We start from the raw sequence: 230,686 nt of genomic DNA, 5'->3' as shown, positions 1-230,686 counted from the left end.
GGTCCGAGGAGGAAGGAAGCGAGTCCGGCGACGTCCTCGACCTCGCCGACGCGTTCGAGCGGCGTGTTGGCCAGGTAGTCGTCCAGGATGGGGCCACCGTCGGTGATGAGCGCGACCAGATCCGTTCGGGTCAGCCCCGGGCGGATCGCGTTGACACGAATGTTGCTGGCGCCCAGTTCGTCTGCTGCCAACTGCACCAGGTGGTCGACGCCGGATTTCGAGACTCCGTACGCGCCGAACCAGCGATGTGTGTTGCTGCTGGCGATCGACGAGATCGCGACGATGGATCCACCGCCTCCTGCCACCAGTGCCCGCGCGCCGTGCTTGATCGTCAGCATGGTCCCCGTGACGTTGAGGTCGACGGTGCGGCGCCAGGCGTCGACGTCGAGTTGCGTGACCGGTGCGATGGTTTCGTTCCCGCCGGCGCAGGCCACGACTCCGTCGAGCTTTCCGGTGACGGACACCGCCGCGGCGACAGCGGCGACGACGTCTGTCTCGATCGTGACGTCGGCGGGGGAGACGCTGACCGATCCTTCCGGACTCGACTGCCGGATCGATTCGGCGGCAGCATCGAGTTTCTCCTTGTTGCGTCCGCAGATCGTGACGTGAGCGCCGGACCCAACCAGCGAACGAGCGATGCCCAGGCCGATGCCACTACCGCCGCCGGTCACCAGTATCGATGTGCCGGCGAAAGTGGGTATGCCCGCTGAGGCGGTGTCGTCGTCCATGCGTGTCTCCTGGTCGTTGCTCCGGCGGGCTCGCGTGCTGCTTCTGGAGGATTTCCGGTCCGGCTTCGGTGAAAACGCCCCACGCTATATAGGAACAGGTTCTACTTATTGAGGCAAGGGTTGTGCGAGAGGTGGAGTGATGGCTACCAGACCGACCTTCGATTTGATCGACGGACGCTTCTACAGCGGAGACCTCGGGAATGTGCGCGACGCATACGCCTGGATGCGTGATCACGAGCCCGTGTACCGAGACGACGCCAACGGAATCACCGCGGCCGCGAGTTACGACGCCGTCGTCGCAGCCGAGCGGGATCCCGAACTGTTCTCCAACGCCGGTGGCATCCGCCCCGAAACCGGTCCATTGCCGCAGATGATCGACATGGACGACCCGCAGCACCTCACACGTCGACGCTTGGTCAATGCGGGTTTCACACGTAAGAAGGTCGAAGCCAAGGCCGGCCGTATCCGGGAGATCTGCGATCAACTGATCGACGCCGTCTGTGAGAAAGGAGAAGCCGACTTCGTCGCAGACCTGGCGGCACCGCTGCCGATGGCCGTCATCGGCGACATGTTGGGTGTCCGTCCGGAGGAACGCGCGTTGTTTCTGCGGTGGTCGGACGATCTGGTGAAGGCATTGGGAAGCAACGCTTCCCAGGATCAACTGCAGGCCATGATGGTTGCGTACGTCGATTTCACCGCGTACATGATGCGAACCATCGCCGAGCGGAGGAGCGACCCGGCCGACGATTTGGTGAGCACGTTGATTCACAGTGCGGTCGACGGCGAAGCCCTCTCCGATCAGGAAATCGTCAACGAATCCCTGCTGATCCTGATCGGCGGTGACGAGACCACACGGCACGTGCTCAGCGGCGGCATGGAACAGCTACTGCGCCATCCGGACCAGCGCCGGGAGCTAGTCGACGATCCCGATGCCATTCCCTTGGCAATGGAGGAGATGCTGCGGTGGTCCTCGCCGATCAAGAACATGGCTCGAACCCTGACCCGTGACACCGATTTCTTCGGCGCGCAGCTGAAGGCAGGTGAGAAGATGCTGCTGCTCTTCGAATCGGCAAATTTCGACGAGTCCGTGTTCCTGAACGCCGAACGGTTCGATGTCGGCCGCACACCGAATCCGCACGTGGCCTTCGGCTTCGGAACTCATTTCTGTCTGGGCAATCAGCTGGCCAGGTTGGAGGGACGGATCATGTTCGAGCAACTCTTCGCCAGGCTGCCGGACATGGAACTTGCCACCGACGCGCCGTTGCAGCGGCGTGCGGCCAACTTCGTGTCCGGGCTCGAATCGATGCCGGTGCGGTTTAACTCTTCTGCCCCGTCAGCCGGGTAGTTGGCAGTTAGGAGGCGCAGCATCTTCGGAGAGGGGGCTGCCCGCCGGATTGACGTAGACGACCTCGAGCACCAATGGTGTTGTCTGCGAGTTGTTTCCGATGTGCACATGATCTGAACCGCTCGGTTCGATCAAAGTATTTCCGGCGCTGTAGATCCCGTCGACGGAGCAATCGGATCGGTAGTGGCTCAACGTGCCCTGCGCGATCAGCGCGTAGAGCGTCCCGTCGTGGAAGTGCCAACCGGTGGAACCGCCGGGGTCGATGGTGATCTGGCGCAGGATGTAGTCCTTGCCGTCGAAAGTCACCTGCCCGAGGATTTCTCCGTGTACTCCCGTGCTCGGTGTTGCCGACGCATTGATCGGCGTCAGCGACAGTCCGATCGCTGCGGACACTGCAAGCAGAACCTGATGGCGTTTACGCATGAGCGGCCCTCCCAGACGGATGTGCTCCTGAGTGTCCTCCGACAGTGTCCGATTTATCCCGGTTTTCGTGGATCTTGCAGGGTGAAGGCAGAGGTATGCCCTTGAGAGGCGGTTACGCTCGTGTCATGCAGCAAGTCGCGACGAGGCGCCGGAGCCAGCCGCCGCCTGCGCGCTTCATGTTCGAGGCATTGATCGATCCGTACCGCCAGCCCGCCCGGCACTGGCTGGAACTTCTCGAGAGCGAGATCGCACCGGAGATCGTCAGGGCTGAAGAACCGGAGCTGGTGATCTGGTCGTCGATCTGGCCGGACCGACCCGACGCCGTCATCCGATTCGACATCGAGGCGGTCGGAAACAGCACGATGCTGCGTTGGACGCTTTTCTTGGACGATCCGATACCGCCCGAGGCAGAGGTTGTCAGAATGCGAAAGCGGCTCAACACCTTGATCAATGCGAATCTCAGGTTCAACTTCGGCCAATAAGTTGGATCACTGCCGCATTACTTGGTGTCGACTCGGCCGATCGGGTCGGCGTTGTCGCTGAATGCGGCCCGGGCCGCTGGCCAGCTGGTCTCATCGATGCGCAACGCGGTCCGAAGGTAGGCAGTACTCATCCGTTGGATGGCGGCGACCCGCTCTGGGTTCTCGTCGGTGGTCTCGGCGACTTCGTATCCGACGATTCCACCGAGTGCGTGCTCGGCACCGTAGAAGGAAAGGAGGTCGGTGGCTCCTGGGCTGTGCGTGTAGGCGTCGGTGAACCAGTCAGGTCCGCGGCTGGACATCTTGGACTGGTCGTGGTCGCCCGCGACGACGAGTGTCGGCGTCGTCAGTTCCTGGAACGAGGGGCGCATGAACGGGAAGTTCGCCTGCGCGAACGGATGTAGGTTCTCGCCGCCGAGACCGGTTGCTGCGAAAAGAATTCCCGCGGTGACGCGGCTGTCGGACACGTCCTGGCCGACCTGGCCGGACTCGTCGAAGATCCTTGCTCCGAGGAGTGACTGAGCGGTTTGCCCGCCCCAGGAGTGACCAGTGGCGGCAACTCGACTGCGGTCGATGCGGCCGGCAAGCCCGGGCACGGCAAATTCGATGGTGTCGAGCTGATCAAGGATGCGTGTGAGATCTGCGATCCTCTCAGTCCAGATCGTCGGGAAAACCGGGTGGTCGAACCCGAAACCGTTCCGGCGCGAGTCCAGATGTGTCGGCTGGATCACCACGAATCCGTGGGATGCCCAGAATGCCGTGAGTGGCGAGTATCCATCGAGGTTCCAGCCGTTGCCGTGGGAGAACACCACAACGGGGAGGTTCGTGCCTGCTGCCGGAGCAGACACACGTACTTCCAGCGGGACAGGTCGATCGGGGGCGAACAACTCGACGGGGGCAACGGAGACGACCGGGGTGCCGGCGCCGATGATGCCGTTCAGAGTGTCGATCATTGATGAGGTCATGGCAAGTTCCTTGCTGAGGCTGCACCCTGCGATACTGTTTATCGGAGCGTCGCTCCGCAACATTACGGAGCGTTGTTCCGTAATGCAAACATATGTTGTGAGTCAGCGAGGAGTGCACATGGCTGATGCCCAGGACGAGCAGTCGCGCGTCGCGTCTCCCAAGCAAGTCGGTCGCCCACGTCGAAGCGAGCAGGCGCTGCTCGACGCGGCGGCAGCCGTGTTCGTGGAGTCCGGAGTCGACGCTCCGGTGCGGGAGATTGCGGCGAAGGCCGGCGTCGGCATGGGGACGATCTACCGCCACTTCCCGACGCGTCCCGAGTTGGTGGTAGCCGTATACCGACACCAAGTCGAGGCGTGTGCGGACGCGGGCCCACAGATGCTCGCGGAGAGTGCAACGCCCGAGGCGGCTTTGCGGGCATGGGTGGCTTTGTTCGTGGAGTTCCTGGTAACCAAGCATGGGCTCGCCGGTGCACTGCAAGGAGACAGCGCCGGGTCCGACGCTCTGCATATCTACTTCGTCGACCGCCTCGTTCCGGTATGTGACTCCCTCCTCGCGGCAGCGCTCGAGTCCGTTGGCACTGCTTCGCGGGTCGATGCGTACAACGTGCTCAAAGGCATCGGGAACCTTTGTATCGGTGCTGGGTCCGATGACCGGTACAAGGCCGAGGTCCTTGTACAGCTATTCATCTCGGGCGTACTCGCGCGGGAGGTTCGCTGACGCTCGGCAGTCAGATCAGCTCCGGATTCTCGGCGCACACCTCTTCGAGGATCGACATGTCGAACAGTTGCTCCGCCGTAATCTCCAGCCCCGCTTTCGACAGTGCCGCGATGTTCTGTTCGATCAGTTGGGGTGTCATCGTGAACAACCCGTTTGCTTTGGTATCTGCCGACACCACAAGATCGTTCTGTGCGGTGGCTTCCTTGATCTGCTCTTCGAGTTCGAGGTTCTGGTCCTTGCCGTAGACCTCGACGGCAAGCCGCGCCGACTCTGCCGGATCAGCGACCGCGTCCTTCCATCCTTGGATCTCGGCCTTCAGGAATGCCTTGAGTTTGTCCCTCTCGTTGTCGATGGTGGACTGGAGAACCGTGAACGATTCGGCGACCAACGGCAGGTTGTAGTCCGCGAAGAGGAAGTGGGCGTTGGGGAAACCTTTGGCGGCCAGTGTGATCGGCTCGTTGGTCACGTAGGAGACCCAGCCGTCCACCTCGCCGTTCGCCAAGGGGCTCGGATCGAACTGCGCGGGCACGATCGTCATCTGGCTTTCGGTCAGGCCGTTTGCTGCCAGGAGAGCTCCGAAGACGAGCTGATTGGAATCCTGGACGCCGATCTTCTTGCCGATCATGTCCTGTGGTGAGTTGATCGGTGCCGCAGCGGAACTGACAATCGCAAACGGATTCTTCTGGAATGTCGCACCGACGATCTTTGCCTCCAGTCCGTCGAGTACGGCGGGGGCTGTGAGCTGCGGTGCGGACATTCCGATCCACACCTTGCCGGTGTCCAGGCCGGCTTCGACGCCGGTGCCGGCTGCGCCACCTGCCACCAGGTCTACATTCCCGAACCCTGCATCCTTGTAGTACCCCTTGTCGAGAGCGAAGTACTCACCGGCGAACTCGATGTTCTTGATCCAGGACAACTGCACTGCAACTGTTCCGAATTCGGAACCGTCGTCCGTGGTTCCGCCACTCGAACTGCTGGAGTCACTGCTACACGCGAGCAATGACGCACTACCGGCGACTGCGATGCCGGTCAGCGCGGAGTAGCGGAAGAAGGCCCTGCGGTCCAGTTGGCGGACGGGCTTGAATGGCGTCATGAATCGGAACACTAGGGCCAGTCGGTTTCGTTCAGTTTGCTTGGGAGAGAGAGTTTGTTGAGGTCGTGTTAACAGATGTCACGACTTGCCCGCCGAAGGACCGAAACGAGACAGAGCGATGCTTTCGAAGATCCCGACCACGGCGTAGAGGACGATCGACACCACGGTGATCACCACGATAGATGCCCACAATTCGTTGTACTGGTAGCGCGGAATGGCTTTGATCATGCTCGAACCCAAGCCTTGGCCGCTACCGAGCCATTCGCCGATCAGTGCTCCGATCAAGGCGCCGGGTACGGATACTCGTGCAGCGGCGAACACAGCCGGAAGTGCGGACGGCACGGACACCATTCGCAATGCGGTCCAACGACTCCCGCCGTAGGCAGCGATGAGGTCTTGTGCCTGAGCCGGAGCGGCACGTAGACCGACCATGATCATGACGAGGGCTGGGAAGAACACCACTATCGCAACCATGACTGTCACACCCACGATTCCGCGGCCGAATATCAGGACGATGATCGGGGTCATCGCAACGAGAGGAACAGATCGTAGAAGCATTGCAACGGGCATGAAAGTCTGTTCGACAGTGCGGGAAACGACGAAGATCGATGCCACCACGAGCGCGGCAGTCATTCCGACGGCAAAGCCGACACCGGCGTCGCGCAGAGTGATGAACAGGTTGTCGATGATGCCCGAACGAGCGTCGGCGGATTTTGGGCCGGAGAACAGGTACTCCCAGACGTCGGCCGGCGTCTTTCCCACACGCGGGCCGACCTGGGGGAAGGCGTTGAGGAAGACCACCCAGATGACAAGCAACAGCGCCGAGGCGATGGCAATCGGGGCGAGGAATCTCAATGTTCCTCGTACCGAGGTCATTTCTGTGCTCCCGGAGCGCTGGTCCACGGCGTGACGAGCCGGGCGATCGCTGCGACGACGGCGTACCCCAGACCGGCGAGCAAGGCGGCGGCGATAGCCATTCCCCACGTTCGCGGGACGTTGTACGACGTCTGAGCGGCCGTTAGTGCGACGCCGATCCCGCTGTCCACCCCGCCGAGATACTCACCGAGAATTGCACCCAGTACGGCCGAAGGTGCAGCAATCTTGAGGGCAGCAAAGGTGCTCGGAAGTGCGCTCACAAGTTGAACTTTGGTGAACTTCTGCCAACGCCCACCGCCGTAGGCGGCGACGAGATCGAGGCTCGTCTTGTCTGCCGATCTCAGGCCTGCGAGTGTGCCGACCATCGTGGTGAAGAAGCAGTACATTGCGGCGAGAAAGATTGTGGGGGTCCGGCCGCCGAAGACGACCAGGATGATTGGGCCAAGCGCCAACAGCGGTGTGCAGTAGCTCAGGATCGCCAGTTGTGTGGCCAATCCCTCGATGGGCGGAATGAGAACGACAAGCACGGCAAGCGTTATCGCCAGCAGGTTTCCCCAGAGAAAGCCCTGCAGCGCACCGGAAGCCGTGACGGTGAAATTGGGTCCGTACAGCGACCAACCGTCGTCGAACATCGTCGAGACAACTACCCACGGCGTCGGAATCGTGCCTCCCGCAACACCGGCCGCCGCCAGAATCCACCAGAGAGCGATCAGTCCGCAGATGCCGACTGCACCGCCGAACCACGTTGGACGCTTCAATCGGATCCGGCGCGGCACAGATGGCTGCGCCGCCGCGGTCGCGACGTTCTCGATATCGGTAATTGTCATGCGACGCCTGCTTTTCCGAAGAGCAGTCCGGAGAGGTAGTCGTGGATCTCGTGGAACTCGGGTGTACGCATCATCTCTGGCGTCCGTGGGCGCGGCAGGTCGATCGGCACGACTTCGAGGACCCGTCCGGGCCGCGGCGTCATGACGGCGACGACGTCGGAGAGGAACACGGCTTCGGCGATTCCGTGAGTCACCATCAACGTGGTCGCCGGTTTCTCGGTCCAGATCCTGAGCAATTCGATGTTGAGTCGTTGTCGGGTCATGTCGTCCAGCGCGCCGAAAGGCTCGTCGAGTAGCAGGACACTCGGCTTGACCACGAGCGATCGTGCGATCGACACACGCTGACGCATACCGCCGGACAATTGAGCGGGCTTGGCCTTCTCGAATCCTTCGAGGCCGACGAGAGCGATCAGGTCGGCTATCAGTCCGGGGTCGGGATCGATGCCGGCAACCTGCAGCGGCAGTTTGATGTTGGAGGCCACTGTTCGCCACGGCAGCAAAGCCGAATCCTGGAAGGCGATTCCGAGTTCGCGGCGCTTGCGTAACTCGGCGGGCGACTGTCCGTTGACAAGTGCTGTTCCCGACGTCGGAGTATCGAGGCCCGCAAGGATGCGGAGAACGGTGGACTTCCCGCATCCGGACGGCCCGAGCAGAGACAGGAAAGAGCCTTCGCTGGTTTGAAGGGACACGTCGGTCAGCGCGGTCACCGACCGACGACCCATCTCGAAGGTCTTGCCGAGGCCGGAGATGTCGAGACCGGTTCCAGCGGGGCGAGGTGTGGTGACGGGACTGGTCATTCCCGCACAGTACGAACGTCCGGTTGCGGTCATGTTGCCTGCGCGTCACCGCTGCGTGAGGCTGGTTCGGCGTCTCCTGTCACAGCGCCGTGGTGAGATGGACGTCTGGACGGAGTGAGGGGAGCGAAGATTGCTGAAGTTGTACCGGGCCGAGCGTTCGGACACCTTGGTCTCGGCGTTGGCCACGCTCCTCCGTACACCGCTGTCGGATCCATTCGCCCGGGAAACTGTTGCGGTGCCGGCCAAGGGCGTCGAGCGTTGGCTCAATCAGCGGCTGTCCTCCCAGCTAGGCACGTCCGGACCGTCAGCAGTGGACGGAATTTCTGCGAACATCGCGTTTCCTTCACCCGCGCGCCTGGTCGCGGAGTCCGTGGCCGCGGTCAGTGGAATCACGGCTGACGACGACCCATGGTCGCCGACGCGATTGGTGTGGACGGTTCTCGATGTGATCGACGAGTCCCTCGGCGAGCCCTGGTGCGGAGTCCTGGCGAAACATCTCGAAGGCCATCGTGAAGGTCGACGGTTTGCCTCCGCCACACATGTCACCGAACTCTTCCGCAGTTATGCCGCGCAACGCCCGCAGATGCTGATCGACTGGGCCGCCGGGCGGTTGACCGACGGACACGGATTGGCGCTGTCGGAGGATTTCGAATGGCAGGCACGTCTGTGGTGCATCGTCGCGGACAAGATCGACGTTCCGGGGCCCGCAGAGCGACTGGGGCAAGTGAGTCGCGCGCTGGTCGAGGACCCGGCCTTGGTCGACCTACCGGAACGCCTGTCGGTCTTCGGACCGACCCGGCTGCCGGTCGATCAGCGAATGATCTTGAGCGCTCTGAGTGCGAATCGGGACGTGCACATCTGGCTCCCGCATCCCAGCCCCGCGCTGTGGACCAAGATGAGCTCGCGCATGCAGCCTCGAAGTGAGAGCACGATCCGACGTTCGGAAGACGGGTCAGCGCTGATATCTGCCAATCCGTTGCTGTCGAGTCTTGCTCGCGACGTTCGTGAACTTCAGATCAGCCTCGGTGCCGCCGAGTTCGAGTCGGTGCATCTTCCCGAACCAGCCGGCCCGAAATCCCTCCTGGCGACGGTCAAGGCCGACGTCATCGCAGATCGTGCTCCCAGCGTTGCAGCGGAACCGGATGGGACAGTTCAGGTCCACGCTTGCCACGGGCCGGCACGGCAGGTCGAGGTGCTCCGCGAATGTCTGCTCCGATTGTTCGAGGACGACCCGACATTGCAGCCACGCGACGTACTCGTGATGTGCCCGGACGTCGAAACGTACGCACCTTTGGTTCGTGCTGCATTCGGGCAAGGCGTCCATGGCCACCCCGGGCATCTTCTTCGAGTAAGGCTGGCAGACCGCGGATTACGTCAGACCAATCCAGTCCTGGCCGTTCTCGGCTCTCTCCTCGAATTGGCCGACGGCCGGGCCACAGCCAGTGAGGTTCTCGACCTGGCCGCGACCGAGCCTGTCCGCACACGTTTTTCGTGGGGCGACGACGAGTTGGAAAGACTGCGGGAATGGACGACGGAAGCGGGTGCTCGCTGGGGAATCGGTAGTCGGCAGCGTGCCACGTTCGGCCTCGATGCATTTCCGCAGAACACCTTCAACACCGCCATGGACCGAATCTTGTTGGGGGTCAGCGCGGACGAATCGGAAAATGCCTGGTTGGATCTCGCGCTACCACTCGATGACGTGGACGGCACAGACATCGACCTGACTGGACGTTTCGCAGAGTTCGTCGATCGCCTGGCCGTCTCGCTTCGCGATCTTGCCGGCCCACATTCACCGGCCGAATGGCTTCGTGTGCTGATGCGGGCCCTGGATCTGCTGACCGACACAGCGCCCGCAGATTCCTGGCAGAGCGCGGGGGCCCACCGCGAACTGGTAGCTGCTGTGGAATTCGGCGGAGAGACGGTGTTACGTCTGGCCGATGTTCGCGCGATGCTCTCGCGCAGCCTCGCGGGCAGACCGACGCGTGCCAACTTCCGAACCGGCGAACTGACGGTGTGCACGATGGTTCCGATGCGTTCGGTACCGCATCGCGTGGTCGTGCTGATCGGACTCGACGACGAGGTGTTCCCTCGAACCGGTGGAGTCGACGGCGACGACATCTTGTCCCGTGATCCCGTTGTGGGGGAGCGTGATCTGCGCAGTGAAGACCGGCAACTGCTTCTCGATGCCGTGATGTCTGCGGGCGAACATCTGATTCTGTTGTATACCGGTGCCGATCCGGTCACCGGTGTCGTCAGACCACCGGCGATCCCCCTCAGTGGACTTCTCAACGTACTCAGTGCGACGGTGGGTCCGGAAGCGATCAACGGAGTGCTGACACGGCATCCGTTGCAATCGTTCGACAATCGAAACTTCGCGCCGAACAAGCCGTTCAGCTTCGACACGGCAGCGCTGGCCGGTGCGAGGGCTGCCTCCGGAACACCGGTCGAATTGCCGACAGTCTTGTCGGCCGAGCTACCCGAGGTGCATCCGAAGGAAGTGAACCTCGCCGACTTGGTGAACTTCCTGGTACATCCCGCGCGTGGTTTTCTGCGCCAACGCCTCGGCGTCCGGGTACCGGAACTCGACGACGACATCGCGGATTCGCTGGCAACCGAGCTCGATCCACTGTCCTCCTGGGCTCTGGGTGACCGAATGCTTCTCTCGCGCTTGGCTGGACGCAGCTCTGCGGATTTTCGTGCAGCCGAGTGGCGCCGCGGCACTCTGCCGCCCTACAACCTGGGCGCCACGGTTCTGGGCAACGTCGAATGGGTGGTAGATCAGATTGCCGGACTTGCCTTGCCGCACTTCGACGGAGACTCCGAAGCTGTCGACGTCGACATAGACCTCGGTGACGGGCGTCGTCTCACCGGAACGGTAACCGGTGTGCACGGCAATTCAGTGGTGCGAGCGTCGTATTCCTCACTGGCGCCTAAACATCGGATGACGGCCTGGATCAATCTCCTCGCCTTGAAATCACACGGACGACCCGGTCCGCTCGATGCAGTGTCGATCGGACGGGGTCGGGGAAAGATCGCAGCGGCACGGTCGGTGCTCGATGCGCCAGGCAATGCGGTCGAGATCCTGCAGCAACTGGTGGACCTACGCGAGCGGGGGCTGCAGCGTCCGTTGCCGATGTGGGCCGCTACTTCAGCCGAATATGCGCGCCGACGCTTTGGTGGCGAGTCGGTCGACGATGCGACAAACGGTGCGGACACCCAGTGGACCGGGCAGTACGGCGAGATGATCGATCCAAGCAACGTTTACGTTTTCGGAGAAGCTCGAACACTGGCGGAGTTGGCTGCGGATCCGCCGTCGGACGACGAATTCGTCTGGGCCGAGGAACCGACTCGGTTCGGAGTTCTCGCCCGACGGTTGTGGGATCCGTTGCTGACCAACGAAAGAGCGGAGTAACCCGTGGACTTCGACCTTTTGGGGCCACTACCGACCGGCACCACGGTGTTGGAAGCGAGCGCCGGAACTGGCAAGACCTACGCGATCGTCGGACTCGCGACCCGTTGTGTTGCCGAAGGTCTCGCCGACATATCGCAAGTTCTGCTGGTGACATTCAGTAGGGCCGCCACTCAGGAACTTCGTGAGCGTGCCAGGGAGAGGTTCGCGGGAGTGTCCGCCGCTCTGGTCGACCCGCAGGCGGCGAGGCGGTCGGATGATGATCTGGTGGCGTACCTCGCCACAGCTGACGACGAGGAGATCGGCGTGCGGCGTCGTCGACTCCTGCGCGCTCTCGCGGAGTTCGACGCCGGCACCATCACGACCACCCACAGTTTCTGTCAGAGGATGCTCGACGGACTCGGCATCGCCGGGGAACGCGAACCGGACACAACTTTTGTGGAGTCGGTCGACGACCTGATCAGTGAGGTCGTCTCGGATTTGTACCTCAGCCGCTACAGCCGGACGGACTCGTCTCCACCGTTCTCCACGAAGGACGCGCTGGCCATCGCCCGAAGCGCAGTCGGCGATGGTCAGGCAATTCTCGAACCCGACGGCGAGGAGGAGACCGCACCCGGTCAGCGCGTCCTCTTCGCGGCTGCTGCTCGTGTCGAGGTCGAACGACGTAAGCGGACCAAAGGAATTCGCGACTTCAACGATCTGCTGACGCTGTTGCACGGTGTATTGACGGATCCGGAATACGGTCCCGTCGCGTGTCGTCGGGTGCGCGAAAAGTTCAAGGTTGTGTTGATCGACGAGTTCCAGGACACCGATCCGTTGCAGTGGGACATTCTGCGGTTGGCCTTCCACGGTCACACCACCCTGGTCCTGGTCGGTGATCCCAAACAAGCCATCTATGCGTTCCGCGGGGCAGAAGTCCTGAGTTATCTCGATGCGGTCGATCAGGCGGATGCGCACCAGGAGTTGACCACCAATTGGCGTAGCGACCCAGGGTTGTTGGCGGCACTCGAACACCTCTACGGTGGTGCCGCACTCGGCAACGAAGGCATCGTCGCGCATCCAGTGGAGGCTTCGCACAAGAAGTCTCGGTTGTTCGGCCCGGTGCCGATGCGTGTACGCCATCTGCCCCGTACCGGAGCCGGACCGCTCAATCGTTCGGGATTTCCGGCCGTAGGCAGACTTCGCAGTCGCGTCGCGGACGACGTCGCAGCAGACGTGGTCGCGCTCCTGGGCGGCGATGCCCGCTTGGCAGTCGACGGTGATCCACGCCCGGTCGAACCGGGAGACGTCGCGGTGTTGGTGCGCACCCACAAGCACGTGGCGATGATCCGCGATGCTCTCGATGCCGTCGGTGTACCTTCCGTATTGACCGGAGGGTCCAGTGTTTTCGCGACACCCAGTGCGACCCAGTGGCTGTGGCTGTTGCAGGCGATCGAGCAGCCCCATCGCTCCGATCGTGTCCGGTTGACGGCCCTCTCGCCGATTTTCGGGCGCACCTCCGAAGAACTGGACAAGGACGGCGACAACGTCGTTGCAGAACTTGCAGGTCAACTGCGCTCCTATTCCGGGCTGTTCGCACGCGTCGGGTTTGCGGCTGTGTTCGAAAGAATCTCTGCCGAAACAAATCTGGAGAAGCGTGTACTCGCGGCCCCGTCCGGCGAACGAGATTTCACCGATTTGCGGCACGTCGCACAACTCCTCGGTCGCGTCGCCACCGAGGAAGCGTTCGGGTTGAGCGCACTGGTTCGCTGGCTTTCCGACCGAATCAAGGATCCGACGTCCGGGAGCGCGACCGACAGAAGCCGTCGCCTCGACAGTGACGCTGCCGCAGTGCAAATCGCTACGGTGCATGCCACCAAAGGGCTCGAGTTCCCGATCGTCTACGTCCCGTTCAGTTGGGAGAGCGTTGGCGGCTTCAACTCGCCGACGCAGCTGTTGCACGACCCGGAGGGACGCCGCATCCTCGACGTCGGCGGGCAGGAAGGCCCGGGGTACAACGCCAGAAAGACTGTTGCGGAGGCCGAAGAAGCGGGCGAAGAACTGCGGCTGCTGTACGTGGCGCTGACCCGGGCGCAGTGCCAACTCGTGCTCTGGTGGGCACCCAGCTACGGGACCTCCCGCTCGCCGCTGCACCGGTTGATGCTCGGACGTACTCCCGGCATCGCCGAACCTGCTCGGGTAGTGAAGGTGCTCGACGACGGTACAACCGCAGCACGGCTCGCAACCTGGCCGGCAGCAGCTTCCGACGTGATCTCGGTGGAACCTGTTGGTCCCCATCCGCCCTCGCCCGTGCACTGGTCCAGAGCGGCTGCGGACGTGACCGAACTGGCCGCGGCGCGTTTCGATCGAGACCTGGACACTCTGTGGCGTCGTACGTCGTACTCGGCACTCACCGCCGGAGCGCACCACGCGGTCACGACCACGGGCAGTGAGGTCGAGGATCCCGAAAAAGACGACGAGCCAGAGGATTCCGTAGATCTCGAGAGCATTACCCCCTCGCCCCTGGAGGCGTTCCCTTCACCCATGAACGGACTTCCCGCGGGCGCCGCATTCGGCACGCTGGTGCATGAGGTGCTCGAGGTGGTGGACACGGCTGCGGCAGATCTGAGAGCGGAACTCGGGATGCGTTGCGCCGAGGCGGTCTCGGTTCGGGCGGCCGAGGTCGACTCCGAAGCACTCGCGGATGCGCTGTATCTGGTGATGCAGACTCCCTTGGGATTCGGAACCTTGGCCACGATCGCGCCGAAGGATCGTCTTCCCGAACTCGATTTCGAACTCCCACTGGCCGGTGGCGACGATCCGGTGTCGATGAGTGTCACACTCCGCGGAGTGTCGGAACTGTTGAGGCGCCACCTTTCCTCCGACGACATTCTGGCGTCGTACGCCGACTATCTGGACCGTGTCGAGACGTCACCGATGCGCGGATTCCTGACGGGCAGTATCGACGCAGTCTTGCGGATCCCGGGCCCGTCGTTCGTGATCGTCGATTACAAGACCAACCGGATCGGTCGCGGCGATCTGACGGCTGCCAACTACATGCGTGAACTCATGGCGACGGAGATGATGCGCTCGCACTATCCGCTGCAGGCACTGCTGTATTCGGTTGCACTGCATCGGTATCTGCGGTGGCGCCTGCCCGACTACGATCCGCACCGTCATCTCGGGGGCGCGCAGTATCAATTCGTGCGTGGGATGCTCGGCCCGGACAGCCCGCCGGAATGCGGTGTCTTCGAATGGAAGCCGCCTGCTCAGCTGACGGTTGAACTATCGGATCTGCTGGCCGGTCTTGATGCGTCCCACACGGTAGGGGAGAAGATTCGATGACCGAGGCGCAATTGGCGCAGCGCGCCAAAGGGATCGTGCGAATCTTCAACGAAGCCGGGGTTCTGGTTGCCGCCGATGTTCATGTCGCGACGAGAGTGTGCAGCCTGGGCGGTGAAACTTCCGAAGAAGTGATGCTGGCCGCGGCGTTGGCAGTTCGGGCCGTGCGATCAGGTTCGGTATGCCTCGATCTACGACGGATGCGTGATGTGAGCGTCGACAATGCGACGGAGGAGGAACTTGCGTCGTTGCCGTGGCCCGAACCGTCGGAGATCGTTGCCGCCCTTCGGCTGAGCCCTCTGGTGATCGGCGGAAACGCCGGACCTCTCAGACCGCTCCGGCTGGTCGACACGGACGACGGTGAACTCCTCTACCTCGATCGATATTTTCTGCAGGAGCAGACGATTCGGCGAGTGCTCGACGAGCGGGCGTCCACGTGGCCGCCCGCCGACCTGAAAGCGGTCCGAACGCGGCTGGATTCGCTGTTCGTCGACGAGAACGGGCCGACCATCGCGCCGGATCGTCAACGGATAGCAGCTGCTCTCGCCGCGACACAGTGGACCACCGTCATCGCCGGTGGGCCCGGAACCGGCAAAACCCATACGGTCGCACGTATTCTCGCTCTCCTGTCGGAGGAATTGGGTTCGAATGCTCGCATCGGTCTGGCCGCACCGACGGGTAAAGCCGCAGCACGGCTGCAGGAGTCCGTACGTGAGCAGACCGCGAGCCTTGGCCTTCCCGAAGAACTCGCGGCCATGACCCTGCACCGCCTACTCGGTTGGCAGCGGGGGAGTTCGAGTCGTTTCAAATACAATGCGACCAACAGACTTCCCTACGATGTGGTCGTCGTCGACGAGACGTCGATGGTCTCCCTCACGTTGATGGCGCGCCTGCTCGAAGCCGTTCGCCCCGATGCCCGGCTACTGCTCGTCGGCGATCCCGATCAGTTGACCTCAGTCGACGCGGGCGCTGTTCTTGCTGATCTTGTCGCCCGCCCGGTAAAGGTCAGTGGAAATCCGACGCTGACACAGTTGGTGGGTGACGATCTCACGGCCACTGGTTCCGAAGAGGCATTGAGTGCGGATGAACAGGATCGTCTGCGGGGCGGGATCATTCAACTCTCACGCGGGCGCCGCTTCGACGGAACCATCGCGTCGTTGGCCAGGGCAGTTCGAGCGGGAGATTCCGCTGAGGTTCTGCGTATCCTGCGCAGCGGTGATCCAGCCGTCTCCTTCCATTCGCCCGAGGATGTTGACGCATTGCGCGCCGACATCGTTGCGAGTTCAGAGGTGGTGACGGCGTCGGCCGAGGTGGGTGATGCGATCGGCGCGCTGAAAGGCTTGGAATCGCACCGCCTTCTGTGCGCCCACCGTGACGGACCGTACGGTGTCGGGAGGTGGGCGCAGCAGGCGATGGAGTGGGTCGGCACGGCATCAGGGCAGTTTCTTGACCCGACGCGGTGGTATCCGGGCCAACCCCTGTTGGTGACGGCCAACGACTACGAGGCGAAGATCTACAACGGGGATGCCGGGGTGATCGTGCAGCGTGAGGATGGCGTGCCTATTGCCGCATTCCAGCGGGGCAGTGATGCGTTTCTGATTCACCCGAGCCAACTCTCGTCGGTGCAGACGGTTTACGCGATGACGATTCACCGGAGCCAGGGCAGCCAGTACGACACCGTATCGGTGATGTTGCCGGCCGAGGCGTCGTCACTGCTGACTCGGGAGTTGTTGTACACGGCGATCACTCGCGCCAGAAACCATGTGAGAGTAATCGGCACCGAGGATTCCGTGAGGGCGGGAGTGCAGCGACAGGTACTCAGGGCAAGTGGGCTGCGTCGTGAGATCCGTCCGTACGACGGGCCGTGAAAGTCGGATGTTGCGGATTCTCTCGGTCATACGTTGTATACGACGAACACCTTGCGTACGGTCTCGGTGACCGTCCACGTACCCTTCCATCCGATTGGGAAGATTGCACTCGTACCGGCAACGAGATGTACGGGATCGCCGTCGTCCTCCTCGACGGTCATGGCGCCGGAGACGATGGTGATGATCTCGCCGCGGGTGAGGAACTCCCACCGCGACTTTCCCGGTTCGCTCTCCCAGACTCCGGATTGAATGCGGCCGTCGTCACTGGTGAACTCGACATCTGCACGAGTGATGATGTCTCCGCCGAGTGGCTCTGCACTGGGTTGGCCGAGCAGTGCTTGCTGGAAGATCCCACTTGCGCTGTTCAACTCTGCGGCACGGAAGGTAATGGTCACAATTCAATCCTGACTTTCGAAACTCATGTGAATCATCGGACTTGTCGATGATGTCGTGTGTCTGCTGGGTCGGGATAGGTTCACTTGTCGCATCTTTCGGCACTTCGCTCGTACAGATGTCGAAAGTGCGATCGGCCACCATTCAACCGGGGTTCAGAGACCCGTCTCACGCCGAAACGTGACCGAGCCAATGGCAAACGGCCCCGCGTCGGTGATTTCGAACGAGGGTGATCGGTTGTGAGGCCTTACGTGGTGGACGCTGTCAACGAGGTGATGAAGCGCTCGGCTGCCGCGTCGACCTCGGCGTCGGGGGTGAGCAACCTCTGCAGCAACAGTCCTCGCAGACATGCGGTTGCGATGATGCTCTGCTGCTTTGCATCCACCACTGTGAATCCTTCGCGAAGGGCTGCCGCTTCAAGGAGATGAGCCAAGTCGTCGAGGTCGGCGGCGAAATCTTGAAATGCTTTGTGCTCGTACACCGCAAGTCCGGCCAGGTGAAAAAAGGTGCGGCTTCGATCTTCGTGCTCGGCGTTCGAGTAGAAACTCCAGATCGCCCTGCACAGGGCCGCGAACCCGAGATCTTTGCCCATCGCGGCGATGACGAGGTTGTCACGGCGGCGCGCTTCCGACAGTACGGCGCTGAGGAGACCTGGTCGTGATCCGAAGTGATAGGTCAGAAGCGTGTGGTGCACGCCGAGTCGCTCCGCTACTTGGCGCATCGACAGCTTCGGACTCGGGCCGGTTTCACCGAACTCGTCGAACAGCGCCTGTAACAGTCGCTCTCGACCCTCCCCAACCGGCGATCTCACGCTACCTCCATTGACGGGTTCACCACTGTTGAGTACGGTACCGCATATCGAATTCACCAGTGTTTAGGAGAGTGGTTTCCAATGCTCGGGAGGTCCCTTTGACTGACGTATGGTTTGCCGGCGGCATGGTCGCGGATGGATCGGGCACCGACCCGGTCGAAGTCGACGTGTGCGTGAGTGGCGGCATTGTCACCGCGATCGGACAGGCGCCGTCGGGTTCGACGACAGTTGACTTGGACGGCATGCTTCTGACTCCGGGGCTGATCGATGCTCATGTCCACCTGGGTATTTCGAGTCCGATCCGAAGGCAATTCGGGTTTGAGCTCTCGGCAGCCGAACTGGCTGCGGGCATCTTCGCCACCGCGGGCGATGCCCTCGACGCGGGCTTCACCACGGTGCGAGACGTCGGTGGCATCGACGGCGGAGTCGTCGACGTTATCGCGAGCGGCAAGGTGCGTGGTCCGCGTGTCCTCTCGTGTGGTCCTGTGCAGTGCCAGACCGGTGGACACGGCTACTACGGGGCCGCGTGGGAGCCGACCGAGCTGTGGAACATGCACCACATTCCCGGGCTCTGCGCCTTGTCCTTGATGTCGGGTAATGCCGACGAGCTACGACGCAACGTGCGCGAATCGTTCCGCCGAGGCGCAACATTTCTGAAACTGTGCGTCACCGGCGGTGTCGTCGGAGGCCATGACAGCCTCACCGACACACAGTTCACCGTCGAGGAAATCTCCGTGGCAGTGGAAGAAGCAGCGTCGCGCGGCACCTACGTCACGGTCCACGCGCACAACAATGCGGGCATTCGCAACGCGGTGCGGGCCGGCGTCCGGTGCGTGGAACACGGCACCGACATCGATGCGGAGACGGCCCAGCTGATGCGGGAACATGACGTGGCACTTGTCCCCACCTTCGCCGTGGTCGAGCAGTTGGCGGACACCGAAAGCATGGACCTGGACCCGGCAATACGAGAGCGTGCAGCCGGAGTGCGTCAACGCATGGCCAGAGCGCTCGAGGCCTCTCGCGCAGCAGGCCTGAGGATCGGCCTGGGCTCGGACCTCATCGGGCCGCACCAAAAGCGCCGAGGTGAGGAGTTGCACTTGCGCGCGGAGTTGGAGTCGCCGATGCATGCACTCGTTTCGGCCACCAGCGTCAATGCCGACATTCTCGGTATCGGGGAAAGCGTCGGGACGATCCGCGTCGGTATGCAGGCGGACATGGTTGCCTGGCAGCAAGACCCACTCCGAGACGCAAAGGTGTTCGCCGATCCGGACATGGCTGTTCTCGTCGTGAAGTCCGGAAATATCGTCAAGGGAGACGTTCGATGAGCGCAATGCTGCACGGATGCTTTGCAGACACGGAGTACTTCGAAATCACGGCGAAGTCGGGGTACAGCTACGGCATCTGGGTGACCACACCCCCCGGCTACGCGGACTCCACGGATCCCTTACCGCTGATATACGTGATGGACGGCAACTGGGCTGTAGGTCTTACCGCCCCGCTCATCGTCACGCAGGCAGACCCGTATCTGACGATCGCCCCGTACATCCAGGTCAGCGTCGGTTATGCCGGTGAAGAAGCTGCCAACTGGGCACGACTACGCAACCGCGATCTCGTGCCGCCCGGGGAACCGGTAGGCGAAGAAATGATGGCTACTCTTGCCGCTGCTCGCGACTCGGGTGCAATGACCCAGGAGTATGTGGACGCCTACCTCGAGGAGCTGGCAGACACCCACGGGGACGTCTTCCTCGACTTCCTGACCAACGAACTCCACCCTCGCCTGTACTCGTCGGAGCTACGTGTCAGCGAGTCCGGGCACGGACTCTTCGGGTACTCGTACGGAGGCCTTTTCGCCCTCTACGCATGGCTGCGCGACGCGCCCCCATTCGCGACCTTCGGTGCGGGTAGTCCCGGAGTTGTGAACGCCGACAGCCAGATCCACACACTGGTCGAGGCACTGCCCGAGCGTGGCGCGGGCTCAGTTGTTCCGCAGCTGCACGTCACGCTGAACGAAGCCGAACTGACTGGACCCATTCCGATCTATCGCGGACTGTCACGCAACGTTCTCGCCGTCGTGGAGCAGTTGCATGGCAAGGGACGGTCGCAGGATGTTTCGACCGCGTTGTTGCACGAGACGCACGTAACCGGGCTGCAGGCATCGTTCCTGAGCTACTTGAAAAAATGCCATGCACGGTAGCTGTTCGTCCCGGCGACGATGTGCACGCTGACACGTTCGACGGGCGATTTTCCGTAGACGCCGTTGAAGGAGAAGTCGGCTGTGGGCGTCCACCACGTGGTGGACACCCACAGCCGTGTCTATTCAGTTGTCGCGGCTATCGATTCTCCAAGCCGGACAACACTTCTAACCCATGACGGTCCCGGTCGACTCGGCATTGGGTGCCCGAAGGCGGGAGAATGCGCCGAGGTCGATTTCGAGCCCGGTGTGCATCCCGACATAGGTCAGGGGATCAGCGTCGTGATCGTGTCCAGCTTCCACCTGGTCGATGATCCTGGACATGAGGCGCCCAGCGATGGGCGCATTTTTGAATTGGTTCCCGCTGGTGCCCATGGCGACGTAGAAACCTTGCCTGTCTGTCTTGTCATAGATCGGGGTCCAGTCGGATGCTGCGTCGTACACGCCGGCAATACCTTTCGGTTGTGACGGGACCTCCAGGGTGGGGAAACGCCTGGCGGCGCGGAAAACCTGCGCTTCGAACCGGGCAACAGTGCGATTCGGGTTGGCGGTATCAGGATCGTCGATCCACTCGAGCGGATCGCAATCCGGTTCGGTTCCGCCGACAAGGAAACCGTTTCCAGGTTCGGCTCGCATGTAGGTTCCGAGATCCAAATCGGCGATCATCGGGCCGAGGATCTCGTCGTCGTTGTAGCCAGTGGGTGCGGTGACGTGATGAACTTCCTGGCGCAAGGGCCGAACCGAAACCTTGAAGTCGGCCCCGACGTTCGACAGCTTGTTGAACGCTCCTGACCAGGGGCCGGCGGCATTGACGACAATCTTGGATTTCACACTTTCCCCGTCGTCGAGCCCTAGCTGCCAGATGCCGTCAGGCAACTGCTCGACTGCCACTACACGCGTGTTGTATGCGAAAACCGCACCGTGCGAACGTGCTGCCGCAGCAAGATTCGCGGCAGCCAGTTGCGGGTCGTCGACGAACCCCGCCTGAGGTGTGTACAGCGCGCCGAGCGTGGTTTCGGCATCTGCGAAGAAGGACTCCGAGTCGACTGGCTTCGGAGGATAGTATTTGCCGGCGTCGATACCGGGAATCTTCTCGACGAGTGTCGTTGCGTCCCAGAGCTGGTAATCGATTCCTATCTTCTCGAATAATCCGATCGTGCGCGCGTGGGGCGCGACGTCGACATCGAGCAGTGCCATCCCGCATTGCCGAAACTTCGCAAGCGCGCCGTCGACTGTCGCGTTGAGATGCTCGTTCCAGTTTTGCCAGCAATGCAGCGACTCCCAAGCCGCAGCCATACCGTCGAATGTGGAGTAGTTGAACCGGATAACCGCACTGGATGCACTGGTCGAGCCGTAGCCCGGACCACCAGACTTGTCGATGACCAGGACTTCGTAACCTCGAGCGGCCAGTTCGTAGGCGATGGAGCTGCCGATCACTCCAGCTCCGACCACAACTGCATCGGTCTTGTCGGTAGGCACTTTCGGCCTCTCTTTCTACTGATGGCTTTGCCGGATCGAAAGCACAGCTGTTCGATCCGGCAAGCTTGGGTTCTGGTAATTCCGACGCCGTCGACTTCCTCTGGAGAGCTTCATCCCGACTTCTCGGATTCGGCTCTGTCTTAATGAATTTGGCACCTGAAAGTCCAGAGGTGTTCGTCGTCCTCAACTCTCTCGTGGCGGCCATCGGAACGCTATCGACAGCTGCGCAAAAAATCACAGCCGTGGCGCGTCCGTTGTCAGAAATGTTTCGTCGGGCTGCCCTGCGTGGCAGACCAGTTTTTTCGTTTCCGGAATCCCTCGCCACAGAATGGGAAGTGCGATCAAAGCGATGGCGGTCGCGTAGAAGGCAGGCGACAGATCGCTTCCAGTGGCGTTGACCAGTGCTGCGCACACCAGCGGCGCAGTTCCTGCAAAGAGCGCATATGCGATGTTGTAGGGGATTGCCGTGCCGGTGAATCGAGCATGCGTCGGCATCATTTCGAGGATTACGAGCAAAGCGGACGCGAGTAAGGAAAGCGCGAGGACCAGAGCAGCCAGTGCAATGGCAATCGCGAAAATGTTTCCGGTACCGATGAGCATGTAGCTGGGCACCGAGACGAAAACTGACATCACCATGCCGATTCTGACGAGTGGCCTCCGGCCGATTCGGTCGACTGTGGCGCCGAAGAAGATGAACAGCGGTACTGCGAGAACCAAAGCGCCGGTTGTCATCAGCAGTGCAACCGTGCTCGGAACATCGGCTGAGAGAACCAGAAATGTCGGCATGTAGCCGAGCAGCATATGAGTAACGACACCGAGCGAGGCGAAGTACACGAAGGACGTGAGCAGAGTCCGCCAGTGATTGCGGAACAGATCTGCGAGTGGGCGGGTTGGAAGGGAATCGTTTTCTTGCATTTCCTTGAACGCCGGAGTCTCCTCGACGGCAAGCCTCATGAACAGGCCCACCATGGCGACAACGCCTCCGATGATGAACGGCCAACGCCATCCTCCGTCGGCGAAGTGCTCAGCGCCGACCGAGCTGAATGACAAGACTGTGACCGTGGCCAAGATACTGCCGACGAACGACGAAGAGCTGATAATCCCCGCGTACAAGCCTCGGCGGTGAGACGGCGCATGCTCGACGACGAAGGTTGCCGCTCCGGTGTATTCGCCGCCGGCCGAGAATCCTTGAACCAATCGGCACAGCAGCAGCAACAGCGGTGCTGCAACACCGATCGAAGCGTACGTCGGTAGGAGACCGATTGCCGCTGTCGAGCAGCCCATGAGCGTAATTGCCAGGGACAATGATCTCCGTCGGCCGAGGCGGTCACCAAGCCGTCCGAAGAATATGCCGCCGGCAGGTCTGGCCAAGAAGGCGACTCCGTAAAGAGCGAAGGTGGCAAGCAGTGCGCCACTGCCGAACTCCGGAGGGAAGAACACTGTCGCGAGAACTGCGGCAGTGAAGCCGTAGATCGTGAAATCGAACCATTCGACGATGTTGCCTGTCGCCCCGGCGATCAGGGCCCTACGGCGCGCCGATCGACGTCCAGGTGACGTCTCGGTTTGATGCTCTACAGGAGCATTTGCTGTGCCGGTCATGATGATTCCTCTCGGGATATGCTGAATGGCAACGGCTTTGCGATATCACGGTCACCGATGTCATTCGAGGTATTCGACATTGAAAGAGGTCGGTGGGATTCGATGTTGAACTGGCGACCGAAGGTCGTTTGTCGATTTCGGGTCGGAGGCGACTTCGTCTGAGGGAGATCGTGCCGGCCGGCCTCGCTCCCCATTACGCAAATCCCACGGCTGCAACAGATCTCGTCACTGCCACGTCTGCCGGTTTGCGGACCGAGTGAAGACGTCACGGGTCTCGGGTGCTTGGCATGAAGCGAGCCTATGGTGCGAAAGTTAGTTGCATCACTGTCATGTGTTCAATTTTCTACGTAGAAATTTGGGCATATGTTGCAAACCGGAGAGGGGGCTCGTACAGTTCGACCATGGTCGGAGAACTGCAGCATTTGGTGGACACTACCGGGCGCCGACTGGACCGTTCCGTTGCGATCGATGATGTACAGATTCGTCTGCTCGCGTACAACTCGCATGACAGTGCCGTCGATTCAGTCAGAATGAATTCCGTTCTACAGCGGAATGTTTCACGCGAGATCGTAGACTTCATCTACGCGAGTGGAGGCCGTGAAGCCCTCGATCTCTTCACTGTTCCCGTCAACGAAGAACTAGGGCTGACCCTTGGCCGGGTCGGGATGCCGATCCGGTACCGCAATGCGCTGCTGGGCTTCGTCTGGCTGTTGACTTCGGAGGGCGAAGTTGACGAGGATCAAGCCGAGGTCTTGAGGCGCACGGCTGATGCGGCAGCGATGATCCTCCACCGCGAACAGTTGCTGGACGAGTTGTCCCGAAGTCGGGAGCGGGAACTTACTCGAGACGTCCTGTCGGGCGAGCGGTCGCTGCGCGAGGACGCGGCAAACAGGTTGGCCGAGGAGGGCTTGTTGGCTGCGGGTCCAGCAGTCGTGGTCACTGTGTTGCTCCGTCCTGGCGACCAGTCGACATTGACCGAAAGAGATCGTCTGAGTGTTGCCGTCGGCGTCGATCAGCTTCGACGGAGGTCCCGCGGAACAGTGCAATCCAACTCGACCGCCCCGACCACAGTCTGTTGATCGTATCGGTGGCCGAACGCTCGACTCAAACCCATCTGGACTCGCTGATCGTGGCAGCCCGGGAGCGAGTCTTGTCTGAAAGTGGGCGCCAGAACATCGAATGTTGGGTCGGTATCGGTGAACCGCGAACCTCGGTTGCGGATGTGCGCGAATCCTACGAAGAGTCCAGACGTTCCGCAGATGTGGCCCAGGTCGTCAAGGTGCTCGGAAATGTTGTGCGTTATCGGGATCTCGGCGTCTACGGACTACTGGCCGAACTGTCGGAGGATCGACTCGAGAACAGTATTCACTCAGGTTTGCAGTCCTTGCTCAGCCATGAGGACTCGAAAAGTGAGGCTCTTCTCGCGACGCTGGAGAGCTTTTTGGACAATGCCGGTGACGTAAAGCGAACGTCAGAGGCGCTCTGTGTGCATCGAGGGAGCTTGTACTATCGCTTGCGGCGAATTCAGGAGATAACACGAGCAGACTTGGCAAACGGCGACGACCGGTTGGCCTTGCATTTGAGCCTGAAAGTCGCGCGGCTGTTGGATCTCCGATGATCCCGATCCGAGAAGAGGGGACTGCGGAAGAATCCAGCGGCTCAACGTAGTTGGCGGCTTTCGATCGTCAAGCATGATGGTTCTGGGGTGGGAAAGGAAGCGCGTCGTACATCGGCCGGGGTGGGTTGGCTTGACCTGCTGAGACGTTCATACGTTTGATCGGGCACCTTCTATCCTCCTGTCGGCAGATGCGGCGGAGTGCAACTTTTTCGGGCATTGAAAGTGCAGAATCGTCCAGATGGGTGTCGAGCTGCGTGAAGAACGCGCGTTTTTGCAAACCGAAATGACGACGAATTTGGTCTGAGTTCGGTCCCCCGGTACGCAGATGTTCGCGCGCGAACTGGACTATTTGTTGCCGACTGCAAATTGGGGATTTCGCATCCATTCCCGTTGGCTCCCTTTATCGTTGGATTGGATCAGATACCTGAGTCGGTGCGATTCGTATGCACCCCTTCACCGCAGGTCTGGTCTGATCTTTCCGAAGTCGGAGTCGCGGAGATACATGCAGTTGTTCGAGATCGTTCCCCCGAAATTGAACAAACGCGCCAGACTGGATTGTGGCCATCGAGGCTGTACGTCTATCCATTTGCTGGTTGCTGAGCCGGCTGGTCAGTACGACACTGAACCGGTGATGTTGCCGGCCTATCGCCAAACGGTGAAGTGGTTTTGCCAGGAGAACGACACGTTTTTGCCGGCATTCGAGACGACGACTCCGCGCGGATCGACCTCTGGCGGAAGGGGGACCGACCACATCATCTTTCCGTCGCGAGCCCTGATCGAATGCATGCCGGTGTAGTCGCTGAAAACGAAGTGATCGCCATCAGTCGCACCGCTTCGAACCCAGTACGCGTCTTGCCAGGGTGTTTGCCACAGTTGTCGGCCACTCTCGACGTCGAGACCCGAGATTGTGCGGGTCTCCGGCGACGTGACGAGGATTGTTTTTCCTACCACTGCGGCGATGGTGCTTCCTGTCCCGGCCGTCGCGGTGTTGACGATTTGTGAACTGCGCCAGAGTTCGTCACCCGACTCCGGATCGTAGGCGCCGTCGCCGAGAAACATCGGCACCGCCGTCGAGGGCTTACTCGGGTAGGACGACGATGAGTACGAGGGAATCGGTATCGCACGAATCGTGGATCCGTCGGAAGCCAAGAGGTTTTGGGTTCCGGCATATCCCGACCGGCCGCCGACACTGGTGAGGAACAATCCGTTCCCGGTAGGGACAAGCGAATCGCCCTCGAATCGGAATCGCTCGGCGCCGGAATCCAGATCGTAGATTCGATAGCGGTACTGCGGGTCCCCGCCATCGCCCTGTTCCATCGCAATGACAGTGTCGGTGTGAGGGACCGTGTAGACGGCTCCGAACTTCTCACTTGGTTCGAAGGTACGCACGAAGTTGGCAGTCAAATTGGTTGTGGTGCCGCTGGCAAGAATTCGTGTTCGAACCGTTCCGTCCATCCTTTCGCCGGACGTGTACACGGTGTCTCCGGCGATGGTGGCGCCATTGAGATCGAAGTCGGTTCCGAGGTCGGACATCAGAGTTCCGGTCGCGGTATCGACAAAGATCATCCGTCGATCGCCCCAGCACGCGATGATCGTGGATTCGTTCTGCTGACTGCACTGGCCGATGACTCCGCCGATTCGCGTTTTCCACAGCGGACTTCCGTCGTCGGGATTCACCCCGACGAGTGTGACGGCACCGACTCCCTGACTCGACGAAGACTCGTCGGTCTTGGGAAGCGGATAAGCAGTCGCGGCCACCAGCACGTCACCGACTTGGTACGTGTTGCCGTAGCCGTAGTAGCTATCGAGCGTGGAAGGCATCGACAGCAGCACGTCCCCGGGGTTGTCCGTGAGCGCTCGGACATCGAGCTCCCAGGCTTGTTGCGGAGGATCGGAGAGGTCTACGTCGACAACGCCTTGCTCGACGATCGGACCGCCTGTCTTCTGCTTCGGCCATGCCGCATCACTGGAGTCGGAGATTACCGATACGACGATGAACGCGATCGCCACGAGCAATGCCAGTCCGAGTGCGACCAGTTTCCAATGTTCCTTCAACCGAAGCTGCATCGAAAGACCGTAACCGATCGATCAAACTGATCGGTTCGTTTCGCGGACGGCCGGCACGATGTCGATCGCGAGATCGAGCCCACGTGCTCGGTGTGACGAAGTGTGGTGGCCTCGTACGCACGAGACCACCACACCGACGGCGTCAGACGTAAGGCGAGTACGCCGGAAGATCCAACTGACCGTTGCCGGACAGCCCGATCACGATCACCTCGGGTTCGGTGACGGCACGGGCGTGAGCGATAGCGCCGGCAACCGCGTGGGTTGATTCCGGAGCCGGGATGATTCCTTCGGCGCGGGCGAAAATCAGACCTGCCTGGAGTGCGTCGTCCTGATCGACGGCAATTGCATCCATGAGTCCGAGGTTGACCGCGTGCGAGACCATCGGCGACATGCCGTGGTAGCGGAGGCCACCGGCATGGATGGCCGGCGGTACGAAATCCTTACCCAGAGTGTGCATCTTGAGCAGCGGCGTCAGGCCGGCGACATCACCGAAGTCGTAGCGGTACTCGCCCTGGGTGAGGGACGGGCATGCCGACGGCTCGCAGGCGACCAGACGAGTCTTGGTGCCTTCGCGAAGGTTTCGTCCCAGGAACGGGAAGGTGAGTCCGGCGAGGTTGGAACCGCCACCGGCGCAACCGAACACGGTGTCGGGGACGGCGTCGCCGGCTTCTTCGAGCTGGACCATTGCTTCCTGACCGATCACGGTCTGGTGCAGCATGACGTGGTTCAGCACGCTACCGAGTGAGTAGTGCGTGTTCGGATCCTGCGCAGCGACCTCGACGGCCTCACTGATGGCCATACCGAGCGAGCCGGTGGTGTCGGGATGCGACTTCAACAGTGCGCGTCCGGCTTCCGTCAGGTCCGAAGGCGACGGGTGACAGATTCCGCCGTACGCCTCCATCTGGATGCGTCGGTACGGCTTCGAATCGAAGGACGAGCGAACCTGCCATACCTCGACGTCGAGTCCGAGCAGCGCGCCCGCGAACGACAGCGACGCACCCCACTGTCCCGCACCGGTTTCGGTGGTGAGCTTGGTGGTTCCCTCGATTGCGTTGTAGTAAGCCTGCGCGACAGCAGTATTCGGCTTGTGTGAACCGACCGGGCTCACGCCTTCGTACTTGTAGTAGATGCGGGCAGGTGTGCCCAGAGCGCGCTCGAGTCGGTGCGCGCGGAACAAGGGAGAGGGCCTCCACATGCCGTAGATCTCGCGAACCGTCTCCGGGATCTCGATGTAGCGCTCGGTTGCGACTTCCTGCGCGATGAGGTTCATCGGGAACAGCGGCGCCAAGTCCTCGGGGCCGAGCGGCTCACGAGTGCCCGGATGCAGGTGCGGGGGAACAGGCTCGGGGAGGTCAGCCGCCAGGTTGTACCAGTGCGTCGGCACTTTCGACGGGATGGAGACGCCCAAAGGCTCGAGCGAACGGTTGAGTGGGGTGGTGGTCAACTAACTCTCCTTCGTGGATTCGGTACCTGATCTTGGCGGTCGTAGCGACGACGCGTACGGCATTTGCCGGATCGGGGATCCTGGAGAGGAGCCTGCTGGACCACCCGATGTCGGTCCGGGCAGCACGCAGTTGCGGCTGACCGTCAGCGGTCGGGCCACCAGAGGTGCGCAGTGAGCAGGGTCACGAGCCGATCGTACATCGGTACTCGCACCCTGCTCACGTCGGGCGCGGCTACATTCTCGCCATCCTTCGTCGGCGCGGCTACATTCTCGCCATCCTTCGTCGGCTCAGCGAAAAATCATGCACGTCGTGGTTCCATGCGCCACCAACTTGCCGTTCTTGTCGAGGACCTTGCCCTCTGCGGTCGCGGTGCGCCCGCCCACGTGAATGACACTGCCGTGGGCTGTCAGCTCGTCACCGTCGAGAGGCACAGTGCGGATGTAGTTGAGCTTGAGTTCGAGGGTCGTGTAGCCGACGCCCGCGGGAAGCATCGTGTGTACCGCGCAGCCCATGACCGAGTCGAGCAGCGTTGCGCAGATGCCGCCGTGCACAGTGCCGAGCGGGTTGCTGAAATCGGCGCGCGGGGTCAGGGCGAAGCTGACGGATCCCTCGTTGACCTCGCGCATCTCCATGCCGAGGAGGCGTCCGATGCTGGGTCGGTCGTTGACCTGGGTTCCCATCCAGCGGAGAAGTTCGAGGCCTGTCATCTGCGCCGGATCGACGGTCGCGGTTGTCTCGTCACTCATTGTTTCATCCCATCACTATGTAGGTCGTCATACATAACGTAGCGTATGAGTCGACAGGTGTACCGACGGCCGAAGGATCTGTGACATGGCAGAGCTGAGCTCACGTGATCGCATGATTCGCAGTGCGGTTGAACTGATCAGCCGCAACGGTGTCGACGCGACGTCCTTCAGCGACGTCATCAAGCACAGCGGCGCACCCCGTGGGTCGATCTACCACCACTTTCCTGGCGGTAAGACCGAGTTGATGGTCGAAGCCGTGCGCGCGGCCGGTGCGATCATCACCAGACGGATCAGCTCGGCTGCGGCTACCGGTTCCACGGCCGACGTGATCGAAGCGGTCGGAGACATCTGGCGACTCAATCTCACACGCTCGGACTTCGCGATCGGCTGCCCGGTGATTGCCGGCGGGTTGGCGCGTGCCAGTGAGCCAGAAGTCGCGGAAGTGTCGGCTGAGGTCATGCTGGGATGGCAGAAGTTGATCGAATCGCAACTCGAAACTGCGGGTTATCCTGCAGTGCAGGCAAAATCGATGGCAAACCTGACGATCACGTCGGTCGAAGGTGCGGTGGCGGTGTGCCAGACGACTCGAAGTATCGAGCCGCTCGAACAGGTCATCGCTTCACTGCAGGGGCTCTCTCGTTCTGAGGCTTGGTCCGGCTGAGCCTTCGGGGGTTGACTTCGGTCGTCAAGTATCCGTAACTTCATGTAACGGCTAATTGGGCAGGAGTAGGCGATGACACATTGGTTCGACCTCGAACCGGTCGGTGTCGATTTCTTCGACACGGCACCGCATATCTTCACGTACTCGATCGACCTCACCGCCGAACCGGATGACGTCTGGGCTGGTCTGACCGCGGACGAACCGCTGTCGTGGTGCCGGCTGCTCACCAAAGTGCACTACACCTCGCCGCGCCCCTACGGTGTCGGCACGCGCCGAATCGCGGAGGTGGGCGGTGGTGCGATGCAGATGCGCGAAAAGTTCATCACCTGGGACGACGAAACGCGTCGGCACTCGTTTTACGTCGAACAGTCCAATGTTCCGCTGTTCCAATCCTTCGCGGAGGACTACCGCGTCGACGAGCTCGCAGTGGGTTCGAGACTGCAGTGGAATTTTGCATTCTCGCCGCGTCCGAAGCTGTCGCTCGCGGTGCGTGGCGGGCTACCGGTCAACTCACTGATCTTCTCGAGCTTCGTGCGCGATACCAAGCGGCACTTCGGTTCTGCGCCACGCCATTGACTTTCTTCCCTTCATACGAGAGGCATCCATGACCACACTCGGAGAATCGTTGACTTTGCCCTGCGGGCAGATCCTGCGGAATCGGACCATGAAAGCTGCGCTCAGCGAGGCTCTGGGTGACCGCACTCATGGACCGTCCACTCGCTTGGAAACGCTGTACGGTCGTTGGGGCAGTGGCGGGTTCGGTTTGCTGATCACCGGCAATGTCATGGTCGATCGATCGCAGATCGCCGAACCGGGCAATGTCGTCGTCGACGACGATCGTGATGCCGAAGCACTGACTGCCTGGGCCAAGACCGCCAAGAACGGCGGCGCCGAGATCTGGATGCAGCTGAACCACCCAGGGCGGCAATCCAACCCGATTGCCAGCAGAGGTAGACCGGTCGCCCCGAGCGCGATCGCGCTGAAGATTCCGGGAATGGCGACGCCGCGAGAACTCTCGACCGCTGAGATCGACGAGATCATCGACAAGTTCGCGGAAACCGCTCGCGTCGCCGAGTCCTCCGGCTTCGGGGGCGTGCAGATACACGCAGCGCACGGTTATCTTGTTGCGCAGTTCCTTTCGCCCTTGTCCAATCAGCGGACGGACGAGTGGGGTGGAGATCCTGAGCGTCGACGACGCTTTCTGATCGAGATCGTTCGGCGCATACGCTCTGCCGTTGCTCCGGGATTCGCGGTCTCGGTCAAGCTCAACTCGGCTGATTTCCAACGAGGTGGATTCTCGGAAGACGAGTCGCGAGAAGTAGTGCGCGCGTTGACCGAAGAGTCGGTGGATCTCATCGAGATCAGCGGTGGCAGTTATGAATCGCCGGCCATGATGGGTAAAGCGCAGAAGCAGAGCACTCGCGATCGAGAGGCATATTTCCTCGAGTACGCCGAGACAGTCCGAGCGATTGCCGGCGACATTCCCTTGGCGGTCACCGGCGGCTTCCGCTCGCGATCGGCGATGGTCGAGGCACTGGCTTCCGGCGCGTGCGACGTGATCGGCCTCGGCCGGCCGACGATCACGATACCCGACGCGGCAACCGTTCTCCTGGAATCGGATCGGGAACGATTGACCGTGCCGACTGTTGAGTTCGGAGCGCGGAAGTTGTTGGGGAAGGTTGCCGACATCTCGATGCTCGACGGTGCACTCGACCTGCAGTGGCATACCGATCAGCTGCACCGGATGGGCGACGGAAGCGAGCCGGATCCGGCTCGGCCGTGGTGGAAGACCCTCGGAACGATGGTGAGGCGAAACGGATTCGATGCGCTTCGCCCCACCAAACGAGCGGCTTGATCAGTTCGGTGCACCGATGTTGAGTTCATCGGGATGCGCGCCGACGCGGGTGCCGTCGTCGAGAGTGTCGATTTCGCTCAGGTCGAGATCGGTGAGTTCGAAGTCGAATACGTCGATGTTCTGAGCGATTCGAGCATCGTGTACGGATTTCGGGATGACGATCAGGCCGTTCTGAAGGTGCCAACGGATCAGGACCTGCGCGGCAGTCTTGCTGTGGCGGTCACCGATTCGTGTGATGATCGGGTCGGTGAGCAGGGTGTTGGGCTTGGACGCCTTACCCCAACCTGCGTTACTGGTACCGCCGAGTGGGCTCCACGATTCGACCTTGATCCCGTGCTCGGCGGCCTTGTCGCGAATGGCGTGCTGCGTGAGGTGCGGGTGCAGTTCCACCTGATCGACTGCGGGCAACAATCCACCGCGTTCGACGAGAAGCTGCAGATGATGCGGCTCGAAGTTGCACACCCCGATTGCCTTGGCGCGGCCCGATTCCGCGATCTTTTCGAGTGCGTCCCACGTGCGGAGGAGTCGGTCGTTGTCCTGCAGAGGCCAGTGGATGAGGTAGAGATCGACGTAGTCGACGCCGAGCTTGTCGATGCTGGTGTCGAAAGCCTTCAACGCCGGCTCGTAGCCCTGATCTGCATTCCAGAGCTTCGTGGTGAGGAAGATGTCCTCTCGCGCGACGGACGAGTTGGCGATACCTCGTCCGACGCCCTCTTCGTTTCCGTAGGCGGCAGCGGTGTCGATGTGCCGGTAGCCGGCCTCGTCGAGTGCGAACCGTACTGCATGCTCGGTTTCGTCGTTGGTGGCCTGCCAGACTCCGAGGCCGAGTTGCGGGATCGTGGTTCCGGAATTCAGCGTGATGTCAGGAATGCTCATGGATCAAGGCTAGCGATCTCGAGCTGTCCTTGCCTGGGTCAGAGCTGCCTGGGTCAGAGCTGCCTGGGTCAGAGAGTGGTAGCCGAGTACCCATGCGCCGATGCAACACTGTCGGACAGGAGCAGGCCGTCGTGTGTGCTCAGACCTGACCCCAGGCCGGGAACTGTCGCGACCGCGTCCTTCCACCCCTTGTCGGCCAAGGCGACGACGTACGGAAGCGTCGCGTTGGTGAGTGCGTAGGTGGACGTACGGGGGACGGCTCCGGGCATGTTCGCAACGCAGTAGAAGACCGAACCGTGAACCTGGTACGTCGGATCAGCGTGCGTGGTCGCGTGTGAATCCTCGAAGCAGCCGCCCTGGTCGATGGCGATGTCGACCAGGACAGAACCCGGCTTCATACGCGCCACCAGGCTGTTGGAGACGAGAGTCGGCGCCTTCGCCCCGGGGACCAGCACTGCGCCGATGACCAGGTCGGCGTCGAGTACTGCCTGTTCGAGTTCGAGGCTGTTGGACGTGATGGTCTTGACCTGGCCGTGGTACAGCTCGTCGATTTCCCGCAGGCGCGCGATCGACAGGTCGAGAACGGTGACGTCGGCCTGCATGCCGTAGGCCACGGCGATGGCGTTCTTGCCGGAGACTCCCGCACCGATCACCACGACCTTGGCGGGGCGCACTCCGGGGACGCCGCCCATCAGAACTCCGCGTCCGCCGCCGTGACGCATCAAGTGATAGGCGCCCGCCTGCGGTGCCAGGCGTCCGGCTACTTCACTCATCGGGGCGAGGAGGGGCAGTGAACCGTCGGAACCGACAACGGTTTCGTAGGCGATGGAGGTGGTCTTCGACGTCAGGAGCGCGTCGGTGCATTCCTTCGACGCCGCCAGGTGCAGGTAGGTGAAGAGAACCTGATCCTTACGGAGTCGCGAATACTCTTCTGCAATAGGTTCTTTGACCTTCAGGAGTAGATCTGCGTCCGTCCAGACCTGATCGGCAGATCCGAGGATCTGCGCGCCCGCGGCCTTGAAATCCTCGTCACTGAACGAGGAGCCGACGCCTGCACCCGTTTCGATGACGACCTCGTGCCCTCGGCCGACCAGTTCGTGGACGCCTGCTGGGCTGATGGCCACGCGGTACTCGTGGTTTTTGATCTCGCGGGGGATTCCGACCTTCATGACACGGCTCCGAACTGAGTCTGTTGTTTCTTCGAATGGCAGGTGCCAAGCATGAAGTTTCGTCGCCAGATAGTGAAGAGAAGTGAAGATAATTCTCTACGCTGTATGCATGGTGCGTGAAAGTTCAAAAATCGGTATTCAGACGGCTGCCTCGCCGAAGCATGTTCGGGCAGCAATGAAGTTGGACGAGATCGACCGGGTTCTGCTCGAAGAGCTGGCGAAAGACGCGAGGATTCCGAACAATGCGCTGGCTGCGATCGCGGGAATTGCGCCGTCGACATGCCTCGGACGTGTGCGCGCCTTGGTGGACAACGGTGTGATCAGGGGATTCCATGCGGACATCGACCCCGCCGCTCTCGGAATGGATCTGCAGGCGATGATCGCAGTTCGACTGCAGGCCAACGCGCGGTCGCATCTCAACCGGCTCGGTGACGACTTCGCCAAGCTGGACTCCGTGCTCAACGTGTATTTCGTGGCCGGTGTCGACGACTACATGCTGCACGTCGCAACGACGGATTCGGCGCAGTTGCGTGACTTCGTCGTCAACAATCTCTCGGCGCATCCGGCGGTTGCTGCGACCGAGACGATTCTGATCTTCGAACATGTCAGGCCTCGAGGCGGTACTGCCTGATTCGTTCTCACCTGATGGCGGGTCGACGCCCGGACCAGGCGTTCTCGAGGAGTTCGCTCAGGCCTGCCGGGGTGATCTCACGCGGGTTCGGATAAGCGGCGGCGTTCGCGAGTTCGACTGCACGGCCGATCTGATCGTGACTCATTCCCACCTCTCTCAGGGAGGTCGGTCCGCCGCACGAGGTGACGAGGTCGAAAACGCCGGTGGCGGCGTCGGATACACCCAAGGCAGTCGCTATTCGAGACATGACTTCCGGGACGGCAGGCGCGTTGAACGCCATTGCCTGGGGAAGGACAACGGCGTGGGTGGGAGCGTGCGGCAAACCGAAGCTGCCACCGAGGGTGTGGCACAACTTGTGATGAAGCCCCATACCGACCGTGCCCAAGCAGGTTCCGGCCAACCAGGCTGCTTGCAGTAGTTCGGCCCTACCTTCCAGATTTTTCGGATCATCGACAATGCTCGGCAGCGCACGGGCGATCCCGGAGATCGCCTCGATCGCCATCAAGTCCGTGATCGGGTTGGACTCGGTGGAGTACAACGCTTCAACCGCATGCGCCATCGCGTTGACGGCGCTGGTGACGGTGGTATCCAGCGGCAGATCGAGAGTGAGGTCGACGTCGTAGATGACGGTTTCCGGTCGGATGTGGGGAGAGGAGCGAGTTGTCTTGCGTCCGTTCTCTGTTTCACCCAACACCGGAGTGACTTCTGATCCCGCGTACGTTGTCGGAACGACGATCTGATCGAACCCCGCTCGTAGTGCCAATGCCTTGGACAACCCGGTTGCCGAACCGCCGCCGATCGCGACGACCGTGTCGACGTGATGGTTCTCGGCAAGTCTCAGCGCGGCTGTCGTGACTTCGATCGGAGTATGCATCAAAGCGCCGTCGAAGCGGGCCACCGCCATGTCGCCGAGAGATTCGGTCACGGCGGCGGCAACCGCGTCGAGTCGACGACTTGCCAGCACCATCACTCGGCTACGGCCGAGCCGCCGCACTTCTTCGGCGATCGTATCGATCATCCCTTGGCCGAAGACAATTCGAGCCGGTGAAGCGTCGTACGAGAAGGGCTTCATGTCATCCCTGCGAAACGGTGGCGTGCATTTCCCAGACGATGACCTCTGCCCCGGTATCGGAGCTGATCTGCTGACCTCCGCCGCCGGACACGCGTACCGCGTCACCTTGTTCGAGCACTCCGACGCCTTCCATGGCGGCCTGACCGTCGGCGACAAAAACGTGCAGGAACGGTGCGTCGGGCAGGGTCACGGGCTGTCCGGGTTGCAGACGCGCAACGTGCATCGCGGCGTACTTGTTCTTGATCCGGATTGCCGAGTGATCGGCGTACGCGTCCATGCCGGAGGCGACGGGAACCAGTCCACCGGCAAGCAATTCGGCGTCGATCTCCAACTGCTCGTAGCCGGGGGTGATTCCGGCTTCGTCGGGGATGACCCACATCTGGATGAAGTGAACCGGGTCGCTGTGCTTGTCGGAATGCGCACCTGCCACGTCACCGAGTCGCCACGAATCGTTCTTCTCCGAATGCAGGATGCCCGTTCCGGCGCTCATCCGCTGGGCTAGACCGGGGTAGATGACACCCGAATGACCCATCGAATCCTGATGTACGAGAGAACCTCTCAGTACCCAGGTGACGATCTCCATGTCCTGGTGGGGATGGGTGTCGAATCCCATTCCCGGCGTGACGATGTCGTCGTTGTTCACCAGAAGAAGACCGTGGTGAGTGTTCTTCGGGTCGTAGTGATTGCTGAACGAGAACGAGTGCTTCGAGTCCAGCCAGCCGGCATTGGACTTGAAACGATCCCCGGATCGACGGATATCGAGGTTCGGCTGCGACAGAGTGGAGGTCATGGTGTGCCTTCCGAATGGTATGGGGGAGAGCAAGTTTTCAGAGGACGTGATTGCCGTACATCTCACCGAGTGGGTCTGCGATCAGTTCGAGTCGAGCGCCGTCGGGATCGCGGAAGTACAGCGAAACCTCACTGTGCTCGATCAGTTCGACGCCGGCCTCGGTCAGTCTGGTACGTAGCTTCGCCCACTTGGCGGGTTCGACGCTGATCGCGATGTGGTGGAGGCCGCCGAGTACTTCTTGGTACGGGCCCACGTCGAGACCCGGGAAGTCGAAGAACGCCAGAAGGTTGCCATTGCCGATGTCGAAGAAGAAGTGCGACGACCCGGGATAGTCACGGTTCTCGATCAACTCGGTGAGTGGGAATCCGAGGAGATCCTGGTAGAACTTCACGGTTCGTTCGACGTCACTGCTGATCAGGGCCGTATGGTGCAGGCCGCGTGCGGTCGATGCGGGTCGTTTGTCGGCGGGGAGCAGATGTCGATCCCTGATCTCGGCCCGGCGTTCCTCGAACTGCACTGCATTGTTGTCGCTCATAGCGCCCGCCTCTCGGTTGAACCTTCTCTTCGAACAGGTAGTTGACTGATCAACTACATTGAGAATAGATCATTTGATTTCGTTGTCAACTACTTCGGATATGCTGGTGTCATGGAATCGACGCGGTGGTTGAGCGACTCGGAGCAAACGGCCTGGCGGGCTTACCTGGACTCGACCCGACTGCTCCAGCGTGTTCTTGATCAGCAGTTGGTGCGAGACTCCGACATTTCCTTCACCGATTTCGAACTGCTGGTCGCTCTCGCCGAAGCGCCCGGCCGGCAACTGCGCATGAGTGAGCTCGCCGACGCTGTGATGGCTACCCGAAGTGGTGTGACCAGGGCCGTCAATCGGCTGGTCGGTGCCGGGTGGGTGCGCCGGGTCGAGTGTGTCGACGACAAGAGGGGCGCTAATGCGGAGCTGACCGACTCGGGTGCCGAGAAATTGGCGTCGGCAAGCCCGGCGCACGTGGCCGCTGTACGGGAGAGCATGTTCGACCTGCTGAGCCCGCGAGATGTCGAGCGGCTGGGTGTGGTCTTCGGTGAGATGCGTCGGCACCTTCTCGAGGCCCAAGCAAGTAATTGACAGAGCAACGGCCCATGTCACGTAGTTGGTGAGGGCTGCGAACGGACTGCCATCATTGTCTGGTGACCCGTATTCGTATGTTCGCAACCGACCTCGACGGCACCCTGCTGCGCTCCGACCGAACGATTTCGGCGCGCACCGCGCAGGCCATGGAGAACGCGCGGCTCGCGGGGATCGAAGTTGTGTGGGCGACGGCCCGGGCCAGGCATTCGGTACACACGTTGGCGAGCTCGTGCGGATTTCGCGGTAAAGCTGTGTGTGCCAACGGAGCTGTCATTCTCGACCTGGCGGACGGGACTCCGGAGATCGTCGACACCGTTTCGATCGAAACATCTTTGGCTGCAACAGCTATGGAGCAGGTTCGTGCTCTGATTCCTGGCGTCGTGTTCGCGAACGTCGGACCCACGCAGTTCTTTGCCGAGCCGGAGTATGCCGCTCTGTGCGAGTTCGCGGACCATCACCGGCACCTGCACGAGATGGTGCTCGCCGATACGCTGCCGCTGGACGTGGAGCCGATGGTCAAGATCGTGGCCCGGCATGCCGAGGTTCCCAGCGCCGACCTGTACCGAACTGCGGTCGCTGCGGGCATCGAGGGTGTGGAGTTGACCCACTCCGGCGCCCCGTACATGGAAATGGCTGCAGCGGGCGTCTCGAAGGCCAGCGCTCTCGCGCAGTTGTGCGCGATCGACGGCATCGACGCGTCGGAAGTTGCCGCGGCCGGTGACGCCTTCAACGACGTTGCGATGCTGACCTGGGCCGGAACGGCTCTGGCGCCCGCCAACGCCAGAGCCGAGGTCATCGAGCTCGCCGACCGAATTTTGCCCACGAACGACGAGGACGGGGTGGCGAGCTACCTCGAAGAGCTGGTTGCGGGGAGCTAGTTCAGCTGCTGACGGCCTTGGGTCCGGTGCCGATACCGACTCCGCAGTCCGTCATGAATTCGGAGAAGACACGGTCGAAGCGATCCGGATAGTCAAGGTGCGGGAAATGCCCGGCGCGCTTGAATATCTCCACCCGCCCCAGCGGTAGTTCGGCGCGAGCATTCTCGGTGTGGGCGTTGGGGATGATGGTGTCTTCCTCGCCCCACACCAGTAGTGCCTGCAGGTTCTTGAAGTTGGCGAAATGCGGAGTGGCATTGACGGTTTGGCCGTTGTAGTTGATGACCGATCGCGCGGTCGCCAGAAATGCCTGACGTGTCGACGCGTCCGATACCGAAGCAAAGCTCTTACGGGCCTCACTCGCGCTGGCACCGAGCTTGAACAGGCCGATCTTGTTGAAAAGTCCGAGCGCTTTGTCCGTCACGTCGGTCAGCGTCCTGGACGCGAGAACGGGAAGTACCAGTTCGCTGCCGGGCAGAGTCGCCGCGCGCAGGAGTGGGCTCACCTCGGGGCCGAGTCCGCCGCTGGCCACCAGGCACAGCCGCTCCACCCGGTCGGGGAACAGGTACAGCGTCTGCATCGCGATCCCACCACCGAGGGAGTGACCGACGAGGGTGGCCGACGGAATATCGAGGGCTTCGAGGAGGTCGCGAACGGTGGCGGCGTGAGCACTGAGTGAATAGTCGCCGGCAGGCTTGTCCGACGCACCATGTCCGAAGAGATCAGGGGCGATCACGCGGTAATGACGCGAGAGCGTCTCGATCTGCGGCTCCCAATTGGAGTGCGCGCCCAGTAGGCCGTGAATGAGCACCACAACGGGGCCACTGCCTTGGTCGACGTACTTGAGCTGGTCGCCGTGCAATACAACCGTCTGTAGTTGGTCGGTTGCCATGATTGAACCTTTCGGAGCCGCCAGTGTCTGTGGCTGCTCGCGTGTTGTCGGACCGCACCCGCCCCGACGCGGATCCACGGGTATTTGTGACCGGGAGTAACCCCAGTTCCCTCAGTATGCCCACCGAGGGGCCCGATGTCGTCGCCATCGGGCGTGTTGTGACGAACCGTGAGCCGTCGGCTGAGGGGAGACGTACAACTCACCGCCGCGTGTCGGCGCCGCTGATCAGGCGAAATCGACCAGTTTGCCGAAAGTGAGGTTGATGTCCCACGGTGTGACGCCCCACGTCTCGATCGCTGATACCGCGAAGATTCCGGCAGCCTCGATGGTGTCCTGTGAGGCTGGTGCCGAAACGGAAACGCCGGTTTGTCCGCTCGGAACCTCCGGCCAGACGCCGGTTCCGGCGGGCGCGGGGGTGGCCTCCATGACCGCGTTGGCCAGTCCCGATTCGTCGACGGTCGTGAAGAGGCAGTTCGGCTCGTGCGGAGCATCCCACCCGCCGAGTTCCGCGAGCCAGAATTCGCCACGTCCAGCAGCGGAGATCGCGACCGACGCGAGTACCGATTCGAGATCTTCCCAAGCGTCGGACGTCGGGGCCGACGCCTCGGTGAGCTTGAACGGTGCGGCAAGTGCAGTGCTGTCAGGGGAAGCGAAGCGCGGCTGCACAGTGAGGGCCTGGGTCTGGGTATCCAGAAACGCAACCTCTCGGAACTTGTTGTCCGGCAGGGTCGTACGGGCTACGAGACCGCGTCCCAACTGTGCGCCGAGCGCCGCGGGATCGTCGACGCTCCACAAGCGGGTCTCGTCCTCGGACCACGTGCGAATCATTCCGCCGACGACGGGACTGATCAGCACGGGCTCGAGGTTCGTAGTGCCTGTTGACTCGCTCACCGCTGGCTCCCCACCGCACGTCGTACCGCCGGACGGGTTCCCGGCGGCCAGTTAAGTATGCCGCCTCGCTGCTGTGCGCCTTTATTAACCGCCGGGGGTTAATAAAGGCGCACAGCAAGTGGTCACATATGCGTGCCGCCGTCGATGCGGATTTCCGTTCCGGTGACAAACGAGCCGTCCTCGGAAGCGAGCATCGCGATCACGCCGGCGACCGCGGACGGGGGAGCGAAACCCTCACCGATTGCCGGGGCCAGCTTGCCGAGCAGCGTGAAGTCGATGTCGGCCGGGAAGCCGGGATCGGAGGTCATGCCCGAAGCGATGCTGCCGGGTGCGACGGCCACGGCGCGAAGGCCCTGCTTGCTGTACTCGAGTGCAAGTGCGTGCGTGAAGGATTGGATTCCGCCCTTCGACGCTGCATATGCCGTCATATATGGGTGGGCGAAGGTGGCCGACGTGGAACTGAAGTTGACCACGACGCCTGCCCCGCTTTCGAGCAGTGCCGGCAGGGACTCCCTCGTCATGAGGAAAGTTCCGGTGAGGTTGACCCCGATGACGGTGTTCCAGAAATCGAGTGTCATCTCGTGGGTGTGCGCGGAGCGCAGAATGCCCGCCGCGTTGACCAGCACGTCGAGCCCGCCCAGAGCCTTGATCGCAGCGCCGACCTGTTCGCGAACAGACTCTTCGCTGGAGATGTCGACCTTCACCGTGGTCAGGCGATCGGAATGGCCTGCGTCCTTCGCTGCGTTCAGCGTCTGTTCGAGGCCGGTCTCGGAAATGTCGGCGGCGACGACGGTGCCACCTTCTGCCAGGATGCGGGCAACGGTGGCCTGGCCGATTCCGGATCCTGCGCCGCTGATGAGGACGCGCTTGTCGTCGAATCGATTCACGAGAAAACTCCGGTCTGTGGGATGGACAGCTGTCTGGTGACCGATTCTGCGCGATCCAGAGCTATTAATCTGCTGGGCATTCCACTGACTGGGCACCAGTGGTGCTTGTTCGCTCGCAATACCGAGCGAACAAGCACCGACGTCTCCTAGAGGCCCGCTGCCTGCGCGAGGCTCGGCAGGTAGGTGCTCGGCTGACCGAAGAGCTGAGCGCTGCCGTGTGCACGCTTGAAGTACAGCTGAGCGTCGTGCTCCCAGGTGATTGCGATTCCGCCGTGCAACTGAACTGCTTCGGAGGTGATCTGCTGCAAGGCTTCCGAGCAGTAGACCTTCGCCACTGCCGCGTCGTCCGCCGACTGCGTCGCCACGGCGGCGTACGTCATCGACCTCGCCGTCTCGACCAACGTGTACATATCGGCCATCCGATGTTTGAGGGCCTGGAAAGAACCGATCGCGCGCCCGAACTGCTTGCGCGACTTGGTGTATTCCACGGTCTGTTCGACGATCGCTGCTGCCACTCCGACCTGTTCAGCAGACAAGGCGATCAGAACGACGGTTCGGATCCGATCGACCAGATCTTCGGACCACTCCAGTGGCCGACCACGAACACCGGAGAACGTGACCTCCGCCAGCGTTCGCGTCGGATCCATGGTGGGGACGCGTCGGCGGGAGACGCCTTCGGCCGCTGGATCCACTTCGTAGAACCCGTCGGCCGTGAGAACGAGCAGGGTGTCTGCGACGTGTCCGTCGAGGACGTACGACGCCGTGCCGGTCAACGCGTCTTCGGTTGCCTCGACGCCGAAGGTGCTCCAACCCGCGGCACCTGCCCAGCACAGGGCCAGCGTGCTCTCGCCGGACGCGACACCGGGCAGCAGTCGTGAGCATGCGTCGTCGTCACCGGAAAGCAGCAGTGCCTGTGCGGCAAGAATCGCCGAACCCAGCATCGGTGACGGGGTCAGCGTGCGGCCCAATTCCTCCTGGACCACGTGTACTTCGCCCAAACCTGCTCCGACGCCGTCGAACTCCTCCGGAATCGCCAAGGCGGCGACGCCGATCTGCTCGCACAGCTTGCTCCACAAAGCGGCGTCGTAGCCGATCTCGGTGGTGATGGCGGCGCGGACGGCAGCGGAGTCGGAATGCTTGCTCAGGAGATCGCGTACCGATGCGCGCAGTGCTGCCTGGTCTTCGGTGTCGATGCTCATGATGCAACCAGCGCTTCGACGACGCGTGCGCGATGCTCGGACGGTGTGCCCCACGCGGTGAGCAGCGCCCGTACCTTGGTGAGCCACAAGGAGAGATCGTGTTCCATCGTGTAGCCGATGGCGCCGTGAACCTGGAGTCCGACGCGAGCGGCCTTGTACGCAGCATCCCCGCACGCGACCTTGGCCGCAGAGATGTCACGCGAGGCGTCGGCCGACTGATCGCGAACCGACAGTGCGGCGCCGTGCAGCAGGGGGCGAGCCATCTCGAGGGAGACGGCAACCTCGGCCAGGTGGTGCTTCATGGCCTGGAACTGTCCGATGACCTTGCCGAACTGCTTGCGCTGCTTCGCGTATTCGGTGGTGACCTCGAGCAGTGTCTGGCCCAGGCCCTGCAACTGCGCGGCAGTGGCAAGAGCGCCCATGTCGAAGGCGGCCGAGAAGTCGGCGGAGCCCAGCGATTCGCCGGCGGAAACCTCGTAGAGCTTGCGGGAGAGATCCACCGATGCCTTGGCTTCGCCAGGGACGCCGAGTGATACGGCACCGTCCTGCGCGAGCAGAACCAGATCCACCGCATCGGCGTCGAGCGCGAACGGTGTGCGCGGGGGAGCTGCGACGGTTGCCAGCGAACCCTCGGCGAGAGCAGAGAGACGTTCCGGTGCAACGGAAGCCAGGAGCGTCGGCGCCACGGCGATCGTTTCGACGACCGGTCCGGGTACTGCGTGCCGACCGAGCTGTTCGAGCGCAACGACCAGGTCGACGGCGTCGGCGCCGAGTCCGTCGTGCTCTTCGGAGATGACGAGACCGTTGACGCCGGTCTCGGCGAGGCGCTGCCAGAGCTTCTTGCCCGGCTCGGTGTCACCGTCGTTCCACGAACGGATGACGGCGGGCATGTCGGACTTGGTCAGCAGTGCATCGATGCTTGCAGCGAAGTCCTGGTGGGAGGAGTCGAGCGCGAATCTCATCGGTCCGCCTTCGGTAGGCCGAGCAGACGCTCAGCGATGACGTTTTTCTGAATCTCGTTGGTGCCTGCGTAGATCGGGCCGGACAGGGAGAACAGGTATCCGTCCATCCAGTTGTCGGCCAACTCGGCTTCAGGGCCCTGAAGTTCGAGAGCAGTCTCGTGGGTGGCGATATCCCACTCGGACCAGAAGACCTTGTTGATCGAGGACTCGGCGCCGAGCTGTCCACCGTCGGCCAGACGGGTGACGGTGCCGAATGTGTTGAGTTGGTAAGCGCGAGCGCCGATCCAGGCGTCGGCGACCTGGTTGCGCAGAGCGCTGTCGTCGGTGCGTCCGCTGGACTTGTACAGCTCGAGCAGGCGGTCGACGGTGGCGAGAAAGCGGCCGGGGCTGCGCAGCGAGAGACCACGCTCGTTGCTCGCGGTGCTCATCGCGACCCGCCAACCTTCGTTGACGTTTCCGATCACACCCGACTCACCTGGGTTGGCCGGGTCGTCCGGAACGAAGACGTCTTCGAGGAAGATCTCGGCGAAGCCGGGCTCACCGTCGAGCTGATCGATCGGGCGAACGGTGACACCCTTCGACCGGAGGTCGAACATGAAATACGTGATGCCCTTGTGGCGCTGCGCATCCGGATCGGAGCGGAACAAGCCGAAGCCCCAGTCGGCGTAACTCGCGCGTGAGCTCCACGTCTTCTGACCGTTGAGCAGCCAGCCGCCGTCGACCTTCTTCGCACTCGAACGCAGGCTTGCGAGGTCGGAACCGGACTCGGGCTCGGACCAGGCCTGGGCCCAGATGTCGTCGGCACGAGCCATGCGCGGCATGATGCGAGCCAACTGCTCGGCATTTGCATGCTCGAACAGTGTGGGAGCCAACAAGAAGATGCCGTTCTGGCTTACGCGGCCGGGCGCGCCCGAGCGGTAGTACTCCTCCTCGAAGATGACCCATTCGAGCAGGGACGCATCGCGTCCGCCGAGTTCCTTGGGCCAGGAGACGACGGCGTAGCCGGCATCGGCGAGTGTGTGCTCCCACTGACGGTGCTCTTCGAAGCCTTCGGCGGTATCCATCGACTTCAGGGGAGTCGCGGGCACATTCGCTTCCAGGAACGAGCGAACCTCGTCACGGAATGCGGTTGTGGCGTCGTCGAATACGAGATCCACTAGTTTGTTCCTTCCTGCGGTGCGCGAGCACTGGCAGCCATAGCTTTGGCGTCGAGACCACCAAGCGAGTCTTTGCCGACTTCGGCGTTGTGAGCGTGAGCGAAGTGATGCAGACCGAAGACGGAGTCGATGCCGTTGCGCATCCCCATCTGATCCTCGCACTGATTGACGGCCTTCTTGGTCAAAGCGAGTCCGAAGCGCGGCATCTCGGCGATACGTCCGGCGAGCTCGAACGTCTCCTTCTCGAGATGCTTGCGGGCGACGACGCGGTTCACCATGCCGATTTCGTATGCACGTTGCGCGGTGAACCGATCGCCGGTGAAGAGCATTTCCTTGGCGAATCGTGAACCGACCATCCACGGGTGCGCGAAGTATTCGACGCCGGGGATGCCCATGCGGACAACGGGATCGGAGAAGAAGGCGTCGTCGGCCGCGACGATCATGTCGCAGACCCAGGCGAGCATGAGCCCACCGGCAATGCAGGCGCCTTGGACCATCGCGATGGTGGGCTTGGGGATCTCCCGCCAACGGCGGCACATGCCCAGGTAGACCTCCATCTCGCGGGCGAAACGCTGGTCACCGCCTGGCTTGTCGACGTGATCCCACCACATGGTGGCCTTGTTCTCGTACTCGACGTGATGGTCGCGTCCCGGAGTTCCCAGGTCGTGTCCGGCGCTGAAGTGAGGTCCGTTGCCTGCCAGGACGATCACCTTCACGTCGTCGTCCTCGACGGCGCGCTGGAATGCCGCGTCGAGGGCGTACGTGACCACCGAGTTCTGGGCGTTGCGGTAGTCGGGTCGATTCAAGGTCACGACGGCGACCGAGTCACGAACCTCGTAGGTCACGACGTCGGCTTCGAAGGGAACGGTCATGATTGTTCCTCGCGCAGAACCGTTTTGAGGACCTTGCCCGAAGGGTTACGGGGCAGGTGATCTACGAAGCGCACCTCGCGGGGCACCTTGAAGCCTGCGATCTTCTCCTTGAGGAAGGCGATTACCGACTCTTCGGTGAGGCCGGCACCGTCGAGTTGGGCGATGTAGACGCGGCCCACCTCTCCCATCCGGTGATCGGGGATGCCGATGGCAGCAGACTCGTGGACGCCGGGCAGGCGAGCCAACATGCCCTCGATCTCGGCGGGGTAGACGTTGAATCCGCCGCTGACGTACATGTCTTTCAGACGGTCGGTGATGTCGAGATAGCCACGCTCGTCGAGGGTTCCGACGTCTCCGGTGTGCAGCCAGCCGTCGGCGTCGATTGCCTTGGCGGTGGATTCGGGGTCGTCGAGGTATCCGAGCATGACGTTCGGTCCACGAAGCAGGATCTCACCCTGGTCGCCGATCTTGACCTCGAAATCGGCTGTCGCGCGGCCGGAACTGGTGGAGACGGTGACCGGGTCGTCGTCGGTGCGGCACATGGTCGCAACCACTGCCTCGGTCAAACCGTATGCCGTGAGGACGGCGTCGAAAAGCTCTGCTTGCATGCGCTCGACGAGAGCAACCGGCACGGGTGCTGCGCCCGTGATCGCGATGCGGAGCGAGGACAGGTCGTATTCGCTGCGGCGGGGATGATCGAGGATGGTCTGGTAGATCGTCGGGGCGCCGGGCAGGATGCTGATCTTCTCGCTGCTGACCAATGCGAGGGTGTCGTCGATGTTGAAGACGGACACCGGCACGATCGTCGCACCGTTCAACAGGCAGACCAGGATTCCGGCCTTGTATCCGAAGGTGTGGAAGAACGGGCTGATGATGAGGAAGTTGTCGTCGGCGGTGACCTCGGCGCATTCACCCCACGACTTGGCGACAGCGATGGACTGACGATGCGCGGTGATCGCACCCTTGCTGCGTCCCGTGGTGCCGGAGGTGAAGAGGATGTCGCTGACGTCGTCTGGCTGCACCTTCGCAGCACGCGCGTCGGCTTCGGTGCGGGCGGCGTCGGTGGCGAGCGCGAGGAAGTCCTCGAACTCGATGACGCCGTCACGGTCGTCGTCCCCGTCGATCGGTACCTGGATGACGGTGGGGATCCTCAGGTCCGGATTGGCGTCGAGCAACTGCTGGTACCGGTCGGCCTTGAGGAACGTGCCGACGACCACCAGGGCAGCTGCGTCGACGCGCTCGATGATGTCGAGTGCTTCGGTGCCGGTGTAGCGCGTGTTGATCGGGATGATGGCTGCGCCGGCGTACTGAGCGCCGAGCAGGGCGATCACCCAGTGGTACGTGTTGGGCGCCCAGATGACGACGCGGTCGCCTGCCTTCACCCCACGGTTGATCAGTGCGCCGGCGAAATCGCGGACGCGCTGATGTAGCTGTGCGAAGGTCAGTCGGGTGTCGCCATCGGCGATAGCCGCGCGCTCACCGAACTCCTCGGCGGCCCGGATGAGGGCTGATGGGATGGTTCTCGGTTGTTCGGTCACTGGACTCCTACCTGACACGCTACCTAGCAAGTGCTTGGTAGGTTATCTTACATATGTGGACCAGAGCGAGAGCCCGGACGGGCAGATGACGGACGACGAGTTTGCGGCCACGGTCGCGCAGTGGTTGGCCGAGAACTTGACGGGCAAATTCGCCCAGCTCAAGGGTAAGGGCGGCCCCGGCAGTGAGCACGAGTTCTTCGAGCAACGACTCGAGTGGGACAAGCACCTCGCAGCGTCGGGGTGGACGTGCCTCGGGTGGCCGAAGGAGTTCGGCGGGCGGGGAGCAAGCATCTCCCAGCAGGTCATCTTCCATCAGGAGTACGCGAAGGCCGGTGCGCCCGCTCGCGTCAGCCACATCGGTGAAGAGCTGCTCGGCCCGACGCTGATCGCGTACGGCACCGACGAGCAGAAGCGCCGATTCCTTCCTGGCATCAACACGGTCAGTGAACTGTGGTCGCAGGGCTACTCCGAGCCCGGCGCCGGTTCCGACCTCGCGAACGTCTCCACGACCGCACGCCTCGAAGACGGCAAGTGGATCATCAACGGCCAGAAGGTGTGGACCTCACTGGCTCACGTCGCGCAGTGGTGCTTCGTGGTCTGCCGCACCGAGGTGGGCTCCAAGCGTCACCAGGGGTTGAGCTTCCTGCTGGTCCCGCTGGATCAGCCCGGTGTGACAGTTCGGCCCATTCAGCAGCTCACCGGCACATCGGAGTTCAACGAGGTCTTCTTCGACGACGCCGTCACCGATGCCGATCTGGTGGTCGGGGAACCCGGCGAGGGCTGGAAGATCGCGATGGGGCTGCTCACCTTCGAGCGCGGTGTATCGACGCTCGGACAGCAGATCGGATTTGCCCGCGAGCTCCAAGGCGTCGTCGACCTGGCGAAAGCCAATGGCAGTGACCAGGATCCGCACATTCGCGAAAAGATCGCCCGCGCGTGGGTCGGACTGCGCGTGATGCGCGCCCACGCGATGCGCACTCTCGACGCGGTCGACGCCGGAACCGGTGGCGGAGAAGCGTCCGTCGCAAAACTGCTGTGGGCCAACTGGCATCGTGATCTGGGACAGCTGGCGATGGACGTGCAGGGTGCGTCGTCGTTGGTTGCACCGTGGGCGGATTCCGAAGGCAATGCCTCGGACATCACCGATCCCGAGCACCTCGAGCTCGACGAATGGCAACGCCTCTTCCTCTTCACCCGCGCCGACACGATTTACGGCGGCTCCAACGAAATTCAGCGCAACATCATTTCCGAGCGCGTGCTCGGTCTTCCCCGAGAGGCCCGTTAATGTCTGACACCAAAGCCGCGTCCCCGCTTTCCGTTGCGCCGGAGGAAACCCCGGGCCACGGACTGCTCGCGGGCAAGAAGGCGATCATCACCGCCGCAGCCGGAACCGGCATCGGTTTCTCCACTGCGCGCAGGGTGCTTCTCGAGGGCGGCGACGTTCTCGTCTCCGACTTCCACGAGCGTCGACTCGGCGAGACGGTGGAGAAGCTGAAGGCCGAATTCCCCGGTCAGCAGGTCGAATCGATCATCTGCGATGTATCGAGCACCGAGCAGGTCGACGCGTTGTTCGTCGGCGCGGCCGAGAAGTTGGGACGTATCGACATCGTCGTCAACAACGCGGGCCTTGGCGGCGAAACTCCCGTCGTCGACATGACGGACGATCAGTGGGATCGCGTTCTCGACATCACCCTCAACAGCACCTTCCGTTCGACGCGCGCAGCCCTGCGGTACTTCAAGAGCGTTCCCCACGGCGGTGTTCTGGTGAACAACGCGTCCGTTCTCGGTTGGCGCGCGCAGCATTCCCAGGCGCACTACGCCGCAGCCAAGGCCGGCGTCATGGCGCTGACTCGGTGCAGCGCCATCGAAGCAGCGGAGTACGGAGTCCGTATCAACGCGGTCTCGCCTTCCATTGCGCGTCACGCGTTCCTGGCGAAGGTCACCAGTGAGGAACTGCTCGACCAGTTGGCTTCCGGTGAGGCCTACGGCCGCGCCGCGGAGGTCTGGGAGATCGCAACGGTCATCGCGATGCTCGCCAGCGATTACTCCACCTACATGACCGGCGAGATCGTCTCCGTTTCTTCGCAGAGGGCCTAGCGTCCCCGTGCGCGGTTAAGGAGTCCCTGGACTCGCTGACCGCGCACAGGGGAAGGCCCTGGATAGGATTGAATACATGACGCCACCTCGAAATTCCGACGAATCAAACGGCAAGTCCGGGCGCCGCGACGAGCTGCTCGAGATCGCGGCGGGGCTCTTCGCCGATCGCGGAGTGCGCGCGACGACCGTCCGCGACATCGCCGACGCCGCCGGGATCCTGTCCGGCAGCCTGTATCACCATTTCGATTCCAAGGAGTCGATGGTCGACGAGATCCTGCACCAGTTCCTCGACGAACTCTTCGGAAAATACCGCGAGATCGTCGCGGCGGGGTTGGACAGTCGCGCGACGCTCGAAGCACTGGTCGTGACGTCGTACGAGGCCATCGACGCCTCACATTCGGCTGTGGCGATCTACCAGGACGAGGTCAAGCACCTCGTCGGGAACGAGCGCTTCGCTTACCTGGCCGAGCGCAACACCGAATTCCGGGACCTGTGGGTCGGCGTCCTCGAAGCCGGCGTCGCGGACGGGACCTTCCGCTCCGACATCGACGTCGAATTGGTCTTCCGCTTCATGCGCGACACCGTGTGGGTCGCGGTTCGCTGGTACCGCCCGGGTGGATCCCTCTCGGCGCACGCCGTCGCGGCTCAATATCTCGCGATCGTGCTCGACGGGCTCTCCGATCCGGCCACAACTTCAGACGCTATTGCTGAATCAACTTCAAGAACTATTGCTGCACAACGAAACTAGGAGCTAACGCTATGTCCGAGGTTTACATCGTCGACGCCATTCGCACACCGATCGGCAAGAGGGGCGGCGCGCTGTCCGGCGTGCACCCCATCGATCTCGGTGCGCACGTCGTCAAGGCACTGGTCGAGCGCACCGGTATCGACCCCAGTGACGTCGACGACGTGATCTTCGGTTGCGTCGACGCCATCGGCGGCCAGGCCGGCAACATCGCCCGTATGTCCTGGCTCGCAGCGGGATTCCCGGAGCACGTTCCCGGGGTGACCGTTGACCGTCAGTGCGGTTCGAGCCAGCAGGCAGTGCACTTCGGCGCTCAGGCCATCCTGTCGGGCACTGCGGATCTGATCGTTGCCGGCGGCGTTCAGAACATGAGCCAGATTCCGATCTCGGCAGCGATGATCGTCGGTCAGCAGTACGGATTCGACACGCCGACTTCGGGTTCGGTCGGTTGGACCGAGCGCTACGGTGACCAGGAAGTCTCGCAGTTCAAGGGCGCCGAAATGATCGCCGAGAAGTGGGACATCAGCCGCGAAGAGCTCGAGAAGTGGGCCCTGCAGAGCCATGAGCGCGCCAAGGCTGCAATCGCCGCGGGTCGCTTCGACAACGAGATCGTCGCCATGGGCGACGCGACCGTCGACGAAGGACCCCGCGAGACCAGCCTCGAGAAGATGGCGACGCTCAAGGTTCTCGTCGAAGACGGACGCATGACCGCGGCAGTGGCCAGCCAGATCTCCGACGGTGCGAGTGCGCTGCTGCTGGCGTCGGCGGAAGCGGTGGAGAAGTACAACCTCAAGCCCCGCGCCCGGATTCATCACCTCAGCGCACGCGGCGACGACCCGATCTTCATGCTCAGTGCGCCGATCCCGGCCACGAAGCATGCTCTCGCGAAGGCCGGCCTGAGCATCGAGGACATCGACATCGTCGAGATCAACGAAGCTTTTGCCCCGGTCGTCCTGGCCTGGATCAAGGAGATCGGTGCAGATCCGGCCAAGGTCAACGTCAACGGCGGCGCGATCGCACTCGGTCACCCGCTCGGCGCGACCGGCACCAAGCTGATGGCAACCCTGCTCAACGAACTCGAGCGCACCGGTGGCCGCTACGGCTTGCTGACCATCTGTGAAGGTGGCGGCACCGCGAACGCGACGATTATCGAGCGGCTCTGACGCCTTGCTGTGCGCCTTTATTAACCCCCGGCGGTTAATAAAGGCGCACAGCAGTTAGTTGTTCGGCACATCCGCAACCTTGATGTCGAAGTTCGCACTCTCACCGTCAACGCTGGTCACGGTCGCTGTGACGTCGTATTCGGTGCCCTGCTCGGTCAGGATGCACGTGATCGATGCGCCGACTTCGGCGTCGAGGTTCTCCGGACACGTCACGTCGTCGGGTGGCTCGCCGATCTTCTCGGCTAGTTGAGTGGAGATCTGACTTGCGACTTCGGACTTGTCCACTTGCGGCGTCCCGACGCTTGCCGAGCAAGCTCCCGTGGCCAATGCCGCCGAGAGTAAGACGATTCCCACTGCAGGCCTCTTTGTCATGTGAACTCCCAGGGTGCGCCGGTGCTCGCTGCTGCCACCTCAGGGATTACCGCATTCGGGACTGTTTCAACCGAGTTGCGCGACGCAGTTTTGCGAGGTCAGCGTCGGCGGACCGTCAAGTTGAAGCCTTCGGGCATCAGGGTGAGCCGTTCGGCTACCTTCAACTCGTAGTCCGGATCGGCCTCGATCGTGTATTTCTGCAAGATGGTGCCCAACACGAGGACCGCTTCGTGAATAGCGAATTGTCTTCCGATGCAGGCGCGTTCACCGGTTCCGAACGGCTTGTACACGTGCGCCGGCCTGGCTTTGATGTTGGCGGGCAGGAAGCGATCCGGATCGAACGCCTCGGGATCGTTGCCCCACACCGGATCACGATGAAGTGAGGGGATGAGCACGAGCATCCAATCGCCCTTCTTCATCGGATACTTGCCGACGAGCGTCGTGTCTTCGAGCGCCGCGCGCCCGTAGGCGGGAGCGGTCGGCCACAGACGCAATGATTCGTCGAGGACGCGTCGTACGTATCGAAGTTTCGCGATCTTCTCGAAGGCGGGCTCCTCGCCCTCCCATACCTTGTCGACCTCGGCTTGCGCCTTGGCCAGCACGTCAGGGTTTCGTGACAGGTAGTACAGCGCGAACGACAATGCGCCGGAGGTCGTTTCGTGTCCGGCGACGAGGAAGGTCACGACCTGATGGCGGATGTTCAGTTCGTCGATACGGTTGGGATCGTTCTCGCGTGCCGCCCGCAGCATCAGTTCGAGAAGATCTTCGGGCCCCGGTTCGGTACTTGTCCGCCGGGCACGGATCACTTCGTCCACAACCTCGGCCATGTACGCCTTGCGGACCTCGTCACGTTGATCCGCGCGACGTGCGAGCACTCGCCCGAGGGCGGTCGACTTCAGGAACGTCGTGCGCTGCGAATGGGAGAGTGCGCCGACCATTGCCTTGACGAACGGATGCTGTTCTTCACGTTCGAAGGAGTCGAACGAGTAGCTGAATCCAGTGCGTCCGATGGTCTCCAGCGTCAGCTTGGTCATGTCTGCGGAGACGTCGATGGGGGAGTCACTTTCACGACTGTCCCAATGGTCGACCAACTCGCCGGCCACGTCGAGCATGGTGCGGTGGTACGAGCGCATCGCAGTCTGGCTGAACGCCGGTGCCAGGAGATTGTGCGCCTTGCCCCAGTTGGGTTCGTGGTTGTACGCCGTGAACAGGCCGTCGCCGCCGATTCCGCGGAGTGCTTTGACTCCAGGTGCAAGGTGCTTCGCGAACCGGGACTCGTCGGACAGTTCTGCCACCATGTCCGCGCCCGAGGCGAAGACGAAGCGATTTCCCAGGACATTTCTCTCGAAGATCGGGCCGAGTTCGCGGCCGATGCTCACGGAGTTCTGCAGCGGTGTCCGGATATTGATCCCGAGAACGTCCCCGAGGACCGGCAGGCGCCACGCCGGATGCGGTATCCGAGCATCGGTCGTCGCCTCTGGAGTGGTGTCGACGCTCATTTTGTGTCCCCCGGGGTGAGATCGCTTACTGAATTGATGTCTAGTACGCAAAGTACGCCTTACTGAATCGGTGTCAAGTAGTAATCTGACTTGCCTATGGTCGCACCACGAAAACGCCTGGACCGAGAGCAGCGGCGCACGCAGTTGCTCGACATCGGCGCGCAACTTTTTGCCGATCGCTCGTACGAGGATGTGTGGATCGAAGAGGTCGCCGAGATTGCGGGCGTCTCGCGCGGGTTGATGTACCACTATTTTCCGACCAAGCGAGACTTCTTCGCCGCAATCGTCGAGCGCGAATCGCAGCACCTGCTCGAGGTGACCGCACCCGATGCAACGCTACCGGTGCGCGAACAGGTGGCAGCCGGGTTGGACGCCTACTTCGGTTACGTGAAGTCGCACAGCAGGGGAGTGCGCGCCATCAACGTCGGGACGCTCTCGGCCGAGGCCGGTATCCGGGCGATTGTCGAGCGCGAACTCGAACAGCAGCAGATTCGAATCCTCGATGCACTGGGATTCGAGGGCGAAAGAAGACAGCTCGCTGCCGTTGCAGTTCGGGGATGGATCGCGTTCGTCCGAGCTGTCTGCCTCGACTGGCTCGATCAACCTTCCATACCGCAGGAAGAGTTGAGAGTGATCTGTCTGCGGACCCTCTCCGGAGCGTTGGGCATCGACCTCGAAACGTGAAAAGCCGACCGCGCGGGAGCGGCCGGCATTTCCACGGACAAGGCTGATCAGTCGAGCGTCGAATAGAGATCGTCCCAGCCCTTGGCGACGTACATGTTGGTGTAGATGGACCCGTAGTACGTACTTCCTTGCAGAACGGTGACGTTCCCGGCCTGCACAGCCGGAAGTCGTTGCCACAACTTGTTGTCCGAGAGTTGATCGAAGGTGGTGTCACTGCTGTCGGTGACAGAAACCATGAACGCGTCGCAGTCTTGCAGACGATCCATCTCTTCGATGCTCAGTCGTCCCTGATTGTCGAAACCGGTTGTGCTCAATGTTCTTCCGCCGATATCGGCGAGCGTCATGTCGGTGGGTTGACGATTCTTCTTACCCGTTTCCTCCGACACGGGCAGGCTGTCGATGTAGATCGTGGCCTTGTCCGGACTGTAGGACAAGCTTGCGACGGTTTTGCCCGCGATCGCCGAAGCGTGTCGAGTGCGAATGTCGGTGATCAGAGCGTCGTAATCGGTGATCAGGCGATCCATGGTGGGTGTTCGGCCCAGCCAATCGGAGAGCCGGGTCAGGTTCTCCCGCCACGTCTGCTTCGATTCGGTCGTCAGGACAGGAGCGATGGCTTGGAGCTTTGCAGCGGGCCAGTACTCGTTGTCGGCGTTGACGCAGATGATGAGATCGGGTGCGAGTCCGAGGATCTGCTCCAGATTGGGCTTGTCGCTGAGGTATTCGGCCGAGCCGTCGGCGGGAACCCACTTGGTGGCGGGCGAGATGTTGTATCCGAACACCGGTAGTTCCAGGGCAATGGCGAGCTCGAGGTCGGTTCGGGCGTCGACGGCCAAGACCCGCTTCGGGTTGGTAGGTATGTCGTAGGTCCCCAACGGCGTGGTGACGGTGCGCATTTGAGCGTCATCATCGGCACCTGAACCGTCGCTGGAACTGCAGGACGACAGAATAGTTGCGACTGCTGCCATCCCGGCTCCGATGCCGAATTGGCGACGGGTAAGTGCGTCGACTAGCTCTTGCCAGACGCGTTCGTCCGGCACGGTAGGTGTGTTGGTCAGCATTTTTTCGATACCCTTCGGTCTGAGTCCGTATCGATCGTAGGGTTGGCGATACCAGATCACCTATATCGAAAACCGCCTGATATTAGTCGATTTCGGCCATGGTCCGTGACTTTCGGGTGATGGCGGCGCCGAAGGCTGCAGCGAGCGGGAACATCAGAACGCCGTACACCGCGGCCGGTACTGCCAATTGCACGTTGTCGAGGAGACTGACGGCGATGGTGATCGCCAACGTGCTGTTGTGGATGCCGATTTCCATGGAACTGGCGATGGCCTGACGATCCTCGATGCCGAATATCCGGGGAACGACGTAACCGATCGAGAGGCTCAGTAGGCAGAACAAGGCAGCGACGACGCCGATGTCGACGAGATAGTCCGCGATGTTCTCGCGCTCGGAAACAACCGTTCCGACGATCACCAGTGCCAGAACCACCGCGGATCCGATGCGGACGGGCTTGTCCATGCGCTCGGCAAAGGCGCTCGAGCGCAATCGAACCCACATTCCGAGGGCGACAGGAATCAGTACGACGGCAAAGACCTGAAGTACCTTCGTGAACTGCAGTCCGAGGGTGCCGTCCGCGTCCTCGGGTTCGAAGTAGCCCAACGCGAAGTTGGTGATGAGCGGAAGGGTGACCACCGCTATCACCGAATTGACCGCAGTGAGTGTCACATTGAGAGCGACATCGCCGCGGAACAGATGGCTGAACAGGTTTGCCGTGGTGCCGCCCGGTGATGCGGCGAGGAGCATCATGCCGACGGCGAGCAGTGGGTCGAGGTCGAACAACGTGACCAGACCGAAGGCCGCGGCCGGGAGCAACAACAACTGACAGATCAGGGCAATCGAGACGGCTTTCGGCGCTTTTGCCACGCGGGCAAAATCTCCGACCGTCAAGGAAAGCCCGAGGCCGAACATGATGATGGCGAGTGCGGCGGGTAGGCCGACGGAGGTGAGTGCAGAGTCCATGAGTTAGTGGCTACTTCCAGTCACTGGGGGAATTTCACTGAAACTACCGTGATGCCCGGATCTGCGTGGCAGTTTGGATACATTGATGTATCGAACCGTGACGGCGTCGGTGAGCAGGGTTATCGTCGAATTATGTGCCGAAACATCACTGAACTTCGTGGACTCGAGCCCGCTGCTACGCCGGAGGAGATCGAGGCGGCCTCTCGCCAATACGTACGTAAGGTGAGCGGAATAGCCAAGGTGTCCGACGCGAACCGAGACGCCTTCGAACAGGCGGTGCGTGAGGTGACCGAAACGACGACGCGCCTGCTCAGTGCGTTGCCGCCTCGCAGACAGCCACCTCAGACCGTCCCTCCGTTGCGTCGCCCGGAAGTACAGGCCCGGATCGCTGCTCGTTCGTCCTGACCCGAGTGGATCTCACAGATATCGACGTATGGGACGTCGAAGCCTTGGATCAACTGTCTGCTGGGTTGGAAGGCGTTCTGGTCGCTCACCGCGTTCGCGATATCCGTCGACGGCTGGATACGCTGCGCAAAGAGGCCGTCGCCGACGACTTGCATATTCGTCAGGATGGGACCGTCTCTGCTGTTGCGCCCATCGCCGACGGTCACCCGCTCCACGTGCACGCCCAGTTGCTCGAGGTCGCAGTTCGAGAACTGATCGGTGAGGCACTGCTGGTCAGCGCGGATCTTCATCATGCGTTGTCTCTGCGGTCTCAGGTCGGCACCGACCTCCGTGACAAAGCTGTGCGTGTGGGGGAGGAGTGGCGAGCGTTCAGCCCTGATCGGCAGCGTCAGATGTTGCGTCATGCACCAGGCCTGATCGCCAACCTCGACGGCATTCCTGCTGCGATTCGCAGCCCGGCCAACCTCGATCGAATTCAATCGGAACGAGCACGGCTGCAAGATGATTCAGTCCGAATCTCGCAAGAACTTCACCGCGAGTTCTTCGGCGGCAGACTGAGTAACACCGGGGCGGGCCAGTGGTACGCCGAACGCAAACTCGAGGATCTGGACGCGCTCGACGAGTTGTTTCGCGCCGAACCTGATCGACGGTTACTGCTCATGGACATGCGCTCGGGCGAACGCGGCTTCGCTGCAATTGCGATCGGTGATCCGGACACAGCGGATCACATCTCCGTGACGATTCCCGGACTGAACACCAACGTCAAGGACTCGATGCGCGGAATGGTCGGCGAGGCAACGCGATTACGAGCCGAGGCGATGCGGCAGCTCGAACTGGCCGGCCGAAAGGAAAGCGTGGCCACCATCGCCTGGATCGGATACGACGCGCCACAGGTGATCGGGCCGGGAAAGTTCGACATCGGTCGGGCCAGCTTCGACGTCAGTCGATCGTCCAAGGCCGGCATAGCCGCCGACGCATTGGGCAGCTTTTTTCACGGTCTTCGTTCTGCATCGGTCAACGACGGAGTCCATATCACCGCGTTGGGCCACTCCTACGGATCCCTCGCGACTTCTCTTGCGCTGCAACGCGGGGCAAGCGCAGCGGTCGACGACGTGGTGTTCTACGGTTCACCCGGGGTGCGAGCCAAGGTGGAGTCGGACCTCGGTATCGCCGACCGCCACGTCTACGTCATGAAAGCGGAAGGCGACAGTATCGCGGGGTTCGGCCGTTTCGGTGGCGATCCGACGCGCACCGAGTTCCATCGGTTGTCCACGGCCGAGGGGATCACCCCGGATGGAGTGAAACACGAGCGGGCGTTCGGGCATGCGGAGTACGCGAGGACAGGGGACAACGGAGAACTGCGGATGTCGGGATACAACCTCGCGGTTGTGGTTGCCGGACTGCCGGAGTTGGCCGTTATGGCCTGACCTGCTGGCTTACAGTGGCACTCATGCGTCTGAGGCATTCGGCCAGGGGGTTGGTCGTTGACGACCGGTCCCGTCTTCTGCTTTACCGATTCATCGCGCCCGGGGGCGGGCTGACGGTCTGGTGTCCTCCGGGCGGAGGCTTGGAAGGAGACGAAACCCCGTCCGAGGCGCTCGCGCGCGAATTGGACGAGGAGATCGGCTTGCGCGACTACGGCGCAGCCACCCATGTGTGGCATGAGGAGATCCGTGACCCGGCGATATTGCCGGGTTGGGGTGGTGCGATCAACGACTACTTCCTCGTGCCGGTGGCGACCGCATTCGAGCCCTGTGGGTCGTTGGGGCGCGAAGCGCTGGCCGCCGAGCTGGTCGAGCACTTCGAGTGGTGGAGCGTTGACCGTCTCTTGTCACACAGTGGTCGAGAAGTGTTCGGGCCACGCGATTTACCCGACCGGTTTGCACGCCTGGTCAAGGATGGGCCATCGAGTGCGCCGGATCGATTTGTTCGGTCGCCGTGAGGGATGCGAGGTAGCGATTGAAAACGAACATTTCGGCATCGAAACACGGCTACGCTGGGGTTATGGAGCACTACGTGCGTAAGGACCCCATCCCGTACGCTTCTACGGCTGCGCTGGTCAGTTCTCACAACCGGTTGGCGAGGGCGGCCCAAAAATTGTGGATGGCTCTCCGAGGGCTGATGCGTGATCGGAAGGCGAGTCGATATACCTCGCTCGCTCCGCGTCATCCCGACGGATCACGTACCGCCGTAATGTCTTTCAACAGCAGCGGCGGAGGGGCCGGATCAGGCGGGGCATGAAGGTCGCTAGTGCGACGCTGCCCGGGGCCCGTCGAATTCTCGACGAACACCGGGCAGTGACGCACTACTCGAACTGGGGTCAGCGGAGGTACTGTCCGCACACCGGCCACGCGCCGGCGCCCTGACCGGCAAGGACGTTTTCAGCAACGCGGACCTGTTCTGCCTGGCTGGCGTTGGCGGCGCTGCCCGCTCCGCCGTAGGCCTCCCACGTGCTCTGGCTGAACTGGAGTCCGCCGTAGTAGCCGTTTCCGGTGTTCGCGGCCCAGTTGCCCGAAGATTCGCATTCTGCGACACCCGACCAGTCGTGGGTGGCTGCGGATGCGGTGCCTGCGCTCAGTCCGAGGGCTCCGGCCGCGAGGGCTCCGGCTGCGGCGACAGAGGCAAGTGCACGGGTAACGGTGGTCTTGGTCATTTTCGGTAAATCCTCTCGAGTCCCGCCGACGGAGGACGGTGACCGTCTCAGCTCCGCTCCCACCACTAGGAATGTTGTCGAGTCCGAACCGCGGGGTGGGACGGGCGGTGGCGATTCGGTAATGCCCGGTTGATCGGGCTGTCACCAACCATAAGAGATGATTACGGATTGGTCACGGGTCGGCGTGTCGACACATGTTTGTGCAACAGAAATGCATCAAAGAGTGTTTTCCCAGGTCGCATGGCGATATGCCACCTCTCCCGGCGTTACATAAACGAGATAAAATGTGATGTAAGTCACCTGAAACGTGCCTCGACGGCGTCGATATGCGGCGAATGTGACACTCGATCAGCCCGGTTTGTCGGCTTTTCGACCCGGTTTCCAGTCGTGCTGGAACCCATGTCCAGCCGTGATCTGTTGTCGACCGACCGGCCCGATTTACCTGTAGGGCAGCAGAATTGACAACGAATAACGCGCCGCTGGCTCAGACGAGATTCTTGCTCGCCTTGATCCGGCGGCGAATGTCGCGCATCTGAATGGTGTTGCCGGCCTGACGAACGGAGCGTGGGATGAACCTGTTGACGAACGACACGAAAATGAAGAGGTGTTCGAACCGGCGGCGGTCGTCTTCGGTCCACTCGAGATCGAGTTGGTCGCGGTAGATCGGTGGAAGGAATCCGACCGTCAGGAACCGCAACAAGTTTCGGAACACCAGGCGTATCGGCCACGCGATCATCTGTAGGTTGACCAAGTCGATCAGGTACTGCTTGGTGCGTTCGTCGATGACGACGCGTTCGCAACCGAGGTTCCAGTAGCGCTCGAAGTCGGCACGTGTGGCCGGCCACATCTCTTCGGTGACCTGCAGCGTCGTTCCCAAAGTTGACGCGGACTTGTAGAACGACTCCGCCTGTTCTTCGGACATCTTGCCGTGCAGCAACTGATGACTGTCTTCGAAACCGATGAACAGGCATGCAGCAACCCATAATTGGAGTTCGCGATTGAAGGCGTTGTACTTGACCGGGCTGTTTGAATCCGACTTCACATGTCGGTGCACCGAGTTCACGGCCTCGCGGTAAGCCTTTCGCTCTTCCTCGTCACCCAGGATCGCGACCGTCAGGTACTGCGTCGTGGTTCGTGCACGCTTCCACGGATGCGCTGTCAGAGCACCCGATTCGACCTTGCTCTCCATGACGCCGTACGCCACCTCGGGCCAACCGAGTTGCAGGATGACGTTGGCAGCGGCTCCGGCGAACGACCAGAAATCGAGTGCGTCGGTGATGTGTGCGGGCTTACGTGCCCACCGTCTACGCTCGGCCGTGATGGTGATGCGTGTCTGATCGGTGCGAAGCGACGACTCGGACTTTTCCGAATCCAGGTAGTGAGTGGGCATGGATCTTCCTCCGCGTGTGGTGAGTTACTTGGTCTCGACGTTGCTCACGAGCCACCGGTCGCCCGAGCGGACCAGGGACACGACCATGCGGTACTTCTGTGTGTTTCCCTCTGGCGCTGCGACATTCTTGGCTTGTTGGTCGACGAACACGAGCACCTTGGCCGACGAATCGTCCAGTGATCCGATGCCGACGTCTGTCGCCGTCGCGCTCGCCTGGCCTTGGCCCCCGGCAACGACTTCCCTCAGGGAATCCACCATCGTTCGGTAGGTGCCGGCAAACTCGTCGGTCGACATCGAGGCGATGGTGTCCTTGTTGACATCGAGGTTCTGATAATCGAAGGAGGACATGATGGTTGAGTAATCCCGTGCGGTGTCCAAAGCCTCCTGCCGCAGCGTGTCTTCCTGATTCGCCGAGTACATCTGGAATCCGAGCACCGCCAATGCTGCGACCAGCGCTACCGCCATTAGTGAGATCAATGCGTTGCGTGGCTCCTTCAGGCGGTGAAGTAGCGACGGAGAAGTCGGATGTTCGGCCACCTCGGCTTCTGTCTCGTCGAGTAGTGCGTTGTCACCGTGTGCCATTTCCCAGTCCTTCCAACATCAATCTCCAGTAGTTCAGGGCGTCGACTCCGGTCGGGACGAGAATCGGATCTGCGACGACGGGCGGTCCGATCGGAGTGCCCGGGACGGTCGAGTTCTGCAAACCGAGGTCGTTCGGACGCGGAGCATTCTGTGCTCCGCGTTGGACGAGGTCGTCGGCGGGGGGACAGTACATCGCCAGACTCGGACTGGTGGGAGACAGATCGCCGACCTCACGCCGAGGGGTGTCGTAGTTGCAGACCGGCCCCTGGGTCGCAACCAAGGCAAAGTCGGCGCGATCGCCTTTGACGATGGATGCCAGTTTGGCGAGACCTTCAGGAATTGTGACAAGTCCGGTTTCCAGGGCCTCTGTGCGGTCGGAGATGATCGGTGCGACAGTGACGAGATTGGCCAGGACCGCTCCGAAAGTGTTGTGGTACTTGTCGAACAACTGTTGAGCGCTGTTCAGGGCGGCGGGCGAATGATCGGTGAGGTAGATCAGCACCGGCGCATTGGATTCGAGTTGTTCGGTGAAGTTCTTGGCAGCTGCCATTCCCCGGACGAACGAATCCGATTGTGTCGCCATGGAGTCCACCAACGTGGAGGTTCGCGACAGCAGCGCAGCGAGTTCGGCCGACTGGTCGTTCAACTGCGCCGACATGGTCCCACCGTTGTCGATCATCGTCGCCAAGCTCGGGCCGAGCCCGTTGAACGAATTCCCCAGCTCGGTCCCGATGTCGCTGATCGCTTGTGGATCAATCCCTTCCAAGACACCGGACGCCTGAAGCATCAACTGGCTCATCTGGACCGGTTGCTGATCCGCGGGCATGGCGATCTCGTCGCCGTCCCTAAGATACGGGCCGTGGTCTGTGTTGGGGTAGATGTCGACATTCTGAATTCCGGCTGCGGTCCCCATCGTCACCTTGGCGACGCTGTCGGTAGGTATCTCGGTGTTGTCGTTGAGTGAGAGTTCCACCCGAGCCGTGCGGGTGCCTGCGTCGAGTTCGACTTCACTCACTTTCCCCACCTGTACGCCGCGATACGTGACGACCGTGCCCTTGGTCAGTCCGAAGGCGTCGGACATGTTGGCGTGCAGCCGGATTTGACCCCCGAAACCCTGAGGGCCGACCACGTAGACGATCCCGAAAGGGATGACCACAGCAGCGATCAGAGCGAACAGGACAAGTTGAACAAGCGCAAGGCGACTCAACGCGGACCTCCCTGAAGTAGATCGGTGAGAGTTCCCGCTGGTGCGATCGATTGACCGGCCATACCGCCGCTCCAGAGCTTGTCGATCGTTCCCGGAATATCCAGGGCGCCGTCGAAAACGAGGTAGTCACCCTGCACTGCACCGGTGAAGTTTTCGAGCAACCCGTTCATGTTCGTCAGCGTCTGGCCGATCTCCGAGTTGAACGAATCCAGAGTCCCGACAACGGTCGACGCATCGTGCAGCATCGCGTCGAGGCCGTTGGGAGACGAGTCGAGAATGGTGTTTGCGTTGGTGGCGAGCTGAACGGTCGAGTTCAACAGGCTCGCAATCTGATCCTTCTGTCCCACGAGAATCGACACCACCTGTGGAACGGAATCGAGGTAGTTGTCGACAACTACGCGTTGGCCGGCCAGTTGGGAGGAGACCCGGGCAGCGAGGTCGACGGCCTCGTCGAACTCGCTGCGGTGACTGCTTGCCTCTGCCATGAGCGAGGTGAGGGTCTCGGTCAGAGAACGAACTTCACCGGAGCGCCCGGAAAACGCGGTGTTCAGCTCGCGCACCACGGTATCGAGTTGGTCGATGCCGCTTCCGGTCAGAACCGTGCCGAGGGTGGCAAGCGCACTTTCGACCTGCGGACCGATCTCGGTGCGAGACTCCGGAATTGTGTCTCCGTCGCTGAGCGTGGAGCCGGACGGAACTTCCGGCACCAAGAGTCTGATGAACGGATTGCCAAGTGCGGACGGGAGTTCGACGGAAGCTTCGACGTTGTCGGGCAATGGCGTCGCGGCGTCCAGACTCAGAGTCACATCGGCTCCGACGACATCGGCTGACAGCGCGGATACTCGACCGATGACTTTCTGGCCGCTGCGGACGTCTGCTCCCAACACCAGGCCGTCGGCGCCGGCCAGCTGCAGCGCCACGTTGTACGCGTCACCGTCGGCCGAACGACCCAGGGGTAGGTCTTGAATGCCTGCGCTACAGCCGCCGAAGGCGAGCACGGCCGCAGAACCCACACCGATGATCACGATACCGGCGATTATTCGAACCGATTGCCGCGTCAATTGCCACCTCCGGGGACGGCTCCGCCGGAAATCGCGGAGGCGATGCCGAGCGGATCAGAAGTGCTGAGGGGGAAGGAAATCGGATTCGTGAACCCGGCTCCGGTGCAGATCGGCAACTTGTAGGTGTCGCACAGCGGTTTCGCCACCGCGAACTGAGTCAATGCAGTCGAGACGTTGAGCCGAATGCGCCCGCGCTGATCAGGACCGATTGTCTGGGAGAGGTTCTGCATCATCAACGGCACCAGGTCCATGAACTCGGCGAGGCCGGGTTCTTTGGCAGCCAGAGTGTCACCGAGAACTCGCACGTTGTCGGCTATGGCACCGACATCATCGCCGTGAGTTGTCATGAAACTGTTCAACTGGTCGAAGACCACCTGCAGATCCTGCAGAGGCTGTGAGATGTCCATGTTCTGGCTCGCCCATTGATCACCCAGGACGCCGAGGTCGCCGACAAGTTCGTCGAGGCTGACCTGCCGTGCGTCCAGAGCATTCATCAAAGTGTTGAGATTGTCGACAAGGGCACCGATGTCTTCCGACCGAGCGCCGACAACTCCGGTTGCTGTGCTGAGGTTGCGAATTGCGGTGTTGAATTGATCGCCCTGGCCCTGCCACCCGGCGGCGCCGCGGCTCACGAGATCGCCGAGATTGCCCCCATCCCCGGCAAATGCGTCGGCCAAAGTGCTGACGCTTCCCATCAAGCCGTCGAAATCTATGGGGGAGTGGGCACGTTCGATCGGAATCTGGTCGCCGTCTTTCAGTGTCTCTCCGCCGGTGTACGCCGGGCCGAGTTCGATGTGTCGATCGCTGATCACCGATGGATTGAGGACATAGGCCGAGGCGTCGGCGGGCAGGTCCACGGAGTCGGGCATCGACATCGCTACTCGAACAGAAGTTCCGCGAGGTTCCACCGACGTGACCGTCCCGACGCCGACTCCGAGGACGGTGACCTTGCTTCCCTCGTAGATTCCGCCGACGTAGCTGAAATCGGCGTAGACGGTCTTGGACTGATCTGTTCGTCCGAATATGTACCAACCGGGCAGGGCGATCGCCAAGGTCACTACCAGCATGGCCGTGACGGCTTTTCGTGTATTCACTTGCAGCCCTCCATGATGCCGAGCGCGCAGAGCAGATTGTCCGGGATCACGGCCGCCGGCGCGTTGACGTCGGTCCAATTGCCGGTGCCGGTTGAATCGGTGACCGAACGCAGCGCGGAAGGAAGACGAGTCAACAGCAGGTCGATCTGATCTGAGTTGTTCTTCAGCGTGGTGGTGACCGCGACGAGGTTGTCGGTCATGGCTCCGAACTCGTCCTGACGATCGACGAAAGTGGTGGAGAGCTTCGAGATGATGATTGTCAGGTTGTCGACCAGCTGAGTCAGTGCGTCCTTGCGCATCGCAAGAGTTCGAACGATCGTCTGAGCATTGGCCGCAGTACCGACGATCGAATCGGTTTGTGCCGCAGCCATGTCCGACAGCTCACGAGACATGATGAGAATCTGGTCGATCTGTTCACTGTTCTGCGCGAAAGCCGCCGAGGCGCCGCTGATTCCGGCCAGAGCCCGGCCCACCTGATCGGAATCAGTGGGAATCACCTGCGAAAGGGTGTTCATCATGGACTCCATCGCCTGTAGGTCGACGCCTGTTGCCGCAGTGGTGGCATCACTGCTGACGTCGTCGAGGCTGTACGGCACGGTTGTGCGGGAGAGCGGGATGACCCGCGCCTCGGAGTCGTCGACCACTCCGGCCGGCACGATCTCCAGGTAGCGCTTGCCGAGGACCGTCTTGAGCCTGACCGTCGCCGTGCTCTGGTTTCCCAAAGGCTGGTCCTTGTCCAAGCGGAAGTTGACGACGACGTGGTCGCCGGCAAGGTCGATCGAATCCACTCGGCCCGCGGGAACCCCGGCCACGTAAACCGGATCGGTGTCGGAAAGCCCGCTGGCATTGGCTAACTCGGCTGTGTATGCCGACGTGCGTACGTTGTACCAGAGCTTCGGAATGCCCAAGGCGGCGCCGAGTCCCACCACCAGAACGAAGATTCCGAGACTGCCCAGGGCGAGAGCGGTGCCGCTACCGCTGCGACGGCGATCCCCTTTGAACAGGAAGAGCATGATGCCGACGAACACGTCGATCAGCTTGACCAGGAACATCATGAGCACACCGGCGAGTGTGTCGGACCGAAGATGTTGGCTTCCATGTCGCCTGCCTTCAGAGTGAAATTGCACAGATACAGGCTGATGAAACTTCCGTAACTTCCGATCCGGTTGGCGGCGTCGGCGAACTGGGGAAGGTTGACGAGAAGTCTGTTGAACTCGTCGGTGCTCGCAATCCAACTCCCGGTGACACTTTCGAGTTGTTGCACGGTCTGACCGAATGCGCCGTTCGACCCGGCCATGATCTGAGCCAACGACGAGACAGTGCGGTTTCCCTGATCCAAGAGCGAGACCAGTTGATCGTTCTGCCCGACGACGGAAGTACTCAGATCGTTCAAACCGTCCAACAGACCGACCAATTCGGGTTGACGCTCGTCGACGGAGGTGAGAAGAGTGTTCATGTTCGTGAGTAGTTGCGCGAAGACGTCCTGACGGTCGACCAGGCCGGAACTCATGGTCGCGATCTGGTCGAGCAGGGTGGTCATTGCCTGGCCCTGGCCGTTGAAGGTTTCGACAAAACTTCGCGTGAGCGTGTTGACCTGCTCGGGCTGCAGCGCGGCGAACAACGGTTTGAACCCGTTCATCAGGGCCGTCAAGTTGATCGGCGGTGTTGTCTGCGCCAGCGGTATCGTGTCACCTGGTTCGAGCTGTCGTGCGGATACCGTTGTTGCGCTGTCGTCCTGCGTCAGTGCCAGATATCGAGCACCGAGCATGTCGCCGTAGCGCACGGCGGCACGGACATCCGACTCGAGGGAATATCGCGACTCGATTTCGACGTCGACGATCGCCTTGCTCGTCCCGCCTCCGTTGTCGGCGAACGCAACCGAGTCCACGCGGCCGATACGCACACCCGACATGGTGACCGGGTTGCCCGGGTTGAGTCCTTCGACGTCGGTGAACTCGAACGAGTACGAATCGGTGCTTCCGCGAACCGGGACCGACAACGTGTTCGCCACGAACGACGCGCAGGCGACGCCGGTGAGACAGAAGAGTGACAACCGAATTACCTGGCCAGGACGGACCTTCACGGGACGGTCACCTCGTTACCTCTGACCATCGGCCCCAACATCAGTGTTGTTGCCGGGTTGGGGGTATCCGAGGGTTCCGGCGATCCGCCCAGTAGTTGATCTTCGAGGTACCGCAGGGTGGCCGCTTCGGCTACGCCGCCCACGACCGGGGCACTGACGGGTTGTTCAGGCGTCAGGTTGGAGCCCGAACACTGTGCTCCGCGCGAGTCACCGTACTGCGGGCAATCATCACCCGTGTATGGGAGCGGTTCGGCGAACGTGGCAACTGCTGTGATGTCGAACTTTCCGGTGGCGAAGACCCGAGCGCCCGCGGCGCCGAACGTACTGGCATTCGCGAGGGTGGAACGCAGTCCTCCGGGATTGGCCGCGGTGGTTGCGAGTATCTTTCCGGCGGAATCGATCACAGTGATGATGTTTCGGTTGTTCGCCCCGACAAAATCGTCGACGGTAGCGGCGAAGACTGCGGCCGCGCCGATCGAGGACTCGAGATTCGCTCTGTCGGCGACCATGTCGTTCGAGACGGTTGTGGCGGCTGCCAAGGTATCGAGAATGTCGGGGGTCGCACGGTCCAACGCGTCGACGACCGACTTGAATTCGGTTGTCGATTCGAGGAATTGGTGTGCGGCGGGTGTCAGTGCGCCGGAAGCCGCGCTGAGATTGTCTATCGTGGCTCCGATCTCGGCTCCGTTTCCGTCCAGGGCTTGACCGAGTGCGGTCAGAGCCGTTTGAAGTTTCTCGGGTTGCATCGCGGTGAGGACTCCGACCAATTTGGTGTACACGTCGTAGAGGGCGACGGCCTCGGGTCCGTCGTCCATGTGGATCTCGTCTCCGTCCGACAGAGTCGTCTGGTCCTGCTCATTCGGACTGTCCACGAGCTGCATGTAGATGTCGCCGAAGAACGTGCGCGGAACGACGCGAGCCACCACGTCAGCGGGAATCTTCGACGCGTCATCGGTCTGAATCTGCAACTGCACAACGGATTCGGCGGTTCCTGATTCGATTTCGCCGATTCGGCCGACGTTGACGCCGTGGTACCGAACCGGAGCTTCACCGCTGATGAGACCGGCTGTGGCTGGAACAGCGACGAAGATGTCGGTGCTCTGCTCGAGATTTCCCGAACCGCGTAGAACCATTGTCACGGCGGCGGCGACGGCTACGACTATGGCGATCGCGCCGCGAAGGGCGTACACGATCTTCGTGCGTGTAGTGAGTCTGTCCACGGCTCAGACCCCCATTCCCGGGATCTGGGGCACGAGGCCCCACAGCGCGAAAGTCATCAGTACGTCGAGGATTCCGATCGCGAGGATCGCAGTCCGGAGCGCGCGCCCGGCCGCTTGCCCGACGCCGGCCGGACCACCGGAGGCATAGTAGCCGTACGCGCAGTGAACCAGCGCGACAACAGCGGCGAACACCACGGCCTTGAGACCCGAGTACAGGAGATCCTGCGGAGAGATCGCCAGATGGAAGAAGTAGTCGTAAGTACCTGCCGATGCGCCGTTGAAGAACACGACGACCAGTCGGGTCGAGAGGTAACTGGCCAGGAGTCCGATCATGTAGATCGGGATGACACAGATCATGGCAGCGATCACCCGGGTACCCGCGAGGAAGGGGATCGATCGGATCGCCATCGAGTCCAGCGCGTCGATTTCGTCGGAGATACGCATGGCCCCGATCTGGGCGGTGAAACCCGTTCCGACCTTGGCGGCCAACGCGATCGCGACGACAACAGGGGCCAGTTCACGGGTGTTGGCAACCGCGGACAGCATGCCGGAGAGCGAGGTCATCCCGACAAGCTCGAGGCCCCGGTGGGTCTCGACGCCCAACATCATCGCCGCGGCCAGCGACATCGCGAAGACGATCCCGATGGTGCCGCCGCCGGACAACAAGGAGTTCGTGCCGAAGCTGACCTCGCTGATCTGACCGAGTACATGCTTGCGGTACTTGGTGAGCGCAAAGGGGATCGATGCGATAGTGCGGACGTAGAAAGTGACGTGCTGACCGAGGGAGACGAGGCCGTCGCCCGCGGTTCGCAGGGGTCTGCTCGCTTGACGTGCTCGAACACGGAGATCGACGAGCGACATCAGAATTCACCGACTGCCGGGACGATTACGGTGTAGAGCGCGGACAACACTGTGTTCACGATGAAGACGAGCGCGAACGCGATGACCACGGCTTCGTTGACTGCGTCGGCAACGCCGCGTGGGCCACCTTTTGCATGTAGACCTTTGAAGGTGGCGACCAAAGTCGAAGCGATGCCGAAGACCGCAGCCTTCACCAAAGCCATGACGAAGTCGGAAGATCGCCCGTACTGACTGAACGTTGCCATGAACGTTCCGGCCGGAAGATGCTGGACGTAGATGTGGTACAGGTAGCACGCGATCACACCGCCGAAGGTGACCATCGAACACAGTGCAAGGGAGACGATCACTGCCGCAACCAATCTCGGTGCGACGAGGCGCTCGATCACGTCGATGCCCATCACTTCCATCGCGTCGATCTCTTCCCGGATCTTTCGTGAACCCAAATCCGTGCAGATCGCCGATCCTGCGACACCGGCCATCATCAACGCGCACACCAGCGCCGCGGCCTGACCGACGATGATGAAAGCTACGACAGCTCCGGAATATCCACCGGCTCCGATCCGGCCGGCCAGTTCACCGACCGAGACGGCGATGAATACACCGATCGGAATCATGAGAAGCAGCGACGGGCCGGTGCTGACGCGACCGATGAACAGGGTCTGAGTAACCGTCTCGTGCAATGAGAGTCGTCTGCGCAGGATTGCCGTGAACAGGCCGAAGAGTGCCTGAACCGAGAATCCGATCAGATAGCCCCCCTGTAACGCTACGTCTCGCACCGGGCCCTTCGCGGCTGGCAGCTCGTACGTCATCTAATTGAATTCCTTTGCAGATCAACAGTGTTCGGCACGGAGTTCGAACTGTTCGAGCGCTGGCGGTCGAGCGAACTGCCTGTGAAGCATCTCACACATATATGTGTCCAAGCAAGCATTATGTGAACCGAAATTCTCATCGAACTGTCAGCCCTGTTGACCGAGTTTCCTTCATTGACGTGGAGATATCGGAACTGTTCATATCGACATCCTGTGTATGTTTACGAATATTCCGAATCTGTCAGTCGGATTGCTTCGTGGATGCGGGCTGGATGCTTCGAGCGGTGACCCTACCCACTGCTGGTGGCCACAGGCAACGTTTTGTTAACGAAGATTCTCAGTGGAAGCAACGGGGGAGGTGGCGAAGGGCGAGTGGTATGTTCTGATCAAAGGCAGCGTTACCTGCATGTATGAAACTCTAGACGCGCGATGTGCTGAAATCGGTGTACGAGTTTTCAGAATCATGCTTATGCTGATTCTCGTCTGATGAGCAGGCGGATCGAAGTGCTTCGTGCGTGAGGGCTGGAGAGTGGGGTACACGGTGAGCCTGAACGATCAGTTCGTCGACGCGCAGACGTCGAATGGGATTGTTCGGCAGCCGAGGTCCGACTCCGTCAAGAGGCGACCGAAGGACCGCAAGGCGCAGATCGCGGCTGCAGCGGCAATCGCGTTCAGTGAGCGCGGATATCCTGCTGTCAGTGTCGACGACATCGCGTCGGCGGTCGGTATTTCGGGTTCGGCGCTCTATCGGCACTTTCCGAACAAGTACGCGATGTTCCGCCACGCGGCACTGGAGTTGACCGGAGCGCTCGCCAGTGCCCTCGATGCCGTTTCGGTTGCGCCTGCGGCAACCGATGCGCAGCGGTTGCGCGAAGATCTGATTGCAGTGATACGAACGACGATCCGCAATCGGCGTACGGCCGGAATCTATCGTTGGGAGAGCCGGTTTCTCGACACCGATGATCGGAAATCCGTTCGAGCGCAAGCCAGTACGGTCAATCGCCGAGTAGCCCGGTATCTTTCGCGCTCCGAACCCGCGATGACGGCGAGGGACGAGACCCTTGTCGTGGCAGCGATGTTCAGCGTCATCGGCAGTATCACCGTCCATAACCTGTTGCTGCCCCAGCGAGCGATGGAGAAGGTTCTGCTCGACGCGTGTCTGGCGATAGATCAAGGTGAGGCTGCAATCACCGCTAGCCGCTTGGAGCAGTCCTCGTTACCTCGAACCGTGACCACGAACAAACGTGAACGTCTCTTGCAGGAAGCCGTGCGCCTCTTCGACTCTCGCGGGTATCACGACGTCAGCATCGAAGAGATCGCCGCGGCCGCCGGCTTGAACGCATCCGGTATGTACCGCTACTTTCCCAGCAAGGCAGAGCTTCTCGGCGCCGTGTTCTATCGAGCTGCAGATCGCTTGGACTTGGCGACGGCAGCGGTCTTCGACTCCGCGACTTCGCACGAACAAGTGCTCCGGTCACTGTCGGCGATGTACGTGGAGTTGTCGTTTGCACAGCACGAATTGATGTCGGTCTACTTCTCCGAGATGAACAACCTTCTGCCGAGTCATCGAAGCGATCTGAAGAATCGCCAGAAGCTTTACGTGGTCGAATGGGCGCGAGTGCTCGGCGAGATTCGTCCTGAGCTGTCGGCAGTAGAGGCGAAGTTCGTAGTTCATGCTGCGCTCAACCTGGTCCCGGATGTCGGCCGCATGATGAAGTTCGACGCTGCCGCAGAGAACGCGGCCAGGTTGCAGGTGTTCATGTCGGCAGTACTGTTCGGCCGTCGGGCTTCGGCCGCCTGAAGCGTGTCGGTGGGTGTGCGTAGTCTGGCCCACTATGAGCGAAGTCGTGTCACTGGCAGCTGCCCGTCGCATAGCGCTTGCCGCTCAGGGATTCGGCAAATCGCATCCCACGACGGTGACGCGTCGCAATCTGGTCGGCGTGATGGACCGGCTGCAGGTGCTGCAGATCGACTCGGTCAATGTCTTCGAACGCAGTCACTACCTACCCATTTATGCGCGATTGGGCGCATACGACAAATCCAGACTCGATCAGCTTGCCTTCACCCCCGGTTCGGGATACCTCGAATACTGGGGTCACGAAGCAACGTTCTTGCCGGTGGACATGTGGCCGTTGTTCCGCTGGCGGATGGACCAGTTTCGCGCCAAAGCGTTGAGTGACAAGGACGGGTGGGCTTCCGATCGGCGCGTCTTCCTCGATTGGTTGCGGCAGGAGTTGCGCGACAACGGTCCGATGGCGGCGAGCGAGATCGAACACGAGGCGAACACGCGGCGCGGTCCGTGGTGGGGGTGGTCCGACGTGAAGGTCGGGCTCGAGACGCTGTTCCGTTGGGGCGAGGTGGTCTCGGCGGGGCGCGCCGGTTTCGAGCGTCGTTACGGCCTGGCCGAGCAGATGCTTGCACCCGAGATACTCGACGCACACGTCGAGCGGTCGGAGGCGATACGCGAACTGGTGCTGCGGGGTGTGAAGGCACACGGTCTCGGCACCCTCGACGACATCGCCGACTACTTTCGTCTGCCCAGCGCAGAAGCACGAACGGCCTTGCAGGAACTCGAAGACGCCGGCAGCGTGCGCCGGGTGTCCGTCGACGGCTGGGAGCGTCGAGGCAAGGCAAGGGAGGTGTGGATCGATCCGCGAGCGAAGCGTCCCAGGTCCATCCGTGCGGATGCGCTGTTGTCACCCTTCGACCCGGTAGTGTGGGCACGCGATCGAGCGTTGCGGCTCTTCGACTTTCACTACCGGATCGAGATCTACACTCCGGCGCACAAGCGAGTTCACGGATACTACGTGCTCCCGGTGTTGATCGACGACAAGATCTGCGCCCGAGTCGATCTGAAGAACGACCGTCAGAACCGTCGACTGCTTGTCCGCGCGGCGTGGGCCGAACCCACCGCGGACGCCGACACTGCGCCGCGGTTGGCGGAACTCCTTCGGAGAACTGCGCGTTGGCAGGGCTGCGACACCGTCGAGGTGGAGAACAAAGGTACGTTGTCTCAGCAGTTGGCCGCCGCTATGACGTGAGCCTTAAGGTCGCGAGGACGATTGTCATTCGGGAACTGTTATGCGTCCGTCGGTAGCTGCCTGATTGATGGAATTTCTCAATGCGGAACAACTTCCGGATCGAATTCTCGGCGGTTCAGCATCGTCGCGGTACTCCAAACATGCCGTGCGCGAATCTGATCGCCACTGGGTCGACGTGTGATGCCAGCTGTTCTTCTCCACGAGGACGTATGTTCCGCACCGCTCGCAGTCCAGCGGTTCCATGGTCATTGCCCTACTCCTGCGGCGGCCCTGCGTGCGATGTTGTCAGCGACTTCCTGCTTCCACACTTCGATGGGTTTGCTTGTGTCCATCTCGAATTCGAAACGGTCGACCATCTCGGGCGTGACGTCGGCGACGTCCACGTAGAACTGTTCATACCACCGCCTCACTTGGTATACCGGACCGTCCTCGGTGCAGAGCAGCGGATTGTCGATGCGGGTCTTGTTCTTCCAGATCTCGATGTCCTGCTCGAACCCGACACCGATGTATCCGATCATCGCGTCGACAAGTTGATCGGCGAACTCGGCGGGCATCTCTGCGGACTTCTGGACGGTAATGCCGTACATGAGTACGAATTTGTTCGGGCTCACCGGGTAGTGGCAGTTGATCAGCACCGAATCGGTCGTGAAGTTCTCGTAGACGTAGCGCAAGTCGTCGATCATGAACGACGGTCCGTGGTAGGCCGCTGTCGAAAGATTCGACACCAACTTCGGTACGTCGGGGTCGGTCCAGGTCACGATGTCGTCGCGGTTGATGCCGCTCTGCTCCTGGATGGCGACGTGTCCTTCGAAGACGTTCTTGAAATAGGTGGGGAACGAGAAGTGCACGTAGAAGAAGTGCGCCATGTCAACGACGTTGTCGACGATTTCTCGGCAGTTCGTATCGATGACTATCGACTTCCAGACCCAATCGGTCCACTCGTGCTCCGCAGACTTGATGATCGGTATGGCGACTTCGGCAGGAGGCGGATTGCCTTCGGGGTCGTGCCAGACGAAGAGCAGCCCGTCTTGTTCGAGCGCAGTCCAAGCGCGGGTCTTGGCAAGCGGGGGGACACGTCGAGCATAGGGAATCGCGGTGCACTTACCGTTGCCTCCCCACCTCCAGTCGTGGAAGGGGCACGCGATCGAATCGCCCTTGACCGTGCCCTGACTCAGGTCGCCGCCCATGTGACGGCAGTACGCGTCGAGGATCTTCAGTTCGCCATGCGAGTCGGAGAAGACGACCAGTTTGGTACCGAAAGCTTCGACGGAATGCGGGTTCCCGTCGCTGTAGTCCTTGGCGAGGCCGAGGCAGTGCCATCCGCGGGCAAATCGAGTGGGAGGTTCTCCCTGGTCGATGATGCGAACCTCTTCCGATTCATTGACATCCGCAATTGTCATGTTCTTCCTTTCGTGAGTGCACCCGGTGGGCTGGACCGAGCGACGTTGTACGACAGTCGAAGGGGGGTAAATCTTTGGGCAAGTCACATACGCTGCGACGAGATGTTGCCGCCGTCGACAACCAATTCCGTTGCGGTGATGTAACTTGCTTCGTCGGACAGCAGGAAGCGGACAGCGTGTGCGATTTCCTCCGGGCGACCGAGCCTGCCGAGGAGGATGCGTCGTTCGAATGCCCCGTCACCCAATGCGTCTACGGTCGGCTGAAGCAGAGGGGTCAGAATCTGTCCGGGAGAGACGCAGTTGATCCGAATGCCGTCCGGGCCCAGTCGGTCCGCCAGCGATCGGACCATCGACAACATCCCACCCTTTGCAGCGGAGTAGACAGGGTTGATTGCATTGCCCAAAGTTGCGTTGATCGAAGCGATTCCGACTATTGCCGAACCGGGATTGGCCGTGAAATCAGGCATCAACTGTTGAACCAACAGGATGAGCGGACGTAGATGGGTGTTGATACCCGTCTCCCACACGTCGAGCGTCACTCCTTCGAGGGATCCGATATCGACGACCCCGGCGGAGTGAACAAGTCCGCCGATGGAGGGAAGTGAGGAACGGGTTGTGGCCAATGCGGCCGCGTAGTCGTCCGCTCTCGTGAGATCGATTCCCACTCCGATGGCGTCGATGCCGAATTCGGAGGAGATCACTGCTGCCTGATCGACCGCTTTTGCCTCGTCGATATCCCAGAGAGCGACTGGTCGTCGGATCGCCGCGAGCGCGCGGGCGGAGGCCAATCCGATTCCGGATGCGCCGCCGGTGATGATCACGCCTGTCGACGGGGATGAAGCATTCATGTGTCCTCCTGATTTTGAAGCGTTATGCTCGGCGCCGCATGATCTGATGGGCTCCGGTCATCACTGTGACGAGGGATGGATTCGGGCTCAACGAACATGACCGATCATCGGTATAGGTGCTGGTGAGAGCCCATGCAGATGCATCTCCCGCTGCGTGGGAAACGTACTGGCGTCGTGTGTCCACGGAAGCTCAGATGGGCGGAACGAATGTTGGCTGCCGAAGCGGCGGGCCACCGGAACGGAGACATCGATGTTGGTCGGACCGATCACCGAAGAGTCCATCCCCATGTCAACTCTCGACAGACTGTCGGTGGTGGTGGACTGCTTTCGTGACGCGCCTCGGCTGACATTGGGGGAGGTGGCGCGCCGAACCGGGATTCCGCGATCGTCCGTGCACCGGATGCTACTGAAACTCGTGAGGATGAACTGGCTACGCCGCGAAGGACTCGAGTACGAGATAGGCGACAAGCTAGGAGATCTGGGCGCGCTCTCGCTGTATCGAAACAAAGTGGATCGAGTGGTTACGCCCCTACTTCAGCAATTACATTTCGTGACTGGACACGCCGTGCACCTCGGGGTGTTGGAAGGAAACCATGTGCGCTACATCCAGAAGATCGGGAGCCTGATGGTCCCCGACCTTTAGACTCGCGTCGGCTCACGTATCCCAGCGCAAGCGTCGACCATCGGGAAGTCACTGTTGAGCGCCGGCAACAGATCGGTGGCATCGTCGCACAACGCCAATGGCGTTCGCCAACACTCAGTTGCGTTCGGAATCTGCAATTCCGGGATGGGCTGTATCGGTGCGCGAATCGGGGTGCTCGACCACATGCCAGTAGGTCTCTCGATTTGTGGGCCCTTGATTCGCGGCACGATAGACAAGCGGAACGCCGCTCCCGTACAGATGGCGGCAGCAGCGATCTCGCAGTATTTCGGAATGATCGACGGGTTCGAGCAGGAGAATACGGGGTAGTCCGACAAACGCAAAGAGTGCGCCTCCCCCCACTACGCGTAAAGCGCAGTGGGGGAGACGCACTCGGATAGAGCTGTGTCAGCGAAGAGCCGCAAGCGCGTCGATACGCCCCGCGGCACCTTCCATGATGCTTTCGATCAGTTCCTTGCAGCTGGGCAGATCGTTGATCATGCCGACAACCTGACCCGAAGCAAGAACACCGGCTTCCGTGTTGCCCTCGACCAGTCCGGCCTTGAGCAACATCGGTGTGTTGGCTGCCATGATGATCTGCATCAGCGTGCGGTCACCCGACCGCTTCATCGCGAGACCGTCCTTGGCGAGGGTCGACCACTTCATGCCCGTCATGGCCTTGAACTTCGTGGCATTCTTGGCCGCGGCGATCAAACCGGTTGCATAGCTGGAACCTTCGAGGCTGTTGACCAGGTCGGTGTTGAGCACACGATGAGGCATGCCGTCGACCTTGCGGGAGACAGTCGTATCCGTCAGTCCGCGCTTGAGATACTCCTGTTTGACGGAATCGGGCACCGAAGAGTCGCTGGTGAGAAGGAATCGCGTTCCCATCGCGACACCGGCAGCGCCGTACGCCAGTGCGGCAGCCAGCCCGCGGCCGTCGAAGAATCCGCCACCGGCGATGACCGGAATATCGACCGCGTCGAGAACCGAGGGGAGAAGCAATGTCGTGGCCACACCGCCGGTATGGCCACCACCTTCGCCGCCCTGGACGATGACGGCGTCCGCGCCCCAGGATGCAACCTTGACCGCGTGCTTCGCGGCACCGATCGAGGGCACGACGACGATGCCGTGGTCCTTGAGCTTGGCGATCAGTTCCTTCTTGGGAGCCAACGCAAACGACGCGACCTTGACGCCTTCACGGATCAGCAGATCCGCGCGTTGCGGGGCGTCAGTGGCGTCGGCACGCATGTTGACGCCGAACGGCTTGTCCGTGAGCTGCTTCGTCTTCTTGATCGCGTGCTCGAGCTCGTCGTACGTCATCGTGGCCGAAGCCAGGATGCCGAGACCACCGGCGTTAGCCGTTGCCGACGTGAGAGCGGGACCGGAAACCCAGCCCATACCCGTCTGCACGATCGGGTACTCGACACCGACCAGTTCGGTCAGCGCGGTCTTCAGGGTGGGGGTCATGCCGAGACCTCACGGTCCCGGAGGTTGCGCGGATCGAGGGTTTCGCGGATGAGGTGAAGTTCTTCGGCGGTGGGGTCACGGGTGATACCGGCCTCGGCGAGTCCGGCAACCTCGAACGAGGTGTTCTCGGCTACCTCTTCGGCGGTGACGCCGGGGTGAAGGCTCAACGCGCGGAAAGTGTTTCCCGGTCCGCCGAAGTCGAAGACACCGAGGTTGGTGACAACGCGGGGGATGTTCAGGTACTTGTAAGCCGGATTCTCGGGATCGATCTGGTCGTAGCCGACACCGCACACCACGTCGACCTTGTCGACGAACACTCGCTTGGAGTGCTTGGGGACGAAGTAGCTCGTCGCGTGGTTGATGGTGTTACCCGGGGCGCCGCGCACACCGAACATCTGACGCGTCGGCTGCTGAAGCGGGCCGAAGGCGGAGAGGTTCTGGTTGCCGTGGCGATCGAGCTGATTGGCGCCCATGACAACGTGGCGACGGCCGGAAGCGACGACGTCGAACACCTTGCGGAACGGCATCCATCCTTCGACGGGGCCCTTCGTTCCGACGGCCGGAGTGTCCTCGAGAATGAGGGCTTCACCATCGGTGATCAGCAGGTCGGGTTCGGTGGTGAGTCGAGCCAGGCGAGCGCCGATGGTGGACGACGTCGACATCGGGCTGGCCATGATTTCGCCTGCACCGGAGAAGATTTCAGCGCAAGCGAGAACAACGTACTCTGCGCGGGTGACGGTGGATTCGCTCATTTTGCCTGCTCCCCTGCCTTTGATGAATCGGCAAACTTCTTTACTGCGGCTTGGTAGTCCTCTTCGCTGCCGGAGAGGAAGGTGTCGACGAACGCCTGCCACGACTCGGGGGTCTTGGCGGACTCGGCGTAGTGACGCTGGAACTTCTCGTCGCGGCCGTAGCTTTCGCCGGCCAACGTGAAGTGCGCACCATTGGGTGCCTCGACGACGGCGTCGACCATAATGCGGTTGAGCAGAAGGTTCTGCAGTGGAACGGATTTGACCAGTTCCTCGGTCTCGACGATGCGTTCGACGGAGACGTAACGCTTTTCGGCCGCCATGCAGTACAGGTCGTCGAAGTACGGGTCGACGCCGTTGTACGCGGCATTGCCGTGCTTGTCACCGAGATTGAGGTGAACGAACGACGCATCGAGGTTGAGCGCAGGCATCGCGATCAAGGTCTCGGAGCGGCCGTCGGCCTCGGGGTACGGGGAGGTGACGGTCTTGAGTTCGTCGCCCCAGAAGTTGCGGACGTCCGAACCCAAGCCGGCGCGGATCGGGAGGAAGGGAAGGCGAGCGGCAGCTGCTTCGAGGCCGCACTTGACCATGCCCTCGTCCATCTCGCGGACTTCGATCTCACCGGCGGTGCGTGCCTTGGCAAACCACGGGTCGTAGAACGGCGCGGAGTCGAGGGACACGAAACCGTAGTACGCCTTCTTGACCTTGCCGGCCGAGCACAGCAGTCCGAGATCCGGTCCGCCGTAGGTGACCACGGTCAGGTCCTTGATGTCCGAACGCAGAATCGCACGCACGAAGGCCATCGGCTTGCGGCGAGATCCCCAGCCGCCCAAGCCGATCGTCATTCCGCTGCGGAGTTCGCCGACTACCTCGTCGAGCGACTTCGTCTTGTCACGCTTGCTAGCCATGTTTGTCTCAGCCTTCCTTCTGGGTTGCGTTCTCGCGCGGCTTGCCGGTGGCGACGAACTCGTCGCGGTGTTCGTCGGACACGCCGAGGAGGTTGAGTTCGAAGGTGTAGCCCTGCTCGAGGCGGTAGCTGCCCTTGACGTCCACCGGGTCGATGCCGTTGATGGCTTCCTTGGCGCACCGGATGATGCGGGTGTCCTTGGCAGCGATCTTCGCGGCGATCTCGCGAGCGCACTCGTCGAGCTTCTCGCGCGGGACCACGTCGTAGACGCTGCCGAACTGCTTGAGTGTGTGTGCGTCGACGCTCTGTGCGGTGTAGTAGAGCGTGCGCATCATGTGCTGTGGCACCAGCCTCGAGAGGTGTGTGGCAGCGCCGAGTGCGCCGCGGTCGACCTCGGGGAGGGAGAAGATCGCGTCGTCGGAAGCGACGATCACGTCCGCGTTGCCGACGAGTCCGATGCCGCCGCCGACACAGAATCCGTTGACGGCCACGACGACGGGTACAGCACAGTCGTAGACGGCCGCGAAGGCCGCGGCGCAACCGCGGTTGGCGGCGACCAGCGCGTCGAATCCCTCGGTGGCCTGCATCTCCTTGATGTCGACGCCGGCGTTGAATCCGCGTCCCTCGGCTCGCAGGATCACTACGTGAGTGTTGAGATCCTTGCCCGCGTCGAGGATGGCGTCGGCAAGCTCGAACCATCCCTTGGACGGGATTGCATTGACCGGCGCGTAGTCGATGGTGACCGTGGTGATGCCGGTTCCGTCGGAGGAGGTGCTGATGCCCATATCCGGATTCCTTACGTCTGTGTACCAAACCAAGCGATTGCTTGGTAAGTTAGCACACAAGCGGAGCCGACAAGCCCGAGCAGAGTGCATTAGGAGACAAATATGAGTGGATTGGTCGACGGACGCGTAGTCATCATCACCGGGGCTGGCCGCGGTATCGGACGTGCGCATGCATTGGCATTTGCTGCCGAGGGCGCCAAGGTCGTCGTCAACGACATCGGTGCGGGTGCCGACGGTTCCGCGACCGGTGAGAGTCCGGCCGAGCAGGTTGTCGCGGAGATCATCGCCGCCGGTGGTCAAGCAGTGGTCAACGGAGACGACGTCGCCGACTGGGCGGGCGCCGAGAATCTGATCAAGACCGCGATCGACACCTTCGGTGGCCTGGACGTACTCGTGAACAACGCAGGCTTCCTGCGGGACCGCATGCTGGTCGGCATGAGCGAAGGCGAGTGGGACGCGGTGATTCGCGTGCACCTCAAGGGGCACTTCGCGCCGCTCCGTCACGCAGCTGCCTACTGGCGCGCCGAGGCCAAGGCAGGCAAGACCGTCGACGCACGCATCATCAACACCAGTTCGGGTGCAGGACTGCAAGGTTCGATCGGCCAGGGCAACTACGCCGCGGCCAAGGCCGGCATCGCCGAGATGACCATCCAGGCCGCCGCCGAGCTCAAGAATTACGGAGTCAGTGTCAACGCGATCGCGCCTGCTGCGCGCACACGCATGACTGTCGGCGCGGGCGGGGCGATGGCAGAAGCGATGGCAGCTCCGGAAGAGGGCTTCGACGCCATGGCTCCCGAGAACATCTCGCCGCTGGTCGTCTGGCTCGGTAGCGCCGAGTCCAAGGACGTCACGGGCCGGGTGTTCGAGGTAGAGGGCGGAAAGATCACCGTCGCGGAGGGCTGGCGTCACGGCCCGAGCGAGGACAAGGGAGATCGCTGGGACCCGAAGGAGATCGGGCCCGTCGTGGCAACGCTGTTGGAGAAGGCGGAGATTCCGACGCCGGTGTACGGGGCGTAGGGCCTCCGGCCCTGTGAGTGGTTAAGGAGTGCAGGAACTCCTCAACCACTCACAGGCGGCGTGCCGCCTACGCGGGCGCCCGAACCACCAAGACGGTGCCGGGGAACTCAGCTGCGAGTTCGCGCCGCGAATGCTTCACGCAGGCGGTGCCGTAGCCCTTCTTGCGAGATTCCGGCGCGATCCAGATCGCCACGTTCACCTCTTGGCCGTCGAGTTCGCCGAATACCAGGCCGACGCTCTTCGGGCCGTCACCGGAGACGTCCTCGGCGACGAACCAGGCAGCGCTCTCGTCGTCGATCCGACCGAGACCGCCGACGCGCTCGGCTTCGATCCGATCCTCGCTCCACGGCTTGCCGTCTTCGCCGAGCTGCTCGGCCGAGCGAATCGTGAACAGTGCCTTGTCTTCTGCGCTGTCGCTGAACGGACGCAGGGTGAAGTTCTGCCCGCTGCTCGCGGGACGATCGAGCGTCGTCCATTCGAGAGTGGCGTCGAGATTCTCCAGCTCGCCCTGGATGCGATCGCGCGCTGCCTTGGTCAGTGCGCTGAACTTGAGGCTCAGAACTGCTTCGGCATTTGCTTCCGACGTGCCGAGGAGTTCCGCGACGGTGGTCAGTGCCTCCTGGTGGTCCTTGCTGTCGACCACTGCGTCCAGCACCTCGTGGCGACGCTCCAGCGCACGCACGAGGGCTGAGGTGATCTCGCGTCGGTCCAGGATTTGATCTTGAATATGCGTCGTCATATATGCGACTCCTTGCTGTGTTCGAGGCTCTGTCGAAACGCCGTGCGGACCGTACGAGTCAATAGTGCTCCAACTCGCCGGTTATGGCACGCGTTCAGCCTCCGGTGCGGCGAACGAGCCGTTCGTAGCGCTGGCGGGCGGCTTGAGTGCTTCCGAGTCCCAGTCCGAAAGCGATGTCCTGCCAGGTCATGCCCCGTTCGCGGGCAATCCCGAGGAACAGTGCTTCCAGCTGTTCCATTTCGGCTCGGGCCTTGGGGATCAGAGTCAACGCAGCCATGACGTCGGCATCGTCGACCTCGGGTTCGTTCGGCTGCGGTGTGTCGGTGCCACCCGCAAGACGAGCCACGACGCGCACCGCGCCGTAGGGCTCGAGCATCTCCGGATGAGATTGCCGCGCGCGCTGGCTTGGGGTCGCGCCGTGGCGCTCGCTGATTCGAAAGAGTCCGGCGTACTCGCGATGTGCGCGTTCGCGGCCGGAATCGATCGGTCTGAACTGGTCATCGGTCATGAACCCAGGGTGGCACGAACCCGGGTCGATGTAAACGTTTTGTTGTAAACAGTCCGTTTAATTCTTCAGTGGCTCGCACACGATGACGGGAATGACCCGGTCGGTCCAGGCCTGATAGTTGTCGAAATCCGGATACATCGCCCTCAACATCGGCCACAGCCGAGCACGCTCGTCCTCGGTCGCGACGCGGGCTTTCATCGAGCGGATCCGAGACTTGATCTGCACCGTCACCACCGGGTCTGCCTTGATGTTGAGGTACCACATCGGGTTCTTCGGAAGACCGCCTTGCGACGCCACCAGAATCACGTTCTCGCCGTCCTCGAGGAACAGCAACGGACTGATCCGCTCCTCGCCGGATTTGCGACCGGTGGTGGTCAGCAGGCAGATCGGCAGCCCGCGAGGGAACGCGCTGCCGACCCGCCACTTGCTACCCAGCCGCCCGTCGGTGGCGCGATACATCGCGACGTTCGCCTTCGACATCCACTTGATGATCTTGACCGTCGCCGGAGCGTCGAGTCCCTTGGGTTTGGCTGGGGGAGTAGTCATCTCAGATACGCTCGATGATGGTTCCGGTGGCCAGTGCGCCGCCGGCGCACATCGTGATCAGAGCCGTCGAGCCGTTGCGACGCTCGAGTTCGTGCAGTGCGGTGGTGATCAGGCGAGATCCCGTGCTGCCGACCGGATGGCCGAGAGCGAGCGCGCCGCCGTTGACATTGACGTTGTCGAAGTCAGGTTCGTGAACCTGAGCCCAGGACAGTGCGACGGATGCGAATGCTTCGTTGATCTCGAACAGATCGAGATCGCCGATCTTCATTCCGCTCTTCTCCAGGACACGGCTGGTTGCCTGCACCGGTCCGTCGAGGTGGAATTCCGGTTCCGAGCCGACCAGCGCCTGGGCGATGATGCGGGCTCGCGGCTTCAATCCGAGCGCGCGAGCCTTGTCCTCGTCCATGAGCAGGACTGCGGCCGCGCCGTCGGAGATCTGGGAAGACGTTCCGGCCGTGTGAATCCCGCCTTCGAGGACGGGCTTCAGTCGGGCAAGGGACTCCGCCGTCGTATCGCGCAGGCCCTGATCGCGATTGACGACCTTGGTCTCGCCCGTGAGGTTTCCTTCCTTGTCGACCTGGGGTGCCGAGAGTTCGAGAACCTCGCGGTCGAAACGTCCTTCCTCCCAAGCCTGCTTGGCCAGCGCCTGCGAGCGGACGCCGAGGGCTTCGACGTCGTCGCGGGTCAGTCCGCGTCGACGCGCGATGCGTTCTGCAGCTTCGAATTGGTTGGGCATGTCGATGTCCCACGTCGCGGGTCGGCGCGGTCCGGCCTGATCGCCGACGTTGGCGCCGAGGGGAACCTGGCTCATGGCTTCGATGCCGCAGGCGATACCGGCGTCGATGGCGCCGGTGGCGATCAGACCGGCGATCAGATGGTTCGCCTGCTGGGCCGAACCGCACTGGCAGTCCACGGTGGTTGCGCCGGTCTGCCACGGAAGTCCGGCGTGCAGCCAGGCCGTGCGCGTGATGTTGTTGGACTGAGCGCCGGCCTGGGTGACGCAGCCGCCGATCACCTGCTCGATCAGCAACGGGTCGATTCCCGACCGGTCGAGAACTCCCTTTTGTGCAGCTCCGAGGATCTCGGCGGCGTGCAGACCGGCGAGCCAACCTCCGCGCTTGCCGATCGGTGTACGGACAGCCTCGACGATTACTGGTGTGCCCACAGCGGGCTCCTTTCCTTGTAATGAAAAAGTAGAACAGGTTCTCTGCGGGAAGCAAGACCTGCCGACGTTTCCTTTCCTAGTAAGCAGGCTTGTGTTTCAATGAGAGTAGAACGTGTTACACATCACGGATCCCCATCACCCCTGTGATGAAAAGGCTTAGGGCAGGAGACATCAGTGGCACAGCCCGCATTCCCCGAGGGAATCGACTTCACGGACCCCGACATCTACGCGGAACGCATGCCGTTCGAGGAGTTCGCCGAACTCCGGAAGACGGCCCCCGTGTGGTGGAATCCGCAGCCCCCGGAAATCGGTGGATTCCAGGACGAGGGCTTCTGGGTGGTCACCCGTCATGAAGAGGTCAAGGAAGTTTCGCAGCGAAGCGACATCTTCTCGACCCACGAAAACACTGCGATTCCTCGCTTCGCCGACGACATCCCGCGTGAGAACGTCGAGATGCAGCGATTCATTCTCATCAACAAGGACGCTCCGGAGCACACCAAGCTGCGCAAGCTGGTATCTCGTGGATTCACCCCGCGCGCCATCAACAGCCTGCGCGAGGAACTGACCGAGCGTGCCGAAAAGATCGTCACGACCGCGGCTGCCGGCGGTGCCGGTGACTTCGTGGTTCAGGTCGCGTCCGAACTTCCGCTGCAGGCAATCGCCGAGCTTCTCGGTGTGCCGCAGGAAGATCGAATGAAGCTCTTCGACTGGTCCAACCAGATGACGTCGTACGACGATCCCGAGTTCGACATCGACCCGCAGGCAGCCTCGATGGAGATTCTGGGATACGCGTACCAGATGGCGGATCAGCGCAAGAAGTGTCCCGCCGATGACATCGTCACCAAGCTCATCGAAGCTGACATCGACGGAAATGAGCTCTCCCCAGAGGAATTCGGCTTCTTCGTGATCCTGCTTGCGGTCGCGGGTAACGAGACCACCCGCAATGCCATCACACACGGCATGGTTGCCTTCCTCGACAATCCCGACCAGTGGGAGCTGTACAAGAAGGAACGCCCCAAGACGGCGGCCGACGAGATCGTTCGTTGGGCGACCCCGGTGACTTCCTTCCAGCGCACCGCGCTCGAAGACACCGAACTCGGCGGACAGAAGATCAAGAAGGGCGATCGCGTCGTGATGATGTACGCGTCGGCCAACTTCGACGAGGACGTCTTCGAGAACCCGACGAAGTTCGACATCATGCGTGACCCCAATCCGCACCTCGGATTCGGCGGCACCGGTGCGCACTACTGCATCGGCGCCAACTTGGCCCGTCTGGAAATCGATCTGATCTTCAATGCGATCGCCGATCACCTACCCGACATCACCAGGCTCGGGGATCCCCGACGCCTTCGCTCGGGCTGGCTCAACGGCATCAAAGAGTTTCAGGTTGATTACAAGACATCGGGCTGCCCGGTCAAACACTGATCCGGACATATACTGACCTGGTAACCGGCGAGTAGGTTCTGTGTAAGTTTTCGGGAGTTGCCTCTGCACTCTCGAACACGCAGAACTACAGTAGACGTTCCGGGGAGCCACTTGTTGGCAACCTGGAACTGCGGCGGCGTCTGCGGGATCCCTCATCTCCCGTAGGCGCCGCCGTTTGTAGTTCAATCTCCAATTCAGCCGCCGTACGGTTTGGTGATGGCTTCCAGGAAATGTCCCGACGGGTCGAGGAAGTAGACCCCACGCCCACCGTCGTTGGTGTTGAAGCCGGTACTCGACTGGCGCGGATCGGCCCAGTGATCCAGTTTCAGCGCCTGTATCCGCTGGTAGATGCCGTCGAAGTCATCCTCGGAGACGAGGAAAGCATAGTGCTGAGACGCAACCTCGGCGCCTTCTTCCACCTGTGCGAAGTCCAACGTCACGCCGTGCTCGAGTTCAACGCCGAGAAAGTAGCCGGCTTCGACCGGGCCTGGAAGGCCGAACATGTGAGTGAAGAACCACGCAGACTCTTGTCGGTCTTTTGCGGCGATGATGGTGTGATTGAACGAAATGGTCATGAGTGACCCCTTGCGGTACGACGCCTCCATGCCTGACGCAGTCCGTCATCGACACGCGACGTTGGGAACCAGGAAACCATTTCGAGCTTCTCGGTGCAAGTACGACGGGCTGATTCGAATACGACGAGCGCGGCCCCGGTCGATGACCGGGGCCGCGCTCGTACTGTGGGTTCTCAGGCTTTGCGTGCCGTCTTCATTGCACGGTCCACTTCCCAGAATGCTCGAAGCGACGCGATCTTGCCGTCGTCGTTCACCCGGTAGACGAACACGCCCTCGGCGTCGATGATCGAGCCGCCGATGGTGGTTCGGATCTTGCCGATGTTGACGTTCTCGTTGCCGCACACCAGGGAATCGTCGATCAGAAATTCGAGCTTGTCCGCGTTCGCGATCGTCATGTCGTAGAACTTGGAGATCGCTTCGCGCCCGTGATGGCCTTTGCCTTCGGGATCGAAGCCCGAAGGCCCGACCGGATCTTCCACCCAACCGTCCTCGGCGAAGAGGTCCAGCCAGGCTTCCTTGTTCTTGCCACTCGCTGCGGCGCGCGAAGCGTTACCCGCGACGCGGGCGGGGTGTTCGTCGGTCATCGCGGCTCCTCAGTTGATGTACTGCTCGGCGAATTTGCGCATCGAATCCTGCTTTGCCTCCAGTGGGGCATCGAATCCGATTCCGTCGAAAACCCAAGGCACGGTAATGATGTCCGTGACGCCGGCATCTTCGAGCTCTGCGTAACCGTCCTTGCCGAAACGGTCGATGCACACCGTCTGGATTTCGAACGGCTCGTTCTCGCGGCCGTACTCGGCGCGCAGTTCGCGTAGTCGTGCGATCACACCCACCAGGTCGTCGAACTTGATCATCGCCGAGGTCCAACCGTCGCCGACTCGCGCAGCACGCTTGAGTGCGACCTCGGTGTGGCCGCCGACGTAGAACGGAACCGGCTTGGTGGGGGCCGGGCTCATCTGCAGGCGATCGAAATCGAAGAACTCACCGTGATACTCGACCATGCCGCCGCCGAGGATCAGTTTGAGGACGTCGATCATCTCGTCCACACGTGCGCCCCGACGCTTGTACGGAGCGCCGCACCACTCGAACTCTTCCGGAGCCCAACCGATTCCGACGCCGAAGCCGAAACGGTTGTTCGTCAATGCCGCCACCGAACCGACCTGCCGCGCGAGCAGGACGGGATTGCGGCTACCCAGCTTGAGCACCTGGGTGTAGAACTCGATCTTCTCGGTCACCGCGCCCATTGCAGCCGCGGCGATGAGCGGATCGACCCAGGGGGTCTCGGCATTCCACATCCGAGACCCGTCCGGGGTGTACGGGTAATCCGCCGCCTGTGTTTCCATGAAGAACAGTGAATCGGGGAGAGCGATCGACGAGAAGCCGCATTCCTCGGCAGTTTTGGCGATACCGGCTAACTGGTCCAAGGGGTTCATGGCAACCCCGACGGTGTACTTCATCTTCGGCCTCTTCCTGATCGGCGTGTGTGCTGCTGCTTACGTGGTGGGACGTTCGGAGCCGACGACCCACATCGAGAAGTACTGCGAGCCACCGCCGTAGGCATGGCCGAGAGCCTTGCGCGCGTCGGCTACCTGGTGATCGCCGGCGCGGTGCATGACCTGCATCGCCGACTCGGCAAATCGGATCATGCCCGAGGCGCCGATCGGGTTGGAGGAGAGAACACCGCCCGAGGCATTGACCGGGAGCTTGCCGCCGATCGCGGTTTCACCTGCCTCGGTCAGCTTCCAGCCCTGGCCTTCCTCCGCGAAGCCGAGGTTCTCGAGCCACATCGGCTCGAACCACGAGAACGGGACATAGATTTCGGCGCAGTCGATCTCGTTCAGCGGATCGGTGATTCCCGCTGACTTCCACAGTGCTGCTGCAGCGTCACGGCCGGCTTGCGGATTGACCTGATCGCGTCCGGCATAGAAGGTCGGCTCGGTGCGCATGGCCGTCGCGTGGATCCACGCGACCGAACGACCCTCGGCCTCGACCTGTGCGGCCGCTTCCTCGTTGCCGATCACCAGAGCGCACGCGCCGTCAGAGGACGGGCAGGTCTCGTCGTATCGGATCGGATCCCAGAGCATCTGAGATGCCTGTACCGATTCGAGAGTGATGTCCGGCTGCCGCAAGTGCGCATACGGATTGAGGCTGCCGTTGAGCCGATCCTTCACCGCGACGAGGTAGCCGATGTGCTCCGGTGCGCCCGATCGACGAATGTACGAACGGACGTGCGGGGCGAAGTATCCACCGGCACCGGCGCCGACGGGCATGTTGAACGGAACCGGTACGGACAGCGCCCACATGGCGTTCGACTCGGACTGCTTCTCCCAGGAAACCGTCAGAACCCGCTTGTGGACACCGGATTTGACCAGGCTGGAGGCGACGATAGCCGTCGAACCGCCCACCGAGCCGGCAGTGTGAACACGCAGCAACGGCTTTCCGTTGGCGCCCAGAGCATCCGACATGGCGAGTTCGGGCATCATCGAACCCTCGAACAAGTCGGGGGCCTTTCCGATGACGACGGCGTCGATGTCGTCCCAGCCGACGTTGGCGTCGAGCATCGCGGCGTCAATGGCTTCACGAACCAAGCCCGCCATCGAGACATCGTGACGCTTTGCGACGTAGTGAGTTTGGCCGGTGCCGAGCACGGCCGCGAGTTGAGGCGTTCCGGCCATCAGTTCCGTCCCTCCAAGACTGCTACCAGGTTCTGCTGCAGCACAGGGCCGCTTGTTGCATGGGCCAGAGCGCGATTCGCCTGGCCGTCGAAGATTGCCTTGGCGGCGTGGCCGATTCGTTCCAGACCACCGGCGAACAGTGGGTTGCCGCTGAGCGGACCGCCGGACGGATTGATCGTGGTGGCGTCGGTCAGGCCGATCGCTTCCTTCAAGATCAATTCCTGGTGAGTGAACGGTGCGTGCAGTTCGGCGACGTCGATGTTGCCGACCTCGCCGCCCGTTGCCGCCTTGGCTGCGGACGTAGTGGACGGTGAGGTGGTCAGGTCACGTGCACCCAGGTTGGGGGAGTCGATGCGATGCTCGAGTCCGGTGATCCACGCCGGCCGCTCGCAGAGATCGCGGGCGCGGTTACCCGAGGCCAGGACGATTGCTGCCGCGCCGTCGGTGATGGGCGCACAATCGTGTGCGCGCAACGGATCTGCGAGGAAGGGGCTGGCGAGAAGGGCCTCGATGTCGACCTCGCCTGCGAGCTGAGCCTTCGGATTGCTCAGCGCGTGACGACGGCTACGAGCGGCAACCTCCGCCATGTCCTCGTGCGTCCACTTACCCGCGTCGAGTCCGAGTCGGGCTTGAAGTCCGGCGATCGAGACGGAGTCCGGCCACAGCGGAGTGACGAGGTACGGATCGAGCTGCATGGACAGGATCTTGCGCAGGTGCCCGGCGGAGGACTTGCCGAATCCGTACACCAGCGCGGTCTCGACCTCACCGGTCAAGATCTTGATCCACGCTTCGTAGAAGGCCCACGCGGCGTCCATCTCGACGTGAGATTCGTTGATCGGCGGGACCGCTCCGATGGAGTCGATGGCCGAGATGAAGGAGAACGCTCGTCCGGCCAGGTAGTCGGAAGATCCGGAGCACCAGAAGCCGATGTCTGACTTGGTGATTCCCAGATCGCTGTAGAGCTGCTGGAAGCACGGGACGAGCATCTCGACGCCGTTGGTGGTGCCGTTGGTTTCGCGGACGTGGGGTGCCTGAGCAAAGCCCACGACTGCGATGTCTGCAGAAGTCATTTCAGGAGCCTCACAGGTGGTGTTGGAAGGTGGAGTACTCGGCGTCGGGTTCACCTGTCGGCCGGAAGTATTCGATGTTCTCGAGGGTGTAACCCCACTCTTCGCGAGGCTTCCACTTGGCTTCGACGCGCATGCCCATCCGTACGTCCGCGGCATCACATTCGAGAATCAAGTGCAGGAACGGAATGTCAGCCCCGTCGAGAAGCACGTAGGCGGCCACGTAGGGCGGTTTGATTCGCTGCCCGAGGAACGGGACGTTGACGATGCAGAAGGTGGTGACAATTCCCTTGTCCGGCAGTTCGATCTGCTCGCTCGTCGGCTTCCCGTTGGTGGGATTCGCGCCGCGCGGTGGGATGTAGATCTTGTCTTCGGGTCCGCTGCGACCACCGATGAGCTTGCCTTCTGCGAGACCGCGGAGGTAGAAACTCTCCTCGGCCGAAGCGGAATGCATGAAGTGCAGATCGACAGGCGTCGTGATCATGGTGACAGGATCGGCGCTGGAATCGACTGTCGCGATTCCATTTTCGCTCTCACCTGGTTCGAAGCACTCGATGTCCTTGATCTGCCCGATCCGCTCCGACGCCCAGCGAGCACGAACCCGCAGGCCGGTGCTGATGTCGTCGGGGGAGTCGACGTCGACCGCGTGGAGCATGGACGTGTCCGCGCCGTCGAGCTTGATCAGGGCCCACGCGAAAGGCTTCGTCAGGGGTTGACCCTCGATGGGTTCGGGCATCCACGTCCAACTCACTACCGTTCCGCCGTCGGAGACTCCGACGAAGTCGGTCAGTGGCTCGGCCGTGTCCGGATCGAATTCCGGTGGCGGCACGAAGACACGACCGTTCGACCCGCGTGCGCCGATCACCTTGCGATCACGCAGGGCAGTCACGAACGCGCCGATGGTCGGTCCCGTCGATCTGGTGTAGTCGAAATGGAGATTCAATGGTGCGCTCAGGGGCTTGTCGGCCACCCCGCTCTTTCCGATGGTCACAAGATCGAGTAGAACAGGTTCTAGAGATTGTGGCAAGAGTCACTTCTGATCACCGGCAATGTGGAGGCCTGCGATGAAGCTTGGGTTGCAACTCGGATACTGGGGCGCACAGCCGCCGGCAAACGCCCCGGAACTGATCGAGGTCGCGGAAGGCGCCGGATTCGACGCGGTCTTCGCGGCGGAGTCGTGGGGCTCGGACGCTTTCACCCCGCTCGCCTGGTGGGGATCGCGCACCGAGAACGTCCGTCTCGGGACCTCCGTCGTACAGATTTCGGCGCGAACACCGACCAGCTGTGCCATGCACGCGCTCACTCTCGATCACCTCAACGGTGGGCGAACGATCCTCGGGCTCGGCGTATCCGGACCGCAGGTCGTCGAAGGTTGGTACGGCCAGCCGTTCGAGAAGCCGCTCGCGCGCACCCGCGAATACGTCTCGATCGTGCGCCAGGTCCTCGCCCGTGAAGCGCCCGTCACCAGTCCCGGTCCCCACTACCCTCTGCCGTATGCGGGACCGGGCAGTTCGGGACTTGGCAAGCCGCTCAAGCCCATTACGCACCCGCTGCGTGCGGACATCCCGATCTGGCTCGGCGCCGAAGGGCCGAAGAACGTCGCGCTCGCCGGTGAAATCGCCGACGGCTGGCTGGCGATCTACTACACCCCGCGCCTGGCCCCGATGTACAACAAGTGGCTCGACGAAGGCTTCGCTCGCGCCGGGGCCCGTCGTAGTCGCGAAGATTTCGAGGTGGCCGCCACGTGCCAGGTCATCGTGACTGACGATCGCGCCGCTGCCATCGCCGCTCTCAAGCCGATGACCGCCCTCTACGTCGGCGGAATGGGCGCCCCGGAGTTGAACTTTCACGCGCAGGTCTACAAGCGGATGGGCTACGAGAAGGAGGTCGACGAGATCGGTCGCCTCTTCATGTCGGGCCGCAAGGACGAAGCTGCTGCCGTCGTCCCCGACGAGATGGTCACCGAGACCATGATCATCGGCAACGTCGACGAGGTGCGCGCAGACGTGAAGCGTTGGGAGGAAGCCGGAGTCACGATGCTGCTGGTGACCTGCCGCGACGCCGACCATGTGCGAGAGCTCGCGGCCGCGGTGGGTGGTTGAGCGGGGCACCCCCCATTTTCGAGCGGTACCCCCCTTTTTCTTCGAGCGAACGGCACGTTCAGCGCATCTGAGGCGCTGAACGTACCTTTCGCTCGCCCAAAGTTATCCACAGGCGCACCGAAACCCCAGTTCGCCGCCGGGGCCCGCGCTGATGCTCGAGTCATGCTGCAACCATGCGGCGAGGAACGTGGGGCGATGATCTGGACGCGATTTACCGCGTCAGTCGAAGCGGAGTGATCCGAACGGCGGAGTTGGCGCGATTGGGCGTGTCCAACTCCGCAGTGCACACCCGGTGTCGGGTAGGTGGACCGTGGCAGCGCATATTGCCGGGGGTCATTCTGCTCAGAAACGGTCAACCGACGCCACGTCAACGCTCGATCGCTGCGCTCATGTTGAGCGGTGACGATTCCCTGCTGACCGGGCGATCAGCCATGTCGGAGTACGGATATCGAACGCACTCGGGGGATGTGCAGGTGCTCATCCCCATCGACCGTCGAGTTCAATCGGTTGGGTTCGTCACGGTGGAGCGCACTGTTCGACTGCCCGAGCCGGAGATTCGGAACGGTCTGCGCTGTGCTCCGCTGCCGCGAGCGTTACTCGACGCTGCGAGGCGGTACAAGGCGCTCGATCCCACACGGGCACTCATCGCTGAGGCTGTTCAGCGCGGCGATGTCTCGGTGCGCGAACTTGCGAAGGAACTCGAAGCGGGTAGCAGTCGGGGTTCCGCGCTACCTCGGGTCGTGTTGCGCGAAGTGAACGCGAACGTCCACTCGGTTCCGGAGGTTCACGCGCGAAAATTGTGGCAGCGGAGCGGGCTGCCGGAAATGTTGTTCAACCATGAGATCCGGGATGCCAACGGGGACTTCATCGCAGTTCCGGACGGATGGATCGATTCGGTTGCCTTCGCGTGGGACATCGACTCCTTGGAATGGCATGCCGCGCCGACGGACTACAAGCGCACGGTGGAGCGTCGGACGCGTATGCAGAATGCGGGAATCATCGTGTTGCCGACGGTGCCCAGTGCACTGCGAACGGACCCTGATCGCGTGATCGAGGACCTGCGTGCGCACTACAGATTGGCGCAGTCACGTCCCCGGCCGCAGGTGTTCGCGAGGTCGAGATGGGTGAAATTGGACGAAACCGGCTGAGCGAAAGTGCCTTTCGGCGCACTGAAGGCGCCGAAAGGTACGTTCGCTCGAAAAGGGGGTGGGTGGGACCGAGAGCGGACAGGAAAGGGGGCTCAGGCGGGGGTCGGTCAGACGGGGGTGGCTCAGACAGGGGTGGGTCAGACACCCTTGAACTGGGGCGCCCGCTTCTCACCGAAAGCCCGCGGGCCCTCCTTGGCGTCGGCGCTCATGAACACCTTCATGCCCAGCTGTGCGTCGATCTGGAAGGCCTCTTCCTCATGCATGCCCTCGGTGTCGCGGATGGTCTTGAGAATCGCCTGCACGGCGAGAGGGCCGTTGGCACTGATCAGGTCCGCGAGCTCCAGCGCCTTGTCGAGGGCCTGGCCGTCCGGGACCACGTGGCCGATGAGCCCGATCTCCTTGGCCTCGGGAGCCTTGATGTGACGACCTGTGAGCAGGATGTCCGCCGCGATCGTGTACGGAATCTGTCGCACCAGACGCACTGCGGAACCGCCGAGCGGGAAGAGCCCCCACTTGGCTTCGGAGACGCCGAACTTGGCGCTCTCACCCGCGACGCGGATGTCGGTGCCCTGCAGGATTTCGGTTCCGCCGGCGATAGCTGCACCCTCGACGGCGGCGATCAGTGGCTTGGTCAACCGACGGCCCTTGAGGAGGCCTTCGATCTTGGACATGTCGACGCCACCGCCCGCGAAGGAATCTCCCGGCGGCTTGGCGGACATGTTCTTGAGGTCGGCGCCGGCGCAGAAGTCGCCGCCCGCACCGGTGAGGATGGCGACACGGATTTCGGGGTCGTTGTCGACCTGATCCCAGGCGTCGACCATGATCGCCATCATCTCGCCGGTGATGGCGTTCTTACGCTCGGGGCGATTCATGGTCACGATGAGAACGTGGCCACGCTTCTCCACGAGGCAATGCGGCGCGGTTTCCGAAATGTCTGATTTTTCGGTCGTCGAAGTGGACACTGATGGCTCCTGGCGGGTCTGTGAGCTGGCTCTCAAATTGGGTCTTGCCAGAAACGGTAACACGTTCTACTTTGAACTCGTGGCCCTTAACATCGCAGACTTCGTAGAGCACGCAATCGACCTCGTTCCGGACCGCGTTGCGCTGGTCTCGGACAACCGCGAGATGACTTATGCACAGTTGGAGGACCGAGCAAACCGCCTCGGCCACTACCTGCGTGAACATGGCGTTCAGCCGGGTGACAAGGTCGGCATCTACTGCCGGAACGTCATCGAGGCGATCGAGGCCATGGTCGCGGTTTTCAAGATCCGGGCCGTGATGGTCAACATCAACTACCGGTACGTCGAGAACGAGTTGCAGTACATCTTCGACAACTCCGACATGGTTGCGCTCATTCACGAGCGCCGCTACTCGGACAAGGTCGCGAACGTCCTGCCGAACACTCCCAAGGTCAAGTCCGTCATCGTGGTCGAGGACGGCACCGATCTGGACTTCAGTGCTTTCGGCATCGGCTACGAGGACGCACTCGCGCAGAGTTCGGGTGAGCGTGATTTCGAAGAGCGCAGCAACGACGACATCTTCATGCTCTACACCGGCGGCACCACCGGAAGTCCCAAGGGCGTCATGTGGCGTCACGAGGACTGGTGGCGTGTTCTCGGCGGAGGCATCAACTTCGTCACCGGAGTTCCGGTCGAGGACGAGTACGAGATGGCGAAGGTCGGCGCCGCCAACCCGAGCATGATCCGCTACCCGATCCCCCCGATGATTCACGGCGGTTCGCAGTCGGCGGTATTCCACAGCCTCTTCGGCGGCGGAACCTGTTTGATGCACCCGGAATTCGACGCCCACGAGGTGTGGCAGAACATCGACAAGCACAAGGTCAACCTGATCTTCATCACGGGTGACGCGATGGGCCGTCCGATGCTCGACGCACTCATCGCCGGAAACCCGGAGACCGGTGAGCCGTACGATCTTTCGACGCTCTACGTGATGGCCAGCAGTGCTGCACTCTTCTCTCCGAGTATCCAGGAGCAGTTCCTCGAACTGTTGCCCAACCGCCTGCTGACGGACTCCATCGGAGCATCCGAGACCGGCTTCGGCGGACTGGCCGTGCTGAGCAAGGGGCAGAAGCACGCTGGCGGTCCGACGGTCAAGATCGACGCCTCCACAACGGTTCTCGACGACGACGGCAACGAGGTCGAACCCGGATCGGGCAAGCGCGGCATGCTCGCTCGCAAGGGCAACATCCCGCTCGGCTACTACAAGGACGAGGTCAAGACCGCCGAAACCTTCCGCACCATCAACGGCGTTCGCTACTCGATCCCCGGCGACTATGCGCAGGTCGAAGCCGACGGCACGGTCACGATGCTCGGCCGCGGTTCGGTGTCGATCAACAGCGGCGGCGAGAAGGTGTACCCGGAAGAGGTCGAAGGCGCTTTGAAGGCGCACCCGGACATCTTCGACGTCCTGGTGGTCGGTATCCCCGACGAGCGCTTCGGTCAGCGCGTTGCCGCAGTGGTCCAGGTACGCGAAGGCACGTCGCCGACGCTGCACGACATCGCCACCGCAGCACGCAAAGAGATTGCCGGATACAAGGTTCCGCGCAGCGTGTGGTTCGTGGACCAGATCAAGCGCAACCCGGCAGGCAAGCCCGACTACCGCTGGGCGAAGGCCGAAACGGAATCGCGCGAGGCCGATGATCACAACGGAAACGGCGCTCCTGTGGCGTCCGCAAACGAAAGCGTGGAAGCCTGATGCGTTCGGATCTCGCCGACAAGTTCGGCATCGAATACCCGATTTTCGGATTCACTCCTTCCGAGCACGTCGCGGCCGCGATCAGCCGCGCGGGAGGTCTGGGCGTGCTCGGTTGCGTCCGGTTCAACGACCCGGAAGAGCTCGAAGCCGCACTGACGTGGATGGACGAGAACACCGACGGTAAGCCGTACGGCGTCGACATCGTCATGCCGGCCAAGGTGCCGACCGAGGGCGGCGCCGTCGATCTCGACAAGCTGATTCCGGAGGAGCACCGCGCCTTCGTCAACCGCACGCTCGACGAGCTCGGTGTGCCGCCGCTTTCCGACGACGTCGAGCATGCGACCGGCGTACTGGGATGGCTTCACTCGGTGGCGCGGTCACACGTCGATGTTGCTCTGGGACACCGGATTGCGTTGATTGCGAATGCACTGGGATCACCGCCGAAGGACGTCATCGATCAGGCACACGAGAAGGGCGTACCGGTAGCAGCGCTGGCCGGCGCCGTCGAGCATGCACGTCGTCACGTCGAGAACGGTGTCGACATCGTGATCGCGCAGGGCTACGAGGCCGGCGGTCACACCGGCGAAATCGCATCGATGGTTCTCGTTCCGGAAATCGTTGATGCACTGGGTGATTCAGCTGCCGTACTGGCTGCCGGCGGTATAGGCAGCGGCCGTCAGGTGGCTGCCGCACTTGCACTCGGTGCGTCCGGAGTGTGGATGGGCTCGTACTGGCTCACCACGTCCGAATACAAACTCGGCAGTGCATCGGGCGAGGGCCCGTCCGCTATTCAGCGTGCACTGTTGGGCGCGACGTCGGCCGACACCGTTCGTTCGCGCATCTACTCGGGTAAGCCCGCTCGGTTGCTCAAGACCAAGTGGACGGAAGCCTGGTCGAACCCGGGAGCACCGGCGCCATTGCCGATGCCGCTGCAGAACCTTCTGGTCAGCGACGCTCATCAGAGAATCGCTGCATCGGAGAACCCGGAAGTTGTGGCAATGCCCGTCGGTCAGATCGTGGGACGGATGAACGAGATCCGCCCGGTCGCCGAGGTCATGGCAGAGCTGGTGTCCGGGTTCGAAGACGCGCGAACCCGACTGGATTCGATGAAGTAGTAGATGACACGTGCGTGTGCCCTCGGCCGAGTTTCGGCCGAGGGCACACGTCGTTTCAGCCGGCGAGGTCGTCCGGTCCGACGGTGTCCGACAACCATTCTCCGCGACTGAGGGCGCCGTCGTCGCGGCGGCGTGCGATCACGAAAATGACCAGGGCGGCAGCGAGGACAACTGCGAGAACGCGCGAAGGCGTCAGGTTCGGGTTCTTCATACCCGTAATTTTGCCGGAAGAACGGGCGCGATGGTGAGCCAGCGGAGCAAAATCACGTGTTTCGAAATTACTGCGCTTCCGACGCATGGAGACTGGCGATCCGCTCGCGCAGGCCACCGAAGTGCACATCGAGAGTGTGCGCCGCCTCGACTGCATCACCCGTACGGATCGCGTCGAGAATCGCACGGTGCTTCGACGCGATGTCGATCAGTGGCGTATCCGAATGCCCGATGGCCTGCTGGATCTCGCTGTACACCTGCCAGAAGACGTCCATCAATTGAGCGAGGACCTGGTTGTCCAGCGGGGAGTACAGGCGGGAGTGGAAGGTCGCGTCGATGTCGGAGAAGTTCTTCCCGGCTGCGGCACGGACCTCCATGCCGGTGACGAGTTCGTCGAGGTCGGCGTGGTCGGCCGACGTCATCTCGGCCATCGCCGCACCGATCAGTCCGGTCTCGAGTGCCTGACGAATGTCGACCAGTTCCATCGCCTCGTGCCCGGTGCCCTGCAAGGACAACCGGCCACGGAAGGTCAGGCCGTCGGCGAGAGCGTCGAAGTTGCTAGGGGCGACGAACATTCCGAAGCCGTGACGGATCTCGACGACACCCAAGGCCTGCAGAACCTTGAGCGCCTCCCGGAGCGTGTTTCGGCCGATACCCAATTCCTCGGACAGTTCGGCCTCGGTGGGCATCGGGTCGCCGGGGGAGAGCCTGCGTTCGAGGATCAAGTTCATGATGTCCGTCTGAAGTGCGCGCATGCGGTTTTGCGCGCTGAAACGAGCGCCCTGTGTGCCACTCCGGACAGACATCGATTCCCCTTTTCTGATACGAACGTCCTTCATCCTATGTCCGGTCATCCGCTCCATTGGTCAACCCACGTCAACGGTGCGTTGCAGGAGGCTGGGCGCCGCACCCAGCAGTTTGGCCGTGTACGCATCCGACGGGTTGTCGAATACTTCCTGGGCCGTTCCCTGCTCGACGATCCGCCCGGCGTTCATGACGACGATGGTGTCGGAGACGTACCGCACCGTCTGTATGTCGTGCGAGATGAACACCATGCCGAGCCCCAACCGAGCCTTGATGTCGCTGAGCAGATTCAGGATCTGCGCTCGCACCGAGACGTCGAGCGCCGACGTCGGCTCGTCGGCCACGATGACGTCAGGTTCGAGCGCGAGTGCACGCGCGATCGCGACACGTTGCCGCTGACCGCCGGAGATCTGGCTCGGGATGACTTCGAGCGCAGATTGGGGGAGTCCGACCAAACCGACCAGCTCGCGAACTCGGGCGGTCCGGCTCGCGCGGTTGCCGATGCCGTGGACGTCGAGTGGATCGGTGAGGATGTCGGCCACCGTCATTCGGGGATTGAGCGCGGTAGCCGGATCCTGGAAGACGATCGAAATCGCCCGGCCGAACTCCTTGCGCACGCCGGCCGACCGGGTCAGAGCGCTTCGGCCGCGAAAGACCACGTCGCCCGACGTCGGTTTCTGCAGTCCGACCATGACTTTGGCCAGAGTGGACTTGCCACAACCCGACTCGCCCACGATGCCGATCGTCGTCCCTCGTCGTACGTCGATACTGACATCGTTGACCGCGTGAACCGTGCCGGGTTTGAACAGTGATCCCGAACGGGTCTTGTGGACGACGTGAATGTTCTTCAGTTCCAGGATGGGTGCTTCAGCTGTAGTCATCGCACGCTCTCCAATTCCGATTCTGTACGTACGGGAGTCGCGGACTGGTTGGCGAACCAATGCTCGGTCCCGTCGACCCGGACCATCTCCGGCTTACGGAGGGGGTCGGAGTCCGGGCGAGTGGAACGCTCGGCGAAACGGTCACCCGCCGCGAAGTTTCCGGGCGAGGGAACAGTTCCCTGAATCTGATGCAGTCGCGGCGCTTCGTCCTCGATAGAGAGAACGGCACCGAGAAGGCCCTGGGTGTATTCGTGGCGGGGATCGACGAGCAGATCACTCGTGGGCGCCGACTCGACGACCTGACCGGCGTACATCACCGTGATCTTGTGGGCCAGGGAGGCTACGAGTGCCAGGTCGTGGCTGACGAAGACCATTGCAAATCCCAGCTTTTCCCGAAGATCGTTGAGCAAGTCCACGACCTGGGCCTGGACGGTGACGTCGAGAGCGGTGGTGGGCTCGTCCGCGACGATCAACCGCGGACTGCGGGTGAGCGACATGGCGATCAGAACGCGCTGACGCTGACCACCGGAAAGCTCGTGTGGGTAGCTGGAGAGAGTGCGCACCGGATCGAGTCCGACGAGTTCGAGCAGTTCCTCGGCTGTGCGGGTACCGCCGCGCTTGGTGAGCTGCTTGAACTGCGCGCGGATCAGCATCGCCGGATTCAGTGAACTCAGCGCGTCCTGGTAGATCATGGCCATGTCGTGCCCGCGCAGCTTGTTTCGCTCTCGGTTGTTCAGCTCGAGGACGTTGACTCCGTCGAACAGGATCTCGCCGGTCACCACTGCCGTCTTGGGTAGCAGACCCATGATCGCCAGCGACGTGAGCGATTTTCCGCAACCGGACTCGCCGACGAGCGCCATCGTCTCGTTCGGACGGACGGTGAAGCTCACGTTGTCGACGATCGCGGTGTCTCCGTAGCGTTCCGGGAACCGGATCGTGAGATTGCGGACCTCGAGGAGTGGTGCGGCATCGCCCTCGTACACAAGACGATCGGACCGAGATCGCTCGGTTTCCGCCAGGATCTTCAGGTGAGTTTCGAGAGGAGTCGGCTCGGCGGCCGGTTTCAGGACATCTTTCACGACGCTCGGGTCGGCGAAGTCGTCGATCAACTCCGGAGTGTTGGCGACCGATGCGGCTTCGTCCTCCAGAATGAGTTCGTTGGAGGTCTCCTCCGCTGCGGCGGTCTGCGCTGCTTGGAGTGCGGAGGGCGTCTTCTTGGTCTTCTTCAGACTCGGATCGGCCATCGCGTCCGTCAGGCCCTCGGCGAGCACGTTGAGGGATAGCACCGTCAGAAGAATCAGCAGACCGGGGAACACCGTTGCCCACCAACCACCGAGAAGGACCATGTTCTTGCCGTCGGCGATCACCGATCCCCACGACGGATCCGGGGGACGGACACCTGCTCCGATGAACGACAGGCTGGCCTCGAGCACGATGGCGTCGGCGACCATGACAGTGCAGAAGACGAGAACGGGCGCAGCACAGTTGGCTACGACGTGCTTGACGACGATGTGTGAAGTTCTTGCGCCGATGACCTTTTCGGCCGCGACGTAGTCCTCACCGTACTGAGCGAGAACGTTCGCGCGAACGACGCGAGCCACCATCGGTGTGTAGAGGAACGCGATAGTGACGATCAGAACCGGGATCGAACCACCGAAGGCCGCGACGAGTACGGCAGCGAGCGCAATGCCCGGGAACGCCATGACCACGTCGAGCACACGCATGATGGTCTCGTCGACGCCTTTTCGGCTCGTTGCGGCCACCGATCCGATGAGAGCGCCGGCGCACAGTGCGAGGAAGGTGGAACCGAGACCGATGGTCAGCGACCAGCGTCCGCCGTAGAGCAAGCGGCTGAACAGATCTCGACCGAGACTGTCCTGACCGAACCAGTGGTCGGCGCTGGGGCCCGCGGTACCCACCGCCTGTTCGAGCGGGGTGTACTGCGTGATCAGCGGCGCGAAGAGGCAGGCGAGCACGATGATCGCGAGAACCGCCATCGACAGCCAGGCCGAGAGGGGGAAGCGAGAAAAGGTGATGCCGGGTCGCGAAAGCTTCTCGGTGAGTTTTCTTCTCATCATGCTGCGCTCCGAAGTCGTGGATTGACGAGCAGGTAGAGGATGTCGACGGCGAGGTTGACGACGACGAAGCCGACCGCGATGACGATGACAACTCCCTGAACGACTGCGGGGTCACCGTTGGTGACGCCGTTGATCATGAGCTGACCCATGCCGGGCAGGCCGAAGATCTGCTCGATGACCACAGCGCCACCGAGGAGGTAACCGACACGGAGGCCCAGGACGGTGAGCGGGTTGATCAGCGCGTTACGCAACACATTCCGTCCGATCACCACGTGATAGGGCAGGCCGCTGCCGATCGCGGTCCGGACGTAGTCCTTGTCCAACTCCTCGACCATCGACGTGCGGATGATGCGCGTGAGTTGTGCTGCGACGGGCAGTGACAGGGACAGCGCCGGGAGCGCCATGTACCAGAGCCAGTCGCTGACGGAGTCGCTCGGATTGACGTAGCCACCGGTAGGGAACCATCCGAGTTGGACAGCAAGGTACTGAATCATCAGCAGTGCCAACCAGAATGACGGTGCCGCCACACCGCCGAGGGAGATCACTCGGATGACCTGATCCGGCCAACGATCGCGGAACAGTGCGCTGGTGACGCCGAAGATCAGCGAGAGCACGATGGCGATCACCAGTCCGAGAACCGTGAGCTGAATGGTCAGTGGCAGAGCGGTGGAGATCGAATCCAACACCGGGGTACCGGAAATCAGACTGTCACCCATGTTGCCGCTGACCAGATCGGTCACGAAGTGAACGTATTGCAGCGGAAGCGGATCGAGCAGTCCGTTCTCTTCCTTGAACTGCTGCAACTGTTCCGCAGTCGGGTTGCCACCGTTGAACGCCGCGGTTGCGGGATCGGTGGGCGCGAACTGCATCACGATGAAGACGAACGCGATGATGCCGAGGATCAGGGGGATCAGTATCAGTAATCGCCTGATCAGCATGGGGAGGACTCTTGCCATCGGGGGATCTCTCAGTTGTGGGAAACGGCCGAGCGGGCGGGTATCAGGCCGGCTTCGCCTGAAGCAGGTTGACGCCGGGGTACGGCAGCGGAGTGACGTCGGCGATCTTCTTCGGATCCCACGCAGTCAGGAGCTCCTGATGGAGAACCGGGTAGTAGACAGCATTTTCGGCGATCTGGTTCAGGTACGACTGCACGAGGGTGCTGCGCTTTGCCGGGTCGGTCTCGCGGGTGGCTTCGTCCATGGTGGCGTAGATCTTCTGCGCTTCGGGGGTGTCGTCCCACTTGGCGTAGGTCTTCGTCCACAAGCCGCCCTTGCTGTACGTGTAGCGGACGAGAAGGTCGACGTCGCTGCCGAATGCCTGCGGGTTGGACGTACCGGCGGCGATCTGGAACTTCTGGCCGCTGTTGAGCTTGCTCACCATGGCGCTGGTGTCCTGCGGTTCGAGTGTCGTGTTGAATCCGACTGCGTCCCAAGACTCTTTGATGGTCGGCAAGCAGTCGGCCAACCAGCTGACGTTGGTGGAGAGCAGCGTCAGGTCGAGGCCACTGACACCGGCGGCAGCGAGGAGCGAGCGGGCCTTGTCCGGATCGTACGAGTAGACGGTGGACGCTCGCGCGTAGTCGGGGTTGCGCTCGTACAGGTAGCTCGTGGCCGGTGCTGCCTTGCCGCCGAGGGCGATCTCGATCATCTTCGGGGTGTTGATCGCATAGAACATCGCCTGGCGAACACGAACGTCGTCGAACGGTGCCTGAGTCGTGTCGAAGAGCAGGTACATGAGGTTCATGCCCGGGTTGCCCTCGACGGTGCGCCCACCGGAGGTCAGAGTGGGGACGTTGGCGACGGGGATGTTGTCGGCGAGTTGTGCACCGGCATTGTTGCCCGAGACGCGCGCGATGCGTGAGGAGGTGTCGACGATGGAGAGCCAGTTCATGGTCGCGAAGTTGGCCGGACGCGGCCCGTTGTACGCCTCGAAGGCCTCGAAAGCTGTGTTGCTCTTGGGGGTGTGGCTCTTGAGCTTGTACGGACCGGAACCGACGACCAGCGTTCCGGACTTGGCCTCGTCCCAGTGGCCGTCGAAGACGTGCTTGGGCATGATCTTGGCGATCGAGAGACGCTGTGCGGCAGCGCTGAACGGGTAGTTGAAGTTCAGGGTCACCGTTTGGTCGTCGACCTTGGTGACGGACTGCAGCCAGGAGGAGAAGAAGGAGCGGATCAGTACGTTCTGCTGTGGATCGAGGATGCGATCGAAGGTGAAGACGACGTCGTCCGAGGTGACCGGAGTGCCGTCGTGCCAGGTTGCTCCCTCGCGGATTTTCATGGTCCAGCTCGAGGCGGTGGCGTCGGTCGGGACGGCCTGTGCGAGCGCCGCATACGTCTCACCGGTGCCTGGATCGTTTTCGAGCAGTCCCTCGTAGACGTGGTTGACCGCTGCCATGAGGAAACCGGATGCAGTCTGCATCGGGTCGAAGCTCTGGTCGTTGCCGTATCCGATGGCGGTGGTCAGATCGCCGGTGCTCGCGGAACCGCCGACAACCGAGGTCGACGACGGCCCGCCGCCACAGGCCGCGAGAGTCGCGGTGATACCTGCTGCAGCTCCCAGTAGCCCGGTGTACCGGAACAGGTCTCGGCGGGTGAACGCGGAGCTCAGCGGTCGTTCGTTCTTCAAGGCGGCCTCCAAGGCGGGGAGCGGGACATCAAGGGAGTGGATAGGGGATGTCCTATGTTCGACGTCCGATGTTGCGTAACTTACATTGTGGATCAGAAAGCGTCTAGAGAATCTTCGGAACTGGCGGCGCCGAACTTCGACGTTTCGCCGGTTTCGAGCCGAAAATAGTGCGCTCACCTGCATAGATGAAGACTGTGTTACCGGCGTCGAATTGACGAGCGATGACGCTGGCCGTATAACATAGGACATCCCTCATCCAATCTTTGGAGACTTCATGACCCGATACAAAGTCGGTGTGGTCGGTTGCGGATTCTTCGGTAGTTCCCTCGCTCGCGAGCTGGCTGCCCATCCACGTTTCGAACTGACGATGCTGTGCGACCGTGACTTCGAGCGGGCCAAGGACGTCGCCGCAGAGTTCTCGGCAACCCCGACAGACGATCACGACGCGGTGGCCGCTCACCCGGAGTTGGCCCTCGTTGTCGTCGCGACGCCCAATCACGCGCACGCCGAACCTGCCATCGCGGCGCTCGAACACGGCACGGCAGTTTTTGTCGAGAAGCCACTCGCCGTCGAACTGGTCGATGCGCAGAACATGATCGCGAGCGCCGACGCGAGCGGTTCGCCGTTGATGGTCGGGCACATCATGCGGATGATGCCGGGTGTACGACGTCTGGCGGACCTGCTGGCGTCGGGGGAGCTCGGCGAGGTCGCTGCGATCGAAACGTCTCGCTCACGCTGGATCGACACCGACGGCGCAGATCCACAGTGGTGGAAGCTCGACAAGAGCCGAACGGGTGGAGAACTGACTCACGAAATTCACGAACTGGACCTGATGTGCTGGCTCGGCGGCGAGGTGACTGCCGTGTCGAGCATCGCCACCGCGGACGACGGCTTCCGCAACACAGTGGTGTCGTTCGCCGGCGGCGCGATCGGCAGACACACCATCTCGACGCGTTCACACACTTCGTCGTGGCAGCTGACCGTCGATGCCACCGAAGGTTCGGTCCACGCGGACTTCCACACCGGCCGGGTCAGCCGACTGCGCGGGGGACAGGTCGTAGAGTCGTGGCCGATCTTCGACGTCGACGCCGAGAACCAATCGTTGATCGACGCTGCGAGCAGGACGCAGAAGTACAACTCGGGCAACGGAGGATCCTCGCTGTGGATGCAGGCTGCGATTCGTCACGAAATCGACGAGATGGCAGCAGTTCTCGACGGCAAGGCTGATCCCGACTCGCCGTTGACGTACGCACGTGAACGCGCACTCGTCGTCGCCGAACAGGTGCGACTCGGTGGCGGCGAACCGGCAGCGCTCTCGGGAAGTGCCAAGTGACGGTGCGTGTAGCCGTCATCGGTAGCGGCGGAATCGCGCGGGACCACGTCAGCGCCTTGGCGCGCATCCCGTCGGTCGAAGTCGCCTACGTATTCGGCAGTGACTTGGACCGGGCCGCATCGGTTGCGGCGTTGGCGCCGGGCGTGAAGGCCAGTACCGATCTGGCGAAGATTCTCGCCGACCCGAGCGTGCAGGCGGTCAACGTCGTCGGGGCCACTCCCGACCACGCACCCGTGACGATAGCCGCGGGCCGCGCGGGAAAGCATGTGCACGTGGAGAAGCCGGCCGCGCTGACAGTCGCGGACTTCGACGCCATGGTCGAGGCCACCGAAGGTAACGGCACCTCACTGATGGTCGGACAGACCGTACGATTCCAGCCGTCGATCACCTCGATCGGAAACTCGGTTGCACAAGGTGCCATCGGCGACCCCCGGTTGATCCATCTCAGTTGGTACACCGGCCATGTCTGGCCAGGGGGCTGGCGAGGCTGGCAACACGACAAGGAACGTTCGGGTGGTCACCCCGTTCACAACGGAACCCACGCACTCGATCTGGTGACGTGGCTGATCGGTCGTCGTCCGACCCGTGTGTTCGCTCGTAGTTTCCCCACCTTCGCGGCGGGGATGCCCGTGCACGACAGCTTCCATCTGACCGTTCGCTTCGAGGACGGATCGCTGGCTCTGATCGAATTGGCCTACGCGCTACCACAATCGGGAAAGATGGTGCGTCGGATCGTGGTGTCGGGGACTTCCGGCACGCTCGCGCACGACACCGGCGACGACCCGGGACTGATGACGGACACGACCAACGCGCCGCCGTCGTCGATCGAGGACGCGATGTCGCATCAGATGCGTCACTGGATCGCCACTCTCGACGGTTCCGCGAGCCCGATAGTCGAGAACTGGCAGGTGCGTGCAGCTCTCGCGACTGCCATCGCTGCCCAGCAATCGCTCGACACCGGCCGCGCTGTCTCGATCGGAGAAAACCAATGACCGGCACCGGTTCGATCCGCGTCGGATTTGTCAGCGGCGTCAGGCATGCCGGCTCCTATGCGGACCTGTTGCGATCCGATCCTCGAGTGAGCCTGGTCGGGGCCTCCGACGAATCCTCGGTCCCCGATTGGATTCGTGAGGACGGAATCGCGATGGCAAAGGCCGCAGACATCGAGTGGATCGACGAACTCGGCGAGCTGCTCGACCCCGAACGGATAGACCTGGCGATCATCTGCAGTGAGCCGACCAGGCATGCACGGCTTGCGATTTCCGCACTGAACGCGGGACTCGACGTCCTGGTGGACAAGCCGGTGGGTATCGACGAGTCGGAGGCCGCGGCGGTCGAGGAAGCTGCACGGTCGAACGGGCGAATCTGCACGGTGGTGAACCGCACTCATTCACCTGCGCTCCGGCGACTGCGCCGATGGATCGACGCCGGAAATCTCGGACTGCCGCGCCACGTCGACATCGAGTTCCTCGCAAGCGGAACACATTTCGCGACGTCTGTCGAGCGTCCCGAACTGGTGGTGGATCCCGCGCTTTCCGGCGGGGGAGAAGTAGTGAACTTCGCCGGTTACGCCGCCGACTACCTCCGATACCTCACCGGCCTGGACGTCACCGAGGTGTACGCCGAGACGAGCACACTCTACGGCGGGGCCCACCAGCAGTTCGGAGTCGAAGACACGGCGTTGATCTCGCTCGCCCTGGAAAACGGCGTCACCGCGACGGTGACCGTCGGAAGAATCCCCGCAGCACCGGGTTTCGGCGCGAATACCGCGACGGTTCGCGTCCTCGGATCCCACGGATACGCGAGTTCCGACGACGACAAACCCGCGGTGACCCACTTCGCGGCCTCGGGAGACGTGACCGCACTACCCATCGGCGGCTTCGGTTCGGACAACGCGGTGTCGAGCTTTCTCTCTCACGTGCTCGATCGACTTCCCACACGGACCGAACCCGACTACACCGTGGCAGACGCCCGCGCGTCGATGCGCGTGATCGATGCTGCCTATCTGTCCGCCTCGAGCGGTCAGCCGGTCTCCGTTTCTCCCTGACAGCCGCACCCACAACTCAATCCGACAACCAACAAATGGAGACTCCATGAGCACGGAAACCACCACCTTCAGCGGAATCGTCCCGCCGATCGTCACACCACTGACGCTCGAGGGCGAGGTCGACACCACGTCGCTCGAACGCCTGCTCTCACTGCAGATCGAAGCCGGAGTCGACGGCTTGTTCGTCCTCGGTTCCTCGGGTGAGGTCGGTTACCTCACCGACGCTCAGCGCGCCCAGGTGGTGCAGACGGCCATCGGTCACGTCGGCGGCCAGGTACCGGTCCTCGTCGGAGTGAACGACATGACCACCAACCGGGTCATCGCCGTCGCCGAGCAGGCGCGCGAGGCTGGTGCGGATGCCATCGTCGCGACGGCGCCGTTCTACGCGATCACCGATGCAGCCGAGACGGCAACGCATTTCCGCTCCATCCACGCCGCAGTGGATCTTCCGTTGTTCGCCTACGACGTCCCGGTTCGTGTCCACAGCAAGCTCAGCCCGGCAATGCTGGTCGAGCTCGGTCGCGAGGGAGTCATCGCCGGCGTGAAGGATTCGAGCGGCGACGACGTCAGTTTCCGTATGTTGCTCCGTCAGTCGGCCGGGCTCGAAAACTTCGCCGTCTTCACCGGGCACGAGGTAGTCGTCGACGGATGCCTGCTGATGGGTGCTTCGGGCGCAGTGCCCGGCCTGGCCAACGTGGACCCGCACGGCTACGTACGACTGTGGCGCGCTGCGCAGGCAGGAGACTGGGCCGCAGCGAAGGCCGAGCAGGATCGACTCACCGATCTGTTCTCCATCGTCGAGGCGCCGACACCGGGTCGCGTCAGTGCCGGTGCCGCGGGTCTGGGCGCGTTCAAGACGGCTCTGGCCCTGCGCGGCGTCATCACCGGCAACACGATGTGCGCGCCGATGCTCTCGCTCGACGAGTCCGAGACCGCAACGATCAAGGTCGTTCTGGAACAGGCCGGGCTCCTCTGACATGACATCTGGGCAGAAGCGATGGATCGGTATCGACATCGGCGGCACCAAAGTGGCTGCCGCGGTGGTGACGTCCGACGGAGACGTGATCGACACCGTTCGTGCGGCAACACCGACGGCGGGTAGGGAAGCCGTTCTCGGGACCGCTACCGCGTTGATCGACCGTCTGAGGGCGAATCACACGGTAGCCGGAATCGGAGTCGGTGCACCGGGAATCATCGATCGGGTGCGTGGCCGCGTCGTCTTCGCCTCCGACATTCTGTCCGGATGGAGTGGCGCCGAGGTTCGCGGAGAACTCGAGGCACACTCAGGCCTACCGGTGACGGTGGACAACGACGTGCGCGCGATGGCCCACGGCGAGAACATGATCGGCGCCGGACGCGGTCGAACCTCTGCACTGTTCGTCTCGATCGGTACCGGAATCGGTGGCGCGTTGACCGTGGGCGGTCAGCTGTACCACGGTGCCCACGGAACAGCCGGCGAACTCGCGCATCTGTTGGTTCCGGTCTCCGGGGCGATAGGTTGCGGTTGCGGCAGAACCGATCACCTCGAGGCAGTCGCGTCTGGCCCGGCGATGGCAGCCGAGTACGCAGCGCGGGCGGGTGTGCCCACTCAACCGTTACAGGCAGTGGTGGCGCTCATGCACTCGGGCGATCCGATCGCCCGTGCCGTGGTCTCCGACGCCGGTACTCTGCTGGGCCGCGTCCTGGCCGGCATCGCGACTGCATTCGATCCCGAGGTGATCGTCATCGGCGGCGGCGCAGCCCAGATCGGAGCCGACCTCCTGTCTCCGCTGACGTCCGCTTTCCGGGTGGAAGCGATGGGCCCCATTGCCGAAACCGCCATTCTTCCTGCCCGTTTGGGGACCGATGCGCCGCTCGTCGGCGCTGCGCTCCTGGCCGCCGCAACACGAATCGAGGTAACACCGTGACTGTCGAAGAATTGCTCACGATCATCAGCGGGAAGCTGATCGTGTCCTGTCAGGCCGGACACGGCCATGCCCTGCGCGACACCGGGACCATCGAGAGGATGGCCCGCGCTGCGGTCGACGGGGGAGCGGTGGCTATCCGCTGCGGCGGTGTGGGCGGAACCCCGGATGTCGCCGCAGTCGTGTCGGCAGTGAAGGTACCGGTGATCGGTTTGACGAAGATCGGCTCGGAGGGCGTGTTCATCACGCCGACAAGGGAATCAGCCCTCGAAGTCGTGGATTCGGGTGCGCAGATCGTGGCTGCCGACGCCACGCTGCGACCTCGTCCGGATGGGCTGACCTTTGCCGACACCGTCGACGCGGTCCATGATCGCGGCGGCCTCGTCATGGCCGACTGTGGAACACTCGAGGACGGCGTCGCTGCCGCCGCGTCGGGCGCCGACATCATCTCCAGCACACTGGCGGGATACACCGAGAACAGCCGACGGCTGGCCGGCCCGGACCTGGAGCTGATCTCGGAACTGCGGCAGGCACTTCCAGATGCAGTCCTCATTGCCGAGGGGCGATACCACAGCCCGGAGGATGCGGCACGCGCCATCGCCCTGGGTGCAGACTCGGTGGTTGTCGGAACCGCAATCACGGATCCGGCGTTCATCACGTCGACGTTCGCAGCGGCAGTATCGGGCGCCGAAAGGTCGAGGGTGTGACCCCGACGTCGAAGGCTCTGAAATCCAGGACCGCTGAACGGATTCGGCTGGAGACTTTGCTCGTAGACTCCTCGACGCCGATACGGTGGGTCTTCACCGGCGACAGCATCACTCAGGGATTGACGCACACCGACGGTCATCGAAGTTACGTCGAACACTGCGCCGAGCGCATCCGTGGTGAGCTTTCCTTGTTCAACCACGTCCTTGTCAACACCGGGGTGAGCGGCAATCGATCCTCCGATGTGCGTGCGGGTTTCGCACACCGCATCGAGGTGTTCGAACCCTCGGTGGTGTTGATCATGCTCGGTACGAATGACGCATTGGATGGCGAAGAAGGACTGGAGCGGTTTCGAGACGACCTCTTGGACACGATCTTCCGGACACGAGCGATCGGTGCGGTGCCGATCCTGCAGACGCCGCCACCGATCGACGTCGAGAATGCGCCCACCAGAGCGGGATTGGTTCAGTACGTCGAGGTCGTGCGGCAGGTTGCCGCCTCGACGCGCGTGGTGTTCGTCGACCACTACGCGCAGTGGACGGCCCATTCTCCCGAGGGCCCACCGCCGGCTCTCCTGGCTGACGCATTCCATCCGAACGAACAAGGGCACTACGTGCTCGCGGACGCCGTGCTCCGTGAGTTGTCGATCGCGGATACCGAAGTTCCCGTTGTACCGCAGGTGATGTCGTGATGCATCGTGGACAAATTCTTCGTGGACAACTGGTGACCGGTGGGCAACTGCTTCCGGACGGTGTCGTCGAGATTTCCGGTGATCGTGTGGTGTGGGCCGGGCCCGCGTCGCAGCGAACCGACCCGTTACCCGAACGGGCAGCTGCGGGGACAACGATCATCCCGGGGTTGGTGGACGTTCACTGCCACGGCGCCGGCGGATTCGGTTTCCCCGAGGCAGACGAGTTCGGATCCACCGTGGCTGCCGATCACCACCGGACGAACGGCACGACCTCGGTGATCGGCTCGCTCGTCTCCGCGCCGCCGCAGATCCTGCGCAGTCGCATCGAGCTCCTGGCAGGACTGGTGGACGAGGGCACGCTGGCCGGAATTCACCTGGAAGGTCCATTCCTGTCGGTACTCCGTTGTGGCGCCCAGGATCCCGACAGCATTCTCGACGGCGACCCGGCTCTGCTCGAGTCGCTGCTCGAAGCCGGCCGCGGGCACATCCGCTCGATGACGATCGCTCCGGAGACAGCACACTTCGGCGAAATTGCCTCATTGCTGGAGCGTCACCGGGCCGTCGTGAGTATCGGACACACCGATGCGTCCAACCCGATTGCGACACGTTCGATCGCACACTCGGCGCATGCACCGCTCAGTGCCACTCACCTGTTCAACGGTATGGCTCCGATGCATCATCGCGCTCCCGGCGCAGTGGCGGCGTGTCTTGCCGCGGCCGCGAAAGGACAGATGGTGGTCGAGTTGATCGGGGACGGAGTACATCTCGCCGACGAGACGGTGGCGACGGTGTTCGATCTGGTCGGTCCGCATCAGATCGCGTTGGTCTCCGACGCGATGGCTGCCGCCGGAATGCCCGACGGCCGTTACCCACTCGGGCCTCTCGACGTCGACGTGATCGATGGCGTGGCGCGATTGGCCGGCCAGGGGGAAACGGCCATTGCCGGCGGGACGAGTCGGTTGATGGACATAGTCCGCCGGGCTGTTAATCACGCCGGCGTCGATCTGCTTTCGGCTGTCATCGCAGCGACGGCAACGCCTGCTTCGCTGATGGGGCTGGCCGGAATGGTCGGCGATCTCGTGCCGGGTTGCCGCGCCGATCTGATCGTCACCGGTCCAGAACTCGAAACCCGCGCCGTCATGGCCGCTGGGAACTGGCTCATGAACTACACCGAAAGCTGAGGAATCAACCGATGGAAATTGTCATTGTCGACAGTGCGGAGGCGGCCGGCACCGTTGTTGCCGACATCTTCGAACACGCGGTGCATTCAGGTGCACGGACTTTGGGCCTGGCGACAGGATCTTCACCGCTCTCGGTGTACCGCGAACTCGCGCGCCGTCACCGCGAGGAAGGGTTGAGTTTTGCCGGCGTGCAGGCGTTCCTGTTGGACGAATACGTCGGCCTGCCGGAAGGCCACCCTGAGTCGTATGCCCAGGTGATCCGCACCGAGCTGGTGAATCACCTGGACCTGGACGCGGCAAGGGTATTCAGCCCCGACGGAACCGCGCCGGATCCATTTGCCGCCGCGGCAGCCTACGACCGGGCGATTGCGTCGAATGGTCCGGTGGACGTACAACTTCTGGGCATCGGCGGCAACGGTCACATCGGTTTCAACGAACCGACGTCCTCACTGAATTCGAGGACCAGGGTCAAGACGCTGACGGAACAGACTCGAACCGACAACGCCCGATTCTTCGAGAGTCCGGACGACGTACCACGGCACGTGATCACCCAGGGCCTCGGAACTATCTGCGAAGCAAAGCATCTGGTGATGATCGCGACCGGCGAGCACAAGGCCGCTGCGATTGCCGCTGCCGTCGAGGGGCCGCTGGCCGCGGTGTGCCCGGCATCGGTCCTCCAACTGCATCCACACGCGACAGTGGTGATCGACGAGGCAGCGGCATCACAGCTTCGGCTCACCGAGTTCTACAAAACGGTGTCGGCGCACAAACCGCTTGCTCAGCACTACTGAGACATCGGACTAGACGGGCTCTCGCGTTTTCTCGAGTCCGAGTGCCATTTCGGGAGTGAGTAATTGGAAGTCGGATTCCCCACGCCGACGGATCCACACCGGATCGGAGGTGTTCCAGCGTTCGGCGCTCTGCGTTCGAGTGACCACCTTGAACGTCGCCGTTCTCGGGAACTCACTACACACTCGGATCAAGGTCGGCTTCTGCTTCGGCCCGAGTTCCGGCCGGGAATCGATGTATTCGGCTACGGCTGCCGGGTCGAAGTTGTCGACATCGCCGACCGGAATCACCGACGCCATGACGCGGTCGCCGACGTCGCTGTCGGGGACTGCGTACACGGACACCTGCGCGAAGCCCGGGTAACCGACCAGGGAGCGTTCGATGGGTGCGGCACCGATGTTCTCGCCGTCCACTCGCAGCCAACCGGAACTGCGTCCCGCGAAGTAGACGTAACCGTCGACGTCGGTGTACGCCAGATCGCCACTCCAGTACTGGCCGTTGCGCATTCGCTCGGCGTCGGCTTCCGGGTTCTTGTAGTACCCGGCGAATGTGCCTGGGCCGGTGACATTGACCAGTTCACCAGTTGCCTCGTCGGCGTTGGTGATCCGGCCGTCGGCATCGAAGACTGCAGGCGGGCATGGCGCTCCGGTCTCGGGATCGAGGATCTTGACGCCGTCCGGGAGCAGTCCGAGGGCGCCTGGCCGGGGAACCGGTGCCGCGGAGATCGAAATGCCGCCCTCGGTGGAACCGAACCCGTCGATGACGCGAGCGTCGAAGCGCCGGACGAAGGTGGCGACGGCGGGCGCCGAACCCTCGTTGCCGTACATGATCTTCAAGGTGTTGTCCCGCTCGTTCGGCACCTCGGGGGTGGAAGCGATGAAGGACAACGGCTTTCCGACGTAGTTGGAGTACGTGATTCCGTACTTGTGAACGTCGGGTAGAAAACCCGAAGCGGAGAACTTGCGTCGCATGGCAATTCCCGCACGAGCGTGCAGCGCGACCGTCCACGCCGCCATCATCGCGTTGGAATGGAACATGGGCATCGCCATGTAGACGACGTCGTCGGCGCCGAGCCCGAAACGATCGGCAAGCATGACCCCGGGAGAGGCCAACTTGTGGTGCGTGCACCGAACCGCTTTGGGATCACCGCTGGTTCCGGAAGTGAAGATGAGCATCAACAGATCGTCGGGCTGCGCCGTCGATGCGTAGGCCGGCGTATCGGCGAAGGGCGCCAACAATTCCGCCCAGGCCGGAGAATCCACGTTGATCACCCGGACGTCGCCGAGATCGACGTCGTCGAGTAGATGTGCCTGGTTGTTCTCGGTGAAGATGACCTGGCAGTCGGAGAGCGCAATGTCTCGCGCCAATGCCGGGCCGCGCCTGGTCGTGTTCAGCCCGGCGGCGACCGAACCCGAGAACGATGCCGCTCCGAGCAGCAGCGAGAACTCGGGGACGTTCTCCATCAGAAGTCCGAAATGCCTGGGGCGCGTTCGATCGAGCAGCGTGTCCAGCAGCGCTGCTCGATCGAACGAGCCTTGAACGTGCTCGCGCCAGGTGATGACCTGGTCCTCGAAACGGATACCGCGGTCGTCGATCTCGCTGACTCCGAGGAGTAGATCGGAAACAGTGGGGCTCTGACTCATAGCTGCATCATCATCGATTCGTCTCGGACCAGGTCATGGATTTCCACTCGGTGGGACGCACTCAGGCAGGGACTGCGGCGAGTTCCTTGCCCAGTGCGCGAAGCTGATCTGTTGCGTTGCCGAGCAGGAACTCGTGATGCTTGGCCGCGAGGAAGTAGCGGTGAACCGGATGGTCCTCGTCCAGACCGACACCGCCGTGAACGTGAACAGCGGTGTGCCCGACGCGGTGTCCCGCATCTGCAGCCCAGAACTTGGCCGTCTGTACGGCCCCGTCGGACGGAAGTCCTTCGCTCAGACGCCACGCTGCGGCCCAGAGAGTCAGGCGCACGCCCTTGACATCGATGTATCCGTCGGCGAGGCGCTGGGCCACTGCCTGGAAACTACCGATCGGACGGCCGAACTGCACACGCTCGGTGGCGTATTCGGCGGTCAGCTTCAGCGCTTGATCGAGCACCCCGTACTGGTAGGCGCTGGAACCGAGCTGAATTCGTTCGACGATCCATGCCGCGATGTCGGATCCTTGGGCAACCGAGCCGAGAACACGATCGGCCGGGATCTGCACCGAATCGAACTCGACCAGGGCCGCACTCGAGAAATCCGTGGTCGATTGCCTGGTAATGCTCACGCCCGCGTCCGACGGTTCGACGAGGAAGACCGCGACACCGTCCTCGGTGATGGCGGGGACGAGGAACAGATCTGCGAGCGGAGCACTGTCGACGGTGATCTTTGCTCCGTCGATGCGCCAACCGTCGGCGGTCTTCTCGGCACGCGTGATCGGGTGCGCCGGGTCGTCGTTGTATTCCTCGGCGAGGGCCGCGGTGAGTATCTTCTCACCGGCAGCGGCAGCGCTCGCCCATTCGTCTCGCTGTTGGTCCGAGCCGAATTCGGCTATCGCTGCGGCGGACCCGACGATGGACGTCAGGAACGGAACAGCTGCGACGCCGCGGCCGAGTTCGGCCAGGATGCTGCACTGCTCGAGGACACCGAATCCGTCGCCGCCCACCGATTCCGGAAGAGCCGCGCCGAGAACGCCGGCCGAGGCCAGAGCATTCCACAAGAGGGCGTCGAAACGGTCTTCGGCGGCGTCGAGTTCACGAAGGCGGTCGTTGGTGACCAGTTCGGCGACGACGGATCGTGTCAGTCTGGACAGGTCCTGCTGGGCCTCGGTAAGGGTGAATTCCATGATCGTTGGTCCTTATCGCTTCGATGCGGGAAGCCGCAGAGCTGTCATTCCGATGATGTCGCGTTGCACTTCGTTGGTACCGCCGCCGAACGTCAGGATCAGCGAAGAACGATGCATGCGTTCGATGCGTCCACGCAGAAGAGCGCCGGGGGAGTTCTGCCTGATCGTGGCGGAGGATCCGAGGATCTCCATCAGCAAGCGGTAAGCCTCGGTGGCGAATTCGGTACCGAACACCTTGTTGGCCGACGCCGCTTCGGGGCCGGGAGCGTGATCGGTTGCGGAGGCGATTTCCCAGTTCATCAACTTCAGGTACTCGGCCTTGGCATGCACGCGAGCCAGATTGATCTGCACCCATTCCTGGTCGATCATGCGTCGGCCGTCGGGCAGCTTGGTGTTCTGTGCCCACTCGCGGACCTCACGCTGCGCGGTCAGAATCGGTCCGGCCGAGGTGAGGGCAACACGCTCGTGGTTGAGCTGATTGGTGATCAGTGCCCAGCCGCCGTGTTCCTGGCCGACTATCGACGACGCCGGGACCCGTACGTCCTGGTAGTAAGTGGCGCTGGTGTCGGGGCCGGCCATGGTGTGAACCGGGGTGTAGGAGAAGCCTTCTGCGGTGGTCGGGACGATCAGCATGCTGATTCCCTTGTGCTTCTTGGCTTCCGGATCGGTGCGGCACGCCAACCACACGTAGTCGGCGTACTGGATCAGGCTCGTCCACATCTTCTGCCCGTTGATGACGTAATCGTCACCGTCACGGACGGCCGACGTGCGCAGAGACGCCAGGTCGGTGCCGGCCTCGGGCTCGGAGTAACCGATCGCGAAGTGGAGCTCACCGCGGGAGATCTTGGGCAGGAAGAAGGCCTTCTGCTCGTCCGTCCCGAAATGCATGATTGTCGGCGCTACGGAATTGATCGTCAGGAACGGCACGGGCGCACCGGCAATGGCAGCTTCGTCGGTGAAGATCAGCTGGTCCATCGCGGAGCGTTCCTGTCCGCCGTACTCTTTCGGCCAACCCAGCGTGAGCCAGCCGTCCTGGCCCATCTGCGCGACGACTTCGCGGTACACATTGCCTTCGCCGTACTCACCCGTCGTGGCGGCGAGCGCTTCACGCCGCTCGGGAGTCATCAGTTGTGCGAAGTAGGCACGCAACTCCTCCTGGAGCTGTTGCTGCTCAGGGGTGTAGGTGATGTGCATGGTTACCTCTCCATAGAGATACGAATCAAAGCGTCAACCATTCGATTGACACAGGTTCTATCGATGCGTACATCGGCGACAAGGGGCGCCCTCGCCGTCGCCGGCGGATCGTTCGACGTCCGTTCTCGGTCCGTTCTCGGTACTTTTTCGAATCATTGCACACGACTGAAACAGGTTCTAGTGTTATCGCCAGGAACGGTGTGCGGCACAGCCCTGCGGCACTCGTTTCGTATCCGTGTTCGTGTGAGCAGTTGTGAGTAGAGAAGAGGAATCGCCATGGAGGTCAGGGTTGATCTGGACCGTTGCGAGGCAAACGGTGTGTGCGTCGGGATCGCGCCCGATATTTTCGACCTCGACGACAACGAGGAGCTCGTGATCAGTTCTGTGCGCCCACCGGAGGATCGCTGGGAGGATGTCCGTTCCGCGATCGCTCAGTGCCCGCGCGCGGCACTGACCGAACATCCATGACGATGGTTGCCCAAAACAAGAACACGTTCTAAAGTTGCGAACTCGTGGGTCACGGCAATCGAGCCGGGTAACTCGACACACGACCGCAGAGAACCGGGAGAGCGCTTCGATGAATGCTGTGAACAGCCCAGAAACCAGTCTCGAAGGCAAGGTCGCCATCGTGACCGGTGCCGGATCGGGGCTTGGAAAGTTCGAGGCCATCGGTCTGGCGAAGGCCGGTGCTTCGTTGGTCGTCAACGATCTGGCCCCGAACGAGGCCGTCGAAGCGACGCTCGAGGAAATCCGTGGTCTCGGTGCCAAGGTCGAATTCGTGGCAGGCAACGTCGGTGAGCGTTCTACTGCCGACGCACTGATGGAAGCAGCGCAGGGTCAGTTCGGCAGTGTCGACATCGTCGTCAACAATGCAGGGGTCGTACGCGACCGGATGCTGTTCAACATGTCCGACGAAGACTGGGATCTCGTACTCGAAGTGCACCTTCGCGGCCATTTCCTCTTGTGCCGCAACGCCGCTGCCTACTGGCGGGCGAAATCCAAGGAAGCCGGGGCGCCGGTGTACGGGCGCATCGTCAACACTTCTTCGGAGGCGGGTCTCCTCGGACCGGAAGGGCAGCCCAACTACGGCGCTGCAAAAGCCGGAATCACGGCGCTGACGTTGTCGGCCGCACGTGGGCTCTCGCGCTACGGCGTACGGGCCAACGCGATCTGCCCGCGGGCACGGACGTCGATGACCGAAGGCGTGTTCGGCGACGCGCCGGCCGACGGCATGGATCCGCTCTCGCCCGAGCACGTGGCTTCGCTCGTCTCGTACCTGGCATCACCAGCGGCCGACGCCGTCAACGGTCAGGTATTCGTGGTGTACGGACCGATGGTTGCGCTGATGGCGGCGCCCGTCGTCGAGCAGCGGTTCGACGCCGAGGGAGATTCTTGGTCGCCGGAAACGCTGTCCGCGGTGATGGGTGACTACTTCGCTGACCGTGACCCGGCAAAGATGTTCTCGGCATCGGCGGCCCTGCGCGCGTTGGGCTGATCGACGGCGCTGATTCTCGGGTGCGCGACACGTAGAACCGTTGTTCACACTCAGACGGTCTACGTGTCCACTTCCTGGTAGAAATAGCGTGTTCACGAGTCGGTGGGCGCGGCAGTTTGCCTGCGTTCTGTAACGAGACCAACGGTCTCGAAAAAACTGGACTGTGTTCCAATTTTGCATTCCTGCGAACGATGCGATATTCGATCGGCGTGCCCAGTCAAGGCTCTCGCATGGCTGAATTTCGAACCTGGCGCCGAAAGGCGCCGATCATTCAAAAGTATTAATTTCCAGGATATTTCGGCGAAAATCGCATCGAAAAGGGATGCTTCCCATGTCTCCGATCTTCCGGTTTCGGATCGGCGCCGTGAGGCTACTCCTTAGAGTTGGACACTTGTTTTTGACAGGTGAACACGTTCTAGTTAATATGACCTGAGTCACAAGCTGTCGGGGGCTGGACTATGAGAACAGACAGTACTGCGGCAACCAAGGACGAGGAGGGCGAATGGTAGACCTCGTCGAGGTGCCATTACGAGCGGTCGGTGGCTTCTTTCAGATGTCCGCCCAAACCTTGAGGGCAGTCTTCTCCCGCCCTTTCCAGCGGCAAGAGTTCATCGATCAGGCCTGGTTCGTGGCCCGAGTCTCGATGGTGCCGACGGTGCTGGTCGCAATCCCGTTCACTGTGCTGGTCAGCTTCACCATCAACATTCTCTTGCGCGAGATCGGTGCAGCCGACCTCAGTGGTGCCGGAGCTGCCCTCGGCACCGTCACGCAGGTCGGCCCCATCGTCACCGTGCTGATCGTCGCCGGCGCCGGCGCAACCGCCATCTGCGCGGATCTTTCGGCCCGAACCATCCGCGAAGAGATCGACGCCATGAAGGTGCTCGGGATCAATCCCATCCACCGGTTGGTCGTTCCCCGAGTGCTCGCGTCGACAGGTGTGGCGCTGCTCCTCAACGGACTGGTCTGCACCATCGGCATCCTCGGCGGTTTCGTCTTCTCCGTGTTCATCCAGGACGTGAACCCCGGCGCGTTCGTCAACGGCATCACACTGCTCACCGGATTCGGTGAGCTCATGCTCTCCATGGTCAAAGCAGGGCTGTTCGGCATGATCGCCGGCCTGGTTGCGGCCTACCTCGGACTCAACGTCAAAGGCGGCGCCAAGAGCGTCGGTGACGCGGTCAACCAGACCGTCGTGTTCGCGTTCATGGCGCTCTTCGTCGTCAACGTGCTCATCACGACCATCGGTATCAAGTTGACGGCCGGATGAGGCCCACGGCAGTCGGAGAGATCGAAGTGGACAGAACGACAAACGACAGACGGGAGGAGATCTGATGGCGTTGGCCGCAGCGGGACGCTTCCCGCGCACACGTCGACAGATCGGTTCGATCTCTCGCAGTATCGACAGCATCGGTGATCAAGCGCTGTTCTTCGCGAAGGCTCTCGGTCACGCTCCCAAGGCGCTGATGCGCTATCCACGTGAAACTCTGCGACTGATCGCCGAGATCAGCATGGGCACCGGTGCGCTCGCCGTCATCGGTGGCACCGTCGTGATCGTCGGATTCCTGACACTGTTCACCGGTGGCACCATCGCCGTTCAGGGCTACAGCTCGCTGGGCAACATCGGCGTCGAAGCACTGACGGGCTTCTTCGCCGCCTTCATCAACGTTCGCATCGCAGCGCCGGTCATCGCCGGAATCGGCCTCGCCGCGACCATCGGCGCCGGCTCCACCGCGCAGCTCGGTGCGATGCGCGTCTCCGAAGAGATCGACGCGCTGGAGACGATGGCGATCCCGTCGATTCCGTATCTGGTCAGCACCCGCGTCATGGCCGGCATGATCGCGATCATCCCGCTGTACTCACTGGCGGTGATCGCGTCGTTCGTCGCCAGCCGCTTTGCGACGGTGTTCCTCTACAACCAGTCCGGCGGCGTGTACGACCACTACTTCACGACCTTCCTGATACCCACGGACATACTGTGGTCGTTCGCCCAGGCGATAGTCATGGCGCTGGCCGTCATGCTCATCCACACCTACTACGGCTTCAACGCAACCGGTGGCCCGGTCGGCGTCGGTGTCGCGGTGGGTAACGCAGTGCGCGCCTCGTTGATCGCGGTCGTCACGGTCACCCTGCTCATCTCACTCGCCATCTACGGCGGGTCCGGCAACTTCAACCTGTCGGGATAGGCGGGCAAGCGATGACCGTACCCAGATGGCACAAGAAGTTGGCCGCAGCCGGCCTGGTCCTCGGACTCGTGGCGATCGTCGCCGTTGCTCTCACCATGTTCTCGGGTGGGTTCACCAAGAGCACGCCCATCACCGTGACGTCCACGCGTGCCGGCCTCGTCATGGAACCCAATGCCAAGGTGAAGTTGCGCGGAGTGCAGGTCGGCCGCGTCGAGTCGATCTCCCTCGTCGGGGACCAGGCAAACCTGAAGTTGGCGATGGACCCGGGCCAGATGTCGAAGATTCCGTCGAATGCCCGGGTGGAGATCAAGACCACCACGGTGTTCGGTGCGAAGTACGTCAACATCGTGATCCCCGACGATCCGTCGACCCAGCCGATCCAGGAGGGTGCTGTCATCGCTTCGGACAGCGTCACCGTCGAGTTCAACAGTGTCTTCGAACATCTTTCGGACGTACTCGCGAAGATCGAACCGGAAAAGCTCAACGCCACACTCGGCGCGATCTCCACCGCACTCAACGGGCGCGGCGAGTCGCTGGGTGAGGTTCTCGAGCTCGGTGACACCTATCTGAAGAAGATGAATCCGGTTCTACCGCAGCTCCAGGAAGACTTGGTCGGCGCCGCCGATGTCACCAATCTGTACGCCGACGTGGCACCGGATCTGATGCGCATCCTCGACAATGCCACCGCGACAAGCGGATCGATCGTGGCCGAGCAGGCAAACCTCGACTTGCTGTTACTCAACGTCACCGGCCTCGCGGACACCGGCAACGCGTTGTTGACCGACAACGAGCAGAACCTGACCACCGCCCTCGACACTCTGACCGCGACGACGACCCTGCTCGACAAGTACTCGTCGGGTCTGACGTGCTTCATCGTCGGATTGAACGACGGTCGGATCAAGTTCGAGCCACTGGCAGGCACCGGGGACAAAGCGGCGCTGATGCTGAGTGCGAGCTTCATGTACGGCGCCGAGGCGTACCAGAATCCGCAATCTCTCCCCAAGGTCGCGGCCTCCGGCGGACCCAATTGTTATGGTCTGCCCGAATTCGATCCGAAGGTCGACGGGCATGCACCGTTCGCAGTCACCAACACCGGCAACGTGCCCTTCGTTCCCAACACCGAACTGCGCGTTACCGTGCCGACCATTTTCCAGTATCTCTTCGGTGACTCCTACGAGCAGGAAGACGGGAAGTGATGAGACCGACCACGGTCAAGCTGCTGATTTTCACCGTCGTCATGGCGGTCATCTTCGCCGGACTGGCGATCGTCTTCAGTCAGGTGCGCTTCAGCAGCAGCAACGGATTTCACGCCACCTTCTCGGACGTCTCGGGACTCAAGTCCGGCGACAAGGTCCGCATCGCCGGTGTTCCGGTCGGGTCGGTCACCGGAGTGTCCATCGGTGACTCCAACCAGGCCGAGGTCGAGTTCGACGTCGATACCAAGTACTCACTGATGAAGAGCACCAAAGCGACTGTGCGCTACGAGAACCTGGTGGGCGACCGCTACATGGAACTGCTCGAGGGCGCTGGTTCCACCGAGACGCTTTCGTCAGGTGGATCGATTCCAGTCGACCAGACGTCGCCCGCGCTCGATCTGGATCTGCTGCTCGGCGGATTCAAGCCGCTGCTTCGTTCGCTCGACCCGCAGCAGGTCAACGACCTCTCCGGGGCACTGCTGCAGGTACTCCAGGGCCAGGGCGGAACGCTGGTTTCGTTGCTGGGAAACACCAGTTCGTTCACCAGCACGTTGGCGGACCGAGACCAGCTGATCGGGGACGTCATCACCAATCTCAACGACGTACTCGGCACCATCAACGACAAGGGCGATCAGTTCTCTACCACGATCGATCAGCTCCAGCAGTTGGTCAGTGGATTGGCGAAGGACAGTGGCCCGATCGGCAACTCGATCACCGAGATCGCCGGTGCCACGGGAGATCTCGCGTCGTTGCTGCAGGCGACACGTCCGGACATCCAGACGCTGATCGGGGAGACCAACCGAACGATGACGCAGCTGGACCTGGGCAAGGACGACATCAACACCGCTCTCGATCGTCTGCCGTCCGACTACCGGAAGCTGATCCGAGTGGGCACGTACGGAGCGTTCTTCCAGTTCTATCTGTGCGCCAACACTTTCAAGTTCTCCGGACCTGACGGGACGACGATCATCTTGCCCACGGCAGTTCAGGACACGGGAAGGTGCGCAAAAGTCTCATGACCCCTACCCGTGAACGTAATCCGGTACAGATCGGTGTCATCGGTCTCGTCCTGGCGGTGGCAACCGTCGGTGCCGCGCTTCAATACGATCAACTCCAGTTCATCAACGGTGGCATTCGCTACTCGGCGTACTTCCAAGATGCCGGCGGCCTGGTCACCGGCGACGACGTGACCATGGCCGGCGTGAAGGTCGGCAAGGTCAGCGACGTCGAACTCGACGACCAGAAGGTGTTGGTCACCTTCACCGTTCAGGACGGCGTCGCCCTGGGCGAGCAGACAGCGGCCGATATCAAGACCAACACGGTTCTCGGCCGAAAGTCTTTAGCGGTGCGGCCGGAAGGATCCGGACTGCTGCGGACGGACACGCCGATTCCGGTCGAACGCACCAACTCCCCGTACTCGCTCAACGACGCTCTGGGTGACCTCGGGACAACGGTGTCCGAACTCGACACGGAACAGATCAACGATTCGCTCAACGCGATCTCGGACACCCTGGCCGATACTCCGCCAGAACTTCGCACCGCATTGGACGGAATGACGCGGCTTTCGCAGAGTATCAACTCACGCGACGAGAGCCTGCTCCAATTGCTCTCGCGGGCCGAAGATGTCACCAAGATCCTTTCCGACAGAAGCGGTCAGATCGATTCGTTGCTGGTCGACGGCAACAAGTTGTTTGCCGAACTGAGCTTGCGGCGTGACGCGATCAGCGAACTGATCGTCAACACCGGCGCAGTCTCACGTCAACTGTCAGCGCTGGTGCAGGAGAACGAGGCTCAGATGGGGCCGACCCTCGAGAAGCTGAATTCGGTCGCCGAGGTTCTCCAGCAGAACAAGGACAACATCGCGGGAGCGCTCGACGGACTCGGACCGTACATCACCGCGCTCGGTGAGACCGTGGCCAGCGGCCCGTTCTTCGACGCCTTCATCATCAACATTCTGCCGAGCAACTGGTGGAAGACCCTGGTGGACACCAGCGTCGCGCCCGAGCAGGTTCCGGGCGACCTGGAAGACTTCTTCCCCGGTATTCCACCGACGATCAGGGGGCCGGGAGAATGACCGAGACCATGACTTCACAGGATTCACAGGGCTCCACCAACCCACGCAAGAAGTGGGTGCTGATCGGAGCGGGTGTGCTGGTCGCGCTGCTCGTGGCGGGTGCGGCCTACCTCTTCATCCCTGGCCTGGGCAAGACCAAGATCTCTGCGCACTTCGTCTCGACCACCGGTCTCTACGAGGGCGATGTCGTGCGAGTGCTCGGTGTCAACGTCGGCAAGGTGACGAAGATCGAACCGCGTGATCGGGACACGTACGTCGAGATGAAGATCGACTCGAGCGTCGACGTTCCGGCAGATGCCAAGGCGCTCATCGTTGCTCAAAGCCTCGTGTCCGCACGCTTCGTGCAATTGACCCCCGTGTACTCCGGCGGGGAACAGATGCCCAACGGCGGCGAGATCCCGATCGAGCGCACCGCCGTTCCGGTGGAGTGGGACGAGATCAAGACCGAACTGACCAAACTGTCGGACGCACTCGGACCGGAGGGTCTGGACGATCAGGGTTCCCTCGGTCGATTCATCGACACCGTGGGAACGAACCTCGACGGTAACGGTGAGTCGATTCGGTCGACGCTGCGCGAACTCTCGGCCACGATGCACACGCTGTCCGAAGGCCGGACCGATTTGTTCTCCACCATTCGGAACCTGCAGGCATTTGTCACTGCGTTGTCCTCGAGTAACGAGCAGATCGTGCAGTTCAGCGGTCACCTCGCTTCGGTGACAAGCGTTCTCGCAAGCAGCTCCGACGAGTTGGGTACCGCCCTCAGTGATCTCGACCTGGCCGTCGGCGACGTCCAGCGGTTCGTCAAGGACAACAGCGAGGGACTGAGCGAATCGGTTGCGCGTCTCGCCGATGCCACTCAGGTACTGACTGACAAGCGCCCGGAGATCGAGCAGGTTCTGCACTCCGGACCGACGTCGCTTGCCAACTTCTATCAGATCTACAAGCCGGCTCAGGGCAGTATGACCGGCGCAATTGCACTGAGTAACTTCAAGAATCCGATCCAGTGGATCTGTGGTTCCATCGAAGGTATCGAGAGTGGTAACTCCCAGAACAGTGCCGACCTGTGTAAGCAGTACCTCGGGCCGGTGCTCAGCACGATGATCGGCAACTACCCCGGATTCCTGTTCAACCCGGTCGCGGGCGTGCAGGCTTTCCCGGATCAGATCGTCTACACCGAACCGGGATTGGAAGCGGCAAGTCAGAATCAGCCGGAAACCGTCGCAGGACCGATGTCGGGTGCTCCCATGACGAGTGTTCCCAAGGATCTCGCCGAACTCTTCAACATGGGCGGAGGGAACTGATGCGGGTAGCTCGCAAGACCACGGTTGCCGTGTTGGCCACGGCAGTGGCACTCGGCGCCAGCGGTTGTGAATGGAACGGTCTCAACTCGGTGCCGATGCCAGGCACTCAAGGCCGGGGCGAAGGCGCATACGAGGTTCAGATCGAGATGCCGAACGTGACTACACTGTCGCAGAATTCGCCCGTCCGGGTGGATGACGTGGCAGTGGGAAGCGTTTCGAACATCGAGGTTCAAGGCTGGCACGCTCTGGTGACGGTGTCGCTGAATCCCGAGGTTCAGTTGCCGGCCAACGCGACGGCAAAAATCGGTCAGACCAGCTTGCTCGGCTCTCAGCACATCGAGTTGGCGCCGCCGGTAGGGGAGGAGCCCGAGGGCCGACTCGAAGCCGGTGACCTGATTCCGATCGAGCGGGCGGGCGCTTACCCGACGACGGAACAGACGCTGTCGTCGCTGTCGGTTGTTCTCAACGGCGGCGGTCTCGCTCAGGTTCAGGACATCACGAAGGAACTCAACGCCGCTCTCGGTGGGCGTGAAGATTCCGTTCGAGACCTCCTGCCTCAGCTCGATCAGCTGGTCGGAAGTCTGGACAAGCAACGAGGCGACATCGTTTCGGCGATGGAAGGACTCGATCGACTGTCCTCGACCGTCCAGGCCCAGCACGACACCTTGAACAAAGCGCTCGAAGGTATTCCGCCGGCACTCGAGATTCTTGTCGCTCAGCGTCAGGACATAACCAACGCGTTGACCTCACTCGGTGGTCTCAGCGAGGTGGCGAGCCGTGTCATCCAGGAGAGCGGCGACGATTTCGCGACCAACGTTCGGGCTCTTTCGCCGACTCTGAAGGCCTTGGCGGATTCGGGTAACGCTCTCACTCAGGTTCTCGGAGTCCTCTTGACGTTCCCGTTCCCACAGAACGGAATCGACAACGTCATTCGCGGTGACTACGCCAACCTGGCCATGACCATCGACATCTCGCTGCCCCGGCTGGACGCGAACTTCCTCACCGGAACTCCGTTGGCCGGAACGCTCTCCGGACCGGAAGGCGTGTTGGGTAAGCAGGCTGGGCTGGCCGGACAGACAGGCAACCCGTTGAGCGATCCGCTCAAGCCTGCCGCACCGCCGGCCCAAGCTCCCGCCGGACAGGCTCCCGCTGCGCAGGCCCCGGCAGCGGATCCGAATACCATTCAGATTCCGGGACTTCCGCCGATCAACATTCCAGGACTTCCTCAGGGGGCACCGGCACCATGATGCTCACAAAGTTCGTCCGTATCCAGCTCACCATCTTCGCCGTCTTGACGGTCGTCGGTTTGATCGTGATGGCCACTCAGTACGTGCGTGTTCCCGCTATGGTCGGTATCGGCCGATACGACGTCACCGTCGAATTGCCCGCCACCGGTGGGCTGTACAAGAACTCGAACGTCACCTACCGCGGTCAGACCATCGGCGTCGTGAACGCGGTGGAGTTGTCGGAAACGGGCGTGAATGCGCGTCTGTCTCTCGAGAGCGGCGTCAAGGTGCCCTCGGACGTCGACGCTGCGGTCAAGAGTGTGTCGGCGATCGGCGAGCAGTTCGTCGATCTGATTCCGCACACCGACAGCTCCGGAGCGATCGTGGTCGACGGGCATCTGGAAAACGGATCGGTGATTCCCGAAGACCGAACCAGCATTCCCCAGGATGTCGGCGCGATGCTCGATCAGGCAGATCTGTTGCTGCAGAGCATTTCCGACACCAAGCTCAAGACCGTCATCGACGAATCCTTCAAGGCGTTCAACGGTGCCGGCCCGGATCTGCAGAAGCTGATCGACTCGGCTCGGCTGTTCGTCGAAGAGGCGAACAACAACTCCGACGCGACCAAGACCCTGATCGAGCAGGCCGGTCCACTCCTGGACACCCAGGTGGTCAGCAGCGACGCCATCCGTTCCTGGACAAGCAATCTGGTGACGTTCACCGACCAGCTCCGCGCCAGCGACCCTGATCTGCGTGCCGTCATCCAGAAGGGTCCGGCCGCAGCGGCGGAGGCGAATGCTCTTCTGCAAGACATGCAGCCGACATTGCCGATTCTTCTGGCGAACCTCGTGTCCGTCGGACAGGTCGGCGTGATCTACAACAACGCGATCGAGCAGATTCTGGTCATCTACCCGCCGCTGGCCGCGGCGCTGGTCACGGTGGCAGGCTCCGGCCCGGCTGCGGATGGTGCACTGGTGGACTTCCACATGGAGGTCAACGACCCGCCGCCGTGCACTACAGGATTCCTGCCCGCAGAGCAGTGGCGCAGTCCGAAGGACGAATCACCGATCGAGACGCCGTCGGATCTCTTCTGTCAGGTTGCCCAGGATTCGCCGATCGCCGTGCGCGGCGCGAGAAACCTTCCCTGCGAGGAGTATCCGGGACGTCGTGCGCCGACGGTCGAACAGTGCCGTTCCGGCTACGTACCGATGGGCACGAACCCGCAATCCGGGCCTCCGGAACCGATTACCGCGACCCCGAGCTCGTACACGTCGACGCCTTCGGTCTCGGCTCGTCGGTACGATCCGATTACAGGCACGTACATCGGGCCGGACGGAAGGACGTACTCGCAACCGAACCTCGGTGGCGGCGACGTCAGTCTCGAACAGTTCATGAAGGGTCAGCAGGGTTGATGACAGACGAAGATCCACAGGCCGGGCAGCGGGTGCGCCGTCGCGCGTCTCGCAGCGCCGGACCCACGGGTGCGGATGCAGACGCTGCCGCGGTAGTAGTGCCCACCGAAAAGAAGTCGGCCGAGCAGAAGCCAGCCGAGCAGAAGCCGGCCGAGCAGAAGTCAGCTGAGCAGAAGGCGGCGGCGCCAGTTGCTTTGGGCAAGCCCGATACTCCACCTGAGAAGGTCGTCAGCGGTGATCAGGTCGCGACCAAGGCTGAGCCGACCGGTACCGCCGAAACCCCCGCAGAAACATCTGTGGACACCCCTGTTCGTTCGAAGCCCAAGGCCGGGTTGGTAGTCGGGATCGCCATTGCTTCGGTGATCGCTGTTGCTCTTGCGGCCCTGACGGTGTTTCTTCTCGTCGACCGGAACAAGGCGTCCAATGCCGACGAGGACCGAGCCCGCTACGTGGCCGGTGCCCGGACCACCGCACTGAATCTGACGACACTGCACGCGGATACAGCGGCTGCCGACCTCGACAAGTTTCTCGCCGGCACCACCGACGAGTTCAAGTCGCAGTTCGACGGACGCAAGGATTCGTTCGTCAACGTCCTCGGGCAGGCCGGAGTTCAAACCGACGGCGAGGTGCTCGAAGCCGGGTTCGAGAAGTCGGACGGTGATTGCGGGACTTCTCTTGTCGCGGTGCGCGCGATGCAGAAGAACGGCGACGAAGCGCCCGCCGAACGCAACTACCGACTCCGAATCACCATGTGCGACGTCGACGGGCAGTTGCTTGCCTCGAATGTGGAGTTTGTGCCATGACCCCAGAAGTGAACCCCGAGACGTCCAAGCAAGTTTCGCCGAAGCCGAAGCGCGCCTCACCGCTCGCCATCATCCTGTGCGTCATCAGTGCAGTGGCCATCGCGTTGGCGGCAGTGTCGGCGTATCTCTACTTCGGTCCGGACGGAACGCGTGACACCGCAGCGATCGATCAGACCAGAGACGAAGTGGCACAGGCCTCTTCCGATCAGGCGGTAGCGATGTTCCAGTACGACTACAACAACGTCGACCAGCAGTTGCATGCAGCCACAGACGGTTTGACGGGCGATTTTCAAGGCACGTTCACCAATCTGATCGAATCGGTGATCATTCCGGGAGCCAAGGAAAAGTCGCTGACCGTTCAGGTCGTCGTCCAGGGCGCCGCGGTTCTCGACGCGGAGGCGGACAGTGCGACGACGATGCTGTTCCTCAATCAGATCACCACGTCTTCGGAATCGCCCGAAGCCGTTGCCAGTGGCAGTCGCGTGAAGATGAGTCTGGAGAAGCAGGACGGACGTTGGCTCGTGAACAACGTCCAACCCTTCTGATCAAACACACGAAGGCTGGAGCCGGGTACGAAAGAGGCTGGGGCCGCGGAGATTCACTCTCCGCGGCCCCAGCCTTTGTGCACTGTCCTCAGTGGTCTTGTGCTTCGGCCGGGGCGATCAGCGCCGGGCCTGCGGCACCGCCGTGTGCGAGCGCGTCGAGGAACGAGCGCGCCCAGCGGTCGACGTCGTGCGTCAGGACCTGACGACGTAGCGCACGCATGTGGCGCCGGCCGTCCTCGCGCGGTTGATTGAGGGCCTTCTCCATCGAATCCTTGACGTCGTCGAGGTCGTGAGGATTGCACAGGAATGCCTGGCGGAGTTCTGCTGCGGCACCGGTGAATTCGCTGAGCAGCAATGCACCACCCAGATCACTGCGGCAGGCGACGTATTCCTTCGCGACGAGGTTCATGCCGTCACGCAGCGGCGTGACGAGCATGAGATCGGCGGCGACGAAGAACGCGACCAGTTCGTCGCGTGGGATCGGCCGATGGATGTAATGGACGACGGGGCGGCCGACTTCGCTGAACTCGCCGTTGATCCGGGAGACCTTCTGCTCGATGTCTCCGCGCATCTGTACGTAGCTTTCGACGCGTTCGCGGCTCGGGGTCGCCAGCTGCACCATGACGGTGTCGGCGGGATCGATGCGCTTCTCCATGAGAAGTTCGTGGAGCGCAGCGAGCCTGACGTCGATGCCTTTGGTGTAGTCGAGGCGGTCGACGCCCAGCATGATGTGCTTGGGGTTTCCGAGTTCTTTGCGAATCTGCTTGGCGCGGTCTCGAATTGCCTTGGTGCGCGAGAGCTCGTCGAGCTTGCCGGAGTCGATGGAGATAGGGAAGGCGCCGACGCGGACGCTACGGAAACCTACTTGCACCACACCGAGTTTGGAGCGGACGCCGACGGTTCCGCGTGAAGTCTGTTGCCCGGCAAGGCGTCTGGCCAGGTACAGGAAGTTCTGTGCGCCACCCGGAAGGTGGAAGCCGATGAGGTCGGCGCCGAGGAGGCCTTCGACGATCTCGGTGCGCCACGGCATCTGCATGAACAGCTCGACCGGGGGAAACGGAATGTGCAGGAAGAAGCCGATGGTCAGGTCGGGGCGCAGCATCCGCAGCATCTTCGGTACCAACTGCAGCTGGTAGTCCTGGATCCAGACTGTCGCGCCCTGTGCCGCTGCCTTGGAGGTGGCTTCGGCGAATCGCCGGTTCACCTCGACGTAGGCGTTCCACCATTCGCGGTGGTACTCGGGTTTGACGATGACGTCGTGATAGAGCGGCCAGAGGGTGGCGTTGGAGAATCCCTCGTAGTACTCGTTGATCTCCTCGGCGCTCAGCGGCACGGGGTAGAGCTCGAGTCCGTCTTCGACGATGGGGTCGAGCTCGGCGTCCGCCACCCCCGCCCAGCCCACCCACGCGCCCTGATTGCTGCGCAGGATCGGCTCGAGAGCGGTGACCAGTCCGCCGGGGCTTCGCTTCCAGCGGGTGGTGCCGTCGGGAAGCCGTTCCAAGTCGACGGGCAGGCGGTTCGCTACGACAACGAACTCAGCCTGCCCGGACACGGCTTCACCGGTCGAAGAAGCAGGTGCGCTGTCAGAAAGGGTTGAACTGGTCGAATCCGGACTGACAGGCACGTGGTTCCTTCTCGGTCGGTGAGGGAAAGATTCAGTCGAGCTTGGCGGCGGGGGAGATACCGAGCATCGAGAGCAGCATCCTGCACTCGTCGGCATCTTCCGCGTAGGCAGCGACGACGCGCTGTGCCTGACGAGCAGTTTCGTCCGCTACGGGCTCGAGGTCCTCGTCCGCGATCTCGGTTTCGACGGTCGTGTTCTCAGCCATCATGTTCCTCTCGTGCTTGCCTGCACGGCGCAAGCAATGGTTCTTACTCGCGACTCTATGAGAACTGGGCGTGTCGACGCTAGTTGCTCATGTATTAGGGTCGACTTACTTATCTCTGTACTCAACTTTATCGCTTCCATCGATGCTTGGAGTTCCATGAGTTCGACCCCCTCGAGTGTGACCGTCGACTCGGACGAGCCGGATAGTGGCAATCACAGCGGTGCTGCGATTTTGCGACGTGTCCTCGTCCGTAACCGTGGCCCGCTCGCCATCGGCACGGTTCTGGTCTGTCTGCACCAACTGACCGAGACGGCGGTGCCGATCTCCATCGGTGTGATCATCGACCGTGCGGTGGAGACTTCGGACACCACGGCCCTGATCGTCTCCATCGTCGGTCTCGCGGCTCTCTTTCTCGTTCTGACGGCCGCCTGGCGCTTCGGCGCACGCTTCATCGTCACCGCGATGCAGCAGGAGGCTCATCGCCTCCGGCTCGAGGTGGCGCACCGCGTCCTCGATCCGCGTGGGGTGCGCACCGATCTGCGTTCGGGTGAATTGCTGACAGTCTCGACATCCGATGCCGAGCAGACTTCGTGGATCGCGGACATCGTCCCGCGCGCCGCTGCGGCCCTGACAGCTGCGGTGGCGTCGGCGGTGGCGTTGGTGTGGATCGACCTCTGGCTGGGGCTGGCCGTTCTGATCGGAACGCCGGTCATTCTCGGTCTGCTGCAATTGGCGGCGCCTCTCATCACGTCGAGGGCCACCGGTCAGCAGGCGTCGATCGCTCGGGCGTCGGCGATGGCTACGGATCTGGTCAGCGGATTGCGTCCGCTGCGCGGTATCGGCGGTGAGAAGACCGCGTCGGCGCGCTACCGCACGGTCAGCCGTCAAGCGCTCGCATCGACGATCGGCACGGCCAAGGCGACCGGTATCTACACCGGCGTTGCCGCGACCATCAGTGCGTTGCTCGCGGTCGGTGTTGCGGGCTTCGCAGGATACTTCGCGTTGCAGGGCCGGAGCACGGTCGGTGAACTGATCACCGTGGTGGGGCTTGCGCAGTTCATCATCGAACCGCTCGGATTGCTTGCGTCCATTCCCGGATACTTCGCGGTGGCGCGGGCGTCGTCGGATCGACTGGCACTGGTCTTGGACGCGGAGCCACTGCGTGGCGCGGGTTCGCAGACCGAACTCGAAGGCACCGACCTGACTCTCGACAGAGTCGAGTACAAGTCACTCAAGGGCATCGACCTGCATCTGCCTGCCGGAGAACTGCTGGGCGTCGTGGCTTACCAGCCGCAGGACGCCGACGCTCTTGTCGCGGTCCTGTCCGGTCAGCTGGCGCAGGACGCGTATCGCGGAGTGGTGAGGGTTGGCGGAATCAGCCTGTCCGACATGGACTTGCGATTGGCACGTCGGACGGTGCTGGTGGAGCCGCACATCACCGATCTGTTCTCCGGGTCGCTTGCGTCGAACGTCACCGCGGGCGCCGGTGATGGCGCTGCTCTCGACATCCAGAGTGCTCTCGTGGCGTCGGCAGCGGCGGATGTCGTCGACGCACATCCGGACGGTCTCGACCTCGAAGTGACCGATCGGGGCGCCAGTTTGTCGGGAGGCCAGCGGCAACGCGTCGCCCTCGCGCGCGCCCTGGTGGCACAGGCACCCGTGATGGTCCTGCACGATCCGACGACGGCGGTGGACGCGGTGACCGAGGCGTCGATCGCCGAAGGAATCGCACAACTGCGGCACGAGGGTGCCGGTGGCATCCACACGACGGTATTGATCACCAGCAGCCCAGCCTTGCTGGCCGTGACGGATCGAGTGATCGTGTTGAACGACGGAGTGATCGCCTCGATCGGCACACATTCCGAACTCTCTCGCGGCGACGCGAACTACCGAGGAGCGGTGCTGCGGTGACGGCCACGGACATGACAACCAAAATGCCGGCCGGGGAGAACGCCGAGAAGGTGACAGAGCGCGAGTTGTTGCCGATCGCGAGTGGTCGCCAGACCTGGAAGTGGTTGCGGGCGGCGCTGACCGAACACCGGATGCAGAGCCTGCTGGTCCTGATCGTCGCGGCTTCGGCGTCGGCGATGGCCTTGGTGCCGATTTACGTCTTCGGCGTCCTGGTCGACCGGGTCCGGGACAACGCGCCCACGTCGACGATCGTCGGGGTGGTCGTGATCATCGCCGCTGCCGCAATCGTGGGCGGTGTGTTCACCGGTGTGGCTGCCTATCTGATCAAGCGGCTCGGTGAGACGATCCTGGCGGATCTGCGAGAGCGGACCGTGGACCGGGCACTGCGACTGCCGATCCAGACCGTCGAGAAGGTCGGCAAGGGCGATCTGCTCTCGCGTGTCGGCGACGACGTGTCGGTGATCGCCAAGGCCGTGGCCGACGTGGTTCCCGGCATGATCGCGGCGGTTCTGCTCGTGGCTCTGAGCATGGTGACCATGCTCGGACTCGACTGGCGACTCGGTCTGGCCGGAATGGTCGCGCTGCCGATGTACGCGCTGGCGCTCAAGTGGTACCTGCCACGCTCGGCTCCTGTTTACGCAGCCGAGCGGGTAGCGATGGGCGCTCGTTCACAAGCGCTGATCAGCAGTCTCCAGGGTGCGAAGACGGTCCGCGCGTACAGCCTCGAGAAGGAACACCTCGGGCAGATCGATGCGGCGTCGGCAAAAGCGCGCGATCTGGCAGTCGGAGTGTTCGGCCTGTTCACGAGGTTCGCCGGTCGAGGTAACCGCGCCGAATTCGTGGGCCTGTCCATGATTCTCGTCGTCGGATTCCTGCTGGTCCGTGAGGACGTCGTGACAGTCGGCCAGACGACGACTGCTGCCCTGCTGTTCCACCGCCTGTTCAACCCGATCGGCTCACTGCTCTACACCTTCGACGAAGTGCAGTCGGCCGGCGCCAGCCTCGCGCGACTGGTCGGCGTCGTCGAGATCGAGGAAACGGAGCCTTCGACGGATGCAGGTTCCGTTCCGGCCGACGGTTCGCTGCGTCTGGATGACATTCGGCACAGCTACGACGGTGGTCATGAGGTTCTCCACGGAGTGAGCCTCACACTGCGAGCGGGGGAGCGCGTGGCGCTCGTCGGTTCGACCGGAGCCGGAAAGACGACGCTCGCGGCGATCGCTGCCGGTTCGATCACTCCGACGTCGGGCCGGGTGTCGATCGGCGGTGTCCCGCTTGCCGACCTCGACGACCTACGACGCCACATCGCGATCGTGAGTCAGGAGGTCCATGTCTTTGCCGGACCCCTGATCGAGGATCTGAGATTGGCGGCTCCCGAATCCTCGGACGAGGACGTTGCCGCGGCACTGCGGACGGTCGGCGCGTACGAGTGGGTGGAGGCTCTCGACGAGGGAATGCTGACCGTAGTCGGCGAAGGCGGGCACGAGATGACGGCGGCGCAGGCGCAGCAGTTGGCTTTGGCGAGACTGGTGTTGGCCGATCCCGCCGTCGCCGTACTGGACGAGGCAACAGCGGAGGCGGGCAGCGCCGGAGCGCGGGAACTGGAAGCGACTGCCGACGCCGCTACGGAGGGCCGCACCACTCTGGTTGTCGCACACCGGCTTACCCAGGCCGCGGGCGCCGACCGAGCGATCGTGCTCGAACACGGACAGATCGTAGAAGAAGGCCCGCACCGCGAACTGGTGTCCGCGGGCGGGCGTTACGCACAACTGTGGGCGGCCTGGGAAGGTCGCGACTGAGGGGTTTGTACTGGGTTTTGTACTGAGGGGGTCTGATCCGGCGATCAGGTGAGGTACCCGCCGCCGTGGGGGAAGAACTCGGCGGCGGTGTACTCGCTGCCGTCGTCGAGTCGGACGCGCTCGATCCGCAGTCCCTTGTTCTTGCCCGACCACGCGTCGGGGCCCGCGACGATCACCATGCCGTCGTCTTCCTGGATGAACACTCGGCCGGGGGTTCCGCCGTAGTGCCCGCGTGAGACGGACGCCTTCAGGATGCGGATGCGCTGGCCCTTGAACTCGGCGAAAGCGTTGGGGTACGGATCGGACTGTGCCCGGACGAAACGCTCGATGACCTCGGCGGGCCAGGACCAGTCGACGTGGCTGTCCTGCGGTGCGCGCTTGTGGAAGAACGTGGCCTGCGATCGGTCCTGCGGCGTCCAGTCGGTACGGCCGGACGCGATCAGATCCAGGGCGTCGAGTGTGATGGGGCCGATCATGTCGATCGTGCGGTGGAACAGATCGGTGACGGTGTCGGTCGGGCCGACCGTCGTCGAACGCTGCAGCACGATGTCGCCCGCATCGAGTTCCTCGTCCATCAGGTGCGCCGTGAGCCCGACTTCTTCTTCGCCGTTGATCAGAGCCCAGATGAGCGGGGAGAATCCCGTGTACTTGGGCAGCAGCGAATCGTGGATGTTGAGGGTGCCGTACTTGGGTGCGTCGAAGACCTCCGCAGGCAACCAGGTACGCCAGTTGTTGGCGACGATGATGTCGGGAGCTGCTTCGGCCAGCGCGGCTTTGAAGGCGTCGTCAGGCTTGTTCGCCACGTGAACGGGTACACCGTTCTCGGCCGCCAGATCTGCAACCGAGTCCGCCCACATCTGTTCGTAGACGTGTTCGCTCTTCGGGTGTGTGATTGCCAGCACGACCTCGTGATCGGAGTCGATCAAGGCCTGCAGGGTACGGTGGCCCCAGGTTTGGTATCCGAGCGTAGCGACTCTCAACGGGGGTCCTCCTGGACGAGCATGGGCTGGGGTTGCGGTCACACGACCGCCCATCAGCTTAGGCTATCCAACCAAAATTGTTGATCACACGTACGAGGAGGAAGGCTGACATGACGGTCGCCACAATCAACGGAATCCCCATCAATTACCAGGTCAAGGGTGATGGAGATCTGGTGGTGCTCATCATGGGGACCGGCAGCCCCGGCCGCGTCTGGGATCTGCACCAGACCCCGGCACTAGTGGCCGCAGGCTACCGAGTCTGCACGTTCGACAACCGCGGAATCGCACCGTCCGGCGAGAGCCTCGGCGGCATCACGATGCCCGACATGGTCGCAGACACCGCCGGACTGATCGAGCACCTCGGTGGCGGTCCGGCCCATGTCATCGGAACCTCGATGGGCGCCCGGGTGGCGCAGGAACTGACGCTCGCCAGGCCCGATCTGGTTCGCAAAGCAGTGTTCCTCGCCGGTCACGCCCGGATGGATCATTTCCAGCAGGTCCTGACCGAGGGTGAGCGCCAGTTGTTCGACAGTGGCGTCGCTCTGCCGGCCAAGTACCGTGCCGCAGTGACCGCGGTGATGAACCTTTCGCCGGCCACGCTGGCAGACGATCACTCGGCGCGCGACTGGATGGATATCTTCGAGTTCACCGGCGGCGCAACGTCACCGGGTGTTCGCGCACAGCTCGGTATGGACCGCGCCTTCGATCGACGGGGTGCGTACAAGTCGATCATGCGCCCGTGCCTGTCCGTCGCTTTCGCCGACGACCGCATGATCCCGCCCTACCTCTCCCGCGAGGTGGCGGACTGCATCGCTACGGCGTCGTACGAAGAGATTCCCGACGCCGGGCACTACGGCTACCTCGAGCGTCCGGAGGCCGTGAACAAGGTGCTGATCGACTTCCTGGCGAAGTAGTTCTTTCGCACGCGAGAAAGGGCCTGACCTGCTAACTGCAGGTCAGGCCCTTCTCATGTTTCAGGCCAGTGCCAGGAACAGCTTCTCGAGTTCGGCCTCGGTCATCGGTTCCTGACCTTCCGCGCTGCCACCGCTCAGGCATTCACGCAGCCCGGAAGCGACGATCTTGAACCCTGCTCGGTCCAGCGCCTTGGACACGGCGGCGAGTTGCGTGACGACGTCCTTGCAGTCGCGGCCGTTCTCGATCATCGAGATGACCCCGGCAAGTTGGCCGTGGGCACGACGCAGTCTGTTCAATACGAGCGCAATGCTCTCTTCGTCGCCGGTCATGGTGGCCCCTTCTCGAGTGTTCGTGCTGCGGTCAAGGGTACCCCTGGGGGCATGTCACTGCTTGATTCAGTGTTTGATCCGGCTGCGGTGTCAGATCAACGAGTCGACGGCCGCGCGCAACTTGACGGCTGCGTCGGCCGCCACGGACTCCAGGCCGGGTTCGCCGGAAACCTGAACCATGAGAGCAGGATTCATCGCTTCGACGAAGAACGAATTCTCGGTAGTCGTATCTTCGCGGACGACGACGTTGCACGGCAGCAGGAGGCCGATCTGACGATCCACCGAAACTGCCCGATGGGCCAACGGCGGGTTACAGGCACCCAGGATCAGGTACTTTTCCATGTCCTCGTCCAGCTTCGCCTTGAGTGTTGCCTGCATGTCGATCTCGGTCAGGATGCCGAAGCCCTGCTCGGCGAGAGCGCCACGCGTGCGGGTGACGACGTCGTCGAAGGTTCCGGTGACCTTGGTTGCGATCGCTATCGGTTCTGTGGGTGTTGTCATTGCGCACTCCTCGTCGTGGGCTGTCACTGTCGCCGGCTTTGATTTCTCTTGTCCCCATCATACCCCTGGGGGTATCAGTAGGACAGTGATGTCGGGTACACGATCAGCCATGCGAGAAGCTGATGTTCGGCAGGACGCGACGCAGCCATGCCGGCGCCCACCAGGCTGCCCGGCCGGTGAGGCGTAGGAGAACGGGCAGCAGCACCAAGCGGACGAGCACTGCGTCCAGGAGCACAGCTACGCCGAGGATGATGCCCATCTCCTTGGGCGGCAGCGGATCTGCGAGCGCAAAAGTGAAGAAGACCGCAACCATCACCGCTGCTGCCGCCGCAATGACCCGACCCGAATGCGCGAGGCCGTCGATGTGTGCGATCTCGGGGTCACCTGTGCGTTCGTAGTGCTCCTTGGCACTCGAAAGCAGGAACACGGTGTAGTCCATCGCGATCGCAAAGATCATGGCGAAGAAGAAGACCGGACCCCACCCGTTGAGAAACCCCTGGGGATCGAAGCCGAGCAGGCCTGCTCCGTGACCGTCCTGGAAGATCAGCTTCGCGATTCCGAATGCGGCCCCAGTGGACAGCAGGCTGACCAGCGTGCCGATCAAGGCGATCAAAGGCGCCTGGAGGGCGATCAGCAGCAACAGGAATCCGAGCGTCAGAATCACGGCCACGACGATGGGAAGGTAGTCGTCGAGTGCCTGCTGAAGGTCGAGATTTTCGGCCGGAGCGCCGCCGACGAGCGCCGATTCCGGCAGTTGCGACCGAAGGTCGGCAAGGATGGTTTCCATCGCAGGATCTGACGGGTCGACGGTGGGAACTGCTTGCAGCATAACAAGATCGGACCCGTCGGCAGCTTGTTGCGCTGGGGTGACCATGGCCACGCCGTCAACGCTCATGGCAATTCGTGAGGTGTCGGCTGCATCGTCGGCGGACGTGACGATCTGCAACATCCCCGGGGCGCCGTCCCCGAATTGCTGCTGCACCAGTTCATAGCCCTGGCGAACCGGGTCGTCCTCGGGAACCACGGCGATGGAGGGCATTGCCACCTTCAGTCCGAAGACCGGAACAACGAGTGCGATCAGGATGAGTAAGGCGCCGAAGCCGAATGGCCACGGGTGCTTGTGCAGCAATGATGCCCAACCTGCGAACATCGGGGAGCGGTGCTGCTGGCGCTTTGCATACGGTAGAGAACCGCCGTTGACCTTCGCGCCGATCCTGCCGAGCACGGCAGGCAACAGGGTGAGTGTTGCGGCGAGAACGAAGATCACAGCGAGCATGATTCCGACAGCCATCGTGCGTACGGCCGGGGCTGGAACGATGAGAACCGCAGACAAACTGACCAGAACTGTGAGGCCGGAAAGGACCACAGCCTTGCCGGCGGTGTCCATGGTTTGAGCCACGGCGGCCCTTGGATCCGGATCGGCTCGCAATGCATCCCGGAACCTGGCGACGAGGAAGAGTGCGTAGTCGATGCCCAGCGCGAGAGCGAACATCATCGCGAAGTTCATGGCCCACACGGAAATCGGCGTGATCTCGTTGAGGATTACAAGCCCGCCCGCCGAAGCGACCAGGCCCGCAAGCGTCAGCAGTAGTGGTAGACCCGCGGCAACCAGGGAGCCGAAGGCCAACACCATGATCGCGAGAGTGACGGGCCACGACATCATTTCGGCTTTGATCATGGCTTCGTGATTGGCCTTGTTGAAATCGCTCCACAACGCCGACGCACCCGTCGGGTACACCTCGATCGTGTCGGTGGACAAGCCCGTGAGCTTCTTGCCGAGTTCGTCTACCGCGCTGACCATCTCGTCGGTACTCGCGTTGGCGCCCGCGACCATGATGCCGGTATGTCCGTCCGGGCTGATGGTCATACCGGGCTGCGGGGCGATCACTTCGCCGAAGCGAGGGTCCGCGGAAAAGATTTCCGTTGCCGCGGCCAGGGTTTGCTGCATCGACGGATCCGTGATGGGTAGAGAATCCGAGTGAACGACCACTTGTACTGCGGCGGAGGAATTTCCACCGAAATGCTGCTCGGCCAACTCGCGAACTTGCACGGATTCGGATCCGTTTGCCTGCCAACCCGCGCCGGCCAGGGAGGTGAAGACGCTGGGTGCTGCGGCGCCGAGTGCGATCAACGCGATCAACCAGACGCCGACGACGAGGTGGGTGTGAGTCGCCATCGATCGACCGAGACGCGCAAGTATGCCGTCGGCTCGGGTGGGTGGGTCCGCGGTGACTGTTCTGGTCGCTGACATCTTCACTCCTGATACGGGTGGGGGTATTCCTGTCCGTCACCTGTATACCCCCAGGGGTATCGATCTGTCACATTCGAGGGTTCTCTATGCTGCTGGGGGCACCGTCCGATCTGAAACGGTGAAACGGATATGGGAGAGCAATCATGGACGCACGCGACTGGGACGAGCGATACCGAGCGGTGACGGAGCCATGGGGAGTCGACCCGGCGGGAACCGTCGCAACAAGAATTTCCGATCTGAGACCGGGCACCGCGATCGATCTGGCCTGCGGCGACGGCCGTCACGCGCGGTGGATGGCTGGGCAAGGTTGGTCGGTGACTGCGGTCGACTACTCGTCGGTGGCGATCGATCTGGCACGGGCGAGTGACGGGGACAAGGCTGTCGACTGGCAGGTCGGCGACGCGACCGAGTGGCAGCCGGAAGGGCTGGTCGACCTAGTGTTGGTCAGCTTTCTTCACCTCGAGGTCGACCATCTGGCCGCAACCTTGAATCGCGTCGGGGAGTGGCTGACGCCCGGCGGACGGGTCCTCTATTTGGGGCATTCCATCGAGAACTTCCATCGTGGTGTGGGCGGTCCACCCGAACCGACCATTCTGCCCGGTATTTCCGATCTCGCTCGCGCTGCGGAGGGATCGAGGGTCTATGCCCTCGAACATGTCGTTCGGCCGCAAGACGGTAAGACAGCAATTGACGTTTTGCTCGAATTCGGTCCGTGGGAACAGGTCTGACAAGGGCGGGAGCGCACCTTCACGTTCCTGGGTAGCCTACCCTAAACTTGCGAGGGTGTTCGTCGTTCGATGAGCATGAACGACGATGATCGGATTCTTGATGTCTGACCACTCTCAGGTAGCTCACCCGGCGGTATCGGGCGGTGCCGATCTGGACGCAGCGCTCCCGGCGACGGCCGCTCAGCGTGAGGTGTGGGTTGCTCAGAACGTCGATCCGAGCAGTCCGGTCTACAACATCGGACTTGTCGTCGAGGTCGACGGCACGATCGACATCGAGCGCGCGGCAGCGGCGATCGAGGCCAGCGTCGGACGCGTCGAAGCGCTGTTCGTGCACTTCGAGGTCGATGCCGACAACCAGCTGATCCAGGTGCCGATTCCGGATGCGCGCTGGGACGTGGAAATTCTCGACCTTCGGGCCGAGGCGGATCCCGATTCGACTGCGCAGTCGTGGATGGACACCGACATGGCTCGGGTCTTCGGTCCGGACGATCTGCTGTTCCGGCAGGTGCTTCTGCTGACCGCTGACGACCGAGTCATCTGGTATCAGCGCTATCACCACAGCGTGGTCGACGGGTACGGCATCTCGCTCATCGTCGCCGACGTCGCCGAGCGATACGACGATCCGAATCTCGGGACTGCCGCGCCGCAGTGGTCACTCGACGCCGTGGTTGCAGCCGATCTGGATTACCGGAACTCTCCGCGATTCCAGACCGACCGTCAGTACTGGGCCGAGCGCGTTGAATCCGGACCGGAAGCGACGCGGATTCTGCATGGGCAGGTGGATGATTCGCTGCCGCCGATCTCAGCGATGCTCACGCTCGACGCTGATCGCGCGGCACAGCTCTATCGCTATGCGGCCGACGCCGGGATTCGACGAACTCGTCTCCCCATGGCCGCGCTGATCGCGTACATTGCGCGGACCACGGGACAGCACGACGTTGTCGTCTCGGTACCGATGGCCGCTCGGGTGGGGCGCGACATGCGTCGCACTCCTTCGATGGCGTCGACGATTTTGCCGCTGAGTATTCGGGTAGAACGCTCGGAAAGCATCGGCCAGTTGGCAACTCGTCTCGACACCGCCCTGGTCTCGATTCTCAAGCACGGGCGGTACCGAGGTGAGGATCTTGCTCGCGACATTCGGGCGATCGATCCCGACCGTCAGGTCTTCGGCCCCGGCATCAACTCGATGATGTTCGAACACACACTCACCTTCGGCGGATGCCCGGTGCGCGTGCGTAATTCGGTAACCGGTCGAGTCAGTGACCTGGATCTGAGTGTGCGCGGTGGTCAGGACGGGGAGCCGATCGAGATCGACGTCCGCGCCCCGGCCGGATTCGACAGGGAGTTGGCCGATCACACCGCGAGAATCGAACAGTTCCTCGATCGATTCGTAGCCGAGCCGCAGCTTCCGATCTCGGCACTCGACCCCATGTCGCTCGCGGAGAGAGAACTCGTGCTCCACGGGTGGAACGACACCGCAGAGCCGCAGCCAATCACGACGGTGCCGGATTTGTTGCGCAGCAGCTTCTCTGCCGATCGGGGCGCTGTCGCCGTGGTCGACGGCGACGTCCGGCTGACCTACGGCGAACTCGAAAGTCGGGTATCACAGCTCGCCGCGCACTTGATCTCTCGCGGTGTCGCGACCGAAACCGTTGTGGCGATCGGGCTTCCGAGATCCGCCGAGATGGTGGTGGGGTTGTTGGCCGTCATGTGTGCCGGTGGTGCCTTCGTTCCGCTGGATCCGTCATGGCCTGCCGAACGCCGCGAATCGGTACTTGCCGACGCGGGCGCCACACTGGTGCTCACCTCGGACGGTGTAGACGACTTCGTTCCGGTCGATCTCTCCGCGTGGGCGTACGAGGACGGGCCCTCGGACCTGTCCGAGACAATGACCTCCGACATTCGTATTCACGGTGCCCAACTCGCATACGTCATCTTCACGTCCGGTTCGACCGGACGTCCGAAGGGCGCCATGATCCGCCACGAGGCAATCTGCGCAAGGTTGCTGTGGCAACGGGAGCGGATTCTCGGGTTCGGGTCCGGCGATGCCTCCTTGTTCAAAGCCCCACTCTCGTTCGACATCTCGATCAACGAGATCCTGCTCCCGCTCGTCTCCGGCGGTCGATTGGTGATCGCGAAGCCCGAGGGGGAACGCGACCCGCAATACCTGCTCGACCTGATCGCCGGAGAATCGGTCACCTTCGTCTACCTGGTCTCGTCCATGCTCGACATACTGCTGGACCTGGCGAACGAGACCGATCAGCTAGATTCGTTGAAGCACGTGTGGTGCGGCGGTGAGGTTCTCACGCCTGAACTCTTCGACCGGTTCCGTGCCCAACTGTCCACGACGCTGTATCACGGCTACGGGCCGGCAGAAGCGACCATCGGTGTCTCCCATGTGATCTACCGAGAGGACGCGGAACGAATCGCGACCTCCATCGGGCGGCCGAACCCCAACACTCGCCTGTACGTGTTGGACGGCGACCTGCAGCCGGTTCCGATCGGCACCGGCGGCGAACTCTACGCCGCGGGCTTCCTGCTGGGACGCGGATACGTCGGCGCGTCGGCACTGACCGCATCTCGTTTTGTCGCGGATCCCTTCGTCTCAGGTGATCTGGCCGGATCCCGGATGTACCGCACCGGTGACTTGGCCCGATGGGCCCCGGACGGCACCCTCGACTTCCTCGGACGCACGGACAATCAGGTGAAGATTCGTGGCATGCGCCTGGAACTCGAGGATGTCGAAGCCGCCGTGATTTCGCACCCCGCAGTGCGTCACGTGGCAGTTCTGGTGCGCCAAGCACCAACCGGTGCAAAGTATCTCGCCGCCTACGTGAGCGCAGCGTCGGGGACGAACCTCGCGATCGACTCACGTGAGCTTCGCGAGTGGGCTGCGAGCAAGCTGCCCGACTACATGGTCCCGACCACCGTCACCGTCCTCGACAAGTTTCCGCTCACGGCAAACGGCAAACTCGACCGTCGCGCGCTACCCGAGCCCGATCTCGCCGAACTGAGTGCACATGTCGCTGCGAGAAACGAAGTCGAACAACAGTTCTGCACGTTGATCGCGTCGGCAGTCGGCCTCGATTCGGTCGGCGTTACCGACGACTTCTTTGCACTGGGCGGCGACAGCATCGTCGCGATCTCACTCGTGACCGCGGCTCGTGCTGCCGGTTTGTCGATCAGTCCTCGCGAGGTGTTCCAACTGCGCACCGCCGAGGCTATGGCGCGTGCCCAGTCCTCCCGAGTGGCTGAGATCGTCGACCACGCGGACCAACCGATCGGCCACGTAGCCACGACGCCGATTGCCGCCAAGGTTCTCGGAGTGTCGGACGCAGTACGAACCTTCCACCAGCGAGCGCTGATTCAGACCCCGTCAGCTTTGACCTCCGAGCACGCCGAGTCGGCGCTCGACGCCCTGGTGGCGCGCCACGATGCACTTCGTGCGACGTTGACTTCCGAAGGAACGCTGCTTGTTCCGGAGACAAACGAAGCGGCTGTGGTCTTCGAGACCCGTGCACTACCGGCACCGCTCGAAGAATGCGGACCGCTGATCGTCGCCGAGACCGAGCGAGCTGTCGGCCGTCTGAATCCAGCCGACGGCACGATGGTCAGCGCTGTTCTGTTCCGCCCTGTGACCGGTCCCGGACGGCTGTTGCTTGTCATCCACCACGCGGTGGTCGACGGCGTCTCGTGGCGCATCATCCTCGAGGACCTCGCGCGCGCCGGCATCGCAGCGATGAATGGCGACGAACCCGCACTCGCTCCGGTCGGCACGTCGGTGCGAAGGTACGCCGAACTCGTCTCGGAGGCGGTCGGAGCCGGGCGACTGGACTCGGAAATCGAGTTCTGGGACTCGGTGACGTCCGCACAACGGGCATCTCTCGGCCGTCGGGCACTCGACCCGGCAGTTGACCTCGCGCGCACCGCTGCGGCGCGGTCGATCACCCTACCTCCAGAACTTGCAGATCAGCTGTTGGGCAGTGTCCCACGGGCGTTCGGAGCCGATGTGAGCGAAGTGCTGGTCACCGCACTTGCCGTGGCGCTGACCCGTTGGAGCGGTGCCGGATCGGTGACGATCGACCTGGAGGGGCACGGACGCGACGAGGACATCGTTCGCGGTGACGGCGATGCGCACGTCGACCTGACTCGTACCGTCGGATGGTTCACCACAGTGTTTCCGGTGGCGCTCGAGATCGGTACAGCCGCTCCGGATCTCGACGCGAGCGGCGAGTTGGCGGGGGTTCTCAAGAGCGTCAAGGAGCAACTTCGACGGGTCCCGAACGCCGGCTTCGGGTACGGAGCATTGCGATACCTCGGCGGCTCGGATCAGTTGCGTAGTTTCGCAGCGCCGGAGGTGGTGCTCAACTATCTGGGACGCACTGCCGCAGCGGAGGGGGACTGGTTCCCGGTGTCGATGGACGGTGCTGCCGATCCGTCCATGCCGATGGGTCACGCGTTGTCTGTCGACGTCGTAGCCGAGGACGCCGCCGGTGGACCACGCCTGCGAGCCACCCTGACCTGGGCGTCGAACATCTTCCTGCGTAGCGATATCGACAAGTTTGCGCGGTTGTGGCTGGACTCGCTCGAGGCCGTGTCCGGGCTCGCAGCCTTCGGCGGAGCCACACCCTCGGACTACCCTCTGGTGGCGCTCGCTCAGGCAGACGTGGACGGGTTACCGAAGGCTGAAGAGATTCTCCCACTCACTCCGCTGCAGGAAGGGATCTACTTCCATTCGGCGTTTGCCGATCCGGGGGCCGATCAGTATGTCGTGCAACAGGTTGTGGAACTGACCGGAGCCGTGGACAGTGCGGCGCTGCACCGCGCGCTGCAATCCGTCGTCGATCGGCATGAGGCGCTGCGCACCGGATTCTCGGTCCTGGGTGACGGCCGGGTCGTGCAGGTGGTGCACCCGAGCGCTGTCGTGGAGATGGCGGTAGTCGAGGTGGCCGGCGCCGATGTCGATGAACTGCTTTCCGCCGACCGCGCGCGCGGGTTCGACCTGGCGCAACCGCCGCTCGTCCGTTACACGCTTGTCCGTGCCTCTTCGGAGAAGTACCTTCTGCTGCAGTCGATTCACCATGCGGTCGCAGACGGATGGTCGGTTCCGGTGATGCTGCGGGAGCTGATGGCGTCGTACAGCGTTGGCGACTCCGGCGTGGTGCTCCCGACTCCGGCGCCGTACCGCAGCTATCTCGAATGGTTGGCCCGCCACGATCACGAGGCCTCGGCAGCGGTGTGGAGAGAAGCGCTGAACTCTCCCGGGCCCGCGGTCGAACTTCCCGCGCCGAGCGCGGGCAGCAGCGGCGTCTGTGCCACCCGAGTCGAGCTGTCCGACAGTGATACTCGCGCACTGGCGATCAACGGACGCTCCCATGGCCTGACGCTGAGCACGCTCGTGCACGGCGCCTGGGGGCTGGTGCTCGGCCGAATGACCGGCCGAACAGACGTGCTGTTCGGATCGACCGTATCGGGACGCGGTGGAGACCTGCCCGGGATCGAGTCCATGGTGGGCTTGTTCATCAACACCGTGCCGGCTCGGTTGCGGTTCGATCCGGCAGAGACAGCCGCGCAAGCGCTTTCCCGTTGGCAGAGGGAACAATCGGAACTACTCGACCATCAGTACCTGGGGTTACCCGAACTGCGACGGACCGGCGGACTGGAGCAGGACTTCGAATCACTCGTAGTGTTCGAGAACTATCCACTCGGTGACACGGCAATCGCTGATCCGACGAACTCGGTGCGACTGACGGGAATTCGATTCGACGAGCGACCGGCCTACCCGTTGACCCTGATCGTCGTCCCCGGCGATCGATTGGCGTTGGAGCTCAAGTACGACGCTGCTCAGGTGGACGGCGACGCCGCTGCGTCGCTGGCCGAAACTCTCGCAGTCGTACTCACCGAGCTCTCGCGCGATCTCGATCAGGTCATCGGCCGGATCGCGCTGGCACCCGCACAGCCGGGGAGCGTCGGCACGGCCTTGGATCGGCCGCGCGCAACGCTGACCGAGCTGCTGAAGGATCAAGCCGGGCGTACGCCCGAAGCCACCGCAGTGATCTTCCGTGAAGAGTCGTTGACCTACGCCGAACTTCACTCTCGCGCTGATCGTTTTGCGCATCTGCTGCGCGAACGTGGCGTCGGACGCGAATCGTTGGTAGCGGTGGCCTTGCCTCGCTCTCTTGATCTGATGGTCGCGATACTCGGCATCGGGAAGGCCGGGGGAGCATACGTTCCCCTCGACACCGGCTACCCGGCGGAGCGGCTGACGTACATGCTGGGTGACGCCGATCCTGTGTGCGTCGTGGTGTCGGAAGATTCTTCACTCGATTCGGGTTCGGTTCCGCGGGTGACGGTATCGGAGTCGGCGCAGTTCCCCGCCGATCCGCTGAGTGTCCCAGGATCGCCCGCGGATGCCGCGTACATGATCTACACTTCGGGTTCGACCGGTCGCCCCAAAGGCGTTGTGGTCAACCACGAGGGTGTGGTCAACCGATTGCTCTGGGCACAGCAGATACGTCCGATGGACGTCTCCGACCGGATGCTGCAGAAGACCCCGTCGAGCTTCGACGTCTCCGTTCCCGAATTCTTCTGGCCGTTCCTGGTGGGGGCAACTCTCGTGATGGCCGAGCCGGACGGGCACAAGGACCCTGGCTATCTGGCCGACGTCATCGTCGAACATTCCGTGACCCGAGTGCATTTTGTTCCGTCGATGCTCGACGTGTTTCTCGCGGAGCCGAAAGCAGCACTGTGCTCTTCGCTCCAGATCGTCAACTGCAGCGGTGAGGCACTGCCCGTTCACGTTGCACGCAAGGTCGCCGAGATCCTGCCGAATACTCTGGTGGACAACCTCTACGGCCCCACCGAGGCCGCCGTCGACGTCAGTTGGCAACCGTCGGTGCAGGAAACTCCGGCAGACGCCGTCAGCGTCCCGATCGGCGCACCTGCCGCCAACACCGGCCTGTTGGTTCTCGATCCCTACCTGCAGAACGTCCCGGCCGGTGCCACCGGTGAGCTCTATCTGGCAGGGCCACAACTGGCGCGTGGTTACCACGGACGTGGGGGATTGACCTCCGAACGATTCGTGGCGAATCCGTACAGCGACGGCGGCTCGCGGATGTACCGGACCGGTGACATCGTGCGGTGGAATGCCGACGGCGTTCTCGAGTACCTCGGCCGTGCCGACGAGCAGGTGAAGGTTCGTGGATTCCGAATCGAACTCGGCGAAATCGAAGCGCAATTGGCGCTGTGCCCCGGAGTCACGGCAAGTGCCGTGATCGTCCGAACCGACGGTCCGAGCAACCGCGCACAGGTGGTCGCCTACCTGGTCGGAGATGCTGATGATGTTGCGGTTCGAGCTCAGTTGTTGTCAGTGCTACCGGAGTTCATGGTGCCAAGTGCCTTCGTGCGGCTCGAGTCGCTGCCGCTGAGCCCGAGTGGCAAGCTCGACCGAAAAGCACTACCTGCACCGGATTTTGCGGCACAGGTGGGCGACTTGACGGGAGTGGTTTCCTCGGGCGTTGCAGACCTCCTCGCCGGGCATTTCGCGACGGTTCTCGGACTGCCCCGTGTCGGGGTGCGCGACGATTTCTTCACTCTCGGCGGCGACAGTATCCTGGCGATCCGACTGGTCAACCTGGCTCGTCGTGATTCGGTAGTGCTGACCCCGCGTCAGATCTTCGAATTGCGCACTCCCGCTGCGATCGCTGCAGCGGTGGGTGATGTCGCCACCTCGGATGCCACCGTCACGGCCGACATCGGCGTGGGTGAGCTGGTTCCGCTGCCGGTGGTTCACCGCTTGTCCGAATGGACGGGTGGTACCGACCGCTTCAACCAGGCAGTTCTGATCCACTCTCCGGCAACATCTCTCGGTTCGATCACCAGTGCGTTGCAGGCAGTGCTCGATCACCACGACGGGCTTCGCCAAACCTTGATCCGACACGACCGCGGCATGTGGTCGGCGCGGGTCGAGGAACCCGGCAGTGTCCGTGCAGCGGACGTGGTCGCCCGAGTCGACGCGCAAGGACTGGACGACGGCGAGTTGCGAACGCTCATTGCGGAGCACTCCGAAGCAGCGACCAGTCGATTGGATCCGTCTGCAGGGCGTATGGTCTCGGTGGTCTGGTTCGATTGTGGCGCGGAGAATCTGGGCCGGCTCGCGATCGTCGCCCATCACCTGGTCGTGGACGGGGTTTCCTGGGGAACCCTGCTCGAGGATCTCGCGATGGCCTGGGTGGCGGTCGAAGCCGGAGAGTCCGCCGCACTGGATGCCGTCGGAACTTCGCTGCGCACCTTCTCCCGCACTGTGGCCGAACACGCCCACAGTGCCCATCGATTTGCCGAACTCGATCACTGGCTGACCGTGACCGCTCCGGGCGCGCAGTTGATCCCCGATGCCGCGGGCTATGCCGTCGTATCCGGGGGCTCGAGGCGGACGGTCACCGTGGACGGAGCAATCTCCGAGGCAGCACTTGGATCGGTTGCGGCAATGGTGGGTGCCGAGGGGACGGATGTTCTGTTGGCAGCGCTGACGATGTCGGTCGATCGCTGGCGCCGCTCCACCGGCCGCAGTGAGCACGAACTGCTGGTCGATCTGGAACGGCACGGCCGCGAGGAGTTGGTGGCGGGCATCGATCTGTCGCGAACAGTCGGCTGGTTCACCACGATTGCCCCGATGCGGCTGCACGGCGGAATCGACCCGGTGGACACGCTACGCGAGGTGAAGGAGAGCCTGCGGGCGGCTCCGGACGGCGGTATCGGCTACGGGATGCTGCGATACGTGAATGCCCGCACGGCATCGACATTGGCGGGGCGCTCCGAATCTCAGATCCTGTTCAACTATCTCGGACGTACGACGACAGCTGGATCGACAGCATGGTCCTTGGCAGCGGAATCCGAAGCCTTGTCCACCGATCCCGACGCAGACATGGGAGGCCCGTACCGACTGATCGTGAATGTCGTCAGCGTGGATTCGGGGCTCCGCGCCGAGTTTGCCTGGGCAAGTGAAGATTTGTCCGAGGAGGACGCGCAGTCACTCTCCGACGGCTGGGTTTCGGCCCTCGGCGATCTGGCGGCTGCGGCCGCGCGTCACGCCGGGCCTCCCATTCTGACCCCGTCCGATGTGACGTTGCTCGACCTGAGTCAGACCGAGATCGACGCGATAGCCGATGCGAGTCCGGCAGGTGTCAGCAGCATCCTCCCACTCTCACCGTTGCAGGAAGGCCTGTACTTCCAAGCCGGCTACGCGGGCAGCAGCGACAGCAGCAGTGGTGGGGACATCTACACGGCACAGTTCTCGATGGACTTCGGGCACACCCTCGATGTCGACAGGTTGGCTGCGGCCGCCCGGACACTTCAACGACGAAATCCCACGTTGCGAGCGGGTTTCGTGAGCGAAGGGCTGAACGAGCCGGTGCAGTTCTTCAGCGCTGGACTCGATGTTCCGGTCGTCGTCCACGATCTCCGTGAACTCGACGTCTCGGTTGCTCGTGAGCGTGCCGAGGCCGTCGCCGCCCAAGACCGAGTGACGCCATTCGACCTGACCGCGCCGCCGCTGTGGCGTATGAGTGTGCTGCATCTGCCCGGCGGCCAGGATCGTCTGGTGATCAACAGGCAGTTCCTGCTGTGGGACGGCTGGTCCAACGGCCTTGTCGTCAGTCAGCTTCTGGCGCTTTACGATACCGGCGGCGACGACAGCGCATTCGGCGAACCCGAGGGGTCGTTCGAGACATACCTCGCCTGGTTGGCCGATCGCGACGGTGCAGCCGCCGACGAGGGGTGGCGCGGAGCGCTCGCAGGACTCGAGGAGCCGACGCTTGTTGCCGAGCCGATGCCCGGCGTCGAAGTTCAGCTTCCGGATCGCCGCGATGCGGTTCTGTCGGAAACGCTTTCGCGTGCGTTGCGTGAGCGCGCTGCCGCGTCCGGCGTCACGTTCAACACGGTACTGAATGCAGCGCTGGCCCTCGTGCTGGCGTCGGCCACCGGTCGACAGGACGTCGTCTTCGGCTCCACGGTTGCCGGACGGCCACCGGAGGTACCGGGAATCGACACCGTGGTGGGAATGTTCCTCAACACCGTTCCCGTTCGGCTGCAACTGGATCCGAACGAGAGCGTCGAGGAACTTCTTCGTCGGACACAGGCGGATCGACTTTCGCTGATGCCTTTCGACTACCTCGGTCTGGCATCGATCCAGCGTGTTTCCGAGCATCGTCAACTCTTCGACGTGCTGATGGTCCTGCAGAACTTCGTGGACGAGAGGCAAGTCCACGCGCTCAACGCCGCTCACGACGTGAGTGGAAGCGACAGTATCGATCACACGCACTATCCGCTGACCGTCGTGGTCACACCGGGTGCCACCGTCAACGTCAAGTTCGAGTTCCATCCGCATCTGGTGACCGCGCGCCGGGCCGAGGACCTACTGCGTCACTTCGTCGACCTGCTGCAGAGTTGGTCGCAGGACATGGCGGGATCGGTTGTTGCGTCTCCGGTTCCCGCAGTAGCGCAGCAGACGCAGATCCGGGAGTTGCCGGAGCGCACCATTGCCGACCTGTTCGAAGAAGTCGCGTCGGCGCAACCGAACGACACGGCACTCGTGTTCGGGAAGCGCCGGATGACCTACGCCGATCTCGACGGCGAGATCAACCGGATGGCGCGGTTGCTGATCAATTGCGGCGCCGGCCCGGAAAAGATTGTCGCTCTTGGCCTACCACGTTCGGTGGACATGGTCGTCGCGCTCTTCGCGGTATTGCGCACGGGTGCTGCCTACCTACCCCTCGAACTCGACCATCCGGCCGAACGGTTGGCCGTGATGATCGACGACGCGGATCCTGTCGTGTTGCTGACAACCGTTTCGGCCTCACCGAGGTTCGAAGGAGCCGACGTCCGCACTATCGTGATCGACGAACCAGATACAGCAGCAAGGAGACTGACGATCTCGGCGCGGGCACTCTCCGCGTCGGAACTCGGAGCATTCGCTCCGGGGGCACCGCATCGACTCGACCACCCCGCGTACGTCATCTACACCTCCGGTTCGACCGGCAAGCCCAAGGGCGTGGTCACCGGTTACCGCGGCTTGACGAACATGCAGTTCAACCACCGCGAGGCGATTTTCGAACCCGTGATCGCCGCGGCGGGCCGGCGCCTGCGGATCGCGCACACCGTGTCCTTCGCCTTCGACATGTCGTGGGAGGAACTTCTGTGGCTCGTGGAAGGCCACGAGGTGCACATTTGCGACGAGGATCTGCGTCGTGATGCCGAGGCACTCGTTGCATACTGCGACGCACTGGACATCGACGTCGTCAACGTGACACCGACCTACGCGACGCACCTGATCGACAGCGGGCTTCTCGACGACGGTGTGGGACACCACCGCCCGCCGTTGGTCCTGCTCGGCGGTGAAGCCGTTCCGGATTCGGTGTGGAACAGGCTGCGCGACACCGAGGGAACCGTGGGCTACAACCTCTACGGTCCGACGGAATACACGATCAACACGCTCGGTGGCGGAACGTTCGACAGCGACACCCCGACCGTCGGCAAACCGATCTGGAACACCGCCGCGCATATTCTCGACGGCTGGCTGCGTCCGGTCCCCGATGGAGTTGCCGGCGAACTGTACATTGCCGGAGCCGGTTTGGCTCGCGGCTACCTCGGACGCTTCGCGCTCACGTCCGAGCGCTTCGTCGCAGATCCGGCTGGGACCGGAGGACGTATGTACCGCACCGGGGATCTCGTGCGGCGACGCGGTGACGGCAACCTGGACTTCCTCGGCCGCACCGACGATCAGGTGAAGATCAGAGGTCACCGCATCGAGCCGAGCGAAATCGTCTCCGTTCTCGAATCCGATGAACATGTGCGGCAAGCGGCAGTGGTGGTCGACGTCGGGGCAGGTGGAGTCAAGAGGCTCGTCGGCTACGTGACACCCGTGCGACTCGGCGCCGGGCACGACTACCGCGCGCAGGCGCGAGTTCTCCTACCCGACTACATGGTTCCGGCCGTGGTGATCGAGGTGGAGACACTACCGATGACCGTCAACGGCAAGCTCGACGTCAAGGCACTGCCCACCGCCGATTCGGTGCTGGGGGAGCGGAGTGGGGAGTCGATCGCACCGCGTAACCACACGGAAGAGGTCCTCTGCGACCTCTTCTCCGACGTACTCGATGTGGACGATATCGGGGTCGACGACAACTTCTTCGACCTCGGTGGGCACTCGCTTCTGGCCACCAAACTGATCAGTCGAGCTCGGATCGCCCTTCCGAACAGTCTGACCATGCGTGATCTCTTCGAAGCGCCGACCGTCGCGGAACTCGCGGAACGCATTGTGGCCGAGCAGGGATCGACTCGACCGATGCTGGTAGCGAAGCCGCGGCCGGACCACCTTCCACTTTCTGCCGCTCAACAGCGTTTGTGGCTGATCGGACAGATGGAAGAGAACTCCGCAGCCTACAACTTCCCGATCGTGCTCCGCTTGGACAGTGCATTGGACGCGGACGTCTTCGCCGCGGCGCTGGGCGACGTCGTTGAACGACACGAATCCCTGCGTACGGTGTTCCGGTTGGTGGACGGATCGCCGGAGCAGATAATTCTCGAATCGGCGACGATTCCGGTCGAGACAGTTCATCGAGACGAATCCGGTGTCGCCGGTGAAATTGCCGTGGCAGCGGGTCGTCCGTTCGACCTGTCTGACGAGATTCCGATCCGCGCACGTCTGATCCGGGTGGACGGTGCCGAGGTGGACGGTGCCGTAGTGGTCGTGATCGTCCTGCATCACATCACTACGGACGAATGGTCCGATCGGCCATTCCTGCGCGATCTGATGTCGGCATACTCCTCTCGGATCCAGGGCGAAGATCCAATTTTCGAACCGCTTCCGGTTCAGTACGCGGATTACACTCTGTGGCAACGGGAATTGTTGGGCAGCCCTGAAGATCCGTCGAGCATCCTGAGCACGCAGTTGGACTTCTGGGCGAAGAGTTTGGACGGAGCCCCCGAAGAACTGCTGCTTCCCACCGACCGGAGTCGACCGGCCAGACCGAGTTTCTCCGGTGGTGCAGTGGTGACACGGTTGGGCGTGGAGACAACTGCTGCACTGCGAGATCTGGCGCGCGAGAGCCGGAGTTCGATGTTCATGGTTCTGCACGCGGCGTCGGCGGCGTTGCTGACTGCGCTCGGAGCGGGTGAGGACCTTCCCCTCGGCGCTCCCGTCGCCGGACGTAGTGAGCAGGGACTCGACGAACTGGTCGGCTTCTTCGTCAATACGATTGTGCTGCGCACGGATACGTCAGGTAACCCGACGTTCCGGGAGTTGGTGGATCGCGTTCGTGAGAGAGACCTCGAGGCCTTCGCCAACGCCGACGTTCCCTTCGAAACTGTGGTGGAACGCCTCAATCCGTCGCGTACTTTGGCACGCAACCCGCTGTTCCAAGTCATGGTCGGCTATCACAGCCGCGAGGAGATGGGAGGGGATCCGTTCGAACTCGAGGAGTACACAGCCAAGTTCGATCTGGTGTTCAACTTCACCGAGTACCTAGGCGACGAAGGCTGCATCGACGTCCGACTCGAATACGGCAGCGACCTCTTCGATCGCGAAACAGCACAGCGAATTTCGAACCGATTGGAATCGGTGATCGCGGCAGTCGTGGAATCGGCCGACATCGAGATCGGCGACATCGACATCTTCTTGCCAGGCGAACTCGAGCAAGTTGTCACCTCGTTCAACGACACCGCCGTCGACGTGCCGGAAGAGACGTTCTACGACGCTTTCGCGCGTGGGGTCGCTGCTACGCCCGAGGCGATTGCGGTGCGCGACGAGGCGGGGCAGGCCACGTACCGCGAACTCTCCGAGCAGTGTGATCGGATCGCCGGCGTGCTGTATCGCCGCGGAGTGTCGGTCGAAGACGTGGTGGGGCTTGCCGTCCCGCGCTCGGTGGAAATGGTCGCGTCGGTCCTCGCCGTGCTCAAGCTGGGGGCCGCGTATCTACCCCTGGATTTGAGTCACCCGAGCGAGCGCATCACATACATGCTCACCGATTCCCGCGCCTCGGTACTTCTGTCCACTGCGGAGGAAAGCTCGCGGATCGAGGATGTGGTCGGCGTCGAGCGAATCCTCCTGGACGATCCGCTGATCCGTGCGGAACTGGACGAGGCAGTGATCGTCGAAACTCCCCGGCCACCAGTTGGCGTCAGCCACGCTGCCTATGTCATCTACACCTCGGGATCGACCGGCAAGCCGAAGGGAGCCGTCCTCTCCCATGACGGTATTCCGAGTCTTGTTGCCACAGCCGAGGTTCGGATGCGACTGGTACCGGGTTCGGTGGTGATGCAGTTCGCTTCGGTCGGCTTCGACGTCGCGGTATTCGAGCTGGCGATGGCACTGTGCACGAGCAGCACCCTGGTGATCGTGCCGCAGAATGCACGAGTTGCCGGTCCGGCGCTGACCGATTTCATGACGAGCAATCGTGTCACCCACGCGATCATCCCTCCCTCGTTGCTGGCCGCTCTGCCGGCAGGATGTGAAGTGCCGCAGGGCTGCACCGTGTTGGTCGGAACCGAGACGGTGCCACCGGAGCTGATCGGGCGATGGGCGGAGCGGCTGAATTTGCTTGCCGCGTACGGACTCACCGAAGCCACGGTGAACAACACACTGTGGCAGGCGGAACCCGGTTGGAACGGTCCCGTGCCCATCGGAATCCCTGACCCCAACGAACAGGCGTACGTGCTCGACGATCAACTGCGTCCGGTTCCGCCGGGAGTATCCGGCGAGCTGTACATCGCGGGACGCGGCCTGGCGAGAGGCTATCTGGGCCGATTCGATCTGACGGCACAGAGATTCATCGCCGATCCCTTCACCGCGGGCGATCGCATGTATCGCACCGGGGACCGCGCGCGGTGGCGCTCTGACGGGAACATCGACTTCCTCGGCCGCGTCGACGATCAGGTCAAGATCCGCGGTTTCCGAATCGAGTTGGGCGAAATCATCGGAGCTCTCAGTGCTCATCCTTCGGTGAAGCAGGCAACGGTCGTCGCGGATCGGCAGGGCGAAATCACGCGCCTGGTCGGTTACGTGTCACCGGAACCCGGTGTCGTCGTCGACACGACGGCAGTGCGGAACCTCGCGGCACTGTCGTTGCCCGACTACATGGTTCCGACCATGGTTGTCGCCCTTGACGGTCCGCTGCCGTTGACGCCCAACGGAAAGCTCGACCGCAAGTCGTTGCCCACTCCGGACTGGTCGGAGCTGGCGGGTGATGTTGCTCCTCGCACGGCAGTGGAGTCCACGGTTGCGGCTGCGTTCGCGGAAATCCTGCAGCTACCGAGCGTCGGAGTCCACGACAGTTTCTTCGAACTCGGCGGCCATTCGATGGCTTCGATGAAACTGGTCGGTCGCATTCGGGAAGCGTTCGGCGTGGACGTCAGTATTCGAGACGTATTCGACGCGCCGAGTGTTGCGGAGTTGGCGGCCGTCGTCGCGCGTTCGGAAGGTAGGCGGCCGATCCTGGCGCCGGCGGTGAAACGTCCCGAGACGATGGGTCTGTCTGCGCCGCAACGTCGTCAATGGGAGTTGTTCCGCGCGTCCGGCGCGCAACCGCAAGCAAGCCACGCTCTGGCGCTGACCCTGAAATCGAAGATCGATCCGGAGATTCTCGGGCACGCCTTGGACGATGTCACTTCGCGGCACGAACCCCTGCGGACCACCTTCGTCGAGGTCGACGGCATCGTCGTGGCAAGAGAATCGGTGCGTCCGACTGTCGATGTGGTCGATGTCGGCGCCGGCGATGTGGGTCGAGTGGTGTTCGAACTGGCTCAACTTCCGATGGATCTGCGTGAGCAATCACCGTTGCGGGTTCATCTGGTGCTCGGTGAAGACGGCTCTAGGACACTGCTTCTCGTCATGCACTACATCGCCGTCGACGAGTGGTCAGTAGTGCCGCTGTTGGGAGATCTGGTCTCTGCTTATGCAGCCCGGTCGCAGGGAGATCAACCGGTTTGGGACGAGCTTGCATTGACGTACGCCGATTACACCGTGTGGTCGGACGAGCTGTTGGGAGACCCCCGAGACGTCGACAGCCGTGCGTCGAAGCAACTTGCATATTGGCGGGATGCGCTCGACGGAATACCGACCAGTGTGAATCTTCCGTTGCCGGAAGGTGACTCGGAGCCTCGAGGTGACGTGATCGCCGTCGACATCGACGCGGGTCTGCACGCCGGAATCGACGCCCTGGCTGCGCGCACCGGCACGAGTATGTTCATGGTCCTGCAGGCCGCACTGGCCAGCGTTCTCACGAAGGCCGGCGCGGGTACTGATCTTCCCATCGGTTCATTGGTTGCGGGCAGGTCGGATCCCCGTCTCGAACCGATGATCGGATCGTTCTTCAATGTTGTTCTCCTGCGCACGGATACGTCCGGTAGTCCGACGTTTGCAGACTTGCTGGCTCGCATCCGGGAAAACAATCTGGAAGCGCTGAGCAATCAGGACGTCTCATATGTGTATGTCGAGCAGGCGCTGGGTAATCCGGCGTCCATGAGGCCTCAGGTGATGGTGATCCATCATCAACAGGCCGATTTGGACGGGCTCGGCGACTTCGGTTCTCTCGTACCGATTCCGGTGGGAGTGCCCGAGGCAGATGTGACGTTGAGTTTTTACGAGCCGGTGGGCGATGGGCCTGTCTTTGCAACTCTCGGGTTCCGTGCCGACCGCGTCGATGCGGGTGCAGTCCGCGTATGGGCAGGTCAATTGGTCGACGTGATCGAGGCTGCAGTCGCCGCCGAAGGGGATGACGCGAGCGAGGGGGCAAAACTATGACATACGTCGCATCGCTCCGTGGGGTCGACCGCTATACGGGGGCTCACAGTGTTGATACCCTCACCTCATTAAGGGTAGCCTTTGCTACTTACTTCGGGACATCGATTGGCGGCCGTACCAGGTCGTTCCGTCGGGGATGGACTACCTGTAATGAGTGAATCACCAAGAGACTCCAGCGCCGAACCTGCCATTGTCGACATCGTCGGCGTCGGGTTCGGTCCGGCCAACCTCGCGTTGGCCATTGCTGTCGAAGAACACAATGCAAATTGTGCGGCCGTTGATCGGGTGAACGCGCGGTTCTTCGAAAAGCAGTCTCAGTTCGCGTGGCATCCCGGGATGCTGCTCGACGGTGCCACCATGCAGATCGCGTTTCCGAAGGACCTGGTGACGTTCCGGAATCCACAGAGCGGATACAGCTTCTTCTCGTATCTGTTCGAGCAGGGTCGACTGGTCGACTTCGTCAACCACCAGACCTTCTTCCCCACGCGCCACGAATTCAACGACTACCTGTGCTGGGCAGCTCGACGAGTCGACGCGGACGTGCAGTTCGGTACAACCGTCGACGGGGTCGAGGGCATCAAGAACTCCGACGGCGTTGTCGATCGCTTTGCGGTTCGCACCGCCGACGGTGAAACGGTGATCGCGCGCAACATCGTTGTCGGAGCCGGACTGAAAGAGCGGATCCCGGAGTGGGCGACGCCTTCGTCGCGGTGCTTCCACAATCACCAGTTCCTCTTCCATCTCGAAGCAATGCCGGAGCCCGTACACAACCGGTTCGTCGTTCTCGGCGCCGGCCAGAGTGCCGCGGAGATCGTGGACTACCTGCACGCGAACTACCCGAACGCCGAAGTTCACAGTGTTTTTGCCCGCTACGGCTACAGCCCGGCAGACGACAGCCCGTACGCGAACCGCATCTTCGATCCCGAAGCCGTCGATCAGCTGCACGGTGCAGACGCCGCGGAACGACGCCGACTGCTCGATCTGCACCGCAGTACCAATTACTCGGTCGTCGACATCGAACTGATCAACAAGCTGTATGCCACCGAATATCAGGAGATGGTTCGTGGGCCGCGGCGACTGTTCATGCGTCGGGCCTCGGAGATCACGAGTGCCGTGGAGACCGAATCCGGCATCGAACTGGCTGTCCGTAGCAATCTCGACGGCTTGACCGACACGCTGGCGTGCGACGCACTCATTCTGGCCACGGGTTTCACCCCGGCACCTCTGGACGATTTGTTGGGTGAACTCGTGCCGGATTCGTCCGTTCCGCGTAACGTCAGTCGGGATTATCGACTGGCTGTAACGGAGGACGTGACAGGCGGTATCTATCTGCAGGGTGGGACAGAACAGACTCACGGATTGACGTCGTCGCTGCTGTCGAACGTGGCAGTGCGGGCGGGGGAGATTCTGGCGTCGGTGCTGAGCCACCAGAACCGAACTGGTGCGCTTGCTAGTCTGGGCGCACAAGACACGTACGTAACGAGTGAGGCGAGATGAGCACTAACCCTTTCGATGACGAAGACGGCCGCTTCTACGTGCTGGTGAACGACGAGGACCAGCACTCGCTGTGGCCCACGTTTTCCGAGGTCCCCGCCGGCTGGCGAGTGGTGTTCGGTGAAGACAGCCGCAAGGCGTGCCTCGAATACGTCGAGGCCAACTGGACCGACATGCGTCCGAAGAGCCTGCGTGAGGCCATGGAAGCCGATCAGGCTGCCGGTGGAAAGCACGCAGTCGAGAGCTGATTCTCTCACCGCTCGGAACCCCCGAGTGAACAGAAAAGAGCTGGGCACCGTCAGGTGCCCAGCTCTTTCTGCTTGAACGACGCCTACTTCTCGGTGACGGGAACTCGACGCCTGCGCTTGCGGACCATCGGGCGACGTAGCGAGTCCACGCGCATCAGAATCCGTGGACGACGCAGCGTGCGCGCTCCCCATTCGCCGAGCGTGACGCCCGCGGCCAGGGCGCAGCCGATGCCGAAGGCCGACAGCAAGGCAGTCAATCCGATCAGTACCTGGTCGTTGAGCAGCGCGTACAGGCCTCGGTACAGCGACAGACCGGGGAGCAGCGGAGTGATGCCTGCGACCGCGACAACCAGCGGAGGCGTCAGTGCGCGGCGAGCCATCAGACCACCGGCAAGACCGACCACGGTTGCGGCGATTGCGGCGGCGATCACGGGACCGACGTCGAGTGTCTGCACGAAGATCGACACACCACTGCCTGCCGCACCGCCCAGGAACGCCGCGGTGAGTGCACGCCTCTCGGCGTAGCAGGCGAGCGCGTAGAACACCGACGCACACGCACCGGAGAGCATGAGGATCGGCAACTGCGTGATGGTGGAGACTTCCACATTGATCGGTGGAAGCGTCGAACCCAACATCCCGGTCATTCGCAACGAGATTGCGACGCCCGCGATGATGCCGCCCGTCATCATCACCACTTCGAAGAATCGCGCGACAGCTGTAATGGGTGCACCCATGATCGCGTCCTGGACCGAGCCCACCAACGACAGCCCGGACAGCAGAACGACCACTCCGGCCGCGATGACCAACGACGGCCGGATACTGATCCCCAGCTGGTCCTGAAATGTATAGAGCGTGGCGGCGGGCGCAGCCGCGATGAGACCACCGACAACCTGCTGGAAGAAGAACGGCAGGCCGAACCGGTTCAGTACGCGGTTGACTCGATCGATGACCATCGTCGTCAGAAACGCGACTGTGGCAACGAGGAACCCGCCGCCGAGCAGGACGGAGACCGAAGCCGCCATCGCAGCCCAGGCCATGGTCGCGGTCCATCGGTTGTACGGGTGCGGCGCCGTCGTGATGGCTGTGAGCGCGTCGTGCGCTTGGTCCGGTGTGATCGCCTCACGGCGGATACGACGTGTCAGACGGTCGACGGCCGCCAGCCGCGTGAAGTCCATCGAGCGGTAGTGGACGATGCGCATCGTGCTCGCCGGCGGTCGCGTCGGGCCGCGATAGGCAGAGAGCACAATCGAGTTGTAAGTGACGTCGACGTCACACTGGGCAAGGCCGTACGTGGCGGCGATGAACTGCACCTGCTCAGCGGTGTCCATGGCCGCGGTTCCGGATGCGAGGAGGACTTCGCCCACCCGAACCGCGAGGTCCAGGACCTCTGCGACGACGGCGTCGTCTGTCAGGTCGATCGGTTGAAGCGGTGCGGGAGCCGACGTGACCGTGTCGACGGTGGCTTGCCGGTTTCCCGTCAGGCGTGTGAGTACTTCGGTGAATTTCGCCATCAGGGGGCGGAGTGGGAGTTGCGCATGGGGCCCACGCTATCTAACGTGACCCGCGCGCGGCCACCGTGACGGCTTGGATATGATGGCTCCGCAAAGTCAGTCGCGGCAACGCGTCGGTCTTCGCCTCCTTAGCTCAGTGGTAGAGCACTCGCCTTGTAAGCGAAAGGTCGTCGGTTCAATCCCGACAGGAGGCTCCGAAAGAGGAGGCACTCACCAACGTGGTGGGTGCCTCTGTATTTGCTGAGGTGCCGATAGGCGCCCGGTTCAGTTGGTCTCGGGCTTGTTCGTAGCCTGGCGCGGGTCGATCGCGCCGTCGATGTACTGCTGGGCGATCACTCGCAGTTTGACGTTGCTGCGCTGCGAGTCCTGGATGAGAATGCGGAAGGCTCGGTCGGCGTCGACGTGGTGGGTGCCCATGATGATGCCCTTGGCCTGTTCGATGACGCCTCGCGATTCGAGTGCTCGCTCGAGGTCCATCGCGTGCTTTCTGGCGATGTCGAGGCGCTGCGAGCTGTGCAGCGCGTAGGCCGAGGTCACGGCGAACAGTTGGAGCAATGCCACGTCGGCGCCGGTGAAACCTCGGAGGTCGTGGCTGTAGAGATTGAGGGTTCCGAGCGGGCGTTCCCGGCCAGGCAGTGGCATGGACAAGAAGCTGACGGCGCCGACTGCCTTTGCCGCGCTTGCGAATTGAGGCCACCGGCTGTGGGCTTCGCTGGCATGTGCGCGGACAACGGTTCCCGTGCGTGACGACGTCACACTCGGTCCATAGTCCAGTCGGAATTGGATCGAGTCGACGGTGCGAACAAGTTGGTGGGTGGCGGCGACGGTTCGGAATGTCGTGTCCGAACCGCCGATGGTAATTCCGGCCATGTCGGCGTCGGCGATGAGATCGACGGCATGCCTGCAGACTTGTTCGAGAAATTGCTCGGCCTGGGCATGTGGATCGAGGTGCGCGTACAGCGATTGCAGGGCGTCCGAGGCGGCGTCCAGGCTGTCCTGCGACGCGGAATTTCGGCCCCCGGTGGGGCCGCGGTGTCCTCTGGCGATGCGCGGCGCCGTCATTGTCTCAACCACCCTTCCCCATCACGTCGCAGGCATGTCCGATTCGTCTCATTGTTGCACCGGACTAACTGTTGTGCACTCTGTTTCGGTGGACAAGTGTCTGATGGGGCGGACGGTTATGTGAAGTGGTCTGCGTATGCCCAATCGTGATGTTTGATTCGGCCGTTAGCGGGTAGTGCGCCGATCTTGGAATTATGTTGTCCTGCAACAGTTAACGTGGAAACTGCGACCGGGGTACAAGTTTTCTCCGCAATGGCGCGCAGGTCACGAACTTGGCCTATTGTCAGCGCCAGCGCACAATCTTGTACGCGTAACCCGTAGACAGTGAAGGGGATACGACGATGAACGGACTGATCGCGGCTCTGAACAGTGGAATGACCGTTGGCTTGGCCAACACGATCCTGACTTTCGGCGGAATCATCATCAACCTCAACATCGTGATCAACAACTGACCGCGTAATCGGCGAGTAACCGTTTGTTATGCCGATTCGATCGGAAGGTCCGGCCCTGGGCGGTCGCTCTTGCTCTTGAGCCACCGATTGGGAAGTTTGCCGGCAAGTTCTCCGAGTGGACCGACTGCAGCGCTGAGGATTCCGACGGTTTCCTGAAGGACCTCGATGCTCGCGCTCATCCGCTCGAGGTTGGGGGCGAGGGAAGTCAAGGTGTCGGACAGTGCAACGATCTGGTCAAGCGGGCCGCCTTCGGCGATGAGCCGTTCGAAGGCGCCGTTCTCTGCCAGGAGTGTTTCGAGGATGCCGTTCTCGGCCAGTGCGCGATCGATGACACCGTCCTTGGCAGTCAGGCGTTCGACGGCACCGTCTTGCGCTGTCAGGCGTTCCAGCGGACCGTCCTCCGCCATCATTCGGTCGAGGAGACCGTCCGGCGCGAGCAAGCGTTCCAATGCGCCGTTCTCGGCGAGCACCCTATCCAGCGGTCCGCCGGGGGCAAGAAGTCTTTCGAGTGGTCCGCCGGGAGCGAGTAGTCGTTCGAGAGTGCCGTCGGGTGCAGTCAGTTTGTCGACCGGGCCGCCGGGAGAGAGAAGTCGATCGAGTGGCCCACCGGGGGCCAAGGCCTGCCCGATGGGCCGATCGTCAGCGGTGAGCGATGACAACTGCTGGATCATCTGCATGGGTCCGCGGGGGCTTGCCAAGCCGGCAGCACCCGCCGTCACGGCGCCGGTATTACCGACGGCGATACGAACTGTCGTGACCGTCAGCTCGGCGATTCCCAAACTGATCTCTGCGGCTGCAATGCCCGCGCGTAGGGGAAGCGTGAGCATCTCCAGCAGTTTCATGCGTTAACTGTAACCGGTAACACACAAACACTCACCAGGATCGCCGGTCAGTGAAGGACCTTCAGACCGACGACACAGCCGACGATGCCCAGGATCAGCAGTATCTTGACGATCGACGTGGACTCCGCGCCGGTGATCATCGCATATCCCACGGTCAGGGCGGCGCCGATGCCGACCCAGATCGCGTAGGAAGTCCCGATGGGAAGGGTACGCATTGCATACGCGAGGCCGGCCATACTGACGATCAGGCCGAGGACGAAGACGATGGTGGGCGACATCTTGCTGAATCCGTCGGACTTACCGAGTGCGGTAGCCCAGACAGCTTCGAAAAGTCCGGAAATGACGAGCACGATCCATGCCATGGTGAACAACTCCCAAGGCACCGTCTTTTCGCTGGCCGGGTACGGTGCGCTCGTCCGGATGTCGTCGTTGACCACCCAACCATAGCAACAGAATTCTGCGTTCCGACCCGATCAGCTGGCGATTTAGGTCACCACCGCCGTTCGAACTCTCTTCAGATGGATGGTCGACACGGACACCACGATCGTCGCCGTCGCAGCGAGAACAGTCAGAGGAATCGGCGTGTTCACGGCGGCCGGTCCGTGTTCGACGAGCACACCGGTAGACCACCCGAATTCCCGCGAGCCCGGGTCCAAGAAGGTCGGTGAAACCGAGAACAACGTGAAAGCGACGGGCAGCATCGCCCCGCTCGAGACTGCTTCGACGGCAACAGGCATGCATGACGTGACGGCCAGTCCCAGCGCAAGCGGGAGGATGAGGACGTAGGCAACCGTGGTCGGGGCGGCATCCAGCAATCCCGAGAGTGCAGTCACGGCAAGGAGTCCCAGCCCGAGTTGCGGCATCGGTCTTCTCCAGCCGACGACGACGCCCAACGCCAGGGCAGCAGCTCCCGCGGGCATCGCCCAGGTCCAGTCGGATGGAAAGGAAATCGAGCTGACCGAAACCGCGCTGACTGCCAGTCCGACGAGTACGAAACGACCGTCGTGTGGCGGCAACCGCCAAGCCAGTGCGACGGTAACGGCAACCGCCGATACCACCGCGATCACCCATGACCCAGGTGATGTCGTCGAGCCCAACCACACATAGGGAGCCGTGAATACCAGGGGCAGAACAACTCCCAGCTTCACCAGGCGTGCGTCGATGTCGCCCGGCTCCTGATTCGGTCGTGCGAGTGCGGCGACTCCACCCACGAGAAGAGTTGCGGCGAGCAGAATCCAGACGGGAACCGTGGACGGCACGGGGTAGGAATCGCCCGGAAGTGTGAGCGACCACCTGGGGACGCGATCGCGCCATAAGTCCGCTGCGCCGAAGTACAGGGTCGTCGTGGTTACGCCGAGTCCGAGAGCGGTTTGTGCTCCGCGGTGACCCTTCGTCGGAAATGCCGCTGCCGCGAGGAAAGCGCCTGCTCCGACTGCGTTCAGAGTCACCGAAATCTGGGCGGAGACGGGGACGAATGCAGGTAGCGCGATGGCGAGGGCGCCGACTACAGCGAAGACACTCGCGAGACCGCCACGTCCCCAGCGATGCAGTAGCGCTACGCCGACGGCCGCAACCACAGCGGCAGTTGCTCCCGCCCACTGCGGCGTGATCACCACCGAGATAACGCCGGCGTCGGAGAAGGAGAAGTCGTCAACTCGGGACTCGGCCACTGCGTACGCGGCCACCACACCGCCGACCAGCGCGGACGCCACAGGACCGTAGAGCTGAGCGATTTGAACTGGGCTACGTTGCTGCATAATTCGTCGAATTCTTGCACAACTCGCCGATACGACTTATCGTCACATCGCCGTGCGGATCCATCCACACCGGTTCCCTGTCTCGAAGTCGAGGAACCAGCAGATGGCGTCCTCGACTCGGCCACTGAACGAAGTCGTAGCCGGCCAAATTTGTCTGAACTGCGTCGGCGACCCACACCGCAGCGTCCGCGAATGCAGTCTCCATCGACAGTGCGTTGAAGTAGCTGAATCCGCTGATGTCACGTGTGCCTTGCCAGCCGATCGTGACGTTGTAGTCGCTGTTGATCGAAAATTCCCAGATCAAACGGTCGACAACAACTTCAGGTCCGAATCGCAGGCAACGCAGATCTTGGGCAACACCTGCGAGGGCCTGTGCCCAAGACTCCGGTGGCGCGAAGCCGGGATCCTCGCCGGTATCGGAGTTGTTGGTGAACAGAGGAATACGCCAGGTCAAGCACTCCATGTTCCACAGTGGGGGTAGTGACATGCCGCATCCTTCCGGTTCGTGGGCCTGCACCCCAGCTTTTCAGCTGCACCCGGCTTTTCACCTGCACCTGGCTTTTCACCTGTACTCAGTCCATCACATGCACCCGGCCGTTCACAGGAAGCTCCCAGGGAACATACAGCGGGAATCCAGTGGCAGGGGAGAAGATGGTTCTCGTGACCGACAAGACCCCCGAAGCCCGCATCCTCGTTGTCGACGACGAACCCACCATCGTGGAGTTGCTCTCCGTGAGCCTCCGATTCCAGGGTTTCGAGGTGGCAACTGCTTCGAGCGGCGCCCAAGGCCTGGACGTCGCACGGACATTCCGTCCCGACGCGATCGTTCTCGACGTCATGATGCCCGGGATGGACGGCTTCGGTCTGCTTCGGCGCCTGCGCGCCGACGGTGTGGACGCGCCCGTCCTGTTTCTGACGGCGAAGGATTCGCTCGACGACAAGATCAGCGGCCTGACCCTCGGCGCGGACGACTACGTGACCAAGCCGTTCAGCCTCGAAGAAGTCGTGACGCGGTTGCGGGTCATCCTGCGCCGCGCCGGTCGCGGGGTCGCGCCGGAGCAGTCGCCGCGGGTGAAGTTCGCCGACATCGAACTCGACGACGACACCCGCGAGGTCTGGAAGAAGGGCGAGTTGGTTGCACTCTCGCCCACCGAGTTCACACTGCTCCGATACTTCATGGTCAACGCCGGGACGGTTCTCAGCAAACCGCGGATTCTCGACCACGTCTGGAATTACGACTTCGGTGGGGAGGTCGGAGTTGTCGAGTCCTACGTTTCCTACCTGCGGCGCAAGGTGGACACGGGGGAGACACCGCTGATTCACACATTGCGTGGGGTCGGCTACGTGATGCGTGAACCGCGGCAATGATCGCCGCCGCGGAAAACGATCAGCTTCCGAAGCGGGGTCGTTTCCGTCTCCATTCACTGCCGCTGCGCTTCACCCTTGTTGCGGCCTTGCTGGTGTTGGCCGCGCTGGGTCTGTTGGCGTCGGGTGTAGCGGTCACTTCTGCTCTCGAGAATTCACTGACCCAGCGAACCGACAAAACGCTGTACGAAGCGGTCGACGGTTGGGCAAAGCCGCACAGCAGAGATCTGCAGCCGCCCAGTGACGTCGGCCCGGGCACCCGCCCACCCAGCCCCTTCTTCGTTCGGACCGTGACCCCGGACGGACGGGTGATCATCCTGAACGACAAGTCGACGACGACCGAACCCGACCTGTCGAAAGATTCCACCAACGGCCCGATCACCGTCGGATCGAGCGACGGTTCGGACGTGAACTGGCGGGTTCTCACGACGGTCCGCGACGGCACGACCACGACTATCGGTGTGCGACTGACGGATAACGAGCAGACCGTCGACGACTTGGTCGGCCTGCAACTCGGCATCGGCCTGGTTGTCCTGCTGATCCTCGGCGGCGCAGCGTATTTCGTGGTTCGTCGGAGCCTCCGTCCGCTGGTCGAGGTGGAGGAAACTGCCGCTGCCATTGCCGCCGGCGACCTTCATCGACGTGTTCCGGAGCGCGATGACCGCACCGAGGTCGGTCGACTGTCCGTGGCGCTCAACGGAATGCTCGCGCAGATTCAGCACGCATTTGCCGCGACCGAGGCTTCGGAGGAATCGGCCCGGCGTTCCGAGGAGAAGATGCGTAGGTTTGTCGGCGACGCGAGCCACGAGTTGCGCACACCCTTGACGACTATTCGTGGGTTCGCCGAGTTGTATCGCCAAGGCGCCATGACTGATACGGAAACGCTGATGAACCGGATCGAGGGCGAGGCGTCGAGGATGGGACTTCTGGTCGAAGATCTGCTCATGCTGGCAAGACTCGACGAACAGCGTCCACTCGAGAACAAGCCTGTGGATCTGCTTGCAGTTGCGGCGGATTCGGTACAGGCGGCACGAGCGATCGCACCGGATCGAACTGTCGAACTTCAGATGACCGGCGGCCCAGGCCTGCCCGAAGTGCATGGTGACGAGGCCAGACTGCGTCAGGTAGTTGCCAATCTGGTGGGCAACGCGATCAAACACACGCCGCCGGATGCGCAGGTCACCGTTCGTGTCGGTACGACCGAGAACTCCGCGGTGGTCGAGGTTTCGGATACCGGTCAGGGTTTGAGTGACGAGGATGCCGCGCGGATCTTCGAGCGTTTCTACCGCGCCGACACCTCTCGCACCCGTGAGACCGGGGGCGCCGGTCTCGGCCTGTCCATCGTTTCGGCTTTGGTTGCAGCGCACGACGGAACCGTCAGCGTCGAGACCTCCCTCGGGCAGGGGACGACGTTCCGCGTCGAATTGCCGCGTGACCCGAAGGACGACTGACGCCGGATTGCCGCAACCGGTCCCCTCAGAAGTAGGTGTGCACCGTGCCGACGACGCGGTAATCCGAATCGACCTCGGGAATCAGTGACCACTTGTCGAATGTGGTGCAGGGATGCGAGATTCCGCAACCGAGCAGATCGCCGACCTTCACGTCGAAGTCATCCGGAACGTCGACGTACGCGTGCTGGTCGTTGAGTGCGGTGATCGTCAGCTCTCGCGCTGATCGGTTGGATCCGTCGCGTCGGCGCCACAGGACTATGGGAAAGCCTGCGTCGGAACCGACATCGCGGCGGCCGAAGCCCAGGATCACCCGTCCGGGTTCAGGTATGGAGAGCACTACGCCCCAGACCTCTGCGGCTCCCTGCAGAGTTCGCGGACCGTCAGCCCACGGCGAAGTTTCGGCATAGAGACCGTGATCGTGAGTGATGTAGCAACCGCTGCGCAGCACGATGCGTACACCGTTGTCGAGTGCCCATCGGCCGGCCAGCTCGCGTACAACCAGATCGTGAAACGCACTGCCGCCGAAAGTGACCAGTGGCTGGGGAGCCTTTGCGGAGTTGTTCTCGAACAGGTTCTCGGCCACACAGATTTCCGTGAAAACCCGCGCGGATTTGAGATACGAATCGACGGAGATACGGCGGGCTGCTACCGAGGCTCCGGGCATCATGCCCTCGAACCCCTCGACTCCGGTGAGTATCAACGAAGGTGCCTGCGATGCTGCGCGTGCGACGTCGAGTGCTTGCTCGACAGTGCGAGCGCCCGCGCGTCCGCTGTCGTAGCCGAGTTCGACGAGAACCCGGATACGGCTGGCCGGTGAGACTTTCGCGATCAACTGTTCCATCAGGCGGACGCTCTCGACCGAGTCCACGAGGGTGGTGACGAAGAAATCGGGGTCGGTGGCCTGGGCGTCGCAGATCCACCGAATACCGGCGGGATCGAGAACCTGGCTGGCGATGATGATGGTGTCCACACCGAACTCACGCAGAATGCGTGCCTGCGCAACGGTTGCGGCTGTCATCGCCCAAGCCCCGGCGTCGAGTTGCCGTCGAACCAGTTCGGGGCTCATCGTGGTCTTCGCGTGAGGCGCCAGATCCACATCGTGGTCGGAGCAGAACTGCGCCATGAGGTCGACATTGTGCGCGATCGCTGCACGGTTGAGTGTCATCACGGGTAGCAGGAGGTTGCCGTCGAGTGCCGAGATCCCCAGCGGCTCGAGGTCGGAACCGTCGCGACCTTCGAGGTCTGTGCCGAAGGCCTTGTGCTGCCAACCGATCGGGGGGTTCGCGAAATCCGTCATGGCATCGATTGTGCCGTTGATTGCAGACGATGTGTTCATGTGTGGTGACTTTCTGTCAGAACTATGCAGGTCAGAATGAGATCCGGCTACGAGCGGCGTACCGGGCGACCAGGCAACGCGTCCTGGACCACGACACCGTCTTCGACGACGGGTACTCCGCCGACCAGCACGCGGCTGATACCGGTGGAGGGGCGGGTGCCGTCGATGTACGTGGCGTTGTCGGTGATTCGCTCGGGGTCGAAAACGAGGATGTCCGCGTCGCTACCGGGGCTGATCCGGCCTTTCGTCGCCATCGAGGGAACCGACTCCTCCAGAATCTGCGCAGGGATCAACGAGCAGCGCGCGATGATCTCCGACAGCGACAGCAGCCGACGCTCGCGGTACAGCGTACGAATCGCACGTGCGTAGGTGCCGGCGCCGCGGGGGTGGCCGAGTGCCTTCTTCGGCAGTGGCCACTGCAATGAGTCGGCAGGCGAACGGCCGGGCCAGGTCAGTGGCATCGCGTCGCTCGCGATGGCGGCGCGATCGAAAGTCATCGCCCGTTCGAGGAATTCGCGCTGCACGGTGTCGTTCTCGTCGAGGAACTCCACCAGCACCAACCCACCGGGGTCGGTGGCCCGAAGATGTTCCAGCTGCTTGCGGTCCGCGATACGTTCACCGGTGGGTACGAATGTCAGCGACCGTGGTGTCAGATTCATCAGGTGCAGCTTGTCGGGATCGAGAAACGCAGCTCCGACGGCCGTCGACCCGGAACCGTACGGATACGCCTCCGTCGTGACGCGCGATCCGGCTGCCTGAACCTGTGCCACCACCGACAGCGCGTGGTCGACGTGCATTCCCGAGGTGCTGTTGACGTGGCAGTAGTGCATGTGTGCGCCGGTTTCAGCTGCTGCACGGGCGATTTCGACGGCACCATCCACCGGGCTCGACGGATCGGCCGAGATGAGCGGGCGCGCATGGGTATAGGTGGGAACACCGGCTCGGGCCGCGAGATCCGCCACCTGTAGGTACTCCACCGGATCGGATTTCGGCGCGTACCCGACCACCACGCCGATGCCGAGAGCGCCTGCGGCCAGATCGTTTTCGAGGAGTTCGAGAATGTGGGCGCGCTGAGAGGCGGTGGGCTCGCCCTGCCAGCTCGGGGAACCGAGATGGTGCAGGAGCGTTCTGATGTCGCCGTCGGGATCGGCCCCTGAGAGTTCGATCATTCGGGCGTGCGCCCACGACGTCGCGTAGCCGTAGTTGATCGGGCGGCCCTCGGTGCCGGCCCGGGCATATGCCTTTGCAACAGGAATGACGCCGGCTTCCAGTTCGAGGGCCGTCGTGACTCCGTCCAATGCCTGAAGTCGCTGCTCGGCGATTTCCTGTCCGTGGCTGTGCAGGTCGATGAATCCGGGGCAGATGACCTGACCGGTCACGTCGATCGTCTGCCGGGCTTCGATCGCGTCGCGACCCCACGCCGAGACCTTGCCGTCGGTGATCGCGATGCCTCGAACCTCGTCGGTCCCCGATGCGGGATCGACGACACGGCCGCCGGTGAACACGATGTCGTGGACCTGCATCAGCGCTGCACTCCTGTCGTTGGTCGAACCGCCTGGCCCGGCGAATGTCCCGATGGTTTCACGGCTCGGGTATCGGATTCTGGTGTGAACGTCCCAAATGGAGGCCGACTCACCGTTCGAGCGGACAAGAAACGGATGCGCTCGAGTGTGAAGGTGAAAGCGAAGTTATCAATTCAGCCGATTGAGATCGATGGAGGACAGGAATGCACGTCTATGTTTCGGTGGACATGGAGGGTATCGCGGGTATCGCGACGCTCGATCAGACGATCCGCGGCGGTGGCGGCTACCACCGTGCGCAGATGCTCATGACCGCCGAGACCAATGCCGCGATCGCCGGTGCGTTCGACGCCGGTGCGACGAGCGTCCTGGTCAACGACAGCCACGGAACGATGGACAATCTGCTTCACGCCGACCTGGATCCACGGGCGCGTCTGATCTTCGGAACACCGAAGATGCAGTGCATGGCGGAGGGACTGACGTCCGATCACGACGTCGCGCTGTTTGTCGGCTATCACGCACCCGCCGGTGGGCCCGGTGTCCTGGCGCACACGTTCTCGAGCTTGTTCGCCGACGTCCGCCTCGACGGCAAGTCCGTCTCGGAGACCGACGTCAACACCCTCTACGCTGCCACCCAGGGCGTTCCCGTCGGCCTGGTGACGGGTGACGACATCATCTGCGGCTTGGTCGACGCGGCCTCGCCGACAACCGAGACCGTCGAGGTCAAGAAGGCACATGGATGGTCGGCAACCAATTCGCTGCCGCCGTCGCTGGCGTGCGAGCAGATCCGAGCAGGAGCCGAGCGCGCAGTGCGTAAGGCCGACACACTGAAGCCGGTCGAGCTGCGTGACGAATGGACCCTCGAGATCGTTCACCCCACCACCACGGGAGCTGAACTCGCCGAGGCTGTTCCCGGCTCGCGACGGATTTCGGATCGTACGATTTCGCACACACTCGGCAGCGTCGACGACATTCTCGGTCTGATCACTGTCAATGCCCGGCTTGCAGCCGCAGGCGTCTCGACGATCGTGGCAGTCGCCAATCGCACGTAGTGAAGTAGCGACTCCATCGCGAAATGCCGCCGACGCCGTGTGCGCCGGCGGCATTTGTCATCTCTTGGGGCAGAACATGTTCCGACCGACCAAACGTTGCTTCGGCTATTGGTGAAACGGACCAATGCGGTAGACGTGTTCGCTGTCACACTTCATCAGTCTTTTCAATGTTCCAGTCCATGCGGCACAAGACAATTCGGGAGGCTTGATGAAGGCGGAACGCGTCACAGTGGAAGGACCGTCGCGGGCGAGCGACGGTCCGGTTCGAAATATGATGGACAACAGGTCGATTCGTCGTACGACCACCGTTACGGTGGGGCTGCTCAGTACCATCTGGTTGATCGACATGGTGGATCGCGTCATGATCGGGCTTGCGCTTCCGATGATCGGCGACGAATTCTCGCTCAGCAGTACGCAGTTGGGTGGCGTGGTCTCGGTATTCGCGATCTTCTACATGCTCGGGCAGGTCCCCGGCGGAATGTTGGCCGACCGCTTCGGACCCAGGCCACTGTTGATCGTTGCTTTGATCCTGTGGTCGGTGTTCACAGCGTTGACAGGGTTCGCGTGGGGTCTCGTCTCGCTGATGGTCATGCGTGCGATGTTCGGCATCAGCCAGGGGCTCTTTCCAGCGGCGTCGTTCAAGGCTTTGGCTGAGCGGACCCGTCCGAAAACCAGGGCGACCGCGATGGGTTTCATGCTCGGCGCCAACAACCTCGGCCCCGGCATCGCACCGCTGATCATCGCGCCGGTCCTCATGGCCGTGGGGTGGCGTGACGCGTTCTGGCTGGTGGCGATCGTCGGCGCAGTGATCGGCACGGTGGTGTGGTTGGTGCTGCCCGCACCGCTGGACACGGAAATCTCGGAAGATCCCGAGGCAGCCTTGCAACCTCTGGCGAGCGAGCACTCTCGCGCCGCCGTGTTCAAGTCCGCGTCGGTGTGGAAGTTCGCGATTCTGTTCTGCCTGGCCAACATGTCCGCGTACGGGCTGATGACCTGGGTGCCGAGTTATCTGCTCAACGACAAGGGACTCTCGCTGATCGACACGGGAATCTTTGCCGCAATTCCCTTCATCGTCACGGCGCTGGCCACGATTGTGGGCGGGCGGTTGGTGGACAAGTACTTCCACGACCGGGCCAGGATCCTTCTGGTTCCGTGTATGGCCACGTCGGCAGTCCTTTTGTTCCTGATGACCACCGCTGACACCGTCGCGATGTTCACGTTCTACGAGACGTTGGCTCTAGGCATCAGCGGTCTGTGTTCGATGTCGATCTTCGCGATGCCGTTGCGGGCACTTCCGGCCGAATTCCTCGGTTCCGGAATGGGTTTGATCAACGGTTGTGGTCAGTTCGCCGGTTTCATCACCCCGCTCGTGATGGGATGGATGGTGGACCAGTTCTCGTACATGGCTGCATTCGGAGTCCTGGTCGGAGCGACGAGCGCTGCCGCATTGGTGGCCATGATCGTTCCGCAGACCCCGGCGAAATTCTGACAAGGAGACCGAAGATGTCGGCAACGGACGGCACACGAAAGATCGAAGACGACGTCGTCACCGATTTTTCCGAGAAGATGAGTTACGGGGCCTACCTCGGACTCGATACCCTCCTGGATTCGCAGCACCCGGTGAGCGAGCCGGAACACCACGACGAACTCTTGTTCATCATTCAGCACCAGACCAGCGAGTTGTGGCTCAAGCTGTTTCTCCACGAGATACGGGCGGCCAGAGCAGCGATCGCTGCCGACGACATTCGGGTCGCGTTCAAGCGGATCGCACGTGTCAAACACATTCAGGCCACCTTGACCGAGCAGTGGTCGGTGCTGGCGACACTGACGCCGGCGGAGTATGCGGAGTTCAGGGGCGTTCTCGGCAACTCATCGGGGTTCCAGTCGTACCAGTACCGCGCCGTGGAATTCGTGCTCGGAAACAAGAACGCGGGCATGCTGAAGGTGTTCGAATCGGATCCGTCCGCCCATCGATTGTTGGAGACCCTGCTCGGGGAGCCGACACTGTACGACGAGTTCTGGCGGTACCTGTCCAGGCAGGGGTACGACGTTCCGGCGTCGGCTCTCGAACGAGACGTCAGCGCGCCCTACGTGCGAAACGACGAACTGATTCCGCTGGTCAAAGCAATCTACGAGAACGTCGAACAGCACTGGACGGCGTACGAGGCGTTCGAGGAGTTGGTCGACCTCGAGGAGAGCTTTCAGCTGTGGCGGTTCCGGCACCTTCGGACGGTGCTGCGGGTGATCGGCATGAAGAAGGGGACCGGCGGTTCGAGTGGTGGTGCCGGCTTCCTGCAACGTGCGCTGGAGTTGAGCTTCTTTCCCGAGCTGTTTGCCGCCCGAACAGAGATCGGTACCTGACACACCTGCTTGATGGCACCCAGCTGTTCGTGACACACGACGAATCCGAGCCCGAAGGACAGGAGTCTTGGACAAGATCCGACAGGGTCGCTTCGACCAAGCTTGACTGCGAAGTTGCAAGTCGGTGACAGGAGAGCGTCGGAGTGGACAAGAAATCAATGGTGGCAGACCTGGCGGCGTTGGTAACCGCCGAGTCGCCCAGTTCCGATCTCGGCGCAGTCGATGCATGTGCGGACGTGGTGGCCGAAATCGGCGAACGCCACCTCGGAAGCACCCCCGAACGTATCCGCATCGACGGGCGTCAGCACTTGCGTTGGTCGTTCGGCGCGGAGCCGAAGGTGATGCTCCTGGGCCATTTCGACACCGTCTGGCCGCTCGGAACGCTCGCGGAGTTGCCCTGGTCTGTCACCGACAACATCGCCACCGGACCCGGAGTCTTCGACATGAAGGCCGGCATCGTCCAGCTCTTCCACGCGCTCGCATCGCTTCCGTCGCTCGACGGGGTGGTCGTGCTCCTCAATTCCGACGAGGAAATCGGCTCCCCGACCTCGCGCGCACTGATCGAGGAGCAAGCACGTCAGGTCGACGCGGTGCTGGTCCTCGAAGCCGCAGCCGACGGCGCAGTGAAGACCGCGCGCAAGGGTATGTCGCTGTACTGCGTCGACATCGAGGGACGCGCTGCACACGCCGGACTGGAACCCGAACGAGGTGTGAACGCTGTAGTGGAGCTCGCACATCAGATTCAGGCCGTGGTGGAGCTCGCGGACCCGGCGGCGGGAACGTCGGTGGTTCCGTCCGTGATCAGTGGCGGCACGACCACCAATACTGTTGCAGCGCAAGCGCAACTGTGGTGTGACGTTCGCATGTGGTCGGCGACGGAACAGGAACGCATCGACCGTTCGATCCGTGCACTGACACCGGCGCTGGCCGAAAGTCGAATTTCGGTGTCCGGAGGCCCCAACCGTGGACCACTGGAATCAGTGTCTTCGGAGAAGCTGTACTTTCTCGCTCACCAGGTCAGCAGTGAGAGCGGCTTGGGGATGCTGCGCGACTGCGCCGTCGGCGGTGCATCGGACGGAAATTTCACTGCCGCAGTAGGAACTCCCACGTTGGACGGCCTCGGGGCCGTCGGCGGTGGCGCCCACGCAGCGACAGAACACGTAGAGATAGATCAGATGATCCCGCGCGCCACCTTGTTGGCCGGTCTGGTGACTCGAATCCTGGAGGGAGGACTGTGACTATGACGTCGCCGAACAATGTCCAACGCAAGACCGTTCAACCATTCGGAGGTGTATCGCCTTCACGGATGCGGCAAGCAATCAGCCAGGCCGAGCAGGCCGCCCTGCTTGCATGTGTGACTATCGAAACCGTCACCGGGCATGCCGAGTTGGAACAGGTATTCGGTCTGTTCGAGAAGGTATGGCAGCCGGAGAGCGGTAACCCTCCCGTCCATCGGGACATGATGAAAGCGCTCGCACACTCCGGTAACTACGTCGCCGGCGCGTTTCGTGGCGGGGATCTGATCGGCGGCTCGGTTGCATTCTTCGAGGAACCGCAACACCGTTCGTTGCATTCGCACATCACGGGGATCCTCCCGAACGTGCAGAACGGGCACATCGGCCTCGCGTTGAAACTGTTCCAGCGTGCGTGGGCACTGGAACGGGGAATTCTCCACGTGCGGTGGACTTTCGACCCGCTCGTCGCACGCAATGCCTACTTCAACGTCTCGAAACTCGGTGCGTTCCCGATCCAGTATCTGCCGCGTTTCTACGCGCCGATGAACGACAGCCTCAACGGCGGCGCAGACAGCGACCGGTTGTTGATCGACTGGGAAATCGGTAGTAGCAAGGTTGCCGACGTCGTCGCCGGTTCGGGAGAAGTCCCGACTCCCGAGTCCTTGGGGGCGAGCGAACTGCTGTCCGTCTCCGAAGCCGGCCTGCCCGTGTTGAAGTCGACCAAGAATCGATTCGTCACGGTGGCTACACCGAATGACGTGTACACACTGCGTAAGTCGGACCCGACGGCAGCGAACGACTGGCGCCTGGCAGTCCGCGAGACTCTCGGTGGTGTGCTCGCCGAGAACGGAGTGGTTCTCGCAGCTACCAGAACCGGAAAGTACGTGCTGGACCGTGCGCCGGGAACACAGGCAGGCAGGACAACAGCGGAGGTTACATCGTGAAGATCGAAGGAGTTGAATTACGCCGGGCGGCAATGCCGTTGAAAGCGCCGTTCCGTACCTCGTTCGGCACCGAGACCACCAAGGACGTGTTGTTCGTCAAGGTCGTCACCTCGGAGTCGGAGGGCTGGGGCGAGTGCGTGGCGATGTCCGAGCCTCGCTACTGCTCCGAATACACGGACGGCGCCGCCGAAGTCCTTCGTAAGTTCCTGATTCCGTCTCTGGGTGAACTCACCGATCCCGACGTGCACGCACTGAGCGCGACGATGGAACAGTTCGCCGGGCACCCCATGGCCAAAGCGGCATTGGAAACCGCATTTCTCGACGCCGAGTTACGGGCTGCCGGGACGAGCATGTCTTCGTACCTGGGTGCAGTAGTCGATCGCGTACCCGCGGGTGTCTCGGTGGGTATCAAGAATTCGATCGATGAGCTGCTAGAGGAGGTAGGCGGGTTCCTCGATGCCGGATACCTGCGCATCAAACTGAAGATCGAACCGGGCTGGGACATCGAGCCGGTTCGCGCAGTCCGCGAGAGGTTCGGCGACGACGTACTCCTCCAGGTCGACGCGAACACCGCGTACACCCTGGCTGACGCCCGCCATCTCCAGCGGCTCGACGACTTCGACCTCCTGCTGATCGAGCAGCCGCTTCCCGAAGAGGAACTGCGTGGCCACGCCAGGCTGGCCGAGATGATGCGGACGCCGGTCTGCCTCGACGAGTCGATCACCTCCGCGAAGGTCACCGCCGACGCGCTGGCAATCGGTGCGTGCAGCGTGGTGAACATCAAACCGGGACGTGTGGGCGGTTATCTGGAATCGCGTCGTATCCACGACGTCTGCAAGGCCAACGGAATTGCCGTGTGGTGCGGCGGAATGCTCGAGACCGGAATCGGCAGGGCCGCCAACGTCGCGCTTGCCGCGCTCCCCGGATTTGTCCTACCAGGCGATACATCGGCTTCCGACCGGTACTTCGCCGAAGACATCACCGAGCCGTTCGTACTCGACAACGGTTACGTGAAGGTTCCGGAAGGACCGGGTATCGGCGTCGAACCGATCCCCGACCTGCTCGAAGCAATTACCACGTCGGTCGAATGGATCGGCATGGATCGGCTTTGACGAATCACTATGACACACTTCGTTCACAGGACGAAGGAGTGATAGACGTGGGCACCGTACGACCTCGCATCAGTTTGGTGCGGCTTCTCGAAGACGTGGGAACTACGGTGCTGAATCCGGTTGTCGGCGACCCGGAGGCGGTCCAGGAGATCGCCTCGGTGGTCATTCACGACCCCGACGACGACTCACCCTCGACACCGGACTCCATGGTGCTGCTCGTCGGCGTCACCGGAGGCGAACGTATCGCGGAGTCCGTGGCCGGCCTGGCCGAGCGCGGAGTACGCGTGGTGGTCGCGCGAGTGACCACCGAGGTCAGCGATGCGGACCGCGAATCCGTCATCGCCTCGGGCGTCGTGCTGTTGGCCTTGGCGCGAGGAGTCTCGTGGGTTCAGCTGACAAGCCTGCTTCATTCGGTGCTCTCGGCCCGAAACGAAGTCGGGCACATCCACTCACGCGGAGGCGGCCCGGCCGGCGATCTGTTCGCCTTCGCCAACGCTGTCAGCGCACTTCTCGATGCGCCGATCACGATCGAGGACCGCAGCTCACGGGTCATCGCCTTCTCCGGCCGCCAGGAAGAAGGAGACGGTCCACGTATCGCGACCGTTCTGGAGCGGCAAGTTCCTGACCAGTACATTCGAGTGCTCGAAGAGGCCGGGGTCTTCGACCGGCTCTATCGCAGCGACGATCCGGTGTGGGTCTCGGCCGAGACCCTCGGTACCAAAATGGGTCGTATCGCCGTGTCCATCAGAGCCGGCGACGAGTTCCTCGGCTCCATGTGGGTGGCAACCGGTGAGCCGATGTCCGACGACCGGATGCGTGCTCTGCGCGATTCTGCCGGGTTGATCGCGCTGCAGATGTTGCGGTTGCGCGGCGGTGCCGACGCCGAGCGCCGACTGCGCGCAGACCTGATCGCAACCCTTCTCGACGGTGGGTCAGGTGCGGTCGACGCGATGAATCGCCTCGGTCTCGGGACCGGTCCCGCACTCGTGATGGCTTTGGGTCGTAGGTCTTTCGAAGGATCGTCGAAGCCGGACGATGCCGCCCACGTGGTGCGACTGACCGACGCTCTGGCCATGCACCTCGGCGCCGTCCACTCGCAGTCGGCGGCAGCCTTGGTCAACGGAACCGGCTACGCGGTGCTGTCTGTGCGAGGGCATTCCCCGGCCGAAGCCGAGTTGCAGGCGTTCCGTGTGGCCTCGGACTTCCTGGACCGCACCGGAGCGTCCGGCGACACGATCATCGGGATCGGCCGGGTCGTGACCAGACCGGCGCAGCTGAGCCGATCGAAGCGCGACGCCGAACATGCCCTCGAAGTGTTGTTGGCGGGACGAGCGTCGGGCAGCGTCGCCACCTTCAGTAGCGTCCACGTCGATGCCATCCTGTTGGAGATCGCGTCGGAAGCTGCAGCCGAAGGGTTCTCGGACCTCGGACCGATCGAGGCGATCGCCAGCCACGACGCCGCTCATGCGACCTCGTTCGTGGACACTCTCGATGCGTGGCTCAACGCGTTCGGTGATGTCGGTGACGCCGCGGCGTCATTGCACGTGCACCCCAACACCTTTCGGTATCGTCTCAGCAAGTTGAAGGGTATGGCCGCGTTGGATCTCGACGACCCCAACGTCCGCTTCCGGTTGATGGTGCATCTTCGTCTGCGCGGTCCACGCTAGCTCGAAAGCCGAAAAATGCGGGTCGCACTGATTTCTCAGCGCGACCCGCATTCTTTGTCAGTGGGTTCGGATCAGCTGTTGTTGCGAAGTGCTTCGACAGCGATGCGGCCGACGGTTCCGATGGAGGCGTCGATCTTCGGGGCGCGGTGGGTGAGCTCGTGGGACTTGGTGAAGACACCGACGGCGTAACGCTTGCCGTCCGGGTACGCCACGACGCCGGCTTCGTTTCGTACCAGTCCCAGCGTTCCGGTCTTGGCGGCGACAGTGACCTCGTCGGGGAAACCGGACGAAAGGCGGTGCGGCCAGACCTGCTTGCTCATGATGGTTCGGACCTCTTCACAAGCCGATGCGGGGCCGGCTTCGTCCCTCCAGATTGCAGCCAGCAACATTGTGATCTCACGAGGAGTACTGGAATTGGAGCGGGCGGGATCCATGACGGAAATTGTCCGAAGAATTTCGATGGGGGGCATTTCCAGCAAGGTGCCCTTGTCGACGCCGAGGTCGTCGTAGACCGTCTTGAAGAGGCCTCGGCAGTCACGGACCAAGTTGGTCTTCTCCAAACCGAGCCCGCGCAGCGTTGCGACGATGTTGTCGAGTCCGAGACGTTCGTACAAGAAATCCGTGGCGGCGTTGTCGCTGAAGCTCATCATGAGCAGGGCGAGGTCTCGCCAGCTTGCAGTCACGTCGTCGGCGCAGCCGCCGATACCGATGCCGCCGGAGCGGAACTCGGAGGTCACCGTGGCGTGCTCGGTCGGATCAAGGGTGCCTGCCGCTACTTCACGGGCGTACTGAAGCACAACAGGAATCTTGAAAACGGAGGCGAGGATGACACCTTCGTCCGCGCCGTAGCCGAACTCTTCGCCGGAATCGATGTCGCGTGCGTGGACGTAGGCATCGGTCTTCGCTTCGGCGAGTACAGCAGCGATCTCCTGCTGTGCGCTCTCAACGTACGTGGCGGTTTCGGTCATTCGAGAAGCCCTTTCGTCGGTATCCATGTATCTGGGTTATTCGTGGATCTGACGATAGTGAGTCGACGACGGGGGGTCTTGTACGAATCGACGAAGGTTGGCGCACGGTTCGGTGCTGATGCGCCGAATCATCCGGGCGTCGGGGTGTTCTCCGGATCAGGACGCATAAGTTTCGAGGCGACATCCGACCAGTTCGGCGACGGCGCTGCGTCGCTTGTCGGAGACCACGCCTGCCAACAGGAGGGTGAACAATTCGTCGATACGGTCGTTCAAATCGCTTCGTCTGGTGAGCACGTTCGAAACCAGTTGAACGCCGGTGAATGCCGAGATCACCACGCGACCCACCGATTCCGGCTCCACATCGTCGCGGATGTCGCCTTCGAGCTTCGCGGCCTCGGCCAGTTTTCGAAGCTCGCGGATCCACGCGACGTACGGGCCTTGCGAACCGTCGGCAGAGGCCAACTCGAGGGTAAGTCGGATTCCCGCACGAACAATAGGTTCTGCGACGAGTTGGCGGCCCATCTCATGGCACACCATGACGAGCTGTTCCAGTGCCGGTGCGCCTGTGGCTGCAACTGCGGTGAAGGCACTGATCGAGATCTGGTGCTGTTCTTCGATCACCGCCTGAGCCAGTTCGTCTTTGGACGAGAAGTGAAAATAGACCGCGCCCTTGGTCATCTGCGCCGCGGACACGATGTCATTCATGCTCGTGCTGCCGTACCCCGTGACTTCGAACCGATCAGCAGCACCTTGAAGAATCTGTCGGCGACTGATCGTGGCACGTTCCTGCATTGCTCCCTTGTCCTCCGACTGTTAACACGTGAACCAGTTTTAGGGCCCTAGGTCCCGGACCAGCGACCCACGGTAGCAGCGAATCTCGTGCTCGCGCGACAGCGCGAAACGGACTGTTCGGTGTGCAATCGCAGGTCACGGTCGGTAGGAGCGACAAATGCGACCGCCGCAACCTCCGTTGGAGGCTGCGGCGGGGAGTCCAGTTATCGGCCAGCGAAATTCGGTCGAAGGTATGCGATCAACGAGTCGAGACAGTTGCCTCGAAGCCGAGGTCGCGTAGCGCCGACTTGAGTTTGGACTGTGCCTCGTCGAGAGATTCGGGTGACGGCGAGGTGTCGGCGCCACTGATGTCGAAGTTCCCCATGTCGTATGCGGGGAAAACATGAACGTGAAGATGCGGAACTTCCAGACCTGCGATGAGGAGACCCGACCGAGGCGCGTCGAACGCCTTACGCACGGCTTGGCCGAGGTTGCGGGCAACAGCGGTGACCTTGGCAAAGAGTTCAGGATCCACGTCCTGCCACTGATCGACCTCGGCTCGCGGAACCACAAGCACGTGGCCCTGCGTTACCGGCGCGATGGTCAAGAACGCGACGACGTCCTCGTCCTCCCACACGAAACGTCCTGGTAGATCCCCGTTGATGATGGCACTGAAGACTGAAGGCATATCCCGAGATTAGCCCGCGTCCGGTTGCCAGGAAACTCCCAGGCTGGACGCAGGTTCGTCGGAGCCGGCCCGATAAATCTAGGACGCATGACGACAGAAGCCATGCAGACCGCGGGCAGCACGGACGCAGAGGAGGTCTCCGCGACGACTGTAGTGCTGGACGTGGTCGTCCCGGTATACAACGAAGAGGCAGGCCTCGAGACGTGCGTGCGGCGCCTGCGCCGGCATTTACGCACGCAGGTGCCATTCTCTGCACGAATTACCATCGCGGACAACGCCAGTGTCGACGGCACGTTGGCACTCGCCCGTTCCCTCGCCGAAGAATTCGACGACGTCCGGGTCGTCCACCTGGATGCGAAGGGTCGTGGTCGAGCACTGCGGCAGGTATGGAGCGACTCCGATGCCGACGTGGTCGCGTACATGGACGTCGACCTCTCGACCGACCTCAACGCCCTGATGCCGTTGATTGCTCCGTTGCTCTCCGGACACTCGGACATCGCCATCGGTTCCCGGCTGGCACGATCGTCCCGCGTGGTGCGCGGCCCCAAGCGTGAGTTCATCTCACGTAGCTACAACCTCATCCTCCGAAGCGCACTGCATGCTCGCTTCTCCGACGCCCAGTGCGGATTCAAAGCCATGCGCGTCGATGTTGCACGGCAACTACTTCCGCTGGTGGAGGACACCGGGTGGTTCTTCGATACCGAATTGCTGGTGCTGGCCGAGCGAGCGGGCATGCGGATTCACGAGGTCCCTGTCGACTGGGTGGACGACCCGGACAGCCGGGTGGACATCATTGCCACGGCAGTTGCCGACCTCAAAGGTGTGGTCCGTGTCGGGCGAGCACTGTCTACTGGTTCCCTTCCATTGGCCGAGCTCAGGGCTAGTTTCGGACGTGAACCGTTGGTTCCCGGAGTTCCACGAGGAATGGTCGGGCAGCTCTCACGCTTTGCCGTGGTGGGAGTCATTTCGACGCTCGCGTACGCGCTGCTCTACCTCGCTCTGCACTCGATCATGGGTGCGCAGTGGGCCAACGCCGTCGCATTGCTGGTGACCGCGGTATTCAACACCGCCGCCAACCGGGCCTTCACCTTCGGGATCCGAGGGTCGGAAGGATCCGCTCGTCACCAGATGCAGGGCCTGCTCGTGTTCGGGTTCGGTCTACTGCTCACCAGCGGATCGTTGTTCGTGCTCGACGTCATGGCGCCCGATGCTTCCAAGCACGTGGAGCTTGCCGTACTCGTCATCGCCAATCTTGTTGCCACAGTCAGTCGATTCATCGCACTGCGCTGGGTGTTTCGCACCGCACAATCCGTAGGAGCCAATCGATGACCGCCACTGCAGAGACACTCGCCGCGCCGCTGCCGGCGCCGGAACCGCAACGTCAGGTGCGCTGGGAACCGTGGGCACTGGGAGTGTTGTTGGTGGGCACCGGAGTCGCCTACATCTGGGGCCTGGGCGCGTCCGGATGGGCCAACTCGTTCTATGCTGCTGCGGTACAGGCAGGTTCGGTGTCTTGGAAGGCTTTCTTCTTCGGCTCCTCGGACGCTGCAAACTCGATCACCGTCGACAAGCCGCCCATGTCCCTGTGGTTGATGTCGCTGTCGGTTCGCATCTTCGGACTCAATTCCTGGGCGATGTTGGTGCCGCAGGCACTCCTCGGGGTCGGATCGGTTGCACTGTTGTGGGGAACGGTTCGACGGTATTTCGGTGCGGCCGCCGGCCTCCTCGCAGGCCTGGTACTTGCGCTCACACCCGTAGCGGCGCTGATGTTCCGGTTCAACAACCCGGATGCTCTGCTGGTGCTCCTGATGATCGCAGCAGTGTGGGCGATGATGCGCGCCGTGCAGGACGGCCGCACCCGCTGGCTCGTGTTGGTCGGTATCTTCTGCGGATTCGGTTTTCTGACAAAGCAATTACAGGTCATGTTGGTGGTTCCACCGCTGGCGCTCACCTATCTGATCGCCGGACCGCCGAAACTGGGTAAGCGCGTACTCCAACTGTTCGCGGCACTGGGCGGACTGATCGTCTCCGCCGGATGGTGGTTGGCAATCGTCGAACTGTGGCCGGCCGACTCGCGTCCGTGGATCGGTGGTTCACAGAACAATTCGATTCTCGAACTGACGCTCGGCTACAACGGGCTCGGGCGCTTGAGCGGCAACGAGACCGGAAGCGTCGGCGGCGGCGGAATGCGCGGTGCTGGTGATGCTGCGGCCGGCGCTGCTGCGGGCGGTTTCCCCGGCATGGGCGAGGCCGCAGGTGGTATGGCCGGGGGAGGTATGGCACCAGGTGGTGGGGCCGGCGGTGGTATGTGGGGGAGTACCGGCATTACCCGACTGTTCGAATCGGCCCAGGGCGGACAGATCGCCTGGTTGATTCCTGCTGCACTGATACTTCTGGTGGCTGGAATCGTGCTGCGAGGCAAGGCACCCCGCGCTGACACGCAGCGTGCGTCATTCATCGCCTGGGGGCTCTGGCTGTTGGTGACCGGACTGACCTTCAGTTTCATGGCGGGAATCTTCCACGCCTACTACACCGTTGCGCTGGCGCCGGCGATCGCCGCGCTGATCGGTTCAGGATCGGTAGTGGCGTGGCGTCATCGTGACGTCCTCTGGGTTCGCATCATTCTGGCGGTGTCCTTGGCCGCAACCGTCGCGATGGCGTGGGTACTGCTCGGACGCTCGCCTTCGTTCGTACCGTGGCTTCGCTGGACCATTCTGGTGGTCGGCATCGTCAGTGCCGTGGCAGTGCTGATTCCGGCAGTGACGCGAGGTCGATTGGCTGTGGCAGTGATTCTCGCAGCGATCTTCACCGGTCTGGCAGGTCCGACTGCATACGCGATCGACACGATCAACACTCCGCATACCGGTTCCATAGTTTCGGCCGGACCGAGCGTCGAAGGTGGAATGGGCGGGCCCGGCGGAGGCTTCGGTGGATTCGGTGGCACGGCTGATGGCGGTAACCGTCGGACTGACGGGGCTGGGACCGGAATGCCGGGCACGCCCCCTGTAGGAATGGGTCAGATGCCCGGTGGTGCAACAGTTCCGGGCGGTACCACGCCGACCACCGACGGAACGCGGGGCGCAATGGGAGGCGGTGCCGGTGGTCTACTGCAGGGCAGCACGCCGGGAGCCGCTGTTGTGTCCACTCTCGAAGAGAACTCCGACCAGTTCACGTGGGTAGCCGCGGCAATCGGGTCCAACAGCGCATCGGGTTATCAGCTTGCGACGCAGTCACCGGTCATGGCTATCGGAGGGTTCAACGGGAGCGATCCGTCGCCGACGCTCGCGCAGTTCCAGCAGTACGTGGCAGAGGGCAAGATTCACTTCTTCATCGCCGGCGGTGGGATGGGTGGCGGTATGAACGCCGAAGGCACCGCTACCGCTATCTCGACGTGGGTGACCGAAAACTTCACCGCCACAACGGTGGACGGAGTAACCCTCTACGACTTGACGGTTGCAGGCTGACCAACAGGAACGCACGCCAGGTCCGCATCGGAGGTGCTTCCTCCGATGCGGACCTGGCGTGAAGTTGTATGCCTGAGGTTCGTCCTCAGGTTTTGAAGGTGGTGTTCGCCGGCCGTGGGTGCTGCTGCGGGTCGATCGAGGGTGGCGGGATGAACCACGGTTTGTTGTCGACACCGATTCGGATCACCCATTTCCCGACGAACCCGGCTTTTCGGTGCATCAACCGATGATGTGAACGGCACAGCAGCACCAGGTTGTTCATCACCGTCGGGCCACCGTTCGCCCAGTGCCGGATATGGTGCGCATCAGTCCAGGCGGGCACGCATGTGCAGCCCGGGAACGCGCAGCCTCTGTCTCGGGCAATCAACGCCACTCGCTGTTCGGCGGTGACCAACCGTTTTCCTGGTTGCGCATCGAGCGGTGCCCCATGATCGTCGAGCAGAACGGTCGACAGGAAACAATCACACCCGAGAAGCCTGGTCTGCGACACCGACAGCGGTCCGAGCCAGGGCATGTGCCCGACATCAAGATCCGACACAGCCATTCCGTCATCAGCAGTGGAGGGTGCTGCGGCGCAGTCCCGATGCTCAGCGAGATCACGGGCGTTGATGTGCACGTTCACGTGCGGGCGCTGACCACCGTCGGTGCCGGTTTTGGCGCAGTCGAGGTACCGGCGGATCAGTTCGGTGAACCCGTCGGCCGTCCGCTTGGCCGCCGACCGAGCATCCGGGGTTCCATCCGGTGCCGGGGTGGGCATCGTCAGATTCGACAACGCCGACAGCAGCATTTCACCGGTCAGGGCATCGAAATCACCACGCACCACCACCCGACCGTTCAACGTCGACGCGATCCGCAACTCGTTGAGATCGACATCCTCGGCGGGCGGGATCTCATCCGATTCGAACAACCGCTCCAACGTCGCGATCACGTTCCGCACTTTCGTCGTCGTCGCCTCCACACCCGACGCAGCCGCCAACAACAAATCGATGCACTTCGGTAGCGCCTCCTCCGGCATCCCCTTCGGCGGTGACTCACAGAACGCCACGATCAACACAGCATGATCGAACGAGCAATCCCCGCCATCGAACCGAGCAGCCACCGCCGGAAACGGCCGCAACGCCGCACCCAACGCGGCGATCTTCTTCCCGTCCCGAACCTGCAGCATCGTGTTAGCCGCCAACCACGCACCCACCCCGCGACTGGCAATCACCTGATCATCCGGGCGCAACGACAACTCGTCCACCACCGCCACCCGCACAGCCTCGAGACGCAGAATCTCCGCACTCGCTTCGACAGCAGCAGCACGCAACTCGGCAGCAGTCAACTGCCACAGGCGTCCGCGTAACCCCACCGCAGAACCAGACACCACATCCGACAACAAGACGCTCATTGAATCCCCCGATCCCCTCCCCAAACCATACTCGAACACGTGTTCGAGTCAAGGGCCGATTTCGCAGGGGCTAAGCGCTAATAATGTCGAGGTCGTGGACAACGTCGCAGCAGGCGCCGAGCAATTCGCGATCATGGCTGATGAGTAATACGCCGACGCCGGTTTCGGCGGCGCGACTCTCGATCAACCGAATGAGCGCGGCCGTCGTGGCGGCGTCGAGCATCGCCGTCGCCTCGTCACAGATGAGGTATTTCGGTTGTTGCGCCAGCGATCTCGCCAGGCAGGCGCGCTGTAGTTGGCCGTCGCTCACCTGGTGTGGTCTGCGCGACAAGAGATCGGGAGTGAGGCCCACTTCTGCTGCCAGCGCGGCCACATCGATTGACCTACTGGCAATGTCACCGGGTTGGCCGATGATCGAGGCGAGCGTCTGCCGAGGGTCGGTCGATGCGCGAGGTGACTGAAACAGCATGGACACCGTGCCGCGTAGTGCCGCGGGTACCGAGAATTTGGTACCCACAACGGGTGATCCGTCGATCCGCACCTCGCCTGACCACGGTGCGTCCAACGTGGCGAGAATCCTTGCAAGTGTTGTTTTTCCGGTGCCCGAAGTCCCGCTCAGGCCGATCAGCCTTCTCGGCGGAATTTCGAGCGAGACGTTCTCGAGCACCGGTCGGTTCCGGTGGTAACCGCTGGTAATTCCCAGAGCTTGCAAACTCATGTCAGCCCACCTTCCGCAGCGTTCGGTACGTGCGGTCACCCAATGTGACGAGTTCGGTCGGGCCACCGGATTGTTTCGACTCCGGGCGTCGTAGGTGATAGACGCACTCCTCGGGGAGATCGGTGAGTTGCGGTGGCGATCCCGGCATGGGAGTCAAACCTCTGGAAGGTAAGGCGCCGAGAAGGTCTCGGGTGTAATCGTGAAGCGGATCTTTGAACACCAGCGCGGCCGGGCCGGTCTCCATGATGCGTGATGCGTACATGACGGCAAGTCGATCAGCGACACCGCTGCGGGTGAGGGATGCCAGGTCATGGGTGATGAGCAGGACCGCCGCTCCGGCGTCCGCGCACTCTCGAAGTAATCCCATGACGTGGTCGGTGAGTTCGCGGTCGAGGTTGGCGGTGGGTTCGTCTGCGACGATCACCGACGGATTCCCGGCCAGCGCACCGGCAATGGCCACGCGTTGCGCCATGCCGCCCGACAGTTCGTGCGGGTAGCAGTCCAGGGCCGACGGTTCGAGTCCGACGCGAAGTGCCAAGGCATCGCAAGTGTGATCGCTGCCGAGTGCGTCGATCGTCTCCTGTAGCTGCGATCGCGCAGTGCGGACGGGGGTGAGATGTGTTGCGGCGGATTGTGGAACGAGAGCCACGTGCCGCCCACGGAACGCGGCGCCGGAGAAGACGTCGATCTCGAGGTCCGGTGTTCCGACGGTGACCGTTCCGGTTCGAGAAGCATTCGGCGGCAACATGTTCATGACCGAGGTGGCGATGATCGACTTGCCACACCCCGATTCCCCGACAAGTGCGGTCACCGTGCCAGCTTGAACGTCGAGGTCGATGTCGCTCGCAGCGTGAACTACCGATCCTCCGAGTAGAGGGATCCTGACGGTGAGAGATTCGATGCGCAGGCCGTGGTTCACAGTCGCAACTCCGAAGGTCGAGGGGGCGTGAGCATCGACCGCAGGGCCGAACCGGCGACGGCAACTGCGACGGTGGCGATCACGAGAACTGTGGCGGGGAATACCAGCGTCCACCAACCGCCGAGGAGCAGAGAACTGCGTGCCTCTTCGAGAAGCGTCCCGAGACTGGGCTTGTGCGGGGGAAGGCCGAATCCCAGGAAGGACAACGTCGATTCGTGCCAGACGGCGTGGGGCAGCAGGAGAACGACTGCGATCAAAGCCTGTGGCGCCGTCGCCGGCACGAGGTGGCGCATGATCACGTGACGTCGACTGGCTCCCGCGAGAATGGCGGCGTCGATGTAGGGACGCTCGCGCAGACTCAAGATCTCGGAGCGGATGATCCGGGCCACTTGGGTCCAGTGGGTCAGTGCGATCGAAAGCACGATGGCGGCAATGCTTCCACGGAACATCGCGACGATGACGATGCCGAGCAACAGGTGGGGGAGTGCGTTGACGGCATCGGTGCCGCGCATGACGAACCTGTCCACCCAGCCGCCGACCAGTCCGGCCGTAGTGCCGACGGCGACGCCGATCACCGTGGCGAGCAGTGCGCAGGCGAGTGCGATCAGAAGTGAGGTTCTGATGCCTGCAGCTATGCGCACGAATAGATCTCGGCCCGCCGAGTCAGTTCCGAACGGGTGATCGAACGACGGAGCCAGGCGAGCCGCCGAGAAGTCTGTGACTCGGTCGTCGACGTCGGCCAACCATGGGACCAACGCCGCGTACAGCGCCACGAGGATCAGCACGCCGACGGCGATCTTGAAGCGTCGTTCAGCCATCGGTACTCACTCTCGGGTCGAGTACTGCAACGAGGACGTCGGCAATTAGTGAGCCGAGCATGACCGTCAATGTCGTACCGACGGTGAGGAACGCGAGCAGTGCCATGTCGAGGTCACGGGCTGACGAGACGATGGCGCCGGCGATCCCTGGCCAACTGAAGACCTCTTCCACCAGCACTGCCCCGACTATCAGCTCGGGCAGTCGCACGCCGACGATGTTCACGAAAGGCGCCAGTGAGGTCGGCAGTATGTGGCGTTTCGTGATGGTCGGCGTCGGGATTCCGCGTGCTACGGCGCCCGCGACAAATCCCTCACTTTTCGAACCCACGACGGATTCTCGGACCGCGAGTAGGAGCCACGGCATCTGCGAGATGGAGAGGACCGTCACCGGTAGGACCAAGTGCCGGATCACCTGTCCCGGTGTGGGATCGGCACCCCCGTCGGTCAACCCGGCGACCGGGAGCCAGCCGAGAGTCAACGCGAAGAGCGCGATGGCACCCAGCGACAAGACAAACGGCGGAAGTCCTTGGACCACGACGCTCAGCCCGGACACGGTCTTGTCCAAGAATCCTCCACTGCGGATTCCGGCGAGAACACCGAGTGTCAGCGAGGCGAGAATCGCGATGAGGAGCGAGATACCGACCAGCAGCAGGGTCCATGGCAGACGCTCGGAGATAACTTGGGAAACAGGCTGATTGAACGATCTGGAGATCCCGAGATCACCGGTGAACACGCCCTGGAGCCAATTCCAGTACGTGCTGTACCAGGGGTTGTCGAAACCCATCTGATCGGCGATCAACGCTTTGTCCGCGTCGCTGGTCGTCATGTATCGCGTGCCCAGGTAGCCGACAAGTGGATCGAACGGTGAGATCGCGGCGGCGGCAAAGAGTCCCGCGGACACCACGGCGATCACCGGCACGATGAACAACGCCCGCCGACCGACCATCGTGAGGATGGCCTTTCGGCGGGAGTTGCCACGGTGGTCGAGCGATTGCCGCGCGTCTACCCGAACGTCGACCGCTGTCATTGCCCTCTGGCCCACGTCTGCAGTGACCACCACGGGCCCCAGGTCACACCGTGTGAGTGTGGCTCGAGTACAGGTCCGGACATCTGCCAGTCGGAATCCTTCGAAACGTACGTATGGTCGAGGAATACGAGGATGACAAATCCGGGATCCTCGACGTACGCCTGCTGCACGTCGCGATACGCGGCGTCACGCGTTGCCTGATCCAGGCTGCGGCGTCCTACTTCCAAGCCTGCGTCGACTGCTGGATTGGAGTAGTCGCTGGCGTTGTCGTAGATGCTGCCGACCCCGGGCGCTATGTACTTCGAGTTCAGCGCGTCGTACGCCTGCGTGTCTGGATCGAAAGGTTCGTCTCCACCACCGAGAAGCGTCGAATCCTGGTTGATTCGAGGGTCTATGCGGTCCCAGGAGAGCGCTTCGAGATCCACCTCGATGCCGACAGCGAGAGCATCGGAGGCAAATGCCTGAGCGAGATCACGTCGAACGGTGTCGACGGAGTTGTACATGATCGTGAACTGCGCCCGCTGACCGTCTTTCGAACGGATTCCGTCGGCACCTTCGATCCAGCCCGCTTCGGTGAGAATTCGCTCGGCCTCGGCCGGGTCGTAGGCGAAGGTTGCGTTCGGGTTGTACGAATCGCCGTAGACCTCGGGGATCGGAGTGGCGGCGACGCGGCCGTGTCCGCCCAGGACGTTGTCGATCATCGACTGGCGATCGGCGGCGAGGTTGAGCGCCATCCGTACGGCTTTGTCGCCTGCCACGGGATTGTTCGTCGGAAGTGAGAGACCGCGCCAGTCCGCTGACTGATGGGCAGTCACCGACATGTTGTCTTTGCCCGAGAACGTATTGGCAAGCAGTGGAGGGAGATTGGTTCCGTCAATCTCGCCGGATACCATACGTTGGGCGCGGGTGTTGTCGTCCGGAACGTAGAGGAGAGTGAGCTTCTTGATCTCCGGTGCACCGTCCCAGTAGTTCTCGTTCGCCTCGAAGACCGCTCGATCCGGTGAGAGATCGACGAGTGTGTACGGACCCGTACCGACAGGCGCGGTGTTCAACGGCGATTCGGCGGCCAGTCCGGGTGTCGCGAGGGATTCCGACGGGACCATGCCGATCAGCATCTTCGTCAGCAGGGGCGCATACGAGTAGGCGAGACGAAACTCGACTGTGCTGTCGTCGACGGCCACGACGTCGCTGATCATGTCGTACGACGACCGCGCTTCGGAGGCGGAAGCGGGATCGAGGATCGCCTTGTACGTGGCAACCACGTCGTCGGCGTCGAAGGTCGACCCGTCGGAGAAGGTGACCCCGTCGCGGAGTTTGACCGTCCAGACTGTCGCGTCGGCATTGGCAGTGGGCATCTCCGCGGCCAGAGACGGCTCGAATCCCGGCATGCCGGTCCCTCCGGTGAGCCGGACGAGGCCGTCGTACATCTTGGCCTCACCGGCAGCGCCGAAGCCTGCGACCGGGTTGTAGCCGCCCAGCTCGTAGCCGTCGGCCAAGACCAGGCCGTCGCTGTTGCCCGAGGAGTCGGTGCCAGTCGGGCTACTGCACGACGTGATCAGAAGTGCGCCGATTGCGGCGGTTGCGGTGAGCGTCAGAACGCCTGGTTTGTGGAGTTTCACGGGTGTCCTTTCCTTGGTGGACAGGTGTACGAAAACATCTGTTCACCTATTCAGGTATTCATATGATCTCATCTCGAAACGGATATTTCGCACAAAGGCCGAACGCTGGGACCTTGGCCCCGCCAGTGGCACTCCGAGAGCCCTGTTATCGCAGGCCGTAGTCTGTTCACCGTGCGCGTACTAGTAATCGGCTCCGGAGCCCGTGAACATGCCCTCCTTCTCTCTCTTGCTCGCGATCCAGGTGTCACGGCCCTGATCTGCGCGCCTGGCAATGCCGGGATCGCAAAAATCGCCGAGCAGCACCCCATCGACGTCGCTTCGGGTGACGCGGTTACCGCGCTGGCCCAGAAGGTCGAAGCCGACCTCGTCGTCATCGGACCCGAGGTTCCGCTGGTCCTCGGTGTCGCAGACGCGGTGCGCGCAGCAGGTATCGCCTGCTTCGGGCCTTCGGCCGACGCCGCCCGCATCGAGGGATCGAAGGCTTTCGCCAAGGACGTGATGGCTGTCGCCGGCGTCAAGACCGCTCACAGTGAGATCGTCGACAATCCGGCCAAGCTCGACGAAGCACTCGACCGCTTCGGTCCCAACTGGGTGGTCAAGGACGACGGATTGGCCGCGGGTAAGGGCGTAGTCGTCACGACGGATCGTCTCGCCGCGCGCGATCATGCCGCAGAACTGCTCGAGACCGGACACCCGGTTCTCCTCGAGTCCTTCCTCGACGGTCCGGAAGTTTCGCTCTTCTGCCTCGTCGACGGCGAAACCGTGATCCCGCTGCTCCCGGCTCAGGACCACAAGCGAGTAGGCGACGGAGACTCCGGACCCAACACCGGCGGCATGGGCGCGTACACCCCATTGCCGTGGCTGCCCGACGAGATGGTCACGCAGATCGTCGACGACGTCGTCAAGCCTGTCGCTGCCGAGTTGGTCGCGCGCGGTAGCAGTTTCTCCGGCCTTCTCTACGCCGGTCTGGCGATCGGTGTCGACGGCCCGGCCGTCGTCGAATTCAACTGCCGGTTCGGTGACCCCGAAACTCAGGCCGTGCTTGCTCTCCTCGAAACGCCGCTGGGCGGTCTACTCAATGCGGCCTCGACCGGAACACTCGATTCGGTCGGTCCGTTGCAGTGGCGCGACGGTTCCGCTGTCACGGTCGTGATTGCCGCGGAGAACTACCCGTCAACCCCACGCACCGGCGACGTGATCACCGGAGCCGACGCCGACGGAGTCCTGCACGCCGGTACCAAGAAGCGTGAAGACGGTGCCGTCGTCTCGGCCGGCGGGCGTGTGCTGAGTGTTGTCGGAGTGGGCAAGGATCTGACCGAAGCTCGCGACGACGCCTACGCAAAGATCGCCGACGTCAAGCTTCCCGGCGGTCATTTCCGCAAGGACATCGGGCTCGGCGCCGTCGAAGGTCGCATCTCAATTCCCTGACTCGTTCTTTCGGAGGGCCGGTGAACTTTCTGTTCATCGGCCCTTTTCATGGAAAATCAACGGTTCCTTGAAGTTACCCACGAGTATGGACTTCTCGTTCGGTTTCTCCCGGTATATCTCAGCGCGGGGGTCACGGAAAGAGAAGGGCACACTTGAGCATTCGCGCTGGATCCAACGAACGGCACGCACGTACCAATTCCACGCTCTCGCGTAGAAACTTCTTGGCAGCAACAGGATTAGCTGTGGGGGCCGCCGCACTCTCGTCCTCGTGGACCACGGCGGCCGCTGCGCCCAGACGAGCATTGAACGACGGAGACCGTGTCCCCGCGCTCGTGATCGGCAGTGGATACGGCGGTGCCGTTGCGGCACTTCGCCTGACACAGGCCGGTATCGACACGCACATGGTCGAGATGGGGAAGTCGTGGACCACACCAGGGTCCGACGGCAAGATCTTCTGCCCGATGCTCTCGCCCGACGGTCGGTCCTTCTGGCTCAGAGACCGTACAGTTCAACCGGTTTCACACTTCTCCGGCGGCTCGGTGGACAAGAACATCAGCCGCTACGTCGGTGTTCTCGACGCCGAGGACTTCGGCGGGATCAAGGTCTACCAGGGCCGAGGGGTCGGCGGTGGGTCGCTGGTCAACGGCGGTATGGCCGTCACACCCAAGCGTAACTATTTCGAAGAGATCCTGCCCGGTGTCGATTCCAACGAGATGTACTCGACGTATTTCCCGCGCGCGAACGCTGCGCTCGGAGTCAACAACATCGACCCGGCCTGGTTCGAATCGACCGAGTACTACAAGTTCGCGCGGACGGGGCGAAAGACCGCTGAGAGATCCGGTTACACAACAACGTTCGTGCCGAATGTCTACGACTTCAACTACATGAAGCAAGAAGCTGCCGGCCAGGTCACCAAGTCCGCTCTGGTCAGTGAGGTCATCTACGGCAACAATGCCGGAAAGAAATCTCTGGACAAGACGTACCTCGCTGCGGCATCCGCCACCGGCAAGCTCACCATTTCAGCTCTGCACGTCGTGACCTCGGTTTCCCCGGCCGCGACCGGCGGTGGCTATCAAGTGGTGATGAACCAGATCAACGAGCAGGGCAATACCGTCGGCACCAAGACAGTGACGGCGGACAAGGTCTTCTTCGCGGCCGGCAGTATCGGGACCAGCAAGCTCCTGGTCGCGATGAAAGCGCAAGGGCAGCTGGCGAATTTGCCGGGTGCAGTTGGACAGGAATGGGGTCACAACGGCAACGTGATGGTGGGCCGCGCCAATCACATGTGGGACGCCACCGGTGCGAAGCAGTCGGCGATCCCCGTGATGGGTATCGACAACTGGGCCGACACATCCGCTCCCGTCTTTGCGGAAATCGCACCCTTCCCGGCCGGTACCGAACTGTGGGTCAGCCTGTACTTGGCGATTGCCAAGAATCCGCAACGTGCTCAGTTCCAATTCAACTCGGCAACAGGCAAGGTCGGATTGAACTGGCAGCGCTCGCAGAACCAGCCGTCGATCGACATGGCGAAGAAGCTCTTCGACAAGATCAACAAGAAGGAAGGCACGATCTACCGGACCGACCTCTTCGGCCCGACGCAGACGTGGGGCGATCAGTTGACGTACCACCCCCTCGGCGGTTGTGTGCTCGGCAAGGCGACCGACGGCTACGGTCGTCTGCCGGAGTACCCGGGTCTGTACGTCATGGACGGATCCCTCGTACCGGGCAATGTGGGAGTCAATCCGTTCGTCACCATCACCGCTCTGGCCGAACGGAATATCGAGAACATCATTGCGAACGACATGAACTAGGGCGGTAACTCGTCAGCAGGTGCGGTGCGGTGCGGCAGGTGCTGCACCGCACCGCTTCTGTATGTCCCGGAGTGTCATCGCGGCGCGTGATCTCGCAATGATCGATTGACTCGGTCGAGGATACCGACGGCAGTGGTCAATGTGTCGAGGGCGCCCTCGTCGAGGGACGCCAATTCTTCGGCGAGAACGCCGATGCGTAGTTCGGATCGACGGTCTCGTCGCGCGCTTCGCTCGTCCTTCACGAAAAGTGTGCTCACTCGGCCGTCCGTGGGATCGGGTCGCCGTTCGATCAGGTCTTTGTCGGAGAGTGTGCGCACCAGCGTGCTGACGGTGTTCGGGCGTCTGGAGAGACGATCGGCCACGGCCCCGATGCGAGTGCCCGGATGGTGTGCGACATCGTGAAGTACTTCGGATTGTGCCTCTGGCAGAGTCGCGTCGGTACCCGACGTATCCATGTATTCCCGCAGCGCTCGACGCAATTCGAACGCCGCAGCGATGAGTGATCTCGATGCTTCTTCCGCGGTGGGCACGTGATCAGAGTAGCGATCGACCCCGTGTGATCCTCGCCCTGGAACTGTATCTGACACAGATATAGTTTACAGTTCTTCATAGGGTAGGGTCACCTAACCATGACGGAAGATGAAGCTGTCATGCTTCACGACGTACGGGACACGATCATGAATTTTCGAAAGAAGTCACGCAGTGTAATGCTGATCGGCGCACTGACATTGGTGGCAGCTCTCAGTGGCTGCTCGAGCGAGGACGCGTCGCCCACAGATGCCGAGATCAGTGCGTCGGCTCCGGCGGACTCTGCGTTTGTCGCTCCGCGAGAAGTCCCGGTTGGAATGGGGAGCGGAAAGTCGGACGGCGAGTTCCCTCGTACCGTCTCACACTTCAAAGGGGACACCACGATCGAATCGCAGCCCGAAAAGGTTGTTGTCATCTCGACCGGGCAAGCAGATGCACTCCTGTCGCTCGGTGTCGTGCCCGCAGGTTCGACGCGTGGTGACGGTGCGGACCTGGTGCCTCCGTACTTGTTGTCTGCGTACCCCGAATTCCGTACTCAGCTAAGTGATGTCGTTGACGCAGGTGGACGCTTCACACCGAATTTCGAAGCGATCGTCACGCTCGATCCTGACCTGATCTTGATGAATGTTGCAGGAAAGGACGCTGATTCGCTGTACGACCAGCTTTCCGCCATCGCACCCACGGTGGCAACACAGGGAACCGGCGTCTACTGGAAGCAGGACTTCCTGCTGGTTGCCGACGGGGTAGGTAAGACGCAGCAGGCGGCGGCACTGCTGGATACCTTCAATACCGATGCCGCGGCCCTCGGTGCTTCCCTCTCGTCGCCGCCGACGGTGTCGTTCACGCGCCAGAACGGAAATCGTCTGCGCATCTTCGGTATTCCTTCGTTCACCGGCAGTATCGCCGAGGATGCCGGCTTGACCCGTCCGCAGTCGCAGCAGTTCGACGACACTTCCCGAGACATCAGTGAAGAAGAGTTGAACGTGGCGGACGCCGACTGGATCTTCTACGGCGTGCAGGGCGGGGACCCGGCGACATTGACGAACGCGCCGTTGTGGGGGCAGTTACGTGGTGTGGTCGCCAACCACGCCGTCGCTGTTGACGACGACGTCTTCTACCTCAATACCGGGCCGACTGCGGCTCGTGAAGTGCTGAAGGTTCTGCAGAGCGCATTGCAGCAGTAGTCGATTCAGCTTGGTTGTGAGTGCCGACGAATCGGAAGAGGGCTCCACCCACCGTGACGGCAAGCGTCGCGAGAATGGCTCCGGCGATGACGTCGGTGAGCCAGTGCGCACCCAAGTAGAGGCGAGTCAGCGCGACGACGACGGTGACCGTCACGGCGAGGAGCATCAGAAGGCGTTTGACGGCCGTTGTTCGGTCGACGCTCACAACGAGAACGGCAATGCCGAACAGCGCTGCTGTGCCCGTCACGTGACCGGAGGGGAACGAGTGGCCGGTCTCGAGAAGAACCTGGATGTTGGTCGGCGGACGTTCGCGACCGACGAGCGCTTTGATTACCGTGCTGGCGACCGCCGCCCCGCCAACGGTTCCGATCACGATCAAGCCCGGAACGACCGAACGCGCTCGCCAGGAGATGAGCACTCCGCAGGTGATCCCGAGTAGCGCGGTGGCGACCGGGCTACCGAGATCTGTGACGGCGACCGCGATCTGGTTCAGGGCGCCGCTCCGATGATCGACCATCCAGTCGGTCACCGGCCCGTCGAAGCTCGTCAACCACCCGCTTCCATACACCTGGATCGACAGCGTCACCAGTGCAAGCACGAGTCCGCACGTGCGAAGGGCTGTAGACCGAACGCTGGAAGCTCGGTAGATCGAACCGAACGCGAACAGAGCTGCGGCCACCACGATTGCGGCAACCGCGATCTCTGCGGTGGTGCTCTCGGTCAGGACTTCGGTGACCACGTTTCGCACGGTCGACACAGTTGCAGGCATGAATGCAGTGTGACGAGCCGAAGCTGAAGAAACGCTGAACGGAACTCGGCTCTGGGTCTACCGTCTGCTCTACTGGGTGCATCCGAACAACTGCGTGGCGACGAAACGGGGCCGGTGGTGCGAGTACTGGTGGTCGAAGACGAAGTGCGCCTGGCCGAGACGATCCGGCGGGGATTGGTGGCCGAGGGATTCGTGACCGCCGTCGAACTCAACGGTGACGACGGATTCGCGACTGCGTGCAGTGACGAATTCGACGTGATCGTTCTCGACATCATGTTGCCGGGCAAACACGGGTACGACATCGTGCGGGATCTACGCGCCCGGGAGATCTGGACGCCGATCCTCATGCTCTCGGCAAAGGACGGCGAATACGACCTGGCTGATGCATTCGATCTCGGCGCCGACGACTACCTGGTCAAGCCATTCTCGTTTGTCGTGCTTCTCGCTCGGCTGCGCGCACTGGTGCGTCGCGGCGCTCCACAACGTCCGGCGATACTCTCCGTTGGAGACCTGTCCCTCGACCCGGCCAAACATCAGGTGAGCAGAGCGGGAATCGAATTGACCCTGACGCCAAGGGAGTACAGCGTTCTCGAATTCTTGATGCGCAACAATGGTGTGGTGGTCACGAAGACCGAGATCGTTCGCTCTGTCTGGGACACCAACTACGAAGGTGACGAGAACATCGTCGAGGTGTATATCGGTTACCTTCGTAAGAAGCTCGACCTCCCGTTCGGAACTCAGAGCATCGAAACGGTCCGAGGCGTCGGGTACCGCTTTGTCGGCACTGCCTGATCGTCAGTCGTTCGGTACCGGAATCGTCACCTCGAATCGACTTCCACCGCCCGCCCTCTCGCTGACGGAAATGGTTCCGTGGTGCGCCGCAACTATTTCCGACGCGATGGCGAGTCCAAGTCCGGACCCGCCTCCCTGCCTCGACCGCGGCTGGTCCAGGCGGACGAAGCGTCCGAAGATTCGTTCGCGTTCTGCTGCAGGGATTCCGGGCCCGTCGTCCTCGATCACGATGTGGGCTTCGTTTCCGGCTTCGGAGCACTCGAGATACACGAGGGTCTCCGCATGCCGCACTGCATTGTCCACGAGGTTTCGCACCATCCGCGTCAATGCTCTCGGGTCTCCGGAGACCCGAACCGGAGCCACGGCAGCGGCGACCGTAACTGCGGAGATACCGTCGATCCTTTTCTGCTCGGCGAACAAGATGTCATCGAGGTCGACGTCGACGACGATGCCGAACTTTTCGAGTTCGCTTTCGTCAGAGCGCGCGAGAATCAACAGGTCTTCGATCAACTGCCGCATCCGGCGCGCCTCGGGAAGTAGTGCGTCTTCGATCAGCGCGTCGTCGAGGAGATCCGGGCGTCGGTGTGCCAGTTCGAGGGCCGTCGTGATCGTGGACAGCGGACTGCGTAACTCGTGTGAGGCATCGCTGACAAATCGTTGCTGGGCCAGCGCACCTTCGTCGAGGCGCGCCAGCATGTCGTTCATTGTTGTTGCCAGTCGGGCTATCTCGTCGTTCCCTGACGGGACAGGCACTCGTTCACCTTGACGCCCACTCGAAATCGATGCTACCCGAGCGCGGATGCGTTCGACGGGAGCGAGGGCCGAACCGACGAGGCGGTAGGTGGCAAACGCTGCCAGCCCCAGGACCAGAGGTCCGACGATGGCCAGCAGAACGGCAACGGTCGTCACCACGGTTTCAACCGGTTCGCGGTCGGCGCCGACGAAGACGGTGACTGGTCCGGTCGCCGTCTGAGCGCCTCGCCCGATCAGCCAGTAGTCCTCGTCGTCGGACTTCTTGACCCTTCCGAGAGCGTCCGACTCGTCAGGGCCGAGAAAACGTTCGGACAGGAGGTCGCTGTCGGTTCCAGGTGATTGGGCGACTATTCGGTGATCGGCGTCGACGATCTGCACGATTCCGATCTGACTGTCTGTGGACAGAAGCGAAGGGTCGAGATCGGCCGGGTTTTTTCCGTTGAGCTGCTGGACCAATTGCGTGGCGCGAGCGTCGGAGCTGTTCAGCGCGGACAGATGCAGGGAGTTTGCCAGCACGAAAACCAGTGCAAGCCCGGCGATCACCAGGCAGAAGGCGATCACGAGTGTCGAAGCCACGGTCGAACGGGCACGCACGCTCCACCGGGAGGGGTGCAGAATCGACTCGCCGATGAAGTTCATGGCGTCCAGTCTGTACCTTCTCGGCTGTGCATTTACGAAGACGGGTGACGCGGTCCCGTAATCGGACCGCGTCACCCGTCTAGAGGATCAGGCCACTCGCTTGGCGGTGCGGCCGCCGAATTCGAGCATCACGGCGCGACCGGTGTCGTCGGTGACGAAGCGTCCCAACGCCCGGGTGGTGTCGGCGCGCGCAGCGAAGTCACGGTCGTTGAGGAAGGCGATCGGGATTGCCGGCGGCCAGACGATGTCCTCGTATTCACCGAGATCCTGCGCGCTGCCCATCCGGATGCCGATTCCCTCGTCACCGGGGGCGACGGTCATCGTCAGTGAGCCGGCCTGATACTTGCCCAGGACTGCGTCGACGGCAGCGGGTTCGGGCTCGACTACGTCGAGGGATGCCGGCGTGGGTAGTTCAGTGAGGTTGGCCATGCACCAGTCGACGATCTTCTTGCCGATTCCGCCGCCGAGGGCGTTGGTCAGCACGGTGACGGCGAAGTTCTTCTCGGGCACTGTCATGAACTCGGAGACCTGGAGGTTGCTCACGTTTCCGCCATGCCGCACTACCTGTGTGGTTCCGTATCGAGTCAACAGCCATCCCAGGCCGACTTCCTCGAACATCATCGCGGCGGGACGCTGCGGCTTCTGCATCAACAACCGGGTGGACTCGTCGAGCGGCTGTCCTTCGCCGGGGTGTTCGCCAGACAGTGCGTAACGTGCCCAGACGAGTTGGTCTCGCACCGAGGACCACATTCCGCCGCAAGGGATCATGCCGCGGTCCAGCCCGGTTTCGTTGGACACGAACGGCACACCGTCGCGGATGTAGTGACCGAGTGCGAACCGGTGGGTCATCACGTCCCAGGGCAGGAAGGCCGAGTTCTTCATGTCGAGGGGGTCGAGCACGCGCTGCTTGACCAGCTCTTCGAAGGTCAATCCGCTGATCTTGGCCACGACATGTCCGGCGAGAACGAATCCGGAGTTGCTGTAGGAGAAGACTTCTCCGACGGGAAATTCTTGTCGCAGTTCGTTCAGCCGTGAAACCGAGCGTCCCAGGGCGTCTTCGCCCCAGCCTGCCGAGAGGCCCGCGTCGCCGGTGAATCCGCCGGTGTGGGTGAGGAGATGACGCATCGTGACTGTGCGCGTGGCTGTTTCGTCGGCGAAGGTCAGGTCGGGGACGTACTCGACCAACGGGGTGTCGAGATCGAGTAGGCCGTCCTCGACGAGTGCCATCGCGGCTGTTGCGGCGAACACCTTTGTGGTGGAGCCGATCATGAACATCGTCTTGTCGGTGACCGGGAGTTGGGTTTCGACGCTCTCGATGCCACTGGTGACGACGATGTCCTTGTCGCCGTGAACGATGCCGACCGAGACGCCGGGGATGTTTGCCTCGACCCTCCACTGATCGACGAGTTCTTGAAGCTGTTCTTGCATCTTTGATTCCTCGAGTTCGCTGGCGTTCTGTGTTTCGGCGTTCTGTGTTTCCGTCATCGTATGTGTATCGGTCATCGTCACGCGTTAACCCGTGGTAGGAAGCGGAATCCGACGTACACTCCGTCTCGGTGCGGCCGTACCGTCGTCCAACCCGCGGCCCCGGGTTGACGGGTGGTCCAGGTCCCCGGGATCTGCGACGGTACGAGAGTGGCTACCGTTGCAGGCTTCTTCGGAGCTGTCTCGTCTTCCTCGGGATTCGGGATTACGTCGCCGATGACGGTGATCACGGCCTCGTCAGCGGACTCTCCACGACGGAACTCGATTGCTATTCCGCCCGAGCTGTACTTTCCCAGAACCGAATCCGGAATCGACTCCACACTCGCGGGGTTCGGGGCGAGGGCTTGCGGAGGTTCGAGTCCGACCAACGCGGCCGCGGCTTCGGTGAAGAGATCACGGTAGAGGCCGTCGGCCTTGCCGCCGCTGGTCAGCAGTGCGATCGCGACATTGTGGCGGGGGAAGATGCGCAGATACGCGTGCTGGCCGATGGTGCTGCCGTCGTGCCCGAAAATCTCTTCGCCCGACCAGGTTTCGTGGAACCAGCCCAAGCCCCAACCCGACTTGTCCGGGAACAGTTCGCTGATGTCGATTTCGGGTGTGCGCATCGCGGCGGCTGAATTTTCCGACACGATCCGTACGCCGTCGACGCTCTGTCCTTCGAGAAGACCGAGTTCCGCGAACGTGAGTAGATCTCCGATGCTGGCAGTGATGCAACCCGCGGGCCCCATCGAGCGCGTGATCGGCCAGACGGGCATCACGACGGAGTTCCCCGTATGACCCGCTGCCACAGAGTATCTCGGTGTATCTCCGGTCAACGTGAGTGTGTGCGCGAGGCCGAGCGGATCGATGATCCGCTCCTTGAGGATGTCGTCCCAGATGCCGCCGCGAAGAACCTCGACGATACGAGCTGCAAGGACGTACGCGGAGTTCGAGTACGCGAAGCCGTCCTCGAGTGGATGAACCTGACGGAAGTCACGCAGGCCCTCGACGTAGCGTTCGACGACGTCGTCGCCGCGACCCTTGTCGATGAACAGGTCACCGTCGATTCCGTTGCGATGGTTCAGAAGTGCGCGAACCGTGATGCGGGCAGCTGTTTCCTCGTCCTGCAGTGCGAAATCGGGCAGAATCGACCGGACGGTCGCGTCCAGGTCGAGCAAGCCTTCGTCGACAAGCTGCATGACCAGCATCGCGGTCCATACCTTGGTGATGGATCCGATCTGGAACAGGGAGTCGGTGGATACCTCGACCCCGGTGTCTGCATTGATCACGCCGGAAGCCACCGTCGTACGGGTGATTTCCTTGCCGTTGGAATCGAGTGTGAGAATACCGAATTGAGCACCGGTGACGCCGTAACGCTCACACAGTACGTCCAGCGAACGCTTCCACGCGTCGGCTCCGGCAGACGCGTTGGCCAGGCCGGTCTTGGGCAGCTTCGCGGAGGTGTATCGCTTGACCCATTCGATGAGTCGTGTGCTGTAGTCGATTCGGTGCGAGATCGAGCCGTTGACGAGGAACCCGTGGCTTGCACCGGGATACGCCACCAGACGGGTGGGTACGTGCTGCTGGCGCAGTGCGGCGAACCAGGCCTCGGCTTGACCCAGCGGGCACCGCTCGTCCGACTTTCCGTGCAGGATCAGCGTCGGGGTCACCACGTTCTTCACGGCGGCGAGCGGTGAGGCTGCCAGGAGCCCCGCGGAGTTCTCGGGAACAGTCGTGCCGGTGGCGAGTGACGCGAGGTGCGGACCGAAATCGCAGACTCCGGCCATGGCGTTGAAATCGCAGATCAGCCCGCCGGCAACCGCAGCGGCAAAACGATCCGTCGCGGACGTCAGGTGACACGTACTGTATCCGCCGTAGCTGTACCCGGTGATCGCCAGACGGTCCCCGTCGACAAGTCCCTCGGCGACAAGCGCGTCGATCGGCTCGAGGAAGTCGGCTTGGTCGGAGGTACCCCAGGCGCCGTTGACGGCGTACATGAAGTCTGCGCCGTACCCGTCCGACCCACGTGGATTGAGGGTCAGGATGCGCCAACCCTGGGCGGCGAGAACCTGGTGGGCGGGGTGATAGGTATCTGCAACGCCGGTCCACGCGTTGTGCGGTCCGCCGTGAATGTCGAGCAGAAGGGGTGCGGCACCACTGGTTTCGGGAGCGGACAGCAACCAACCATGCACGGTGCGGCCGTCGGAGATGGTGAACTCGCGTTCCTCGGCGGCAAACAGTGTCACCTCGGGGAGTGCTTCTGCGGTGAATTTCGTCAGCGTGGTGACCGCGCCGCTGTCGAGATCGACGAGTGCGACCTCGCCGAAGGACTGCTGCGTGGTGACGATGACGGAGGCGACGCGGGCGTCACGGGCAACGGAGAGCGCCGAGACGACCTCGTTGGGATTGGCGACGAGGGATCGAGAGGTGCCGGTTTCGATGTCGGCCGCGTACAGATGCGTCCATCCACGATCGCGTAGGCAGAACACGATTTCGTCGCGAGTATTCGACAGTGCCGGTGTGCCGCCGGGGTAACCGGGTGCACCGGGCATCACGTTGCGATCGAGATGAGCTGTGAGGGTGACGTCGACCGGTGTCTCGGTTGGGCCGGGGACGGACAGCCGGATCAGGTCTGCAGTTCCGACACGGACCTCCGGAGTGCCGATGGCGACGACCGAATCTCCCTGCGGATGCCACAGTGTGGAGCCCTGCACTCCGGTGGCATGACCGAGTCGCTGCGGGGGAACCGACAGATCGTCGACGAGGATGCGGTAAGCGCTGAACGTGAGGTTCAGATCGCTGTCCGGTTCGAGATTCGCGGTGAAGGCAAGGGCCGTGCCGTCGGGCGACCAGGACGGAACGTCGGCATTCCAATCACCGTCGGTGAGCCGTCGAACTGCCTTCGTCTCCAGATCGACGGTGTGAAGGTGGCGACGGAAGGTGCCGAGCCAACCGGCACCGTCCACCTTGTATCCGAGTCGGTCGGTGACGATGGGAGCATTCGGATCGGCGGAGTCCGAGCGTGAGACCACAGCGGCGAACGCGATGGCATTTCCGTCCGGGCTCCAGGCTGCTGCACCGGCGCCGAGGGGGAGTGATGCTGATGTGGTGAGAGTTTCGGCCTCGCCACCGGCGAGCGGGATCAGGTGCAGCTGCGCGGAGTCGCCGACCTTACGCAGGAAGGCAATCGAGGTTCCGTCCGGAGAGAACCGAGGGGCAGAATCGGCGGGCCCTGCGGTGAGGCGGTGAGCCTGGGAATCGCGGGACACCGCCCAGAGCGATGTAGTTGCCTTTCCGGCAACAATTTCCGAGCGAACGAAGACGACCACGGTGCCGTCGGGAGAGATTGAGGTCTCAGTGGGTGTGACCACACGGTGGAGGTCGTCGAGAACAAATGGACGGTCAGTCATGTAGATCCTTCGAATCGGAGAAATAGATGCAGACGTAAAGCTTTGTCTTCCGGCTTATTTCAGAACGCGAATGCCAGGGCCGGCCAGGGTGCCGCCAACTGGTGCATACAGGGCCGTTGCGCCGTTGAAGAACATGAAGTTCGGCGACGTGGACACCGGAATGACGTCGGACGAGGTGAACAGTGCTTGTTCCGCTTCCTTCCACACCGAGCAGGATTCCTGCCCGGGCAGAACCGAGGCCTTCGCCGCCAGTTCGGCGTACTTTTGATTGTCGATCGATGCGAAGTTGACACCCGACGGTGGGGTGGGGCCGGCGAAGTACGGAACGAAGATGCTGGGGGTATCGCTCTGGACGGTCAGTCCGATCGAGATCGACCATGACGTAAGGTCTTTCGCTGCGAATGTGTTGGAAATGATGAAGTTGTTGTCACCACCACGAAGCTCCACCTTCGCGCCGAGCTCCTGCCACTGCTTCATCGCGTATTCTGCTGCTGCAGAGGTGGTGTCGCGGTAGTTGGCAAAGATGACCGTCAATTGCAGCGCTTGACCGTCCTTGGTCAGGACACCGTCGGATCCGGGTTTCCAACCGGCGTCCGCAAGAGTCTTTTTCGCAGCGGCCATGTCGAACTTCGGAACTACACCGGTGACGCTGTCGAAGTCACACGCCCGCGGATCGACTACTGCCAGTGCCGTAGCTCGTGAGCCTTTGCCACCGGTGTTGATGTCCGTGTAATCGTCGAGATCGATCGCTTGCACGAGTGCGGTGCGTACGGCTTCGTCCTTGGTGGGGAGAGCCGCATTGTGGTTGAAGATGAACTGTCCGCTCAGGGTGTTGGACGTCATCGACTCGAGGCCTGAAGCTTCCACACGTTCGATATCCGCGCCGGCAACCGGGGCCGCGTTGACCGTTCCGGTGAGGACGAGATTCGCCGTCGTCGCGGCGTCGGTCACGACCTTGATCGTGACCGTCTTGGGCACTCCGAGCGTGTCCGACGTGGTTTCGCCGTTCGGCCCCCAGTTGTATCCGTCGCGGCGTTCGAGCGTGACGTGATCGTTGGCCACTACTTCGGTGATCTTGAACAGTCCGGTTCCGTTGCTGCTGCCTCGAACACTGGCAGGGTCGTCGAGGGCTGCCTGGCACGCCATCTTGAGAGCGCCGATGCGCTCGAGGAGGAAGGGCGCGGGTTCCGTTGTCTTGATCGTGAGCTCGTCACCATCAGCGGTTGCTACCGCAGTTTCGGGTACGGATGCTCCCAACCACGGCGAGCCGTTGGTCGTGTCGACGACCCAGTTGATGTTGTTTGCCGCTGTCTGGGCAGTGAAGGTCGTGCCGTCTTCACACGTGATCCCCTTTTTGAGGGTGAAGTTCAGCGAAGTTCCGTTCTCGCTCCATTTTTCGGCCAGATACGAGCCCGCTGCGCGGGTTTTGGGGTCGATGGCCAACAACGAGTCGTTCGTATAGCTGTTGATCGCCTGCGTGGCAGTCAGATTGGTGATCAGGGGATGAAGGTTGCCGGGATCGGTGTTCACGATCGTGGTGAAACTGCCGTCCTTCGCGTAGTCGCCGGAAGAATTGCCGCCAGGATCAGAGGTGCTTCCGCACGAGGCAACCGTGAGAACGCCGATCGTGACCAGAGCCGCAGTGGGCACTGAGCGAGCTTTCATCTGATGCACCTTTTGATCGAAGGAAGTCGTTGATCAATGTTGCGCGAGGGACGTGGCCCAGGTCTCGTTGAATCGACTCATGCTGAGCGCCTGAATCTGTCGGATCGTCACAATGGGTGGCCGTCGTTTCTTGCCGCACCACGGTTCGACTACCGTCGGAGTGTGCGCTCAGAATCTCGTCGATCAGATATCCAGACGTTCCATGTCATGGATGTATGGAAGGCCGCGACCGAACGTCAGCGGACACATGGTGACGTCCTGACCTTGGCGGCAGGTCAACCGTCGACGCCCGCGCCGGCACCGGTGCTACGTGCGACGCGAGAGATTCTGGGCACCGAACTACTCGGGTATACCGAGACTTTCGGGATCCTGCAGCTACGCGAGGCTATTGCGCGCTACCACAGCGAGCGATCGGGAATCGCCGTCGACGCCGAAGACGTGGTGGTGACGACCGGTTCGTCCGGGGCGTTCACCTTGCTCTTCCTGGCCGCGTTCGACGAGGGCGACACCGTGGTGGTTGCTCGACCCGGATATCCCGCGTACCGCAATACCCTTGCCGCTCTCGGCTGCAACGTCGTCGAACTCGACTGCGGGCCGGCAACTCGATACCAGCCGACAGTGGAAATGCTCGAGGCTTTGCCGTCGCCGCCTGCCGGTCTGATCGTCGCGAGCCCGGCAAATCCCACGGGCACGGTGATCTCGCCCGAGGAGCTCGCTGCATTGGCGACGTGGTGCGAGCAGCACGGAACTCTTCTGATCTCGGACGAGATCTACCACGGCATCGGATACGGCGATCAGCACACGTCGAGCGCCTGGGAGACCTCACGCGAATCCGTCGTGATCGGCTCGGTGTCCAAGTACTTCTCGATGACGGGTTGGCGACTCGGGTGGATGTTGGTGCCGACCTATCTTCGGCGCCCGCTGCAGAGACTCGCGTCGAACATGACCGTGTGTCCGCCCGCGATCTCTCAGTACGCCGCCGTCGAGGCGTTCTCGGACGAGGCGAAGGTCGAGTTGGACGGGCACGTTCAGCGGTACGCCGTCAATCGTGAACTGTTGTTGACCGGGTTGCCGAAACTGGGCATCACCGAGTTGGCTCCCGCCGACGGTGCGTTCTACGTCTACGCGGACATCGGCCATCTGTGTGGCGACGAGGGCGCCACCGCGTGGTGTGCCCGGTTGCTGACAGATACCGGGGTCGCGCTGGCACCTGGAATCGATTTCGACACCGTCCACGGAAACCGGATGGTCAGACTCTCGTTCGCAGGTGCGACAGCCGACATCCAGGAGGCACTGGCCCGCCTCGAGAAGTGGCTCGGGTAACAAACAGCAGGGTCTTCGAGCTGTTTCGCCATGCGGAGGTGCCCTCTGCTGGCACGATGTCGTGGTGTCTTCTGCAGCTACGCCCAAGGGCGAACGACGTCGCCAAGCTCTGGTGGCGTCCGCTGCTGAACTTTTGCTGGAGGGCGGGTTCGACGCCGTTCGTCACCGAGCGGTGGCAACCAGAGCTGACCTTCCACTGGCTTCGACGACCTATTACTTCGACTCACTCGACGATCTGATCGCGTGTGCCGTCGAGCTCAACGGCAACGCCGACATGGAAGCGATGCGCGCCAGAGTGGCTGCGGTGACCCAACGTCGGCGGGGCGCGGAATCAACCGTCGAACTGTTGGTCGAGCTGCTGCTCGGAGACGAAGAGAAGCGGCCGGAGAGCCGCGAGCGTTTGATCTCGCGCTACGAACGATTCGTCGCGTGTGCCCGTCATCCCGCACTTCGTGACGTGCAGTTGCGCCTACGAGCCCAGCTCGACGACCTGTTGACCGATGCGCTTCGACGCTCGGGCCGGTCGGCTCCCGAGGGGCAATTGCGCCGTCTTGTCGCGATGGTCGACGGTGCGATGATCACGGCTCTGGGGGAGTACGACCCGGACCCACGGGGGTTGGCCAGGGGAATGCTCTTGGAATCGATCGACGTGATGGCGCCGCCGGTCTAGCTCGGTCTCTATCGGGGGTAACGGCACTGCTCGGCCCCCGTTAGACTGAGGCCTCGTGAGCCGCATCCCGAATGTCCTTGCCAACCGCTACGCCAGCCCGGAGCTCGTTGCTCTGTGGTCTCCCGAGTACAAGATCGTGCTCGAGCGTCAATTGTGGGTGGCGGTGTTGCGTGCGCAGGCAGAGCTGGGCATCGACATTCCGGCCGACGCCATCGACGACTACGAGCGTGTCATCGACAACGTCGACCTCGAGTCCATCGCGGACCGCGAGCGGGTCACCCGCCACGACGTGAAGGCACGCATCGAGGAATTCAACGCACTTGCCGGGCACGAGCAGGTCCACAAGGGCATGACCAGCCGCGACCTCACCGAGAACGTCGAGCAGCTGCAGATCGTGCGTTCTCTCGAACACGTCTACAACCACGGCATCGCCGTCGCCGCCCGTCTGGGTGAGCGCGCTGCCGAGTACTCGTCCATCGTTATGGCCGGCCGCTCGCACAACGTCGCAGCTCAGGCCACCACCTTGGGCAAGCGTTTCGCTTCGGCCGCCGACGAGCTGCTGGTTGCACTGACGCGTCTGCGCCAGCTGATCGACCGGTACCCGCTGCGCGGGATCAAGGGCCCGATGGGGACCGCTCAGGACATGCTCGACCTCCTCGACGGCGATGCGGCCAAGCTCGAGCAGCTCGAAGCGAAGGTTGCGGAGCACCTCGGATTCGCTCACGTGTTGACCAGCGTCGGCCAGGTGTACCCGCGTTCCCTCGACCACGACGTCATCTCCGCGCTCGTCCAGGTCGGCGCGGGCCCGTCGTCGTTTGCACACACGATCCGCCTGATGGCCGGCCACGAGTTGGTCACCGAAGGCTTCCAGCCCGGCCAGGTCGGCAGCTCGGCGATGCCGCACAAGATGAACACCCGCTCGTGCGAGCGAGTCAACGGACTTCAGGTGATCCTGCGCGGATACGGCTCCATGGCAGCCGAGCTTGCGGGTGCACAGTGGAACGAGGGCGACGTCTTCTGCTCCGTCGTGCGCCGCGTCGCGCTCCCAGACGCGTTCTTTGCGATCGACGGCATGTTCGAGACCTTCCTGACCGTGCTGATCGAGATGGGCGCGTACCCGGCCGTCATCGAGAAGGAACTGACCAGGTATCTGCCGTTCCTCGCCACGACGCGCGTGCTCATGGCCGCCGTCCGCGCCGGCGTCGGACGCGAGACCGCACACGAGGCGATCAAGGAGAATGCCGTCGCAGTTGCGCTGGCGATGCGTGAAGAGGGCAAGGAGCCCGACCTGCTCGATCGCCTTGCCGCCGACGACCGTTTGCCGCTCGACCGCGTTGCACTCGACGAGGCCCTGGCCGACAAGGCTGCTTTTGTCGGTGCTGCTTCGGCTCAGGTCGATGCCGTTGTCGCCGAGGTGCAGAAACTTGTCGACGCCAACCCCGAAGCTGCGGCGTACGCGCCGTCGCCGATTCTGTAAGGGCTACGCCCCGTGCGCCTTTTCGGTGGTCACCACTACCGAAAAGGCGCACAGGGTCGGAGACCATGGACTGCATCTTCTGTTCCATCATCGCCGGTGAGGCCGAGGCCAGCGTCGTCTACGACGACGCGAATGTCCTTGCCTTCATGGATATTCGGCCGTTCACATCCGGCCATCTCCTGGTCGTGCCGAAGCGCCACGCCAGTGGATTGTCCACGCTCGATCCCGACGACGGTGCCAGGATCTTCGCCGTCGCGCAGAAGATCGCCGCGGCGATGCGTACCGGATCTCTCCCCGTCGACGGAGTGAATCTGCACCTCTCCGACGGAGCTGTTGCGGGGCAGGAAGTCTTCCATGTTCATCTGCATGTCATTCCGCGAAATCGCGGCGACGGCTTCGGCCTGCGCGCCCTACCTCGCACGCCCAATCGGACAATCCTCGACAGCACGGCTGCCGTCATTCGAGGCGCACTGAACTAGAGGTTCACCCGGTGTGGGTGATTCGCGCCGAGGTTTCTCCCAGCACCATCTGGGTATGGCCGACATCGAACTGACGTATTCCTCCGGACTTGTCCCGAGGGACGGAGAGCTTCCCGCTCGCGAAACCATCGCAACGGTCTTCGACGAGCTCGACTTCCAAACAGCAGTGCAGGCGTACTTGTGGGCCATACACATCGTGTCCTGGGCTCAGTGGATGGACGTGCATACCAACATCTTCGGAGCAACTGCCTCCGATATCGTCGTCTACCGCTCATATCGTGACCGACTAGGCCTGATCACCGCCAACGCGACGACTCCGTACATCTTGAACTTTTTCGATCTCGGTGCAACGGGGCCGTTGGTGATCGAATTGCCGCCAGGGCCGACCGCCGGGGGCATCGCAGATTTCTGGCAACGAGAATTCGCGGTGCTCGGTGAGATGGGCCCCGATGCAGGCAAGGGTGGCAAGACCCTGGTAGTCGGCCCAGGTCAGAGTGTCGAGGACACAGGTGATTACACCGTTGTCCACTCCCCGATGATGCACATCATGTTCGGCTTCCGCACGCTCGATCCCGACCCGGCGCGCTCGGACGCGTTGGTCGACGCCGTCCGGGTGTACCCGTACTCCGATCGTGAGAATCCGACTCCGACGCGTCTGGTCTCACCGGACGGCAAGCCCTGGAGCGGAATTCAGCCGCGAGACCTTCGATACTGGGAACTCCTGCACGACATCGTGCAGGACGAACCTGTCGAAGAGCGCGACCGCTTCCCGATGGCGTGGCTTCGGCAGCTGGGGATTGAGAAGGGCAAGCCCTTCGCCCCGGATGATCGAGTGAGAAAGATCTTGCGACGGGCCGTCGAAGTGGGGGAGGTGTTCGCCCAGGCGAATGCGTTCGTCAAACGCTTCCCCGGTTCGCGCTACTGGCCGGATCGCCAGTGGGACTTGGCGATTGTCCTGGACAACTCAGCTCAGCGAGGGGACAACTACGACGAGTTCTACGAACGCGCGTCGTGGTTCTACGAGGCGGTCACCTTCTCCGAGGCGATGAAGAGTACGACGCCCGGACTCGGGCAGGCATATCTGGGTAGCTACGCCGACGCCGAGGGGCACTGGTTGGACGGAGGAAAGAGTTACACACTCCACGTACCCGCCGATGTCCCGGCAAAGTTGTTCTGGTCCGCGACGGTCTACTCGGTCGACACACGCTGCCTTGTCGACAACCAGCAGGGCCGAGGCGACCGTGGCTCGCGAGATCCCGATCTTGTTGTCAACGAGGACGGTTCGGTGGATCTCTACTACGGACCTACAACTCCGGTAGGGAAGGAACCCAATTGGGTTCAGACCATTGCGGGTCAGCACTGGTTCTCGTACTTCCGCTTCTACGGACCGCTCGAACCGTATTTCGATCGGACTTGGAAGCTTGGTGACATCGAGCCGGCCTAGAGCGTGGTCTGTCTCACGGACTGCCGATCAGTTCGACAACGGAGTCCAGAAGGACACTGCGCCAGCACAACCAGTCGTGGCCGCCGTCGAAGATCCGACACGACACTTGCGCTCCTGCGGCCTCCAGCGCCTGTGCGACCGCTGCGCTGTGCCCGACCATGTCGGACTCGTGCTTACCTACTTCGAGGACAACGCGTAAACCGTCCGGTACGCCGTCGCGCTCGATCCGTGCGGCTATGTCTCCACCCGGCGGGCCGTCTTCCCCGCGCTTCAAGCCGGTTGGCCACCAGAACGAACCGGACCCGCTGGCGACCAGCGCGAAGTGTTCGGGGAATTCGAGTGCTGCGAACATCGAAGCCAGGCCGCCGAAGCTCTGCCCCGAGACCACCGTTCGCGTTCGATCAGACGAGAAAGGTGTGACGGCGCGCACCTGCGGAAGCAGTTCGTCGACGACTGCACTCCAGTAGTCGCGGTTGCACGGCAATTCCTGCGAACGGCGTTGATTGTCAACGGAATCGATGGCAAGCAGAACGCAGGATTTCAGTTTGCCGGTCTGGACCGCACGATCGAAGGCGGCGCCTGCCGGCATGACCTCGGCCCAGTGGCGCCCGTCGAGAAGTATCACGAGCGGCCGTTCTTCGAGCGGTGTCAATCCGTCGTCCACGGTCTCGTAGATCCACACCGGCCGCTCGACGTCCAAAGTCGAACTAGCCCAGGTGAGCTGTACCGACTTCCTGAAAACTGGAGCATCCCAACCGAACTGGACCGGCGCCAAGGGCATCTCGGCGACGGAACGCCTTGTGTCCACACCTGCGGAAAGCGGATTGAGTGGGTCGGCAATTCGGTGCTCGAGCAACCCCAACCAGCGGGTGCGGCGGGTCGAGTCTTCCTTGCCTGCTCCCGGATAGTCGAACTCGTCGACTACGGACTTCGGTACCGGGATGATGCTGTAACTACTACGCCAGGTGTTCGAGACTTCGGCGGTGTAGAACCACACCGGACTGTCGCCGAGTCGCTGCATCACGCTGAGTTGTTCTGCGTGATGGTCGGTCAGCGAATTTGCATCCAGGTAAACGCGCTCGACCTCGGTCTCCTCGGGCTGACGCCAGAGGAACGTAACTCGAACAGTCTGTGTATCAATGCTTTCGATGATCGGCGTTCCTTGTTGCACTATCCGATTCCAGGACGTCTCGATGTCGGGCGAGGCTGCGAGGGTAGCGGACAATTCGGTCACCGCCTGAGTTAGCATGAGCACAGCCTAACCTAATTTGATGGGCTTTTGAATTCGAGGAGTGGTCCGCCAGTGGGCGTCACAATGAAAAAATCACGCACCCTGAAGGTGCTCTCCGCAGTCTTGGTAGCAGGGTTCGCCCTCGTCGGTTGTAGTTCTGCGGATGCCGATTCCGATGCTGACTCAGCTGCATCGCAGGGTAATTGGCCGCGTACCGTGGAAACGCCGAAGGGGCCGGTGGAGATCACGTCGAAGCCGGAGAGGATCGTCTCGACCAGTGTGACGCTGACGGGCACGCTGTTGTCGATCGACGCTCCGGTGGTGGCTACCGCATCGACGGGACCGAACACCGACGTCTCGGATGCGCAGGGGTTGTTCACACAGTGGGGCGACATAGCAGAAGAACGCGGACTTGCAGTGTTGCCGATGGGCGGTGCGAACGCGGAATCCGTTCTGGCGCAGAACCCGGACCTGATCGTCGTCTCGGCAACTGGAGGTGACTCCGTCGTCGATCTGTACGAACAGTTCACGGCCATCGCGCCGACAATCGTGGTGGACTACGGCGGAAGTAGTTGGCAGGAAGTCGCCGCTGTGCTGGGTAAGGCGACAGGTCTCGAAGACAACGCGGCGGCCACGGTCGCGAAGTTCGACAGCGCAGTAGAGGCCGCGAAGGCCAAGATCACACTTCCCCCACAGCCGACCACTGCGCTGGTCTACTACGAGGACGGCAGCGGTGCCAACATCTGGACGCACGAGTCGGGGCAGGCGAAGTTGCTCACGGCGATGGGTTTCACGGTCGCCGACATTCCCGAGTCCGCGAAGAGCAGTGAATCCATGGGTAAGCGCAAGGACATCATTCAGGTCTCGGCGGAGAACCTCTACGACGGTATCTCGGGCAACACCCTGATCCTGGTCAGCGCCGACGACGGTGCGGTGAAGGCGGTCGAGGCACTTCCACTGTTGGCCCAGCATCCGGCAATTCGTGATCACCACGTCTATGCCGTGGGTCTGGACACCTTCCGTCTCGACTACTACAGCGCAACCAACATGGTGAACCGGTTGGTCGAGCAGTTCAGCTGAGCCATAAGTACTAGGCCTTTCACCTTCAACTAGTGCTTTGGTTGGAGCCGGGAATCGAACATTCCCTTCACGTTCGCCGAATGTGGGACCAAGTGGTGCGCGCATGCCACCATGAACGTCAATCATCGGATGCGGAATGGGGAGTGGATGTTCGACTCGGCTGGTCAGAATGCCCCGGGGCAAGCCCTGGCATCGCGAGGGTGGGGACGTTTCAACCTGAACAACCCGGCCACGGCGGCCGTGATCGTCGGCCTGCTGAGTGTGCCGTGGGTGTTCGGTCTCGCCAGTCTCAAGACTGAACCCGAGACGAGCAATCGAGTGCTGAGCGATCCGGGAACCGTCGTCGGCATCATGGGTTTCCTGACGGTGTTGACCGTTGTGGCGTGTGCGCGCCGGCGGTACCCGATCGCGTACTACCTCCTGACGTTGGCAGGATCCGGCGGATTGATGCTCTTCCTCGGCAGTCGATCGCTGGGGGCCACGCCGCTTTTCTGGTTCGCGATCATGGCAGTGTCCATCCGAGTGACAGGCATGCGCCTGGTCGGACTGCTGGTCCTCGGAATGGCGATGGACGTGATCTTGGCGATGTATCTCACCGAACGGGACGGGCTGACGGTCGCCGAGGTTCAGGTGGGGGAGTTGCCTCACTTGTTCCTCGAACCGGCGGCAAACACCGTCACGAGTTTTCTGGTCGTCGCAGCCATGGGAAAGATCGTCGCGCGCCTGCGAAAACAAGCAGTGGAGAACAGTCAGGCAGTAGCGGATCTGCACCGGGACCGCGAACGCAAGATTGCGAATGCCGTTGTTGCCGAACGGCAGGACATGGCACGTGAACTGCACGATGTCGCTGCCCACCACATGACCGGCATGATCATCCAGGCTCGTGCCGCCGACAAGTTCTTCTCGAGCAATCCCGAACAAGCACAAGCCCTTCTGGGGGGCGTCATCGAGCAGGGTCAGCGGGCCCTCAACAGCTTGCGGCAGATCGTGGGGATACTTCGCCTGGGTGAGGAAGACCCCGATTTCCCGACGCCCATGGTCTCCGACATCGACGAGTTGGTGGACGACTGCAAGCGCACCATCTCGTCGATCTCGTTGGAGAAGGTCGGCCGCTTCGACGACCTGGACAGCGGAGTCCAGTTGACGTGTTACCGCATCGTGCAGGAGGCGTTGTCGAACGTCCTTCGCCATGCGCCGGGTAGCGAGTCCAAGGTGTGTCTGAGTCGAGAAGCCGGTGCGGTGAGGGTACGGGTGGTCAATACTCTCGGGAATGCTCGCCCGGCCTCCGACGGGCAAAACCTCGGAATTGTGGGAATGCGCGAACGCGCGACGCTCATGGGTGGTCAACTGGACGCCGGACCGAATTCGGAAGGTGAGTGGGCTGTGCAGGCACTGGTGCCGGTGAACGGGAGGATCAACGCATGATCGATGTCCTTATTGCAGACGACCAGCAGGTGGTACGGCAGGGGTTCGAGCTGTTTCTCTCCGGTCACCCCGAGATTCACGTCGTCGGGCATGCCAAGACGGGAGTCGAGGCGTACGAGCAGGTGCGTGCACTGCGTCCGGACGTCGTGCTGATGGATATCCGAATGCCGCACGGCGACGGGTTGACTGCGACCCGGGAGGTCCTTGCCGAGTTTCCCGGGACCCGCGTCATCGTGATCACCACGTTCGATCTCGACGAGTACGTTTTCGAGGCGCTCGACAGCGGTGCCGCAGGGTTCTTGCTCAAAGACGCCGATCCCGAAGAGCTCTCGTCGGCAGTGTTGACCGTGGCCGAAGGTGGTTCGGTGCTCTCGCCGAGATTGACGTCGAGACTGATCGTGGAGTTCGCGAGGCGCAAGCCGGCACCGATGTCCACGGCGCGCTCCGGATCGGATCACGGTCTCAGTGCGCGTGAGATGGATGTGGTGCAGTTGCTGTCACAAGGCTTGGGAAACAACGACATCGCAGATTCCCTCAGCCTCGAACAGAGCACGGTGAAGTCGCACATCAGCAACATCTGCAAGAAGCTGCAGGTGCGTACCCGTGTGCAGATCGTCATCTGGGCGTACCGAAACAACGTGATCGCCGTATCGCGCTGATGCACGGGACGCTGCGGCGCATCCGCCGCGGCACGGGCAGAGAAGTACACGTGCCCCGGGTCCGATCCCTCGTCGAACCCGGGGCATCCGTGCCACTCAGCCCAGCAGTTTGGCTTTGAGCGTCATGACAGTCGCCGGGCTCAGACCCAGGCCCTCGGTCAGGTACCGATCGACCGACCCGTAGGTCTGGTCCAACTGGGCGAGACCGGCATCGAGATAGCTTGCCTCGACACCCAACAGAGGCTCCATGTTGACGGCCATCTGTTCGCCCAGGCTCGCCGCGATGCCCGCGCGCGTGGCCTTCATGCCTTCGGCTGTGTACTCGTTGGTCAGCAAGTAGTCGTTCATGATCACCGAGCGGTCGACACCGGCGATACTCAGCAGCAGAAACGACGTCCAGCCGGTGCGGTCTTTGCCTGCGGTGCAGTGGAAGACCTGTGCACCTTCGGTTTCCGCGAGACCCGTGAGCAACTGCGCGAACCCGGCTCGCTCCGTCGCTCCGGTGACGAATGCGCGGTTCATGTCCTGCATCATCGATCGTGAGTCCTCGGGGGACTTGATCTTCGCGATCATCTCGGCGATGTTCCCGGACAGGATCGGAATGTTCTCGTACGCAACCCCGCCGGGCAAGACATCGGGCTTACTGGCGATCTCGGGTTCAGTGCGCAGATCGTAAACCTTTGTCAGTCCCAGCTTTTCGAGATTGCTCATGTCATCGCCCTTGGGCGTGATCGCGTTCGCGCGGTAGAAGACTCCCTTGTTCACGGGCAGGCCGAAAGTCCCCGAGTATCCGGCGCCGGTGCCTGCGACGTCGCGGAAATTGTCGATCCCGGTCAGCCGCGGCGCATCTGGGGTCTGCTCGGAACTGCCGAGGTTGCTGGATCCGAAATCCAGCGAGCCGAACAGCGGAGCCGAGGGGCCAGGTTCGGCCTGCGCGATCGAGGCGCCGAAACCGGTGATGAGAAAGCTACTGGTCAACGCAATGGCCGCGGCAGACCGTAGTGAGCAGGTACGGGTGGATCGGGACATGTGTGAGCCCTTCGTCGAGCGGAGAGAGTGGCGAGTCGATGAGGTATCGCGAAGGCAAGGTAGCGAGTTCGCGTGTCCGATTCGAGAGGAATCTTGCTTTGCTCCCTCTCAGTGGGAGGCGTGCTGCTGTGAGCGTGGGCGGCTCGGGAGGCGCAGTTCATTCCTCGGGACCTGTGTTTGTGTAAAGGTCCAGTGCCCTGATATTGGTTAGCCTCACCAAATCAATTCCGGAGCAGTCCGGTGCGTTCAGATGGAGTTCAACATGCGGGTTCAAGGTCTGTCGCGGTTTCGCCGCGCAGTGGTGATCGGCGCAGCAGCTGCGCTGGCGGTCGGCGTCGCCGGCTGCAGCAACTCCGAGGAGGCGTCGTCCGAATCGTCGACGACAGCCGCGAGCTCGCCGACCCGTGTCTTCGAGGCACAGAACGGATCCATCGAGATCCCGAGCGACCCGCAACGGATCGTGGCCTGCGGATACGCAGTTCTGCCGCTGATTCAGGCGGGAGCGAACCTGGCAGCAGTATGTGAGTGGACCCGTGAACTCGGCAACATGGACGACAAGACCAAGGCCGCTTACGAAGCTCTGCCGAAGGTCGCGCCCGACGGCAACGTCTCCCAGCTCAACTACGAGGGAATCGTCGCTGCCGAGCCCGATCTGATCATCATGGGCGTTCCCGCTCGAGTCGAAAGCCAGCTGGACATGGCGCAGCTCGAGGCGGCCGCTCCCGTCGTCTTCCTGGGACCGACGGTTCCTGCTGATTGGCGAGTGCTGGGCGAGCAGTTCGCCGATGCCGCGAATGTCTCCGGCAACTACGGCGAGTTCAAGGACGACTACGACGCCAAAACCGCCGAACTGGCCGCGAAGTACAAGGACAAGCTCGGCTCGCTGACCTTCGGCGGCGTGTGCAACGTCTGCAAGCCGGAAGCCGGCACCTTCTCACGCGAGTACGCGTCCTCGTACACGACCAATCTCTTCGACGGACTCGGACTGCAGTTCCCCGGCACCCCCGCAGACCCCGCCGACATCCACGTCGAACAGGTATCCATCGAGAAGATCGGCGAAAATCTCGGAAATGTCGACGTGATCGTCTACGGCCTCAACGCCGACGGCTCGATGTCTCCGCAGTTGCAGGAGCTGGTCAATTCCGAGCTGTGGAAGGAATTGCCCGCAGTGAAGGCCGGCAACGTCGTCCAGGTCCAGCATTCGCTGGCCGCGACCTATCAGACGGCTCTTCTGACGCTGGATTCGATCGACGAGGGCCTGTCGAAGCTGCCCGCAAACCAGTAGTTCATCGACTGTGACGGTGGCCTCTCGCCTGCTGGCGAGGGGCCACCTGCATATCCGGATGAGCAGGGCGGACAGCTCTCCGATCGGCGAGGACGCTTACCTGTCCCGGCTACCGGGGTTCTGTACGAACTGCGAACGCCCGATAGGGTGACCGGGTGCGTCCTACACTTGATTCCTACACTCATCTGGCCGGTGGCAAGGTCCGTGACCTTTACACGATCGACGACGAGCATCTGCTGCTTGTCGCGAGTGATCGGATCTCGGCCTACGACCACGTGCTCAGCACGCCGATCCCGGACAAGGGTCGCGTGCTCACCGCGATGAGCGTGTTCTTCTTCAACGTCCTCGGTGGCACCAACCACCTGGCCGGCGAGCCCGACGACGATCGCATCCCGGAAGAGGTTCTCGGCCGCGCTCTCGTGGTGCGCTCCCTCGACATGGTTCCCGTCGAATGCGTCGTTCGTGGCTTCCTCACCGGCTCCGGCCTGGTCGACTACAACAACACCGGCGCAGTGTGCGGCGTCGCGTTGCCCGAGGGCCTCGTCGAGGCGTCGCGTCTGCCCGACCCGATCTTCACCCCGGCGTCCAAGGCGGCTCTCGGGGATCACGACGAGAACATCAGCTTCGATCAGGTAGTGGAGAAGGTCGGCCAGAAGCTGGCAGTGCAGCTTCGCGAGGACACTCTCGACGTCTATGCCCGCGCCTCCAACTTCGCAGCCGATCGCGGAATCATCCTTGCCGACACCAAGCTCGAATTCGGTCTCGACTCCGCTGGAAACCTCGTGCTCGCCGACGAGGTGCTCACCCCCGACTCGTCGCGCTACTGGCCTCTCGAAGGCTACGAAGCGGGCAAGGTGCAGCCCAGTTTCGACAAGCAGTTCGTGCGCGACTGGCTCACGAGCCCCGAATCCGGCTGGGACCGTAGCTCGGACACGACACCGCCGCCGTTGCCGCAGGAGATCGTCGACGCGACCCGGGCACGCTACATCGAGGCGTACGAGCGCATTTCCGGTCTGTCCTTCGACGATTGGGTCGGTCCCAGCGCATGAGCCTGATCCCGCCGGTCGCAAAGAAGGTCCCCACCGAACGTACCCATCACGGACACACGTTCGTCGATGACTACGAGTGGCTGCGGGACAAGGACAACGCCGAGGTAGTCGCATACCTCGAAGCCGAAAACGCGTACACCGACGAGCAGACGGCCGCGCTCGAGCCATTGCGCGAGAAGATCTTCCAGGAGATCAAGTCGCGGACGCAGGAAACCGACATGTCGGTGCCCACTCGCATGGGTAAGTGGTGGTACTACTCGCGCAGCGTGGAAGGCAAGTCGTACACCGTCCAGTGCCGGTGCCCCATCGCCGGTGAAGACGACTGGACTCCGCCCGACCTGACGCCCGGCGTCGAGCTGGCGGGCGAGCAGATCCTCATGGACGGCAACGTCGAAGCCGAAGGGCACGAGTTCTTTTCGCTCGGCGCGTTCTCCATCAGCGAGGACGGCACGTTGCTCGCGTACTCGGTGGACATCGTCGGCGACGAGCGGTACACCTTGCGGTTCAAGAACCTCGAGACCGGTGAGATGCTCGCCGACGAGATTCCCGATACCGCGCCTGGCGCCACCTGGGCGATCGACCACAGTCACGTCTTCTACATGACGGTCGACGACTCCTGGCGTCCGGACACGGTGTGGCGTCACAAGCTGGGAACGCCGCAGAGTCAAGATGTTTCGGTGTTCCACGAGCCCGACGAACGGTACTGGGTTTCGGTGGGGTCCACCCGCAGCGAGAAGTACCTGATGATCTGGGTCGGTTCCAAGGTGACCAGCGAAGGCTGGATGCTGGAATCGGCGAACCCGGAAGGCGACTTCCGCGTCATCATCCCGCGTCGCGAGGGCGTCGAGTACGGGGCCGAGCACGCCGTGATCGGGGGAGAGGACCGCTTCCTGATCCTCCACAACGACGTCGTCGACGGCATCAAGGCAGAGAACTTCGTGTTGGTGGAAGCTCCCGTGTCGGATCCGACGAACATGACGACGCTGATCGAGCACAGCGCAGACGTTCGTCTGGAAGAAGCCGAAGCCTTTGCCGGACACCTCGTCCTGAGCTACCGCCGCGAGGCGCTCACTCGGGTTGCCGTGTGGCCGTTGACGGATGACGGCTACGGCGAACGCCACGAGATCGACTTCGACGAAGAACTCTTCAGCATCGGCATGGGGTCCAACCCGGAATGGGCGCAGCCCACCATCCGGCTCGGATTCACCTCATTCATCACTCCCGGGCAGGTGTACGACTACTACGTCGCCAGTGGTGAACTGGCACTGCGTAAGTCGCAGCCCGTTCTCGGAGACTTCGATGCGAGTAACTACGAGCAGCGTCGCGACTGGGCAGTAGCCGACGACGGAACCCGCATTCCGCTCTCGATCGTGAGGCGCGTAGGTGCGCCGGAAGGTCCCGCGCCGCTGCTGTTGTACGGCTACGGTTCCTACGAGGCGAGCATCGACCCGTCGTTCTCGGTTGCCCGCTTGTCGTTGCTCGATCGCGGTGTCGTCTTCGTCGTCGCACACGTGCGCGGCGGCGGCGAGATGGGCCGTCACTGGTACGAAAACGGCAAGACGCTCACCAAGAAGAACACCTTCACCGATTTTGTCTCTTGCGCAAAGCATTTGATCGACACCGGTGTCACGTCGGCCGACCGGATGGTTGCCGACGGCGGTAGTGCAGGTGGATTGCTGATGGGCGCTGTCGCCAACCTTGCTCCGGAACTGTTTGCCGGCATTCTCGCCAATGTTCCGTTTGTCGACCCGTTGACGTCGATTCTCGATCCGTCGCTGCCGTTGACGGTCATCGAGTGGGACGAATGGGGAGATCCGCTGCACAACAAGGACGTCTACGACTACATGCGCTCGTACAGCCCGTACGAGAACGTGGAAGCCAAGGACTATCCCGCCATTCTTGCGATCACGAGCATCAACGACACCCGTGTTCTGTACGTGGAGCCGGCCAAGTGGGTCGCAAAACTGCGCGCCACCAAGACCGGTGATGCTCCGCTACTTCTCAAGACCGAGATGAGCGCCGGACACGGCGGTGTCAGCGGTCGGTACGAGAAGTGGAAAGAGGTCGCGTTCGAGTTCGCCTGGGTGTTGGACACCGTGGGCGCGAACTAGCTTCTGTGTCAATCAGGTTCGGTGACTGTCAGGTTCTGCGGTAACGAACCTGAGGGCGCCCAGCGCGCCCGTACTCGGTCTCCCGGGTGAGCATGCCGTCGTCTGCCAGCTTTTCCAGGTAGCGCCAGGCTGTCACCCGGGACACGCCGACCGATGCTGCCACCTCGGCGGCGGTCACAGGACCTTCCGAATCCCGGACGGACGCTGCGACGAGTCCGAGTGTTTGAGACGCAAAGCCTTTCGGTGCCGCTGCTCGATCGTCGGACGTTCGTAGCGCGGACATCGCGCGGTCGATGTCGTGTTGACTGACCGCAGACTCTCCAGCGGGAAGCGCTGCACGATATTCGAGGTAGCGCTCGAGCTTGTCGCGGAATGCTGCGAAAGTGAACGGCTTGAGAAGATAGAGGACGATCCCGCGAGCCACGGCGCTTCGGACCACCTCCAGATCGCGCGCCGAGGTAACCGCGATGATGTCCGGACTGGGCCGCAAACCGCCCAGGGCGGAAGCCACGTCGAGACCGCTGGCGTCGGGCAACCCGATGTCGAGCAGGACCAGGTCGATGGGCTGGTCGGTGGCGTTGGCCGCCGTAACTGCACGCACGGCGGCGTTCCCGGAATGAACCACGCCGTGGACCACGAATTCCGGCACACGCTCGACGTACGAACGGTGCGCCTGGGCGATCAACGGTTCGTCGTCGACTATCAGCACACGGATCATCGCGGTGCTTCCGCCTCGCGCAGCGGGATACGGACAACCAGCATGGAGCCCATCGCCGGCTCGCTGGTGAGCGTGCCGCCGTGCCGTTTCACAACTTGAGAGACCAGTGCGAGACCGAGTCCGCGAGAGCCGGATTTTGTGGAGTAGCCACGGCCCTTGGCCTTTTCGAGTGCTTCGGGTGTCATTCCCGGGCCGCTGTCGGCGACGGCAACAACCATCATCGAATCCTCTTCCATTACCGTCACTTCCACCCACGGAGACTCGCTCGCGCGCGATGCGTCAATAGCATTGTCCACGAGATTGCCGACCAGCGTGACCAACTCGCGTGCATTGAGCGAAGGAACCGGACCGAGCGCGGTGTCTTCGGTGATGGTCAGGTCGACCCCGCGTTCGGCCGCTTCACTCATTTTCCCGAGCAGCAGTGCGGCGAGCGCCGGCTCGTGGACCGCATTCATCAGACGATCTATCAACTGTTGGGACACTCGCAATTCATTGGTGGCGAAGGCCACTGCGTCTTCGTTCCGGCCCAACTCGACCATCGTGATGATCGTGTGCAGACGATTTGCACTCTCGTGGGCTTGCGATCGAAGCGACTCGGCAAAACTGCGTACCGAATCCAATTCCCCGAGTACGTTCTGCAATTCGGTGTGATCGCGAATTGTCAGCACGGTGCCAATTCTGTTGCCCTCCCACTCAACCGGGTGTTGGTTGACCACCAGCACACGCTTGTCGGTTAGGTGCACTTGATCCTTCGCGGGAGAGGCGTCGTCGACTCGCATGGTCTCGGGGATGGACGAAAGTGGCACGGGCCCGTCCGGTAGATCGAGGAGGCGACGCGCTTCGTCGTTGACGATATCCACTCGCGCATCTCTGCTTCGGCCTCGCCCGATCACCACCAGACCCTCACCGATGCTGTGCAGGACGGCGTCGTGGTGTTCGTACATGGTGCGCAGTTCATCCGGCGCCATCCCCAGGGTCTGTCGCCGGATACGCCGACTCACCAGAAGTGAACTCAGGAGGGCGGCAAGAAGACCGCCGCCGGCAACGAACAGGATGACCGGAACACTTTGGGCGAACTGCTTGCTGATCTGCTCGCGGGTGACACCGGCAGAAACCAGACCGACCAAGGTTCCGCCGGAATCGTAGACAGGAGTGACTGCGCGGATCGACGGCCCCAGCGACCCGGCGTACGTCTCTGTGAAGGTCACGCCGGCAAGTGCGCGGTCGATGTTCCCGGTGAAGAGTTGACCGATCAGCTCCGGGCTCGTGTGGGTGAACCGAGTGCGATCAGGCGCCATCACCACGATGAAATCGACGCCGGTTGCCTGTCGGATCTTCTCGGTCTGTGGTTGCAGAATCGCGGTCGGGTCCGGACTCGTCAGGGCTGCCGCCGTCGAATCCGACAGGGCGAGAGTCTGCGCTATCGAGCTCACCTGCCTGCGGATCGCGTCGTCGCTGTCTCGGCGTTCGTCGACAACTGCGAGCGCGGCTCCCACACCGATGACCAGCGCCAACAACGCCAATTGCAGGAGCAGGATCTGCCTGGCGACGCTCATACGTCGGCCGGTCTTTCGTTCGACCATCGAGCGCCTCCTGAACGTAATGAACACAAACTTCCGGGCCCACCTGTTTGCAACAAGAATTCTCCACGACTCGAAGTGATCCCGATCACTTCACAGATATCCGATCCAAAGGACACCCCATGAGCAGCACGGCAACAGGGACAGTAGACGGTTCCCCACAGCCCGAGGGCACCAAGGCAAAGCGCGACAAGACGCATTGGCTCTACATGAGCGTCATCGTCGCGGTCATCGGAGGCATCCTCGTCGGTTGGCTCGCACCCGAGTTCGGTAAGTCCGTCGGTGTACTCGGCACGTTGTTCGTCAGCCTGATCAAGATGATGATCAGCCCGGTCATCTTCTGCACCATCGTGCTCGGCATCGGCTCGGTTCGAGCGGCGGCCAAGGTCGGCAAGGTCGGCGGCCTCGCACTCGCCTACTTCATCGGGATGTCCACCATCGCACTCGCGATCGGCCTGGGCGTCGGCAACCTGCTCAACCCGGGCAGTGGCCTGAACATCACGCCCAATGCGGCCTCCGTGGCCAAGCTTGCAGATCAGGCCCACAGCGCGGGCGGTACCTGGGACTTCATCGCGTCCATCATTCCGACGTCGATGCTGTCCTCCCTCACAGCCGGCAGCGTGCTGCAGACTCTGTTCGTCGCCCTTCTGGTCGGCTTCGCGATCCAGTCGCTCGGCAAGTCGGGTGAACCGATCCTCAAGGCTGTCGGATACATCCAGAAGCTCGTGTTCAAGATCCTGACGATGATCCTCTGGCTCGCCCCGATCGGTGCTTTCGGTGCCATCGCCAGCGTCGTCGGCCAGACCGGTTTGAACGCCGTCGTCCAGCTCGGCACCCTGATGATCGGCTTCTACCTGACCTGCCTGATTTTCGTCTTCGGTGTTCTCGGAACGCTGCTGCGCGCCGTCACCGGATTCAACATCTTCAAGCTGGTCAAGTACTTGGCCCGTGAGTACCTGCTCATCTTCGCCACGTCGTCCTCCGAATCGGCACTGCCGCGTCTGATCGCCAAGATGGAGCACGTAGGCGTCGAGCGCACCACGGTGGGCATCGTCGTTCCCACGGGCTACTCGTTCAATCTCGACGGCACCGCGATCTACCTGACGATGGCCTCGATCTTCATCGCCGACGCCATGGGACAGCCACTCGGTTTCGGTGAACAGCTCTCGCTGCTGGTGTTCATGATCATCGCCTCCAAGGGCGCTGCCGGAGTCAGCGGCGCCGGTCTGGCCACGCTGGCAGGCGGACTGCAGAGCCATCGCCCCGAGCTTCTCGACGGCGTCGGACTCATCGTCGGAATCGACCGCTTCATGTCGGAAGCGCGAGCGATCACCAACTTCTCGGGCAATGCGGTTGCGACTCTCCTGGTCGGCGCCTGGACCAAGACGATCGACAAGGAACGCGTCGTCGAGGTACTCGACGGGAAGATTCCGTTCAACGAAGCCACGATGCTCGACGACGAGGACGAAGAAGAGCAGCACAAGCTCGAAACGGCTCCGACCGGCACCAAACAGTCGTTCGTGAGCCATCACTAGAAACGTCCGCTCTGCTGAACGTTTGACTGCGCTGCAGGCGCGGAACCCGATCTACGATCAGTGATCCTGGTCGTAACGATGAAAGAGACCGCCGCACCAACCGTGCGACGGTCTCTTTCTGTTCGTGGCTAGGTGTACCAGGTCGGTTCGGGAATCTCGCCGGTCAGAAAACGACTACCGACTTCACGGCGCTTGTACGCGAGCGGATCGTGAAGGGTATGCGTCCGGATGTTGCGCCAGTAGATGTCCAGGCCGACGTCGTTGGACGTGGCTCGGGCACCGGTCAGTTCGAAGATCTTGTTGCTGATCTCCAAGGAGACGTCGGCGGCGCGAAGTTTTGCGGCCGCGATGCGTACGGCGAGGTCGCCGCGAGCCTGCTCGGTGAGGTTTTCGCGAGCGTCGTGGAGCACTGCGTCGGCCTCACGGCTGACCTGATCCACGAAGGCCTCCGCTGCCCACAGCTTGGATTGCAAGTCGCCGTAGCCCTCACGGAGGTACCACTCGTCGGTTGCGATTTCGCGGTTGTCACCGCCGTACGGCCATGGACGCGTACGGGTTCGGGTGTACTCGGCGGCAGTGTCCAGTGCGCCACGAGCGATCCCGAGGTAGAAGTTGGCGAACACGATCTCGATCGCCGGGAAGTTCAGGGTGTTGTAGACCAGAGGTTGGAATTCCTTGTCGACAAAGCCTGCCGCACTTGCCCAGTCGACCTCGACGTCGTTGATCTCGACACTGCCGGAATCGGTGAGGCGCTGCCCGAGATTGTCCCAATCACCGCGGAAGACTATGCCGTCCTGAGCAGTCGGCACGATTGCGAACACATGCGTCGCAGTTCCGTCGATGATTCCTTCGAGCACCGTGAGGTCGGTGACTCGGCCGCCGGTGGAAAACGACTTCACACCGTTGAACACCAGGGTGTCTCCGCGGTCCGCGACGGTGAGGTCGGTGTCTCGAGGGTTGACCGCGCCGCCGAAGAAGAATCGGTTGCTCGTGTACAGCTCCTCGACAGCGGAGATCTGCGGATCGGTTCCGACCAATCTGGCTGCCCATGCCCACAGATAGTGGTATCCGAGCAGTTGTCCGATGGAGCCGTCGGCGCGGGCGATCTCCCGAACCACCTTGTAGGCGGTCTCCCATCGCTGCCCGCCGCCGCCGAACTCGACCGGGCCCAGGAGCGTCACAAGACCACTGTCCTTGAGCAGCTGAACTTCTCGGAACGGTGGTTCGCCGGCTCGGTCGCGGGCGAGTGCGTCGGCGGCAAGGATGTTGCTCACCTCGCGAGCCCGGTCGATCCAGCCCTCGGATGTGTCGGGAACGCCGACGAAGACTTCGGTTTCACTGGTCACGGTCATGCCTGTTCATCCTTTTCGGTCGGTGCGGTCCCGATGGCCCACACGTAAATCGGTTCGGTTCCGTTGATTTCGTAGTCGCCGACAACTTTGGATTTGAAGACGACCGGATTGTGGCTGGCGACGGTGCGGGCGTTGCGCCAGAATCGATCGAGATCGAGGTCGCGGCTGACTCCGGAAGCACCGAGTGCGTCGAAGATCTTGGCCGTGGCCGGCACGACGAGTCCGATCGAGGCGACTTGCCCTCGCCCCGAATCGATTTCGGCTGCGATGTTGGCGGCCTTCTCTTCCTCCGGCGAGCCGGAGAATGCGGCTTCGTAAGCCCATTGGGACGACTGTGCTGCGTGCAGTGCAACGGCCTCGGCTGCAAAGGCAGCAGAGGACACCTCGCCGACAACTTGCTGGATCTGCGAATCCTGCGCGTATCTCGGAGCGTTGCCGTGACTGAAGGTTCGAGTACGAGAGGCAACTCGACGAGAGATCTCGATCGTAGCAGCCTTGGCGATGCCGGCGAGAGTGGCGAGGTGGAACAATTGGTAGAACGCGGTCTGGTATTTGAATCGCGTCGAGAAGTCGAAGATGTTCTCCGGCTGTACAATTGCGTTCTCGTAGACGGACGAACCGGAGCCAGTCGTCTGCTGGCCGAACCCGTTCCAATCGTCACTGTGTGTGACACCGGGTTGTCTCGCCTCGACCGCCGCGATCACGAATGCGCCGGTGTCGGTGCGCTGCGAGTACAGGTCGATCCAGTCGGCGAAGATGGAACCCGTGCTGTAGAACTTTGCCCCGTTCGCCAGGAAATGGTCGGCATCGGGTGCGGGCGAGACCTTGGTGTTGGCTTCGCCCAATGCAACGTCGCCGATTTCGGTCCATGCGTTGCCGACCAACTGTCCCTCCGCGAAGCGTCGGAGCCAGATGTCACGCTCCGGGCCGGGGTCGGCGACCAGTCGGTCTTCGACAAACGCGAAATGTCCGCGCAGGGCCTGGGTGATATTGGAATCGGCGCTTGACAGCTCGACTAGTAAGCGGATCAATTGCGGGATGCTCGCACCCGATCCACCGTGTGTTGTCGGCACCCGAACGGCGCCGAAGCCTGCATTCTTGAGCGCGTCGATCTGTTGGAAGGGAAGCACGTGATCGCGTTCGCGTTCGACGACGCCTTGTGCGATGTCCGCGAAGATCGGACGGAATTTCTCTGCCAGTGTTTCGTAGTCGACCTCACTTTTGATCGGATCAGCAGACCGGGGTACGGCATTCGGCGTCAGTGCGGTGGTCATGGGAAGAATGCAAGCTGTAAACACCAGGGGCGTCGATCCTTCATCGCGACCTGATTCGAAGTGTTGTCAGTCCGCGCAAATCTCGGTTCGATGGCCTGCCGGGCACTCTTGTCGAAATCGAGTGGTCAGTGGGGTTGCTCGTGAACGTGCTCGACGGTCCATCCGCTCCATTCGACGGTCCCTCCGGCACCACAATCATGTCGGAACGGCAGCCCTGGAGGACCGGAGCGAACGACGACGCGAAAGTCTCTCCCCTCCAACCGAAGATCGACAGTCGTGTGTTCTCCGTCGACACTCTCGCTGATGCTCTCGAGTGCGTCCGTGGCGACGATGTCGGTGGCGCGTCGGACAGCATGTTCGGCTGCCTGAGCGGCCTGTGACAGTGCCGCCCGGCCGCGCAGGTGCAGCAGCTCCAATTCTCCGGCTAGGTATTTCTCGGCAGTATCGATTGCGGAGTTGCCGTCCAGTCGGCTGAAATAGACTGCGGCAGGCCACGCAATCATGTTGGCCGCGAAACGATCTCCGCCGATGTGACTGCATTCCCACACATCTGCGATCTGTGCCGCGTTCAGCGCCGAAACGACCGGGCGGCCGAGTTCCGCGCAGCACGCATCCTTCTTTCCATGCGTGCAGACTGCGAAGAGCGGTTCCGTGCGGGAGCGGCCGAAGTCGGGTTCCGCTCCGGCGGCCATCGATTCGAACGGCAGTACCGACAGGTCCTCGTATCGGTCGACCGCCCCTTCCCGCATCCATTGGCGTGTGCCGTCCGTCCAGGCGAGTACACACGTCGGGGTGAGCACCCGGCGGTTGCGGGTCCGCCGGATCACCACGACACGGATACGGCCCTGCGCTGCGTAGATCTTTTCGGTGAGCGCGACGGGGAGAATGTCGTCAGGGGCGGACGCCGGCCAGGGGCCGGGATGCTCGATCAATACCCACAGATGTGTCATTCCGGCGCGACCGACCATAGGTTCGCCGGCGGTCGACGACTGCCGTGTACAGGCGTGAGGGCGTCGACTGGTTTGCGGATTGGCGACAAATTCCGAAAGGCACTGCATAGATCCTTTCCCCAGGACACCGTCGCTGTGGCAGGGGAGGGAAGACATGATGAGGCTCCAGTCTCGTAGGTTAGGCTCACCAGACTATTGGATGGTGAATCCTTTGCTCAGCCGCGGTGAATGCACGTGGCTGTGACGGTCGGAAGCAGTCGGTAACAGGAGTTTGTGAATGAAACGCAGTAACTCGCGGACGAGGTACATGCTGGGTGGTTTCGTCCTCGCCGCCATAGTGGCAACGACGACTGCTTGTGGCGGTGACGATCTTTATGACCCGGGGATGCAGCCCGACACCGTGCACGCGGTCACCCACGCCCGTGGAACTACCGACGTACCGACGGATCCGCAGCGAGTTGTCGTGCTCGAGCCGGTTCAGCTCGACACGTCGGTAGCGCTGGGCGTGATTCCCGTGGGCACCGCGGTACTCAGCGAGACGACCGGCGTTCCGGCGTACCTCGGTGAGAAGGCGGCGGAGATCGAGATGGTCGGAACCGTCGCGGCACCGAACCTCGAGAAGATCGTCGCACTGAGCCCGGACCTGATCATCGGAACGGAATCGCGGCACGGTGATCTGTACGAGCAGCTCGCTGCCATCGCACCGACCGTCTACATGGCAACTCAGACCGATCCGTGGCAGGACAACGTCCAGTTCGTCGCAGAGGCGTTGAACAAGACCGATCAGGCAGGTGAACTGCTCGGTGACTACACGGCACGCTGCGAGGAGGTGGCGAGCAAGCACAGCACCGAGGGCAAGACCGCTCAGCTGATCCGCCCACGCGACGACGTTCTGACGCTGTACGGACCCACGTCGTTTGCCGGAAGCACTCTCGAATGTGCTGGACTCACGATTCCCGCACGCGACTGGGAGAACTCGATCTCCGTCGACCTCTCCCCGGAATTCGTCTCCGGAGCCAACGCCGACCTCATCCTGGTCACCTCCGCGAAACCGGCCGATGCCGGCACGATGCCGAAGGCCGTGGCAGACAACGCCGGATTCTTCCCGAACCCGCATCTGGTGGACATGTCCTACTGGATCACCGGCGTCGGACCGCTCGGCGGCCTCACCGTTCTGGACGACCTCGATCGCATTCTCGGAGCGTCGAATTAGCAGTGCGCGAAGGAGCAGTGCGCGAGAGAGTCGCTAAGTTGGAGCCTATGACAACTCCAGTACAGAACATCGCGATCAACACCCTCGGTGGCGTGCCCACCTCTTTGGGTGAATACGACGGCCGCGCCGTCCTCGTGGTCAACGTCGCGTCCAAGTGTGGACTGACCCCGCAGTACTCGGCGCTAGAGAAGCTGGCCAGCGAGTACGCCGATCGCGGTCTGACCGTGATCGGTATCCCGTGCAACCAGTTCATGGGGCAGGAACCGGGTACCGCCGAAGAGATCGAGACGTTCTGCTCCACTACCTACGGCGTCACGTTCCCGCTTCTCGAGAAGATCGAGGTGAACGGCGAAAACCAGCATCCGCTGTACGCCGAGCTCACCAAGGCGGCCGACGCCGAAGGCGCTGCGGGAGACATTCAGTGGAACTTCGAGAAGTTCCTGATCGGACCGGACGGCACCGTCGTCAACCGCTTCCGTCCGCGGACCGAGCCTGACGCACCCGAGGTTGTCGCCGCGATCGAAGCTACGCTTCCCAAGAACTAGAGGTTTCCAAGAACCAGTAGGTGCGCTGAAAACTGCCGCCGGATGATCATCCGGCGGCAGTGTGCTGTTCACCCACAGCTGCCACTATCGGAGTATGTCCGCAGAACTGATCGTGTCGGTATCCGGAATCAGAGACGAGACATGTTATCTCGCTGCCGGATTCGCAGACGAGATGGACACTCGAGGTGTCCGCTTGTCGCTCCTGGTGGCGCCGCGACTGAAGGACAAATACCGACTGGCCGACGACGCGGTGACGACGGCTTGGCTGCGTGAGCGTCGCGAGCACGGCGATGCCATCGTTCTGCACGGCTACGACCAGGCCGCGACCAAGCGTCGCCGAGCCGAGTTCGCCACTCTGTCGAAGCACGAAGCGAAACTGCGACTACTCGCTGCGGACCGCGTTCTCGAGCATGCAGGCCTTCGGACCCGGGTGTTCGCACCGCCGCGCTGGGTGGCGTCGCCCGGTGCCATGTCGGTGTTGCCGGAGACGGGCTTTCGCACGATGGCAGGCCTCGGGGCAGTACATGATCTGACCCGCGGAACCTTGCAACGGGGAAGGGTTTTCGGGATCGGCGAAGGCTTCAAGGCCGAGCCGTGGTGGTGTCGCGCATTGGTTCTCGGAGCCGGGCGTGCCGCCAAACGTGGGGGACTGGTCAGATTGTCGATCACGGCCAAGCAGTTGGGAAACGAGGGCCCACGTCAGGCCGTCCTCGACGCCGTCGACCTTGCCCTCTTCCACGAAGCCGACTCGCAGGTGTATCGGTGGAACTCCCCGTCTCAGGAGCTCGGCGCTGCCTGAATTCGGCAGTTGGCAACTATTTGATAGCTACGAGACTATGTCATCTGTCCGGGTTGTCCGAGCGGGCAGACTCTTCGCGTTTCTCCACTTCCTTGCTGGTAGTAGTGCAGAGTGGGTCAAAATCGCATAAAACGGACGTTCAATTAGAGCGCTGGGTCAGCCAACTCTCCCACTGCTAGAGTGCGTGCAGTTAATCTGCCGCTAGTCGATGGGATCGGAATCTCGCCATGCGCACGAGAGTGTTCTCCAAGTCGGCCGAGGGTCTTTTCGCCGTGGCTGTGGGCGCAGTAGTCTGTGCTGCGTTCGTTCCGGCGCTCGCGTCTGCCGCTCCGACCGGCGCGGTTCACACGCTGCCGACGGGCAGTGTCGACGGCGGGTCGAGCGGATCGAGCGATGGCGTCCGCACCGCAACCGTCGACGATGAAGGTGAGCAACTCACACTGCGCCTTCACAAGATGAACCTGCGGGGATCCGAGTTCTCGATGGCTGTGCAAGACAGCGACGGAGAGCTGACCGACGCGGTGATCCCGGCGCCCCGTTCGTACATCGGCAGCGTGGAAGGGCGTCCGGACGCAATAGTCTCGGCCATCGTCGACTCCGCCGGAACACTGCGAGGGCAGGTGATTTTCGATCGTGGTGCTTCGCTCGAGTTCGTCGGATCCGACGTGGTCGGTCGCAGCACGGCGCCGATCGACGCAAAACCCAAGTGGCCCACCGCCGCCATTGCGCCGGCCTCGGCCGCAAGGGTCGGCAAGACGGTCAAGCAGTTCGTGGTGGGACTGGACCTCAGTGGCGAGTGGTACTCCGCGCACGGCGCAGGCAGTCCCGCCGTCGCTCTGGATCGGGCCGAGGAATCAATGGCCCGCACCGCTGCCATCTGGATCAGAGACGTCGGGATTCGGCCGGCCCTCGGTCGAGTTGTCCTACGGGCAGATTCCGCCGGTGATCCGTACTCGAGCAGTTGTGAAAATCTCGAGCAGTTGGAAGATCTGTGGTCCGATCAGGTCGGGTCGAGCGTCGATCAGGCGACCGTCGTGTGCGCATCCGGTGGCGGAAATGCCTACTACTCGAAGTTCGAACTCGACCACAGCTACGCGCATGTCGGTGCCGAGTCCGACGGCAACTTCAGCCGCGTTCTCCGCCACGAGTTGGGCCACAACTTCTATGCCGACGACTACCACGGCGGCGGCGCCGAGGGATCGACCATCATGAACGGTAACGACCTCTCGCGCTTCGACGGCACCGAATTCGCTGCCATCGTCGATGCGGCGGAGGTTGCCTCGGCTCGACTCGACGACGTCGGTCGGTACACGGCAAGCCCGATCCCGCCGTACGCCGCACTCGACACCGCGCGGGTCCGCTCAGGCGGCACAGTCACCGTCGACGCCGTCGCGAATGATCATGACAGCAACGGAGATTCGATCAAAGTGACCGGCGTCGGGGCGACGTCACTTCTCGGTGGCACCGTGAAGCTCGAAAACGGCGAAGTGGTGTTCGAAGCCGGAACGAAGGCAGGCACCGACAGGATTCTCTACACACTCACCGACGCAGCCGGTGGCACGAGCACCGGCTGGATCATCGTCGATGTGAGTGCGTGAGAACCGAATCAGGCGACTTCGACGCTCGACTCCTCGCCGAGAACTCGGAACTCGGTGCCGTCGGCAGCCATTTCCGAGTAGCGACCGTAGAAGATGCCTGCGGCCTCGTCGCGGATGATCGCTTGATGAATGGGAACCGCAACGCGCGGCGCCACCGCGCGGAGGTAGTCGATGGCCTCCGAGATCTTGAGCCACGGTGCGGCAGCGGGGAGGGCGAGAACGTCGATCTTTTGTTCGGGGACGTAGAGGGAATCGCCGGGATGCATGAACCGTGCCGGGTTGGTGGCGTCACCGAGGAGGAACGCGGTGTTGTCGATCATCGGTAGGTCCGGATGGATGATTGCGTGCTCTCCGCCCGTTCCGGTCACCTCGACGTCGCCGATGCTGAACCGGTCGCCCGGCCGGACGCCGGCCCAGCGCCCACCGAGCTTTTCAGCCGTCTGCGGATCGCTGTAGAGCACGGCGTCGGGATTCGCTTCGGCCAGTTCGGGCAGCCGCGCAGGGTCGGCGTGATCGGGGTGTTGATGTGTCACGAGGATGGCGTCGAGGCCGGTGATGCCTTCGAATCCGTGCGAGAAGTTGCCGGGATCGAAGAGGATCTTCGAGCCGTTCAACTCCACGAGCACACAGGAATGGCCAAAATGTGTCAGTCGCATGATTTCGAGTATGCGCCGCCCCGAAGGGACTCGCAGGCGGGTTTCACAGGTGGTGGCCGTCACGCCCCGATCACTCGATGCGAACCATCTCGGGTCCGCCCGGTAAACTGGCCATCACCCGAGCGTTTCACTCCGGGTTCGCGCACTAGTACCGAGGAGCAGCACGTGGCCCGTGTCGTCGTCGAAGTCATGCCCAAGGCCGA

Annotated in this window: 197 protein-coding genes, 1 tRNA gene, 1 pseudogene and 1 riboswitch (2 of these 200 only partly in view); of the genes and pseudogenes, 94 read left to right on the top strand and 105 right to left on the bottom strand. The window is 62.4% G+C overall.

Features of this window, described 5'->3' with window-relative positions; all coding sequences use genetic code 11:
- Positions 1–728, bottom strand: partial view of an SDR family oxidoreductase gene (locus M1L53_RS05345; protein WP_047269612.1) — the 5' portion only. Its footprint begins 133 nt before the window's first position; only the first 728 of its 861 coding nucleotides appear in the window; its start codon is at positions 726–728; the stop codon falls past the left edge of the window.
- A gap of 139 nt (positions 729–867) precedes the next feature.
- On the opposite strand from M1L53_RS05345, the gene M1L53_RS05340 reads away from it, so the two are divergent.
- Positions 868–2,073, top strand: coding sequence for a cytochrome P450 (locus M1L53_RS05340; RefSeq protein ID WP_007734124.1), 1,206 nt, complete (start codon positions 868–870; stop codon positions 2,071–2,073).
- Here M1L53_RS05340 and M1L53_RS05335 read toward each other — a convergent pair.
- Positions 2,062–2,496, bottom strand: coding sequence for a cupin (locus tag M1L53_RS05335; protein WP_003945598.1), 435 nt, complete (start codon positions 2,494–2,496; stop codon positions 2,062–2,064). The genes M1L53_RS05340 and M1L53_RS05335 overlap by 12 nt on opposite strands.
- Before the next feature lie 125 nt (positions 2,497–2,621).
- On the opposite strand from M1L53_RS05335, the gene M1L53_RS05330 reads away from it, so the two are divergent.
- Positions 2,622–2,978, top strand: a complete 357-nt coding sequence (locus M1L53_RS05330; protein ID WP_054188055.1) for a hypothetical protein — start codon at positions 2,622–2,624, stop codon at positions 2,976–2,978.
- A 17-nt stretch (positions 2,979–2,995) separates the two neighbouring features.
- Here M1L53_RS05330 and M1L53_RS05325 read toward each other — a convergent pair whose 3' ends face one another.
- Positions 2,996–3,940 carry an alpha/beta fold hydrolase gene (locus M1L53_RS05325; RefSeq protein ID WP_054188056.1) on the bottom strand — a complete coding sequence of 315 codons (945 nt, stop codon included), beginning with the start codon at positions 3,938–3,940 and terminating at the stop codon, positions 2,996–2,998.
- Between the two features lie 118 nt (positions 3,941–4,058).
- Here M1L53_RS05325 and M1L53_RS05320 point away from each other — a divergent pair, with 118 nt between their 5' ends.
- Complete coding sequence (locus M1L53_RS05320) at positions 4,059–4,658, top strand: TetR/AcrR family transcriptional regulator (protein WP_007734129.1); 600 nt, start codon at positions 4,059–4,061, stop codon at positions 4,656–4,658.
- Positions 4,659–4,668: 10 nt separating this feature from the next.
- Here the strand turns inward: M1L53_RS05320 and M1L53_RS05315 are convergent, their stop codons facing one another.
- From M1L53_RS05315 to M1L53_RS05300, 4 genes are all read right to left on the bottom strand, one after another.
- On the bottom strand, positions 4,669–5,751 hold the full coding sequence (locus M1L53_RS05315) for an ABC transporter substrate-binding protein (RefSeq protein ID WP_054188103.1): 1,083 nt from the start codon (positions 5,749–5,751) through the stop codon (positions 4,669–4,671).
- 78 nt (positions 5,752–5,829) lie between these two features.
- Positions 5,830–6,627 carry an ABC transporter permease gene (locus M1L53_RS05310; RefSeq protein WP_042449420.1) on the bottom strand — a complete coding sequence of 266 codons (798 nt, stop codon included), beginning with the start codon at positions 6,625–6,627 and terminating at the stop codon, positions 5,830–5,832.
- Positions 6,624–7,454 (bottom strand): ABC transporter permease, encoded by an 831-nt coding sequence (locus M1L53_RS05305; RefSeq protein ID WP_003945560.1) that lies wholly within the window; start codon positions 7,452–7,454, stop codon positions 6,624–6,626. Before M1L53_RS05305 ends, M1L53_RS05310 begins: the two co-directional genes overlap by 4 nt.
- Complete coding sequence (locus M1L53_RS05300; protein ID WP_054188057.1) at positions 7,451–8,284, bottom strand: ABC transporter ATP-binding protein; 834 nt, start codon at positions 8,282–8,284, stop codon at positions 7,451–7,453. Before M1L53_RS05300 ends, M1L53_RS05305 begins: the two co-directional genes overlap by 4 nt.
- A gap of 97 nt (positions 8,285–8,381) precedes the next feature.
- On the opposite strand from M1L53_RS05300, the gene recC reads away from it, so the two are divergent.
- Genes recC through recD form a run of 3 tightly spaced genes read left to right on the top strand, consistent with a single transcriptional unit; the run spans position 8,382 to position 16,849 of the window.
- Positions 8,382–11,663, top strand: a complete 3,282-nt coding sequence (recC, locus tag M1L53_RS05295) for an exodeoxyribonuclease V subunit gamma (RefSeq protein WP_054188058.1) — start codon at positions 8,382–8,384, stop codon at positions 11,661–11,663.
- 3 nt (positions 11,664–11,666) lie between these two features.
- Positions 11,667–14,984, top strand: coding sequence for a UvrD-helicase domain-containing protein (locus tag M1L53_RS05290; protein ID WP_054188059.1), 3,318 nt, complete (start codon positions 11,667–11,669; stop codon positions 14,982–14,984).
- Complete coding sequence (recD, locus tag M1L53_RS05285) at positions 14,981–16,849, top strand: exodeoxyribonuclease V subunit alpha (protein WP_054188060.1); 1,869 nt, start codon at positions 14,981–14,983, stop codon at positions 16,847–16,849. Before M1L53_RS05290 ends, recD begins: the two co-directional genes overlap by 4 nt.
- 26 nt (positions 16,850–16,875) lie before the next feature.
- Here the strand turns inward: recD and M1L53_RS05280 are convergent, their stop codons facing one another.
- Complete coding sequence (locus M1L53_RS05280) at positions 16,876–17,244, bottom strand: cupin domain-containing protein (RefSeq protein ID WP_020906254.1); 369 nt, start codon at positions 17,242–17,244, stop codon at positions 16,876–16,878.
- Positions 17,245–17,489: 245 nt separating this feature from the next.
- Positions 17,490–18,053 carry a TetR/AcrR family transcriptional regulator gene (locus tag M1L53_RS05275; protein WP_029254476.1) on the bottom strand — a complete coding sequence of 188 codons (564 nt, stop codon included), beginning with the start codon at positions 18,051–18,053 and terminating at the stop codon, positions 17,490–17,492.
- Between the two features lie 98 nt (positions 18,054–18,151).
- On the opposite strand from M1L53_RS05275, the gene M1L53_RS05270 reads away from it, so the two are divergent.
- The gene (locus M1L53_RS05270) at positions 18,152–19,378 is read left to right on the top strand and encodes an amidohydrolase family protein (protein WP_225989611.1); all 1,227 of its coding nucleotides are present in this window, start codon (positions 18,152–18,154) and stop codon (positions 19,376–19,378) included.
- The gene (locus M1L53_RS05265; protein ID WP_054188061.1) at positions 19,375–20,247 is read left to right on the top strand and encodes an alpha/beta hydrolase; all 873 of its coding nucleotides are present in this window, start codon (positions 19,375–19,377) and stop codon (positions 20,245–20,247) included. Before M1L53_RS05270 ends, M1L53_RS05265 begins: the two co-directional genes overlap by 4 nt.
- Positions 20,248–20,412: 165 nt before the next feature.
- Here M1L53_RS05265 and M1L53_RS05260 read toward each other — a convergent pair whose 3' ends face one another.
- Positions 20,413–21,723 (bottom strand): FAD-binding oxidoreductase, encoded by a 1,311-nt coding sequence (locus M1L53_RS05260; protein ID WP_003945449.1) that lies wholly within the window; start codon positions 21,721–21,723, stop codon positions 20,413–20,415.
- 234 nt (positions 21,724–21,957) lie between these two features.
- Positions 21,958–23,322, bottom strand: a complete 1,365-nt coding sequence (locus M1L53_RS05255) for an MFS transporter (RefSeq protein WP_050656837.1) — start codon at positions 23,320–23,322, stop codon at positions 21,958–21,960.
- A gap of 401 nt (positions 23,323–23,723) precedes the next feature.
- Here M1L53_RS05255 and M1L53_RS05250 point away from each other — a divergent pair, with 401 nt between their 5' ends.
- Positions 23,724–24,401: a hypothetical protein gene (locus M1L53_RS05250; protein ID WP_232319060.1), complete on the top strand. Its 678-nt coding sequence runs from the start codon at positions 23,724–23,726 to the stop codon at positions 24,399–24,401.
- Complete coding sequence (locus tag M1L53_RS05245; RefSeq protein WP_311053461.1) at positions 24,293–24,940, top strand: helix-turn-helix domain-containing protein; 648 nt, start codon at positions 24,293–24,295, stop codon at positions 24,938–24,940. Before M1L53_RS05250 ends, M1L53_RS05245 begins: the two co-directional genes overlap by 109 nt.
- Before the next feature lie 642 nt (positions 24,941–25,582).
- On the opposite strand, the gene M1L53_RS05240 is transcribed toward M1L53_RS05245, so the two are convergent.
- The 3 genes from M1L53_RS05240 to M1L53_RS05230 all read right to left on the bottom strand — a co-directional run bounded on the left by M1L53_RS05240 (position 25,583) and on the right by M1L53_RS05230 (position 29,198).
- Positions 25,583–27,007, bottom strand: a complete 1,425-nt coding sequence (locus M1L53_RS05240; RefSeq protein ID WP_054188062.1) for a PQQ-binding-like beta-propeller repeat protein — start codon at positions 27,005–27,007, stop codon at positions 25,583–25,585.
- Between the two features lie 142 nt (positions 27,008–27,149).
- Positions 27,150–28,451 carry a TrpB-like pyridoxal phosphate-dependent enzyme gene (locus M1L53_RS05235; protein WP_003945451.1) on the bottom strand — a complete coding sequence of 434 codons (1,302 nt, stop codon included), beginning with the start codon at positions 28,449–28,451 and terminating at the stop codon, positions 27,150–27,152.
- 288 nt (positions 28,452–28,739) lie between these two features.
- Positions 28,740–29,198, bottom strand: coding sequence for a PaaI family thioesterase (locus M1L53_RS05230; RefSeq protein ID WP_003945940.1), 459 nt, complete (start codon positions 29,196–29,198; stop codon positions 28,740–28,742).
- 85 nt (positions 29,199–29,283) lie between these two features.
- Between M1L53_RS05230 and M1L53_RS05225 the strand changes: the two genes are divergently transcribed.
- From M1L53_RS05225 to M1L53_RS05215, 3 genes are all read left to right on the top strand, one after another.
- Complete coding sequence (locus M1L53_RS05225; RefSeq protein ID WP_003945856.1) at positions 29,284–29,859, top strand: TetR/AcrR family transcriptional regulator; 576 nt, start codon at positions 29,284–29,286, stop codon at positions 29,857–29,859.
- Positions 29,860–29,931: 72 nt separating this feature from the next.
- On the top strand, positions 29,932–30,435 hold the full coding sequence (locus tag M1L53_RS05220; RefSeq protein ID WP_042920475.1) for an SRPBCC family protein: 504 nt from the start codon (positions 29,932–29,934) through the stop codon (positions 30,433–30,435).
- Between the two features lie 28 nt (positions 30,436–30,463).
- Entirely contained in the window at positions 30,464–31,714 is a 1,251-nt protein-coding gene (locus tag M1L53_RS05215) for an NADH:flavin oxidoreductase/NADH oxidase family protein (RefSeq protein WP_007734160.1), read from the top strand.
- Here the strand turns inward: M1L53_RS05215 and M1L53_RS05210 are convergent, their stop codons facing one another.
- Together M1L53_RS05210 and ald are read right to left on the bottom strand one after the other, a co-directional pair.
- On the bottom strand, positions 31,715–32,590 hold the full coding sequence (locus M1L53_RS05210) for an aldo/keto reductase (RefSeq protein ID WP_007734162.1): 876 nt from the start codon (positions 32,588–32,590) through the stop codon (positions 31,715–31,717).
- A 68-nt stretch (positions 32,591–32,658) separates the two neighbouring features.
- On the bottom strand, positions 32,659–33,759 hold the full coding sequence (ald, locus tag M1L53_RS05205; protein WP_054188063.1) for an alanine dehydrogenase: 1,101 nt from the start codon (positions 33,757–33,759) through the stop codon (positions 32,659–32,661).
- A gap of 109 nt (positions 33,760–33,868) precedes the next feature.
- On the opposite strand from ald, the gene M1L53_RS05200 reads away from it, so the two are divergent.
- Positions 33,869–34,390, top strand: coding sequence for an Lrp/AsnC family transcriptional regulator (locus tag M1L53_RS05200; RefSeq protein ID WP_003945867.1), 522 nt, complete (start codon positions 33,869–33,871; stop codon positions 34,388–34,390).
- 7 nt (positions 34,391–34,397) lie between these two features.
- Here the strand turns inward: M1L53_RS05200 and M1L53_RS05195 are convergent, their stop codons facing one another.
- The 3 genes from M1L53_RS05195 to M1L53_RS05185 are packed head-to-tail and all read right to left on the bottom strand — an operon-like array spanning position 34,398 to position 36,787.
- Positions 34,398–35,462: a maleylacetate reductase gene (locus M1L53_RS05195; RefSeq protein ID WP_054188064.1), complete on the bottom strand. Its 1,065-nt coding sequence runs from the start codon at positions 35,460–35,462 to the stop codon at positions 34,398–34,400.
- A gap of 1 nt (position 35,463) precedes the next feature.
- Positions 35,464–36,252, bottom strand: a complete 789-nt coding sequence (locus tag M1L53_RS05190; protein ID WP_054188065.1) for a pirin-like bicupin family protein — start codon at positions 36,250–36,252, stop codon at positions 35,464–35,466.
- A gap of 37 nt (positions 36,253–36,289) precedes the next feature.
- Entirely contained in the window at positions 36,290–36,787 is a 498-nt protein-coding gene (locus M1L53_RS05185) for a VOC family protein (RefSeq protein WP_007734170.1), read from the bottom strand.
- 111 nt (positions 36,788–36,898) lie between these two features.
- Between M1L53_RS05185 and M1L53_RS05180 the strand changes: the two genes are divergently transcribed.
- Together M1L53_RS05180 and M1L53_RS05175 are read left to right on the top strand one after the other, a co-directional pair.
- On the top strand, positions 36,899–37,369 hold the full coding sequence (locus M1L53_RS05180) for a MarR family winged helix-turn-helix transcriptional regulator (RefSeq protein WP_007734171.1): 471 nt from the start codon (positions 36,899–36,901) through the stop codon (positions 37,367–37,369).
- A gap of 62 nt (positions 37,370–37,431) precedes the next feature.
- Entirely contained in the window at positions 37,432–38,250 is an 819-nt protein-coding gene (locus tag M1L53_RS05175) for an HAD family hydrolase (RefSeq protein WP_003945542.1), read from the top strand.
- Between the two features lies 1 nt (position 38,251).
- Here M1L53_RS05175 and M1L53_RS05170 read toward each other — a convergent pair whose 3' ends face one another.
- The 8 genes from M1L53_RS05170 to M1L53_RS05135 all read right to left on the bottom strand — a co-directional run bounded on the left by M1L53_RS05170 (position 38,252) and on the right by M1L53_RS05135 (position 46,645).
- Positions 38,252–39,139, bottom strand: a complete 888-nt coding sequence (locus tag M1L53_RS05170; protein WP_003945464.1) for an alpha/beta fold hydrolase — start codon at positions 39,137–39,139, stop codon at positions 38,252–38,254.
- Positions 39,140–39,364: 225 nt separating this feature from the next.
- Entirely contained in the window at positions 39,365–40,030 is a 666-nt protein-coding gene (locus M1L53_RS05165; RefSeq protein WP_054188066.1) for a hypothetical protein, read from the bottom strand.
- A gap of 122 nt (positions 40,031–40,152) precedes the next feature.
- Complete coding sequence (locus tag M1L53_RS05160; RefSeq protein WP_003945543.1) at positions 40,153–40,917, bottom strand: SDR family NAD(P)-dependent oxidoreductase; 765 nt, start codon at positions 40,915–40,917, stop codon at positions 40,153–40,155.
- A 146-nt stretch (positions 40,918–41,063) separates the two neighbouring features.
- A complete protein-coding gene (locus M1L53_RS05155) occupies positions 41,064–42,116 on the bottom strand; it encodes an acyl-CoA dehydrogenase family protein (protein WP_054188067.1) in 1,053 nt (350 codons plus the stop codon).
- Positions 42,113–43,078 carry an acyl-CoA dehydrogenase family protein gene (locus M1L53_RS05150; protein ID WP_007734178.1) on the bottom strand — a complete coding sequence of 322 codons (966 nt, stop codon included), beginning with the start codon at positions 43,076–43,078 and terminating at the stop codon, positions 42,113–42,115. The genes M1L53_RS05155 and M1L53_RS05150 overlap by 4 nt, the downstream gene beginning before the upstream one ends.
- A complete protein-coding gene (locus tag M1L53_RS05145; protein ID WP_007734181.1) occupies positions 43,075–44,235 on the bottom strand; it encodes an acyl-CoA dehydrogenase family protein in 1,161 nt (386 codons plus the stop codon). The genes M1L53_RS05150 and M1L53_RS05145 overlap by 4 nt, the downstream gene beginning before the upstream one ends.
- Positions 44,235–45,107 (bottom strand): enoyl-CoA hydratase, encoded by an 873-nt coding sequence (locus tag M1L53_RS05140; protein WP_054188068.1) that lies wholly within the window; start codon positions 45,105–45,107, stop codon positions 44,235–44,237. Before M1L53_RS05140 ends, M1L53_RS05145 begins: the two co-directional genes overlap by 1 nt.
- Positions 45,104–46,645 (bottom strand): FadD3 family acyl-CoA ligase, encoded by a 1,542-nt coding sequence (locus tag M1L53_RS05135; RefSeq protein ID WP_007734186.1) that lies wholly within the window; start codon positions 46,643–46,645, stop codon positions 45,104–45,106. The genes M1L53_RS05140 and M1L53_RS05135 overlap by 4 nt, the downstream gene beginning before the upstream one ends.
- 55 nt (positions 46,646–46,700) lie before the next feature.
- On the opposite strand from M1L53_RS05135, the gene M1L53_RS05130 reads away from it, so the two are divergent.
- The 4 genes from M1L53_RS05130 (at position 46,701) to M1L53_RS05115 (ending at position 50,650) form a co-directional block, all read left to right on the top strand.
- Entirely contained in the window at positions 46,701–47,930 is a 1,230-nt protein-coding gene (locus M1L53_RS05130; protein WP_007734188.1) for an acyl-CoA dehydrogenase family protein, read from the top strand.
- Positions 47,930–48,742, top strand: coding sequence for an SDR family oxidoreductase (locus tag M1L53_RS05125; RefSeq protein ID WP_003945582.1), 813 nt, complete (start codon positions 47,930–47,932; stop codon positions 48,740–48,742). The genes M1L53_RS05130 and M1L53_RS05125 overlap by 1 nt, the downstream gene beginning before the upstream one ends.
- A gap of 76 nt (positions 48,743–48,818) precedes the next feature.
- Positions 48,819–49,490, top strand: a complete 672-nt coding sequence (locus M1L53_RS05120) for a TetR/AcrR family transcriptional regulator (RefSeq protein ID WP_003945807.1) — start codon at positions 48,819–48,821, stop codon at positions 49,488–49,490.
- 11 nt (positions 49,491–49,501) lie between these two features.
- Positions 49,502–50,650 carry an acetyl-CoA C-acetyltransferase gene (locus M1L53_RS05115; RefSeq protein WP_003945727.1) on the top strand — a complete coding sequence of 383 codons (1,149 nt, stop codon included), beginning with the start codon at positions 49,502–49,504 and terminating at the stop codon, positions 50,648–50,650.
- A 54-nt stretch (positions 50,651–50,704) separates the two neighbouring features.
- Here M1L53_RS05115 and M1L53_RS05110 read toward each other — a convergent pair whose 3' ends face one another.
- Positions 50,705–51,022 (bottom strand): DUF4333 domain-containing protein, encoded by a 318-nt coding sequence (locus tag M1L53_RS05110; protein WP_020906277.1) that lies wholly within the window; start codon positions 51,020–51,022, stop codon positions 50,705–50,707.
- A 98-nt stretch (positions 51,023–51,120) separates the two neighbouring features.
- Positions 51,121–52,521: a cytochrome P450 gene (locus M1L53_RS05105; RefSeq protein ID WP_007734205.1), complete on the bottom strand. Its 1,401-nt coding sequence runs from the start codon at positions 52,519–52,521 to the stop codon at positions 51,121–51,123.
- 96 nt (positions 52,522–52,617) lie between these two features.
- On the opposite strand from M1L53_RS05105, the gene M1L53_RS05100 reads away from it, so the two are divergent.
- The gene (locus M1L53_RS05100) at positions 52,618–53,205 is read left to right on the top strand and encodes a TetR/AcrR family transcriptional regulator (RefSeq protein WP_054188069.1); all 588 of its coding nucleotides are present in this window, start codon (positions 52,618–52,620) and stop codon (positions 53,203–53,205) included.
- Positions 53,206–53,252: 47 nt separating this feature from the next.
- Here the strand turns inward: M1L53_RS05100 and M1L53_RS05095 are convergent, their stop codons facing one another.
- Both M1L53_RS05095 and M1L53_RS05090 read right to left on the bottom strand, forming a co-directional pair.
- The gene (locus M1L53_RS05095; protein ID WP_054188104.1) at positions 53,253–54,263 is read right to left on the bottom strand and encodes an ABC transporter substrate-binding protein; all 1,011 of its coding nucleotides are present in this window, start codon (positions 54,261–54,263) and stop codon (positions 53,253–53,255) included.
- Between the two features lie 82 nt (positions 54,264–54,345).
- Complete coding sequence (locus M1L53_RS05090) at positions 54,346–55,224, bottom strand: bile acid:sodium symporter family protein (RefSeq protein ID WP_003945620.1); 879 nt, start codon at positions 55,222–55,224, stop codon at positions 54,346–54,348.
- Positions 55,225–55,356: 132 nt separating this feature from the next.
- On the opposite strand from M1L53_RS05090, the gene M1L53_RS05085 reads away from it, so the two are divergent.
- From M1L53_RS05085 to M1L53_RS05075, 3 genes are read left to right on the top strand one after another with little or no spacing between them, the layout of a single operon-like run.
- Positions 55,357–55,629 carry a DUF2277 domain-containing protein gene (locus tag M1L53_RS05085; protein WP_003945457.1) on the top strand — a complete coding sequence of 91 codons (273 nt, stop codon included), beginning with the start codon at positions 55,357–55,359 and terminating at the stop codon, positions 55,627–55,629.
- A 5-nt stretch (positions 55,630–55,634) separates the two neighbouring features.
- The gene (locus M1L53_RS05080) at positions 55,635–57,056 is read left to right on the top strand and encodes an alpha/beta hydrolase (protein WP_007734212.1); all 1,422 of its coding nucleotides are present in this window, start codon (positions 55,635–55,637) and stop codon (positions 57,054–57,056) included.
- A gap of 23 nt (positions 57,057–57,079) precedes the next feature.
- A complete protein-coding gene (locus tag M1L53_RS05075; protein WP_081305470.1) occupies positions 57,080–57,571 on the top strand; it encodes an NUDIX domain-containing protein in 492 nt (163 codons plus the stop codon).
- Positions 57,572–57,955: 384 nt separating this feature from the next.
- Here M1L53_RS05075 and M1L53_RS05070 read toward each other — a convergent pair.
- The 11 genes and pseudogenes from M1L53_RS05070 to M1L53_RS05020 form a co-directional block, all read right to left on the bottom strand.
- Positions 57,956–58,282: pseudogene (locus tag M1L53_RS05070) on the bottom strand (transglycosylase family protein); the annotation flags it as partial.
- Between the two features lie 484 nt (positions 58,283–58,766).
- Positions 58,767–59,672 carry an oxygenase MpaB family protein gene (locus M1L53_RS05065; protein ID WP_003945519.1) on the bottom strand — a complete coding sequence of 302 codons (906 nt, stop codon included), beginning with the start codon at positions 59,670–59,672 and terminating at the stop codon, positions 58,767–58,769.
- 24 nt (positions 59,673–59,696) lie between these two features.
- Positions 59,697–60,254 (bottom strand): hypothetical protein, encoded by a 558-nt coding sequence (locus M1L53_RS05060; protein ID WP_047269603.1) that lies wholly within the window; start codon positions 60,252–60,254, stop codon positions 59,697–59,699.
- Positions 60,241–61,461: an MlaD family protein gene (locus M1L53_RS05055; protein WP_047269602.1), complete on the bottom strand. Its 1,221-nt coding sequence runs from the start codon at positions 61,459–61,461 to the stop codon at positions 60,241–60,243. Before M1L53_RS05055 ends, M1L53_RS05060 begins: the two co-directional genes overlap by 14 nt.
- Positions 61,458–62,522, bottom strand: coding sequence for an MCE family protein (locus M1L53_RS05050; protein ID WP_007734227.1), 1,065 nt, complete (start codon positions 62,520–62,522; stop codon positions 61,458–61,460). The genes M1L53_RS05055 and M1L53_RS05050 overlap by 4 nt, the downstream gene beginning before the upstream one ends.
- The gene (locus tag M1L53_RS05045) at positions 62,519–63,616 is read right to left on the bottom strand and encodes an MCE family protein (RefSeq protein WP_003945762.1); all 1,098 of its coding nucleotides are present in this window, start codon (positions 63,614–63,616) and stop codon (positions 62,519–62,521) included. Before M1L53_RS05045 ends, M1L53_RS05050 begins: the two co-directional genes overlap by 4 nt.
- Positions 63,613–64,668, bottom strand: coding sequence for an MCE family protein (locus M1L53_RS05040; protein WP_054188105.1), 1,056 nt, complete (start codon positions 64,666–64,668; stop codon positions 63,613–63,615). Before M1L53_RS05040 ends, M1L53_RS05045 begins: the two co-directional genes overlap by 4 nt.
- Positions 64,668–65,699: an MCE family protein gene (locus tag M1L53_RS05035; protein WP_042449469.1), complete on the bottom strand. Its 1,032-nt coding sequence runs from the start codon at positions 65,697–65,699 to the stop codon at positions 64,668–64,670. Before M1L53_RS05035 ends, M1L53_RS05040 begins: the two co-directional genes overlap by 1 nt.
- A complete protein-coding gene (locus M1L53_RS05030; RefSeq protein WP_054188070.1) occupies positions 65,696–66,919 on the bottom strand; it encodes an MCE family protein in 1,224 nt (407 codons plus the stop codon). The genes M1L53_RS05035 and M1L53_RS05030 overlap by 4 nt, the downstream gene beginning before the upstream one ends.
- Positions 66,920–66,922: 3 nt before the next feature.
- Complete coding sequence (locus tag M1L53_RS05025; protein WP_003945491.1) at positions 66,923–67,780, bottom strand: ABC transporter permease; 858 nt, start codon at positions 67,778–67,780, stop codon at positions 66,923–66,925.
- Entirely contained in the window at positions 67,780–68,589 is an 810-nt protein-coding gene (locus M1L53_RS05020; RefSeq protein ID WP_003945485.1) for an ABC transporter permease, read from the bottom strand. The genes M1L53_RS05025 and M1L53_RS05020 overlap by 1 nt, the downstream gene beginning before the upstream one ends.
- Before the next feature lie 541 nt (positions 68,590–69,130).
- On the opposite strand from M1L53_RS05020, the gene M1L53_RS05015 reads away from it, so the two are divergent.
- Positions 69,131–70,390, top strand: coding sequence for a TetR/AcrR family transcriptional regulator (locus M1L53_RS05015; protein ID WP_230691623.1), 1,260 nt, complete (start codon positions 69,131–69,133; stop codon positions 70,388–70,390).
- Positions 70,391–70,424: 34 nt separating this feature from the next.
- Positions 70,425–71,630: a winged helix-turn-helix domain-containing protein gene (locus M1L53_RS05010; protein WP_054188071.1), complete on the top strand. Its 1,206-nt coding sequence runs from the start codon at positions 70,425–70,427 to the stop codon at positions 71,628–71,630.
- A 245-nt stretch (positions 71,631–71,875) separates the two neighbouring features.
- On the opposite strand, the gene M1L53_RS05005 is transcribed toward M1L53_RS05010, so the two are convergent.
- Both M1L53_RS05005 and M1L53_RS05000 read right to left on the bottom strand, forming a co-directional pair.
- On the bottom strand, positions 71,876–73,030 hold the full coding sequence (locus M1L53_RS05005; RefSeq protein ID WP_054188072.1) for a Rieske 2Fe-2S domain-containing protein: 1,155 nt from the start codon (positions 73,028–73,030) through the stop codon (positions 71,876–71,878).
- A gap of 83 nt (positions 73,031–73,113) precedes the next feature.
- Positions 73,114–73,878, bottom strand: a complete 765-nt coding sequence (locus M1L53_RS05000) for an SDR family NAD(P)-dependent oxidoreductase (RefSeq protein ID WP_007734247.1) — start codon at positions 73,876–73,878, stop codon at positions 73,114–73,116.
- 250 nt (positions 73,879–74,128) lie between these two features.
- Between M1L53_RS05000 and M1L53_RS04995 the strand changes: the two genes are divergently transcribed.
- Positions 74,129–74,521, top strand: a complete 393-nt coding sequence (locus M1L53_RS04995) for a helix-turn-helix domain-containing protein (protein ID WP_232319062.1) — start codon at positions 74,129–74,131, stop codon at positions 74,519–74,521.
- Positions 74,522–74,926: 405 nt separating this feature from the next.
- Here M1L53_RS04995 and M1L53_RS04990 read toward each other — a convergent pair whose 3' ends face one another.
- Genes M1L53_RS04990 through echA20 form a run of 4 tightly spaced genes read right to left on the bottom strand, consistent with a single transcriptional unit; the run spans position 74,927 to position 78,429 of the window.
- Entirely contained in the window at positions 74,927–75,988 is a 1,062-nt protein-coding gene (locus M1L53_RS04990; protein WP_007734249.1) for a nitronate monooxygenase family protein, read from the bottom strand.
- The gene (locus M1L53_RS04985; protein WP_003945796.1) at positions 75,985–76,740 is read right to left on the bottom strand and encodes a CoA-transferase subunit beta; all 756 of its coding nucleotides are present in this window, start codon (positions 76,738–76,740) and stop codon (positions 75,985–75,987) included. The genes M1L53_RS04990 and M1L53_RS04985 overlap by 4 nt, the downstream gene beginning before the upstream one ends.
- Positions 76,737–77,645 carry a cholesterol ring-cleaving hydrolase subunit IpdA gene (gene ipdA, locus M1L53_RS04980; protein WP_054188073.1) on the bottom strand — a complete coding sequence of 303 codons (909 nt, stop codon included), beginning with the start codon at positions 77,643–77,645 and terminating at the stop codon, positions 76,737–76,739. Before ipdA ends, M1L53_RS04985 begins: the two co-directional genes overlap by 4 nt.
- A gap of 7 nt (positions 77,646–77,652) precedes the next feature.
- Positions 77,653–78,429: a (7aS)-7a-methyl-1,5-dioxo-2,3,5,6,7,7a-hexahydro-1H-indene-carboxyl-CoA hydrolase gene (gene echA20, locus M1L53_RS04975; RefSeq protein WP_003945611.1), complete on the bottom strand. Its 777-nt coding sequence runs from the start codon at positions 78,427–78,429 to the stop codon at positions 77,653–77,655.
- A gap of 102 nt (positions 78,430–78,531) precedes the next feature.
- Here echA20 and M1L53_RS04970 point away from each other — a divergent pair, with 102 nt between their 5' ends.
- Positions 78,532–79,446, top strand: coding sequence for an SDR family oxidoreductase (locus M1L53_RS04970; RefSeq protein ID WP_003945561.1), 915 nt, complete (start codon positions 78,532–78,534; stop codon positions 79,444–79,446).
- 67 nt (positions 79,447–79,513) lie between these two features.
- Here M1L53_RS04970 and M1L53_RS04965 read toward each other — a convergent pair whose 3' ends face one another.
- The 4 genes from M1L53_RS04965 to M1L53_RS04950 form a co-directional block, all read right to left on the bottom strand.
- On the bottom strand, positions 79,514–80,185 hold the full coding sequence (locus M1L53_RS04965) for a GNAT family N-acetyltransferase (protein ID WP_003945460.1): 672 nt from the start codon (positions 80,183–80,185) through the stop codon (positions 79,514–79,516).
- A gap of 94 nt (positions 80,186–80,279) precedes the next feature.
- Positions 80,280–80,693 (bottom strand): hypothetical protein, encoded by a 414-nt coding sequence (locus M1L53_RS04960; protein ID WP_007734258.1) that lies wholly within the window; start codon positions 80,691–80,693, stop codon positions 80,280–80,282.
- A gap of 57 nt (positions 80,694–80,750) precedes the next feature.
- The gene (locus tag M1L53_RS04955) at positions 80,751–81,239 is read right to left on the bottom strand and encodes a nitroreductase family deazaflavin-dependent oxidoreductase (RefSeq protein ID WP_054188074.1); all 489 of its coding nucleotides are present in this window, start codon (positions 81,237–81,239) and stop codon (positions 80,751–80,753) included.
- A 1-nt stretch (position 81,240) separates the two neighbouring features.
- Positions 81,241–82,404 carry a steroid 3-ketoacyl-CoA thiolase gene (locus M1L53_RS04950; protein ID WP_003945509.1) on the bottom strand — a complete coding sequence of 388 codons (1,164 nt, stop codon included), beginning with the start codon at positions 82,402–82,404 and terminating at the stop codon, positions 81,241–81,243.
- A gap of 174 nt (positions 82,405–82,578) precedes the next feature.
- Here M1L53_RS04950 and M1L53_RS04945 point away from each other — a divergent pair, with 174 nt between their 5' ends.
- Positions 82,579–83,829 carry a cytochrome P450 gene (locus tag M1L53_RS04945; protein ID WP_007734267.1) on the top strand — a complete coding sequence of 417 codons (1,251 nt, stop codon included), beginning with the start codon at positions 82,579–82,581 and terminating at the stop codon, positions 83,827–83,829.
- Between the two features lie 194 nt (positions 83,830–84,023).
- Here M1L53_RS04945 and M1L53_RS04940 read toward each other — a convergent pair whose 3' ends face one another.
- From M1L53_RS04940 to M1L53_RS04915, 6 genes are all read right to left on the bottom strand, one after another.
- Entirely contained in the window at positions 84,024–84,404 is a 381-nt protein-coding gene (locus M1L53_RS04940; protein WP_020906296.1) for a VOC family protein, read from the bottom strand.
- 173 nt (positions 84,405–84,577) lie between these two features.
- Complete coding sequence (locus M1L53_RS04935; protein WP_007734269.1) at positions 84,578–84,988, bottom strand: nuclear transport factor 2 family protein; 411 nt, start codon at positions 84,986–84,988, stop codon at positions 84,578–84,580.
- A 9-nt stretch (positions 84,989–84,997) separates the two neighbouring features.
- Positions 84,998–85,861, bottom strand: a complete 864-nt coding sequence (locus tag M1L53_RS04930) for a TIGR03619 family F420-dependent LLM class oxidoreductase (protein ID WP_019746978.1) — start codon at positions 85,859–85,861, stop codon at positions 84,998–85,000.
- A 36-nt stretch (positions 85,862–85,897) separates the two neighbouring features.
- Complete coding sequence (locus M1L53_RS04925) at positions 85,898–87,079, bottom strand: thiolase domain-containing protein (protein WP_007734272.1); 1,182 nt, start codon at positions 87,077–87,079, stop codon at positions 85,898–85,900.
- Positions 87,079–88,149 carry a thiolase domain-containing protein gene (locus M1L53_RS04920; protein WP_007734273.1) on the bottom strand — a complete coding sequence of 357 codons (1,071 nt, stop codon included), beginning with the start codon at positions 88,147–88,149 and terminating at the stop codon, positions 87,079–87,081. The genes M1L53_RS04925 and M1L53_RS04920 overlap by 1 nt, the downstream gene beginning before the upstream one ends.
- Before the next feature lie 10 nt (positions 88,150–88,159).
- Entirely contained in the window at positions 88,160–89,137 is a 978-nt protein-coding gene (locus tag M1L53_RS04915; RefSeq protein ID WP_019746979.1) for a Zn-ribbon domain-containing OB-fold protein, read from the bottom strand.
- A 73-nt stretch (positions 89,138–89,210) separates the two neighbouring features.
- On the opposite strand from M1L53_RS04915, the gene M1L53_RS04910 reads away from it, so the two are divergent.
- Together M1L53_RS04910 and M1L53_RS04905 are read left to right on the top strand one after the other, a co-directional pair.
- Entirely contained in the window at positions 89,211–90,248 is a 1,038-nt protein-coding gene (locus tag M1L53_RS04910) for an LLM class F420-dependent oxidoreductase (protein WP_261949205.1), read from the top strand.
- 173 nt (positions 90,249–90,421) lie between these two features.
- Entirely contained in the window at positions 90,422–91,396 is a 975-nt protein-coding gene (locus tag M1L53_RS04905; protein WP_042920440.1) for a hypothetical protein, read from the top strand.
- Between the two features lie 137 nt (positions 91,397–91,533).
- Here the strand turns inward: M1L53_RS04905 and M1L53_RS04900 are convergent, their stop codons facing one another.
- A complete protein-coding gene (locus tag M1L53_RS04900; protein ID WP_007734275.1) occupies positions 91,534–92,358 on the bottom strand; it encodes a crotonase/enoyl-CoA hydratase family protein in 825 nt (274 codons plus the stop codon).
- 79 nt (positions 92,359–92,437) lie between these two features.
- On the opposite strand from M1L53_RS04900, the gene M1L53_RS04895 reads away from it, so the two are divergent.
- Together M1L53_RS04895 and M1L53_RS04890 are read left to right on the top strand one after the other, a co-directional pair.
- Positions 92,438–94,111, top strand: a complete 1,674-nt coding sequence (locus tag M1L53_RS04895) for an acyl-CoA synthetase (protein ID WP_054188106.1) — start codon at positions 92,438–92,440, stop codon at positions 94,109–94,111.
- Positions 94,111–95,226 (top strand): nitronate monooxygenase family protein, encoded by a 1,116-nt coding sequence (locus M1L53_RS04890; protein ID WP_003945863.1) that lies wholly within the window; start codon positions 94,111–94,113, stop codon positions 95,224–95,226. Before M1L53_RS04895 ends, M1L53_RS04890 begins: the two co-directional genes overlap by 1 nt.
- Positions 95,227–95,281: 55 nt before the next feature.
- Here M1L53_RS04890 and M1L53_RS04885 read toward each other — a convergent pair whose 3' ends face one another.
- The 6 genes from M1L53_RS04885 to M1L53_RS04860 form a co-directional block, all read right to left on the bottom strand.
- A complete protein-coding gene (locus M1L53_RS04885; RefSeq protein WP_003945810.1) occupies positions 95,282–95,437 on the bottom strand; it encodes a hypothetical protein in 156 nt (51 codons plus the stop codon).
- Between the two features lie 67 nt (positions 95,438–95,504).
- A complete protein-coding gene (locus M1L53_RS04880; protein WP_007734278.1) occupies positions 95,505–96,242 on the bottom strand; it encodes a FadR/GntR family transcriptional regulator in 738 nt (245 codons plus the stop codon).
- A 60-nt stretch (positions 96,243–96,302) separates the two neighbouring features.
- Positions 96,303–97,121, bottom strand: a complete 819-nt coding sequence (locus tag M1L53_RS04875; protein ID WP_042449495.1) for an ABC transporter ATP-binding protein — start codon at positions 97,119–97,121, stop codon at positions 96,303–96,305.
- Positions 97,118–99,196: a dipeptide/oligopeptide/nickel ABC transporter permease/ATP-binding protein gene (locus tag M1L53_RS04870; RefSeq protein WP_054188075.1), complete on the bottom strand. Its 2,079-nt coding sequence runs from the start codon at positions 99,194–99,196 to the stop codon at positions 97,118–97,120. Before M1L53_RS04870 ends, M1L53_RS04875 begins: the two co-directional genes overlap by 4 nt.
- On the bottom strand, positions 99,196–100,155 hold the full coding sequence (locus tag M1L53_RS04865) for an ABC transporter permease (RefSeq protein ID WP_003945671.1): 960 nt from the start codon (positions 100,153–100,155) through the stop codon (positions 99,196–99,198). The genes M1L53_RS04870 and M1L53_RS04865 overlap by 1 nt, the downstream gene beginning before the upstream one ends.
- 43 nt (positions 100,156–100,198) lie before the next feature.
- Positions 100,199–101,824, bottom strand: a complete 1,626-nt coding sequence (locus tag M1L53_RS04860; RefSeq protein WP_007734285.1) for an ABC transporter substrate-binding protein — start codon at positions 101,822–101,824, stop codon at positions 100,199–100,201.
- 274 nt (positions 101,825–102,098) lie between these two features.
- Here M1L53_RS04860 and M1L53_RS04855 point away from each other — a divergent pair, with 274 nt between their 5' ends.
- From M1L53_RS04855 to nagB, 9 genes are read left to right on the top strand one after another with little or no spacing between them, the layout of a single operon-like run.
- Positions 102,099–103,157, top strand: coding sequence for a Gfo/Idh/MocA family protein (locus M1L53_RS04855; RefSeq protein WP_054188076.1), 1,059 nt, complete (start codon positions 102,099–102,101; stop codon positions 103,155–103,157).
- A complete protein-coding gene (locus tag M1L53_RS04850) occupies positions 103,154–104,149 on the top strand; it encodes a Gfo/Idh/MocA family protein (RefSeq protein WP_054188077.1) in 996 nt (331 codons plus the stop codon). Before M1L53_RS04855 ends, M1L53_RS04850 begins: the two co-directional genes overlap by 4 nt.
- Complete coding sequence (locus M1L53_RS04845; protein ID WP_054188078.1) at positions 104,146–105,204, top strand: Gfo/Idh/MocA family protein; 1,059 nt, start codon at positions 104,146–104,148, stop codon at positions 105,202–105,204. The genes M1L53_RS04850 and M1L53_RS04845 overlap by 4 nt, the downstream gene beginning before the upstream one ends.
- Positions 105,205–105,250: 46 nt before the next feature.
- On the top strand, positions 105,251–106,180 hold the full coding sequence (locus M1L53_RS04840; protein ID WP_007734313.1) for a dihydrodipicolinate synthase family protein: 930 nt from the start codon (positions 105,251–105,253) through the stop codon (positions 106,178–106,180).
- A 1-nt stretch (position 106,181) separates the two neighbouring features.
- Positions 106,182–107,111: an ROK family protein gene (locus M1L53_RS04835; RefSeq protein ID WP_007734314.1), complete on the top strand. Its 930-nt coding sequence runs from the start codon at positions 106,182–106,184 to the stop codon at positions 107,109–107,111.
- On the top strand, positions 107,108–107,815 hold the full coding sequence (locus M1L53_RS04830) for an N-acetylmannosamine-6-phosphate 2-epimerase (RefSeq protein ID WP_054188079.1): 708 nt from the start codon (positions 107,108–107,110) through the stop codon (positions 107,813–107,815). The genes M1L53_RS04835 and M1L53_RS04830 overlap by 4 nt, the downstream gene beginning before the upstream one ends.
- Positions 107,812–108,504: a GDSL-type esterase/lipase family protein gene (locus M1L53_RS04825; RefSeq protein ID WP_042449509.1), complete on the top strand. Its 693-nt coding sequence runs from the start codon at positions 107,812–107,814 to the stop codon at positions 108,502–108,504. The genes M1L53_RS04830 and M1L53_RS04825 overlap by 4 nt, the downstream gene beginning before the upstream one ends.
- Positions 108,504–109,685 carry an N-acetylglucosamine-6-phosphate deacetylase gene (locus tag M1L53_RS04820; protein WP_054188080.1) on the top strand — a complete coding sequence of 394 codons (1,182 nt, stop codon included), beginning with the start codon at positions 108,504–108,506 and terminating at the stop codon, positions 109,683–109,685. The genes M1L53_RS04825 and M1L53_RS04820 overlap by 1 nt, the downstream gene beginning before the upstream one ends.
- A gap of 11 nt (positions 109,686–109,696) precedes the next feature.
- Positions 109,697–110,476, top strand: coding sequence for a glucosamine-6-phosphate deaminase (gene nagB, locus M1L53_RS04815; protein WP_054188081.1), 780 nt, complete (start codon positions 109,697–109,699; stop codon positions 110,474–110,476).
- Between the two features lie 9 nt (positions 110,477–110,485).
- Here nagB and M1L53_RS04810 read toward each other — a convergent pair whose 3' ends face one another.
- The 3 genes from M1L53_RS04810 to M1L53_RS04800 form a co-directional block, all read right to left on the bottom strand.
- The gene (locus M1L53_RS04810; protein WP_007734324.1) at positions 110,486–112,117 is read right to left on the bottom strand and encodes a long-chain-fatty-acid--CoA ligase; all 1,632 of its coding nucleotides are present in this window, start codon (positions 112,115–112,117) and stop codon (positions 110,486–110,488) included.
- A 61-nt stretch (positions 112,118–112,178) separates the two neighbouring features.
- On the bottom strand, positions 112,179–113,300 hold the full coding sequence (locus M1L53_RS04805) for an acyl-CoA dehydrogenase family protein (protein WP_054188082.1): 1,122 nt from the start codon (positions 113,298–113,300) through the stop codon (positions 112,179–112,181).
- A 12-nt stretch (positions 113,301–113,312) separates the two neighbouring features.
- A complete protein-coding gene (locus M1L53_RS04800) occupies positions 113,313–114,494 on the bottom strand; it encodes an acyl-CoA dehydrogenase family protein (RefSeq protein WP_003945878.1) in 1,182 nt (393 codons plus the stop codon).
- A gap of 276 nt (positions 114,495–114,770) precedes the next feature.
- Between M1L53_RS04800 and M1L53_RS04795 the strand changes: the two genes are divergently transcribed.
- The 12 genes from M1L53_RS04795 (at position 114,771) to M1L53_RS04740 (ending at position 126,729) form a co-directional block, all read left to right on the top strand.
- On the top strand, positions 114,771–114,962 hold the full coding sequence (locus M1L53_RS04795; RefSeq protein WP_007734330.1) for a ferredoxin: 192 nt from the start codon (positions 114,771–114,773) through the stop codon (positions 114,960–114,962).
- Between the two features lie 109 nt (positions 114,963–115,071).
- The gene (locus M1L53_RS04790; protein ID WP_054188083.1) at positions 115,072–115,989 is read left to right on the top strand and encodes a 3-oxoacyl-ACP reductase; all 918 of its coding nucleotides are present in this window, start codon (positions 115,072–115,074) and stop codon (positions 115,987–115,989) included.
- A 502-nt stretch (positions 115,990–116,491) separates the two neighbouring features.
- Complete coding sequence (locus tag M1L53_RS04785; RefSeq protein ID WP_003945687.1) at positions 116,492–117,256, top strand: ABC transporter permease; 765 nt, start codon at positions 116,492–116,494, stop codon at positions 117,254–117,256.
- 64 nt (positions 117,257–117,320) lie between these two features.
- Positions 117,321–118,172, top strand: coding sequence for an ABC transporter permease (locus tag M1L53_RS04780; protein WP_003945759.1), 852 nt, complete (start codon positions 117,321–117,323; stop codon positions 118,170–118,172).
- An 11-nt stretch (positions 118,173–118,183) separates the two neighbouring features.
- Positions 118,184–119,368 carry an MCE family protein gene (locus M1L53_RS04775; RefSeq protein WP_003945815.1) on the top strand — a complete coding sequence of 395 codons (1,185 nt, stop codon included), beginning with the start codon at positions 118,184–118,186 and terminating at the stop codon, positions 119,366–119,368.
- Positions 119,368–120,387, top strand: coding sequence for an MCE family protein (locus M1L53_RS04770; protein ID WP_054188084.1), 1,020 nt, complete (start codon positions 119,368–119,370; stop codon positions 120,385–120,387). Before M1L53_RS04775 ends, M1L53_RS04770 begins: the two co-directional genes overlap by 1 nt.
- On the top strand, positions 120,384–121,442 hold the full coding sequence (locus tag M1L53_RS04765; RefSeq protein ID WP_003945728.1) for an MCE family protein: 1,059 nt from the start codon (positions 120,384–120,386) through the stop codon (positions 121,440–121,442). Before M1L53_RS04770 ends, M1L53_RS04765 begins: the two co-directional genes overlap by 4 nt.
- Entirely contained in the window at positions 121,439–122,743 is a 1,305-nt protein-coding gene (locus M1L53_RS04760; protein WP_083471212.1) for an MCE family protein, read from the top strand. Before M1L53_RS04765 ends, M1L53_RS04760 begins: the two co-directional genes overlap by 4 nt.
- A complete protein-coding gene (locus tag M1L53_RS04755) occupies positions 122,743–123,990 on the top strand; it encodes an MCE family protein (protein WP_007734342.1) in 1,248 nt (415 codons plus the stop codon). Before M1L53_RS04760 ends, M1L53_RS04755 begins: the two co-directional genes overlap by 1 nt.
- Positions 123,987–125,381, top strand: a complete 1,395-nt coding sequence (locus tag M1L53_RS04750) for an MCE family protein (protein ID WP_019747002.1) — start codon at positions 123,987–123,989, stop codon at positions 125,379–125,381. Before M1L53_RS04755 ends, M1L53_RS04750 begins: the two co-directional genes overlap by 4 nt.
- Complete coding sequence (locus M1L53_RS04745; protein WP_083471213.1) at positions 125,381–126,184, top strand: hypothetical protein; 804 nt, start codon at positions 125,381–125,383, stop codon at positions 126,182–126,184. Before M1L53_RS04750 ends, M1L53_RS04745 begins: the two co-directional genes overlap by 1 nt.
- On the top strand, positions 126,181–126,729 hold the full coding sequence (locus M1L53_RS04740) for a hypothetical protein (RefSeq protein ID WP_007734345.1): 549 nt from the start codon (positions 126,181–126,183) through the stop codon (positions 126,727–126,729). The genes M1L53_RS04745 and M1L53_RS04740 overlap by 4 nt, the downstream gene beginning before the upstream one ends.
- A gap of 88 nt (positions 126,730–126,817) precedes the next feature.
- On the opposite strand, the gene M1L53_RS04735 is transcribed toward M1L53_RS04740, so the two are convergent.
- Both M1L53_RS04735 and M1L53_RS04730 read right to left on the bottom strand, forming a co-directional pair.
- Complete coding sequence (locus M1L53_RS04735) at positions 126,818–128,281, bottom strand: trehalose-6-phosphate synthase (protein ID WP_085989962.1); 1,464 nt, start codon at positions 128,279–128,281, stop codon at positions 126,818–126,820.
- A gap of 103 nt (positions 128,282–128,384) precedes the next feature.
- Positions 128,385–128,558 carry a hypothetical protein gene (locus M1L53_RS04730; protein ID WP_164490548.1) on the bottom strand — a complete coding sequence of 58 codons (174 nt, stop codon included), beginning with the start codon at positions 128,556–128,558 and terminating at the stop codon, positions 128,385–128,387.
- A 156-nt stretch (positions 128,559–128,714) separates the two neighbouring features.
- Between M1L53_RS04730 and M1L53_RS04725 the strand changes: the two genes are divergently transcribed.
- Positions 128,715–130,469, top strand: coding sequence for an ABC transporter ATP-binding protein (locus tag M1L53_RS04725; RefSeq protein WP_261949204.1), 1,755 nt, complete (start codon positions 128,715–128,717; stop codon positions 130,467–130,469).
- An 11-nt stretch (positions 130,470–130,480) separates the two neighbouring features.
- Positions 130,481–132,268: an ABC transporter ATP-binding protein gene (locus M1L53_RS04720; RefSeq protein ID WP_397517558.1), complete on the top strand. Its 1,788-nt coding sequence runs from the start codon at positions 130,481–130,483 to the stop codon at positions 132,266–132,268.
- A gap of 44 nt (positions 132,269–132,312) precedes the next feature.
- On the opposite strand, the gene M1L53_RS04715 is transcribed toward M1L53_RS04720, so the two are convergent.
- On the bottom strand, positions 132,313–133,248 hold the full coding sequence (locus M1L53_RS04715) for a methionyl-tRNA formyltransferase (protein WP_007734348.1): 936 nt from the start codon (positions 133,246–133,248) through the stop codon (positions 132,313–132,315).
- 110 nt (positions 133,249–133,358) lie between these two features.
- On the opposite strand from M1L53_RS04715, the gene M1L53_RS04710 reads away from it, so the two are divergent.
- On the top strand, positions 133,359–134,162 hold the full coding sequence (locus tag M1L53_RS04710; RefSeq protein ID WP_003945829.1) for an alpha/beta fold hydrolase: 804 nt from the start codon (positions 133,359–133,361) through the stop codon (positions 134,160–134,162).
- Positions 134,163–134,222: 60 nt separating this feature from the next.
- Here the strand turns inward: M1L53_RS04710 and M1L53_RS04705 are convergent, their stop codons facing one another.
- The 3 genes from M1L53_RS04705 to M1L53_RS04695 all read right to left on the bottom strand — a co-directional run bounded on the left by M1L53_RS04705 (position 134,223) and on the right by M1L53_RS04695 (position 137,244).
- Positions 134,223–134,492 carry a metal-sensitive transcriptional regulator gene (locus M1L53_RS04705; protein WP_054188085.1) on the bottom strand — a complete coding sequence of 90 codons (270 nt, stop codon included), beginning with the start codon at positions 134,490–134,492 and terminating at the stop codon, positions 134,223–134,225.
- Positions 134,493–134,582: 90 nt separating this feature from the next.
- Positions 134,583–134,993 carry a DUF302 domain-containing protein gene (locus tag M1L53_RS04700; protein ID WP_003945447.1) on the bottom strand — a complete coding sequence of 137 codons (411 nt, stop codon included), beginning with the start codon at positions 134,991–134,993 and terminating at the stop codon, positions 134,583–134,585.
- 103 nt (positions 134,994–135,096) lie between these two features.
- Positions 135,097–137,244, bottom strand: coding sequence for an MMPL family transporter (locus tag M1L53_RS04695; RefSeq protein ID WP_083471215.1), 2,148 nt, complete (start codon positions 137,242–137,244; stop codon positions 135,097–135,099).
- Between the two features lie 143 nt (positions 137,245–137,387).
- Between M1L53_RS04695 and M1L53_RS04690 the strand changes: the two genes are divergently transcribed.
- The 4 genes from M1L53_RS04690 to M1L53_RS04675 all read left to right on the top strand — a co-directional run bounded on the left by M1L53_RS04690 (position 137,388) and on the right by M1L53_RS04675 (position 156,509).
- Complete coding sequence (locus tag M1L53_RS04690; RefSeq protein ID WP_054188087.1) at positions 137,388–137,972, top strand: bifunctional 2-polyprenyl-6-hydroxyphenol methylase/3-demethylubiquinol 3-O-methyltransferase UbiG; 585 nt, start codon at positions 137,388–137,390, stop codon at positions 137,970–137,972.
- 85 nt (positions 137,973–138,057) lie between these two features.
- Positions 138,058–154,767: a non-ribosomal peptide synthetase gene (locus M1L53_RS04685; RefSeq protein ID WP_054188088.1), complete on the top strand. Its 16,710-nt coding sequence runs from the start codon at positions 138,058–138,060 to the stop codon at positions 154,765–154,767.
- Positions 154,768–154,917: 150 nt separating this feature from the next.
- On the top strand, positions 154,918–156,264 hold the full coding sequence (locus M1L53_RS04680; protein ID WP_007734359.1) for a lysine N(6)-hydroxylase/L-ornithine N(5)-oxygenase family protein: 1,347 nt from the start codon (positions 154,918–154,920) through the stop codon (positions 156,262–156,264).
- Positions 156,261–156,509, top strand: a complete 249-nt coding sequence (locus tag M1L53_RS04675; protein ID WP_003945538.1) for an MbtH family protein — start codon at positions 156,261–156,263, stop codon at positions 156,507–156,509. The genes M1L53_RS04680 and M1L53_RS04675 overlap by 4 nt, the downstream gene beginning before the upstream one ends.
- An 83-nt stretch (positions 156,510–156,592) precedes the next feature.
- Here M1L53_RS04675 and M1L53_RS04670 read toward each other — a convergent pair whose 3' ends face one another.
- Positions 156,593–158,020 carry a threonine/serine exporter ThrE family protein gene (locus M1L53_RS04670; RefSeq protein ID WP_007734361.1) on the bottom strand — a complete coding sequence of 476 codons (1,428 nt, stop codon included), beginning with the start codon at positions 158,018–158,020 and terminating at the stop codon, positions 156,593–156,595.
- A gap of 122 nt (positions 158,021–158,142) precedes the next feature.
- Here M1L53_RS04670 and M1L53_RS04665 point away from each other — a divergent pair.
- Positions 158,143–158,214, top strand: a tRNA-Thr gene (locus M1L53_RS04665).
- Between the two features lie 70 nt (positions 158,215–158,284).
- Here M1L53_RS04665 and M1L53_RS04660 read toward each other — a convergent pair.
- From M1L53_RS04660 to M1L53_RS04640, 5 genes are all read right to left on the bottom strand, one after another.
- A complete protein-coding gene (locus tag M1L53_RS04660) occupies positions 158,285–159,082 on the bottom strand; it encodes a GAF and ANTAR domain-containing protein (protein WP_003945473.1) in 798 nt (265 codons plus the stop codon).
- A 478-nt stretch (positions 159,083–159,560) separates the two neighbouring features.
- The gene (locus tag M1L53_RS04655; RefSeq protein ID WP_003945831.1) at positions 159,561–160,376 is read right to left on the bottom strand and encodes a hypothetical protein; all 816 of its coding nucleotides are present in this window, start codon (positions 160,374–160,376) and stop codon (positions 159,561–159,563) included.
- Between the two features lie 47 nt (positions 160,377–160,423).
- On the bottom strand, positions 160,424–160,738 hold the full coding sequence (locus M1L53_RS04650) for a multidrug efflux SMR transporter (RefSeq protein WP_007734365.1): 315 nt from the start codon (positions 160,736–160,738) through the stop codon (positions 160,424–160,426).
- 14 nt (positions 160,739–160,752) lie between these two features.
- Positions 160,753–160,818: riboswitch (guanidine-III (ykkC-III) riboswitch) on the bottom strand.
- A 43-nt stretch (positions 160,819–160,861) separates the two neighbouring features.
- A complete protein-coding gene (locus tag M1L53_RS04645; protein ID WP_054188089.1) occupies positions 160,862–162,133 on the bottom strand; it encodes a hypothetical protein in 1,272 nt (423 codons plus the stop codon).
- Positions 162,120–162,620, bottom strand: coding sequence for a hypothetical protein (locus M1L53_RS04640; RefSeq protein WP_054188090.1), 501 nt, complete (start codon positions 162,618–162,620; stop codon positions 162,120–162,122). The genes M1L53_RS04645 and M1L53_RS04640 overlap by 14 nt, the downstream gene beginning before the upstream one ends.
- 164 nt (positions 162,621–162,784) lie before the next feature.
- On the opposite strand from M1L53_RS04640, the gene M1L53_RS04635 reads away from it, so the two are divergent.
- Both M1L53_RS04635 and M1L53_RS04630 read left to right on the top strand, forming a co-directional pair.
- Positions 162,785–163,501: a response regulator transcription factor gene (locus tag M1L53_RS04635; RefSeq protein WP_007734368.1), complete on the top strand. Its 717-nt coding sequence runs from the start codon at positions 162,785–162,787 to the stop codon at positions 163,499–163,501.
- A complete protein-coding gene (locus M1L53_RS04630) occupies positions 163,498–164,949 on the top strand; it encodes a cell wall metabolism sensor histidine kinase WalK (RefSeq protein ID WP_003945873.1) in 1,452 nt (483 codons plus the stop codon). Before M1L53_RS04635 ends, M1L53_RS04630 begins: the two co-directional genes overlap by 4 nt.
- A 25-nt stretch (positions 164,950–164,974) precedes the next feature.
- Here M1L53_RS04630 and M1L53_RS04625 read toward each other — a convergent pair whose 3' ends face one another.
- Entirely contained in the window at positions 164,975–166,285 is a 1,311-nt protein-coding gene (locus M1L53_RS04625) for an alanine racemase (RefSeq protein ID WP_042449526.1), read from the bottom strand.
- Positions 166,286–166,332: 47 nt separating this feature from the next.
- Positions 166,333–167,808, bottom strand: coding sequence for an amidohydrolase family protein (locus M1L53_RS04620; RefSeq protein ID WP_054188091.1), 1,476 nt, complete (start codon positions 167,806–167,808; stop codon positions 166,333–166,335).
- Positions 167,809–168,011: 203 nt separating this feature from the next.
- On the opposite strand from M1L53_RS04620, the gene M1L53_RS04615 reads away from it, so the two are divergent.
- The 7 genes from M1L53_RS04615 to M1L53_RS04585 all read left to right on the top strand — a co-directional run bounded on the left by M1L53_RS04615 (position 168,012) and on the right by M1L53_RS04585 (position 176,176).
- The gene (locus tag M1L53_RS04615; protein ID WP_054188092.1) at positions 168,012–168,857 is read left to right on the top strand and encodes a M55 family metallopeptidase; all 846 of its coding nucleotides are present in this window, start codon (positions 168,012–168,014) and stop codon (positions 168,855–168,857) included.
- 208 nt (positions 168,858–169,065) lie between these two features.
- Positions 169,066–170,346 (top strand): MFS transporter, encoded by a 1,281-nt coding sequence (locus tag M1L53_RS04610; RefSeq protein ID WP_037132270.1) that lies wholly within the window; start codon positions 169,066–169,068, stop codon positions 170,344–170,346.
- A gap of 14 nt (positions 170,347–170,360) precedes the next feature.
- Complete coding sequence (locus tag M1L53_RS04605) at positions 170,361–171,218, top strand: tryptophan 2,3-dioxygenase (protein WP_019747028.1); 858 nt, start codon at positions 170,361–170,363, stop codon at positions 171,216–171,218.
- Between the two features lie 143 nt (positions 171,219–171,361).
- Positions 171,362–172,456 (top strand): M20 family metallopeptidase, encoded by a 1,095-nt coding sequence (locus tag M1L53_RS04600; RefSeq protein ID WP_054188093.1) that lies wholly within the window; start codon positions 171,362–171,364, stop codon positions 172,454–172,456.
- Between the two features lie 68 nt (positions 172,457–172,524).
- Positions 172,525–173,397 (top strand): GNAT family N-acetyltransferase, encoded by an 873-nt coding sequence (locus M1L53_RS04595; RefSeq protein ID WP_261949203.1) that lies wholly within the window; start codon positions 172,525–172,527, stop codon positions 173,395–173,397.
- Positions 173,394–174,509 (top strand): o-succinylbenzoate synthase, encoded by a 1,116-nt coding sequence (gene menC, locus M1L53_RS04590; RefSeq protein WP_054188095.1) that lies wholly within the window; start codon positions 173,394–173,396, stop codon positions 174,507–174,509. Before M1L53_RS04595 ends, menC begins: the two co-directional genes overlap by 4 nt.
- 47 nt (positions 174,510–174,556) lie before the next feature.
- A complete protein-coding gene (locus tag M1L53_RS04585; protein WP_003945928.1) occupies positions 174,557–176,176 on the top strand; it encodes a CdaR family transcriptional regulator in 1,620 nt (539 codons plus the stop codon).
- A gap of 71 nt (positions 176,177–176,247) precedes the next feature.
- Here the strand turns inward: M1L53_RS04585 and M1L53_RS04580 are convergent, their stop codons facing one another.
- The 3 genes from M1L53_RS04580 to M1L53_RS04570 form a co-directional block, all read right to left on the bottom strand.
- Positions 176,248–177,144, bottom strand: coding sequence for a serine hydrolase (locus M1L53_RS04580; RefSeq protein WP_054188096.1), 897 nt, complete (start codon positions 177,142–177,144; stop codon positions 176,248–176,250).
- Positions 177,145–177,300: 156 nt separating this feature from the next.
- Positions 177,301–177,936, bottom strand: coding sequence for a ScbR family autoregulator-binding transcription factor (locus M1L53_RS04575; RefSeq protein ID WP_054188097.1), 636 nt, complete (start codon positions 177,934–177,936; stop codon positions 177,301–177,303).
- 238 nt (positions 177,937–178,174) lie between these two features.
- Positions 178,175–178,603 carry an HIT family protein gene (locus M1L53_RS04570; RefSeq protein ID WP_054188098.1) on the bottom strand — a complete coding sequence of 143 codons (429 nt, stop codon included), beginning with the start codon at positions 178,601–178,603 and terminating at the stop codon, positions 178,175–178,177.
- Between the two features lie 87 nt (positions 178,604–178,690).
- Between M1L53_RS04570 and M1L53_RS04565 the strand changes: the two genes are divergently transcribed.
- Together M1L53_RS04565 and M1L53_RS04560 are read left to right on the top strand one after the other, a co-directional pair.
- Complete coding sequence (locus M1L53_RS04565) at positions 178,691–179,932, top strand: glycosyltransferase (RefSeq protein ID WP_007734387.1); 1,242 nt, start codon at positions 178,691–178,693, stop codon at positions 179,930–179,932.
- Entirely contained in the window at positions 179,929–182,067 is a 2,139-nt protein-coding gene (locus M1L53_RS04560) for a glycosyltransferase family 39 protein (RefSeq protein ID WP_054188099.1), read from the top strand. The genes M1L53_RS04565 and M1L53_RS04560 overlap by 4 nt, the downstream gene beginning before the upstream one ends.
- Before the next feature lie 85 nt (positions 182,068–182,152).
- On the opposite strand, the gene M1L53_RS04555 is transcribed toward M1L53_RS04560, so the two are convergent.
- The 6 genes from M1L53_RS04555 to M1L53_RS04530 form a co-directional block, all read right to left on the bottom strand.
- Positions 182,153–183,457 (bottom strand): HNH endonuclease signature motif containing protein, encoded by a 1,305-nt coding sequence (locus tag M1L53_RS04555; protein WP_076948586.1) that lies wholly within the window; start codon positions 183,455–183,457, stop codon positions 182,153–182,155.
- 70 nt (positions 183,458–183,527) lie between these two features.
- Complete coding sequence (locus tag M1L53_RS04550; RefSeq protein ID WP_054188026.1) at positions 183,528–184,175, bottom strand: ABC transporter ATP-binding protein; 648 nt, start codon at positions 184,173–184,175, stop codon at positions 183,528–183,530.
- A 1-nt stretch (position 184,176) separates the two neighbouring features.
- Entirely contained in the window at positions 184,177–185,094 is a 918-nt protein-coding gene (locus M1L53_RS04545) for an ABC transporter ATP-binding protein (protein WP_054188025.1), read from the bottom strand.
- On the bottom strand, positions 185,091–185,912 hold the full coding sequence (locus M1L53_RS04540) for an ABC transporter permease (RefSeq protein ID WP_054188024.1): 822 nt from the start codon (positions 185,910–185,912) through the stop codon (positions 185,091–185,093). Before M1L53_RS04540 ends, M1L53_RS04545 begins: the two co-directional genes overlap by 4 nt.
- Complete coding sequence (locus M1L53_RS04535) at positions 185,905–186,939, bottom strand: ABC transporter permease (protein ID WP_007734398.1); 1,035 nt, start codon at positions 186,937–186,939, stop codon at positions 185,905–185,907. Before M1L53_RS04535 ends, M1L53_RS04540 begins: the two co-directional genes overlap by 8 nt.
- On the bottom strand, positions 186,936–188,558 hold the full coding sequence (locus M1L53_RS04530) for an ABC transporter substrate-binding protein (protein ID WP_054188023.1): 1,623 nt from the start codon (positions 188,556–188,558) through the stop codon (positions 186,936–186,938). The genes M1L53_RS04535 and M1L53_RS04530 overlap by 4 nt, the downstream gene beginning before the upstream one ends.
- A gap of 171 nt (positions 188,559–188,729) precedes the next feature.
- Here M1L53_RS04530 and purD point away from each other — a divergent pair, with 171 nt between their 5' ends.
- Both purD and M1L53_RS04520 read left to right on the top strand, forming a co-directional pair.
- Positions 188,730–189,986, top strand: a complete 1,257-nt coding sequence (gene purD / locus M1L53_RS04525) for a phosphoribosylamine--glycine ligase (protein ID WP_007734401.1) — start codon at positions 188,730–188,732, stop codon at positions 189,984–189,986.
- Positions 189,987–190,228: 242 nt separating this feature from the next.
- Positions 190,229–191,797 (top strand): GMC oxidoreductase, encoded by a 1,569-nt coding sequence (locus M1L53_RS04520; RefSeq protein ID WP_197487702.1) that lies wholly within the window; start codon positions 190,229–190,231, stop codon positions 191,795–191,797.
- 74 nt (positions 191,798–191,871) lie between these two features.
- Here the strand turns inward: M1L53_RS04520 and M1L53_RS04515 are convergent, their stop codons facing one another.
- Positions 191,872–192,327 (bottom strand): MarR family winged helix-turn-helix transcriptional regulator, encoded by a 456-nt coding sequence (locus tag M1L53_RS04515; RefSeq protein ID WP_054188021.1) that lies wholly within the window; start codon positions 192,325–192,327, stop codon positions 191,872–191,874.
- A gap of 99 nt (positions 192,328–192,426) precedes the next feature.
- Between M1L53_RS04515 and M1L53_RS04510 the strand changes: the two genes are divergently transcribed.
- On the top strand, positions 192,427–193,509 hold the full coding sequence (locus tag M1L53_RS04510; protein ID WP_228232453.1) for an iron-siderophore ABC transporter substrate-binding protein: 1,083 nt from the start codon (positions 192,427–192,429) through the stop codon (positions 193,507–193,509).
- Here M1L53_RS04510 and M1L53_RS04505 read toward each other — a convergent pair.
- On the bottom strand, positions 193,445–194,278 hold the full coding sequence (locus tag M1L53_RS04505; RefSeq protein WP_230793145.1) for a phosphatase PAP2 family protein: 834 nt from the start codon (positions 194,276–194,278) through the stop codon (positions 193,445–193,447). The two genes, M1L53_RS04510 and M1L53_RS04505, sit on opposite strands and share 65 nt — an antisense overlap.
- Before the next feature lie 117 nt (positions 194,279–194,395).
- Here M1L53_RS04505 and M1L53_RS04500 point away from each other — a divergent pair, with 117 nt between their 5' ends.
- Positions 194,396–195,070, top strand: coding sequence for a response regulator transcription factor (locus tag M1L53_RS04500; protein ID WP_037132434.1), 675 nt, complete (start codon positions 194,396–194,398; stop codon positions 195,068–195,070).
- Positions 195,071–195,073: 3 nt separating this feature from the next.
- Here M1L53_RS04500 and M1L53_RS04495 read toward each other — a convergent pair whose 3' ends face one another.
- From M1L53_RS04495 to M1L53_RS04480, 4 genes are all read right to left on the bottom strand, one after another.
- Positions 195,074–196,462: a HAMP domain-containing sensor histidine kinase gene (locus tag M1L53_RS04495; RefSeq protein WP_054188020.1), complete on the bottom strand. Its 1,389-nt coding sequence runs from the start codon at positions 196,460–196,462 to the stop codon at positions 195,074–195,076.
- An 87-nt stretch (positions 196,463–196,549) separates the two neighbouring features.
- On the bottom strand, positions 196,550–197,947 hold the full coding sequence (locus M1L53_RS04490) for a serine hydrolase (protein ID WP_054188037.1): 1,398 nt from the start codon (positions 197,945–197,947) through the stop codon (positions 196,550–196,552).
- 20 nt (positions 197,948–197,967) lie between these two features.
- A complete protein-coding gene (locus M1L53_RS04485; RefSeq protein ID WP_054188019.1) occupies positions 197,968–201,336 on the bottom strand; it encodes a serine hydrolase in 3,369 nt (1,122 codons plus the stop codon).
- A 54-nt stretch (positions 201,337–201,390) separates the two neighbouring features.
- A complete protein-coding gene (locus M1L53_RS04480) occupies positions 201,391–203,001 on the bottom strand; it encodes an ABC transporter substrate-binding protein (RefSeq protein ID WP_042452661.1) in 1,611 nt (536 codons plus the stop codon).
- Positions 203,002–203,163: 162 nt separating this feature from the next.
- Between M1L53_RS04480 and M1L53_RS04475 the strand changes: the two genes are divergently transcribed.
- From M1L53_RS04475 to M1L53_RS04455, 5 genes are all read left to right on the top strand, one after another.
- Positions 203,164–204,324: a pyridoxal phosphate-dependent aminotransferase gene (locus M1L53_RS04475; protein WP_037132442.1), complete on the top strand. Its 1,161-nt coding sequence runs from the start codon at positions 203,164–203,166 to the stop codon at positions 204,322–204,324.
- 64 nt (positions 204,325–204,388) lie between these two features.
- A complete protein-coding gene (locus M1L53_RS04470) occupies positions 204,389–204,994 on the top strand; it encodes a TetR/AcrR family transcriptional regulator (protein ID WP_003945736.1) in 606 nt (201 codons plus the stop codon).
- A 55-nt stretch (positions 204,995–205,049) separates the two neighbouring features.
- Entirely contained in the window at positions 205,050–206,471 is a 1,422-nt protein-coding gene (gene purB, locus M1L53_RS04465) for an adenylosuccinate lyase (protein ID WP_003945775.1), read from the top strand.
- Positions 206,472–206,536: 65 nt separating this feature from the next.
- Positions 206,537–206,950, top strand: coding sequence for an HIT family protein (locus tag M1L53_RS04460; RefSeq protein ID WP_042920316.1), 414 nt, complete (start codon positions 206,537–206,539; stop codon positions 206,948–206,950).
- A gap of 55 nt (positions 206,951–207,005) precedes the next feature.
- Positions 207,006–208,394, top strand: coding sequence for a DUF1254 domain-containing protein (locus M1L53_RS04455; RefSeq protein ID WP_054188036.1), 1,389 nt, complete (start codon positions 207,006–207,008; stop codon positions 208,392–208,394).
- 13 nt (positions 208,395–208,407) lie between these two features.
- On the opposite strand, the gene fes is transcribed toward M1L53_RS04455, so the two are convergent.
- Positions 208,408–209,643, bottom strand: a complete 1,236-nt coding sequence (gene fes, locus M1L53_RS04450) for an enterochelin esterase (protein ID WP_054188035.1) — start codon at positions 209,641–209,643, stop codon at positions 208,408–208,410.
- A 66-nt stretch (positions 209,644–209,709) separates the two neighbouring features.
- Between fes and fepB the strand changes: the two genes are divergently transcribed.
- From fepB to M1L53_RS04435, 3 genes are all read left to right on the top strand, one after another.
- A complete protein-coding gene (gene fepB / locus M1L53_RS04445) occupies positions 209,710–210,705 on the top strand; it encodes a Fe2+-enterobactin ABC transporter substrate-binding protein (RefSeq protein ID WP_054188018.1) in 996 nt (331 codons plus the stop codon).
- 111 nt (positions 210,706–210,816) lie between these two features.
- Positions 210,817–212,130, top strand: a complete 1,314-nt coding sequence (locus tag M1L53_RS04440; RefSeq protein WP_003945842.1) for a sensor histidine kinase — start codon at positions 210,817–210,819, stop codon at positions 212,128–212,130.
- Positions 212,127–212,789 (top strand): response regulator transcription factor, encoded by a 663-nt coding sequence (locus tag M1L53_RS04435; RefSeq protein ID WP_054188034.1) that lies wholly within the window; start codon positions 212,127–212,129, stop codon positions 212,787–212,789. The genes M1L53_RS04440 and M1L53_RS04435 overlap by 4 nt, the downstream gene beginning before the upstream one ends.
- A 96-nt stretch (positions 212,790–212,885) precedes the next feature.
- On the opposite strand, the gene M1L53_RS04430 is transcribed toward M1L53_RS04435, so the two are convergent.
- Positions 212,886–213,818, bottom strand: a complete 933-nt coding sequence (locus M1L53_RS04430) for a tyrosine-protein phosphatase (protein WP_054188017.1) — start codon at positions 213,816–213,818, stop codon at positions 212,886–212,888.
- A 250-nt stretch (positions 213,819–214,068) separates the two neighbouring features.
- Here M1L53_RS04430 and M1L53_RS04425 point away from each other — a divergent pair, with 250 nt between their 5' ends.
- From M1L53_RS04425 to M1L53_RS04415, 3 genes are all read left to right on the top strand, one after another.
- On the top strand, positions 214,069–215,103 hold the full coding sequence (locus M1L53_RS04425; RefSeq protein ID WP_080726727.1) for an ABC transporter substrate-binding protein: 1,035 nt from the start codon (positions 214,069–214,071) through the stop codon (positions 215,101–215,103).
- A 155-nt stretch (positions 215,104–215,258) separates the two neighbouring features.
- Positions 215,259–216,152 (top strand): phosphoribosylaminoimidazolesuccinocarboxamide synthase, encoded by an 894-nt coding sequence (locus M1L53_RS04420; RefSeq protein WP_003945463.1) that lies wholly within the window; start codon positions 215,259–215,261, stop codon positions 216,150–216,152.
- Positions 216,149–218,263 carry a S9 family peptidase gene (locus M1L53_RS04415; RefSeq protein ID WP_054188016.1) on the top strand — a complete coding sequence of 705 codons (2,115 nt, stop codon included), beginning with the start codon at positions 216,149–216,151 and terminating at the stop codon, positions 218,261–218,263. Before M1L53_RS04420 ends, M1L53_RS04415 begins: the two co-directional genes overlap by 4 nt.
- Positions 218,264–218,291: 28 nt before the next feature.
- Here M1L53_RS04415 and M1L53_RS04410 read toward each other — a convergent pair whose 3' ends face one another.
- Together M1L53_RS04410 and M1L53_RS04405 are read right to left on the bottom strand one after the other, a co-directional pair.
- Positions 218,292–218,981, bottom strand: a complete 690-nt coding sequence (locus M1L53_RS04410) for a response regulator (protein ID WP_003945570.1) — start codon at positions 218,979–218,981, stop codon at positions 218,292–218,294.
- Positions 218,978–220,564: a sensor histidine kinase gene (locus M1L53_RS04405; RefSeq protein ID WP_007734437.1), complete on the bottom strand. Its 1,587-nt coding sequence runs from the start codon at positions 220,562–220,564 to the stop codon at positions 218,978–218,980. Before M1L53_RS04405 ends, M1L53_RS04410 begins: the two co-directional genes overlap by 4 nt.
- Positions 220,565–220,683: 119 nt before the next feature.
- On the opposite strand from M1L53_RS04405, the gene M1L53_RS04400 reads away from it, so the two are divergent.
- Entirely contained in the window at positions 220,684–222,096 is a 1,413-nt protein-coding gene (locus M1L53_RS04400; RefSeq protein WP_007734438.1) for a C4-dicarboxylate transporter DctA, read from the top strand.
- Positions 222,097–222,224: 128 nt separating this feature from the next.
- Here the strand turns inward: M1L53_RS04400 and M1L53_RS04395 are convergent, their stop codons facing one another.
- From M1L53_RS04395 to M1L53_RS04385, 3 genes are all read right to left on the bottom strand, one after another.
- A complete protein-coding gene (locus M1L53_RS04395; RefSeq protein ID WP_054188015.1) occupies positions 222,225–223,448 on the bottom strand; it encodes an acyl-CoA dehydrogenase family protein in 1,224 nt (407 codons plus the stop codon).
- Positions 223,445–224,722 (bottom strand): acyl-CoA dehydrogenase family protein, encoded by a 1,278-nt coding sequence (locus M1L53_RS04390; RefSeq protein WP_007734440.1) that lies wholly within the window; start codon positions 224,720–224,722, stop codon positions 223,445–223,447. The genes M1L53_RS04395 and M1L53_RS04390 overlap by 4 nt, the downstream gene beginning before the upstream one ends.
- 125 nt (positions 224,723–224,847) lie before the next feature.
- Complete coding sequence (locus M1L53_RS04385; RefSeq protein WP_228232457.1) at positions 224,848–225,672, bottom strand: sucrase ferredoxin; 825 nt, start codon at positions 225,670–225,672, stop codon at positions 224,848–224,850.
- Between the two features lie 277 nt (positions 225,673–225,949).
- Between M1L53_RS04385 and M1L53_RS04380 the strand changes: the two genes are divergently transcribed.
- From M1L53_RS04380 to M1L53_RS04365, 4 genes are all read left to right on the top strand, one after another.
- Positions 225,950–226,885, top strand: a complete 936-nt coding sequence (locus tag M1L53_RS04380) for an iron-siderophore ABC transporter substrate-binding protein (protein WP_054188013.1) — start codon at positions 225,950–225,952, stop codon at positions 226,883–226,885.
- A 47-nt stretch (positions 226,886–226,932) separates the two neighbouring features.
- Positions 226,933–227,430 carry a glutathione peroxidase gene (locus M1L53_RS04375; protein WP_054188033.1) on the top strand — a complete coding sequence of 166 codons (498 nt, stop codon included), beginning with the start codon at positions 226,933–226,935 and terminating at the stop codon, positions 227,428–227,430.
- 94 nt (positions 227,431–227,524) lie between these two features.
- Positions 227,525–228,229, top strand: coding sequence for a DUF2334 domain-containing protein (locus tag M1L53_RS04370; protein WP_007734443.1), 705 nt, complete (start codon positions 227,525–227,527; stop codon positions 228,227–228,229).
- A 227-nt stretch (positions 228,230–228,456) separates the two neighbouring features.
- Positions 228,457–229,827: an Ig-like domain-containing protein gene (locus tag M1L53_RS04365; RefSeq protein WP_054188012.1), complete on the top strand. Its 1,371-nt coding sequence runs from the start codon at positions 228,457–228,459 to the stop codon at positions 229,825–229,827.
- Between the two features lie 8 nt (positions 229,828–229,835).
- Here the strand turns inward: M1L53_RS04365 and M1L53_RS04360 are convergent, their stop codons facing one another.
- Entirely contained in the window at positions 229,836–230,483 is a 648-nt protein-coding gene (locus tag M1L53_RS04360; RefSeq protein WP_037132300.1) for an MBL fold metallo-hydrolase, read from the bottom strand.
- A 165-nt stretch (positions 230,484–230,648) separates the two neighbouring features.
- Between M1L53_RS04360 and purS the strand changes: the two genes are divergently transcribed.
- Positions 230,649–230,686: the 5' end (the start) of a phosphoribosylformylglycinamidine synthase subunit PurS gene (gene purS, locus M1L53_RS04355; RefSeq protein ID WP_003945817.1), read on the top strand. The gene runs 202 nt beyond the window's last position; 38 of the gene's 240 nt are visible here — the first part of the coding sequence; it begins with the start codon at positions 230,649–230,651; the stop codon falls past the right edge of the window.

Origin of the sequence: Rhodococcus sp. T9N (assembly GCF_024436645.1) — a bacterium.
In the GTDB taxonomy this organism is placed as follows: Bacteria; Actinomycetota; Actinomycetes; order Mycobacteriales; family Mycobacteriaceae; genus Rhodococcus_F; species Rhodococcus_F qingshengii.
Note: the sequence above shows the minus strand (reverse complement) of the source record. Positions and strands in the feature narration are given on the sequence as shown.

Bases quoted from the DNA above. Each gene is read 5' to 3' on its own strand.
- M1L53_RS05250 (WP_232319060.1), top strand. From the start codon at position 23,724: ATGGTCGGAGAACTGCAGCATTTGGTGGACACTACCGGGCGCCGACTG.
- M1L53_RS04770 (WP_054188084.1), top strand. From the start codon at position 119,368: ATGAGACCGACCACGGTCAAGCTGCTGATTTTCACCGTCGTCATGGCG.
- echA20 (WP_003945611.1), bottom strand. From the start codon at position 78,429: ATGGGCATCAGCACCTCCTCCGACGGAACCGGCATCACCACGGTCACC.
- M1L53_RS05300 (WP_054188057.1), bottom strand. From the start codon at position 8,284: ATGACCGCAACCGGACGTTCGTACTGTGCGGGAATGACCAGTCCCGTC.
- M1L53_RS04440 (WP_003945842.1), top strand. From the start codon at position 210,817: ATGAACGTCAATCATCGGATGCGGAATGGGGAGTGGATGTTCGACTCG.
- M1L53_RS05115 (WP_003945727.1), top strand. From the start codon at position 49,502: ATGTCCGAGGTTTACATCGTCGACGCCATTCGCACACCGATCGGCAAG.
- M1L53_RS04875 (WP_042449495.1), bottom strand. From the start codon at position 97,121: ATGACTACAGCTGAAGCACCCATCCTGGAACTGAAGAACATTCACGTC.
- M1L53_RS04755 (WP_007734342.1), top strand. From the start codon at position 122,743: ATGCGGGTAGCTCGCAAGACCACGGTTGCCGTGTTGGCCACGGCAGTG.
- M1L53_RS05000 (WP_007734247.1), bottom strand. From the start codon at position 73,878: ATGAATGCTTCATCCCCGTCGACAGGCGTGATCATCACCGGCGGCGCA.
- M1L53_RS05155 (WP_054188067.1), bottom strand. From the start codon at position 42,116: ATGAGCATCGACACCGAAGACCAGGCAGCACTGCGCGCATCGGTACGC.
- M1L53_RS04510 (WP_228232453.1), top strand. From the start codon at position 192,427: ATGACGGAAGATGAAGCTGTCATGCTTCACGACGTACGGGACACGATC.
- M1L53_RS04390 (WP_007734440.1), bottom strand. From the start codon at position 224,722: ATGACCACCGCACTGACGCCGAATGCCGTACCCCGGTCTGCTGATCCG.
- M1L53_RS05185 (WP_007734170.1), bottom strand. From the start codon at position 36,787: ATGAGCGACAACAATGCAGTGCAGTTCGAGGAACGCCGGGCCGAGATC.
- M1L53_RS05190 (WP_054188065.1), bottom strand. From the start codon at position 36,252: ATGACCTCCACTCTGTCGCAGCCGAACCTCGATATCCGTCGATCCGGG.
- M1L53_RS04400 (WP_007734438.1), top strand. From the start codon at position 220,684: ATGAGCAGCACGGCAACAGGGACAGTAGACGGTTCCCCACAGCCCGAG.
- M1L53_RS05120 (WP_003945807.1), top strand. From the start codon at position 48,819: ATGACGCCACCTCGAAATTCCGACGAATCAAACGGCAAGTCCGGGCGC.
- M1L53_RS04720 (WP_397517558.1), top strand. From the start codon at position 130,481: ATGACAACCAAAATGCCGGCCGGGGAGAACGCCGAGAAGGTGACAGAG.
- M1L53_RS04925 (WP_007734272.1), bottom strand. From the start codon at position 87,079: ATGGCCGGAACGCCTCAACTCGCGGCCGTGCTCGGCACCGGCCAAACT.
- recD (WP_054188060.1), top strand. From the start codon at position 14,981: ATGACCGAGGCGCAATTGGCGCAGCGCGCCAAAGGGATCGTGCGAATC.
- M1L53_RS04395 (WP_054188015.1), bottom strand. From the start codon at position 223,448: ATGACCGTGACCAGTGAAACCGAAGTCTTCGTCGGCGTTCCCGACACA.
- M1L53_RS05330 (WP_054188055.1), top strand. From the start codon at position 2,622: ATGCAGCAAGTCGCGACGAGGCGCCGGAGCCAGCCGCCGCCTGCGCGC.
- M1L53_RS05010 (WP_054188071.1), top strand. From the start codon at position 70,425: ATGAGCGAAGTCGTGTCACTGGCAGCTGCCCGTCGCATAGCGCTTGCC.
- M1L53_RS04940 (WP_020906296.1), bottom strand. From the start codon at position 84,404: ATGACCATTTCGTTCAATCACACCATCATCGCCGCAAAAGACCGACAA.
- M1L53_RS04595 (WP_261949203.1), top strand. From the start codon at position 172,525: ATGCGGCAAGCAATCAGCCAGGCCGAGCAGGCCGCCCTGCTTGCATGT.
- M1L53_RS05310 (WP_042449420.1), bottom strand. From the start codon at position 6,627: ATGACCTCGGTACGAGGAACATTGAGATTCCTCGCCCCGATTGCCATC.
- M1L53_RS05265 (WP_054188061.1), top strand. From the start codon at position 19,375: ATGAGCGCAATGCTGCACGGATGCTTTGCAGACACGGAGTACTTCGAA.
- M1L53_RS04960 (WP_007734258.1), bottom strand. From the start codon at position 80,693: ATGACCGATGACCAGTTCAGACCGATCGATTCCGGCCGCGAACGCGCA.
- M1L53_RS05110 (WP_020906277.1), bottom strand. From the start codon at position 51,022: ATGACAAAGAGGCCTGCAGTGGGAATCGTCTTACTCTCGGCGGCATTG.
- M1L53_RS04380 (WP_054188013.1), top strand. From the start codon at position 225,950: ATGAAACGCAGTAACTCGCGGACGAGGTACATGCTGGGTGGTTTCGTC.
- M1L53_RS05100 (WP_054188069.1), top strand. From the start codon at position 52,618: ATGGTCGCACCACGAAAACGCCTGGACCGAGAGCAGCGGCGCACGCAG.
- M1L53_RS05335 (WP_003945598.1), bottom strand. From the start codon at position 2,496: ATGCGTAAACGCCATCAGGTTCTGCTTGCAGTGTCCGCAGCGATCGGA.
- M1L53_RS04920 (WP_007734273.1), bottom strand. From the start codon at position 88,149: ATGACTTCTGCAGACATCGCAGTCGTGGGCTTTGCTCAGGCACCCCAC.
- M1L53_RS05340 (WP_007734124.1), top strand. From the start codon at position 868: ATGGCTACCAGACCGACCTTCGATTTGATCGACGGACGCTTCTACAGC.
- M1L53_RS04970 (WP_003945561.1), top strand. From the start codon at position 78,532: ATGAGTGGATTGGTCGACGGACGCGTAGTCATCATCACCGGGGCTGGC.
- M1L53_RS04435 (WP_054188034.1), top strand. From the start codon at position 212,127: ATGATCGATGTCCTTATTGCAGACGACCAGCAGGTGGTACGGCAGGGG.
- M1L53_RS04405 (WP_007734437.1), bottom strand. From the start codon at position 220,564: ATGGTCGAACGAAAGACCGGCCGACGTATGAGCGTCGCCAGGCAGATC.
- M1L53_RS04385 (WP_228232457.1), bottom strand. From the start codon at position 225,672: ATGACACATCTGTGGGTATTGATCGAGCATCCCGGCCCCTGGCCGGCG.
- M1L53_RS05255 (WP_050656837.1), bottom strand. From the start codon at position 23,322: ATGACCGGCACAGCAAATGCTCCTGTAGAGCATCAAACCGAGACGTCA.
- M1L53_RS04700 (WP_003945447.1), bottom strand. From the start codon at position 134,993: ATGACAACACCCACAGAACCGATAGCGATCGCAACCAAGGTCACCGGA.
- M1L53_RS05090 (WP_003945620.1), bottom strand. From the start codon at position 55,224: ATGGACTCTGCACTCACCTCCGTCGGCCTACCCGCCGCACTCGCCATC.
- ipdA (WP_054188073.1), bottom strand. From the start codon at position 77,645: ATGGCTAGCAAGCGTGACAAGACGAAGTCGCTCGACGAGGTAGTCGGC.
- M1L53_RS04805 (WP_054188082.1), bottom strand. From the start codon at position 113,300: ATGGAATTCACCCTTACCGAGGCCCAGCAGGACCTGTCCAGACTGACA.
- fes (WP_054188035.1), bottom strand. From the start codon at position 209,643: ATGCTAACTCAGGCGGTGACCGAATTGTCCGCTACCCTCGCAGCCTCG.
- M1L53_RS05240 (WP_054188062.1), bottom strand. From the start codon at position 27,007: ATGCAGCTTCGGTTGAAGGAACATTGGAAACTGGTCGCACTCGGACTG.
- M1L53_RS05210 (WP_007734162.1), bottom strand. From the start codon at position 32,590: ATGAGCATTCCTGACATCACGCTGAATTCCGGAACCACGATCCCGCAA.
- M1L53_RS04555 (WP_076948586.1), bottom strand. From the start codon at position 183,457: ATGAGCGTCTTGTTGTCGGATGTGGTGTCTGGTTCTGCGGTGGGGTTA.
- M1L53_RS05065 (WP_003945519.1), bottom strand. From the start codon at position 59,672: ATGCCCACTCACTACCTGGATTCGGAAAAGTCCGAGTCGTCGCTTCGC.
- M1L53_RS05215 (WP_007734160.1), top strand. From the start codon at position 30,464: ATGACCACACTCGGAGAATCGTTGACTTTGCCCTGCGGGCAGATCCTG.
- M1L53_RS04505 (WP_230793145.1), bottom strand. From the start codon at position 194,278: ATGCCTGCAACTGTGTCGACCGTGCGAAACGTGGTCACCGAAGTCCTG.
- M1L53_RS05025 (WP_003945491.1), bottom strand. From the start codon at position 67,780: ATGTCGCTCGTCGATCTCCGTGTTCGAGCACGTCAAGCGAGCAGACCC.
- M1L53_RS04810 (WP_007734324.1), bottom strand. From the start codon at position 112,117: ATGAGTCAGAGCCCCACTGTTTCCGATCTACTCCTCGGAGTCAGCGAG.
- M1L53_RS05020 (WP_003945485.1), bottom strand. From the start codon at position 68,589: ATGACGTACGAGCTGCCAGCCGCGAAGGGCCCGGTGCGAGACGTAGCG.
- M1L53_RS04645 (WP_054188089.1), bottom strand. From the start codon at position 162,133: ATGCAGCAACGTAGCCCAGTTCAAATCGCTCAGCTCTACGGTCCTGTG.
- M1L53_RS04540 (WP_054188024.1), bottom strand. From the start codon at position 185,912: ATGGCTGAACGACGCTTCAAGATCGCCGTCGGCGTGCTGATCCTCGTG.
- M1L53_RS04365 (WP_054188012.1), top strand. From the start codon at position 228,457: ATGCGCACGAGAGTGTTCTCCAAGTCGGCCGAGGGTCTTTTCGCCGTG.
- M1L53_RS04415 (WP_054188016.1), top strand. From the start codon at position 216,149: ATGAGCCTGATCCCGCCGGTCGCAAAGAAGGTCCCCACCGAACGTACC.
- M1L53_RS05315 (WP_054188103.1), bottom strand. From the start codon at position 5,751: ATGACGCCATTCAAGCCCGTCCGCCAACTGGACCGCAGGGCCTTCTTC.
- M1L53_RS04630 (WP_003945873.1), top strand. From the start codon at position 163,498: ATGATCGCCGCCGCGGAAAACGATCAGCTTCCGAAGCGGGGTCGTTTC.
- M1L53_RS04455 (WP_054188036.1), top strand. From the start codon at position 207,006: ATGGCCGACATCGAACTGACGTATTCCTCCGGACTTGTCCCGAGGGAC.
- M1L53_RS04775 (WP_003945815.1), top strand. From the start codon at position 118,184: ATGACCGTACCCAGATGGCACAAGAAGTTGGCCGCAGCCGGCCTGGTC.
- M1L53_RS05095 (WP_054188104.1), bottom strand. From the start codon at position 54,263: ATGCTGACCAACACACCTACCGTGCCGGACGAACGCGTCTGGCAAGAG.
- M1L53_RS05125 (WP_003945582.1), top strand. From the start codon at position 47,930: ATGTCTGACACCAAAGCCGCGTCCCCGCTTTCCGTTGCGCCGGAGGAA.
- M1L53_RS04640 (WP_054188090.1), bottom strand. From the start codon at position 162,620: ATGTCACTACCCCCACTGTGGAACATGGAGTGCTTGACCTGGCGTATT.
- M1L53_RS04625 (WP_042449526.1), bottom strand. From the start codon at position 166,285: ATGAACACATCGTCTGCAATCAACGGCACAATCGATGCCATGACGGAT.
- M1L53_RS04955 (WP_054188074.1), bottom strand. From the start codon at position 81,239: ATGACTACTCCCCCAGCCAAACCCAAGGGACTCGACGCTCCGGCGACG.
- M1L53_RS04965 (WP_003945460.1), bottom strand. From the start codon at position 80,185: ATGACGACGCATATTCAAGATCAAATCCTGGACCGACGCGAGATCACC.
- M1L53_RS05105 (WP_007734205.1), bottom strand. From the start codon at position 52,521: ATGAGCGTCGACACCACTCCAGAGGCGACGACCGATGCTCGGATACCG.
- M1L53_RS05150 (WP_007734178.1), bottom strand. From the start codon at position 43,078: ATGAGATTCGCGCTCGACTCCTCCCACCAGGACTTCGCTGCAAGCATC.
- M1L53_RS05170 (WP_003945464.1), bottom strand. From the start codon at position 39,139: ATGGCAACCGACCAACTACAGACGGTTGTATTGCACGGCGACCAGCTC.
- fepB (WP_054188018.1), top strand. From the start codon at position 209,710: ATGAAAAAATCACGCACCCTGAAGGTGCTCTCCGCAGTCTTGGTAGCA.
- M1L53_RS04990 (WP_007734249.1), bottom strand. From the start codon at position 75,988: ATGACCCCCACCCTGAAGACCGCGCTGACCGAACTGGTCGGTGTCGAG.
- M1L53_RS04375 (WP_054188033.1), top strand. From the start codon at position 226,933: ATGACAACTCCAGTACAGAACATCGCGATCAACACCCTCGGTGGCGTG.
- M1L53_RS04480 (WP_042452661.1), bottom strand. From the start codon at position 203,001: ATGAAAGCTCGCTCAGTGCCCACTGCGGCTCTGGTCACGATCGGCGTT.
- M1L53_RS04620 (WP_054188091.1), bottom strand. From the start codon at position 167,808: ATGCAGGTCCACGACATCGTGTTCACCGGCGGCCGTGTCGTCGATCCC.
- M1L53_RS04560 (WP_054188099.1), top strand. From the start codon at position 179,929: ATGACCGCCACTGCAGAGACACTCGCCGCGCCGCTGCCGGCGCCGGAA.
- M1L53_RS04820 (WP_054188080.1), top strand. From the start codon at position 108,504: ATGCATCGTGGACAAATTCTTCGTGGACAACTGGTGACCGGTGGGCAA.
- M1L53_RS04870 (WP_054188075.1), bottom strand. From the start codon at position 99,196: ATGAGAAGAAAACTCACCGAGAAGCTTTCGCGACCCGGCATCACCTTT.
- M1L53_RS04740 (WP_007734345.1), top strand. From the start codon at position 126,181: ATGACCCCAGAAGTGAACCCCGAGACGTCCAAGCAAGTTTCGCCGAAG.
- M1L53_RS04780 (WP_003945759.1), top strand. From the start codon at position 117,321: ATGGCGTTGGCCGCAGCGGGACGCTTCCCGCGCACACGTCGACAGATC.
- M1L53_RS04490 (WP_054188037.1), bottom strand. From the start codon at position 197,947: ATGACGGAAACACAGAACGCCGAAACACAGAACGCCAGCGAACTCGAG.
- M1L53_RS04705 (WP_054188085.1), bottom strand. From the start codon at position 134,492: ATGACCGGCGACGAAGAGAGCATTGCGCTCGTATTGAACAGACTGCGT.
- M1L53_RS05220 (WP_042920475.1), top strand. From the start codon at position 29,932: ATGACACATTGGTTCGACCTCGAACCGGTCGGTGTCGATTTCTTCGAC.
- M1L53_RS04710 (WP_003945829.1), top strand. From the start codon at position 133,359: ATGACGGTCGCCACAATCAACGGAATCCCCATCAATTACCAGGTCAAG.
- M1L53_RS05005 (WP_054188072.1), bottom strand. From the start codon at position 73,030: ATGACAATTGCGGATGTCAATGAATCGGAAGAGGTTCGCATCATCGAC.
- M1L53_RS04580 (WP_054188096.1), bottom strand. From the start codon at position 177,144: ATGACCGAAACCGCCACGTACGTTGAGAGCGCACAGCAGGAGATCGCT.
- M1L53_RS04565 (WP_007734387.1), top strand. From the start codon at position 178,691: ATGACGACAGAAGCCATGCAGACCGCGGGCAGCACGGACGCAGAGGAG.
- M1L53_RS04935 (WP_007734269.1), bottom strand. From the start codon at position 84,988: ATGACCGACGAACACCCCGCCCGCGTCGCGGGTAACGCTTCGCGCGCC.
- M1L53_RS05180 (WP_007734171.1), top strand. From the start codon at position 36,899: ATGGAATCGACGCGGTGGTTGAGCGACTCGGAGCAAACGGCCTGGCGG.
- M1L53_RS04790 (WP_054188083.1), top strand. From the start codon at position 115,072: ATGAATGCTGTGAACAGCCCAGAAACCAGTCTCGAAGGCAAGGTCGCC.
- M1L53_RS04615 (WP_054188092.1), top strand. From the start codon at position 168,012: ATGCACGTCTATGTTTCGGTGGACATGGAGGGTATCGCGGGTATCGCG.
- nagB (WP_054188081.1), top strand. From the start codon at position 109,697: ATGGAAATTGTCATTGTCGACAGTGCGGAGGCGGCCGGCACCGTTGTT.
- M1L53_RS04910 (WP_261949205.1), top strand. From the start codon at position 89,211: ATGAAGCTTGGGTTGCAACTCGGATACTGGGGCGCACAGCCGCCGGCA.
- M1L53_RS04410 (WP_003945570.1), bottom strand. From the start codon at position 218,981: ATGATCCGTGTGCTGATAGTCGACGACGAACCGTTGATCGCCCAGGCG.
- M1L53_RS04730 (WP_164490548.1), bottom strand. From the start codon at position 128,558: ATGGCTGAGAACACGACCGTCGAAACCGAGATCGCGGACGAGGACCTC.
- M1L53_RS05200 (WP_003945867.1), top strand. From the start codon at position 33,869: ATGGTGCGTGAAAGTTCAAAAATCGGTATTCAGACGGCTGCCTCGCCG.
- M1L53_RS04610 (WP_037132270.1), top strand. From the start codon at position 169,066: ATGAAGGCGGAACGCGTCACAGTGGAAGGACCGTCGCGGGCGAGCGAC.
- M1L53_RS04485 (WP_054188019.1), bottom strand. From the start codon at position 201,336: ATGACTGACCGTCCATTTGTTCTCGACGACCTCCACCGTGTGGTCACA.
- M1L53_RS04745 (WP_083471213.1), top strand. From the start codon at position 125,381: ATGACAGACGAAGATCCACAGGCCGGGCAGCGGGTGCGCCGTCGCGCG.
- M1L53_RS04930 (WP_019746978.1), bottom strand. From the start codon at position 85,861: ATGAAGTACACCGTCGGGGTTGCCATGAACCCCTTGGACCAGTTAGCC.
- M1L53_RS04890 (WP_003945863.1), top strand. From the start codon at position 94,111: ATGCGTTCGGATCTCGCCGACAAGTTCGGCATCGAATACCCGATTTTC.
- M1L53_RS05060 (WP_047269603.1), bottom strand. From the start codon at position 60,254: ATGGCACACGGTGACAACGCACTACTCGACGAGACAGAAGCCGAGGTG.
- M1L53_RS05085 (WP_003945457.1), top strand. From the start codon at position 55,357: ATGTGCCGAAACATCACTGAACTTCGTGGACTCGAGCCCGCTGCTACG.
- M1L53_RS04430 (WP_054188017.1), bottom strand. From the start codon at position 213,818: ATGTCCCGATCCACCCGTACCTGCTCACTACGGTCTGCCGCGGCCATT.
- M1L53_RS04855 (WP_054188076.1), top strand. From the start codon at position 102,099: ATGACCCGATACAAAGTCGGTGTGGTCGGTTGCGGATTCTTCGGTAGT.
- M1L53_RS04575 (WP_054188097.1), bottom strand. From the start codon at position 177,936: ATGCAGGAACGTGCCACGATCAGTCGCCGACAGATTCTTCAAGGTGCT.
- M1L53_RS04495 (WP_054188020.1), bottom strand. From the start codon at position 196,462: ATGAACTTCATCGGCGAGTCGATTCTGCACCCCTCCCGGTGGAGCGTG.
- M1L53_RS04550 (WP_054188026.1), bottom strand. From the start codon at position 184,175: ATGAGTTTGCAAGCTCTGGGAATTACCAGCGGTTACCACCGGAACCGA.
- M1L53_RS04605 (WP_019747028.1), top strand. From the start codon at position 170,361: ATGTCGGCAACGGACGGCACACGAAAGATCGAAGACGACGTCGTCACC.
- M1L53_RS04995 (WP_232319062.1), top strand. From the start codon at position 74,129: ATGTTGGTCGGACCGATCACCGAAGAGTCCATCCCCATGTCAACTCTC.
- M1L53_RS04680 (WP_007734359.1), top strand. From the start codon at position 154,918: ATGAGTGAATCACCAAGAGACTCCAGCGCCGAACCTGCCATTGTCGAC.
- M1L53_RS04760 (WP_083471212.1), top strand. From the start codon at position 121,439: ATGACCGAGACCATGACTTCACAGGATTCACAGGGCTCCACCAACCCA.
- M1L53_RS04670 (WP_007734361.1), bottom strand. From the start codon at position 158,020: ATGGCGAAATTCACCGAAGTACTCACACGCCTGACGGGAAACCGGCAA.
- M1L53_RS04685 (WP_054188088.1), top strand. From the start codon at position 138,058: ATGATCGGATTCTTGATGTCTGACCACTCTCAGGTAGCTCACCCGGCG.
- M1L53_RS04785 (WP_003945687.1), top strand. From the start codon at position 116,492: ATGGTAGACCTCGTCGAGGTGCCATTACGAGCGGTCGGTGGCTTCTTT.
- M1L53_RS04750 (WP_019747002.1), top strand. From the start codon at position 123,987: ATGATGCTCACAAAGTTCGTCCGTATCCAGCTCACCATCTTCGCCGTC.
- M1L53_RS05195 (WP_054188064.1), bottom strand. From the start codon at position 35,462: ATGAAGCCCTTCTCGTACGACGCTTCACCGGCTCGAATTGTCTTCGGC.
- M1L53_RS04725 (WP_261949204.1), top strand. From the start codon at position 128,715: ATGAGTTCGACCCCCTCGAGTGTGACCGTCGACTCGGACGAGCCGGAT.
- M1L53_RS04660 (WP_003945473.1), bottom strand. From the start codon at position 159,082: ATGACGGCGCCGCGCATCGCCAGAGGACACCGCGGCCCCACCGGGGGC.
- M1L53_RS05140 (WP_054188068.1), bottom strand. From the start codon at position 45,107: ATGACCGTTCCCTTCGAAGCCGACGTCGTGACCTACGAGGTTCGTGAC.
- M1L53_RS04800 (WP_003945878.1), bottom strand. From the start codon at position 114,494: ATGCACATCACCTACACCCCTGAGCAGCAACAGCTCCAGGAGGAGTTG.
- ald (WP_054188063.1), bottom strand. From the start codon at position 33,759: ATGAAGGTCGGAATCCCCCGCGAGATCAAAAACCACGAGTACCGCGTG.
- M1L53_RS04655 (WP_003945831.1), bottom strand. From the start codon at position 160,376: ATGAAACTGCTGGAGATGCTCACGCTTCCCCTACGCGCGGGCATTGCA.
- M1L53_RS05225 (WP_003945856.1), top strand. From the start codon at position 29,284: ATGGCAGAGCTGAGCTCACGTGATCGCATGATTCGCAGTGCGGTTGAA.
- M1L53_RS04880 (WP_007734278.1), bottom strand. From the start codon at position 96,242: ATGTCTGTCCGGAGTGGCACACAGGGCGCTCGTTTCAGCGCGCAAAAC.
- M1L53_RS04635 (WP_007734368.1), top strand. From the start codon at position 162,785: ATGGTTCTCGTGACCGACAAGACCCCCGAAGCCCGCATCCTCGTTGTC.
- M1L53_RS04765 (WP_003945728.1), top strand. From the start codon at position 120,384: ATGACCCCTACCCGTGAACGTAATCCGGTACAGATCGGTGTCATCGGT.
- M1L53_RS04675 (WP_003945538.1), top strand. From the start codon at position 156,261: ATGAGCACTAACCCTTTCGATGACGAAGACGGCCGCTTCTACGTGCTG.
- M1L53_RS04535 (WP_007734398.1), bottom strand. From the start codon at position 186,939: ATGACAGCGGTCGACGTTCGGGTAGACGCGCGGCAATCGCTCGACCAC.
- M1L53_RS04360 (WP_037132300.1), bottom strand. From the start codon at position 230,483: ATGCGACTGACACATTTTGGCCATTCCTGTGTGCTCGTGGAGTTGAAC.
- M1L53_RS04650 (WP_007734365.1), bottom strand. From the start codon at position 160,738: ATGGCATGGATCGTGCTCGTCATTTCCGGACTTTTCGAAGCTGTCTGG.
- M1L53_RS04845 (WP_054188078.1), top strand. From the start codon at position 104,146: ATGACCGGCACCGGTTCGATCCGCGTCGGATTTGTCAGCGGCGTCAGG.
- M1L53_RS04865 (WP_003945671.1), bottom strand. From the start codon at position 100,155: ATGGCAAGAGTCCTCCCCATGCTGATCAGGCGATTACTGATACTGATC.
- M1L53_RS04835 (WP_007734314.1), top strand. From the start codon at position 106,182: ATGACATCTGGGCAGAAGCGATGGATCGGTATCGACATCGGCGGCACC.
- M1L53_RS05305 (WP_003945560.1), bottom strand. From the start codon at position 7,454: ATGACAATTACCGATATCGAGAACGTCGCGACCGCGGCGGCGCAGCCA.
- M1L53_RS05325 (WP_054188056.1), bottom strand. From the start codon at position 3,940: ATGACCTCATCAATGATCGACACTCTGAACGGCATCATCGGCGCCGGC.
- M1L53_RS04460 (WP_042920316.1), top strand. From the start codon at position 206,537: ATGGACTGCATCTTCTGTTCCATCATCGCCGGTGAGGCCGAGGCCAGC.
- M1L53_RS04690 (WP_054188087.1), top strand. From the start codon at position 137,388: ATGGACGCACGCGACTGGGACGAGCGATACCGAGCGGTGACGGAGCCA.
- M1L53_RS04695 (WP_083471215.1), bottom strand. From the start codon at position 137,244: ATGTCAGCGACCAGAACAGTCACCGCGGACCCACCCACCCGAGCCGAC.
- M1L53_RS05040 (WP_054188105.1), bottom strand. From the start codon at position 64,668: ATGTTCCTGGTCAAGCTGATCGACGTGTTCGTCGGCATCATGCTCTTC.
- M1L53_RS04885 (WP_003945810.1), bottom strand. From the start codon at position 95,437: ATGAAGAACCCGAACCTGACGCCTTCGCGCGTTCTCGCAGTTGTCCTC.
- M1L53_RS04795 (WP_007734330.1), top strand. From the start codon at position 114,771: ATGGAGGTCAGGGTTGATCTGGACCGTTGCGAGGCAAACGGTGTGTGC.
- M1L53_RS04425 (WP_080726727.1), top strand. From the start codon at position 214,069: ATGGAGTTCAACATGCGGGTTCAAGGTCTGTCGCGGTTTCGCCGCGCA.
- M1L53_RS05075 (WP_081305470.1), top strand. From the start codon at position 57,080: ATGCGTCTGAGGCATTCGGCCAGGGGGTTGGTCGTTGACGACCGGTCC.
- M1L53_RS04905 (WP_042920440.1), top strand. From the start codon at position 90,422: ATGCGGCGAGGAACGTGGGGCGATGATCTGGACGCGATTTACCGCGTC.
- M1L53_RS04370 (WP_007734443.1), top strand. From the start codon at position 227,525: ATGTCCGCAGAACTGATCGTGTCGGTATCCGGAATCAGAGACGAGACA.
- M1L53_RS04840 (WP_007734313.1), top strand. From the start codon at position 105,251: ATGAGCACGGAAACCACCACCTTCAGCGGAATCGTCCCGCCGATCGTC.
- M1L53_RS05230 (WP_003945940.1), bottom strand. From the start codon at position 29,198: ATGAGTGACGAGACAACCGCGACCGTCGATCCGGCGCAGATGACAGGC.
- M1L53_RS04570 (WP_054188098.1), bottom strand. From the start codon at position 178,603: ATGCCTTCAGTCTTCAGTGCCATCATCAACGGGGATCTACCAGGACGT.
- M1L53_RS05320 (WP_007734129.1), top strand. From the start codon at position 4,059: ATGGCTGATGCCCAGGACGAGCAGTCGCGCGTCGCGTCTCCCAAGCAA.
- M1L53_RS04985 (WP_003945796.1), bottom strand. From the start codon at position 76,740: ATGAGCGAATCCACCGTCACCCGCGCAGAGTACGTTGTTCTCGCTTGC.